Origin of the sequence: Pseudomonas donghuensis, from assembly GCF_000696345.2 — a bacterium.
GTDB lineage: Bacteria > Pseudomonadota > Gammaproteobacteria > Pseudomonadales > Pseudomonadaceae > Aquipseudomonas > Aquipseudomonas donghuensis.
The window spans coordinates 1,297,408-1,525,317 of record NZ_CP071706.1 but is presented as its reverse complement, the minus strand read 5'-3'; the positions used below and the strand labels follow the sequence as shown (position 1 = coordinate 1,525,317).

At 62.6% G+C, this 227,910-nt stretch carries 211 protein-coding genes, 2 tRNA genes and 1 pseudogene (2 of these 214 cut by a window edge); 66 read left to right on the top strand and 148 right to left on the bottom strand.

Annotation, left to right across the window (positions count from 1 at the left end; translation table 11 throughout):
* The 17 genes from queC to BV82_RS06910 all read right to left on the bottom strand — a co-directional run.
* A protein-coding gene (gene queC / locus BV82_RS06990) for a 7-cyano-7-deazaguanine synthase QueC (RefSeq protein ID WP_010223185.1) crosses the window boundary here: on the bottom strand, positions 1-659 show its 5' portion. 16 nt of this gene lie to the left of the window's left edge; the window shows 659 of its 675 coding nt (coding positions 1-659); its start codon is at positions 657-659; its stop codon lies beyond the left edge, outside the window.
* Positions 660-672: 13 nt separating this feature from the next.
* The gene (gene queE / locus BV82_RS06985; protein ID WP_036994142.1) at positions 673-1,320 is read right to left on the bottom strand and encodes a 7-carboxy-7-deazaguanine synthase QueE; all 648 of its coding nucleotides are present in this window, start codon (positions 1,318-1,320) and stop codon (positions 673-675) included.
* A gap of 158 nt (positions 1,321-1,478) precedes the next feature.
* Complete coding sequence (gene ybgF / locus BV82_RS06980) at positions 1,479-2,309, bottom strand: tol-pal system protein YbgF (protein WP_026001326.1); 831 nt, start codon at positions 2,307-2,309, stop codon at positions 1,479-1,481.
* Between the two features lie 6 nt (positions 2,310-2,315).
* Entirely contained in the window at positions 2,316-2,813 is a 498-nt protein-coding gene (gene pal / locus BV82_RS06975) for a peptidoglycan-associated lipoprotein Pal (protein WP_010223188.1), read from the bottom strand.
* A gap of 52 nt (positions 2,814-2,865) precedes the next feature.
* A complete protein-coding gene (gene tolB / locus BV82_RS06970) occupies positions 2,866-4,167 on the bottom strand; it encodes a Tol-Pal system beta propeller repeat protein TolB (protein WP_010223189.1) in 1,302 nt (433 codons plus the stop codon).
* Positions 4,164-5,240 (bottom strand): cell envelope integrity protein TolA, encoded by a 1,077-nt coding sequence (gene tolA / locus BV82_RS06965; RefSeq protein WP_010223190.1) that lies wholly within the window; start codon positions 5,238-5,240, stop codon positions 4,164-4,166. Before tolA ends, tolB begins: the two co-directional genes overlap by 4 nt.
* On the bottom strand, positions 5,240-5,692 hold the full coding sequence (gene tolR, locus BV82_RS06960; protein WP_010223191.1) for a protein TolR: 453 nt from the start codon (positions 5,690-5,692) through the stop codon (positions 5,240-5,242). The genes tolA and tolR overlap by 1 nt, the downstream gene beginning before the upstream one ends.
* A 14-nt stretch (positions 5,693-5,706) precedes the next feature.
* Positions 5,707-6,402: a protein TolQ gene (gene tolQ / locus BV82_RS06955; protein WP_010223192.1), complete on the bottom strand. Its 696-nt coding sequence runs from the start codon at positions 6,400-6,402 to the stop codon at positions 5,707-5,709.
* A 2-nt stretch (positions 6,403-6,404) separates the two neighbouring features.
* The gene (gene ybgC / locus BV82_RS06950; protein ID WP_010223193.1) at positions 6,405-6,860 is read right to left on the bottom strand and encodes a tol-pal system-associated acyl-CoA thioesterase; all 456 of its coding nucleotides are present in this window, start codon (positions 6,858-6,860) and stop codon (positions 6,405-6,407) included.
* Positions 6,861-6,985: 125 nt separating this feature from the next.
* Entirely contained in the window at positions 6,986-8,041 is a 1,056-nt protein-coding gene (gene ruvB / locus BV82_RS06945; RefSeq protein ID WP_010223194.1) for a Holliday junction branch migration DNA helicase RuvB, read from the bottom strand.
* A complete protein-coding gene (gene ruvA, locus BV82_RS06940) occupies positions 8,042-8,650 on the bottom strand; it encodes a Holliday junction branch migration protein RuvA (RefSeq protein ID WP_010223195.1) in 609 nt (202 codons plus the stop codon).
* Positions 8,651-8,758: 108 nt separating this feature from the next.
* Positions 8,759-9,283, bottom strand: a complete 525-nt coding sequence (gene ruvC / locus BV82_RS06935; RefSeq protein WP_010223196.1) for a crossover junction endodeoxyribonuclease RuvC — start codon at positions 9,281-9,283, stop codon at positions 8,759-8,761.
* Positions 9,284-9,400: 117 nt separating this feature from the next.
* Positions 9,401-10,147: a YebC/PmpR family DNA-binding transcriptional regulator gene (locus BV82_RS06930; protein WP_010223197.1), complete on the bottom strand. Its 747-nt coding sequence runs from the start codon at positions 10,145-10,147 to the stop codon at positions 9,401-9,403.
* A gap of 121 nt (positions 10,148-10,268) precedes the next feature.
* Positions 10,269-12,044 carry an aspartate--tRNA ligase gene (gene aspS / locus BV82_RS06925; protein ID WP_010223198.1) on the bottom strand — a complete coding sequence of 592 codons (1,776 nt, stop codon included), beginning with the start codon at positions 12,042-12,044 and terminating at the stop codon, positions 10,269-10,271.
* Between the two features lie 93 nt (positions 12,045-12,137).
* Positions 12,138-12,359 carry an FmdB family zinc ribbon protein gene (locus BV82_RS06920; RefSeq protein WP_036994138.1) on the bottom strand — a complete coding sequence of 74 codons (222 nt, stop codon included), beginning with the start codon at positions 12,357-12,359 and terminating at the stop codon, positions 12,138-12,140.
* Between the two features lie 93 nt (positions 12,360-12,452).
* Positions 12,453-12,779 (bottom strand): ribbon-helix-helix domain-containing protein, encoded by a 327-nt coding sequence (locus tag BV82_RS06915; protein ID WP_026001328.1) that lies wholly within the window; start codon positions 12,777-12,779, stop codon positions 12,453-12,455.
* Positions 12,780-13,021: 242 nt separating this feature from the next.
* Positions 13,022-13,495: a Dps family protein gene (locus tag BV82_RS06910; protein ID WP_010223201.1), complete on the bottom strand. Its 474-nt coding sequence runs from the start codon at positions 13,493-13,495 to the stop codon at positions 13,022-13,024.
* A 298-nt stretch (positions 13,496-13,793) separates the two neighbouring features.
* Here BV82_RS06910 and BV82_RS26495 point away from each other — a divergent pair, with 298 nt between their 5' ends.
* A complete protein-coding gene (locus tag BV82_RS26495; RefSeq protein WP_036994135.1) occupies positions 13,794-14,381 on the top strand; it encodes a cold-shock protein in 588 nt (195 codons plus the stop codon).
* A gap of 63 nt (positions 14,382-14,444) precedes the next feature.
* On the opposite strand, the gene BV82_RS06900 is transcribed toward BV82_RS26495, so the two are convergent.
* Entirely contained in the window at positions 14,445-14,651 is a 207-nt protein-coding gene (locus BV82_RS06900; protein WP_010224728.1) for a SlyX family protein, read from the bottom strand.
* 3 nt (positions 14,652-14,654) lie between these two features.
* Positions 14,655-15,080 (bottom strand): HIT family protein, encoded by a 426-nt coding sequence (locus tag BV82_RS06895; protein WP_010224730.1) that lies wholly within the window; start codon positions 15,078-15,080, stop codon positions 14,655-14,657.
* An 807-nt stretch (positions 15,081-15,887) separates the two neighbouring features.
* Here BV82_RS06895 and BV82_RS06890 point away from each other — a divergent pair.
* The 3 genes from BV82_RS06890 (at position 15,888) to BV82_RS06880 (ending at position 20,050) form a co-directional block, all read left to right on the top strand.
* Positions 15,888-17,192: an OprD family porin gene (locus tag BV82_RS06890; protein WP_036994133.1), complete on the top strand. Its 1,305-nt coding sequence runs from the start codon at positions 15,888-15,890 to the stop codon at positions 17,190-17,192.
* A 170-nt stretch (positions 17,193-17,362) separates the two neighbouring features.
* Positions 17,363-19,078: a proline--tRNA ligase gene (locus BV82_RS06885; protein WP_010224734.1), complete on the top strand. Its 1,716-nt coding sequence runs from the start codon at positions 17,363-17,365 to the stop codon at positions 19,076-19,078.
* Positions 19,079-19,096: 18 nt separating this feature from the next.
* Complete coding sequence (locus tag BV82_RS06880; protein ID WP_036994131.1) at positions 19,097-20,050, top strand: lipoprotein; 954 nt, start codon at positions 19,097-19,099, stop codon at positions 20,048-20,050.
* 45 nt (positions 20,051-20,095) lie between these two features.
* Here BV82_RS06880 and dinB read toward each other — a convergent pair whose 3' ends face one another.
* A complete protein-coding gene (gene dinB / locus BV82_RS06875; protein WP_036994128.1) occupies positions 20,096-21,160 on the bottom strand; it encodes a DNA polymerase IV in 1,065 nt (354 codons plus the stop codon).
* Between the two features lie 218 nt (positions 21,161-21,378).
* Here dinB and BV82_RS06870 point away from each other — a divergent pair.
* The 4 genes from BV82_RS06870 (at position 21,379) to BV82_RS06855 (ending at position 25,824) form a co-directional block, all read left to right on the top strand.
* Positions 21,379-21,455, top strand: a tRNA-Met gene (locus BV82_RS06870).
* Between the two features lie 131 nt (positions 21,456-21,586).
* Positions 21,587-21,663, top strand: a tRNA-Met gene (locus tag BV82_RS06865).
* A gap of 223 nt (positions 21,664-21,886) precedes the next feature.
* Positions 21,887-24,529, top strand: a complete 2,643-nt coding sequence (gene mprF / locus BV82_RS06860) for a bifunctional lysylphosphatidylglycerol flippase/synthetase MprF (RefSeq protein ID WP_036994126.1) — start codon at positions 21,887-21,889, stop codon at positions 24,527-24,529.
* Entirely contained in the window at positions 24,529-25,824 is a 1,296-nt protein-coding gene (locus BV82_RS06855; RefSeq protein WP_036994123.1) for a virulence factor family protein, read from the top strand. Before mprF ends, BV82_RS06855 begins: the two co-directional genes overlap by 1 nt.
* Positions 25,825-25,929: 105 nt before the next feature.
* On the opposite strand, the gene BV82_RS06850 is transcribed toward BV82_RS06855, so the two are convergent.
* A complete protein-coding gene (locus tag BV82_RS06850) occupies positions 25,930-27,828 on the bottom strand; it encodes a potassium transporter Kup (protein WP_010224748.1) in 1,899 nt (632 codons plus the stop codon).
* A 201-nt stretch (positions 27,829-28,029) separates the two neighbouring features.
* Between BV82_RS06850 and rimO the strand changes: the two genes are divergently transcribed.
* From rimO to tsaA, 5 genes are all read left to right on the top strand, one after another.
* Positions 28,030-29,367 (top strand): 30S ribosomal protein S12 methylthiotransferase RimO, encoded by a 1,338-nt coding sequence (gene rimO / locus BV82_RS06845; RefSeq protein WP_010224750.1) that lies wholly within the window; start codon positions 28,030-28,032, stop codon positions 29,365-29,367.
* 89 nt (positions 29,368-29,456) lie between these two features.
* The gene (locus tag BV82_RS06840; RefSeq protein WP_036994119.1) at positions 29,457-29,927 is read left to right on the top strand and encodes a GNAT family N-acetyltransferase; all 471 of its coding nucleotides are present in this window, start codon (positions 29,457-29,459) and stop codon (positions 29,925-29,927) included.
* Between the two features lie 130 nt (positions 29,928-30,057).
* Positions 30,058-30,768: an rRNA pseudouridine synthase gene (locus BV82_RS06835; protein ID WP_010224753.1), complete on the top strand. Its 711-nt coding sequence runs from the start codon at positions 30,058-30,060 to the stop codon at positions 30,766-30,768.
* A gap of 49 nt (positions 30,769-30,817) precedes the next feature.
* Positions 30,818-31,279 (top strand): YehS family protein, encoded by a 462-nt coding sequence (locus tag BV82_RS06830; RefSeq protein ID WP_036994115.1) that lies wholly within the window; start codon positions 30,818-30,820, stop codon positions 31,277-31,279.
* A gap of 7 nt (positions 31,280-31,286) precedes the next feature.
* Positions 31,287-31,982 (top strand): tRNA (N6-threonylcarbamoyladenosine(37)-N6)-methyltransferase TrmO, encoded by a 696-nt coding sequence (gene tsaA, locus BV82_RS06825; protein WP_036994112.1) that lies wholly within the window; start codon positions 31,287-31,289, stop codon positions 31,980-31,982.
* 202 nt (positions 31,983-32,184) lie between these two features.
* On the opposite strand, the gene fpr is transcribed toward tsaA, so the two are convergent.
* Positions 32,185-32,964, bottom strand: a complete 780-nt coding sequence (gene fpr / locus BV82_RS06820; protein ID WP_003222277.1) for a ferredoxin-NADP reductase — start codon at positions 32,962-32,964, stop codon at positions 32,185-32,187.
* A 119-nt stretch (positions 32,965-33,083) separates the two neighbouring features.
* On the opposite strand from fpr, the gene BV82_RS06815 reads away from it, so the two are divergent.
* Positions 33,084-34,010, top strand: a complete 927-nt coding sequence (locus BV82_RS06815; RefSeq protein WP_010224761.1) for a LysR family transcriptional regulator — start codon at positions 33,084-33,086, stop codon at positions 34,008-34,010.
* Here BV82_RS06815 and BV82_RS06810 read toward each other — a convergent pair.
* The 3 genes from BV82_RS06810 to BV82_RS06800 all read right to left on the bottom strand — a co-directional run bounded on the left by BV82_RS06810 (position 34,007) and on the right by BV82_RS06800 (position 36,069).
* Positions 34,007-34,372, bottom strand: a complete 366-nt coding sequence (locus tag BV82_RS06810) for a diacylglycerol kinase (protein WP_010224763.1) — start codon at positions 34,370-34,372, stop codon at positions 34,007-34,009. The genes BV82_RS06815 and BV82_RS06810 overlap by 4 nt on opposite strands.
* A gap of 75 nt (positions 34,373-34,447) precedes the next feature.
* Positions 34,448-35,098 carry a response regulator transcription factor ErdR gene (erdR, locus tag BV82_RS06805; RefSeq protein ID WP_036994104.1) on the bottom strand — a complete coding sequence of 217 codons (651 nt, stop codon included), beginning with the start codon at positions 35,096-35,098 and terminating at the stop codon, positions 34,448-34,450.
* 260 nt (positions 35,099-35,358) lie between these two features.
* A complete protein-coding gene (locus BV82_RS06800) occupies positions 35,359-36,069 on the bottom strand; it encodes a tRNA-uridine aminocarboxypropyltransferase (protein ID WP_010224765.1) in 711 nt (236 codons plus the stop codon).
* A 235-nt stretch (positions 36,070-36,304) separates the two neighbouring features.
* Between BV82_RS06800 and BV82_RS06795 the strand changes: the two genes are divergently transcribed.
* Positions 36,305-36,721 carry a quorum-sensing-regulated virulence factor family protein gene (locus BV82_RS06795; protein WP_010224766.1) on the top strand — a complete coding sequence of 139 codons (417 nt, stop codon included), beginning with the start codon at positions 36,305-36,307 and terminating at the stop codon, positions 36,719-36,721.
* A 5-nt stretch (positions 36,722-36,726) separates the two neighbouring features.
* Here BV82_RS06795 and BV82_RS06790 read toward each other — a convergent pair whose 3' ends face one another.
* Positions 36,727-36,927 carry a hypothetical protein gene (locus tag BV82_RS06790; protein WP_010224767.1) on the bottom strand — a complete coding sequence of 67 codons (201 nt, stop codon included), beginning with the start codon at positions 36,925-36,927 and terminating at the stop codon, positions 36,727-36,729.
* 395 nt (positions 36,928-37,322) lie between these two features.
* On the opposite strand from BV82_RS06790, the gene BV82_RS06785 reads away from it, so the two are divergent.
* Entirely contained in the window at positions 37,323-38,441 is a 1,119-nt protein-coding gene (locus tag BV82_RS06785; RefSeq protein WP_036994103.1) for an LOG family protein, read from the top strand.
* Positions 38,442-38,443: 2 nt separating this feature from the next.
* Here BV82_RS06785 and recX read toward each other — a convergent pair whose 3' ends face one another.
* The 21 genes from recX to BV82_RS06680 all read right to left on the bottom strand — a co-directional run bounded on the left by recX (position 38,444) and on the right by BV82_RS06680 (position 55,940).
* Entirely contained in the window at positions 38,444-38,911 is a 468-nt protein-coding gene (gene recX, locus BV82_RS06780; RefSeq protein ID WP_010224769.1) for a recombination regulator RecX, read from the bottom strand.
* A gap of 8 nt (positions 38,912-38,919) precedes the next feature.
* Positions 38,920-39,987: a recombinase RecA gene (recA, locus tag BV82_RS06775; protein ID WP_010224770.1), complete on the bottom strand. Its 1,068-nt coding sequence runs from the start codon at positions 39,985-39,987 to the stop codon at positions 38,920-38,922.
* Between the two features lie 102 nt (positions 39,988-40,089).
* Complete coding sequence (locus BV82_RS06770; protein WP_010224772.1) at positions 40,090-40,572, bottom strand: CinA family protein; 483 nt, start codon at positions 40,570-40,572, stop codon at positions 40,090-40,092.
* Positions 40,573-40,631: 59 nt separating this feature from the next.
* Positions 40,632-41,132, bottom strand: a complete 501-nt coding sequence (locus BV82_RS06765) for a lysis system spanin subunit (RefSeq protein ID WP_036994100.1) — start codon at positions 41,130-41,132, stop codon at positions 40,632-40,634.
* Entirely contained in the window at positions 41,129-41,680 is a 552-nt protein-coding gene (locus BV82_RS06760; RefSeq protein WP_036994099.1) for a glycoside hydrolase family 19 protein, read from the bottom strand. Before BV82_RS06760 ends, BV82_RS06765 begins: the two co-directional genes overlap by 4 nt.
* A 29-nt stretch (positions 41,681-41,709) precedes the next feature.
* On the bottom strand, positions 41,710-42,741 hold the full coding sequence (locus BV82_RS06755; protein ID WP_036994097.1) for a phage late control D family protein: 1,032 nt from the start codon (positions 42,739-42,741) through the stop codon (positions 41,710-41,712).
* 68 nt (positions 42,742-42,809) lie between these two features.
* A complete protein-coding gene (locus tag BV82_RS06750) occupies positions 42,810-43,016 on the bottom strand; it encodes a tail protein X (protein ID WP_026001407.1) in 207 nt (68 codons plus the stop codon).
* Positions 42,991-43,836 (bottom strand): phage tail protein, encoded by an 846-nt coding sequence (locus BV82_RS06745; protein ID WP_036994095.1) that lies wholly within the window; start codon positions 43,834-43,836, stop codon positions 42,991-42,993. Before BV82_RS06745 ends, BV82_RS06750 begins: the two co-directional genes overlap by 26 nt.
* 9 nt (positions 43,837-43,845) lie before the next feature.
* Positions 43,846-45,894 (bottom strand): phage tail tape measure protein, encoded by a 2,049-nt coding sequence (locus BV82_RS06740; protein WP_036994093.1) that lies wholly within the window; start codon positions 45,892-45,894, stop codon positions 43,846-43,848.
* A gap of 141 nt (positions 45,895-46,035) precedes the next feature.
* A complete protein-coding gene (locus BV82_RS06735; protein ID WP_010224786.1) occupies positions 46,036-46,338 on the bottom strand; it encodes a phage tail assembly protein in 303 nt (100 codons plus the stop codon).
* Between the two features lie 9 nt (positions 46,339-46,347).
* A complete protein-coding gene (locus tag BV82_RS06730; RefSeq protein WP_036994092.1) occupies positions 46,348-46,857 on the bottom strand; it encodes a phage major tail tube protein in 510 nt (169 codons plus the stop codon).
* Positions 46,858-46,869: 12 nt separating this feature from the next.
* Entirely contained in the window at positions 46,870-48,036 is a 1,167-nt protein-coding gene (locus tag BV82_RS06725; protein ID WP_036994090.1) for a phage tail sheath subtilisin-like domain-containing protein, read from the bottom strand.
* Positions 48,037-48,126: 90 nt separating this feature from the next.
* Positions 48,127-48,558 carry a tail fiber assembly protein gene (locus BV82_RS06720; protein WP_081839617.1) on the bottom strand — a complete coding sequence of 144 codons (432 nt, stop codon included), beginning with the start codon at positions 48,556-48,558 and terminating at the stop codon, positions 48,127-48,129.
* 2 nt (positions 48,559-48,560) lie between these two features.
* Positions 48,561-51,428, bottom strand: coding sequence for a phage tail-collar fiber domain-containing protein (locus tag BV82_RS26835; RefSeq protein ID WP_051636701.1), 2,868 nt, complete (start codon positions 51,426-51,428; stop codon positions 48,561-48,563).
* Positions 51,425-52,030, bottom strand: a complete 606-nt coding sequence (locus BV82_RS06710; protein WP_036994089.1) for a phage tail protein I — start codon at positions 52,028-52,030, stop codon at positions 51,425-51,427. Before BV82_RS06710 ends, BV82_RS26835 begins: the two co-directional genes overlap by 4 nt.
* Position 52,031: 1 nt before the next feature.
* Positions 52,032-52,913: a baseplate J/gp47 family protein gene (locus BV82_RS06705; protein ID WP_036994088.1), complete on the bottom strand. Its 882-nt coding sequence runs from the start codon at positions 52,911-52,913 to the stop codon at positions 52,032-52,034.
* Positions 52,910-53,236 (bottom strand): GPW/gp25 family protein, encoded by a 327-nt coding sequence (locus BV82_RS06700; RefSeq protein WP_010224798.1) that lies wholly within the window; start codon positions 53,234-53,236, stop codon positions 52,910-52,912. The genes BV82_RS06705 and BV82_RS06700 overlap by 4 nt, the downstream gene beginning before the upstream one ends.
* A 46-nt stretch (positions 53,237-53,282) precedes the next feature.
* On the bottom strand, positions 53,283-53,843 hold the full coding sequence (locus BV82_RS06695; protein WP_036994087.1) for a phage baseplate assembly protein V: 561 nt from the start codon (positions 53,841-53,843) through the stop codon (positions 53,283-53,285).
* Complete coding sequence (locus tag BV82_RS06690; RefSeq protein ID WP_010224800.1) at positions 53,840-54,358, bottom strand: hypothetical protein; 519 nt, start codon at positions 54,356-54,358, stop codon at positions 53,840-53,842. The genes BV82_RS06695 and BV82_RS06690 overlap by 4 nt, the downstream gene beginning before the upstream one ends.
* Positions 54,355-54,717 (bottom strand): phage holin family protein, encoded by a 363-nt coding sequence (locus tag BV82_RS06685; RefSeq protein WP_010224801.1) that lies wholly within the window; start codon positions 54,715-54,717, stop codon positions 54,355-54,357. The genes BV82_RS06690 and BV82_RS06685 overlap by 4 nt, the downstream gene beginning before the upstream one ends.
* Positions 54,718-55,196: 479 nt before the next feature.
* Positions 55,197-55,940 (bottom strand): LexA family transcriptional regulator, encoded by a 744-nt coding sequence (locus BV82_RS06680; RefSeq protein WP_026001408.1) that lies wholly within the window; start codon positions 55,938-55,940, stop codon positions 55,197-55,199.
* A gap of 160 nt (positions 55,941-56,100) precedes the next feature.
* Here BV82_RS06680 and mutS point away from each other — a divergent pair, with 160 nt between their 5' ends.
* On the top strand, positions 56,101-58,668 hold the full coding sequence (gene mutS / locus BV82_RS06675) for a DNA mismatch repair protein MutS (protein WP_036994085.1): 2,568 nt from the start codon (positions 56,101-56,103) through the stop codon (positions 58,666-58,668).
* Positions 58,669-58,808: 140 nt separating this feature from the next.
* Positions 58,809-59,132 carry a ferredoxin FdxA gene (fdxA, locus tag BV82_RS06670; RefSeq protein WP_010224804.1) on the top strand — a complete coding sequence of 108 codons (324 nt, stop codon included), beginning with the start codon at positions 58,809-58,811 and terminating at the stop codon, positions 59,130-59,132.
* Positions 59,133-59,667: 535 nt separating this feature from the next.
* Here fdxA and rpoS read toward each other — a convergent pair.
* The 8 genes from rpoS to BV82_RS06630 all read right to left on the bottom strand — a co-directional run bounded on the left by rpoS (position 59,668) and on the right by BV82_RS06630 (position 66,850).
* Positions 59,668-60,675: an RNA polymerase sigma factor RpoS gene (gene rpoS, locus BV82_RS06665; RefSeq protein WP_010224806.1), complete on the bottom strand. Its 1,008-nt coding sequence runs from the start codon at positions 60,673-60,675 to the stop codon at positions 59,668-59,670.
* A 106-nt stretch (positions 60,676-60,781) separates the two neighbouring features.
* Positions 60,782-61,681, bottom strand: coding sequence for a peptidoglycan DD-metalloendopeptidase family protein (locus tag BV82_RS06660; RefSeq protein ID WP_036994084.1), 900 nt, complete (start codon positions 61,679-61,681; stop codon positions 60,782-60,784).
* 179 nt (positions 61,682-61,860) lie between these two features.
* On the bottom strand, positions 61,861-62,538 hold the full coding sequence (locus BV82_RS06655; RefSeq protein ID WP_010224809.1) for a protein-L-isoaspartate(D-aspartate) O-methyltransferase: 678 nt from the start codon (positions 62,536-62,538) through the stop codon (positions 61,861-61,863).
* Positions 62,538-63,287, bottom strand: a complete 750-nt coding sequence (gene surE / locus BV82_RS06650) for a 5'/3'-nucleotidase SurE (RefSeq protein ID WP_010224810.1) — start codon at positions 63,285-63,287, stop codon at positions 62,538-62,540. The genes BV82_RS06655 and surE overlap by 1 nt, the downstream gene beginning before the upstream one ends.
* A complete protein-coding gene (gene truD / locus BV82_RS06645; RefSeq protein ID WP_010224811.1) occupies positions 63,275-64,333 on the bottom strand; it encodes a tRNA pseudouridine(13) synthase TruD in 1,059 nt (352 codons plus the stop codon). Before truD ends, surE begins: the two co-directional genes overlap by 13 nt.
* On the bottom strand, positions 64,330-64,803 hold the full coding sequence (gene ispF, locus BV82_RS06640; RefSeq protein WP_010224812.1) for a 2-C-methyl-D-erythritol 2,4-cyclodiphosphate synthase: 474 nt from the start codon (positions 64,801-64,803) through the stop codon (positions 64,330-64,332). The genes truD and ispF overlap by 4 nt, the downstream gene beginning before the upstream one ends.
* 71 nt (positions 64,804-64,874) lie before the next feature.
* Positions 64,875-65,729, bottom strand: coding sequence for an S-formylglutathione hydrolase (gene fghA / locus BV82_RS06635; RefSeq protein ID WP_010224813.1), 855 nt, complete (start codon positions 65,727-65,729; stop codon positions 64,875-64,877).
* 8 nt (positions 65,730-65,737) lie between these two features.
* The gene (locus tag BV82_RS06630) at positions 65,738-66,850 is read right to left on the bottom strand and encodes an S-(hydroxymethyl)glutathione dehydrogenase/class III alcohol dehydrogenase (RefSeq protein WP_036994083.1); all 1,113 of its coding nucleotides are present in this window, start codon (positions 66,848-66,850) and stop codon (positions 65,738-65,740) included.
* 106 nt (positions 66,851-66,956) lie between these two features.
* Between BV82_RS06630 and BV82_RS06625 the strand changes: the two genes are divergently transcribed.
* Positions 66,957-67,853 carry a LysR substrate-binding domain-containing protein gene (locus BV82_RS06625; protein ID WP_036994082.1) on the top strand — a complete coding sequence of 299 codons (897 nt, stop codon included), beginning with the start codon at positions 66,957-66,959 and terminating at the stop codon, positions 67,851-67,853.
* A 60-nt stretch (positions 67,854-67,913) separates the two neighbouring features.
* Here BV82_RS06625 and ispD read toward each other — a convergent pair whose 3' ends face one another.
* The 23 genes from ispD to rpsB all read right to left on the bottom strand — a co-directional run bounded on the left by ispD (position 67,914) and on the right by rpsB (position 93,904).
* Positions 67,914-68,621, bottom strand: a complete 708-nt coding sequence (ispD, locus tag BV82_RS06620) for a 2-C-methyl-D-erythritol 4-phosphate cytidylyltransferase (protein ID WP_010224818.1) — start codon at positions 68,619-68,621, stop codon at positions 67,914-67,916.
* Complete coding sequence (ftsB, locus tag BV82_RS06615; protein ID WP_010224820.1) at positions 68,618-68,896, bottom strand: cell division protein FtsB; 279 nt, start codon at positions 68,894-68,896, stop codon at positions 68,618-68,620. Before ftsB ends, ispD begins: the two co-directional genes overlap by 4 nt.
* A 161-nt stretch (positions 68,897-69,057) precedes the next feature.
* Positions 69,058-70,347 carry a phosphopyruvate hydratase gene (gene eno / locus BV82_RS06610; protein ID WP_010224822.1) on the bottom strand — a complete coding sequence of 430 codons (1,290 nt, stop codon included), beginning with the start codon at positions 70,345-70,347 and terminating at the stop codon, positions 69,058-69,060.
* Positions 70,348-70,500: 153 nt separating this feature from the next.
* Positions 70,501-71,346, bottom strand: coding sequence for a 3-deoxy-8-phosphooctulonate synthase (kdsA, locus tag BV82_RS06605; RefSeq protein ID WP_010224824.1), 846 nt, complete (start codon positions 71,344-71,346; stop codon positions 70,501-70,503).
* Positions 71,347-71,349: 3 nt separating this feature from the next.
* Entirely contained in the window at positions 71,350-72,978 is a 1,629-nt protein-coding gene (locus BV82_RS06600; protein WP_010224826.1) for a CTP synthase, read from the bottom strand.
* Positions 72,979-73,249: 271 nt separating this feature from the next.
* Entirely contained in the window at positions 73,250-74,545 is a 1,296-nt protein-coding gene (gene tilS, locus BV82_RS06595; protein WP_036994081.1) for a tRNA lysidine(34) synthetase TilS, read from the bottom strand.
* A gap of 117 nt (positions 74,546-74,662) precedes the next feature.
* On the bottom strand, positions 74,663-75,610 hold the full coding sequence (locus BV82_RS06590) for an acetyl-CoA carboxylase carboxyltransferase subunit alpha (RefSeq protein ID WP_036994080.1): 948 nt from the start codon (positions 75,608-75,610) through the stop codon (positions 74,663-74,665).
* 98 nt (positions 75,611-75,708) lie between these two features.
* Positions 75,709-79,230, bottom strand: a complete 3,522-nt coding sequence (dnaE, locus tag BV82_RS06585; protein ID WP_010224829.1) for a DNA polymerase III subunit alpha — start codon at positions 79,228-79,230, stop codon at positions 75,709-75,711.
* Positions 79,231-79,338: 108 nt separating this feature from the next.
* Positions 79,339-79,968, bottom strand: coding sequence for a ribonuclease HII (gene rnhB, locus BV82_RS06580; RefSeq protein ID WP_010224830.1), 630 nt, complete (start codon positions 79,966-79,968; stop codon positions 79,339-79,341).
* The gene (gene lpxB / locus BV82_RS06575; RefSeq protein ID WP_036994079.1) at positions 79,969-81,096 is read right to left on the bottom strand and encodes a lipid-A-disaccharide synthase; all 1,128 of its coding nucleotides are present in this window, start codon (positions 81,094-81,096) and stop codon (positions 79,969-79,971) included.
* A gap of 1 nt (position 81,097) precedes the next feature.
* The gene (gene lpxA, locus BV82_RS06570) at positions 81,098-81,874 is read right to left on the bottom strand and encodes an acyl-ACP--UDP-N-acetylglucosamine O-acyltransferase (protein ID WP_010224832.1); all 777 of its coding nucleotides are present in this window, start codon (positions 81,872-81,874) and stop codon (positions 81,098-81,100) included.
* A complete protein-coding gene (fabZ, locus tag BV82_RS06565; protein ID WP_010224833.1) occupies positions 81,871-82,311 on the bottom strand; it encodes a 3-hydroxyacyl-ACP dehydratase FabZ in 441 nt (146 codons plus the stop codon). The genes lpxA and fabZ overlap by 4 nt, the downstream gene beginning before the upstream one ends.
* A gap of 110 nt (positions 82,312-82,421) precedes the next feature.
* Positions 82,422-83,477: a UDP-3-O-(3-hydroxymyristoyl)glucosamine N-acyltransferase gene (gene lpxD / locus BV82_RS06560; RefSeq protein WP_010224835.1), complete on the bottom strand. Its 1,056-nt coding sequence runs from the start codon at positions 83,475-83,477 to the stop codon at positions 82,422-82,424.
* 2 nt (positions 83,478-83,479) lie between these two features.
* Positions 83,480-83,983, bottom strand: a complete 504-nt coding sequence (locus tag BV82_RS06555; RefSeq protein WP_010224837.1) for an OmpH/Skp family outer membrane protein — start codon at positions 83,981-83,983, stop codon at positions 83,480-83,482.
* A 44-nt stretch (positions 83,984-84,027) separates the two neighbouring features.
* Positions 84,028-86,376 (bottom strand): outer membrane protein assembly factor BamA, encoded by a 2,349-nt coding sequence (bamA, locus tag BV82_RS06550; RefSeq protein WP_010224839.1) that lies wholly within the window; start codon positions 86,374-86,376, stop codon positions 84,028-84,030.
* Positions 86,377-86,450: 74 nt separating this feature from the next.
* The gene (rseP, locus tag BV82_RS06545) at positions 86,451-87,803 is read right to left on the bottom strand and encodes an RIP metalloprotease RseP (RefSeq protein WP_036994078.1); all 1,353 of its coding nucleotides are present in this window, start codon (positions 87,801-87,803) and stop codon (positions 86,451-86,453) included.
* A 57-nt stretch (positions 87,804-87,860) separates the two neighbouring features.
* Entirely contained in the window at positions 87,861-89,051 is a 1,191-nt protein-coding gene (gene ispC / locus BV82_RS06540) for a 1-deoxy-D-xylulose-5-phosphate reductoisomerase (RefSeq protein WP_010224843.1), read from the bottom strand.
* Entirely contained in the window at positions 89,048-89,863 is an 816-nt protein-coding gene (locus BV82_RS06535; RefSeq protein ID WP_036994077.1) for a phosphatidate cytidylyltransferase, read from the bottom strand. The genes ispC and BV82_RS06535 overlap by 4 nt, the downstream gene beginning before the upstream one ends.
* The gene (gene uppS, locus BV82_RS06530; protein ID WP_010224846.1) at positions 89,863-90,618 is read right to left on the bottom strand and encodes a polyprenyl diphosphate synthase; all 756 of its coding nucleotides are present in this window, start codon (positions 90,616-90,618) and stop codon (positions 89,863-89,865) included. The genes BV82_RS06535 and uppS overlap by 1 nt, the downstream gene beginning before the upstream one ends.
* A gap of 18 nt (positions 90,619-90,636) precedes the next feature.
* The gene (frr, locus tag BV82_RS06525) at positions 90,637-91,194 is read right to left on the bottom strand and encodes a ribosome recycling factor (protein WP_036994076.1); all 558 of its coding nucleotides are present in this window, start codon (positions 91,192-91,194) and stop codon (positions 90,637-90,639) included.
* Positions 91,191-91,934 carry a UMP kinase gene (pyrH, locus tag BV82_RS06520; RefSeq protein WP_010224848.1) on the bottom strand — a complete coding sequence of 248 codons (744 nt, stop codon included), beginning with the start codon at positions 91,932-91,934 and terminating at the stop codon, positions 91,191-91,193. Before pyrH ends, frr begins: the two co-directional genes overlap by 4 nt.
* 182 nt (positions 91,935-92,116) lie before the next feature.
* Positions 92,117-92,980 (bottom strand): translation elongation factor Ts, encoded by an 864-nt coding sequence (gene tsf, locus BV82_RS06515; RefSeq protein WP_010224849.1) that lies wholly within the window; start codon positions 92,978-92,980, stop codon positions 92,117-92,119.
* A 189-nt stretch (positions 92,981-93,169) separates the two neighbouring features.
* On the bottom strand, positions 93,170-93,904 hold the full coding sequence (gene rpsB, locus BV82_RS06510; RefSeq protein ID WP_010224850.1) for a 30S ribosomal protein S2: 735 nt from the start codon (positions 93,902-93,904) through the stop codon (positions 93,170-93,172).
* Between the two features lie 344 nt (positions 93,905-94,248).
* On the opposite strand from rpsB, the gene map reads away from it, so the two are divergent.
* The 4 genes from map to BV82_RS06490 all read left to right on the top strand — a co-directional run bounded on the left by map (position 94,249) and on the right by BV82_RS06490 (position 99,849).
* Positions 94,249-95,031, top strand: a complete 783-nt coding sequence (gene map / locus BV82_RS06505) for a type I methionyl aminopeptidase (protein WP_010224851.1) — start codon at positions 94,249-94,251, stop codon at positions 95,029-95,031.
* Positions 95,032-95,052: 21 nt separating this feature from the next.
* Positions 95,053-97,752 (top strand): [protein-PII] uridylyltransferase, encoded by a 2,700-nt coding sequence (locus BV82_RS06500; RefSeq protein ID WP_036994075.1) that lies wholly within the window; start codon positions 95,053-95,055, stop codon positions 97,750-97,752.
* A gap of 23 nt (positions 97,753-97,775) precedes the next feature.
* Positions 97,776-98,969, top strand: a complete 1,194-nt coding sequence (gene dapC / locus BV82_RS06495; RefSeq protein ID WP_036994074.1) for a succinyldiaminopimelate transaminase — start codon at positions 97,776-97,778, stop codon at positions 98,967-98,969.
* Positions 98,970-99,096: 127 nt separating this feature from the next.
* On the top strand, positions 99,097-99,849 hold the full coding sequence (locus BV82_RS06490) for a M12 family metallopeptidase (RefSeq protein WP_036994073.1): 753 nt from the start codon (positions 99,097-99,099) through the stop codon (positions 99,847-99,849).
* Here BV82_RS06490 and BV82_RS06485 read toward each other — a convergent pair.
* A complete protein-coding gene (locus BV82_RS06485) occupies positions 99,842-101,488 on the bottom strand; it encodes a Na+/H+ antiporter (protein ID WP_036994071.1) in 1,647 nt (548 codons plus the stop codon). The two genes, BV82_RS06490 and BV82_RS06485, sit on opposite strands and share 8 nt — an antisense overlap.
* A gap of 231 nt (positions 101,489-101,719) precedes the next feature.
* On the opposite strand from BV82_RS06485, the gene BV82_RS06480 reads away from it, so the two are divergent.
* From BV82_RS06480 to BV82_RS06465, 4 genes are read left to right on the top strand one after another with little or no spacing between them, the layout of a single operon-like run.
* Positions 101,720-102,082, top strand: a complete 363-nt coding sequence (locus BV82_RS06480; protein ID WP_010224858.1) for an ArsC family reductase — start codon at positions 101,720-101,722, stop codon at positions 102,080-102,082.
* 41 nt (positions 102,083-102,123) lie between these two features.
* Positions 102,124-103,158: a 2,3,4,5-tetrahydropyridine-2,6-dicarboxylate N-succinyltransferase gene (dapD, locus tag BV82_RS06475; RefSeq protein ID WP_010224860.1), complete on the top strand. Its 1,035-nt coding sequence runs from the start codon at positions 102,124-102,126 to the stop codon at positions 103,156-103,158.
* A 54-nt stretch (positions 103,159-103,212) separates the two neighbouring features.
* Positions 103,213-104,418 carry an aminotransferase class V-fold PLP-dependent enzyme gene (locus BV82_RS06470; RefSeq protein WP_010224862.1) on the top strand — a complete coding sequence of 402 codons (1,206 nt, stop codon included), beginning with the start codon at positions 103,213-103,215 and terminating at the stop codon, positions 104,416-104,418.
* The gene (locus tag BV82_RS06465) at positions 104,415-104,825 is read left to right on the top strand and encodes a SufE family protein (protein ID WP_010224864.1); all 411 of its coding nucleotides are present in this window, start codon (positions 104,415-104,417) and stop codon (positions 104,823-104,825) included. Before BV82_RS06470 ends, BV82_RS06465 begins: the two co-directional genes overlap by 4 nt.
* On the opposite strand, the gene tcdA is transcribed toward BV82_RS06465, so the two are convergent.
* The gene (gene tcdA, locus BV82_RS06460; RefSeq protein ID WP_010224865.1) at positions 104,804-105,628 is read right to left on the bottom strand and encodes a tRNA cyclic N6-threonylcarbamoyladenosine(37) synthase TcdA; all 825 of its coding nucleotides are present in this window, start codon (positions 105,626-105,628) and stop codon (positions 104,804-104,806) included. The genes BV82_RS06465 and tcdA overlap by 22 nt on opposite strands.
* A gap of 289 nt (positions 105,629-105,917) precedes the next feature.
* Here tcdA and BV82_RS06455 point away from each other — a divergent pair, with 289 nt between their 5' ends.
* The 4 genes from BV82_RS06455 to BV82_RS06440 all read left to right on the top strand — a co-directional run bounded on the left by BV82_RS06455 (position 105,918) and on the right by BV82_RS06440 (position 111,019).
* The gene (locus BV82_RS06455) at positions 105,918-108,509 is read left to right on the top strand and encodes a glycosyltransferase (RefSeq protein WP_036994069.1); all 2,592 of its coding nucleotides are present in this window, start codon (positions 105,918-105,920) and stop codon (positions 108,507-108,509) included.
* A 151-nt stretch (positions 108,510-108,660) separates the two neighbouring features.
* Positions 108,661-109,812: a succinyl-diaminopimelate desuccinylase gene (dapE, locus tag BV82_RS06450; protein ID WP_010224867.1), complete on the top strand. Its 1,152-nt coding sequence runs from the start codon at positions 108,661-108,663 to the stop codon at positions 109,810-109,812.
* A complete protein-coding gene (locus BV82_RS06445; RefSeq protein WP_036994067.1) occupies positions 109,812-110,624 on the top strand; it encodes a putative RNA methyltransferase in 813 nt (270 codons plus the stop codon). Before dapE ends, BV82_RS06445 begins: the two co-directional genes overlap by 1 nt.
* 17 nt (positions 110,625-110,641) lie before the next feature.
* A complete protein-coding gene (locus tag BV82_RS06440) occupies positions 110,642-111,019 on the top strand; it encodes a hypothetical protein (RefSeq protein ID WP_010224869.1) in 378 nt (125 codons plus the stop codon).
* Between the two features lie 88 nt (positions 111,020-111,107).
* Here BV82_RS06440 and BV82_RS06435 read toward each other — a convergent pair whose 3' ends face one another.
* Positions 111,108-111,317 (bottom strand): cold-shock protein, encoded by a 210-nt coding sequence (locus BV82_RS06435; RefSeq protein WP_009395290.1) that lies wholly within the window; start codon positions 111,315-111,317, stop codon positions 111,108-111,110.
* A gap of 222 nt (positions 111,318-111,539) precedes the next feature.
* Here BV82_RS06435 and plsB point away from each other — a divergent pair, with 222 nt between their 5' ends.
* The 3 genes from plsB (at position 111,540) to BV82_RS06420 (ending at position 115,232) form a co-directional block, all read left to right on the top strand.
* Complete coding sequence (gene plsB / locus BV82_RS06430) at positions 111,540-114,026, top strand: glycerol-3-phosphate 1-O-acyltransferase PlsB (protein WP_036994066.1); 2,487 nt, start codon at positions 111,540-111,542, stop codon at positions 114,024-114,026.
* 84 nt (positions 114,027-114,110) lie between these two features.
* Positions 114,111-114,509 carry a YbaY family lipoprotein gene (locus tag BV82_RS06425; RefSeq protein ID WP_010224875.1) on the top strand — a complete coding sequence of 133 codons (399 nt, stop codon included), beginning with the start codon at positions 114,111-114,113 and terminating at the stop codon, positions 114,507-114,509.
* Positions 114,510-114,542: 33 nt separating this feature from the next.
* A complete protein-coding gene (locus tag BV82_RS06420) occupies positions 114,543-115,232 on the top strand; it encodes a DUF4197 domain-containing protein (RefSeq protein WP_010224876.1) in 690 nt (229 codons plus the stop codon).
* Between the two features lie 78 nt (positions 115,233-115,310).
* Here BV82_RS06420 and BV82_RS06415 read toward each other — a convergent pair whose 3' ends face one another.
* Both BV82_RS06415 and BV82_RS06410 read right to left on the bottom strand, forming a co-directional pair.
* Positions 115,311-118,376, bottom strand: a complete 3,066-nt coding sequence (locus BV82_RS06415) for an efflux RND transporter permease subunit (RefSeq protein ID WP_036994065.1) — start codon at positions 118,374-118,376, stop codon at positions 115,311-115,313.
* Positions 118,377-118,382: 6 nt separating this feature from the next.
* Positions 118,383-119,483: an efflux RND transporter periplasmic adaptor subunit gene (locus BV82_RS06410; protein ID WP_010224878.1), complete on the bottom strand. Its 1,101-nt coding sequence runs from the start codon at positions 119,481-119,483 to the stop codon at positions 118,383-118,385.
* 195 nt (positions 119,484-119,678) lie between these two features.
* On the opposite strand from BV82_RS06410, the gene BV82_RS06405 reads away from it, so the two are divergent.
* Positions 119,679-120,311, top strand: coding sequence for a TetR/AcrR family transcriptional regulator (locus BV82_RS06405; protein ID WP_036994064.1), 633 nt, complete (start codon positions 119,679-119,681; stop codon positions 120,309-120,311).
* On the opposite strand, the gene BV82_RS06400 is transcribed toward BV82_RS06405, so the two are convergent.
* Positions 120,308-121,090: a class I SAM-dependent methyltransferase gene (locus BV82_RS06400; protein ID WP_010224880.1), complete on the bottom strand. Its 783-nt coding sequence runs from the start codon at positions 121,088-121,090 to the stop codon at positions 120,308-120,310. The genes BV82_RS06405 and BV82_RS06400 overlap by 4 nt on opposite strands.
* A 95-nt stretch (positions 121,091-121,185) precedes the next feature.
* On the opposite strand from BV82_RS06400, the gene BV82_RS06395 reads away from it, so the two are divergent.
* Positions 121,186-121,806 carry a hypothetical protein gene (locus BV82_RS06395; protein ID WP_036994063.1) on the top strand — a complete coding sequence of 207 codons (621 nt, stop codon included), beginning with the start codon at positions 121,186-121,188 and terminating at the stop codon, positions 121,804-121,806.
* A 3-nt stretch (positions 121,807-121,809) separates the two neighbouring features.
* Here BV82_RS06395 and BV82_RS06390 read toward each other — a convergent pair whose 3' ends face one another.
* The 7 genes from BV82_RS06390 to ppc all read right to left on the bottom strand — a co-directional run bounded on the left by BV82_RS06390 (position 121,810) and on the right by ppc (position 128,968).
* On the bottom strand, positions 121,810-122,505 hold the full coding sequence (locus BV82_RS06390) for an extensin-like domain-containing protein (protein ID WP_010224883.1): 696 nt from the start codon (positions 122,503-122,505) through the stop codon (positions 121,810-121,812).
* Between the two features lie 6 nt (positions 122,506-122,511).
* The gene (locus BV82_RS06385; protein ID WP_036994062.1) at positions 122,512-123,342 is read right to left on the bottom strand and encodes an isocitrate lyase/PEP mutase family protein; all 831 of its coding nucleotides are present in this window, start codon (positions 123,340-123,342) and stop codon (positions 122,512-122,514) included.
* Between the two features lie 32 nt (positions 123,343-123,374).
* Entirely contained in the window at positions 123,375-124,244 is an 870-nt protein-coding gene (locus BV82_RS06380) for a DUF72 domain-containing protein (protein WP_036994061.1), read from the bottom strand.
* 3 nt (positions 124,245-124,247) lie between these two features.
* The gene (locus tag BV82_RS06375; RefSeq protein WP_010224887.1) at positions 124,248-124,544 is read right to left on the bottom strand and encodes a hypothetical protein; all 297 of its coding nucleotides are present in this window, start codon (positions 124,542-124,544) and stop codon (positions 124,248-124,250) included.
* A 129-nt stretch (positions 124,545-124,673) separates the two neighbouring features.
* Positions 124,674-125,348 carry a tRNA (adenosine(37)-N6)-threonylcarbamoyltransferase complex dimerization subunit type 1 TsaB gene (gene tsaB / locus BV82_RS06370; protein WP_036994060.1) on the bottom strand — a complete coding sequence of 225 codons (675 nt, stop codon included), beginning with the start codon at positions 125,346-125,348 and terminating at the stop codon, positions 124,674-124,676.
* Positions 125,349-125,435: 87 nt separating this feature from the next.
* Complete coding sequence (gene adk, locus BV82_RS06365) at positions 125,436-126,083, bottom strand: adenylate kinase (protein WP_036994059.1); 648 nt, start codon at positions 126,081-126,083, stop codon at positions 125,436-125,438.
* Between the two features lie 257 nt (positions 126,084-126,340).
* On the bottom strand, positions 126,341-128,968 hold the full coding sequence (gene ppc, locus BV82_RS06360; RefSeq protein ID WP_036994058.1) for a phosphoenolpyruvate carboxylase: 2,628 nt from the start codon (positions 128,966-128,968) through the stop codon (positions 126,341-126,343).
* A 155-nt stretch (positions 128,969-129,123) separates the two neighbouring features.
* Here ppc and BV82_RS06355 point away from each other — a divergent pair, with 155 nt between their 5' ends.
* The 3 genes from BV82_RS06355 (at position 129,124) to lptF (ending at position 130,993) form a co-directional block, all read left to right on the top strand.
* Entirely contained in the window at positions 129,124-129,468 is a 345-nt protein-coding gene (locus BV82_RS06355) for a hypothetical protein (protein ID WP_010224891.1), read from the top strand.
* Between the two features lie 272 nt (positions 129,469-129,740).
* Positions 129,741-130,154 carry a DUF4398 domain-containing protein gene (locus tag BV82_RS06350; protein ID WP_010224892.1) on the top strand — a complete coding sequence of 138 codons (414 nt, stop codon included), beginning with the start codon at positions 129,741-129,743 and terminating at the stop codon, positions 130,152-130,154.
* A gap of 50 nt (positions 130,155-130,204) precedes the next feature.
* Entirely contained in the window at positions 130,205-130,993 is a 789-nt protein-coding gene (gene lptF, locus BV82_RS06345; protein ID WP_036994057.1) for a lipotoxin F family OmpA-related lipoprotein LptF, read from the top strand.
* Positions 130,994-131,169: 176 nt separating this feature from the next.
* On the opposite strand, the gene BV82_RS06340 is transcribed toward lptF, so the two are convergent.
* The 15 genes from BV82_RS06340 to BV82_RS06270 all read right to left on the bottom strand — a co-directional run bounded on the left by BV82_RS06340 (position 131,170) and on the right by BV82_RS06270 (position 147,198).
* A complete protein-coding gene (locus BV82_RS06340; RefSeq protein WP_036994056.1) occupies positions 131,170-131,496 on the bottom strand; it encodes a PA3694 family proteiin in 327 nt (108 codons plus the stop codon).
* Entirely contained in the window at positions 131,493-132,416 is a 924-nt protein-coding gene (locus BV82_RS06335) for an alpha/beta hydrolase (protein WP_026001410.1), read from the bottom strand. The genes BV82_RS06340 and BV82_RS06335 overlap by 4 nt, the downstream gene beginning before the upstream one ends.
* Positions 132,388-133,665 (bottom strand): flavohemoglobin expression-modulating QEGLA motif protein, encoded by a 1,278-nt coding sequence (locus BV82_RS06330; protein WP_010224900.1) that lies wholly within the window; start codon positions 133,663-133,665, stop codon positions 132,388-132,390. The genes BV82_RS06335 and BV82_RS06330 overlap by 29 nt, the downstream gene beginning before the upstream one ends.
* A gap of 24 nt (positions 133,666-133,689) precedes the next feature.
* The gene (locus BV82_RS06325; RefSeq protein ID WP_036994055.1) at positions 133,690-134,235 is read right to left on the bottom strand and encodes a hypothetical protein; all 546 of its coding nucleotides are present in this window, start codon (positions 134,233-134,235) and stop codon (positions 133,690-133,692) included.
* Positions 134,236-134,263: 28 nt separating this feature from the next.
* Entirely contained in the window at positions 134,264-134,968 is a 705-nt protein-coding gene (locus tag BV82_RS06320; protein ID WP_010224904.1) for a TetR/AcrR family transcriptional regulator, read from the bottom strand.
* Positions 134,969-135,068: 100 nt separating this feature from the next.
* Positions 135,069-136,571: a lysine--tRNA ligase gene (gene lysS, locus BV82_RS06315; RefSeq protein ID WP_010224906.1), complete on the bottom strand. Its 1,503-nt coding sequence runs from the start codon at positions 136,569-136,571 to the stop codon at positions 135,069-135,071.
* Positions 136,572-136,669: 98 nt separating this feature from the next.
* Positions 136,670-137,765 (bottom strand): peptide chain release factor 2 gene (gene prfB / locus BV82_RS06310; protein WP_100782011.1). Its coding sequence is split into 2 segments (ribosomal slippage): positions 136,670-137,692 and positions 137,694-137,765, totalling 1,095 coding nucleotides; the frame shifts between segments, so codons are not numbered across the junction.
* Positions 137,766-137,918: 153 nt separating this feature from the next.
* Positions 137,919-138,923, bottom strand: coding sequence for a response regulator (locus tag BV82_RS06305; protein WP_010224910.1), 1,005 nt, complete (start codon positions 138,921-138,923; stop codon positions 137,919-137,921).
* Positions 138,924-138,974: 51 nt separating this feature from the next.
* Positions 138,975-139,988, bottom strand: coding sequence for a chemotaxis response regulator protein-glutamate methylesterase (gene cheB, locus BV82_RS06300; protein WP_010224911.1), 1,014 nt, complete (start codon positions 139,986-139,988; stop codon positions 138,975-138,977).
* Complete coding sequence (locus tag BV82_RS06295) at positions 139,985-142,264, bottom strand: hybrid sensor histidine kinase/response regulator (RefSeq protein WP_036994051.1); 2,280 nt, start codon at positions 142,262-142,264, stop codon at positions 139,985-139,987. The genes cheB and BV82_RS06295 overlap by 4 nt, the downstream gene beginning before the upstream one ends.
* A complete protein-coding gene (locus tag BV82_RS06290; RefSeq protein WP_010224913.1) occupies positions 142,261-142,926 on the bottom strand; it encodes a chemotaxis protein CheW in 666 nt (221 codons plus the stop codon). The genes BV82_RS06295 and BV82_RS06290 overlap by 4 nt, the downstream gene beginning before the upstream one ends.
* On the bottom strand, positions 142,923-144,191 hold the full coding sequence (locus BV82_RS06285; RefSeq protein ID WP_010224914.1) for a CheR family methyltransferase: 1,269 nt from the start codon (positions 144,189-144,191) through the stop codon (positions 142,923-142,925). The genes BV82_RS06290 and BV82_RS06285 overlap by 4 nt, the downstream gene beginning before the upstream one ends.
* Positions 144,188-144,718 (bottom strand): chemotaxis protein CheW, encoded by a 531-nt coding sequence (locus BV82_RS06280; RefSeq protein ID WP_036994049.1) that lies wholly within the window; start codon positions 144,716-144,718, stop codon positions 144,188-144,190. The genes BV82_RS06285 and BV82_RS06280 overlap by 4 nt, the downstream gene beginning before the upstream one ends.
* Before the next feature lie 7 nt (positions 144,719-144,725).
* On the bottom strand, positions 144,726-146,348 hold the full coding sequence (locus BV82_RS06275) for a methyl-accepting chemotaxis protein (protein WP_010224916.1): 1,623 nt from the start codon (positions 146,346-146,348) through the stop codon (positions 144,726-144,728).
* A gap of 130 nt (positions 146,349-146,478) precedes the next feature.
* On the bottom strand, positions 146,479-147,198 hold the full coding sequence (locus BV82_RS06270; RefSeq protein WP_010224917.1) for a tellurite resistance TerB family protein: 720 nt from the start codon (positions 147,196-147,198) through the stop codon (positions 146,479-146,481).
* 187 nt (positions 147,199-147,385) lie between these two features.
* Between BV82_RS06270 and ydcS the strand changes: the two genes are divergently transcribed.
* The 6 genes from ydcS (at position 147,386) to BV82_RS06240 (ending at position 154,746) form a co-directional block, all read left to right on the top strand.
* Positions 147,386-148,537, top strand: a complete 1,152-nt coding sequence (gene ydcS / locus BV82_RS06265; protein WP_036994046.1) for a putative ABC transporter substrate-binding protein YdcS — start codon at positions 147,386-147,388, stop codon at positions 148,535-148,537.
* 113 nt (positions 148,538-148,650) lie between these two features.
* Positions 148,651-149,691, top strand: coding sequence for an ABC transporter ATP-binding protein (locus tag BV82_RS06260; protein WP_010220211.1), 1,041 nt, complete (start codon positions 148,651-148,653; stop codon positions 149,689-149,691).
* 1 nt (position 149,692) lies between these two features.
* Positions 149,693-150,631: an ABC transporter permease gene (locus BV82_RS06255; protein ID WP_010220212.1), complete on the top strand. Its 939-nt coding sequence runs from the start codon at positions 149,693-149,695 to the stop codon at positions 150,629-150,631.
* A complete protein-coding gene (locus tag BV82_RS06250; RefSeq protein ID WP_010220213.1) occupies positions 150,621-151,427 on the top strand; it encodes an ABC transporter permease in 807 nt (268 codons plus the stop codon). Before BV82_RS06255 ends, BV82_RS06250 begins: the two co-directional genes overlap by 11 nt.
* A gap of 18 nt (positions 151,428-151,445) precedes the next feature.
* A complete protein-coding gene (locus tag BV82_RS06245) occupies positions 151,446-152,870 on the top strand; it encodes a gamma-aminobutyraldehyde dehydrogenase (protein WP_036994044.1) in 1,425 nt (474 codons plus the stop codon).
* Positions 152,871-152,883: 13 nt separating this feature from the next.
* A complete protein-coding gene (locus tag BV82_RS06240; RefSeq protein WP_036994042.1) occupies positions 152,884-154,746 on the top strand; it encodes an NAD(P)-binding protein in 1,863 nt (620 codons plus the stop codon).
* A 191-nt stretch (positions 154,747-154,937) separates the two neighbouring features.
* Here BV82_RS06240 and BV82_RS06235 read toward each other — a convergent pair whose 3' ends face one another.
* The 3 genes from BV82_RS06235 to BV82_RS06225 all read right to left on the bottom strand — a co-directional run bounded on the left by BV82_RS06235 (position 154,938) and on the right by BV82_RS06225 (position 158,471).
* Positions 154,938-156,044, bottom strand: a complete 1,107-nt coding sequence (locus BV82_RS06235) for an NADH:flavin oxidoreductase/NADH oxidase (protein WP_010220220.1) — start codon at positions 156,042-156,044, stop codon at positions 154,938-154,940.
* Positions 156,045-156,161: 117 nt separating this feature from the next.
* On the bottom strand, positions 156,162-157,871 hold the full coding sequence (gene recJ / locus BV82_RS06230; RefSeq protein ID WP_010220221.1) for a single-stranded-DNA-specific exonuclease RecJ: 1,710 nt from the start codon (positions 157,869-157,871) through the stop codon (positions 156,162-156,164).
* A gap of 57 nt (positions 157,872-157,928) precedes the next feature.
* Positions 157,929-158,471, bottom strand: a complete 543-nt coding sequence (locus BV82_RS06225) for a YaeQ family protein (RefSeq protein ID WP_010220222.1) — start codon at positions 158,469-158,471, stop codon at positions 157,929-157,931.
* A gap of 130 nt (positions 158,472-158,601) precedes the next feature.
* Between BV82_RS06225 and BV82_RS06220 the strand changes: the two genes are divergently transcribed.
* Positions 158,602-159,801: a CaiB/BaiF CoA transferase family protein gene (locus BV82_RS06220; RefSeq protein WP_036994040.1), complete on the top strand. Its 1,200-nt coding sequence runs from the start codon at positions 158,602-158,604 to the stop codon at positions 159,799-159,801.
* A 44-nt stretch (positions 159,802-159,845) separates the two neighbouring features.
* The gene (locus tag BV82_RS06215; RefSeq protein WP_010220224.1) at positions 159,846-160,733 is read left to right on the top strand and encodes a TIGR02285 family protein; all 888 of its coding nucleotides are present in this window, start codon (positions 159,846-159,848) and stop codon (positions 160,731-160,733) included.
* A 169-nt stretch (positions 160,734-160,902) separates the two neighbouring features.
* Here the strand turns inward: BV82_RS06215 and BV82_RS06210 are convergent, their stop codons facing one another.
* Positions 160,903-161,199, bottom strand: a complete 297-nt coding sequence (locus BV82_RS06210; RefSeq protein ID WP_081839616.1) for a DUF3509 domain-containing protein — start codon at positions 161,197-161,199, stop codon at positions 160,903-160,905.
* Between the two features lie 138 nt (positions 161,200-161,337).
* Here BV82_RS06210 and BV82_RS06205 point away from each other — a divergent pair, with 138 nt between their 5' ends.
* The gene (locus BV82_RS06205) at positions 161,338-162,000 is read left to right on the top strand and encodes a response regulator (protein ID WP_010220228.1); all 663 of its coding nucleotides are present in this window, start codon (positions 161,338-161,340) and stop codon (positions 161,998-162,000) included.
* Positions 162,001-162,007: 7 nt separating this feature from the next.
* Here the strand turns inward: BV82_RS06205 and BV82_RS06200 are convergent, their stop codons facing one another.
* The 9 genes from BV82_RS06200 to xerD all read right to left on the bottom strand — a co-directional run bounded on the left by BV82_RS06200 (position 162,008) and on the right by xerD (position 177,104).
* Entirely contained in the window at positions 162,008-163,228 is a 1,221-nt protein-coding gene (locus BV82_RS06200; RefSeq protein WP_026001138.1) for an EAL domain-containing response regulator, read from the bottom strand.
* 84 nt (positions 163,229-163,312) lie between these two features.
* Positions 163,313-166,909: a transporter substrate-binding domain-containing protein gene (locus tag BV82_RS06195; protein WP_420831701.1), complete on the bottom strand. Its 3,597-nt coding sequence runs from the start codon at positions 166,907-166,909 to the stop codon at positions 163,313-163,315.
* Between the two features lie 89 nt (positions 166,910-166,998).
* Positions 166,999-168,408: a threonine synthase gene (gene thrC, locus BV82_RS06190; RefSeq protein ID WP_036994035.1), complete on the bottom strand. Its 1,410-nt coding sequence runs from the start codon at positions 168,406-168,408 to the stop codon at positions 166,999-167,001.
* A gap of 105 nt (positions 168,409-168,513) precedes the next feature.
* Positions 168,514-169,818 (bottom strand): homoserine dehydrogenase, encoded by a 1,305-nt coding sequence (locus tag BV82_RS06185; RefSeq protein WP_036994034.1) that lies wholly within the window; start codon positions 169,816-169,818, stop codon positions 168,514-168,516.
* 79 nt (positions 169,819-169,897) lie between these two features.
* Positions 169,898-170,626 carry a bifunctional protein-disulfide isomerase/oxidoreductase DsbC gene (dsbC, locus tag BV82_RS06180; RefSeq protein ID WP_036994032.1) on the bottom strand — a complete coding sequence of 243 codons (729 nt, stop codon included), beginning with the start codon at positions 170,624-170,626 and terminating at the stop codon, positions 169,898-169,900.
* 265 nt (positions 170,627-170,891) lie between these two features.
* Entirely contained in the window at positions 170,892-171,194 is a 303-nt protein-coding gene (locus tag BV82_RS06175; RefSeq protein ID WP_145997584.1) for a hypothetical protein, read from the bottom strand.
* 79 nt (positions 171,195-171,273) lie between these two features.
* A complete protein-coding gene (locus BV82_RS06170; protein WP_051636699.1) occupies positions 171,274-171,732 on the bottom strand; it encodes a hypothetical protein in 459 nt (152 codons plus the stop codon).
* Positions 171,729-176,102, bottom strand: coding sequence for an RHS repeat-associated core domain-containing protein (locus BV82_RS06165; RefSeq protein WP_244993532.1), 4,374 nt, complete (start codon positions 176,100-176,102; stop codon positions 171,729-171,731). The genes BV82_RS06170 and BV82_RS06165 overlap by 4 nt, the downstream gene beginning before the upstream one ends.
* 105 nt (positions 176,103-176,207) lie before the next feature.
* Positions 176,208-177,104, bottom strand: coding sequence for a site-specific tyrosine recombinase XerD (xerD, locus tag BV82_RS06160; RefSeq protein ID WP_010220239.1), 897 nt, complete (start codon positions 177,102-177,104; stop codon positions 176,208-176,210).
* 76 nt (positions 177,105-177,180) lie between these two features.
* Between xerD and BV82_RS06155 the strand changes: the two genes are divergently transcribed.
* Positions 177,181-178,983: a cation:proton antiporter gene (locus tag BV82_RS06155; RefSeq protein WP_036994031.1), complete on the top strand. Its 1,803-nt coding sequence runs from the start codon at positions 177,181-177,183 to the stop codon at positions 178,981-178,983.
* A gap of 136 nt (positions 178,984-179,119) precedes the next feature.
* On the opposite strand, the gene BV82_RS06150 is transcribed toward BV82_RS06155, so the two are convergent.
* The 6 genes from BV82_RS06150 to ffh form a co-directional block, all read right to left on the bottom strand.
* Positions 179,120-179,527 (bottom strand): acyl-CoA thioesterase, encoded by a 408-nt coding sequence (locus BV82_RS06150; RefSeq protein WP_010220243.1) that lies wholly within the window; start codon positions 179,525-179,527, stop codon positions 179,120-179,122.
* Positions 179,528-179,621: 94 nt separating this feature from the next.
* The gene (gene rplS / locus BV82_RS06145) at positions 179,622-179,972 is read right to left on the bottom strand and encodes a 50S ribosomal protein L19 (RefSeq protein ID WP_010220244.1); all 351 of its coding nucleotides are present in this window, start codon (positions 179,970-179,972) and stop codon (positions 179,622-179,624) included.
* A 42-nt stretch (positions 179,973-180,014) separates the two neighbouring features.
* Positions 180,015-180,767: a tRNA (guanosine(37)-N1)-methyltransferase TrmD gene (trmD, locus tag BV82_RS06140; RefSeq protein WP_010220245.1), complete on the bottom strand. Its 753-nt coding sequence runs from the start codon at positions 180,765-180,767 to the stop codon at positions 180,015-180,017.
* A 3-nt stretch (positions 180,768-180,770) separates the two neighbouring features.
* Positions 180,771-181,307, bottom strand: coding sequence for a ribosome maturation factor RimM (gene rimM, locus BV82_RS06135; RefSeq protein ID WP_036994028.1), 537 nt, complete (start codon positions 181,305-181,307; stop codon positions 180,771-180,773).
* A 5-nt stretch (positions 181,308-181,312) separates the two neighbouring features.
* Positions 181,313-181,564 (bottom strand): 30S ribosomal protein S16, encoded by a 252-nt coding sequence (gene rpsP, locus BV82_RS06130; RefSeq protein WP_010220247.1) that lies wholly within the window; start codon positions 181,562-181,564, stop codon positions 181,313-181,315.
* A gap of 238 nt (positions 181,565-181,802) precedes the next feature.
* Complete coding sequence (gene ffh / locus BV82_RS06125) at positions 181,803-183,179, bottom strand: signal recognition particle protein (protein ID WP_010220248.1); 1,377 nt, start codon at positions 183,177-183,179, stop codon at positions 181,803-181,805.
* 196 nt (positions 183,180-183,375) lie between these two features.
* On the opposite strand from ffh, the gene BV82_RS06120 reads away from it, so the two are divergent.
* The 3 genes from BV82_RS06120 (at position 183,376) to BV82_RS06110 (ending at position 186,982) form a co-directional block, all read left to right on the top strand.
* Positions 183,376-184,188, top strand: a complete 813-nt coding sequence (locus tag BV82_RS06120; protein WP_010220249.1) for a cytochrome C assembly family protein — start codon at positions 183,376-183,378, stop codon at positions 184,186-184,188.
* A gap of 13 nt (positions 184,189-184,201) precedes the next feature.
* Positions 184,202-185,413 (top strand): transporter associated domain-containing protein, encoded by a 1,212-nt coding sequence (locus tag BV82_RS06115; protein WP_036994025.1) that lies wholly within the window; start codon positions 184,202-184,204, stop codon positions 185,411-185,413.
* A gap of 264 nt (positions 185,414-185,677) precedes the next feature.
* A complete protein-coding gene (locus BV82_RS06110; protein ID WP_010220252.1) occupies positions 185,678-186,982 on the top strand; it encodes an MFS transporter in 1,305 nt (434 codons plus the stop codon).
* 91 nt (positions 186,983-187,073) lie between these two features.
* On the opposite strand, the gene purT is transcribed toward BV82_RS06110, so the two are convergent.
* The 5 genes from purT to BV82_RS06085 form a co-directional block, all read right to left on the bottom strand.
* Entirely contained in the window at positions 187,074-188,255 is a 1,182-nt protein-coding gene (gene purT / locus BV82_RS06105; RefSeq protein ID WP_010220253.1) for a formate-dependent phosphoribosylglycinamide formyltransferase, read from the bottom strand.
* Positions 188,256-188,352: 97 nt separating this feature from the next.
* Complete coding sequence (locus BV82_RS06100; RefSeq protein ID WP_036994024.1) at positions 188,353-188,820, bottom strand: preQ0 transporter; 468 nt, start codon at positions 188,818-188,820, stop codon at positions 188,353-188,355.
* 63 nt (positions 188,821-188,883) lie between these two features.
* The gene (locus BV82_RS06095) at positions 188,884-189,087 is read right to left on the bottom strand and encodes a DUF1289 domain-containing protein (RefSeq protein ID WP_010220255.1); all 204 of its coding nucleotides are present in this window, start codon (positions 189,085-189,087) and stop codon (positions 188,884-188,886) included.
* Positions 189,087-189,611, bottom strand: coding sequence for a gamma carbonic anhydrase family protein (locus BV82_RS06090; protein WP_010220256.1), 525 nt, complete (start codon positions 189,609-189,611; stop codon positions 189,087-189,089). The genes BV82_RS06095 and BV82_RS06090 overlap by 1 nt, the downstream gene beginning before the upstream one ends.
* A 43-nt stretch (positions 189,612-189,654) precedes the next feature.
* Positions 189,655-190,254 (bottom strand): CoA pyrophosphatase, encoded by a 600-nt coding sequence (locus tag BV82_RS06085; RefSeq protein WP_010220257.1) that lies wholly within the window; start codon positions 190,252-190,254, stop codon positions 189,655-189,657.
* A gap of 134 nt (positions 190,255-190,388) precedes the next feature.
* On the opposite strand from BV82_RS06085, the gene BV82_RS06080 reads away from it, so the two are divergent.
* A complete protein-coding gene (locus BV82_RS06080) occupies positions 190,389-190,943 on the top strand; it encodes an NUDIX hydrolase (protein ID WP_036994022.1) in 555 nt (184 codons plus the stop codon).
* Between the two features lie 21 nt (positions 190,944-190,964).
* A complete protein-coding gene (locus BV82_RS06075; protein WP_010220259.1) occupies positions 190,965-191,522 on the top strand; it encodes a L,D-transpeptidase family protein in 558 nt (185 codons plus the stop codon).
* 6 nt (positions 191,523-191,528) lie between these two features.
* Here the strand turns inward: BV82_RS06075 and gspN are convergent, their stop codons facing one another.
* From gspN to BV82_RS06015, 12 genes and pseudogenes are all read right to left on the bottom strand, one after another.
* Positions 191,529-192,176: a type II secretion system protein N gene (gene gspN, locus BV82_RS06070; RefSeq protein ID WP_051636698.1), complete on the bottom strand. Its 648-nt coding sequence runs from the start codon at positions 192,174-192,176 to the stop codon at positions 191,529-191,531.
* The gene (gene gspM, locus BV82_RS06065; protein WP_010220261.1) at positions 192,173-192,559 is read right to left on the bottom strand and encodes a type II secretion system protein GspM; all 387 of its coding nucleotides are present in this window, start codon (positions 192,557-192,559) and stop codon (positions 192,173-192,175) included. Before gspM ends, gspN begins: the two co-directional genes overlap by 4 nt.
* Positions 192,556-193,665, bottom strand: coding sequence for a GspL/Epsl periplasmic domain-containing protein (locus BV82_RS06060; protein WP_036994021.1), 1,110 nt, complete (start codon positions 193,663-193,665; stop codon positions 192,556-192,558). The genes gspM and BV82_RS06060 overlap by 4 nt, the downstream gene beginning before the upstream one ends.
* Positions 193,665-194,252: a prepilin-type N-terminal cleavage/methylation domain-containing protein gene (locus tag BV82_RS06055; RefSeq protein ID WP_036994020.1), complete on the bottom strand. Its 588-nt coding sequence runs from the start codon at positions 194,250-194,252 to the stop codon at positions 193,665-193,667. Before BV82_RS06055 ends, BV82_RS06060 begins: the two co-directional genes overlap by 1 nt.
* Positions 194,249-194,617 (bottom strand): type II secretion system protein GspI, encoded by a 369-nt coding sequence (locus tag BV82_RS06050; protein ID WP_036994019.1) that lies wholly within the window; start codon positions 194,615-194,617, stop codon positions 194,249-194,251. The genes BV82_RS06055 and BV82_RS06050 overlap by 4 nt, the downstream gene beginning before the upstream one ends.
* Positions 194,614-195,048, bottom strand: a complete 435-nt coding sequence (locus tag BV82_RS06045; RefSeq protein WP_036994018.1) for a prepilin-type N-terminal cleavage/methylation domain-containing protein — start codon at positions 195,046-195,048, stop codon at positions 194,614-194,616. The genes BV82_RS06050 and BV82_RS06045 overlap by 4 nt, the downstream gene beginning before the upstream one ends.
* 2 nt (positions 195,049-195,050) lie before the next feature.
* Positions 195,051-195,485, bottom strand: a complete 435-nt coding sequence (gene gspG / locus BV82_RS06040) for a type II secretion system major pseudopilin GspG (RefSeq protein ID WP_010220266.1) — start codon at positions 195,483-195,485, stop codon at positions 195,051-195,053.
* A 14-nt stretch (positions 195,486-195,499) separates the two neighbouring features.
* Complete coding sequence (gene gspF / locus BV82_RS06035; RefSeq protein WP_036994016.1) at positions 195,500-196,702, bottom strand: type II secretion system inner membrane protein GspF; 1,203 nt, start codon at positions 196,700-196,702, stop codon at positions 195,500-195,502.
* A gap of 3 nt (positions 196,703-196,705) precedes the next feature.
* On the bottom strand, positions 196,706-198,154 hold the full coding sequence (locus BV82_RS06030; protein ID WP_081839621.1) for a GspE/PulE family protein: 1,449 nt from the start codon (positions 198,152-198,154) through the stop codon (positions 196,706-196,708).
* A 5-nt stretch (positions 198,155-198,159) separates the two neighbouring features.
* A complete protein-coding gene (gene gspD / locus BV82_RS06025) occupies positions 198,160-200,112 on the bottom strand; it encodes a type II secretion system secretin GspD (RefSeq protein WP_036994279.1) in 1,953 nt (650 codons plus the stop codon).
* 3 nt (positions 200,113-200,115) lie between these two features.
* Positions 200,116-200,541 carry a pilus assembly protein PilZ gene (locus tag BV82_RS06020; RefSeq protein ID WP_010220271.1) on the bottom strand — a complete coding sequence of 142 codons (426 nt, stop codon included), beginning with the start codon at positions 200,539-200,541 and terminating at the stop codon, positions 200,116-200,118.
* Positions 200,538-202,169 (bottom strand): annotated as a pseudogene (locus tag BV82_RS06015) (bifunctional UDP-sugar hydrolase/5'-nucleotidase). Before BV82_RS06015 ends, BV82_RS06020 begins: the two are co-directional and overlap by 4 nt.
* A 236-nt stretch (positions 202,170-202,405) precedes the next feature.
* Between BV82_RS06015 and BV82_RS06010 the strand changes: the two are divergent.
* On the top strand, positions 202,406-204,454 hold the full coding sequence (locus BV82_RS06010) for a PhoX family protein (RefSeq protein WP_036994012.1): 2,049 nt from the start codon (positions 202,406-202,408) through the stop codon (positions 204,452-204,454).
* A 39-nt stretch (positions 204,455-204,493) separates the two neighbouring features.
* Here the strand turns inward: BV82_RS06010 and gspK are convergent, their stop codons facing one another.
* Positions 204,494-205,459 (bottom strand): type II secretion system minor pseudopilin GspK, encoded by a 966-nt coding sequence (gene gspK, locus BV82_RS06005; protein ID WP_010220275.1) that lies wholly within the window; start codon positions 205,457-205,459, stop codon positions 204,494-204,496.
* Between the two features lie 143 nt (positions 205,460-205,602).
* Here gspK and tatA point away from each other — a divergent pair, with 143 nt between their 5' ends.
* The 9 genes from tatA (at position 205,603) to BV82_RS05960 (ending at position 216,239) form a co-directional block, all read left to right on the top strand.
* Positions 205,603-205,827, top strand: a complete 225-nt coding sequence (tatA, locus tag BV82_RS06000) for a twin-arginine translocase TatA/TatE family subunit (protein WP_010220276.1) — start codon at positions 205,603-205,605, stop codon at positions 205,825-205,827.
* The gene (tatB, locus tag BV82_RS05995) at positions 205,827-206,105 is read left to right on the top strand and encodes a Sec-independent protein translocase protein TatB (protein WP_036994011.1); all 279 of its coding nucleotides are present in this window, start codon (positions 205,827-205,829) and stop codon (positions 206,103-206,105) included. The genes tatA and tatB overlap by 1 nt, the downstream gene beginning before the upstream one ends.
* Entirely contained in the window at positions 206,105-206,860 is a 756-nt protein-coding gene (tatC, locus tag BV82_RS05990; protein ID WP_036994009.1) for a twin-arginine translocase subunit TatC, read from the top strand. Before tatB ends, tatC begins: the two co-directional genes overlap by 1 nt.
* Positions 206,861-206,930: 70 nt before the next feature.
* The gene (locus BV82_RS05985) at positions 206,931-207,662 is read left to right on the top strand and encodes a GntR family transcriptional regulator (RefSeq protein ID WP_010220279.1); all 732 of its coding nucleotides are present in this window, start codon (positions 206,931-206,933) and stop codon (positions 207,660-207,662) included.
* Positions 207,663-207,672: 10 nt separating this feature from the next.
* Complete coding sequence (gene nagA, locus BV82_RS05980; protein ID WP_036994008.1) at positions 207,673-208,770, top strand: N-acetylglucosamine-6-phosphate deacetylase; 1,098 nt, start codon at positions 207,673-207,675, stop codon at positions 208,768-208,770.
* A complete protein-coding gene (locus BV82_RS05975; protein ID WP_103143272.1) occupies positions 208,760-209,782 on the top strand; it encodes an SIS domain-containing protein in 1,023 nt (340 codons plus the stop codon). The genes nagA and BV82_RS05975 overlap by 11 nt, the downstream gene beginning before the upstream one ends.
* 19 nt (positions 209,783-209,801) lie before the next feature.
* Positions 209,802-212,342: a phosphoenolpyruvate--protein phosphotransferase gene (gene ptsP, locus BV82_RS05970; protein ID WP_036994004.1), complete on the top strand. Its 2,541-nt coding sequence runs from the start codon at positions 209,802-209,804 to the stop codon at positions 212,340-212,342.
* Positions 212,343-212,354: 12 nt separating this feature from the next.
* Positions 212,355-214,022 (top strand): N-acetylglucosamine-specific PTS transporter subunit IIBC, encoded by a 1,668-nt coding sequence (nagE, locus tag BV82_RS05965; RefSeq protein ID WP_036994003.1) that lies wholly within the window; start codon positions 212,355-212,357, stop codon positions 214,020-214,022.
* 192 nt (positions 214,023-214,214) lie between these two features.
* Positions 214,215-216,239: an HET-C-related protein gene (locus BV82_RS05960; RefSeq protein WP_036994002.1), complete on the top strand. Its 2,025-nt coding sequence runs from the start codon at positions 214,215-214,217 to the stop codon at positions 216,237-216,239.
* A gap of 76 nt (positions 216,240-216,315) precedes the next feature.
* On the opposite strand, the gene BV82_RS05955 is transcribed toward BV82_RS05960, so the two are convergent.
* The gene (locus BV82_RS05955; RefSeq protein WP_010220285.1) at positions 216,316-216,627 is read right to left on the bottom strand and encodes a YqfO family protein; all 312 of its coding nucleotides are present in this window, start codon (positions 216,625-216,627) and stop codon (positions 216,316-216,318) included.
* 2 nt (positions 216,628-216,629) lie between these two features.
* The gene (gene purL, locus BV82_RS05950; RefSeq protein WP_036994001.1) at positions 216,630-220,529 is read right to left on the bottom strand and encodes a phosphoribosylformylglycinamidine synthase; all 3,900 of its coding nucleotides are present in this window, start codon (positions 220,527-220,529) and stop codon (positions 216,630-216,632) included.
* 246 nt (positions 220,530-220,775) lie between these two features.
* Here purL and mltF point away from each other — a divergent pair, with 246 nt between their 5' ends.
* Positions 220,776-222,236, top strand: a complete 1,461-nt coding sequence (gene mltF / locus BV82_RS05945) for a membrane-bound lytic murein transglycosylase MltF (protein ID WP_010220558.1) — start codon at positions 220,776-220,778, stop codon at positions 222,234-222,236.
* A gap of 86 nt (positions 222,237-222,322) precedes the next feature.
* On the opposite strand, the gene tadA is transcribed toward mltF, so the two are convergent.
* The 3 genes from tadA to BV82_RS05930 form a co-directional block, all read right to left on the bottom strand.
* Positions 222,323-222,805: a tRNA adenosine(34) deaminase TadA gene (gene tadA / locus BV82_RS05940; RefSeq protein ID WP_036994000.1), complete on the bottom strand. Its 483-nt coding sequence runs from the start codon at positions 222,803-222,805 to the stop codon at positions 222,323-222,325.
* Positions 222,805-224,181, bottom strand: a complete 1,377-nt coding sequence (locus BV82_RS05935; protein ID WP_010220146.1) for a multicopper oxidase family protein — start codon at positions 224,179-224,181, stop codon at positions 222,805-222,807. The genes tadA and BV82_RS05935 overlap by 1 nt, the downstream gene beginning before the upstream one ends.
* A 132-nt stretch (positions 224,182-224,313) precedes the next feature.
* Positions 224,314-226,935, bottom strand: coding sequence for a membrane-targeted effector domain-containing toxin (locus BV82_RS05930; protein ID WP_036993999.1), 2,622 nt, complete (start codon positions 226,933-226,935; stop codon positions 224,314-224,316).
* A 210-nt stretch (positions 226,936-227,145) separates the two neighbouring features.
* On the opposite strand from BV82_RS05930, the gene BV82_RS05925 reads away from it, so the two are divergent.
* A protein-coding gene (locus BV82_RS05925) for a membrane-targeted effector domain-containing toxin (protein WP_036993997.1) crosses the window boundary here: on the top strand, positions 227,146-227,910 show its 5' end (the start). 2,166 nt of this gene lie beyond the right edge of the window; the window shows 765 of its 2,931 coding nt (coding positions 1-765); it begins with the start codon at positions 227,146-227,148; its stop codon lies off the right edge, out of view.

The following is a 227,910-nucleotide window of genomic DNA, read 5'->3' as shown; positions in this document are numbered from 1 at the left end:
GGGTCCTCTACACCGGCGGCTTTGAAGCCCTCGGCGCGCAGGCGGCAGCTGTCGCATTTACCGCAGGCACGGCCTTCACCATCGGCCTGATAGCAAGAAACGGTCAGGCTGTAATCGACCCCACGGGCCATGCCGGCCTGGACGATCTGCGCCTTGCTGAGGTTCTGCAGCGGTGCCTGGATGCGAAAGCCTCGCCCTTCGACACCGGCTTTGGTGGCAAGATTTGCCATGCGCTCGAAAGCCTCGACGAACTCAGGACGGCAATCCGGGTAGCCGGAATAATCCACGGCGTTGACGCCGATGAAGATATCGCGGGCCTCAAGCACCTCTGCCCAGCCCAGGGCCAGGGACAGGAACACCGTATTGCGCGCAGGCACGTAGGTGACCGGGATGCCCTCGCTCGGCGCCTCGGGTACATCGATGCTGCTATCGGTCAGGGCCGAACCGCCAATACCGTCCAGGTTCAGGCCAATGACCTTGTGCTCGACCACGCCCAGGTCACGGGCAACCCGCGCGGCGGCGTTCAGCTCAGCGCGATGGCGCTGGCCGTAATCGAAGCTCATGGTGTAGCAGCTATAGCCTTCGGCCTTGGCCATGGCAACCACGGTGGCCGAGTCCAGGCCGCCGGAAAGCAGAATTACCGCACGTTTCTCAGTCATTGCATCACTCCTGTCAGCGTCCCGGTTCGTCGTTCCACAGCAGCTTGTGCAGCTGCATCTGAAAGCGAACCGGCAAATTATCGGCCACGATCCAGTCGGCCAGGTCGGTGGCGTTCACCTGATGGTGGCTTGGCGAGAACAGCACTTCGCCGGCGCGTTTTTCCAGGCCGTACTGAATGAGTTTGGACACCGCCCAGTCATAGTCTTCACGGGAACAGATAACGAACTTGACCTGATCGTTGGGGGTCAGCAGTTCGATGTTCTCGTAACGGTTGCGGTGCACTTCCTGCGAGCCTGGGGTCTTGAGGTCGACGACGCGGCTGACCCGGGTGTCGACCTTGGAAATATCCAGGGCGCCACTGGTCTCCAGCGAAACGTCGTAACCGGCGTCACACAACTGCTTGAGCAAAGGAATGGCATTGGGCTGGGCCAGCGGCTCACCACCGGTGACGCACACGTAGCGCGGCTTGTAACCGGCGACCTGGTCGAGGATCGAATCGAGGGTGCGGATGCTGCCGCCGCTGAAGGCGTATTCGCTGTCGCAATACTGGCAACGCAACGGGCAGCCGGTGAGGCGGACGAATACCGTGGGCAGCCCAGCGGTACGCGTTTCACCCTGCAAAGAGTAAAAAACTTCGGTGATACGTAATGTGTCTTGCATAGTCGCCACGGGCGTAACAGCTAAACAGGCTGTCCGCCTCCGTCAGGCACCGCTGAGAACCCGTCATCGCGTAGTTCGCAGCAGCGTGTTTCATAAAAGGGCAATGATTCTAACGAAAAAACCCGCGACTAGCGCGGGTTTCTTCTAAAACGGCTGGTTCAGAGCTTTTGCAGGTCACGCTGGGCCAGTTGTGCAGCCGAGGTCCCCGGGTACTGGGTAACCACCTGCTGGAGAATGCCCTTGACCCGGTCGGTGTGACCCAGGCGGCGTTCTACATCGGCCAGCTTGTACAGCGAGTCCGGCACCTTGTTGTGCTTGGGATACAGCTGGCTGACCTTGGCGAAGGCTTGCCCTGCAGCTTGCAGGTCGCCCTTGGCCAGGTTTACTTCACCGAGCCAGTACTGGGCGTTGCCGGCGTACTGACTGTTCGGGTACTTGCGCAGGAAGGCGTTGAACGCCTGGCTGGCCTTGTCGAAATCCTTGGCTTTGATCAGGTCGAAAGCAGCGTCGTAGTAGAGCTTCTCTTTCGCCGGATCACCAGGTTCGCTGCTGGCGGCAGGCTGTTGGCCGGCGGTAGCACCGGCGGCGGCGCCTGCAGCAGCACCGGCAGCGGCTTCGCCACCGGTTGGGGAATTGGTCGGAGTCGCGGCAGGTGCTACACCGCTTCCGATACGCCGATCCAGGTCCTGGTAACGCTCCAGGCTCTCCTGTTTCATGCGTGATACATCATTTTGCAGCTCTTCAATGATGCCTTGTTGACGCGCAATCTGCTCCTGCATTTGCTGCAGTTGCATGAACAGCTGGCCCTGTGCCGAGGCAGGGGCCGTAACCCCTCCCCCGGCATAGGCGCCGTTCGTACCATAACCCGCAGGTGGATAGCTGCTTGCGCCGCTATAGCCTGCGTTGTCATCAACAACAGGAACCTCAGCCCAGGCCATGAGAGGCAGGGTGAGAGCCAGGACGGTTACAGCACGACGGCACGTTCGCATATCGAATTACTTACGCAGTTCGACGCGACGGTTCTGAGCCCAGGACTGCTCGTCGTTGCCGGTAGCAACTGGACGCTCTTCGCCGTAGGAAACCAGTTCCAGCTGGGCAGGAGAAACGCCTTGCAGAACCAGGTAGCGTTGAACGGCTTTCGCACGACGCTCGCCCAGAGCCATGTTGTATTCGCGAGTACCACGCTCGTCGGTGTTACCTTCCAGCACGACGCGAGCGCCGTTGCCTTTCAGGTCCTTGGCATGAACGTCCAGAGCGCGCATGGCTTCTGGCTTCAGGTCCGAGCTGTCGTATTCGAAGTAGAAGGTGGTGATTGCGCGCAGAGCAGCTTCTTCGCTCAGGCTGCCGTCAACAGCGCCAGTGTTGGCACCGTAGCCAGCGTTAGGATCGACTTGGCCTTGGCCAGCGTCATCACCGCCCTTGGAGGAGCAACCTACAGCTACGGCCATGGCCAGAGCCAGCGCAGCAAACTTACCAAACTTCAGCATTTCCATCGTGAAACTCCTAATGAACCCCAGTGTGTTAAGTAAAACGTAAAGCGCCGCGTCAGTTCAGGTAAGGGGACCAGGACGGTTCTCTGACTTCGCCTTGAGCGGTAGGAAGCGGGAGCCTCACGCGTCCATTGAGAGAGACGAGCATCAAGACTCCCCGGCCCTGCTGGCGGGTGGCGTAGATTAGCATGGTGCCGTTGGGCGCAACAGTGGGTGACTCATCAAGACTGGTCTCGGAGAGAATCTTTACACTACCGCGTTGCAAATCTTGTGCAGCCACTTTGAAGTTGGTGAAACCTTGTTGGCGATGAATCATCACCAGGGTCTTTTCATCCGCCGACAGTTTAGGGTTGGCGTTGTAGTTACCCACAAAAGTTACCCGCTCTGCACCACCGCCGGAAACATTGGTTTTGTAGATTTGTGGTTTACCACCACGGTCGGAGGTGAAGTAGATAGTCGAGCCATCTTTACCCCAGAACGGTTCGGTATTGATACCAGGACCTGCAGTCACGCGCGACAGCTGGCGCGAGCCCATGTTCATCACGTAGATGTCCGGGTTACCGTCCTTGGACAGCACGAACGCCAGGCGCGAACCATCCGGCGACCAGGCTGGCGCACCGTTGAGGCCTTCGAAGTTGGTGATCTGCTCACGGCGGCCGGTATCGATGTGCTGAACGAAGATGCGCGGACGCTTCTGCTCGAACGACACGTAGGCAATACGCTTGCCGTCTGGTGCAAAGCGCGGCGACAGGATCGGCTCACGCGATTGCAGCAGGGTTACCGCCCGCGCACCGTCGTAGTCCGAACGCTGCAGGGTGTAACGGGTGTTGTTGGTCGAGAAGCGCTCGGCGGTCACGTAGAGCATGCGGGTGGAGAACGCACCCTTGATGCCGGTGAGTTTTTCGAACGACTGGTCGGCGATGTAGTGCGACATGTCGCGCAGTTGATCGACGCCGCCCGAGACGCTGCCGGTCAGCACTTGCTGCTCGGTGGCGACGTTGAACAGGGTGTACTGCACCTGCAGGCGACCGCCCGCTGGCACAATGCTGCCGACCATCACGTACTGGGCGCCCAGGGCTTTCCAGTCGCGGAAGATCACTTCGCTGGCCTGGCTCGGCTGGCTGATCATGTTCTGCCGAGGGATCGGCGAGTAATAACCGGAGTTGCGCAGGTCATTACCAATGATGTCAGCCATGTCTTCAGGCAGCACGCTGCCGCCCTGCAGACCGAACGGCACGACGGCGATCGGCGTGGCGCGATCGCTACCGCTGGTGACCAGAATGTTCTTTTCATCTGCTACGGCCAACCCTGCTGCGCAGCAGAGAACGACCAGCAGTCCTCGAAGAAGGTTAATCACAAGGCTAGATCCTCAGGTGTGAATGTCATCTTGAATGAACGATAGGGATTGAATTCGCTCGGTTTCAAGCCCTGCATTTCGGTTAAACGACCAATGTTCTTGACCGCTGCCACAGCCGAGCTGTCAAACGGACCGTCACCACTGGAGCGGGCTACGCTCACCGAGGTAATGGTGCCATCCGGCAACATGCCGATCTGCAGGACCACCGTCATGTTCTTGCGCGCAGAAGGTGGACGTGCCCAACCCTCGGCCGCACGTGCACGAATCAGATCGTCGAAGTCGCCGGCTACCTGATCACCCTGCTCGTCAGCCAGGGCTTGCTGCCGTTCGGTGGTGTCGGACAGAAGCTCGGCCAGGGCCTGGGCTTTCTTGTCTTCCGCCGCCTTGCGGGCTGCATCCTGTGCCTTCTTCTTGGCCGCATCGGCTGCAGCTTTCTTCTTGGCGTCTTCAGCGGCCTTTTTCTTCGCTTCCTCGGCCACTGCTTTCTTCTTGGCATCCTCGGCCGCCTTCTTCTTGGCGTCCTCGGCTGCTTTTTTCTTGGCTTCTTCAGCCGCCTGCTTCTTGGCCTCTTCGTCAGCCTTTTTCTTGGCTTCCTCTTCGGCCTTCTTCTTGGCGATGTCGGCCTGTTGCTTCTCGGCGGCCTTTTTCGCCTCTTCGGCCTTCTTGGCTTCGGCGGTTTTCTTCGCTTCTTCAGCCTTCTCGGCTTGTTCGGCTTTTTTCGCTTCGGCTTCGGCTCGCGCCTCTTCGGCCTTTTGAGCCGCTTCTTCTTTCTTTTGTTCCGCAGCCTTCACTGCCTGCTGCTCGACCTTCTTCTGCTCCATCTGCTCTTCTTCGGTTTGACGCGAAGCAGTCTTCTTGGCTTCACCGGCAATCTTCTGATTGGTCTGGGTGGTGGCCTGACTCTTGGATTTGAGCTGGTACAGGGTTGCCTGGACAATAGGCTTGGCCGGCGGCAGTTCCGGGGTCATGGCAAAACTGACGAACAGCATGCCGAACACCAGAACGTGCAGCGCAATGGCCCAGACGCTGGGCCAGAAATAGCTTTCCGAGGCGGATGGCTCTCGCTGTTGCATCAGGGCGCCTCGGTAATCAGGCCAACGTTACCGACACCTGCCTTCTGCAACCCGCCCATGGCACCCATGACCGCGCCGTAGTCGACGGACTTGTCGCCACGGATGAAGACCTGGGTCTGCTTGCCCTGGTCACGGCCGGCGCCGATGATCTTGGTCACGGCGTCGGTCATTTGCGGCAAGGTCATGGCCTTGTCCATCTGCTTGTCGGTGTCGACTTCGCTGCCAAGGTTCCAGTAGTAGGTCTTGTCAGCCTTGATCGAAATGGTCAGGACCTGGGTGTTGTTGTCCTGCGGCAAGGCTTCGCTGGAAACCTTGGGCAGGTCGACCTTCACGCCCTGGTTGAGCATCGGTGCGGTCACCATGAAAATCACCAGCAGTACCAGCATCACGTCGATGTATGGCACCACGTTCATTTCGGCGACCGGCTTGCGTTTGTGGCGAACTCGGGCCATGGGCTTTTACCTGATCACTCTTCGCTGGTGTGCACTTTACGGTGCAGGATGGCCTGGAACTCGTCGGCGAACGTGTAGTAGCGGCCGATCAAGACTTCACTGCGGGCAGCGAAACGGTTGTAGGCAATAACCGCAGGGATCGCGGCGAACAGGCCGATCGCGGTGGCGATCAGGGCTTCGGCGATACCCGGGGCCACGGTGGCCAGGGTCGCTTGCTGCGCCGAGGCCAGGCCGCGGAACGAGTTCATGATGCCCCAGACAGTACCGAACAGGCCGATGTACGGGCTGGTCGAACCGACAGTGGCGAGGAACGGCAGGCTCTGCTCGAGCTTCTCTTCTTCACGGGAGATGGCGACGCGCATGGCCCGGCCAACGCCTTCCATGACCGCATCGGGGTCGACGCCCGGCTGCTGACGCAGACGCGAGAATTCCTTGAAGCCGGCGCGGAACACCTGTTCTACGCCCGAATCCGGGTCCGGGTTGCTGCCAGCCTGACGGTACAGCTTGGACAGGTCGATACCCGACCAGAAGCGCTCTTCAAAGCTGTCCAGCGCACGACGACCGGCGCGCAGCATGGTGCTGCGCTGAAAAATCATGATCCATGACGTTACCGATGCGGCCACCAGAATCAGCATGACCAGCTGTACCACGATGCTGGCATTGCTGACCAGGCTCCACATGGAGGTATGGTCGACGACGTTAGCTTCCACGCTTAATCTCCTGCATTTGAATGAGTACCCGGATCGCCCGCCTCGGCAAAGGCCGCGCGCAGCGCTTGGGGGATGGCCCGGGGTTTGAAAGTATCGGCGCGCACACAGGCCACCAGGAACTGCCCCTCACAGAGCAGCGTTGCATCTTTTTCGCGCCATACCTGCTGCACGAAGCGCAGGCTGGCGCGGTTCAATTCAAGCACGTGCGCGGTAACCCGCAATTCGTCGTCCAATCGCGCTGGCGCGTGATAGCGCGCCTCGCTGGAGTGGACCACGAACAGCAGGTTGTCCTGCGCCAGTGCCGACTGGGCAAAGCCCAGGTCACGCAACCGCTCGGTGCGGGCACGTTCCATGAATTTCAGGTAATTGACGTAATACACCACGCCGCCGGCATCGGTATCTTCGTAATAGACACGACAACGATGTGCGAACGGCTCTAGCTCATTTTGCGCGCGCATACTCTAGTGCTAACTCCTCAGCTTGCCAATCCGCCCCGGCAACTGTTTTTCATCGATTATGTCGTATTGCCAGCGCGACTGAGGCATGCCCGCGGTTAGGACCACAGAAACGCTGGATAAATCTGTCATTCATCGGTCTGGGCAGAAAAACCCTCGCCACTGATCGATTCGCCCAGGCGGTTGGGGATGTTCAGGCCGAAATGCAGGTAGGCGTGACGGGTAACCACCCGCCCCCGTGGCGTGCGCATGATGTAGCCCTGCTGGATCAGGTAGGGTTCGAGCACATCCTCGATGGTGTGGCGCTCTTCACTGATGGCCGCAGCCAGGCTGTCGACCCCGACCGGGCCGCCATCGAACTTCTCGATCATGGTCAGCAGCAGGCGCCGGTCCTGGTGGTCGAAGCCGCGCTCGTCGACATCCAGCAGGTTCAGCGCCATGTCGGCGACCGGCTTGGTGATATGGCCCTTGCCGCGCACCTCGGCGTAGTCGCGCACCCGCCGCAGCAGGCGATTGGCGATCCGCGGCGTGCCACGGGCCCGGCGGGCGATCTCGAAGGCGCCTTCGTCTTCGATCGGCAAGCCGAGAATGCCACCGGAACGGCTGACGATGGTCGCCAGGTCCTCGGTGTTGTAGAACTCAAGGCGCTGGACGATGCCGAAACGGTCGCGTAGCGGGTTGGTCAGCATGCCGGCCCGAGTGGTGGCGCCGACCAGGGTAAAGGGTGGCAGGTCGAGCTTGATCGAGCGCGCCGCCGGCCCCTCACCGATCATGATATCGAGCTGGAAGTCTTCCATGGCCGGGTACAGCACTTCTTCGACGATGGGCGACAGGCGATGGATTTCGTCGATGAACAGCACATCGTGAGGCTCGAGGTTGGTCAGCAAAGCGGCCAGGTCCCCCGGACGCTCGAGGATCGGCCCTGAGGTGCTCTTGATCGACACGCCCATTTCCTGGGCGATGATGTTGGCCAGGGTGGTCTTGCCCAGCCCCGGCGGACCGAAGATCAGGGTGTGGTCGAGGGACTCGTTGCGCCCACGGGCAGCCTCGATGAACAAGGCCATCTGCTCACGCACCACCGGCTGGCCGATGTATTCGGCCAGGCGCAAGGGGCGGATCGCCCGGTCCTGGACCTCTTCACGGTCACGTCCGGTGGCGGCTATCAGGCGGTCAGCTTCAATCACTTAGATCATTCCCTTCAGACTGCGACGAATCAGCTCTTCGCTGCTCAGACCCTTGGCATCCACCGCGGCCACGGCCTTGCTGGCTTCCTGAGGCTTGTAGCCCAGGGAAATCAGCGCGCTGACGGCATCCGCTTCGGCGCTGGAGACGCTGGCAATCGGTAGCGGACCATTGGGCACAAGGGCAAACATGGCCGGAGAGGTTTCCCAGGCCTTGAAACGATCCTTGAGCTCGACCAGCAGGCGCTCAGCCGTCTTTTTACCAACCCCCGGGACCTTGACCAGGGCCGAAGCATCCTGGGCCTGGACACAGCGTACCAGTTCGTCGACCTCCAGGCCCGACATCAATGCCAGGGCCAGTTTGGGACCCACGCCATTGAGACGGATCAGCTCGCGAAACAGCTCGCGCTCGCGCTTTTCATGAAAGCCATACAACAGATGAGCGTCCTCGCGCACCACCAGGTGGGTGTGCAAGGTCACCACTTCACCGACCTTGGGCAGACGGTACAGGGTGGTCATCGGCACTTCGAGCTCGTAGCCCAGGCCGTTGACATCGACAATCAGGTGCGGCGGCTGCTTTTCAGCCAGGGTTCCGCGCAAACGTCCAATCACGTTCCGATCCTTCCTCTTGGGCACCGGCAAACGACCGGTCAACCCTAACAGCAAATGCAATGGCCGATGGCATTGCCCGGGCAAAATGTGTTTCAGCAGATGATGCTATCAGAGCCGCAAACGCCCACTGCGACTGCGCGCCGCCCCCAGGCCATGGGGCACCAGGCTTGAGCGGGTATGGGCGTGGCACAAGGCGATGGCCAGGGCGTCGGAGGCGTCGATCTGCGGTTTCTGCGTCAGTTTAAGCAGATGCATGACCATCATCTGCACCTGCTCCTTGTTGGCGCCCCCCGTGCCGGCAACCGCCTGCTTGACCTGGGTGGCGCTGTACTCGGCAATCTCCAGGCCTTCTTCGATGGCGGCGACGATGGCCGCGCCGCGGGCCTGGCCGAGCTTGAGCGCCGAATCGGCGTTGCGTGCCATGAACACCCGCTCGATGCCCATGGTCACCGGGCCGTGCTGGCGAATGATCTCGCGCACGCCACGAAACACGATCTGCAGTCGCTCCGGCAGCTCGCCCGCGCCGGTACGGATACAGCCGGACGCCACATACTCGCAGCCGCGCCCAGTATGGCGCACCACGCCATAGCCGGTGATGCGCGAGCCAGGGTCGATGCCAAGAATCAGAGTCATAACGCCTGCATACTCAATGACGCGTGATCGCGCCGTACTAAAAACAGAAGCCGGACCGGCTCGCAGGTGCAATGCATCTGCAGGCGGATCCGGCCTCGGACAAACCAGAAGCGAAGCTTAGCCGAGCTGCTCCATGACTTCGTCAGGAATTTCGGCATTGGAGTAGACGTTCTGCACGTCGTCCAGGTCTTCAAGCATGTCGATCAGCTTGAGTACCTTCTGCGCGCCGTCCAGGTCGAGTTCGGCACTGGTGGTCGGCTGCATGACGATTTCGGCGTCGGCAGCCTTGAAACCGGCCTCTTCCAGGGCATTACGCACGGCATAGAAGCTGTTGAACGAGGTGAAGACATCGAACGAGCCGTCGTCGTTGCTGACCACGTCGTCGGCATCGGCCTCCATCGCCGCTTCCATCAGCGCATCTTCGTCGACGCCAGCGGCAAAACTGATCTGCCCCTTGCGCTCGAACAGGTAGGCCACCGAGCCATCAGTACCGAGGTTACCACCGCATTTGCTGAAGGCATGACGCACCGCAGCTGCGGTACGGTTGCGGTTGTCGGTCATGGCCTCGACCATGATCGCCACGCCACCGGGGCCGTAACCTTCGTAGCTGAGTTCTTCGACGTTGTCGGCTTCGGCCGTGCCAGCACCACGGGCAACCGCCCGGTCGATGATGTCGCGGCTCATGTTCGCTCCCAGCGCCTTGTCCAGGGCCAGGCGCAAGCGCGGGTTGGAGGCCGGGTCGCCACCGCCCTGCTTGGCGGCAACGGTCAGCTCACGAATCCACTTGGTGAAGATCTTGCCTCGCTTGGCATCCTGGCGCTCTTTGCGGTGCTTGATGTTTGCCCACTTGGAATGACCAGCCATAACGCACTCCGAATCCTTTGTAACAATGCCACGCCCCGGCCGCGCTCATGCCCGACCGAGACCTTGAAATTCATGCGCCTTAACGCAAAGGCGCATCCATGTGGATGCGCCCGGGGTCCGCTTACTCAGCCTTGGGCTGTTCGCGCAGACGGATATGCAACTCACGCAGGGCCTTGGCATCGACCAGGCCCGGGGCCTGGGTCATGACGCACGCGGCGCTCTGGGTTTTCGGGAAGGCAATCACTTCGCGAATCGACTGGGCGCCGGTCATCAGCATCACCAGACGGTCCAGGCCGAAGGCCAGGCCGCCGTGCGGCGGTGCGCCGAACTTCAGGGCGTCGAGCAGGAAGCCGAATTTCTCTTCCTGTTCAGCCGCTTCGATACCCAGCAGACGGAAGACCGCCTGTTGCATCTCTTTGCGGTGAATACGGATCGAACCGCCACCCAGCTCGGTACCGTTGAGGACCATGTCGTAGGCACGCGACAGCGCGGTGGCCGGATTGGCCTCCAGCTCTTCGGGGCTGCATTTTGGCGCGGTGAACGGGTGATGCAGGGCGGTGAAGCTGCCGTCGTCGTTCTCTTCGAACATCGGGAAGTCAACCACCCACATCGGAGCCCACTCGCAGGTGTGCAGGTTGAAATCGTTACCGACCTTGATGCGCAGGGCGCCCAGCGCCTCGCTGACGATCTTGGCCTTGTCGGCGCCGAAGAACACGATGTCACCATCGACCGCTCCCACGCGATCAAGGATCACGTTGAGGTTGGCCTCAGGGATGTTCTTGACGATCGGCGACTGCAGGCCGTCGACGCCCTTGGCGCGCTCGTTGACCTTGATGTACGCCAGGCCCTTGGCACCGTAGATGCCCACGAACTTGGTGTACTCGTCGATGCGGCTGCGCGGCATGCTCGCGCCACCCGGCACGCGCAGGGCGGCAACGCGGCTCTTCGGATCGTTGGCCGGGCCGCTGAAGACCTTGAATTCGACTTCCTTGAGCTGGTCGGCAACGTCGACCAGTTCCAGCGGGATACGCAGGTCCGGCTTGTCGGAGCCGTAGCGACGCATGGCTTCTTCAAAGGTCATGTGCGGGAATTCGCCGAATTCCAGGTCCAGGACTTCCTTGAACAGCTTGCGGATCATGCTTTCGGTCAGGCCCATGATCTCGGACTCATCGAGGAAGCTGGTCTCGATGTCGATCTGGGTGAATTCCGGCTGACGGTCGGCGCGCAGGTCTTCGTCACGGAAGCACTTGGCGATCTGGTAGTAGCGGTCGAAGCCGGCCACCATCAGCAGTTGCTTGAACAGCTGCGGCGATTGCGGCAAGGCGAAGAAGCTGCCGGCGTGGGTACGGCTTGGCACCAGGTAGTCACGCGCGCCCTCGGGGGTGGCACGGGTGAGGATCGGCGTTTCGACGTCGAGGAAGCCGTTTTCATCGAGGAAGCGGCGGATGCTGGTAGTGATCCGCGAGCGCAGGCGCAGCTTCTCGGCCATTTCCGGGCGACGCAGGTCGATGAAGCGATAGCGCAGGCGGGTTTCTTCGCCAACGTCGGAGTATTCGTTGAGCGGGAACGGCGGCGTTTCTGCTTCGTTCAGTACGGTCAGCTCGTAACCCAGCACTTCGATGGCGCCAGACGCCATGTTGGCGTTGACCGCACCCGCCGGACGCGGACGCACCTTGCCGGTGATCTGCACCACGTATTCGCTGCGCACGCGATCGGCGGCGGCGAAGCTTGCTGCGCGATCCGGGTCGAAGACGACCTGGGCCATGCCTTCGCGATCACGGATATCGAGGAAAATCACCCCGCCGTGGTCGCGGCGACGATGGACCCATCCGCAAAGGGTAATTTCCTGACCTTCCAGGCTCTCGTTCAGTTGGCCGCAATAATGGCTGCGCATCATGATGGTGGTTTCGCTTCTCGTCATTCGTATGTTCAGTGGAGGCCCTGCAGCCCCAAAGGGCTAATAGTGCAAGACCCTGCCGGGGCAATCAACTCAGTCGGCCTTGTCGCCGCCTGCCAGGTTCTTTTTCGCACCGGTCTTGAAGTCGGTTTCGTACCAGCCCGTACCGCCCAGGCGGAACCCCGGGGCCGAGATCAGCTTCTTCAACGCAGGCTGCTCACACGCCGGACAATCGGTCAGCGGTGCGGCACTGAGCTTCTGGAGGGCTTCCATCTGGCGGTTGCAGGAAGCACATTGATAGTCGTACATGGGCATAGGCGTGTCTCGTTAACCACAGCGCAGGCTGGTTCAGGCAGTAAAGCGCGGGATTATATATGGTTAAGGAGTGCTGTGCAGCCCGGCAACCGACTAGCGTGTCACCTTCGCCCCCAACAGGTAGACCACGCAGACCACGCGGATCAGCCCGCTGAAATTTTTAACCCCGCCATGACGCAAGTGAACCTCACGGTCTACATACGACAGCACCGCGTTGACCGTGCACTGGTTGGCCTCGGCGATGCGCTCGAGAATGGTCCAGTAGATCTCCTCAAGGCGCAGGCAGGTGGCAAAGCCGTTCAGGCGCACCGAACGCGATAACGGCTGGGCCAGGCCCATATTGAAATCTGCCTCGAACGGATCGACGCCTTCCTTGTGCGCACCACCTGTGCGCCCTGTATGGTTCATCCATGCCGACATAGTCGTACCACGCCACTGTTTTAACCGGGAAACAAACCCGCGTGCGCTGTGCACGCCGGAACATGCCCTTAATAAAGCGCCGTGCCGTCGGTCGGTGCCAGCAGACTCACTCACTCTGCCTGTAGGAAGACTCGGTAATAAACCCGGTACTTGAAACACCGGAAACCACTTCCACACGAACTAAAACGCCCGAACTCAACAACAAGTTCGGGCGTTTGCAGTGGGCTCGAGAAACGCGAAGATCACTTTCCTTCGAGCAGAGAGCGCAGCATCCAGGCGGTCTTTTCATGCACCTGCATGCGCTGGGTGAGCAGGTCGGCGGTCGGCTCGTCGCTGACCTTGTCGAGCACCGGGAAGATGCTGCGCGCCGTGCGGGTGACCGCCTCCTGGCCCTCTACCAGTTGCTTGATCATTTCGTCGGCGGCCGGCACGCCCTCCTCCTCCTTGATAGAGGAAAGCCGCGCATAGATCGAATAAGCGCCGGGCGCCGGGAAGCCGAGGGCGCGAATACGCTCGGCAATTGAATCGACGGCCAGGGCCAGTTCGTTGTACTGCTCTTCAAACATCAGGTGCAAGGTACGGAACGCCGGGCCGGTGACATTCCAGTGGAAGTTGTGGGTCTTCAAATAAAGTACATAAGTATCCGACAACAGGCGCGACAAACCCTCGACGATGGACTTGCGATCTTCTTCGCTGATACCGATATCGATTGCCATGCAGTTCCCCTTTGCTTAGTGCTTGCTGATCAAGCGGGTACAAACCACTGTACCAAGAGTTTTCAGCCCCTGCAGCCTCGTGCCTGCGACACAGGGCTGCAGGCCGCGCGACACACGGTGGGCCACTGATTTGAGAAGCCCGGGGCTTTGCTGTTAAATAGGCAGCGTGCCGCCCGCGCCGATTGTCATTGCGCGGGCGCATAGGCTGACCTTTTTCACGTTTTTGCGCTTTTTGACCCGTGCGCGCCGTGAAGTCAGCTCTTCCTGTGATCCGCCTTATCAATGTGAGCCAACCAACATGTTCAAGATCGTCCACCTGTTGACGGGCGTTGCAGCTTTGCTGCTGTCCTTCATACCCAGCCTCAGAACCGAAGCCATTCCCTTCCTGCAGCAACCGGAGGCCGTTTATCTGGCACTCTTCGGCCTGCTCAACCTGGTCATTGCTCCCGTGCTTCCCCAGCATTACCGGGGCGTACGGCAACATCTGCAGCGTGCTGCCAGCGCCTTGCTGGTGCTTGCCGTGATCCTGCAGACCGTGACCCTGCTGGCCCGTCCAGAGCTCGGCAACCTGCCAGCGCTGGCCTGCGCCCTGCTGGCCAGCGTCCTGCATCTGATTGCCGGCTTCGCCAAAAACACGGCCTCACGCAGCCAGAACACCCAGTACGACATGTCCAATCGTGATACCGGTACCGTGAAGTGGTTCAACACGTCCAAGGGTTTCGGCTTTATCTCCCGCGACTCGGGCGATGACATCTTCGTTCACTTTCGCGCCATTCGCGGCGAGGGCCATCGTGTCCTGGTCGAAGGTCAACGTGTCGAGTTCTCGGTCATGAACCGTGACAAGGGCCTGCAGGCCGAAGATGTGATTGCCGCGCCACGACGCTGATCGCCAGCCACAAAAAAACCGCGACGGCATCACTGCCCATCGCGGTTTTTTTACACCCCAGAATCAGTAATGGGGCGGCGGTGCTTCTTCTTCACTGGCCTGGTACTGGCCGACCATTTCTTCGTAGCGCTTGAGCAGCGCCGCCATTTGCAACTGCAGGCGCTCAACGACCCGCTGCTGCTCGACCAGCACATCGTTCAAGGCCAGCAAGGTATCGTCCTGAAAGGCCAGCCGACTTTCCAACTCGGTCACCCGCGCTTCAAGGGTCATGATTCAAGCCTCCATGAACTGAAAATCGTCAACCAAGACCTCGGCCAGGCGCAAACGAACATCGGCCAACTGTTGTGGCGAATATTCAATCGCAGGCTTATTGCCCCAAACAGGCGCCGGCCAGGCCGGATCAGTGCGACGACGAACAATGACGTGCATATGTAGCTGGCTAACTACATTGCCGAGGGTCGCCACATTCATCTTGTCGGCGGCAAAGGTATCCTTGAGCACCTGCGCCAAGGCTGTAGTTTCTTTCCAGAGTTGCTGCTGATCTTTGTCATCAAGTTGAAACAATTCACTGATATCCGCACGGCGCGGCACCAGGATAAACCAGGGATAGTTGGCATCCTTGCTCAGCAGCAGGCGACATAGTGGAAAGTCACCCAGGCACAAGGTGTCTTGTTGAAGACGTTGATCCAGAACAAACACAGCGAAATCTCCTACAACAGCACAATACCTCGCCCACGCAAGCACCGCGAGCCACAGCCAGCAGGATACTCCTGATCGGCTGCCGCGGCATTGCCTGCTGCCGTATAAATGAAGAGACGCACTGTTTTGGCCCCCTACCGGCTGAAAAAAGGCCTGCAGACGAACGGGTGTTACGGTGCCCGATCGATAAAACGCTACTTTTCGCACCAAAATGAAGCCACCCATCCCCTCCTCGCCCACCGAACATCCACAAACTACTCAGCTTTAGCCTTCAGCGGTAACGCTTTGACTTTACGGGCAACTTTTTCAGTTATTCCATGGTAAGCGCCGACGGCTAACCAAAGGTTCTTTGACCCCCGGTTTCTCGGCACCTGGCCGCCCTGCACTGCAGAAAAGTGAAAATTTCGTGAACCCTGTTCGATTTTGTGCACGCTTGTTGCATTGTCATCCACCACAGTCGGCACGCCATCTGCATTGAAGCGGTGAGCGGCGACAAATTAACAACAGCTGCATGGGGTAACCAGGGAGTTTCAGAAGGTGCGGGCTAGCGTTTTTTACCTATCCTTAAACCGCCTGAAACAGCGCTGGAGTTGTACGGCCCGCAAAAAACGGGGCGTGATTTGCGACAAGGACATAACGGTTAGCGACATGACCGTAAAGTTACCGAAAGGTTCTTTGCCCCCATATCGCCAACGATGGTCAGCGTGATATACATTTCCGCCGACACAAAAAGAAAGAGCCGCGCTGTATAAAAAAATCAAACAGCGACGGCAGTACTCTTCCTAAAAACCAAAGGAGCAAATCACGATGCGCGTGATGAAGTGGAGCATAATCGCCCTGGCTGTTGCAGCCGGCACCTCGCAATTGGCAGTGGCCTCTTCTCAGGATGAGTCCAAGGGTTTTGTTGAAGACAGCAAGCTCAATGTCAAAACCCGCATGCTGTATTTTAGCCGTGACTTCCGTAACGTGCCTAATGATGAACAAAGCCGCGTTGAAGAAACCGGCCTGGGCTTCCTCGGCACCTTCCAGTCGGGCTTTACCCAAGGCACCGTAGGTGTCGGTGTCGACGCCATCGGCATGCTCGGCCTGAAACTGGACAGTGGCAAGGGTCGCGCCGGCACCGGCCAGTTCCCGCTGGGCGAGGATGGCCGTTCGCAAGACTCGTTCTCCGAAGGTGGCGCGGCGGTCAAGTTCCGCATCTCCGACACCGTGCTGAAATACGGCACCCAGTTCACCGCCCTGCCAGTTCTGGCGACCGACGACAGCCGTCTGCTGCCGGAAACCGTCGAAGGCTTCCTGGTTACCAGCAAGGAAATCAAAGGCCTTGAGCTGAACGCCGGTCACTTCACAGCACTGAATGCTCAATCGCAGTCCTACCACGACAGCATCGGTGGCAAGAACCGCACTACCTGGGTCAAGAACCCAGGCCTGACCCAGGCCGACGTATTCGGCGGCACCTATGCCTTCACCGACACCCTGAGCACCAGCCTCTACTATTCCAAGGTCGAAGACTACTGGCGCAAATACTACGCCAACGTCAACTGGGCACTGCCGATCAGCGACAAGCAAGGCCTGGTGTTCGACTTCAACATTTATGACACCAAGAGCGACGGCGCGGCCAACGTTACCGCATTCGATGGTGACAAACTTGATAACCGTGCGTTCAGCCTGTCGGGCGCCTACAACATTGGCGCGCACACCTTCACCCTGGCCTACCAGAAAGTTACCGGTGACGGCGACTATGCCTACGGCATCGACGGCGGCGGTACCATTTTCCTGGCCAACTCCATCGCCCGTTCCGACTTCAACGCCGAAGACGAGAAATCCTACCAGGCACGTTACGACCTGAACTTCGCCGAATACGGCGTTCCAGGCCTGACCTTCATGACCCGTTATGTCAAAGGTACCGGCGCCAACGTCACAGGCACCGACAACGGCAAGGAATGGGAACGCGATATCGAGGCCAAGTACGTCCTGCAGGAAGGTCCGGCCAAAGACCTGAGCTTCCGCATTCGTCAAGCCACCTACCGTTCCGGCGACGGCGTTTACTACGGTTCGCCATCGATCGACGAACTGCGCCTGATCGTCGAGTACCCGCTGAGCATCCTGTAAGCCTTAGGCTTTCAGTATCCCCAGTACGAAAAAGCCCGGCACTGCCGGGCTTTTTCTTGTCTCGATTCGGGCTGACAATGCCTTCGCGCTCCGGCATCCTGTACGTCACCGAATCGCCCCCGTACAATGCGGGGTCATTTAAAGTCTTAAGCAACCGACAACGGCCTACCATGCGCACCAGTCAATATTTGCTCGCTACCCAGAAAGAAACTCCTTCCGACGCGGTCGTCATCAGCCATCAGCTGATGCTGCGTGCCGGCATGATCCGCAAGCTCGCATCCGGCCTTTATACCTGGCTGCCGATGGGCCTGCGGGTAATGCGCAAGGTCGAAGCCGTGGTCCGCGAGGAAATGAACGCCGCTGGCGCCCTTGAAGTGCTGATGCCGGCCATCCAGCCTGCCGAGCTGTGGCAAGAGTCCGGCCGCTGGGAACAGTACGGCCCCGAGCTGCTGCGCCTCAAGGACCGTCACGGTCGCGAGTTCTGCGTGGGCCCGACCCACGAAGAGGTCATCACCGACCTGGCCCGCAACGAACTCAACAGCTACAAACAGCTACCACTGAACATGTACCAGATCCAGACCAAGTTCCGTGACGAGATCCGTCCGCGCTTCGGCCTGATGCGGGGTCGCGAGTTCATCATGAAGGACGCCTACTCCTTCCATGCCGATCCGGCTTCCCTGCAGGAAACCTACGATCGCATGCACCAGGCGTACAGCAACATCTTTACCCGCCTGGGCCTGGACTTCCGCCCAGTGCAGGCTGACACCGGCTCGATCGGTGGCAGCTACTCCCACGAGTTCCACGTGCTGGCCGAGTCAGGTGAAGACGATGTGATCTTCAGCGACAGCTCCGACTACGCCGCCAACATCGAGAAGGCCGAGGCCATCCCACGGGAAACCGAGCGCCCTGCGCCGACCGAAGCGCTGCGCCTGGTCGACACTCCGGACGCCAAAACCATCACCCAACTGGTCGAAAACTATGCACTGGCGATCGAAAAGACCGTCAAGACCCTGATCGTCCACGCCGCCGAAGAAGGCAAGCTGATTGCCCTGATCGTCCGTGGCGACCACGAACTCAACGAAATCAAGGCCGCCAACCTGCCAGAGGTTGCCAGCCCGTTGGTCATGGCCAGCGATGAAGAACTGCGCAACGCCATTGGCGCCGGCGCCGGTTCCCTCGGCCCGCTGAACCTGCCGCTGCCATGCATCATCGACCGCTCGGTCGCCCTGATGAGCGACTTCGGCATTGGCGCCAACATCGACGACAAGCACTACTTCGGCGTCAACTGGGAGCGTGATCTGCCGGTTCCGCAAGTGGCCGACCTGCGCAACGTCGTCGAAGGCGACCCAAGCCCGGATGGCCAGGGCACCCTGGTGATCAAGCGCGGCATCGAAGTCGGGCACATCTTCCAGCTCGGCACCAAGTACAGCGAAGCACTCAAGTGCCAGGTGCTGGGCGAGAACGGCAAGCCAGTGACCCTGAGCATGGGTTGCTACGGTATCGGCGTATCGCGCGTGGTTGCCGCAGCCATCGAGCAGAACTACGACGAGAACGGCATCATCTGGAGCGATACCCTGGCACCGTTCCAGATCGCCCTGGTACCGCTGCGCTACGAAACCGAACAGGTTCGCGAAGCCACCGACAAGCTGTATGCCGAACTGACTGCCGCCGGTTTTGAAGTGCTGCTGGATGACCGCGACAAGAAAACCAGCCCGGGGATCAAGTTTGCAGACATGGAACTGATCGGCATTCCACACCGCATCGTGGTCAGCGACCGCGGCCTGGCTGACGGCAACCTGGAATACAAGCACCGTACCGAGCGTGACGCACAGCCGCTGCCAGTGGCCGAGGTGCTGTCGTTCCTGCAAGCCCGCATTCGTCGCTAAGCCAACGCAAGAGTAATCATGTTCAAGCGAAGTACCATCAACCTGGGGGGCGCCGCACTGTGCGGCGCCCTGCTCCTCAGCGGTTGCGCCAACCAGATGTCCCAGCGCAGCGAACATGAGGAGCGCATCGAGCGCAAGCTGCTCGAACACAGCCTGCAGATCGATGTCGGAGACCCCAAGGTACTCGAACTGCCGCAGCGGCGTGTGCGCATCCATGAGCAGAAGAACTTCGAAGTCACCGAGTTCGAAGTGACTCGTCGCTACGATCGCTACACGCCTTACCAGCCCTGGCGCGAAGTCTACGAGATTCCGCTGGGCGCGGTGGCGGTGGTTGCCGGTGTCGGCGCCAACGTGGTCAACGTCTTTGCCCTGGGCAACCTGCCCGACAGCGTTACCCGTGACTGGTTGAGCTATGGCTTCGACGGCCTCAACCCGTTCATGAACGCCCAGTCCAACGGTCGTGCGCAGCAGAACCTGGCAGGCATCACCGAGGTGCAGAAGGACAAGCGTCAGGAGTACGCCAGCGTGCCGTGGAGCGAGCGGCCGGTAACGGTCATGGCTGGCAAGGTGAATCACGAGCTGACCACCGACCGTAATGGCGTACTGCAGCTGAACCTGCTCGACAGCCCGTTCAGCGAGCAGAACCTGACCCATATCGGCACCCTGCACCTGCAGGTGGCGGATGAAGACACCAATGTGCGTGGCGATGCCAGCCTGCTGATCAGCAGCAACTTGCGCGGCAAACTGGTGGAAGCCCACGAACTGATTTTCGATGACCTGGAAGACGATGAAGTCAGCCAGTGGGTGCATCGGGTCAAGCGTCTGTCGGAGCTGGGCCTGGAAGAAGAAGCCAGTGAACTGGAGCAAAGCCTGATCGAGCTGACCCGCAATGATCCGGAACTGCAACAGGAATTCCTCAAGTCGCTGACCAAGGACGCTGGCCGCCTGGTTGCCGACCCCGGCGTACACTGACCTGCGCGTTACCCGGATAGCGCCAGCCTGCTGGCGCTGCCCTCCTCAGTCCTGAGTGAACAGTTCCAGCTGTTCATGGGCGCCGCGCAAATCCTGCAAGCGCACGCCGATCCCCAACAGCCTCACCGGCTTGCCACCACGGGCAAAGGCCTGGCTGAGCAATTGCTGATAGCTGCCAAGGTCACGCCCCGCCCCTGACTGTTCAAGCGTGGTCTGGCTGAAATCATGGAACTTCACTTTAACGAACGGCTTGCCCGGGCGATAACTGTCGTCGATACGGGCCATACGCCCGGCAAGGGTTTCCATCAGCTCCGGGAGTTTCTCCAGGCAGCTGGCCAGGTCCGGCAGATCGGCATCGTAGGTGTTTTCCACGCTGACCGACTGACGACGACTGTCGTTCTGTACCGGTCGGTCATCGATCCCTCGCGCCAACCCCCACAGCCGCTCACCAAAACTGCCGAATTCACGGGCCAGGGCCAGACGGCTCCAGTCACGCAGCTCCAGGCAATTGCTGATGCCCAGGCGGCCCATCTTGTCAGCGGTGACCTTGCCTACCCCGTGCAGCTTGCTGACCGGCAAGGCGGCAACAAAGTCCTCGACCTCATTGGGGGTGACCACAAACAGCCCATTGGGTTTGCGCCAGTCGCTGGCGATCTTGGCCAGGAACTTGTTCGGCGCGACGCCGGCTGACACGGTGATATGCAACTGCTGGGCAACCCGACGGCGAATATCCCCCGCAATACGGGTGGCGCTGCCGGCGAACCAGGAACTGTCCGACACATCCAAGTAAGCCTCATCCAGTGACAAGGGCTCGATCAGATCGGTGTACTCGCGAAAGATACTGTGAATTTCTCGCGAGGCTTCCTTATACGCATCCATGCGCGGCTTGACGATCAACAGGTCCGGGCACAGCTTGAGGGCATGCCGCGAGGACATCGCCGAACGCACCCCGAACGCCCGCGCCTCATAGTTGCAGGTAGCGATCACCCCACGCCGCTCCGCCGCACCGCCCACCGCCAACGGCCGCCCGACCAGACGCGGGTCGTCGCGCATTTCGATGGCGGCGTAGAAGCAATCGCAGTCGATATGGATGATCTTGCGTTGAGACATAGGTAGCGTAAGAACAGGTTTAAAGTGATGTAAGCAGTATCTCACCCGATAGCGGCCCACGCATCACAACTAATTTATTCTCCGCCAGATACCCTGCAAGGCCCGCCCCAGCTAGCCTGCAGCCCTTTTCAGGCGCGCTAAGCGATTGAAGGAAAAAGGATTTCTGTAAATGAGCTATTGACAGCCACGGGCAAAACTGTAGAATCTCATTCCACAGGCGCGGGATGGAGCAGCCTGGTAGCTCGTCGGGCTCATAACCCGAAGGTCGTCGGTTCAAATCCGGCTCCCGCAACCAGATTCAGGAAAGGCCACTCTCACGAGTGGCCTTTTTCTTTGCCCGGAATAAAGCTCCAGGCAATTTTTTATTGTAAATCAACAATTAAGCGTTGACAGCCAAGCCCAACGCTGTAGAATCCGCCCCACAGACGCGGGATGGAGCAGTCTGGTAGCTCGTCGGGCTCATAACCCGAAGGTCGTCGGTTCAAATCCGGCTCCCGCAACCAAACAACAGAAAAGGCCACTTTGAAAAAAGTGGCCTTTTTTGCGTCTGTACCTCAAGCAATTCCCCTTACCGCGCCCTCCCCCTGCCGCTCAGGCAATATGAAACTTCTTTAACTATCCTCAAGGTGCTCAGCGGCCCGATCATACCGGCCATTACGTCTCCATAGGGATTGGTACTTTGACCGGATACACCCTGCTTGTCGCGCGCAAGCCACGAGGTGGTTGATGCGCACCCAGCCACCCGAAACACACGCTCCTGTTACTGCCGCACTGCCCAATGCCGAGCATCGCCTGCGCTGGCTCGAACGCCTGAGCAAGTACCGCCAGCCCATCGGCCTGGGCGTGACCTTGCTGCTGTTCGCTGTCGCACTGATCGCCTGCCGTCATCTGCTCAGCGAGCTGGACATTTATGCCCTGCACGATTCGCTGCTCAGCGTGCCGCCAACAGCATTGGCCGGCGCGTTGCTGGCCACGGTTGCCGGCTTCGTCATACTGCTCGGTTATGAGTGGTCGGCCAGCCGCTACGCCGGCGTTCAGTTACCGACGCGCACCCTGGTCATGGGCGGTTTCAGTGCCTTTGCCATCGGCAACGCCATCGGCCTGTCGCTGCTGTCCGGTGGCTCGGTGCGCTATCGCCTGTACGCCCGCCACGGTATCGGGGCCGCAGAAGTGGCACGGATGACCTTGTTTGCCAGCCTGTCCCTTGGCTGCGCCTTGCCGCCCCTGGCGGCATTGGCAACCTTGAGCAACCTGCCTGCCACCGCTTCAGCCTTGCACCTGTCGCCTGCGCTGCTGGCAGCGATCGCCCTGGCAGTACTTGGCCTGAGCGCGGCGCTGGTCTATGGCCTGTACCGTCGGCGACTGCCCGAACAACCATTGGCTGACAACCTGCTGGTGCAAGCAGGCCGGCGCACCTTGCGCCTGCCCGGCGCGCGCCTGAGCCTGCTGCAACTGCTGATTACCGCCCTGGACGTTGCCGCTGCCGCCACGGTGCTTTACCTGCTGTTGCCGCAGGCGCCGCCGTTTGGCGCCTTCCTGCTGGTGTATCTGCTGGCGCTGGCAGCCGGGGTACTCAGCCATGTGCCCGGCGGCGTCGGGGTCTTCGAGGCGATCCTGCTGGCGGCCTTTGCCGACCAGCTGGGGGCCGCGCCGCTGGCCGCCGCCCTGCTGCTGTATCGCCTGATCTACGTGGTATTGCCACTGCTGCTGGCCTGCGTCCTGCTGCTTGCCAGCGAAGCCAGGCGCCTGCTGTTTGCCCAGCAGGCGATCAGGGCGGCATCCGGGCTGGCAGCCCCGGTGCTGGCGGTGCTGGTGTTTCTCTCCGGCGTGGTGCTGCTGTTTTCAGGCGCCACGCCGGAAATTGATGAGCGCCTGGAACACCTGGGGTTCCTGGTGCCGCACCGATTGATCGACGCCTCGCACTTCGGCGCCAGCCTGATTGGCGTACTGTGCCTGCTGCTGGCCCAGGGCCTGCGGCGGCGCCTGTCGGCCGCCTGGATACTGACCACCATCCTCTTGCTGGTCGGCGCCCTGCTCTCGCTGCTCAAGGGCTTCGACTGGGAAGAGGCCAGCATCCTGACCTTTACCGCCTGCCTGCTGGCCGTCTTCCGGCGCTCCTTCTACCGCCCCAGCCGCTTGCTGGAACTGCCGTTCTCACCGGTTTATCTTGTCGCCAGTGCCTGCGTACTGGGCGCGTCGGTATGGCTACTGCTGTTTGCCTATCAGGATGTGCCGTACAGCCATCAACTCTGGTGGCAGTTCACCCTCGATGCCGATGCCCCACGCGGCTTGCGCTCGGCACTGGGCAGCGCGGTGCTGCTGGTGATCGTCGCCCTGACCTGGTTGCTGCGCACTGCACGGCCAGTCATCCACCTGCCCACGAGCGAAGAACTGCAACGCGCCAACGCTATCCTGCAAGCCTCCGATCAACCCGACGGCGGCCTGGCACTGACCGGCGACAAGGCCTTGCTGTTCCACCCCAATGACGATGCCTTCCTCATGTATGCCCGCCGTGGTCGCAGCCTGGTGGCGCTGTATGACCCGATCGGCCCGGCACATGAGCGCGCCGAGATGATCTGGCAGTTCCGCGACCTGTGCGACGTGCATCACGCCCGCCCGGTGTTCTACCAGGTGCGCGCGGAGAACCTGCCCTTCTATATGGACATCGGCCTGACCGCAATCAAACTGGGCGAAGAGGCCCGAGTCGACCTCAAGCGCTTTGACCTCGACGCCAAAGGCAAGGAAATGAAAGACCTGCGCTACACCTGGAACCGCGGCGGCCGCGACGGTCTCAGCCTCGAAGTGCACGAGCCGGGGCAAGCCCCGCTGGAAGAACTCAAGGCCATCTCCGATGCCTGGCTCAGCGGCAAGAACGTGCGCGAGAAAGGCTTCTCCCTTGGCCGCTTCAGCCCTGAGTACCTGCAACACTTTCGCATTGCCCTGATCCGCTTCGAAGGGCGCCCGGTAGCGTTTGCCAACCTGCTGGAAACCCGCAGCCTGGAACTGGCCAGCCTCGACCTGATGCGCGCCCATCCCGAAGCGCCGAAGCTGACCATGGAATACATGATGATCGGCTTGATCCAGCACTATAAGCAGCACGGCTATGGGCGCTTCAGCCTGGGTATGGTGCCACTTTCCGGGCTGCAACCACGGCGCGGCGCGCCACTGACCCAGCGCCTGGGCTCGATGGTGTTCCAGCGCGGCGAGCAACTCTACAACTTCCAGGGGCTGCGCCGCTTCAAGGACAAGTTCCAGCCGGACTGGGAACCTCGCTACATGGCCGTGCCGGCCGGACTCGATCCGCTGGTGGCACTGGCCGACACCGCCGCCCTGATCGCGGGCGGCCTGACTGGATTGGTGAAACGCTGATGATTCGACGTTACTGGCTGTATCTACTGGTACCCCTGCTGTTGGCCTTGCTGGCTGCCGCTTTGGGCTTCTGGCTATGGACCCGCCCGGCTCCCGAGGCGAGCCTGGAACACCTGAGCCTGAGCGATGGCAGCAGCCTGATCCGGGTCAACCCGGGCACCCGTACCAAGGCGCGAGTGGCCATCGCCGTGCCCCAGGACCAGGCCCTGAGCGAGAAGCAACTGCTCGACCTGAGCCAAAGCGGTGAAGCGCAGATGGTCCAGGTGATCCTTCCACCTGCCGATTGCAGCAAGCAGCAGCAAGCCCTGCAGCAAGCACTGCAACAACTCCAGGGTACCCCGACCCTGGTGGCCGGGATCGGTCCTGGAGCGGCCCAGGCCTGGAACTGGCTCGCCAGTCAGACCGATGACAAGGCCCAGGCAATCTCGGTGGACTTCACGCTCGAACAACCCGGCTGCGCCACGCCGCTGCCCAAGTCTGCCGCCCACGGCCACTGGAGCGTGGCCTGGAACGACAACCCGGATGACGCCAGCGCGGCGTTCGTCCGCGACCAGCCGAACGCCGAGACCAGCATCAGCGACTATGACATCCATCTGCCACAGGTGCTCAAGGCCCAACTGACCCAGGCGCTGGTGGGGGAGGATGGCAACGCCATGAGCATCCCGGTGGTCGAGGTGCCTGCCGGGCAGACCACCGATACCGTGACCCTGTTTCTTTCTGGCGATGGCGGCTGGCGTGACCTAGACCGCGACGTGGCCGGTGAGATGGCCAAGCTCGGCTACCCGGTGGTCGGCATCGACACCCTGCGCTACTACTGGCAACACAAGACCCCGGAGCAGAGCGCCATCGACCTCTCCGAGCTGATGCAGCACTACCGGCAGAAGTGGGGCACCAAACGCTTCGTGCTGACCGGCTACTCCTTCGGTGCCGACGTGTTGCCGGCGATCTACAACCGCTTGCCAGCCGAAGACCAGAAGCGCATCGATGCGGTGATCCTGCTGGCCTTTGCCCGCAGCGGCAGCTTCGAAATCGAAGTCGAGGGCTGGCTGGGCAATGCCGGCAAGGAAGCACCGACCGGACCGGAGATGGCCAAATTGCCGGCCGCCAAGGTGGTCTGCGTGTATGGCGAGGAAGAGGCGGACGAGAGCGGCTGTACCGACCATACTGCGGTCGGCGAGCGCCTGAAGCTGCCTGGCGGGCATCACTTCGACGAAAACTACCCGGCGCTGGCCAAGCGCCTGATCGGTGACATCGAAAACCGCCAGGGCAAGACCAGCATCGCCGAGCAGGATTGAAGCGCGCCTTTGCGCGCAGCTGCAAGCTACAAGCCTCAAGCTGCAAGCTAGAGCCGTGCGCGATTTGCTCTAGCTTGCAGCTTGACGCTTGAGGCTTGCCGCTCCCTAGATCTCTACCTGCGTCCCCAGTTCGATCACCCGGTTCAACGGCAAATTGAAGAACCTCAAGTTGCCGTTGGCATTCTTCAGCAAAAAGGCAAACAACAGCCCCCGCCAACGCGCCATGCCCACCAGCCGCGACGCAATCACCGTCTCGCGGCTGAGGAAATAGGTGGTACGCATCGGGCTGAAATCCAGCCCTTCCAGATGACAGAGCTTCAACGCCGCTGGCACATCCGGCTCATCCATAAAGCCAAAGTGCAACAGCACCCGATAGAAACCCTCGCCATACGCCTCGACTTCAAAGCGCTGCTGCGCCGGCACCCGCGGGGTGTCCTCGCTGACCACGGTCAACAGCACCACCTGCGAGTGCAGCACCTGGTTGTGCAGCATGTTATGCAACAACGCGTGAGGCACGGCATCCGCACGTGCGGTGAGAAACACCGCCGTGCCTTCGACCCGATGCGGCGGCTGCACGCGAATGCTGCTGATAAACAACGGCAACGGCAGGCTGCCCTCGTCCAGGCGTTCTACCAGAATCTGCTTGCCGCGCTTCCAGGTGGTCATCAAGACAAACAGGACAATCCCCGCCAGCACCGGAAAAGCCCCGCCCTGAACGATTTTCGGCACGTTGGCGGCAAAGAACAGGCCATCGACAAAGAGAAAACCCAGCAAAATCGGCACCGCCAGCAGCGGCGGCCATTTCCACAGCAGCAACATCACCGTCGACACCAGCAGGGTGGTCATCAACATGGTGCCAGTCACCGCCACGCCATAGGCCGAGGCCAGCGCCCCGGAAGACTCGAAGCCCAGCACCAGCAGAATCACCCCGACCATCAGCGACCAGTTCACCGCACCTATATAGATCTGCCCCTGTTCGTCACTGGAGGTGTGCTGGATCTGCATGCGCGGCACATAGCCAAGCTGAATGGCCTGGCGGGTCAGGGAGAAGGCCCCGGAAATCACCGCCTGGGAGGCAATCACTGTGGCCAGGGTGGACAAACCGACCAACGGTATCAGCGCCCAGTTCGGCGCCAGCAGATAGAATGGGTTGCGCGCTGCCTCCGGGTTTTGCAGCAACAGCGCGCCCTGGCCGAAATAGTTGAGCACCAGCGCCGGCAGCACCAGGGCAAACCAGGCGCGGGCAATGGGTTTGCGGCCAAAGTGGCCCATGTCGGCATACAGGGCTTCAGCGCCGGTCAGGGCCAGCACCACGGCGCCAAGAATCGCCACGCCCATGCCCGGGTGGACAATAAAGAAGCGCACCGCCCATACCGGGTTGAAAGCCTTGAGCACCTCCGGGCTCTGGGCGATGCCATGCACGCCCAGGGCGCCGAGCACCACGAACCAGGTGACCATCACCGGACCAAAGAGGATGCCAATGCGCGCCGTGCCATGCTTCTGGATCAGGAACAGCGCCACCAGCACGATCAACGCCACCGGTATCACCCAGTGGTCGATGCCGTCGAAGGCCAGCTCCAGGCCCTCTACCGCCGACAATACCGAAATCGCCGGGGTGATCATGCTGTCGCCGTAGAACAGCGCCGCGCCGATCAGGCCGCAGCCGACCATCAGCGCCTTGAGCTTCGGGTACGGCGTCGAAGCGCGCCGGGCCAAGGCGGTCAAAGCCATGATGCCGCCCTCGCCCTGGTTGTCGGCGCGCAGGATGAACACCACGTACTTGATCGTCACCACCCAGATCAGCGACCAGAAAATCAGGCCGAGGATGCCCAGCACCCCATCATGATTGACCGGTACGCCATAACCGCCTGAAAACACCTCCTTGAGGGTATATAAGGGGCTAGTGCCAATATCGCCGTAAACCACTCCGACCGCCGCCACCAGCAGGCTCAACGGCTTTGCCACCGAATGCCCGGAATCGGCCTGACTACTTGCCTGAACCATCCATCACTCCCGCCACCAGGCCCCTTGCACCAGACACAGGCACACTGCCGCGAAGCATAGCTGAGCGTTCGTCGTATTTCTGCTGGTCAAGTGACTTTGCGCTCGCTAGAATTGCGCACTTTTTGATCAGAGGCGCCCAAAGCGCCCATCAGGTTTGCCCGCCTGCCCGGCCCCGCAAGCCCTTCAACACCGAGGTTAGTCATGTCCACCACCCCTACGCCCACCACGCCCAAGGTCGGCTTCGTTTCCCTGGGTTGCCCCAAGGCCCTGGTCGATTCCGAGCGCATCCTGACCCAGCTGCGCATGGAAGGTTATGAAGTCGTGCCCACCTACGAGGACGCCGACGTGGTGGTGGTCAACACCTGCGGCTTCATCGACAGCGCCAAGGCCGAGTCCCTGGAAGTGATTGGCGAAGCCATCAAGGAAAACGGCAAGGTCATCGTCACCGGCTGCATGGGTGTCGAGGAAGGCAGCATCCGCGATGTGCACCCGAGCGTGTTGTCGGTGACCGGTCCCCAGCAGTACGAGCAGGTGGTCAATGCCGTGCACGAAGTCGTGCCGCCGCGCCAGGACCATAACCCGCTGATCGACCTGGTACCGCCTCAGGGCGTCAAGTTGACCCCGCGCCACTATGCCTACCTGAAGATTTCCGAAGGCTGCAACCACAGCTGCAGCTTCTGCATCATCCCGTCGATGCGCGGCAAGCTGGTCAGCCGTCCGGTCGGTGAAGTGCTGAGCGAGGCCGAGCGCCTGGTCAAGGCCGGGGTCAAGGAGATCCTGGTGATCTCCCAGGACACCAGCGCCTACGGCGTCGACGTCAAGTACAAGACCGACTTCTGGAACGGTCGCCCGGTCAAGACGCGCATGCTCGAGCTGTGCGAAGCCCTCAGCAGCCTGGGTGCCTGGGTGCGCCTGCACTATGTGTACCCGTACCCGAACGTCGATGACGTGATCCCGCTGATGGCAGCCGGCAAGATCCTGCCGTACCTGGATATCCCGTTCCAGCACGCAAGCCCGAAAGTGCTCAAGTCGATGAAGCGCCCGGCCTTCGAAGACCGTACCTTGGCGCGCATCAAGAACTGGCGCGAGCAGTGCCCTGAGCTGGTGATCCGTTCGACCTTCATCGTCGGCTTCCCGGGTGAAACCGAAGAAGACTTCCAGTACCTGCTCGACTGGCTGACCGAAGCCCAGCTCGACCGCGTCGGCTGCTTCCAGTATTCGCCGGTCGAAGGCGCCCCGGCCAACGACCTGGGCCTGGACGAAGTGCCGGACGACATCAAGCAGGAGCGCTGGGACCGTTTCATGGCCCACCAGCAGGCCATCAGCACCGCACGCCTGCAACTGCGCATCGGCAAGGAAATCGACGTGCTGATCGATGAAGTCGAAGAAGAAGGCTCGGTTGGCCGCAGCTTCTTCGATGCCCCGGAAATCGACGGCAACGTGTTCATCGACGGCAACCACGGCTTCAAGCCGGGCGACACGGTTCGTTGCCGGGTAACCGACGCCGACGAGTACGACATGTGGGCCGAACCGATCTGATTCGGCGCCGGTAAAAAAGCCCCGCCAGCAATGGCGGGGCTTTTTTTTGCAACTATCGTTTCCTCAATTGCCCCGAGGAGAGCACCGCCATGCGCAGGCAGATGACCGTGCAGACGCCCAGCCTCAGCGACTACCCGGAGCTGGCGCGGGTGTGGGAAGCCTCCGTGCGTGCCACCCATGACTTTCTTCCCGACAGTTACATCTGCCTGCTGCGCGAGCTGCTGCTGACCCAGTACCTGGACGCGGTGATGCTGATTTGCTGCAAAGACGCCAGGCAGCGTATCCGCGGCTTTGCCGGGGTCGCCTGCGGGCGGGTGGAGATGCTCTTCATCGACCCCGAGGCACGCGGCCAGGGCCTGGGCTCACGGCTGCTGCGGGTGGCCATTGACGAGCTGCACGCCGAGCAACTGGACGTCAATGAGCAGAACGCCCAGGCCCTTGGCTTCTACCTGCACCAGGGCTTTGAGGTGGTCGGCCGCTCGGAAACGGACGGCATGGGCCAGCCCTACCCCCTACTTCATATGAGGCTAATTCGTACGCAGTCTGCCCGCTCCGGCTGAAGGCTTGTGTAATCTTCCTCTGAAATGCCGCGAAACAGCAGATTAATGGTCGGATCGACGAATGTTCCCGGCCCCAAGCCAGCCGGGGCAGTTACAATAGGCACCTTTCCCTGTGCCTACGGCTGTCGTCATGTCTGAACCCATTCGCCTTTCCAAACGCCTCATCGAACTGGTCGGTTGCTCCCGGCGGGAGGCCGAGCTGTACATCGAGGGCGGCTGGGTCACGGTGAACGGCACCGTGATCGACGAGCCGCAGTTCAAGGTCACCGAGCACAAGGTCGAACTGCGCCAGGGTGCCAAAGCCGAAGCCCTGGAGCCGGTCACCCTGCTGCTCAACCAGCCCGCCGAACTGGACGTCGACAGCGCCTGTGCCAGCATCAGCGCCGACACCCTCTCGCAAGAGCACAGCTACAGCCGTCGCCCGCTCAAGGGCCACTTCGCCCGCCTGAGCTGCGCCGCGCCATTGCAAGAAGGCGCCAGCGGCCTGCAGGTGTTCACCCAGGACTGGCGCGTGACCCGCAAGCTCAATGCCGACCTGGCCAAGCTCGAGCAGGAATACATCGTCGAAGTCAGCGGCGAGATGATTGCCCACGGCCTCGAACGGCTGAACCGTGGCTTCAACTGGAAGGGCAATGAACTGCCAAAGATCAAGGCCAGTTGGCAGAACGAAACGCGCTTGCGCATGGTCCTGAAGAACCCGCCCGCCGGGCTCATCAACCTGCTCTGCAGCAGCGTCGGGGTCACCCCGGTGAGCATGCGCCGGATCCGCCTGGGCGGCGTCGCCATGAGCAAGCTGCCACTAGGCCAGTGGCGCTACCTGGCAACCAGCGAAAGATTCTAAGCAACACGGCGCCGTCACCCGGGCGGCGCCCCTGAACAGGATTGTCCCAATGATTCACAACGATGTACTGCGCAGCCTGCGCTACCTGCTGGACGTCAACGACGCCAAGCTCACCGATATCATCAAGCTGACCGGCTTCGAGGTGTCCACTGCCGATATCGCCGCCTACCTCAAGAAGGAAGACGAAGAAGGTTTCGTGCGCTGCCCGGACGAGGTCATCGCCTATTTCCTCGACGGCCTGGTGATTTTCAAGCGTGGCAAGGACGACTGCCGCCCGCCGCTGCCGATCGAACTGCCGGTGACCAACAACATCGTCATGAAGAAGCTGCGCGTGGCCTTCGAGCTCAAGGAAGACGACCTGCACGCTATTCTCAAGGCCGCCGACTTCCCGGTGTCCAAGCCGGAACTCAGCGCGCTGTTCCGCAAGGTCGGGCACAACAATTACCGCCCTTGCGGCGACCAGCTGCTGCGCAACTTCCTCAAGGGCTTGACCCTGCGGGTTCGTGGCTGAAGCGGCGATGAACTACAGCGTCGCACCGATCGGCTACGTCCGCTCCTGCTTCAAGGAAAAATTCGCCATTCCGCGCCAGCCACAGCTGGCGCCGGCTGCCCGCGGGGTGCTGGAGCTGCTGCCACCCTACGACAACGGCGAGGCGGTGGCCGGCCTGGAGCAGGTCAGCCATGTCTGGCTGCTGTTCCTGTTCCACCAGGCCCTGGAAGACAAGCCACGGCTGAAGGTGCGCCCGCCACGGCTGGGCGGCAACAAGTCCATGGGCGTGTTCGCTACCCGTGCGACGCATAGGCCCAATGGCATAGGCCAGTCCGTGGTAAAGCTGGAGAAAGTCGAGGCAGGGCGCCTTTGGCTGTCTGGCATCGACTTGCTCGATGGCACGCCGGTGCTCGACATCAAGCCCTATGTCCCCTACGCCGACGCCGTGGCCGGGGCAGTCAACCAGATGGCCGACGCGCCGCCTGAGGCGATAGCGGTATACTGGAGTGATGCTGCCCTGCCCCAGGCCCGCGAGCACGCCTTGCGCCTTGCCGAGCCGCTGGTGGAGCTGATTGAGCAGTGCCTGGCCCAGGACCCGCGCCCCGCCTACCAGGTACCACCACCCGAGCGCGTGTACGGGGTGAAGTTCTGGGATGTGCAGGTGCGTTGGCACTACCCGCAGCCGGATCAGATCCGGGTGCTGGAAGTGGTGATGGACCTGTAGGTAGCGTCCTGCGCTTCATTGGGCCTGGCTGGCGAGCCAGTGGGAGCGGGCTTGACCCGCGATGAGGCCAGTACAGCCAGCACATCAGGTATCGCCTGGATTGCGGGGCAAGGCCCGCGCCCACAAGTCCGCGGCATGCAGACCCGCTACTTCAGGCACAAAAAAAGCAGGCCGAAGCCTGCTTTTTTGTTTTCAGCGCCGCTTACTTCTCGACGAATGCACGCTCGATCAGGTAATCGCCTGGCTCGCGCATACGTGCCGAAATCTTCAGGCCGAAGCTATCGAGCACTTCGCTGGTCTCGTCGAGCATGCTCGGGCTACCGCAGATCATCGCGCGGTCGTCCTGCGGGTTGATCGGTGGCAGGCCGATGTCGCTGAACAGCTTGCCGCTGCGCATCAGGTCGGTCAGACGGCCCTGGTTCTCGAACGGCTCGCGGGTCACGGTCGGGTAGTAGATCAGCTTGTCACGCAGGGCCTCACCGAAGAACTCGTTCTGCGGCAGGTGCTCGGTGATGAATTCGCGGTAGGCGACTTCGTTGACGTAGCGCACGCCGTGGACCAGGATGACTTTTTCGAAGCGCTCGTAGGTTTCCGGGTCCTGGATGACGCTCATGAACGGCGCCAGGCCAGTGCCGGTGCTCAGCAGGTACAGGTGCTTGCCCGGGTTCAGGTCGTCGAGCACCAGGGTGCCGGTAGGCTTCTTGCTGATGATGATTTCATCGCCTTCCTTCAGGTGCTGCAGCTGGGAGGTCAGCGGGCCATCCGGCACCTTGATGCTGAAGAACTCCAGATGCTCTTCCCAGTTAGGGCTGGCGATCGAGTAGGCGCGCATGAGCGGGCGGCCGTTTGGCTGTTGCAGGCCGATCATCACGAACTGACCGTTCTCGAAGCGCAGGCCCGGATCACGGGTGCACTTGAAGCTGAACAGGGTGTCGTTCCAGTGGTGAACACTGAGGACACGTTCGTGGTTCATGTTGCTCATGTACGGGCTCCTGAAGAAAAACGCGGCGCTAAGCGAGAGCGCGATTGCGCAATAGTTTAGTGCCAGCGACAATATCTGTTAAATGAATTATCAAGATATGTCTTATCGGTTATATAGATATGCGATTTACCCTTCGTCAGCTCCAGGTGTTCGTTGCCGTGGCCCAGTACCAAAGCGTCTCGCGGGCCGCCGGGATACTGGCGTTATCGCAATCGGCCGCCAGTACATCGATCACTGAACTTGAGCGCCAGTCCAGCTGCCAGCTGTTCGACCGCGCCGGCAAACGCCTGAGCCTCAACGCCCTGGGGCATCAACTGCTGCCCCAAGCGGTAGCCCTGCTCGACCAGGCCAAGGAAATCGAGGACCTGCTCAATGGCAAGTCCGGTTTCGGCTCGCTGGCAGTGGGTGCAACGCTCACTATCGGCAATTACCTGGCCACCCTGTTGATCGGCAGCTTCATGCAGATCCACCCGGAAAGCCAGGTCAAGCTGCATGTACAGAACACTGCGCATATCGTGCAACAGGTTGCTCACTACGAAATTGATCTGGGTCTAATCGAAGGCGACTGCAACCACCCCGACCTGGAGGTCCAGCCCTGGGTCGAAGATGAGCTGGTGGTGTTCTGCGCGCCTCAGCACCCCTTGGCCAAACGCGGCCAGGCGAGCATGGAGGAGCTCACCCACGAGGCCTGGATCCTGCGTGAACAGGGCTCGGGCACCCGCCTGACCTTTGACCAGGCCATGCGTCACCACCGCTCCAACCTCAACATTCGCCTGGAACTGGAGCACACCGAGGCGATCAAGCGCGCGGTCGAGTCGGGCCTGGGCATCGGCTGCATCTCGCGCCTGGCCCTGCGCGATGCCTTTCGTCGCGGCAGCCTGGTGCCGGTGGAAACCCCGGAACTGGACCTGGCCCGACAGTTCTTCTTCATTTGGCACAAGCAGAAGTACCAGACCTCCGCCATGCGCGAGTTTCTCGAACTGTGCAGAAGCTTTACTGCCGGTGTCAGCCGCAGCGACGAGATCGTGCTGCCGACCATCGCTTAAAGCAGGATCACCGCCCAGACCAGGCCGACCATGCTCAGGGCGACGAGCTGGGCGGCACTGCCCATGTCCTTGGCGTTCTTCGACAAGGGGTGGCGATCGAGGGAAATACGGTCGATCGCTGCCTCTACCGCTGAATTGAGCAATTCGACAATCAGCCCCAGCAAGCATACGGCGATCAGGATCGCCCGCTCGGCGCGGCTGACATCCAGCCAGAACGCCATCGGGATCAACAAGACGTTGAGCAGCACCAGCTGGCGGAACGCTGCCTCGCCGGTGAACGCGGCGCGCAGGCCATCGAACGAATAGCCGGCGGCATTGAAAATACGTTTAAGGCCGGTCTGGCCCTTGAAAGGCGACGACATAGAAGGTCACTTCATCCACTGAAAACGCTGCAGCCTAGTGTAGGCGGGGTTAAAAAAGCGTGAAGGCCAAAGGCCTTAACCGGCTGAAACCGATTCCAGTTGTTGCAGCAGCAAGGCGGCCTGGGTCCGGGTACGTACGCCGAGCTTACGGAAGATCGCCGTGACGTGGGCCTTGATGGTGGCTTCCGAGACGCTCAGCTCGTAGGCAATCTGCTTGTTCAACAAACCATCACAGACCATGGTCAGCACCCGGAACTGTTGCGGCGTCAGGCTCGCAAGGCCTTCACTGGCGGCCTTGGCCTCAGCAGACACATCGACTTTCTCGAAAGCCTGCGGCGGCCACCAGACTTCACCGTCGAGGACCTTCTGCACTGCGTCCTGAATCACTTCCAGGGGGCTGGACTTGGGAATGAAGCCACTGGCGCCGAATTCACGGGACTTCACCACGACCGCGGCTTCTTCCTGAGCCGAAACCATCACCACCGGAATCTGCGGATACTGACCGCGCAGCAGGACCAGTCCGGAGAACCCGTAGGCTCCAGGCATGTTCAGATCCAGCAGCACCAGGTCCCAGTCGGCCTTTTCAGTCAGGCGGGTTTCCAGTTCGGCGATGCTTGCCACTTCAACCAGACGTACATCCGGGCCCAGGCCCAGGGTAACGGCCTGGCGCAGCGCGCTGCGAAACAGCGGGTGGTCATCGGCAATCAGGATTTCGTATGTGGCCATCGATCTAATGATCCTGTTCTGTGCAGGCGCAGGAAGGAAGAATAGGCGCCTGGCGGGCAACTCGGGGCTACGGCGACGCCGTATGCCCAACAGGCACATCGAGGCCAGGAAAAACAGCGTTTCAAGCCTTCGTCGTGCCCGAATCGGCGCCAAGGATGCCGAGCCCGGACCGGGTGGTCAAGTTCAATACCCGCCGCGCTCGCCGACCCTGGCCACCAATCTGCCCATTATGCAACAAAGTCCCGCGCCTGCCCCTTGTACTATAGGAAGGTATGCAAACGCTGGTGCACGGTATCCTGCTCATCCAGCGGCAATTGATGCTTGGCACTCAGGTAATGGGTGGTAAACACATCCAGGTAGGCGTCCAGCGCTTGCGCTGCGCGCTGATCGCCAGCCAGTTCCAGGCACATGGCCGCCACTTCGGCGGTGCAGAAGTGATCGTCACGCTTGGAGCGGCGCAGGCGATAGCGCGATATCTGCTCAGGTTGCAGGCTCAGCACCGGGAAGCGGTTGAGGTACGGGCTCTTGCGAAACATCTTGCGTGCTTCGGTCCAGGTGGCATCCAGCAGAATGAACAGCGGACGCTTGCCCGGCGTACGTACCACCTCGTTGACCACCCGCCCAGGCTCGACGAACTCGCCGGGGAAGACGATGTAAGGCTGCCAGTACGGCTGATCGAGCAAGGCCAGCAGTGACTCGTCGACGGCCGTTCGCTGCCAGCCGAATGCCGAGGTGTCGGCAATCAGGTCGGCGATCAGCCAACCGGTATTGGTCGGCTTGAGTGGCTCGGTGTCATGCATCAACAGGCAAATGCCCGAGTCGGCCGGTACTTGCGGGCGCCAGGCGCACAGGCAATAGCTGAAAATGACCCGGCACTGCGGGCAGCGTGGCGCCCGAGAACCGCGGGCAACGAAGGGTTTGACACTGCGTGCCAAGCGTTCGGCGCGCAGGCGCGATACGGCATGGCTCATGACTGGGCGCAACGTAAGCAAGAAAGGGATGGCACTGCACGGACTCGGCAAGACGGGAAACCCACGCAGTTTATCAGAGCCTGCTTACGGGTTGAGGGGAATTGCCGTGCAGCTATAGCGGCGACTCCCTATAATCTTCAACCTGTCGCTACCCGCTGGCATTGCCGTTGCGCCGTGACGGAACACCGTGCGCCGTTGTTGGTCCAATTGCCAGTTACCGAACCAGGAGAGATACATGCTGCGTTTCATCGTCCCGTCCCTGAGCCTGTTGCTCGCCCTGCCCCTGGCGGCCAATGCCGCGTCCAAGCAGGAATACGAGCTGAGCCAGATGCTGCAAAAAGTTGCCACGCAGAGCAGCGTGGGCACGCCGCGGGCGATCAACGAAGACATCCTCGACCAAGGCTACACCGTTGAAGGCAAACAACTGATCAACCACCTCAGCGTACGCGCCAGCCACGCCCAGCAAATGCAGGCCAACCCGGACAAGGTTCGCGACCAGTTAGGCGCCAGCGTGTGCAAGAACAGCGGTTTTCGCCAGTTGCTGGCCAAAGGCGCGGTGTTGACCTATCGCTTCACCGAGTACAAGAGCAACCGCATGGTGGGTGAACAAGCGTTCAATGCCGCCAGTTGTGGCCTGACCGTCAAGAAGTAACCGCCTTAGGCAACCCGCTCCCTGTCGCGCCGTTGTTTTTCATCGGCGCGCAGTTCGGCCACCAGGGCCTGGATGTACCGCGAGTGCCGCTCCCCTCCCCCCAACCGCCGCAGGCACTCCTGTTCAAGGCTCAGGTTATTGGCCTGGGCTGCACGCTCCAGCAACTGGTATAGCTGCTCGTCGAGCTCTAGATCAAGCCGTTGCATATTGCAGCCTCCCTGCACCGCGACTGTCGCTCTGAACTTCAGTTAACCACCCTCGCGCAATGATTGGATCCCAGCTGACGAGCGGTCTGTGCTTAAGCGCGGCCTGACGGCGTGTCTCGCTCGTATCATTCGGCATAAACGCGTGCCAGGGTCTAGATTGATAGCAACCACCCTTCATTTTTCGGGCAAGCAAAGGGGGTTGCCCAGCGACGCTTTGCGCACATGAAGAACAATAAGTTGTATGGACCCATTACCACTGCACTGAGACCTTGCAGGTCTACTGCACTGCTCGGGGGTCACACTCGAGCCACGGCAGCCAGCGACACATGCAGTGTCGCGGCCGGGCAGCCCATTGAAGCCCGGTCAGAGGTTTTGCTGCAGAAGGAGACGCTTGAATGCCTTACCAACCGAACGAACTGCTTTCGAACCACTTCAAGGACAACGGAATCGACCTGAGCAAGATTGAAGAACAACTGGACCTGGTTGCGCCCAACAGCCCTAACCTGCCGCTGTACCGCGATATGATGCTGACGGTCCTGCGCATGGCCCACGACGACCGCAACCGCTGGAACGCCAAGATTACCCTGCAGGCCCTGCGCGAGCTTGATCACGCCTTTCGCACCCTGGAACAGTACAAGGGTCGACGCAAGGTCACGGTGTTTGGCTCGGCCCGCACCCCAATCGAACACCCGATGTATGCCCTGGCCCGCGAACTGGGCGCAACCCTGGCGCGCTCCGACCTGATGGTTATCACCGGCGCCGGTGGCGGCATCATGGCCGCCGCCCATGAAGGCGCAGGCGTGGAGCACAGCCTGGGCTTCAATATCACCCTGCCGTTCGAGCAACATGCCAATCCCACCGTGGATGGCACCGACAAGTTGCTGCCGTTCCACTTTTTCTTCATTCGCAAGCTGTTCTTCGTCAAGGAAGCCGATGCCCTGGTGCTGTGCCCGGGTGGGTTCGGCACGCTGGATGAAGCGCTGGAAGTACTCACCCTGATCCAGACCGGCAAAAGTCCGCTGGTGCCAGTGGTGCTGCTGGACTCACCAGGCGGCACCTTCTGGCAGGATGCCTTGAATTTCATCACCCGCCAGTTGGAAGAGAATCGCTACATCCTGCCCAGTGATATGAAGCTGCTACGCCTGGTGTACAGCGCCGACGAGGCCGTGGAGGAAATCAACCAGTTCTACAGCAACTATCACTCCAGCCGTTGGCTGAAGAACCAGTTCGTGATCCGCATGCAGCATCCGCTCAGCGAAGCAGCGCTGTTTGATTTGCAGGAAGGTTTTGCGGACTTGCGCCTGAGTGGCCACTTCCATCAGCACGCTTATGGCGGCGAACACCATGACGAAGCGCGCTTCAGCCACCTGACGCGTCTGGCGTTTGCCTTCAACGGTCGCGACCAGGGCCGCCTGCGTGAATTGGTGGATTACATCAACCTGTCGGAAAACTGGGCCAAGCCTGAACCCATGCACACCACCCAGCGCGCACGTGAAGCGCTGAAAGTTACCTAGGGTCAGTCATCCAGCCCTCGGCCGCTTAACAAGCGGCCGACAGCTTCCATGGAAAAACCACGGTAAACCAGAAAACGGGTTTGCTGTGCGCGGCTGCGCGGATCGGTCGGCAACTGGCCAGCGAACTTGCGTTGCCAGACGTCCAGCAACCGCGCCGACCAGTCCACACCACATTCACGCAGGGCCTGATCGATATCGCCACGGTGCAGCCCGCGCTGGCCCAGCTCTTCACGAATACGCGCCGGACCATAGCCCGAACGTGAACGGTAGCTGATGAAGCTTTCCAGATAACGGGCTTCGCTGAGCAGGCCCTCTTCCGTCAGACGGTCGAGCTCCTGGTCAATCAGTTCGGGGGGAGCACCGCGCTGACGCAACTTGCGCGTCAGCTCGACTCGACCGTGCTCGCGACGTGCGAGCAGGTCCATGGCTGTCCGCCTTACGGCGACGGGAGTATCGAGTACGGCGGACATGGGTGCGATCAATAATCAGCGTTAGCGTCAGCCAGGTCTTCCGGCTCAGCCTCGGCTACTGCCGCTTTACCGGCGGCTTCGACAGCACCGGCGTTGAGCAGCTTGTCGCGGATCTGCTTCTCAAGGGTGGCAGCGATCTCCGGGTTCTCCTGGAGGAACTTGGCCGAGTTGGCCTTGCCCTGACCGATCTTGCTGCCCTGGTAGCTGTACCAGGCACCGGATTTTTCCAGGAAGCCGTGCAGCACGCCGAGGTCGATGATCTCGCCGTTGAGGTAGATGCCCTTGCCGTAAAGGATCTGGAATTCAGCCTGACGGAATGGTGGCGCAACCTTGTTCTTGACGATCTTGACCCGGGTTTCGCTGCCGACCACTTCGTCGCCTTCCTTCACCGCGCCGGTACGGCGGATGTCGAGACGGACCGAAGCATAGAACTTCAGCGCGTTACCACCGGTGGTGGTTTCCGGGCTGCCGAACATCACGCCGATCTTCATGCGGATCTGGTTGATGAAGATTACCAGGCAGTTGGCGTTCTTGATGTTACCAGTGATTTTACGCAGCGCCTGGGACATCAGACGCGCCTGCAGGCCCACGTGCATGTCGCCCATTTCGCCTTCGATTTCGGCCTTGGGTACCAGGGCCGCCACGGAGTCGACGATGATCACGTCAACGGCGTTGGAACGCACCAGCATGTCGGTGATTTCCAGAGCCTGTTCGCCGGTATCCGGCTGCGAGACCAGCAGGTCGTCGACGTTGACGCCCAGCTTGCCGGCGTATTCCGGGTCCAGGGCGTGCTCGGCGTCAACGAAGGCACAGGTAGCGCCCATCTTCTGCGCCTGGGCGATCACCGACAGGGTCAGGGTGGTTTTACCGGACGACTCAGGGCCGTAGATTTCGACGATACGGCCTTTAGGCAGACCGCCAATGCCCAGGGCAATGTCCAGGCCCAGGGAGCCGGTGGAAATGGCCGGAATCGCCTGGCGCTCGTGGTCGCCCATGCGCATGACCGCGCCTTTACCGAATTGACGCTCGATTTGCCCCAGGGCCGCAGCCAAGGCGCGCTTCTTGTTGTCGTCCATTGAAGTCCTCACGTAATCGATAGGGCCTGACGGCCAGAACACCTGTATAAGTAGCCAGTATTATTCCACAGGGTTTTCTTCCCGCCTACCCCCGATGTGCATTTACTCTGCACCAAGCTGTAACAAGCCCTCTAGCGCGGCGATTACCGTTTGTCGGCGTACCGCATCACGGTCGCCGTCGAAGTGCCGGCGCTCGCTGCTGACATGGCTGCCGTCGGCCCAGGCCAGCCATACGGTACCCACCGGTTTTGCCGGCGAGCCGCCATCGGGCCCGGCCACGCCGCTGACCGCCACGGCAAAGCGCGCGCCGCTGGCCGCTTGGGCGCCGCGGACCATGGCCTCGACCACTTCCTGGCTGACCGCCCCGACCTGGCCGAACAACGCCTCGGGCACCGCCAGTTGGCGAGTCTTCTGGCTGTTGGAGTAGGTCACGTAACCGGCTTCGAACCACGCCGAACTGCCCGAAGTGCGGGTGATGGCCTCGGCGATGCCGCCCCCGGTGCAGGATTCGGCAGTGCTCACTTGGGCATTGAAGCGGCGCAAATGTTCCCCCAGGCGGGCGGAAAGCGCAGTGATCGGGTCCATGGCAGGCTCCTTGAAAGTCTGCCGCCTACCCTACACCAGCCGCGATCAGCTACACAGCCTCATTGCGCCAGCGCCCGCACATAGGCCTGGCAAGCGCGCAAGGCGATCAGTCCGCGGTCACCGTCGTCGGTGATGGCGACAATTCGTCGAGCATGCGCCGGGTCAAGTCGGGCGCGTACGGGGTCATGATCCAGGCTGCCGGTGCCGGCGGCGGCAGGCACGCCGGCGCAACCGGCGGCGTCGCGCTCGACCAGGACCGACAGCCGCAAGTCAGCAGTAGCCAGGCGATCACGCAGGCGTGCCTGAGTCTGTTGGCCATCGAGTAGCTCCTGATAATGTTGTTGCTCACTGAGCTCCAGCCGTTGCGCCAGCCCCTGGCGTTGCAGGCGTTCGGCGACCAGTTGCGCGGCAGCGGACTCGGCCTGGGCTTGCCACTCCCGACCATGCTGTTCGGCTTGCTCCGCCATTTGCCGGCCCATGCGCCAGCCCTGGACCTGCCAGGTCAGCGCACAGGCCAGCAGCGTCAGCAGCAGGCATGCCCCCGACTGCAAGCGGCTCAACACAGCACCTCACGGGCCCTCGCCCAGAGTTTCAGGCGATCCTCCAGGCCATTGAGCCCGCCGTTGATATGCCGGGTGATGCGGTTGAACTCGCTGCGGTCAGCCAGTTGATTGAGGCCGCGCGAGTGCCAGAACCAGGCAGCAGACTCGGCTGCCCATTGCGGTTGCTCCAGCAATTGCGGCTGCTTGAGCAAGCGCTCGTCGCCAAACAGGGCCATGCTGCAGGCCCGGTAGTTGTTGCGCCCGGTGACCTGGATCAGGCCCCGGCCGCAGTACAGTTGACCGTCGCCATCCGCCTCGGCGGTATTGCCCAGGCGCAGGGCCAGGGTGCCAGTGTCGTAGCGCGCCAGGTAGCGGTCATTGCCCAGCTCCTTGACGTAGCGTAACTGGCCGGACTCATGGCCGACCTGGGCGAGGAAGGCCGCTTGACGCCGCGGGGTATCGATTTCCCAACGGGCCATGGCGGCATTTAACGCAGAAACAAAAACGCCCGCTTGCTGGCGGGCGTTGGGGAACATCAACTGCAGCGTTTTTTCAGTTAGCGCCATTGATACCTCATACGTATTGCTTAATCCATTCAACGAGAGACACCGCCTTTGCGCGGCCTGGCGCCCTTGGCCCGAGCCTTGCCCTGCTTGCCACCATTGCATTCGACCGTGGTCGTCCAGCCGGACGCCGTGAACACTTGCTCCACCGACTCCACCAGGTACTCACCATCGAGCCCGATCTTGAAGCCCTTCAACTCCACGCTCCGTTCGGTGAACAGATCTGTACGCCCGGGCATATCCAGTCGGACACTGGCGGTACTGCGGTTGAGCGCCGCCAGCTTGGCTTTGGCCACCTGCTCGGCGCAGGCCTTGTCGGGGTAAAGGTGGCGATCGGTGTGAACCGGCGCCAGCCCCTGCGGTGTCTCGGCGCTCGCCAGGTCGACCACCATGAGCTGGCCACTACGCTTGTCCTGATGACGAGTCTGGACCGCCTTGTAGGTCCCCTTGTCGGCCAGGCGAAACTGCCAACGCGTGACATCCGCCCGACGCACGCCGACAACGCCAAGCGCCTTGCCACTAGCGCTCTTACCACCCTGACGCGGTAGCACCAGCAGGATGCCGTCGCCGACCTTGGCCGTGCAGTCGTACTGTTTGGCCAAACGCGTGATGAAGTTGAAGTCCGATTCGTTGAACTGATCGACCCGCAACACCCTGGTCAACACCGGACACGCCGGTTGCCAGCCGTTACGCGCGGCGATATCACGCACGATCTGCTGCAACGGGATGTTCTCCCAGCTGCCGCTGCGCGTGGTCTTGCCGGTACCGCGCATATCGCTGGCCTTGCCACGAATGACCACGCTGTCGGGCGGCCCGGTCAACTCGACTTCATCCACGGTGTAGCACCCCAGACGGGTCAACGTCTGGCTGGCGTACCCCAGGTGAATCTCGATCAGCGCGCCACGCGCGGGCAAGGTCACCGCACCGTCGCGATCATCGATACGCAGCTCGAAATCATCCGACTCCATGCCAGGCTTGTCCGAGGTGCGCAGTAGCAACAAGCGATCATTGATCACGGTGGTAATGTCGTTGCCATCGGCGACAACACGAAAAACAGGTTGCATGGCTCATGCTCCAGAAAAGCAGCCCCCGCACGGGGCGGGGGCTGCTGGTTGCACGGCAGGCCGGGGTGTCAGTCCCATAGCTGTACCGTGACATCGGTAGCGGCGATCAGGTCTGGCAATTGAACCAGCACCCCGGCGCGAAAAGGCTGGGGTTCGCCGGCCAGCCCCTGATTGGCATTGAGCACCGCCTCGACGCTGCCATTGAGATGCCCGTAGTAGTGTTGGCAAAGGGTATCGAGCACGTCTCCTTCAGAGGTTCTGCAGGTCGTCGCCATAGCTCACAAACTCCAATGTAAAGCCCTGCTTTCTGGGGATGCCCCCCGCCAACAGGTTGCTCTGATCTTCATCGATGCTGAGCAGGCACCAGTTACCCAGGACCTCGCCGTAACCGGTGATCAGACTTAAGGGGCGCAACAACCGTCCGATGCTGCGCAACGTCTGTAACTGACCCAGGCCGCCCTTGAAGGTGGGAAATATCACGCCCCGAATATTGATTTTTTCCTCGCCCAGGCTCACCGCCTGCTGGGCGGCACTGCGCGTGAGACGCTCCTGGCCGACCCAGCGAAAGCTGGTCTGGCGCCGCAATTCTTCGAAGGCTGCCGTGTCGAGGTTGAAGTAGTAACCCGGCGACTCACCATCCAGCGGTTGCAGGATCAACAGGTGCGGGAAAGGTTTGACCGCCTCCGCGGCTGGGGTGACGGTAGGGGCGAAACTGCCGGTGGGTAGAATATTGCCCAGCGATGGGCTGATCTTGCCGGCAATTCGGTTGATCGTCGCTGCTGCCTTGGCCGCCTGCTCGCCGAATGCCTGAACCCGCTCCTGAACCTGCACCACTACTGCCAATCCCTGATCGTATTTGGCCGAGACGCGGTTGACGGCCGCTTGTGCGCTATGGATGGCGCGCATCGTACGTTGCAGCTTTGCCCCGATAACCGGCCCGACAAAAGGGATGGCCTCAAGCTCGGCAACAGCGCCGCTGATGTCGCTGACAGCGCCGTTCATCGGTGCCAGCATGTCATCGGCGCTACGCCGCCCCGCCTGCCCTGCCGCCACCACGAAGCGCAGCGCCGACTGTAGCTGCTGCATGTAGGTCATGGACTCTCCTTAAACGTAAACATGGGGAACGTCGGACAACTGCCGAGAGTTCGCCATGCGCATCAGTTCCTCGAATTCACGGCGGACCATGGCCTGCAGGTTCTGGGCGAGCAGCATCGGGTCGGTGACGCTGCCCTGGACCGTGATTGGCATGCTGGGGGTAAAGGTGAATTGCTGGGTAACCGATTGCGGCTGGCCAAGCCCTTCGCCCACCGGCTTTATCGGCGCTGGCAGGGTGTCGTTTGCAGGCGTTGCACTCACCAGTGAACGCGCCACCTCACCCGGTTGTGCAGCCACCGGTCTAGTGGGTTGCGCCTGGGTGTCGGCAGGCTTTTCTCCCTCAGCGCAAGACACCATGCGCTTGCCCAGCCAGCCACCGATTGCATCACCCGCCATCCCACCGAGCATGGCGCCAATGGATGTTCCGATTACCGGGACGAACGAGCCCACCACGCCACCAATGACCGACCCCACCAGACCGCCAGCAGCCGCACCGTAACCCTCGGCTTTTTCTTCCGGGGTGTCGGCAGTCATGAACGTTGCGACAGTATTGATACCCGCCGTGAGCAAGGCCGGGCCACGAACGCCCTTGATCGCCGCACCAATCTTGCCGGCAGCACCCACCGGGCTGGCGGGAGGCGCTGGCGGCGGTGTGGACGGACGTGGCGCAGGCGCCGGGCGCGTCGGAGCCCGCCGAGTCGATGCGCGAGGCTGGCGTTGCGGAGCCCTGCGTTGCGACGTCCGGCCTTGCGGCGCCTTTCGCCCGTTGCGGGTCGGCTTGCGGCGCTGACCCGGCGTCCTCACGCAGCAGCCAATGTCACTGGCATTGACGACAAACACATTGAGCGGGTTATTGAGCACATTTACGTTCGACAGGTCAGTGCCCTGCCCTGGACCGCCCGCAGCCCCCTCCGGCGTCGGCTTGCGTTTGAGCCTGTTCAAAAGGCCCTTGGCAGCTTCACCACCTTTGAGTGCCAGCAAGGTCGTACCGAGCACCGTGGCACCCGCTACCAACCACTTGAGCGCATCCGGAGCGGCCGTGAATTCTTTGGCCTTGGCAGCCACGCCCAAGGCCAAGCCATCCGCCAACGGCCGCAGGGAATCACCCAAGCTGCGTAGCGCCTCATCGACCGCGTTGGACGCTTCGCTCAAACGCTGATCAGAAGTTCCACGGCGTGCAAGCAAATCCCTGTCGAGCACGCCCTTGGCACCCGAGGCTTCGGTACTGCCTAGTGCCTTGTCCAACGTTTGGTTCTGCGCTGCGGACAGACTGTCGGCAGCGCCTTCGCCCGTTCCCTTGCGCTGAAACACTATGTGCTCCAGCGCTTTCTCCAGCTCATCCGGCCCGCTCACCTGAGGTTTTTTCTGAACCTCGCCGACCAGGCGTGCCGCCTCCTTGGCTGACACATCCTGGCCAACCGCGAATCTGGCCGCCACGGGGGCGTAAGCAAGGGCTTTATTCAAGCCCATCCCCGTGTCGAACAACTGCTTGATCAGCTCAGCTGCCTGATTACGCTCCATCCCTGTTGCGTCGGTGATCGTCGTCACCTTGGCGATGATTGCCTGCTCTTGCGCCGAAGGTTCCGCACCATCGGCCACCCCTGCGCTAATGGCAAGATCGCGGGTGATCTTCTGATACTCAGCGCTGATCTGGGTGGGTAGCAGCAACACCCGCGAACGTTTCAATACCTCGCCAACGAGCGGAATGTCCTCAATGACCTTCAGGTTGTCCCGTTTGGGTGCTGTATCCGTTGCCGGCGGCCCGGCCTTGCCCACAGCCACCACGATCTGCTGCTGACGAAACCTGCCCAGCGCAACGACCTGCCGCTCAAGCAGGTTGAGCGTTGCCTGCAGGTAAGGGCGCAACTCGCCCAGCCAGTCCAGGCTGCCTTGCGGTGCAGGCGTTGCGCCGTTGCGCAAGCTGAAGACTTCAGCGTAATTGCTCTCCAGAACGTTGGTATTTTCCTTGATACGGTCTTCGATCGACTTGAACGCAATACCTACCGTAAATGCGACGGCGGCACCGAGTTCCAGTTTCAATGCCGAATTGCTCGTCATCTGATTCCCCCTATAGCCACGCCACAGGCTTAATCCGTGAGCCACCAGAGCATGTCGCTGAACGACATGCTCATGATTTCGGCGGCGGAAAAGTTCAGCTCCCTGGCCAATCGCTTTGCCGCCGCCTTCTGCCCATTGGGGTCAAACCTCGTCGTCTTGCACCAGGCGAAAATACCCGGCCTGCAAGCGGCCATAGTCTTTCAGGGCAAGCCCTTCGAGGTCCTTGACTCCCACTTCGGCCAGCGAGGCGAAGAGGTTCAGTTCCCGTTGCTCATCGTCACTGTTCGAGGCCGATTGCGCGGCACGAATGTCGCGTACGGTCGGTGCACGCAGCGACAGGCTGTCGACTTGCACGCCATTAGCCTCGGACGGTTTACTGAGCGTCACGACAACGCGTTCGGTGCTCACGGCCAGCCAACTCGGGGTCTTGTTTGCTTGATTCATGACAGCTCCTTACAGGCCCAGGGCCGAACGTTGGGCGGCGAGCTGATCGACGCCATTGATGACCCGCTTCATACCGATCGGATCGATTTCGTAGACCAGGCGGCCATCGACTTCGAGCTTGTAATAGGTCACGGCCACGTTGTGCTTGATCTCGGCCTTGTCGCCCGGCTTCCAGTCGCCCATGTCGACTTCTTTCAGCGCCCCGCGCAAGGTGACGATGACCGGGGTGATCTGGCCTTTGAGGCCTTTGAAGGCACCGCGGAAGGTACCGTTGAACGCCGAGCCGTCAGCCAGGCCGAAGAACTTCAGCGACTCACGACGAACGCCAGTGGTGACAAAACCGGCTTCCTGCTTTTCCATGCCCATGTCGATCTCGACCGGCATGTCCATGCCGCCGGCACGGTGCTCCTCCACCTTCAGGGTGAGCTTCGGCAGGGTCAGGCTGGGGACGTCACCTTGAAAGCTGACGCCATCGACGAACAGGTTCAGGTTCGCCAGGGTTTCGGGAATCATTGCCATGGTTATTGCTCCTTAAGCGGCTTGGTCGAGGACTTCGGTCAACCACTGGTTGGTGACCTCGACACGGAAATTCGGGTTCTCGGCTGGCGGCACGTCGGTGAAACGGATGTTCCAGTACACCTTGCCTTGCTCCAGCTGGCTGGCGGTGTTCAGCTCGGGGTCGGCGAACACTTCGAAATTGATGATCGCGCCCTGGGCTTTCAGATCACGCATGAACGCCTGCAGGCCTTCGGTCACATCCTTGACGTAGGTCGCGGTAATCGAGCGGTCGACCGCCCACTTATGGCCGTAGAGGATCGCGTCCATGACGATGTCCATGGTCCGCACGCGGGTAACGAAGGCCCACTTCGGGTCGCTGCTCAGGGTGCGGTTGCCCCACAGGCGGAAGCCGTCATCGCGGATCACGGTGGTGATGTTGGCGTTGTTCAGCAGGTTGGCCCGGCAGGTCGCGTCGCCATCCAGGTACTCGATCGAGCGGCTGGTACCGGTGATGCCGACGAACGCCTTGTTCGACGGCGAGGCCCAGAAGCCGTACTCGCTGTCGGTCCAGGCGAACAGGCCGGCAACCCAGGCCGAAGCCGGTGCATCTAGGGTTGCGTTCTTGCCGGTGTCCCAGTACTGCACGCCCGGGTCGACCAGGTAGGCGCGCTTGGCGCCGAAGTTCTCGGCATAAGCGATCGCCGCTTCGTCGGTGCTGTTCGGGCCATCGATAATGGCCAGGCCGCGCAGCTTGTCGGCCAGGGCCACCAGGGCGGTACCAACCGCCAGGGTGGAGCTGTGCTTGGGCGTTACCAGCAGGCGTGGCTGGGCGTTGAAGCGGCTTTTGCCGTCCAGCAGCGCCTGCAGGCCGGTACGTTTGCCATCGGCCAGCACGCCGCCGATGATTGCCGAGGTCTGCGCCGCCTCCTCTTCGAGCTTGGCCACGCCGCAGGCGACGATAACCGCCTTGGCGCGGCTGTAGATGGCCTGGCAGGCCCGGGTGATCGGCGCATCGGCGCCGAACGCGGCGATGGCTTCACGTTCGCTGGTGATCAGCACCAGGTCATTGGCCTTGGCGCTTGCACCCGGGCCTTCAGTGAAGGTATCGACCAGGCCGATGATCGAGGAAGAAGGCAGCGCGATGGTGCGTGCGCCGGTGTCGACGTTGGTTACGGTAACGCCGTGGAAGAATCCACTCATGGGTAAGTCTCCAGAAATGCGAAGGCCCCGCGGTGCGGGGCCTTCAAAGGGATTGTTGCGGGTATGAAAAAGCCCCGGCGGTGCGGGGCTTTATTGGGTTTGCGTAGCGATCCACGGCGGCGCTACGGGTTTATACTCATTCGCCGGGAAAACCTCAGCTTGCGGCCAATCACGCAGTTGCTGCATATAGCCCAACAGCTCGGTAAATTGCGTCACGGTTAAAGTAGGCTTACGCTGCAAATCCAGTTCGTCACGATGCCGGTTGCGTAACCATTCGACCCTCGATAACTCCGAATTTCGCCAAGCGCGTTGCTCAACGGCCGCCAGCCCTTCAAGCGCCCGATACTCAACGGTGCCATTAACGTAGTAACACTGCTGCCCCCGCTGAAGAGTAAGGCTTTGCTCAAATGACTTACTGCTGACAGGTACAGCACCCTCTGGTACTTCTTGATTCACAACCGTATCAAGACGGCCAATCAAGCGTCCATCCTCAGCAATAACGAACCAGTATCGATCAGACATTGTTAGTTCCCCCACGCCCAATAATATCCATATCCCGCTCCGCCCAGCGAACCGCCAACGGACCACAAGAAAGCATTTCGGTTAACCACTTGCACCACATGCCCAAAGCTACCGGCATGTCCACCTGTGGTGGCCGCCTCGATAGTGATGTTCATACCGAAAACGTTGTTGGGAAACGGGATGGTGAAATTGCGATAGTCCGAGACACCTTGGGACTCGTAAACGTAACCCCATTGAAAAATGAAGCCCCCAAGCCAGTAGGGAAGTGCAACATAGCCGTTCTGCGTCAAGCTATAAGCTACGCCGAAACGCAGTTTCTTCGGCGTCACAATCAGGGTGTCATCCGTCCCTGCATTCACTTCGGCTTGTGTACCGATGCGCGCAAGGCCGGCCAGCGCTTCCGTGGCCTGTTTCACTGTTCGGGCAACGAACCGAGCCACGCCTGCGACGCTCATCCACTTGAGCGAGGTGGTACCTGCATCGATTTCCGGCTCTGTGGCCTGCATGCCAAAATCTACAACCTCATGCCCGAGCCCAACATCGCCTACCGGCGCTCCGGCAGGCCACCTGCGCACCATGGCACGACCGCCTGCCGCTACGAGGGCAACAGAACTCTTGGTTGGATCATGTCTGACCCATGATGCTCCGTCGTAGTAGGCATTCTGTGCGACCGTCGACTCAGACAGTGACGTCAGAAATGCATAAGGCCCACCGTGAACATCAAGACTTCCCGCCGCCAACGGATTGTGGTTCGGGATAGCGTCGGTAATGCCGTAACCAGCCAGAGTTGAGGAGCGATTGGCTTTAGTGGCCAGTTGATTAAGCATAGTGGTGGCAAAGCTTGGATCATTGTTGAGTGCCGCTGCTAACTCATCAAGCTTATCCAAGGCACCAGGAGCTGACCCCACAAGCTCAGCAATAGCTGAAGTTATTCGCTGCTGGGTTTCAGTTTTGGTGTAAACGTCGGTGATGCCATGCTCTGATACTTTCGAGGGCAACTGCCGCAGATAGCTGAACAGAATATTTGAAGTATCAAGAATTGGAGAATTGGAAGCCCAAACAATCGGATTGGCGCCAGCGGGTGCACGACGAACAGTGACCGCTCCATTGGATGCCACTACGCAAATCGCTGGGGTACTTTCACTATGCCGAATCCAGTCTTTCCCGTTCCAGTAGCAGTTTTGGCAAACTGCCGACTCATACGGTGATGTCAGAAATGCATATGGCCCACCGTGAACATCCAGACTTCCGCCCGGCAGTGGGTTGATAATCGGGATAGCGTCGGTGATCCCGTATCCAGTAAGGGTCGTTGCTCGGTCGGCTTTAGTGGCCAGCTGGTTAAGCATGGTCGTAGCAAAGTTCGGGTCGTTGCCCAAAGCTGCGGCTAGTTCATTGATGGTGTCCAGCGTAGCCGGCGCCGAGTCAACCAATGCAGCTACCAATAGCCGGCAAAAATCCAACGTTGCGATTTGATTACCCGTTGCCTCGGCTGCCGCTGTGGGCGCCTTGGGTATCCCCGTAAAGATTGGCGAATCTACCGGCGCCCGAGTGCTGTCCGTCGGGTGGCGGTGATCCTCCCGCGACTTCTTCGCCGACATACCAGCAACCGCTGCACCATCCATCAACGGTACTACGCTGCCTCGCTCTGCTAACAGTTCCTGCTGTACAAAACCAGTGCTCGCCAATCGTCCATCATTCGATCCAATGGGCAAGGTCGGTAGATTCCTCATCCTGTACACCGTGCCGGTGCCCTGAGCAAACCACTCGGTTGGATGAATGCGGACCAGTTCCAGCTCTGTACATGGGTGCATCGTTAGCGACGGGAGTGAGTTGCTGCCGCCAACCCAAACTTTCTCCCCTTCAGATGGAAATATCTCAACCGGCACTGAGCCCATATTCTGCAGGTTCAGCTTTGCGCCTGGATACAGTTCGGACGCGCGCGGCAAGGTCAAAACCTGATCGGCTGAGTTGCCATAGAAATAGAACATCTTTCCCGCATCAGCAGCGCCGATTTGCCCACTGGTATTTCGAGCGGTAACGCCACTGTATCCAGCGGCAAGATTTTGGAACTGCAAAGCAGTGGAGCCCAGCACAATGGGGCCGTCGGTGACGAGTGTCCATCGAGTGTCCGCAAGCTGAGCCCCTTGCTCCACCATCACCGTAAGACCCGGCGTCACTTCGGCATTGCCGTCTGCATCCTGCGCTCGTACCCATGCCCCTGCACCAGCAATGTAGATACCGTTATCCCTGGCTTGCACCTGGTCCTTGATTAGCACCCGGTCCCCTGCCCGGATTGCAATACCATCCAATACCGGCAACCCACCCAGATCGATTGGACCTGTAGTTGCTACCCGCACACTGTTTTTACTATCCAGCTTGCCGATTTCCTCGGACAGCCGCAGCTCTACAAACTCTCGTGTTGCCAACACTACCGCAGGGTCAACCTTCAAGGTCACGTTAGCCGCACTGGTGACGATGAAATTCATGCGCACGACTTGCGTCTTGCCGGTACCCTGGTTGAGCAGCGGTTTGAAGCTCGGTGCACAGTTGGCCACCGCCACGAGGTCACCATCAGCGTCGTAAAGCCCTATTTCCCGAATCCACCAGCCGCCAACGTCGGGAGGGATGACCTGTTCGGCGATGATGATGTTTGTATTGGCAGGGTCAACCTTGACCTGATTGAGCGGCGCGCGGCGGCGCTCGTTGATCAGTCGGGTCTGGGTTCGGGATGGCGTTGGATCGGTGCCGTTGGCGTCACCAACACCCATTTGCGCAAAAGTCCAAGGCACCCCCAGGGCATCGGCGTTGGCCTGTTTGGCCTCTCCTACTGCTGTGAGAATGGCAAAGAACTGGCTGTTTTGATCAGTCATAAATAAACGTCCAGAGTTTCAATGTGGTGTGTGCGGCCGACCGGGCCGAAGCCGCCCTTGACTTCAATGTCACGAGACGCCGGAGGAAACACGTCAATTTCATCGCCTTCGGACAAGCTCATCGCCAAGCGAAGATGTCCGGTGCTCGCGAGGGTGATCGCCAACCCTGTCAGATGGCGGCTGACCGGCTTGGCGTCATCGATCAGCCGGGTCAGCTCCAGGTACATCTCTTCGGAGATTCCGTTCTCCAGTACCCCGACCTGAAGCGCAAAGGTGCCCGGCACACCTTGCGGTACCGTCTGCCACCACTCCTTCACGTCGATCAGGTAGCCCAGCGGCTCCACCACCCGGCGAAGCGCACCGATGGTCCCTTTGTGCGCATGCACATAGAACGCCGAGCGGATTACCGAGCGCTTGATTGCCTCAGGCCAGGTTTCGTCCCAGCGGTCTACCGACCAGGCCCAGGCCAACTGATGTAACAGGTGCGCCGGGCAGGTGTCGGGGTTGTACAGCGCACGCAGGGGGACTTCGGTGGTTTCAACGCCGGCGGCCTCGATGGCATGTTCGAGATCGGTACTGTTGAGCGGGAGCAGGCTGTCCATGTCAGCTCCCCCGGGTCACGGTGATCCCGTCGCACCAGGCCGCTTGCGCCTGGGTCGGGCGGATGTCGGTCCAGTTGCTTAGGTCGACCCGGCTGACGCCGTTGATATGCAACTGGGCATCCACGCCCGAGCGGGCCACTTCAGCACCCAGACGTCGGCGCGGATTGATCCAGGCTTGCAACCGGCGTTTGCACTCGGCAAGCGTCGCTTCGATTTCCGGACCGCTACCGCTCATGTGCACCACCGCATCAATGCGATAGCGCAGGATTTGCGCACCTTGCACCGTCAAGCGGTCGCCAACCGGGCGCACGTCATCGTCATTGAGCTTGAGCCGCACGGTTTCCAGCAGCTCTGCTGCGGCACTGCCATCGCCTTCGAGCGCCAGTACCGTCACCACGACCTGAGCCGGCGACGGGCTTTCGGCCGTGGCATCAGCCACCTGGCCGGACGCATTGCGGGCATGCAGGATGTAACTGTTGCGCGGGCCCGCGGTGGTCAGCCCTTCATAGACCAGTTGCACCCGCTCACGCAGAGCATCGTCTGCTTCGAGCACCTGCGGCGTTGGCGGCACCGTGTTTGTGTCCCTGGCCTGCACCACCAGCCGCTGCAGTTGCACATTGGCCGCCAGTTGATCCAGGTCGGAACCCTGCGCATAGGCCAGCAACAGCGCCTTGGCGGCGTCGTTGACCCGTGCGCGGTTGAGCAGCTTGCGGTAGGCACCGACTTCCAGCAGTTTGTTCACCGGGTCGCTTTCGACTGCGGCGTCCCAGTTGTCGCCCATATGCAACCGGAAGGTCGCCAGGTCGGTCTGGAAGAGCGCCTCGAAATCGAGGTCTTCCAGCACCTGCGGCGCGGGCAGCGCCGAAAGATCCACACTACTCATGCCGTTACCTCCAAGGTCTGGTTGGCTCCCAGGTACCGTCCGCTCAGCTGCAAAGTGATCTGCCCGCCAACCACACCAGTCACCCTGACCCGCTCAAGCTTCAGACGCGGCTCCCAGCGCCCCAGTGCGCGCGCCACCTCCGCCTGCACCGCGCTTTTCCAGCCTTCATTGACCGGCAAATCGACGAAGCGGCGCAGCTTGCTGCCGTACTCCGGGCGCATGCGCCGGCTGCCGAGCGGTGTGCTGAGGATGTCCTCGATGGATTGGCGCAAATGTGCAATGCCGGATAACGGCTGGCCGCTCCGGCGATCCATGCCGATCATTGATGTTCTCCAGGCGTAAAAAAGCCCGCAGTGGGCGGGCTGGTTTTCAGTGTTTGTGATTGGCGGTGTTGCCGCCGGTGTCGATGATCTTGCCGCCGCCGAGGATGTCACCGGTTACCCGTAGGGGCCCGCTGATCTGCACCTCACCGGTCAGGCTGATGCTCGCGGCATTCGCAGTGATGGCCTGGTCGGTCACCACTGCCGAACTGCTGCCAACCTTGATGCTGACGGTACCGCTGGGCAACTCGATGCTGTAACTGCGGGCCTGCCAGTCGTAGACCAGCGAGCCACCATCGTCGAAGCGCCAGACCTCGACATGCTCGCGGTTGTCCGGCTGATCGCCGGCATTGCCGTACAGGCCCGGCACAAAAGTACCTTGCGCCGGCTCGCCACTCGGGCTGATCAGCACCCCCTGTTCGTTGAGGCTGGGCGCACGCCAGTGGCGGGCCTTGCCGGCGGCCTGGCTGTGCCAGCGCAACCAGGCGCTGGTCCAACCGGCGCCGTCGGACACCCGCACTCGGGCGGCGGCAAGGTCAACGGCCACCACTCGACAGGGAATCACCAGACCGGCGAGCATACGGTCGTGCATGGCGCTGGCGTAGCTCATGGCATGTCCTCCGGCGATTGGTAATCCGCCTCAAAGCCCGGGCCGGTGTCGGGGCTGAAGGCAAAGGCCAGCGGGCCTGGTTCATTGGGCCATGGCCACTGCTCAGCCCCCAGGTACAGGACCTGCTCCCACTGCACCAGCCAACTAATCGGTGAAGGCGAGCCTGCTGGGGGTTGAACCACCGAAGCCAGGACATTTTTCGCGGCTTCGACAAAGTTCATTTGCCAGTACTGCTGGCGCAACAAAACCGTCAGTTGCGTTGCCAAAGTCGCCACCTGCAATGGCGCCTGCGCAACACTGGCATCGACCAGGATGCGCGCTTCGAAGGTTGCCAGGAGGCAACAGCGGCCATCGCCCGGATCAGCTCCGGGCTTGAGATTGGTCATGGCGTGGTACAGCGCCGGCAGCGCTGGGTTCTGATCCGCTGCGGTATAGGCGGCAACGGTTTCAAGCTGAGGCATGGCGGCCGTGATGGTCGCGGTGATGGCCTCGTGTAACGTCTGTAACTCGCTCACTGTCGGTCCTCCCGCTCACAATCGCCCGCCTGCCCCACTGCCGGTTGCTCCAGGCCCAAGCGCTTGGCCGCCCATCGCTCATACAGGCCTATGGCGACATCAGCACCGGCCATCGCCGTCAGGCAGCCAAAAGCACTGGCCGTCCAGATTGACAACCCGCTGGCATACAGCAGCATCACGGTCGAAACACCACAGACCATGCAGGCTCCCGAGCGCAATACCAACCGCCGAAACAATGCCCAGCCATGCGCACCGGCCTTGTCGGCACGCCACATCTCACCGGACACTCCGCCCAGCAACGCCAGGACGACCACCAACCAGATCGGCATTTCCAGCAACGTCTGTTGTTCGTTTGTCACTGTCCTGTCTCCTTTTTGTTATCCCACATAGCCCCGAGGACCCGCAGGGTTGTTCTGATGTTCAAGCGCCGATCACTCGGCATTCCAAAAAGCCCGGCCTCCCCAGGCTTTTCAGTAATGCGTTGTCGAACCGCCCGCCACGACTGGTGCGCTGGGCGACTCCGCTTCAAATTGTTCCTCCGGCCGCGGCCACCTGCCCGCCGGATAACTGCTTCTGGTGCTTTACGCTGCACACCTGGGCCAGTTGCCAACCCTCTGAACAGTTCAGGCCTGTTCATCGCTGCCTTTGTCACTACCGGTGTCGACCGGCTTGAGACAAATATTATGCATTGATGCATATGCAGTCAATGCATTTGTGGAAATATTTATGCATAGGAAAATGCACCTACGCATGTAAGCCTTGATCTGCCTGGGTTGGTGAGGTTTTCTGAAGGCGAAAAAAAACCCGCCGAAGCGGGTTTTCAGAAGGCACGGACTACTCAGCGCGCGTACATGCCCCACCAGAACACATGGCCGAGGATGCTGATCTGTTCTTCCTGCATCTGCTGGAAGCTGTAGTCTTCATCCGGGTGTTCGTCGCGGTTGAAGCTGCGCAGGCGAATGCCGGTAGGCAGGCGATAGAGCTGCTTAACCCGCAGCTGGCCATTGTGGTTGATGGCGTACAGGTCACCGTCGACGATGTCGCCAATGCCGCTCTTGCCGGCGTTGACGCCGACCGTGGCACCGTCACGCAGTACCGGCAACATGCTATTGCCGCGTACCGTCACGCACTTGGCCTGGTCGAACTGCACGCCATTGTGGCGCAGGCTGCGCTTGCCAAAACGCAGGCTGGCCTTCTCGCTTTCTTCGATGACGAATCTTCCTGATCCTGCTGCCAACTCGACCTCGCGAAGAAACGGAATGGACACCTCGTCGTCCTCGACGGGGGTGTCGTCATCCCACAGGCTGATGTCGCGCAACTCGGCGTGGCTGCGCGCGGGCGCGGCTTCGCGGCTTTCACCGAGCTCGACGCGACCGCGTAGCTGATCAGTGCTGACGCCGAAATATTCAGCAATCTTCGACACATGCTTATCGGACGGATCGACGATCTTCTCGCTGAGAATGCGCGACAGGGTGGATTGCGGCACGCCGGTACGCCGGTGCAGCTCCGTGGGGGAGAGACCGTGGCGATCGAGCAGTGCTCTGAGGACGGATGCTACGTTGCGTTTTTGCATAAAATGCATAATGCCGGGGACTTAAATAGAATGCAAACACCGTTATGCATGGATATGCACGGACAAATGGTCGCGCCCGCCCGTTTGCCCTCGGCAGCCCAGGCAAAATCCCTGTACCATTGCCCGCTTGCCTTTGGTCTACAACGACACTGCGAGCCAAGTTTTTGCAATGAGCGATCTTTCCGCACACACCCCGATGATGCAGCAGTACTGGAAGCTGAAAAACCAGCACCCGGACCAGCTGATGTTCTACCGCATGGGCGATTTCTACGAGATCTTCTACGAAGACGCGAAGAAGGCCGCCAAACTCCTGGACATCACCCTGACCGCCCGCGGCCAGTCGGCGGGCCAGTCGATCCCCATGTGCGGTATCCCCTTCCATGCGGCCGAGGGCTACCTGGCCAAGCTGGTGAAGCTGGGCGAGTCGGTGGTGATCTGCGAGCAGATCGGCGACCCGGCCACCAGCAAGGGCCCGGTGGAGCGCCAGGTGGTGCGGATCATCACCCCCGGCACAGTCAGTGACGAAGCCCTGCTCGACGAGCGTCGCGACAACCTGATCGCCGCCGTGCTGGGTGACGAGCGCCTGTTCGGCCTGGCCGTGCTGGACATTACCAGCGGCAACTTCAGCGTGCTCGAGATCAAGGGCTGGGAAAACCTGCTGGCTGAGCTCGAACGCATCAACCCGGTCGAGTTGCTGATCCCCGATGATTGGCCCCAGGGCCTGCCAGCGGAAAAACGTCGCGGCGCGCGCCGTCGTGCGCCCTGGGATTTCGATCGCGATTCGGCACGCAAAAGCCTTTGCCAACAGTTCGCCACCCAGGACCTCAAGGGTTTTGGCTGCGAGAAACTGACCCTGGCCATCGGCGCCGCCGGCTGCCTGCTCGGCTACGCCAAGGAAACCCAGCGCACCGCCCTGCCGCACCTGCGCAGCCTCAAGCATGAACGCCTGGACGATACCGTGGTGCTCGACGGCGCCAGCCGGCGCAACCTCGAGCTGGATGTGAACCTGGCCGGTGGCCGCGACAACACCCTGCAGTCGGTGATCGACCGCTGCCAGACCGCCATGGGCAGCCGTTTGCTGACCCGCTGGCTGAACCGCCCGTTGCGCGACCTGAAAGTGCTGCAGGCGCGTCAGGGCTCGATTCGTTGCCTGCTCGACGGCTATCGCTTCGAGAAGCTGCAACCGCAGCTCAAGGAAATCGGCGACATCGAGCGTATCCTCGCCCGCATAGGCCTGCGCAATGCCCGTCCACGGGACCTGGCGCGCCTGCGCGATGCCCTCGGCGCCCTGCCCGAGCTGCAGAGCGCCATGGCCGAGCTTGAGGCGCCCCACCTGGCGCGCCTGGCAGCCATCGCCGGCACCTACCCGGAGCTGGCCGACCTGCTGGCAAAAGCCATCATCGACAACCCGCCGGCGGTCATCCGCGACGGCGGCGTGCTCAAGACCGGCTACGACAGCGAGCTGGACGAACTGCTGGCCATGAGCGAGAACGCCGGGCAGTTCCTGATCGACCTGGAAGCGCGTGAAAAAGCCCGCACGGGCCTGGCCAACCTCAAGGTCGGCTACAACCGCGTGCACGGCTATTTCATCGAGCTGCCGAGCAAACAGGCCGAGCAGGCGCCAGCCGACTATATCCGCCGCCAGACCCTCAAGGGCGCGGAGCGCTTCATCACTCCAGAGCTGAAAACCTTCGAAGACAAGGCATTGTCGGCCAAAAGTCGCGCGCTTGCCCGCGAGAAGATGCTCTACGACGCGCTGCTGGAAAACCTGATCGGCCACCTGGCCCCCTTGCAGGACACCGCTGCAGCCCTGGCCGAGCTCGACGTACTGAGCAACCTTGCCGAGCGCGCGCTGAACCTGGACCTGAACTGCCCAAGCTTCGTCGACGAGCCGTGCATGCGCATCAGCCAAGGTCGTCACCCGGTGGTCGAGCAAGTGCTGACCACGCCGTTCGTGGCCAACGACCTGGCGCTGGATGACAACACCCGGATGCTGGTGATCACCGGCCCGAACATGGGCGGTAAATCCACCTACATGCGCCAGACCGCGCTGATCGTGCTGATGGCGCATATCGGCAGCTTCGTCCCGGCCGCGGCCTGCGAGCTGTCGCTGGTCGACCGCATCTTCACCCGCATCGGCTCCAGCGACGACTTGGCCGGTGGCCGTTCGACCTTCATGGTCGAGATGAGCGAAACCGCCAACATCCTGCACAACGCCACCGAGCGCAGCCTGGTGCTGATGGACGAAGTCGGCCGCGGCACCAGTACCTTCGATGGCCTGTCGCTGGCCTGGGCCGCCGCCGAGCGCCTGGCGCAGCTGCGTGCCTATACCCTGTTCGCCACCCACTACTTCGAGCTGACGGTACTGCCGGAGAGCGAACCGCTGGTGGCCAACGTGCACCTGAATGCCACCGAGCACAACGATCGCATCGTGTTCCTGCACCACGTGCTGCCAGGCCCTGCCAGCCAGAGCTACGGCCTGGCCGTGGCGCAGCTTGCCGGTGTACCGTCGCCGGTGATCCAGCGTGCTCGCGAACATCTCGGCCGGCTGGAAACCGCCAGCCTGCCCCACGAAACACCCGCCTTGCAGCAAGGTGCGCCAGCCGTTCCGCACCAGAGCGACCTGTTTGCCAGCCTCCCGCATCCGGCCATCGAGAAGCTCGGAAAGCTGGACCTGGACAACATGACGCCGCGTCATGCTATCGAAATGCTCTATACACTGAAGACTCTGTTATAACGCGCGCCCGCACAAGCTGATAGAATCCCGCGCGGTTTGGTGGCGCTGCAGGTTACTAGCCTGGCCTGCAGCCGAACAACCAAACCGAGCGGCCCTGTCTGGAAGGGCACCGCTGCCGTCGCCTGAGGAGAGAATTAGAAATGACCTTCGTCGTCACCGACAACTGCATCAAGTGCAAGTACACCGACTGCGTAGAAGTCTGTCCGGTGGACTGCTTCTACGAAGGCCCGAACTTCCTGGTCATTCACCCGGACGAGTGCATCGACTGTGCACTGTGCGAGCCTGAATGCCCCGCCGTCGCCATTTTCTCGGAAGACGAAGTGCCTGCGGGCATGGAAAACTTCATCGAGCTCAATGCTGAACTGGCGGAAATCTGGCCGAACATCACTGAAAAGAAAGATTCGTTGCCAGATGCCGCAGAGTGGGATGGCAAGCCAGGCAAGATCGCCGATCTGGAGCGCTAAGCGCAAGGATCAACAAAAAAGGCCCTTCAAGGGCCTTTTTTCATGTTTGTTGCGGGCAAAAAAAAGGGGCGGTTTAACCCGCCCACATTTTTTCCGTAGTCCCTTTGTTCCCTTTCATCATCCTGATGAATCGCATCCTGCGATGTCCTTGGCCCTCATCCTTGAAAGCCTGTGTCAGTCCGTAGACACAGGACAAATACTAACGCGTCCAAGATTTACGACAACCGCATAAAGCTCTCAAAAAGCTGCGGTAACCATACTGTCACAAACAAAATAGTCGTTATATATCAATAGCTTAAACAAAAGCGCACACTGAAAACGACAACGATTTACTACAGCGTACAGCTATGGCTTACATCACGGGTAAGCGATGACTTACACGAACTAGAACAGTACCAACATCGCCGTCGGACCTCGTCCAAACCCTGATGTTTCAAGAACGTCATCGGGAAACCATTCTCAGGTATTCCGCTTGAGCCAGATGCAAAAACGCCCCGAAAGGTCGGGGCGTTCTTCACTGCGATATCGCGGCTTTTTACTGGAAAAGCGACTCGCTGGACAACCCATTCTTCTCGAGGATCTCACGCAGGCGCTTGAGCCCTTCTACCTGAATCTGCCGTACGCGCTCCCGCGTCAGACCAATCTCCAGGCCAACATCCTCCAGCGTGCTGCTTTCGTGACCGCGCAGGCCGAAGCGGCGAATGACCACCTCACGCTGCTTGTCGGTCAGCTCGCTCAGCCACTGGTCGATGCTCTGGGACAGATCGTCATCCTGAAGCAGTTCGCACGGATCGGTTGGACGGTCGTCGGTGAGGGTATCGAGCAGGGTCTTGTCCGAATCAGGCCCCAGGGATACGTCCACCGACGAGACCCGTTCGTTGAGCCCAAGCATGCGCTTGACCTCACCGACCGGTTTTTCCAGCAGGCTGGCAATTTCTTCCGGGGACGGTTCGTGATCGAGCTTCTGGGTCAGTTCGCGGGCGGCGCGCAGGTAGACGTTGAGCTCCTTGACCACATGAATGGGCAAGCGAATGGTACGGGTCTGGTTCATGATCGCCCGTTCAATGGTCTGCCGGATCCACCAGGTGGCGTAGGTAGAAAAGCGGAAACCACGTTCCGGATCGAACTTCTCGACCGCACGGATCAGGCCGAGGTTGCCCTCCTCGATCAGGTCGAGCAGCGAAAGCCCCCGGTTGACATAACGCCGGGCGATTTTTACCACCAGGCGCAGGTTGCTTTCGATCATGCGCTTGCGCCCGGCCGGGTCGCCACGTTGCGACAGGCGCGCAAAGTGCACTTCTTCTTCCGGCGAGAGCAGTGGTGAAAAACCGATTTCGTTGAGGTAAAGCTGGGTCGCATCAAGTGCCCGAGTGTAGTCGATGTACTTGTGCTGTTTGAGCGTAGAGCTCTGTTTAGCCTTGGTCCGAACCGTAGGTACAGCAGGTTCGTCTGACATCACATCCGTTTCCAAAACAATGCCGGTCTCCATCAGGAGAACCTCATCGTCGATGTCAAACTCCGGCACTTCTTTACTGAGAGCCATTGTTATAGTCCTTTGCTGAGTTCGAACTCAGACTCAAGCGACGCCTTAATCCTTGGCAGCGCTGGAGCCCGTCCCCTCTACGCGAGGAACAGGCTGGGCCTAGCAATCAACGACGTGGCAGGAATTGCAGTGGATCGACAGGTTTGCCCTGGCGGCGAATTTCAAAATGAAGCTTCACCCGGTCTGTACCCGTGGACCCCATTTCGGCAATTGTCTGCCCTACCTTGACCTGCTGTCCCTCCCGAACCAAAAGCCTGCGGTTGTGGCCGTAGGCACTGACGTAGGTATCGTTGTGCTTGATGATTACCAACTCGCCGTAGCCCCGCAAGCCACTCCCGGCGTAGACAACCGAACCATCAGATGCAGCAAAAACAGGCTGTCCCAAATCACCGGCGATATCAACGCCTTTATTCAAACTACCGTTTGAAGCAAATTTCCCAATCAATACACCGTTGGCCGGCCAGGCCCAACCGGCCGTCGAGCGCCCTGCAGGAGGGACTTGCGCAGGCGCAGTGGTAGCCACCACCGGAGCAACGGACGGGGTGGTTGGCGTGGTTGCAGGCGTTGTGGTGGCAGGGGCCGCTATCGGCTTGCCAGTGCTATCGAGCGGTCGCTTGATGATAGTGGTCTTGATTGAGGACGACGGCGTGCTGGCAACCACCGTGCTGCCCGCTACCGGCGCCGGGCCACTGGAGCGGCCGTCGAAACGGATCGCCTGTCCCGGGCGAATGGTGTAGGGCGGGGTGATGCCATTGCGTGCAGCCAGGGCCTTGTAGTCCCAACCATAGCGAAAGGCAATGGAGAACAGGGTGTCGCCGGGACGCACCACGTACTGGCCGGTGGTGACCACAGGGCGCTTAGGGGCAGCGTTGTTGCGATCGACCACCCGGACACTGTTGGAAGACGTGCTGGAGCACCCCGTCACCAGCGTACCCACGGCCAGTGCAATCAGCAGAAGCTTGAAGCGTGATGGATCCCTGCGCTGCCGAATGATTGTGTGACCCACCCGCCGCTCCCTCTAATGGTGACCGATGAAAAAAATGCAATATTGTTGCAATTATACCCGAGCGCACCGCCATGCGGACGTCAGGCAATTGCCAAAGGTGATCTGCAACAGACTATGGTAGCCCGCCAGATAGACAGGGCAATGCCGCCGAAATTCGCCCAGGCGAAAAAAAAGCCCGGTCAGGCCAGTGGCCCGGTGAGCAACGGCACAAAACGCACGGCTCCCAGTACCCGCCGCGAGAAGCCGTGCTCTTCGCGCACGATCAGCATCAAGTGCTGGGTTTCGCCGGCCGGCCCCACTGGAATGACCATGCGCCCGCCCGGGGCGAGCTGGTCGAGCAAGGCCTGTGGCACTTCTGGCGCCACGGCAGTAACGATGATGCCATTGTACGGTGCCAGCGCCGGCCAGCCTTCGCAGCCATCGCCCCAACGAAACACCACGTTGCGCAGGTTCAGCTCGATCAGGCGCTCCTTGGCGCGATCCTGCAACACCTTGATGCGCTCAACGGAAAACACCCGCTCGACCAGTTGCGCCAGTATCGCGGTCTGGTATCCCGAGCCGGTACCGATCTCCAGCACCTTGTCGAGCGGGCCGGCTTCGAGCAGCAGCTCGCTCATGTGCGCAACCATGAACGGCTGCGAAATGGTCTGGTTGTTGCCGATCGGCAGGGCCGTGTCTTCGTAGGCGCGGTGGGCCAGGGCCTCATCGACAAACAAGTGCCGCGGCGTACGGCGCAGCACGTCGATCACCTTGGGGTTGGATACCCCCTCCTCGATCAGGCGCTTGATCAGCCGTTCACGGGTTCGCTCAGAGGTAAAACCGATACCATGGCGCATCAGATCATCCTGTTCGCGCATCAGAGTAGCCCCTCCAGCCAGCCATCGAGGCGCTCGAAGGCATCGTTGAAGGTCCGGTCAAGCTGCAGCGGCGTGATCGAGACATAGCCCTGCATCACCGCATGAAAATCCGTACCCGGGCCACCGTCTTCGGCATCACCGGCCACGGCGATCCAGTAACCTTCCTTGCCCCGCGGGTTGACCACCTTGGTCGGCGCCGCCGCGCGAGCGCGATGGCCCAGGCGGGTCAACTGGATACCACGGATGTGCTCCAGCGGCAGGTTGGGGATGTTGACGTTGAGCACCGTACGCGGCGGCAGTTCGAGACTGGCGTGGGCCTCAACCAGTTTACGCGCGAAATAGGCGGCTGTCGGCAGGTTGTCGGGCAAGCGCGAGAGCAACGAGAAGGCAAACGAGGTACCACCCAGAAAGCGCCCTTCCAGCGCCGCAGCCACCGTGCCGGAATACAGCACATCATCGCCCAGGTTGGCGCCCAGGTTGATACCTGAAACCACCATGTCCGGGGTGTGCTCCAGCAGGCCATTGAGCCCCAGGTGGACGCAATCGGTCGGCGTGCCGTTGAGGCTGATAAAACCATTGGCCAGGGTTTGCGGGCACAACGGCCGGTCGAGCGTCAGCGAACTGCTGGCGCCGCTTTTGTCCTGGTCCGGGGCGATCACCACACATTCGGCATAATCCGCCAGCGCAGCATGCAGCGCGGCGAGACCGGGTGCGGTAACCCCGTCGTCGTTCGAAATCAGAATACGCATGGGCTGTCCGTCTGCCCTGCCGGCACCAGATCAACAAGCTCGCGCACCACCACGGTGGCGAAGCATCCGGCCGGAAGGACGAATTCCAGTTGCAGGATATCAGGCTCAGGATAATGCCACGTCAGCCCGCTAATGGGCAGTCGCAGAATGCGTCGTTCGTGACTCATGCCCGCCCGAGCCAGCCATTGGCACAAGGCAGCGTGCTGTTCACCGATGCGTTGCTCGAGCGCGCCGGCCGCTCCCGTGGCGCCCGACTGCCCTTCGCCCCATAGCGGGCCAGTGGGGTGCAGATCGAGAATGGCCAGGCGCGGATCGGAACATTCGGCCTCGCCTGCCGGAAAAAAGCTGCGGCTGTCGGTAAACGCCAGCAGATCACCGACCTGCGCCTGCTGCCAGCTGCCGTCGGCGACGCGCTGGGCCAGCACCTGGTTGAACAGGTAGCTGCGGGCGCTGGAGAGCAGCCGCGAGCGGACGTTGCGCTGCTCCGGCAACGCCTGGCGACTGGCCCAGTCGCGGGCATCGTGAACATTGCCGCCGCCGTGACCGAAACGCTGGGTGCCGAAATAGTTCGGCACGCCCTGGCTGCGGATCTGCTCAAGCCGCGCATCCAGCGCCGCGCGCTCGGCCTTAAGGCCCGTCAGGCGCAAGGTAAAACCATTGGCCGAATGCGCGCCCCGCTGCAGTTTGCGCGAGTGACGGGTTTGCTTGAGGATGCTCAGGGTTTCGTTTTCAGCGGCGCTCAGGTCCGGGTCGGCCTTGCCCGGCAAATGCAGGCTGAACCATTGGCGGGTCAGGGCCTGACGGTCCTTGAGGCCGGCATAGCTGATGCTGCGTACCGGCACACCCGCGGCGCGGGCCAGACGGCGGGCAGCCTCTTCGGTGTTGAGGTCGCGTTTTTCGACCCACAGCCACAAGTGCTCACCGGCCCCGCTCAGGGGAATGTCGAGCACTTCATCGACCTGGAAGTCTTCGGCGGTGGCCTTGAGAATCGCGCTGCCCAGCGCTTCGCCCGCGGCACGCGGGCCCAGCAGTTCGAGTTCGGTCATGCCGGCAGCAACAGCGCAACGGCGTGAACGGCAATGCCTTCCTCACGCCCGGTGAAGCCGAGCTTTTCGGTGGTGGTGGCCTTGACGTTGACCTGGTCCAGCTCGACCTGCAGGTCCTGGGCGATCAACTGGCGCATGGTGTCGATATGCGGGGCCATCTTCGGCGCCTGGGCAACGATGGTGGCGTCGATATTGCCGACCTTCCAGCCCTTGGCCTGGACGATCTTGACGATATGGCGCAACAACACGCGGCTGTCTACACCCTTGAACTGCGGATCGGTGTCGGGGAAGTGCCTGCCGATATCGCCCAGCGCCGCAGCGCCCAGCAGGGCATCGCTCAGGGCATGCAGCAGGACGTCGCCATCGGAATGGGCCAGCAGCCCGAACTTGTGCGCAATGCGCACCCCACCCAAGGTGATGAAATCGCCTTCCGCGAAACGGTGCACATCGTAGCCGTGGCCAATACGCATAAAAAAACGCCCTGATTGAGTCAGGGCGTGATTCTACCTGCTTTGCCGGTGCTTGGGCTTGATTTGTAGGATCAGTTACCCGCACCGATCAGCGCTGCGGCATGATGACGCAAGTGGTCATCGATGAAGCTGGCGATGAAGTAGTAGCTGTGGTCATACCCCGGCTGCAGCCGCAACGTCAGCGGATGGCCCGCTGCCTTGGCCGCCTGCTCGAGCACCTGCGGCTTGAGCTGGTTGTCGAGAAAATCATCGCGATCGCCCTGGTCGACCAGCAACGGCAAGCGCTCGCTGCCCTGGGCAAGCAACACGCTGGCATCCCACTCGCGCCAGCGGGAGCGGTCTTCACCCAGGTAGCGGCTAAAAGCCTTCTGCCCCCAGGGGCAATCCATCGGGTTGCTGATCGGCGCGAATGCCGACACTGAACGATAGCGGCCGGGGTTACGCAAGGCACACACCAGCGCACCATGGCCGCCCATGGAGTGACCACTGATACCGCGCTGCGCGGACGCGGGGAAATGCGCCTCGACCAAAGCCGGCAACTCCTCAACCACATAGTCGTGCATGCGGTAGTGCTGCGCCCACGGCTGTTCGGTAGCGTTGAGGTAGAAACCGGCACCCAGGCCAAAGTCCCAGGCACCCTCCGGATCGCCCGGAACCTGCGGGCCACGCGGGCTGGTGTCGGGGGCGACGATGATCAGCCCCAGTTCGGCCGCCAGCTTGTGGGCGCCGGCCTTTTGCATGAAGTTCTCATCGGTGCAGGTCAGGCCGCTCAGCCAGTACAGCACCGGCAGCTTGCCGCCCTGCTCGGCCTGCGGCGGCAGGTAGACGGCAAACACCATGTCGCAGCCGAGCACCTGGGAGCGATGACGGTAGCGTTTATGCCAGCCACCAAAGCTCTTCTGACAGGAGATGTTTTCCAGGCTCATGGCAGACCTCAGAAGTGGATGACGCTGCGAATGCTCTTGCCTTCATGCATCAGGTCGAATGCCTTGTTGATGTCTTCCAGGCCCATGGTGTGGGTGATGAACGTATCCAGCGGGATTTCGCCTTTTTCCGCCATTTCCACGTAGCTTGGCAGCTCGCTGCGGCCACGTACGCCACCGAAGGCAGAACCGCGCCAGACCCGGCCGGTAACCAGCTGGAACGGACGAGTGGAGATTTCCTGGCCAGCACCGGCAACGCCGATGATCACCGATTCACCCCAGCCTTTGTGACAGCATTCCAGCGCCGCGCGCATCAGTTGCACGTTACCCACGCACTCGAAGGAGAAGTCCACACCGCCGTCGGTGAGGTCGACAATCACCTCCTGGATCGGACGGTCGTAGTCTTTCGGGTTGACGCAGTCGGTAGCGCCGAGCTGTTTGGCGATCTCGAATTTGCCCGGGTTGATGTCCACGGCAATGATTCGCGCGGCCTTGGCCTTGACCGCACCGATGATCGCCGACAGGCCGATGCCGCCCAGGCCGAAGATGGCCACGGTGTCACCCGGCTTGACCTTGGCGGTGTTGAGCACTGCACCGATACCGGTGGTCACGCCGCAACCGAGCAGGCAGACCTTCTCCAGCGGTGCCTCCTTCTGGATCTTGGCCACGGAGATTTCCGGCAGCACGGTGTACTCGGAAAAGGTCGAGGTGCCCATGTAGTGGAACAGTTGCCGGCCCTTGTAGGAGAAACGCGTAGTGCCGTCGGGCATCAGGCCCTTGCCCTGAGTGGCGCGGATGGCCTGGCACAGGTTGGTCTTGCCGGAGCGGCAGAATTTGCACTGGCCGCACTCGGGGGTGTACAGCGGGATCACATGATCGCCAACGGCAACCGAGGTCACGCCCTCACCGATGGCCTCGACGATGGCACCGCCTTCATGGCCGAGGATCGACGGGAAGATGCCTTCCGGGTCGGCACCCGACAGGGTGTAGGCATCGGTATGGCAGACGCCGCTGGCAACCACACGCAGCAGCACTTCGCCGGCCTTGGGCATGGCCACGTCGACTTCGACGATCTCCAGCGGTTTCTTGGCCTCGAAGGCAACGGCGGCACGGGACTTGATCATCAATCTTCTCCAGCAAAGGGTCAGTTCAAGCTGGCAGTGTAATTCATCGATATTTGATGAATAATCCAGACAAAGACAAAACATTATTGCCACACAGGGATAATCAATGAGCAACCGCTGGGAAGGCATCGACGAGTTCGTCGCCGTCGCCGAGTCCGGGCAGTTCACTGCGGCCGCCGAGCGCCTGGGGGTATCGTCGTCCCACGTCAGCCGGCAGATCGCCCGCCTTGAAGAACGCCTGCAAACCCGCCTGCTCTATCGCAGCACCCGGCGGGTAACCCTGAGCGAGGCCGGGCAGACGTTCCTGCAACACTGCCAACGCCTGCAAGATGGCCGCGAGGAAGCCCTGCGCGCCATGGGCGACCTGACCAGCGAACCGAAGGGCCTGCTGCGCATGACTTGCGCCGTGGCCTACGGCGAGCGTTTTATCGTGCCCCTGGTAACCCGTTTCATGGCGCAGTACCCACAACTGCGGGTGGATATCGAACTGAGCAACCGCACCCTGGACCTGGTGCATGAAGGTATGGACCTGGCCATTCGCCTGGGCCGCTTGCAAGACTCGCGGCTGGTGGCAACGCGCCTGGCGCCGCGGCGCATGTACCTGTGTGCATCGCCCGCCTACCTGGAACGCTACGGCCGGCCGCACAGCCTCTCGGAGCTGGCGCGGCACAACTGCCTGATTGGCAGCTCCGACAGCTGGGCTTTGCAACTGGATGGGCGGGAAATCGGCCAGCGGGTTCAGGGTAACTGGCGCTGCAACAGTGGCCAGGCGGTGCTGGATGCAGCGTTGCAGGGGATGGGTTTGTGTCAGCTGCCAGACTATTACGTACTCGAACACCTCAAAAGTGGCGCGCTGGTGTCGCTGCTAGAAGCTCATCAACCGCCCAATACAGCAGTGTGGGCGCTGTACCCGCAGCAGCGGCACCTGTCGCCGAAGGTGCGCAAGCTGGTGGACTATCTGCGCGAGGGGTTGGCGGGGTTGCCTGAGTATCGAGGTGCCTGAAAAGCTTCGCGGGGCAAGCCCGCTCCTACAGTAGGAGCGGGCTTGCCCCGCGAAGAGTGCTCAACCGCGCTTGGCCCAGCGCTGGCGCAGCCACTCCAGGTCTTCCGGGCGGGTGACCTTGATGTTGTCGCTGCGCCCTTCGATCAGGCGCGGCGCCTGCCCGGCCCATTCAATCGCCGAAGACTCATCGGTGATCGCCACGTCAGCCACCAGGCTGTCGGCCAGGGCCCTGTGCAAGGCACCGAGGCGGAACATCTGCGGCGTATAGGCCTGCCATACGGTACTGCGATCGATCGTGGTGCTGACCCGACCATTGGCATCCGCGCGCTTGAGCGTATCGCGCGCCGGCACCGCCAGCAGCCCACCGACCGGATCATTGGCAAGCTCGGCCAGCAGACGGTCGAGGTCACTGCGTGCCAGGTTCGGCCGCGCGGCGTCATGCACCAGCACCCAGTCGCTGTCCGCCGCGCCCTGGGCGTGCAGCAGCAGCAAGGCATTGAGCACCGAGTCGGCACGCTCCCGACCGCCTTCGGCGCGCTGGATACGTGGATCGCTGGCGCAGCGCAAACCGGGCCAGTAAGGATCGTCAGCGGCAACGCTGACCACCACCCCTTTGACACAGGGATGGTCAAGAAAACAGTCGAGGCTATGCTCGAGAATGGTCTGCCCGCCCAGTTGCAGGTACTGCTTGGGACGGTCGGCAGCCATGCGGGCGCCAACACCCGCGGCGGGAATCACGGCCCAGAAGGCCGGCAAGGTCTGGTTCATTGGGCAAGCTGGTAGAGGGTTTCACCCTCCTTGACCATACCCAGTTCGTGGCGAGCCCGTTCTTCGACGGTTTCCATACCTTTCTTCAACTCCAGCACTTCGGCGTCAAGCACGCGGTTACGCTCCAGCAGACGCTCGTTTTCGGCGTGCTGGTCAGCGATTTGTTGCTTGAGTTCGGCGACCTGGGCCAGGCTGCCATTGCCCACCCACAGACGATACTGCAGGCCACCGAGCAGCAGGAGCAAGACGAGGAACAACCAATAAGGACTGCGCATCAGGGTATCCAGTGGAAAAGACCGCCATATCTGCAGGTCGCTGATGGCACGAAGCCTGGCCGAAGCCAGGCTTTGTGTTCAGACACCTGCAGCAAAGGCTTCTGAACGATCAGTATGACCGTTCGGCGCCGCTTTGCTGCGGTCTTTTTACCATCTCTTGCTTAGCCGCGAAACTCGGCACGGCCACGGTACACAGCCTTGCTGCCCAGTTGCTCTTCGATACGCAGCAGCTGGTTGTACTTGGAGACGCGGTCGGAACGGCACAGCGAACCGGTCTTGATCTGGCCGGCAGCGGTACCCACGGCCAGGTCGGCAATGGTCGAGTCTTCGGTTTCGCCCGAACGGTGCGAGATCACCGCAGTGTAACCGGCAGCCTTGGCCATCTGGATGGCTTCCAGGGTTTCGGTCAGCGAACCGATCTGGTTGAACTTGATCAGGATCGAGTTGGCGATCTTCTTGTCGATGCCTTCTTTCAAGATCTTGGTGTTGGTCACGAACAGGTCGTCACCGACCAGTTGCACCTTGTCACCGATCTTGTCGGTGAGGATCTTCCAGCCAGCCCAGTCGGACTCGTCCAGGCCGTCTTCGATCGAGATGATCGGGAAACGCTCGGTCAGGCCTTTGAGGTAGTCGGCAAAACCGGCAGCGTCGAACGACTTGCCTTCGCCGGACAGGTTGTACTTGCCGTCTTCGAAGAATTCGCTGGCCGCGCAGTCCAGGGCCAGGGTCACGTCGGTGCCCAGCTTGTAACCGGCGTTGGCGACGGCTTCGGCGATGGCCGACAGCGCGTCTTCGTTGGATGCCAGGTTAGGCGCGAAACCACCTTCGTCACCGACAGCGGTGTTCAGGCCACGGGCCTTCAGCACAGCCTTGAGGTGATGGAAAATCTCGGTGCCCATGCGCAGCGCGTCGGAGAAGGTCTTGGCACCCACCGGCTGAACCATGAACTCCTGGATGTCGACGTTGTTGTCGGCGTGCTCGCCGCCGTTGATGATGTTCATCATCGGAACCGGCATCGAGTACTGGCCTGGGGTGCCATTGAGGTTGGCGATGTGCGCGTACAGCGGCAGGTCCTGGTCCTGGGCAGCAGCCTTGGCGGCAGCCAGGGACACAGCGAGAATGGCGTTGGCGCCCAGCTTGGCCTTGTTCTCGGTACCGTCCAGCTCGATCATGGCGCGGTCGAGGGCTTTCTGGTCAACCGGGTCCTTGCCCAGCAGCAGGTCGCGGATCGGGCCGTTGATGTTGGCAACTGCCTTGAGTACGCCCTTGCCCATGTAACGGCTCTTGTCGCCATCACGCAGCTCCAGCGCTTCGCGCGAGCCAGTGGAAGCACCGGACGGCGCGCAGGCGCTGCCGATGATGCCGTTGTCGAGCAGCACGTCCGCTTCTACGGTAGGGTTACCACGCGAATCGAGAACTTCACGACCTTTGATGTCGACGATTTTTGCCATTGTTGTAAGCACTCCAGAATTGACGAAAACAACGCAGCTGAGAAAAATCTTGCCGCTCGCCGGGCAATGTAAAACAGGCAGGCCCGGCGAAAGCAGACCCCTGACCCGAGGGTCAGAGGTTGAACGGGGGGTACTTTACCGGAGAATCGAGGATTACGCGGTTTCTACCGTCGGAAAACTCTTCACCAGGTCATCCAGTTGCTTGAGCTGGGCCAGGAAAGGCTCCAGTTTGTCCAGGCGCAGAGCGCATGGTCCGTCACACTTGGCGTTGTCCGGATCCGGATGCGCCTCGAGGAACAGGCCGGCCAGGCCCTGGCTCAGGCCCGCCTTGGCCAGATCGGTGACCTGGGCGCGGCGACCACCGGCGGAATCGGCGCGACCACCCGGCATCTGCAGGGAATGGGTCACGTCGAAGAACACCGGGTACTGGAACTGCTTCATGATGCCGAAGCCGAGCATGTCCACTACCAGGTTGTTGTAACCAAAGCTCGAACCACGCTCGCAGAGGATCAACTGATCGTTACCGGCCTCTTCGCACTTGGTCAGGATGTGTTTCATCTCCTGGGGTGCGAGGAACTGGGCTTTCTTGATGTTGATCACCGCGCCGGTCTTGGCCATGGCCACCACCAGGTCGGTCTGGCGCGAGAGAAACGCCGGCAACTGGATGATGTCGCAGACCTTGGCCACCGCGGCAGCCTGCTCTGGCTCGTGCACGTCGGTGATGACCGGCACGTTGAAGGTCTTCTTGATCTCTTCGAAGATCTTCATCCCCTCTTCCAGGCCCGGGCCACGGTAGGAGTTGATCGACGAACGGTTGGCCTTGTCGAAGCTGGCCTTGAACACGTAAGGGATACCGAGTTTCTCGGTAACCCGCACGTACTCTTCGCAGACCTTCATGGCCAGGTCACGGGATTCCAGCACGTTCATGCCGCCGAACAGGACGAACGGCTTGTCGTTGGCGATCTCGATGTTACCGACGCGAATGATCTTCTGGGTCATGTATCAGGCCTTGTTCTTTTGAGCCAGTGCCGCCTTGACGAAGCCGCTGAACAGCGGATGGCCGTCACGCGGAGTCGAGGTGAACTCTGGGTGGAACTGGCAAGCGACGAACCATGGATGATCCTGGGACTCGACCACTTCGACCAGCGCGCCGTCGCCGGAACGACCGGAGACTTTCAGGCCGGCTTCGACCAGTTGCGGCAGCAGGTTGTTGTTCACTTCGTAACGGTGACGGTGACGCTCGACGATCACGTCCTTGGCGTAGCAATCGTGGACCTTGGAGCCGCTTTCCAGCTGGCACTCCTGGGCGCCCAGGCGCATGGTGCCGCCCAGGTCAGAGGCTTCGGTACGGGTTTCGACCGCACCGGTGGCGTCTTCCCACTCGGTGATCAGGCCAACGACCGGGTGACCGCTGTTGCGATCGAACTCGGTGGAGTTGGCGTCTTTCCAGCCCATGACGTTACGAGCGAATTCGATGACCGCCACCTGCATGCCCAGACAGATACCCAGGTACGGAACCTTGTTCTCGCGAGCGTACTGCACGGCAGTGATCTTGCCTTCGACGCCACGCAGGCCGAAACCGCCTGGAACCAGGATCGCATCGGCGCCTTCGAGCAGGCTGGTGCCCTGGTTCTCGATGTCTTCGGAGTCGATGTAGCGCAGGTTGACCTTGGTGCGGTTCTGGATGCCGGCATGGCTCATCGCTTCGATCAGCGACTTGTAGGCGTCCAGCAGCTCCATGTACTTGCCGACCATGGCGATGGTGACTTCGTGCTCGGGGTTGAGCTTGGCGTCGACGACCTTTTCCCACTCGGACAGGTCGGCACCGTTGCATTGCAGGCCGAAACGCTCGACGACGAAGTCATCCAGGCCCTGGGCGTGCAATACGGCCGGGATCTTGTAGATGGTGTCGACGTCTTCCAGGGAGATCACCGCACGCTCTTCGACGTTGGTGAACAGGGCGATCTTGCGGCGCGAGGAGACATCCACCGGATGGTCGGAGCGGCAGATCAGTACGTCAGGCTGCAGGCCGATGGAGCGCAGCTCCTTGACCGAGTGCTGGGTCGGCTTGGTCTTGGTCTCGCCAGCGGTGGCGATGTACGGAACCAGGGTCAGGTGCATCAGCATGGCGCGCTTGGAGCCCACTTCGACGCGCAGCTGGCGGATAGCCTCGAGGAACGGTTGCGACTCGATGTCGCCCACGGTACCGCCGATTTCCACCAGGGCCACGTCGGCATCGCCGGCACCCTTGATGATGCGGCGCTTGATCTCGTCGGTGATGTGCGGAATGACCTGGATGGTCGCGCCCAGGTAATCACCACGGCGCTCCTTGCGCAGCACGTGCTCGTAGATACGGCCAGTGGTGAAGTTGTTGTTCTGGGTCATGGTCGTGCGGATGAACCGCTCGTAGTGGCCCAGGTCCAGGTCGGTCTCGGCGCCGTCGTGGGTGACGAACACTTCACCGTGCTGGAACGGGCTCATGGTGCCCGGGTCGACGTTGATGTACGGGTCCAGCTTGAGCATGGTGACCTTGAGCCCCCGCGCCTCCAGGATGGCCGCCAATGAAGCCGAGGCAATGCCTTTCCCCAATGAAGAAACAACACCGCCCGTGACGAATATGTAGCGCGTCATGAAAAACCCTAGAAGTCTGCGTTAAAGCGGTCAGTGCCGCCGGGGAAAGCGAAGGAAGGCCGAAGCCCCCGATCACCTGCGTCAATCACAGTGCATCTTAAAAAACTGCCGCGTCTGGTCACACCGGGGGTTGGATACCCGGTTAGGAGCTCGCTAAACATTTTTAGAATCGCCCAGCAAAAAACTGCTTGGTAATCGGCAACTGCTGTGATTTCGGGGAAGCCACAGAAGCTGTATCAAGAAGGGAGCGTAGTCTACCCGAATGTGCCTTTCATCTCAAACCTTGCTCGCTCGTCGGCGCATGCCAATGCAATTGCCAGTCGCCCTGGCTCAGCCCCGGCAGGTTGGCCACCGCCAGCAATTGCTCGGCGCAATACAGCAACGGCAGGCGCGAACGGGCGAATGACGGCAGCTGCGACTCGTTGAGCAGGCGCTTCAGGTCACGCTGGCCACGGCCGCTGACTGCCAGGGTTTCGCCGCCCTGGCGGTAGGCAATGTGCAAGGGGCCCTGCGGCAACGTGCCGCTGAGGCTGACGCTGCCGTTATGGTTCAACGCCAGCGGCTGGGCCGGATCAGGCCAGATCGGCTGGCCAGCCGGCGGCTTCAGCCAATCACCGGCCAGCCACCAGATTCGTCCATTGGCGCGCTGCAGTTCACCGTCGGTCAGGCGCCACAGTGGCCGTCCGTCGGATGCCGCGTCGCGCAGGGTCTCCCAGCCGGCCCAGTGGCGGCTATCGGGCAAGCGTGTGCGCGGCGCCAGCCAGTACTGCAGGGCGTTGCGCTGGCGAGCCGGGGATAGCTGGCGCAGCACCTCGAGGTCCAGCGAGTCGAGGCCAAGCCAGGCGAACGGTGCCGGGGTCGCCGCCTGGGCCAGGTCCGCCTGCGCCAGCTCATCGAGCAGGCCCTGGGCTTCGCTCAGGTGCTCGGCGCTGCGCGCCAGGTTTTGCGCCGCCTGCGGCCAACGTTGCAGCAGCGCCGGGAACACCTGGTGACGCAGGTAGTTACGGGAGAACCGGGTGTCGCTGTTGGACGGGTCCTCAATCCAGGCCAGGTGCTGCTCCTGGGCATAGCACCGCAGCTGATGGCGCGAAACGCCAAGCAACGGCCGCACCAGCATGCCCTGCCCGAGCGGACGCCACTCGGGCATCGCGCTCAGGCCGCGCAGGCCGGCACCGCGCAACAGGCGAAACAGCAGGGTTTCGGCCTGGTCCTCGCGGTGCTGGCCGGTCAACAGGACTTCATCACGGCGCAACGAATCGGCGAGTGCGGCATAGCGCGCGTCACGGGCGCCCTGCTCGATGCTGGCACCGGGGGCGACCTTGACCCGAATGATCTGCAGATCGACGCCCAGATCGTCACACAGGCGCTGACAATGCTCCGGCCAGGCATCAGCCGCAGCTTGCAGGCCGTGATGGATGTGGATGGCGCGCAGTGGCGGCAAGCGTTGTTGGCGGGACAGGGTTGCCAGCAGATGCAGGAGGACGCTGGAGTCCAGGCCGCCGGAGAGGGCGATGCACCAGGAGGGGGCGGTTAGCCAGGGGGACAGCCTTGGGTAGAGATCGAGCATCGGATGGACCTCTTTTACGAGTGCTGCGCACTCGTTCGCTGGCAAGGCCAGCTCCCACAGGTCCGGTAGTGAACCCAATGCCTGTGGGAGCCGGCCTTGCCGGCGATGGACCTCAGATCAGAGCCCGTAGCTCATCAGACGGTCATAACGGCGCTTGAGCAGCGCGTCGTTGTCGAACTTCTTGAGCATGTCCAACTGCTCGATCAACTCGCCGCGAACGGTGGCGGACATCTTCGCCGGATCACGGTGCGCACCGCCCAGAGGCTCGGCGATGACCTTGTCGACGATGCCCAGGCCTTTCAGGCGTTCGGCGGTGATACCCATGGCTTCGGCTGCGTCCGAGGCCTTTTCGGCAGTCTTCCACAGGATCGAGGCGCAACCTTCCGGCGAAATCACCGAGTAGGTCGAGTACTGCAGCATGTTCAACTGGTCGCACACGCCAATGGCCAGCGCACCACCGGAACCACCCTCACCGATAACGGTGGCGATGATCGGGGTTTTCAGGCGCGCCATGACTCGCAGGTTCCAGGCAATGGCTTCGCTCTGGTTGCGCTCTTCGGCGTCGATGCCAGGGTAGGCGCCCGGGGTGTCGATGAAGGTCAGGATCGGCATCTTGAAGCGTTCGGCCATTTCCATCAGGCGGCACGCCTTGCGATAGCCTTCAGGGCGCGGCATGCCGAAGTTGCGGCGTACCTTTTCGCGTACTTCGCGGCCTTTCTGGTGACCGATGACCATCACCGGCTTGTCGTCCAGGCGCGCGATACCGCCGACAATGGCAGCGTCATCGGCGAAATGACGGTCGCCGTGCAGCTCGTCGAACTCGGTGAAGATGTGCTCGATGTAGTCCAGGGTGTACGGACGGCGCGGGTGACGGGCCAGGCGGGCGATCTGCCAGCTGGTCAGGTTGCCGAAAATGCTCTCGGTCAGGGTGCTGCTCTTGTCTTGCAGACGGGCGATCTCATCGCCGATGTTCAGCGAGTTGTCATTGCCGACCAGGCGCAGCTCTTCGATCTTGGCTTGCAGGTCAGCAATCGGCTGTTCGAAATCCAGAAAATTCGGGTTCATAGGCATCCGTCTTGGGTCTACGGCCAGGCGGCCGGCCGGTTGATCCGTTTGGCGCCCTACCTTAAGGGATCAGGCGCATTCAGGTCGAGATTAAAAATTCATCGATATTGCAAAAAGACGTTCTCACGTCCGAACTGGTCACGCAGGGCCTGAATCAGGCCATCGGCCGGGTCGATACGCCAGCTTTCGCCGAACTGCAGCATGGCCTTGGCATCGCTGCCGGTATATTCCATGGTGATCGGGCAGGCGCCGCGATGGCGCTTGAACAACTCGCCCAGCCAGCTCAGCCGGTCCCCCTTGAGGGCATCGGCATGCACCTTCAGGCGCAGGCTTTCGGCAAGGTTGGTGCGGGCATCTTCCATGCTCATCACCCGCTTGACCCGCAGGCGCAGGCCACCGGAGAAATCGTCGTTGCTGACCTCGCCTTCAACCACCACCATAGCATCGGTCTGCAACAGCGCCTGGGCAGCCATGAAGGCATCGGCGAACAGCGACGCCTCGATGCGCCCGGAGCGGTCGTCGAGGGTGACAAAGCCCATCTTGTCGCCCTTCTTGTTCTTCATCACCCGCAGGGCAATGATCATCCCGGCAACGGTCTGGGTGTCGCGCGCAGGCTTCAGGTCAATGATGCGCTGGCGGGCAAAGCGGCGGATCTCGCCTTCATACTCATCGATCGGGTGACCGGTCAGGTACAGGCCCAGGGTGTCTTTTTCACCGCGCAGGCGCTCCTTGAGGGTCAGCTCGCGAGCCTTGCGGTGGTTGGCATAAACGTCGGCATCCGCTTCGACGAACAACCCGCCGAACAGGTCGGCATGGCCGCTATCGGCCGTGCGCGCGGTCTGCTCGGCAGACTTGATGGCCTCTTCCATCGCCGCCAGCAGTACCGCCCGGTTGCGGTCGATATTGGCCTGGTAGGCCTTGAGCTCGTCATGGAAGTACGGGCCCAGGCGATCCAGCGCACCGCTACGGATCAGTGCGTCGAGGGTGCGTTTGTTGATGCGCTTGAGGTCGACCCGCTCGCAGAAGTCGAACAGGTCCTTGAACGGGCCAGCAGCGCGGGCTTCGACGATGGCCTCGACCGGCCCCTCACCCACGCCCTTGATCGCCCCCAGGCCGTAGACGATGCGGCCATCGTCATTGACCGTGAACTTGAAGTCGGAGGTGTTCACGTCCGGCGCATCGAGGCGCAGCTTCATGCTGCGCACTTCCTCGATCAGGGTCACGACCTTGTCGGTGTTGTGCATATCCGCCGACAGCACCGCAGCCATGAACGGCGCCGGGTGGTGGGTCTTGAGCCAGGCGGTCTGGTAGGAAACCAGGCCATAGGCGGCGGAGTGGGATTTGTTGAAGCCGTAACCGGCGAACTTCTCCACCAGGTCGAAAATGTTACCGGCGAGGTCCGGATCGATGTTGTTCGTGGCACAACCTTCGATGAAACCGCCGCGCTGCTTGGCCATTTCCTCGGGCTTTTTCTTACCCATGGCTCGACGCAGCATGTCCGCACCTCCGAGGGTGTAACCGGCCATGACCTGGGCAATCTGCATCACCTGTTCCTGGTACAGGATGATGCCGTAGGTCGGCGCCAGAACGGGCTTGAGGCCTTCGTACTGATAATCCGAATGCGGGTAGGCAAGTTCCGCACGACCGTGCTTGCGGTTGATGAAGTCATCCACCATGCCCGATTGCAACGGGCCGGGACGGAACAGCGCCACCAGTGCGATCAGGTCTTCCAGGCAGTCGGGCTTGAGCTTCTTGATCAGCTCCTTCATGCCCCGCGATTCAAGCTGGAACACCGCCGTGGTTTCGGCTTTTTGCAGCAGGTCGTAGGTTTTCTTGTCATCCAGCGGGATGAAGTCGATGTTCAGGTCATCCAGGCCTTTCTTGGCCTGCTCGCGGTTGATGGTTTCCATCGCCCACTTGATGATCGTCAGGGTTCGCAGACCGAGGAAGTCGAACTTCACCAGGCCCGCAGCCTCAACGTCATCCTTGTCGAACTGGGTGACCAGGCCGCCGCCCTCTTCATCACAGGCAATCGGCGAAAAGTCTGTAAGCTTGGTCGGAGCGATAACCACACCACCGGCGTGCTTACCGGTACCGCGGCAGACGCCCTCGAGCTTGAGGGCCATGTCCCAGATTTCCTTGGCGTCTTCGTCGCTCTTGAGGAAATCGCGCAGAATCTCTTCCTGCTCGTAGGCCTTTTCCAGGGTCATGCCGACTTCGAAGGGGATCATCTTCGACAGACGGTCAGCCAGGCCGTAGGACTTGCCCTGCACCCGCGCCACGTCCCGCACCACCGCCTTGGCGGCCATGGTGCCGAAGGTGATGATCTGGCTCACGGCATTGCGCCCGTAGGCGTCGGCCACGTATTCGATGACCCGGTCACGACCATCCATGCAGAAGTCGACGTCGAAGTCGGGCATCGATACCCGTTCCGGGTTGAGGAAACGTTCGAACAGCAGGTCATAGGCCAGCGGGTCGAGGTCGGTAATCTTCAACACGTAGGCGACCAGCGAGCCGGCACCCGAGCCCCGGCCCGGGCCAACCGGCACGCCGTTGTTCTTGGCCCACTTGATGAAGTCCATAACGATCAGGAAGTAACCGGGGAAGCCCATCTGGATGATGATATCCAGCTCGAACTTCAAGCGGTCGAGGTAGACCTGGCGCTTCTCTTCGTAATTCGGTGTGGTGTCTTTGGGCCACAGCACCGCCAGGCGCTCTTCCAGGCCTTCGTGGGAAACATGGCGCAGGTAGTCGTCGATACCCATGCCGTTGGGCGTCGGAAAGTCGGGCAGGAAGTGCTTGCCCAGCTGTACCTGGATATTGCAGCGCTTGGCGATCTCGACGGTGTTGGCAATCGCCTCGGGCAGGTCGCTGAACAGCTCGGCCATTTCCTCAGGGCTTTTCAGGTACTGCTGATCGCTGTAGTTGCGCGAGCGGCGCGGATCGTCCAGGGCACGGCCTTCGCCGATGCACACACGGGTTTCGTGGGCATCGTAGTCGGACTGCTTGATGAAGCGCACATCGTTGGTCGCCACCAGCGGCGCGTCCAGCTTGTCGGCCAGGGCCACGGCGGCGTGCAGGTATTCTTCGTCACCGGCGCGGTTGGTGCGCTGCACCTCGACGTAAAAGCGCTCCGGGAACATCTGCAGCCAGTCGCGCAGCAACGCTTCGGCTTCATCCGGGTTGCCATTGAGCAACGCCATGCCGATGTCGCCTTCCTTTGCCGCAGACAGGGCAATCAGCCCCTCGCTGGCCTCGGCGATCCACGGCCGCTCGATGATCACCAGGCCATTGCGCTGGCCGTCGACCCAGCCGCGGGAGATCAACTCGGTAAGGTTGCGGTAGCCCTTGGCGTCCATCGCCAGCAGGCAGATGCGCGACAGCGGCGCATCCGGGTCGCTGTTGGCCAGCCACAGGTCGGCGCCGCAGATCGGCTTGATGCCGGCGCCCATGGCGTTCTTGTAGAACTTGACCAGCGAGCACATGTTGCTCTGGTCGGTGACCGCGACCGCCGGCATGTTCATCGCCACCAATGCCTTGGCCAGCGGCTTGATCCGCACCAGGCCATCGACCAGCGAGTATTCGGTGTGCAGGCGAAGATGAACGAAAGAAGCCGACATGATGATCCTATAGCAGCACAAAACAACAAGGCCCGGATTGTACCGGGCCTTGATCAAAACAACAGCCAGTGCGGGACGATCCTGACTACTGACGCCCGCCGCACCTGGTCAGACCTCGGCAAACCCGCCATTGATGGCGTCGCGGGCTTCGAAGGCGGCGCGCACCGGTGCGAACGAGCGCCGGTGAATCGGCGTCGGCCCCAGGCGCGCCAGGGCTTCGAGGTGCACCGGCGTCGGGTAGCCCTTGTGCCCACCGATGCCATAACCGGGGTAGATCAGCTCGAACGCCGCCATCTCGCGATCACGGGTGACCTTGGCCAGGATCGATGCAGCGGCAATGGCTGGCACCTGGCTATCGCCCTTGACCACCGGCGCCGCCGGTACCGACAACTGCGGGCAGCGGTTACCGTCGATCAGCGCCAGTTTCGGCGTGATGCTCAAGCCTTCGACAGCACGCTGCATGGCCAGCATGGTGGCGTGAAGGATGTTGAGCTGGTCGATTTCCTCGACCTCGGCACGGGCGATGCAAAAGCTCAGGGCTTTTTCACAGATTTCGTCAAAAAGCTTTTCACGCTTGGCTTCGGTGAGCTTCTTCGAGTCGTTGAGCCCCAGAATCGGCCGCTTTGGATCGAGAATAACCGCAGCGGTCACCACCGCGCCGCACAGCGGGCCACGGCCCACTTCGTCGACGCCGGCGACCAGCTCCTCGACCAGGTTGAAGTCCAATCCCATTTGCATCTATCGGTTTTCCAGCAGGGCCAACACCGCGTCAGCTGCCTGGTTCGAGGCATCGCGGCGCAAGGTACGGTGAATCTGGTCAAAACCTTCGGTCTGCTGCACACCGCCATGCACCAGCGGCGCCAGGGTCTGGGCCAGGGCATCGGCAGTGGCCGCTTCCTGCAGCAACTCGGGCACCAGCATGCGCTGGGCCAGCAGGTTGGGCAGTGACACGTACGGGCTTTTTACCAGGCGTTTGAGAATCCAGTAGGTCAGCGGTGCCAATCGATACGCCACGACCATTGGCCGCTTGAACAGCAAGGCCTCAAGGGTCGCGGTACCCGAGGCGATCAGTACTGCATCGCAAGCGGCCAGGGCCTGGTGCGAACGACCGTCAAGCAGGGTCACCGGCAAGTCGCGGCCTTGAAGCATCTGCTCAAGCTGGGCCCGACGCTCGGCATTGGCGCACGGCGAGACGAAACGCACCCCGGGCACCAACTCGCGCAGACGCTGGGCGGTATCGAGAAACAGCGCGCCCAGGCGGCCGACTTCGCCGCCCCGACTGCCGGGCATCAAGGCAACCAACGGCCCTTCACCCAGCCCGAGCTGTTCGCGCGCAGCGTCACGGTCGGCGTCCAGTGGAATGCTGTCAGCCAGCGGATGGCCGACAAAGCGTACCGGCACGCCTTTCTCTTCATAGAACCTGGCTTCGAACGGAAACAGCGTGAGCATCAGGTCGCAGCCTTCGCGGATCTTCAGCACGCGCTTCTGCCGCCAGGCCCAGACCGACGGGCTGACGTAATGCACGGTCTTGATCCCGGCCTTGCGCAGGTTCAGTTCGATATTGAGGGTGAAGTCCGGGGCATCGATGCCGATGAACACATCCGGGCGTTCGGCGATCAGGGTCTGGATCAGCTCCTTGCGGCGCTTGAGCAACTCGCGCAGGCGCCCTAGCACCTCGACCAGACCCATCACCGCCAGGCGCTCCATGGGGAAGTACGAGGTCAGGCCTTCGGCCTGCATCAACGGCCCGCCGACGCCAATGAAGCGTACCTGCGGGTGGCGTGCCTTGAGCGCACGCATCAACCCGGCGCCGAGAATATCGCCGCTGGCCTCACCCGCCACCAGCGCTACACAAAACTCGGCCATATCAGCGGGTGATGCCGCGGGTGGAGTTCTGGATCGACTGGAGGAACACGTCGACTTCCGGGTACTGGGTCGCAGGCTCCGCCAGTTCGGCAATGGCCTGCTCGATGGTCAGGCCCTGGCGGTAGACCACCTTGTAGGCCCGGCGCAGCGCGTGAATGGCGTCCTCGCTGAAACCCCGACGGCGCATGCCCTCGAAGTTCATGCTGCGCGCCTCGGCCGGATTACCGAATACAGTGACGTAAGCCGGAACATCCTTGCCGATGGCGGTCCCCATGCCGGAGAAGCTGTGGGCACCGATGCGACAGAACTGATGCACCAGGGTGAAACCGGAAAGGATCGCCCAGTCGTCAACATGTACATGGCCCGCCAGTGCGGTGTTGTTGACCAGGATGCAATGGTTGCCGATGACACTGTCATGGCCGATGTGGGCATAGGCCATGATCAGATTATGATCACCCAGGGTGGTTTCCGAGCGGTCCTGCACGGTGCCGCGGTGGATGGTCACGCCCTCGCGGATCACATTGTGATCGCCGATCACCAGGCGCGTGGCTTCACCCTTGTACTTGAGGTCTGGGGTGTCTTCGCCTACCGAGGAAAACTGGTAGATGCGGTTGTGCCGACCGATGCGGGTCGGCCCCTTGAGAATCACATGCGGACCGATAACGGTCCCCTCGCCGATCTCGACCCCGGCACCGACGATCGACCAAGGGCCTACCTCGACACCGTCGGCGAGCTTGGCCGACGGATCGATGATTGCCCGAGGGTCAATCAAACTCATAGTTTGCGTTCCGCGCAGATGATCTCGGCCGAGCATACTGGCTTGCCGTCGACCGACGCCTGGCACTCGAACTTCCAGATCTGGCGCTTGCAGCTGATGAACTTGGCTTCGAGGATCAGTTGGTCACCCGGCAGCACTGGCTGGCGGAAGCGCAGCTTGTCGGAGCCGACGAAGTAGTACAGGGTACCGTCCGCAGGTTTGACGTCGAGCATCTTGAAGCCGAGGATGCCGGCCGCCTGGGCCATCGCCTCGATGATCAGCACGCCCGGCATGATCGGATGTGCGGGGAAGTGACCATTGAAGAAAGGTTCGTTGATGCTGACATTCTTGTAGGCACGAATGCGCTGGGCCTCGACGTCCAGTTCCACCACCCGGTCCACCAACAGGAACGGGTAACGGTGAGGCAGGTATTCGCGAATCTCGTTGATGTCCATCATTTCGGGGGGAAGCCTGTAGTAAAGATAGGGAGCGCCGGTTTTCACACGGCGCTCCTTTAGCAAATCAAAGAGTCAGTCTAGGGCTGTTCACTCTTGATCAGGAAATGGTATCAGCCTTCTGATGAAGCTTTATCGCCAGAGGTCACGGCGGCGAGACGCTTTTCCAGTTGTTGAAGGCGTTTTGACATCTCGTCCAGCTGGCGAATCCGTGCGGCGCTTTTACGCCACTCGGCCAGCGGCTGCATTGCCGTACCGGAAGAATAGGCGCCTGGCTCGGTGATCGAGCGTGTCACCATGGTCATCCCGGAGACGAAAACGTTGTCGCAGACATCGATGTGTCCAACCATGCCGACACCGCCGGCAATGGTGCAATGCTTGCCAATCTTGGTGCTGCCGGAAATCCCGACACATGCCGCCATCGCCGTATGATCGCCGATCTGCACGTTATGGGCGATCTGGATCTGGTTGTCGAGCTTGACCCCGTCACCGATGCGAGTGTCAGCCAGGGCACCACGGTCAACCGCAGTATTGACGCCGATCTCGACATCATCACCGATGCTCACGCCGCCAATCTGGGCAATCTTCTGCCAGACACCCTTGTCGTTGGCAAAGCCGAAGCCTTCGCCACCGATCACCGCGCCAGACTGAATAACCACACGTTTACCGATACGTACGTCGTGGTACAGGGTCACCCGCGGGGCCAGCCAGCCGCCCTCGCCGATCACGCAACGCGCGCCGATAAAGCACTGGGCACCGATGGTCACGCCCGGGCCGACCTGCGCACCGCTTTCGATCACCGCGCAGGCACCAACGCTGGCACTGGCATCAACCTGGGCATCGGCGGCAACCACGGCGCTGGGATGAATTCCCGCTACAGCCCTGGGCTTCGGATCGAACAGGTGGGAGAGGCGTGCGTAAGCGAGGTACGGGTCGGGAACGATCAGCGCGTTACCGGCAAAGCCTTCGGCGTCGGCCGGCTTGAGCAGGATCGCTGCCGCGTGGGTTTCACCCAGGTACTTGCGGTACTGCGGGTTGGCCAGGAAGCTCAACTGCCCCGGCCCGGCTTCCTGAAGGGTCGCCAGGCCAGTGATTTCCAGCTCCTCGGGGCCACTCAGGGTGGCTCCGAGGAACTCGGCCAACTGACCGAGTTTCATGGTCACGGTCATGATCAACGGGACTGATTCATGCGCTCGATGACCTGGCGGGTGATGTCGTACTGAGGTTTGACATCAATGACCGCGCCACGCTCAAGCACCAGGTCGAAACCGCCTTTCTTGATCACTTCTTCAACCGCGCCGTCCAGTTTCGGCTTCAGTTGCTTGAGCATTTCGCGGTCGGCCACGGCCTTGGACTCGTTCAGTTCCTTGGACTGGAACTGGAAGTCACGGGCTTTCTGCTTGTATTCAAGCTCCAGGCGCTCGCGCTCAGGCTGGGCCATCTTGTCACCACCGGCACGGATGCGGTCGGCAATGCCCTTGGCGCTGCTTTCCAGGTTCTTCAGCTTGGTCAGCTGTGGGCCGAACTTCTTCTCGGCGTCGACGGCGTACTTCTTCGCCGCGTCCGACTCGAGCAGGGCCATTTGGTAGTTCAGGACGGCAATTTTCATTTCGGCGAAAGCCGGGGTTGCGACCAGGGCCGCAGCCAGTACTGCCAGTTGAGTCAACTTACGCACGATGCACTCCTACAGAATCCGTTGTCGTTAGCAAGGGGCAGACCTTAGAAGGTCTGACCCAGAGAGAATTGGAACACCTGGGTATCGGCTTCGTCCGGTTTCTTCACCGGCATTGCCAGGCTGAAGCTCAACGGGCCGAGAGCGGTAATCCAGGTCACGCCCAGGCCGACGGAGCTGGCCAGGCCCGACAGGCCGACCTTTTCGCAATCGGGCTTGGAACCGCAGTTGGTGTCGAAAACGTTACCCACATCCCAGAAGACCGAGGTGCGCAGCGAGCGTTGGTCCTTGACGAACGGCAGCGGGAACAGCAGCTCTACACCACCCTGGACGAGGACATTACCACCGAACGGCAGTGGATCCTGATCCGGGTCGGCGATGGTACCCGGGTTCTTGCCGGTACTCGGGGTGCTGCGTGGCCCTAGGCTGCTGTCCTTGAAGCCACGTACCGAGTTGAAACCACCGGCGTAGTAGTTCTCGTAGAACGGCAGGCCCGAGGTACCGCCGAAACCATCACCATAGCCCAGCTCGGTGTGCAGGCGCAGGGTGTAGTCGTTGGTGATCGGCTTGAACATCTGGCCACGGTAGTCCAGCTTGAAGAACGACAGGTCGCTACCCGGAGTGGTCGCTTCCAGTACCAGGCTTTGCGAGTGACCACGGGTGGCCAGTACGCCCTTGTTCAGGGTCGACTCGGACCAGCCGGCCGAGGCCTTGAAGTTCAGGTACTTGTCGCCTTCCTCGTTGACGAATTTGAAGATCTCGTCAACGGTGTACTTGCCGGTCTTGATCTCGTCCTGCTGTACGGTCAGGCCGAAGGTCAGGCGCGAGGTCTCGCTGATCGGGTAACCGACGCTGACACCGGCACCGAGGCTGTCAACCGCATAGCTGGCCACGTCGACGTCGAGGTCATCGTAGTCGGTGGTGCGGTAGAAGGCGTTGTAGCCCAGGCTGACGCCGTCGGCAGTCCAGTAGGGGTCAACGAAGCCGAAGTTGTAGCGGCTCTGGTATTCGCTGCGGGTCAGGCCGATGGAAACCTTGTTACCAGTACCGAGGAAGTTGGTCTGGCTGATCGAACCACCGAGGATCAGACCGGCGCTCTGGGCGAAACCGACACTGGCGGTAATCGAACCGGAAGCTTGCTCTTCAACGCTGTAGTTGACGTCGACCTGGTCGTCGGTACCTGGGACAGCCGGGGTCTCGACGTTGACTTCCTTGAAGAAGCCCAGGCGCTCCAGACGGGTCTTGGACTGGTCAATCAGGTAGGTCGAAGCCCAGCCACCTTCCATCTGGCGCATTTCGCGACGCAGCACTTCGTCTTCGGACTTGGTATTGCCACGGAAGTTGATGCGGTTGACATAGGCGCGCTTGCCCGGATCGACCACGAAGGTGATGTCGACCGTGTGATCGTCATCATGAGGTTGTGGCACGCCGTTGACGTTGGCGAAGGTGTAGCCTTCGTTACCCAGACGACGGGTGATCAGCTCGGACGTGGTGGTCATCACCTTGCGCGAGAACACCTGGCCTGGCTGCACCAGCAGCAGCGACTTGACCTGGTCTTCCGGCACCTTGAGGTCACCGGAGAGCTTGACGTCACGAACGGTGTACTTCTCGCCCTCGTTGACGTTGACGGTGATGTAGACGTGCTTCTTGTCCGGGGTGATCGACACCTGGGTGGAAGCGATGTCCATGTTGATGTAGCCACGGTCCAGGTAGTAGGAACGCAGGCGCTCCAAGTCACCGGAGAGTTTCTCCCGGGCGTACTTGTCGTCGTTCTTGAAGAACGACAGCCAGTTGCTGGTCTTGAGCTCGAACAGGCCGATCAGGTCTTCGTCAGGGAAGACGGTGTTGCCGACCACGTTGATGTGCTGGATTGCAGCAACGGTGCCTTCATTGATCTTGATCTTCAGGCCCACGCGGTTGCGCGGCTGCGGCACCACTTCGGTGTCGACCTCGGCCGAGTAGCGGCCCTGGGCAACGTACTGGCGTTGCAGTTCGTTACGCACGCCCTCAAGGGTGGCTCGCTGGAAGATCTCGCCTTCGGACAGACCGGACTGCTTCAGCCCCTTCATCAGGTCTTCAGTGCTGATCGCCTTGTTGCCTTCGATCTCGATGCTGGACACCGAAGGACGCTCGACCACGGTAATGATCAGGACGTTGCCGTCCCGGCTCAGTTGGATGTCCTGGAAGAAACCGGTCTTGAACAGGGACCGGGTGGATTCCACCAGGCGCCGGTCATCGGCCTCATCGCCGACGTTCAATGGCAAGGCACCAAAAACGCTGCCCGCGGAGACCCGCTGCAGACCATTGACACGAATATCGGAGATGGTGAAGGACTCGGCGTGAACTTCAGCGATCATCAGTACGGCGAGAACCGCAGTTAGCAGCAGACGTTTCATGAAGTCCTTTCTTATTCCAACTGGCAATAAACGACCCGCCGCGGGACGCGGCAGGTTCGCAATTGAGCGAAGCTTTACAGTCGACCCAAATCGTTGATCAGGGCAAGCAACATCACCCCGACTACCAAACTGATACCGATCTGGATCCCCCAACCTTGCACCCGATCCGATAACGGACGACCACGCGCCCACTCGATCAGGTAGAACAGCAAATGCCCCCCATCCAGTACAGGAATGGGCAGCAAATTAAGAACCCCCAGGCTAATGCTCAGGTAGGCGAGGAAATTCAGGAAATCCCCAACACCGGACTGGGCCGAAGCGCCCGCCACTTTAGCAATGGTTATCGGTCCGCTCAAGTTTTTTACCGAGAGCTCGCCGAACAGCATTTTCTTCAACGATTCGAGGGTCAGGACGCTCATGTTCCAGGTGCGTGAAAGTCCCTCCCCTACAGCCTCGAGCGGCCCGTAGCTGACCTCGCGAAGCATGGCATCCGGCCACTTCACCCCTTTGACCCCGGCGCCCAGATATCCCGCGGCCGTTTTGCCCTCGCCACGGCTGGCCAGGGTTACCGGCAACTCCAGCGGCGCACCGTCGCGCTCGATGCGCAGGACGATCTTGCTGCCAGCCCGGCCACGTACGGTATCGACCACTTGCTGCCAGTTGTTCAGCGCCTGGCCATCGAGCGCCAGCAAACGGTCACCGGTTTTCAACCCGGCAGCCTTTGCCGGCCCCTTCGGGTCGAGTTCAGCCAGCACCGGCGGCAATACCGGGCGCCACGGGCGCAAGCCCAGCGAGCGAATCGGGTCCGGATCGTCGGCGCCCTTGAGCCAGTTATTGAGGGTCAGCACGTGCGGGCTGTCGACCGACGCGCCCTCCTCGCGCACACTGATGTGCAACTGGCCGCTTTCACCCAGACGGCGGATCAGTTGCAGGTTGACTGCCGCCCAGCCACTGGTTGGCTTGCCATCAATGGAAACAATTTCCTGGCCAGCCGTGAGCCCGGCCACTTCGGCGATACTCCCCGCTTCGACCGCACCGATGACCGGACGCTCCTGCTGGGTGCCGACCATGGCCAGGATCCAGAAGAAGAAAAACGCCAGGAGAAAGTTGGCCACCGGGCCCGCCGCGACAATCGCGATGCGCTGACGCACAGACTTGCGGTTGAAGGATTGTTCGAGCTGCTCGGGGGGCACCGCACCTTCGCGCTCGTCGAGCATTTTCACGTAGCCGCCCAGCGGAATCGCCGCTACCACGAACTCAGTGCCATGCCGGTCATGCCAGCGCAGCAACGGCATGCCAAAACCAACGGAAAATCGCAAAACCTTGACGCCGCAACGCCGGGCCACCCAGAAGTGACCGAATTCGTGAAAGGTGACCAGCACACCCAATGCCACCAGGGTGCCGATAATCATGTAGAGCGCACTCATGTCTTTCTCCGAATGACGTTCAGCGGCACCGGGCCTGACGCACTGCTGCGCCAGACCTCAGCGGCCGTGATGAGCCAACCATTGTCCGGCCAGCTGCCGCGCACGCTGGTCGGCGGCAAACACCGCATCGAGCGACTCGACTGCAACCACCGGCTCTTGATCGAGCACTTGTTCGATCATACTCGCGATCTCGGGGAAGCGGATGCGCCGCTGGAGAAATGCTTCCACCGCCACTTCGTTGGCCGCATTAAGTACCGCCGGCGCGCTATTACCCGCCTCGGCCGCCTCGCGGGCCAGGCGCAGGCAAGGGAAGCGCTGTTCGTCCGGCGCCTTGAAGTCCAGGCGGGCAACCGCGAACAGGTCCAGTGGCGCCACCCCCGAATCGATACGCTCCGGCCAGGCCAGGGCATTGGCGATCGGCGTGCGCATGTCCGGATTGCCCAACTGGGCCAATACCGAACCGTCGACATAATCGACCAGCGAGTGGATCACACTTTGCGGGTGCACCACCACCTCGACCTGGCTGGGCCGTGCATCGAACAGCCAGCACGCCTCGATAAGCTCCAGGCCCTTGTTCATCATGCTTGCCGAATCGACCGAGATCTTGCGGCCCATGGACCAGTTCGGGTGGGCGCAAGCCTGTTCAGGGCTGACATCCATGAGCTCGGCCATCGGCGTTTCGCGAAACGGCCCGCCAGAGGCGGTCAACAGGATACGGCGCACGCCAACCTGGGCCAGGCCGCGGGAGTAATCACCCGGCAGGCACTGGAAGATCGCATTGTGCTCGCTGTCGATCGGCAGCAGCACGGCGCCACTGCGCCGCACCGCCTGCATGAACAAGGCGCCGGACATCACCAGCGCCTCCTTGTTTGCCAGCAGCACCTTCTTGCCTGCTTCGACTGCTGCCAGGGTCGGACGCAGGCCGGCAGCGCCGACGATCGCAGCCATCACGGCATCGACCTCGGCAGCTGACGCGACCTGGCACAAGCCCTCTTCACCGACCAGCACCTGGGTGGCCAAACCCGCTACTGCCAGGCCTTCACGCAGCTGCTGTGCAGCCTCGGCCGAAGGCACCACGGCAAACGCCGGGGCATGGCGCACGCACAGGGCCAATAGCTCTTGCAGGCGCGAGTAGCCGCTCAGGGCGAACACCTGGTAACGATCCGGATGACGAGCGATCACATCCAGGGTACTGAGGCCGATCGAGCCGGTCGCGCCCAGCACGGTAATACGCTGTACGCCGCTCACATTACGCCCCAATTGGCTGCCCAGAGCAGCACGGCAAACACCGGAATGGCTGCGGTGAGGCTGTCGATACGGTCCAGCACGCCGCCATGACCCGGCAACAGGTTGCTGCTGTCCTTGATCCCCGAGCGGCGCTTGAACATGCTTTCGGTCAGATCGCCAACTACCGAGACGAAAACCACGGCTGCAGCGCCGAACAGGCCGAGCACCAGCTCACCCGCGCTCCAGTCACGAGAGATAGCCACTACTGCGGTAATCACCAGGCTCAGGGCCAGGCCACCGTAGACGCCTTCCCAGCTCTTGCCCGGGCTCACCTGCGGGGCCAGCTTGCGCTTGCCGAAGGCGCGGCCGGAGAAGTACGCACCGATGTCCGCCCCCCAGACCAGCACCATGACCGCCATGATCAGCCAGTTGCCCAGCGGCCACTGCTTGAGCAGCACCAGGCCTTGCCAGGCCGGCAACAGGATCAGCAGACCGATCAGCAGGCGGCAGGCAGCACTGGCCCACAGCTCGCTGCTGCGCGGGTACGTCAGCACCAGCCAGGTTGCCAGCGCCCACCACAACACCGAAGCCCCCAGCACCCAGGGCGCCAGGTCCGGCATCAGGTAGAGCAGCATCAGCAGGCCGGCGACCACGGCAGCGTAAGCCACACGCAGGGCTTGGCCGACCAGGCCGGCCAGACGCGCCCATTCCCAGGCCCCCAGGGTCACCACTACGCCGACGAACAGGGCGAAGTCGCCGCCGTTCAACAGGAAGAAGCCACACAGGGCGATCGGCAGCAGGATCAGCGCCGTAATGATGCGTTGTTTAAGCATTAAGCACGGGCTCCAGCTTCGACCTGCTCGCTGGTTTTCCCGAAGCGGCGCTGGCGCGAAGCGAAATCGGCCAGCGCGGTACGCATGGCCTCGTGTTTGAAGTCCGGCCAGAACAGGTCGGAAAAGTACAACTCGGCGTAGGCCAGCTGCCACAGCAAGAAATTGCTGATGCGGTGCTCGCCACCGGTACGGATGCACAGGTCGGGCAGCGGCAGGTCGCCTGTGGCCAGGCAGGTCTGCAGCAGCTCGGGGGTGATGTCGTCCGGACGCAGGTGGCCGGCCTGGACTTCCCGCGCCAGGCGCTGGGCGGCCTGGGCGATATCCCACTGACCACCGTAGTTGGCGGCGATCTGCAGGATGAAACGATTGGCGCCGGCGGTCGCCGCTTCGGCCTCACGCATGGCAGCCTGCAGCTCAGGATGAAAGCGCGAGCGGTCACCGATGATACGCAGGCTGATGTTGTTGTCGTTGAGGCGTTTGGCTTCCCGGCGCAGGGCCGAGAAGAACAGCTCCATCAATGCCCCGACCTCTTCGGCCGGGCGCTGCCAGTTTTCACTGGAAAAGGCGAACAGGGTCAGCACCTCGACCTTGGCCTCGGCGCACACCTCGATGACCGCGCGCACTGCGTCCACGCCGGCCTTGTGCCCGGCAACACCGGGCAACAGGCGCTTCTTCGCCCAGCGATTATTCCCATCCATGATGATCGCGACATGGCGCGGCACCGATGGGGACACACCTTGCTTGGTCTTTTCCATTGAAAAAAGTCCCGACCCTTAAACGGCCATCAGGTCCTTTTCTTTTGCCTTCACAGCGACTTCGATGTCAGCTACGGCCTTGTCGGTCAGCTTCTGCACATCGTCAGCTGCACGACGCTCTTCGTCTTCGCTGATTTCTTTCTCTTTGACCAGATCTTTGAGCTGGCTCAGCGCATCACGACGAATGTTACGCACGGCAATACGGGCATCTTCAGCCGCATCGCGCGCCTGCTTGGTGAAGCCCTTGCGGGTTTCTTCAGTCAGGGCCGGCATCGAGATCAGCAGCAGTTCACCCAGGTTGGTCGGGTTGAAGCCCAGGCCCGAGTTGAGAATGGCTTTTTCCACCGCGGCCAGCATGTTGCGCTCAAACGCCACGACCTGAAGGGTACGGGCATCTTTAACAGTCACGTTGGCGACCTGGTTGATCGGAGTGTCAGCGCCGTAGTAAGGCACCTGGACACCGGCCAGGATCTGCGGGTTGGCCGCACCGGTACGAATCCGGCTGAACGCGTGCTGCAGCGATTCCAGGGACTTGACCATGCGTTCCTGGGCGTCTTTCTTGATTTCGTTGATCATTTTTGAACTTCCTCGATCAGAGTTCCTTCAGCGCCGCCATGCACGATGTTCAGCAGGGCGCCGGGCTTGTTCATATTGAAGACGCGCAGCGGCATCTTGTGATCGCGGCACAGGCAGATTGCCGTCAGATCCATCACGCCCAGCTTGCGATCCAGTACTTCATCGTAGGTCAGATGATCGAACTTCTCGGCATGCGGGTCTTTGAATGGGTCTGCAGTGTATACACCATCGACCTTGGTTGCCTTCAATACCACGTCGGCATCGATTTCGATGGCGCGCAGGCAAGCCGCGGAGTCGGTGGTGAAGAACGGGTTGCCGGTACCGGCAGCGAAGATTACGACTTCTTTGGAGTTCAGGTGGCGCATGGCTTTGCGACGATCATAGTGATCGGTAACGCCAACCATGGAGATGGCCGACATGACGATCGCGGTAATGTTGGCGCGCTCAAGCGCGTCGCGCATGGCCAGGCCATTCATTACGGTCGCCAGCATGCCCATGTGGTCGCCAGTGACGCGGTCCATGCCGGCTGCACTGAGCGCCGCGCCACGGAACAGGTTGCCCCCGCCGATTACCAAACCGACCTGAACACCAATGCCGACCAGTTGGCCGACTTCCAATGCCATGCGATCCAGGACCTTGGGGTCGATCCCGAACTCTTCCGAGCCCATCAGGGCCTCGCCGCTAAGCTTGAGTAGAATGCGTTTATAGCGAGCTTGATAACCACTGCCCTGCTGAGCCATTGCGAATCTCTCCTGCGGCGTTTGTAAAAAAATCTGGCGGGCTGTTTTCAGCCTGCGCGTAACTCTAGCGTGGCGCAGCTACTGCGCCAACGAAAGGCGGCTTTGTAAGCCGCTCCCGCTTTGACAAAGAGGCTGCGCGCGTGAGCGGGCAGCCTCTTCGGGGCGACAGAGGTGAATCTGTCTTATTGCTTGGCAGCAGCCAGCTGAGCAGCAACTTCTTCAGCGAAGTTGTCGACTGGCTTCTCGATGCCTTCGCCTACTTTGAAGTAGGTGAAGGAAACGATTTCAGCACCGGCTTTCTTGGCCAGCTCACCGACCTTGATTTCCGGGTTCATGACGAACGCTTGCTCGACCAGGCTGGCTTCGGCCAGGAACTTCGAGATACGGCCTTTGACCATGTTCTCGACGATGTTCTCAGGCTTGCCCTTGATCTTCTCTTCGTTCAGGGTCAGGAAGACGTTCTTCTCGCGCTCGATTGCTTCAGCCGAAACTTCCGACGGCAGCAGGAACTCTGGGTTGCTTGCCGCCACGTGCATGGCGATTTCTTTGGCCAGCTGGACGTCGCCGCCCTTCAGGACAACAGCAACACCGATCTTGTTGCCGTGCAGGTAGGTGCCGACAACGTCACCTTCAACGCGCACCAGGCGACGGATGTTGACGTTCTCACCAACCTTGGCAACCAGCGCTTCACGAGCCGATTCGCGGGAAGCGATCAGCGGAGCGGCGTCGGTCAGTTTCTCGGCGAAAGCTTGGTCAACGCTTTCAGCGACGAAGGTTTTGAAGTCGTCTTGCAGAGCCAGGAAGTCGGTCTGCGAGTTGACTTCCAGCAGGACGGCGGATTTGTCGTCGGCCTTGATGGCGATTGCGCCTTCAGCGGCAACGTTGCCAGCCTTTTTAGCGGCCTTGATGGCGCCCGAAGCGCGCATGTCGTCAATGGCTTTCTCGATGTCGCCGCCGGCCTTTTCCAGGGCCTTTTTGCAATCCATCATGCCTTCGCCGGTACGCTCACGCAGTTCTTTGACCAGCGCTGCAGTAATTGCTGCCATTTCAAATTCCTCTTGGATAGGTTTTCAACCATTCCACCCGATACTTGACGGGCGTTCAATTCTGTAAATCCACTCACCAGCACTCATGCAGTAACAAGGTTGCAACGGCGATGCTGACAAGAGGATTTCAAGGTGGCAAAAAGGGGGCAAAGCCCCCTTTTCGCGTGCCGAGTAGACGCCAGGCGTCAATTACTCAGCAGCTGGTGCTGCTTCTTCGGCGTACACTTCGGTACCGCCAGCAACGTTGTTGCGGCCACGGATCACGGCGTCAGCCATCGAACCCATGTACAGCTGGATAGCGCGGATGGCGTCATCGTTACCTGGGATGATGTAGTCAACGCCTTCTGGGCTGGAGTTGGTATCGACAACGCCGATGACCGGGATGCCCAGCTTGTTGGCTTCGGTGATAGCGATGCGCTCGTGGTCAACGTCGATCACGAACAGGGCATCAGGCAGGCCGCCCATGTCCTTGATACCACCCAGGCTGCGATCCAGTTTTTCCAGATCACGCGAGCGCATCAGGGCTTCTTTCTTGGTCAGCTTGGCGAAAGTGCCGTCTTCGGCCTGGGTTTCCAGGTCGCGCAGACGCTTGATCGAAGCGCGGATGGTCTTGTAGTTGGTCAGCATGCCGCCCAACCAGCGGTGATCGACGTACGGCGAACCGCAACGTGCTGCTTCTTCAGCAACGATCTTGCCAGCGGAACGCTTGGTGCCGACGAACAGAATCTTGTTTTTGCCCTGGGCCAGACGCTCTACGAAGGTCAGTGCCTCGTTGAACATTGGCAGGGTTTTTTCAAGGTTGATGATGTGAATCTTGTTGCGCGCACCGAAAATGTACTTGCCCATTTTCGGGTTCCAGTAACGGGTTTGGTGACCGAAGTGCACACCGGCCTTCAGCATATCGCGCATGTTGACTTGGGACATGATAGTTCCTTGATAAGTCGGGTTGGGCCTCCACGTATCCCAATGACCAACCCGCGATCCGTGGATCGAAGGCACCCAGGTCATCGTGTCGACACGTGTGTGGGTTTAGTGCTTCCGGAGCTATCCCCGGAAAGCGGCGCATTTTATACCACACAAGCCCGCCAAGCGAAACCAGAATTACCATTGAACGTCACAGGCTTTTGCACACATCGCCCATTAGCGCCAGAATGGCCCTTATATAAAGGCTGTATCAGCGCCATGGCCGCCTGAATCGGGCCTGGCTCTGTTAGAATCCGGCCTTTCCCCAGATTATTTGCGCCTTGCTGCGCCGTAGAGAGCCTGTAATGACCGTTACCATCAAAACCGCCGAAGACATCGAAAAGATGCGCATCGCCGGCCGCCTGGCCGCCGAAGTCCTGGAGATGATCGAAGAGCACGTCAAGCCCGGTGTCACCACCGAGGAGCTCGACCGCCTGTGCCACGACTACATCGTCAACGTCCAGCAAGCGATTCCGGCGCCGCTCAACTACAAGGGCTTCCCCAAGTCGATCTGCACCTCGGTCAACCACGTGGTCTGCCATGGCATCCCGGGCGACAAGCCGCTCAAGGACGGTGACACCCTGAACATCGACGTCACCGTGATCAAGGATGGCTACCACGGCGACACCAGCCGCATGTTCCACGTCGGCACCGTACCGGTATGGGCCGAGCGCCTGTCCCAGATCACCCAGGAGTGCATGTACAAGGCCATCGAACTGGTCAAGCCAGGCTGCCGCCTGGGCGACATCGGCGAAGTGATCCAGAAGCACGCGGAAAAGAACGGTTTCTCGGTGGTGCGCGAGTTCTGCGGCCACGGCATCGGCAAGGTGTTCCACGAAGAGCCGCAGATCCTGCACTACGGCCGCGCCGGCACCGGCATGGAGCTCAAGGAAGGCATGACCTTTACCATCGAGCCGATGATCAACCAGGGCAAAGCCGACACCAAGGTGCTGGGCGACGGCTGGACCGCCATCACCAAGGACCGCAAGCTCTCGGCCCAGTGGGAACACACCCTGGTGGTGACCGCGACCGGTTACGAAATCTTCACCCTGCGTAAAGACGACACCATTCCCCGCACGTCGGCCTGATTGTCACAGGAAAGCCTCTCGATGCCCCAGGTGGATCCCGAGCTGTTCGATCGCGGTCAGTTCCAGGCGGAACTGGCCCTCAAGGCAAGCCCTATCGCTGCCTTCAAGAAAGCCATCCGCCAGGCCGGCGAGGTGCTCGACAACCGCTTTCGCAGCGGCCGCGAGATCCGCCGGCTGATCGAGGACCGCGCCTGGTTCGTCGACAACATCCTGCAACAGGCCTGGAACCAGTTCACCTGGAGCGAAGACGCCGATATCGCCCTGATCGCCACCGGTGGCTACGGGCGCGGCGAACTGCACCCCTACTCCGACATCGATCTGCTGATCCTGCTCGACAGTGCCGACCACGAGGTTTTTCGCGACTCGATCGAACGCTTTCTGACCCTGCTCTGGGACATCGGCCTGGAAGTCGGCCAGAGCGTGCGCTCGGTCGATGAATGCGCAGAACAGGCCCGCGCCGACCTGACGGTAGTCACCAACCTGATGGAAAGCCGCACTATTGCCGGCCCCGAGCACCTGCGCCAGCGCATGCTCGAGGTCACCAGCACCGCGCACATGTGGCCGAGCAAGGAATTCTTCCTGGCCAAGCGTGCCGAGCAAAAAGCCCGGCACCACAAGTACAACGACACCGAGTACAACCTGGAGCCCAACGTCAAGGGCTCGCCAGGCGGCCTGCGTGATATCCAGACGGTACTGTGGATCGCCCGGCGCCAGTACGGCACCCTCAACCTGCACGCTCTGGCCGGCGAAGGCTTCTTGCTGGAAAGCGAGAACAACCTGCTGGCCTCGTCCCAGGAATTTCTCTGGAAAGTGCGCTACGCCCTGCACATGCTGGCCGGGCGTGCCGAGGACCGCTTGCTGTTCGACCACCAGCGCAGCATCGCCGCCCTGCTCGGGTTTGGCGACGAAAACCCCAAGCGCGCCATCGAGCAGTTCATGCAGCAGTACTACCGGGTGGTGATGAGCATCGCCGAGCTCAGCGACCTGATCATCCAGCACTTCGAAGAAGTCATCCTCGACGACGACAGCGCCAGTGCCCAGCCGCTGAACGCACGTTTCCAACTGCATGACGGCTATATCGAGGCAGTACGCACCAACGTCTTCAAGCGCACGCCGTTCGCCATGCTGGAAATCTTCGTGCTGATGGCCCAGCACCCGGAAATCAAGGGCGTGCGCGCCGACACCATTCGTCTGCTGCGCGAACACCGGCACCTGATCGACGACGATTTTCGTAATGATATCCGCAACACCAGCCTGTTCATCGAGCTGTTCAAGTGCGAGATCGGTATCCACCGCAATCTGCGGCGGATGAACCGCTACGGCATTCTCGGCCGTTATTTGCCGGAGTTCGGCCTGATCGTCGGGCAGATGCAGCACGACCTGTTTCACATCTATACCGTCGATGCGCACACCCTTAACCTGATCAAGCACCTGCGCAAACTGCAGTACACCCCGGTTTCGGAAAAATTCCCGCTGGCCAGCAAGCTCATGGGCCGCCTGCCCAAGCCAGAGCTGATTTATCTCGCCGGGCTTTATCACGACATCGGCAAGGGTCGTCAGGGTGATCACTCCGAGTTGGGCGCGGTGGACGCCCAGGCCTTCTGTGCGCGTCATCAGCTACCGAGCTGGGACAGCCGGCTGATTGTCTGGCTGGTGCAGCATCACCTGGTGATGTCGACCACCGCCCAGCGCAAGGACCTGTCCGACCCGCAGGTAATCTACGACTTCGCCCAACTGGTGGGCGATGAAACCCGCCTGGATTACCTTTATGTACTAACGGTGGCCGACATCAACGCCACCAACCCGAGCCTGTGGAACTCTTGGCGCGCCAGCTTGCTGCGCCAGCTCTACACCGAGACCAAGCGTGCCCTGCGCCGCGGCCTGGAAAACCCGTTGGACCGCGAAGAGCAGATCCGCCAGACCCAGAGCGCAGCACTGGACATCCTCATTCGCGAGGGCACCGACCCGGACGACGTCGAGCAACTGTGGTCGCAATTGGGTGACGATTACTTCCTGCGCCATACCGCCGCCGACGTGGCCTGGCACAGCGATGCCATCCTCCAGCAGCCGGCCGACGGCGGGCCGCTGGTGCTGATCAAGGAAACCACCCAGCGCGAATTCGAAGGCGGCACCCAGATCTTCATCTATGCCCCCGACCAGCACGACTTCTTCGCCGTGACGGTGGCGGCCATGGACCAGCTCAACCTGAACATCCATGACGCGCGGATCATCACCTCGAGCAGCCAGTTCACCCTCGACACCTATATCGTGCTCGATAACGATGGCGACTCGATCGGCGACAATCCCGTGCGGGTCAAGCAAATTCGCGACGGCCTGACCGACGCCTTGCGCAACCCCGACGACTACCCGACCATCATCCAGCGCCGGGTACCGCGCCAGCTCAAGCACTTCACCTTTGCCCCGCAGGTGACCATCCATAACGATGCCCAGCGCCCGGTGACCATCCTCGAACTCAGCGCCCCCGACCGCCCCGGCCTGCTGGCGCGGATCGGCAAGATCTTCCTGGAGTTCGACCTGTCGCTGCAAAATGCCAAGATTGCCACCCTCGGCGAACGGGTCGAAGACGTGTTCTTCATCACCGACGCCGACAACCAGCCCCTGTCCGACCCGCAGTTGTGCAGCCGCCTGCAGGATGCGATCGTCGAGCAACTGCGCGTCGACCAGGCGACCGGGGTGCCTTTGACCCGCCTGACCATTTGACCGTTTGACGAGACCTTGCGCCGATGAACAACGCTTTGAACCAGCTTCAGCCCTACCCGTTCGAGAAACTCCGTGCGCTGCTCGGCAGCGTGACGCCTGCGGCGGACAAACGCGCCATTGCCCTGTCGATCGGTGAACCGAAGCATGAGTCGCCGGCGTTCGTCGCCCAGGCCCTGGCCGACAACCTGCAGCAGATGGCCGTGTACCCGACCACCGCCGGCCTGCCGGCGCTGCGTCAAGCCATCACTCGCTGGTGCGAACGCCGTTTCAGCGTCCCGGCCGGCTGGCTGGATGCCGACAAACACGTACTGCCGGTCAATGGCACCCGTGAAGCGCTGTTTGCCTTCACCCAGGCGGTGGTCAATCGCGCCGAGAACGGCCTGGTCATCAGCCCCAACCCGTTCTACCAGATCTACGAGGGCGCAGCGCTGCTGGCCGGCGCTACCCCGCACTACCTGCCCTGCCTGGACAGCAACGGCTTCAACCCGGACTTCGACGCCGTGTCGGCCGAGACCTGGCAGCGCTGCCAGATCCTTTTCCTCTGCTCCCCAGGCAACCCGACCGGCGCCCTGGTGCCAATGCAGACCCTGAAAAAACTGATCGCCCTGGCCGACCAATACGATTTCGTGATCGCCGCCGACGAGTGCTACAGCGAACTGTACTTCGACGAACAAAGCCCACCGCCCGGCCTGCTCAGCGCCTGCGTCGAGCTTGGGCGCAGCGACTTCAAGCGTTGCGTGGTGTTCCACAGCCTGTCCAAGCGTTCCAACCTGCCGGGCCTGCGCTCGGGCTTCGTGGCCGGCGACGCCGAGATCATCAAGCCGTTCCTGCTCTACCGCACCTACCACGGCTGCGCCATGCCGGTGCAAACCCAGCTGGCGAGCATTGCCGCCTGGAACGACGAAGAACACGTGCTGGCCAACCGCGACCTGTACCGCGAGAAGTTCGATGCAGTACTGAAGATCCTCGCCCCGGTACTGGATGTGCAGCGCCCGGACGGTGGTTTCTACCTGTGGGCCAAGGTGCCAGGCGATGACGCCGAGTTCACCCGCGACCTGTTCGAAGCCCAGCACGTGACCGTAGTGCCGGGTTCGTACCTGTCGCGCGAGGTAGATGGCGTCAATCCGGGCGCCGGTCGGGTGCGCATGGCGCTGGTAGCGCCATTGGCCGAGTGCGTCGAGGCAGCCGGGCGGATTCGAGATTTCCTCACCCGCTGATGGATCGGCGGCATCGGAACAGCCGGTGCCGCCTGCCATAAAAAAGCTGCAACTAAAGCTTTATCTACCACTAGATCCGGCGCCTGACTGGAGACACTTCACGCTCACGAACGAGAAGGACTCCCTCATGAGCGATCTGATCTTTTGCCGTTACCGCCACGACGTCGATCCGCAGCTTTCCTACGAAGCAGCCATCGCGGAAAACCCTGCCAATGCTCCCAGTCATTCAGGGTCGCGCAAAAAACGCGCAATTTATGGTTCCACCCGTCTCTGGCAGCCAGGGCGCACCCTGAAATTTTCGTTTCTGGGTTCGCCCAGCATTGAACTGAAGTTGAAAATTCTCAATACAGGGAGCCAATGGGTGTCGCAGTCTGGCGCCAACCTTGGCATAGCCCTGTACCACGACAACTACCTGCAGGCCGATATCAGGATCAAAGTCGACCCCAAGGCCCTGCACAATGAGTCCGCCCTTGGAACTGACGCACTGCTGATCAAAACAAACGAAACAATGACCCTGAATGTCCTGCCGGACAGCGAAAATTTCGAGCCGATCGTCCTGCATGAGTTCGGCCATGTCTTTGGCGCGACCCACGAACATCAAAACCCGTTAGCTGACATTCCCTGGAATGAAGACGAGCTCATGAACGTCATGACCAAGCAGCGGGGATGGAGCGAGGCCGATGTACGCAGCCAGTTTCTTGAGAAGCAAACTGAAGCAAATACCTTCTTCACAACCTACGACCGCGAGTCGATCATGCATTATCAAATTGCGCAGTGGATGACCCTGGGTGACTGGGAAGTGGGGGCAAACAAGAAGTTGAGCGAATATGATCTGGCATTCATGCGCCGAGCCTACCCCCTAGCCAACACACCTACCTGACCTGCCCCAGGTTCGCCTCACTCATATCCAGCTCCCCCAGCACCTGACGCACCACGTCATCACCAATCAGGTGCTGGCGGTGCAGGTTGTACAGCTCCAGGCGCTGGGCCCGCAGCGCGCGCAGGCGCAAGCGCCGCTCAAGGTGGTCCATCTGTGCGGCCAGGGCCTGGGCTTCGGCGCTGTCGTTGAAGGTATCGAGCTGATGCCGGTACTCGGCCATCAACCGCGCCTTGAGCTCGGCCGCCAGCGCCGCCTGGGAGGCATCCAGCGGCGTACCGGCCTCGCTCAGGTCTTCTGCCTCAAGGGCGTGAATCGCCGCTTCAGCGGTGCGCCGCCAGGCGTCCTGGGCCTCTTGGCGCAGGGCGTCGTCGGGGCTCTTGGTAACACCGCGCAATAGCAGTGGCAAAGCGATACAGGCAGCGACCAGCGACAGCAGAATGACCCCGGCCGCGATGAAAATCAGCAAGTCTCGCTCGGGGAAGTCCTTGCCGGCGCTGATCAGCAGCGGCACCGACATGACACCGGCCAGGGTCACCGCCCCGCGCACCCCACCAACCGTCAACAACCAGCAGGAACGGGCGTTGGGCACCAGCACCAGGTCTTCCTTGCCGCGCCAGCGGCGGATCACCCCGATCAGGCGCCAGATGCTCTGCACCCAGATAAAACGCAAGGCCAGCAGCACGGCGAAGATCGCCACCACATCCAGGCAGCGCCACAGCAAGGTCGGCCACAGCGAGGCTTCGTGGCTGGTCACCGCCTTGATGATGTCGGGCAACTGCAAGCCCAACAGCAGAAAGATCAGACCGTTGAAGGCGAACTCCAACAACGACCAGACGCTGCGGTTGAGCAGGCGCGTGCTGGTCTGGCGCGGCAACAGGTCGAGCCAGCTCTGCATCATCCCCGCCGCCACCGCCGAGAGAATGCCGGAGGCGCCCAGGCGCTCGGCCAGCACATAAGCGGCAAACGGCAGCAGCAACATGAACACCACGTGAGTGGCCGGGTCGTCCCAGCCGCGGGCGATCATCCAGGCGCGCAAGCGCCCGACCAGCCAGCTCAGGGCCACACCAATGGCCAGGCCGCCGACAGCGACCAGAACAAAGGTCAGGCTGGCCTCAGCGAGGGAGAACACCCCGGTGATCGCCGCCGCCAGGGCGAACTTGAAGGTCACCAGGCCCGAGGCATCGTTCATCAGCGCCTCGCCCTGGAGCATGTGCATCAAGGGCGTCGGCAGGCGGTCCTGGGTGATGGCCGAGACCGCTACGGCGTCGGTCGGCGACAGCACCGCGGCCAGGGCAAAGGCCACCGGCAACGGAATGCCGGGCAGGATCCAGTGAATGAAATAGCCGGCACCGACCACAGTAAACAGCACCAGGCCGACCGCCAGGGTCAGAATCGGGCCGCGCAACCGCCAGAGGTCACGCTTGGGCATCCGCCAGCCATCGGAAAACAGCAACGGCGGCAGGAACAAAAACAGAAACAATTCCGGGTCCAGGGCCACGTGCAGGCCCAGGGTAGGCCATGCCAGCAAGGCGCCGGCGGCAATCTGCACCAGCGGCAAGGGCAGCGGGATCATCCGCCCGACCAGTTTGGAAACACTCACCAGCATCAGCAGGATGAGAACGGTGTAGGCTGATTGCATTCGGCGAGTCCTGTTCAATTCAAACGCATTCAACGACTTATGCTGGCCTGGGCACGGCATTGCCATTGAAACGACATATTAGCCGCTTAGGCTGCCGGCGCACCGCTGCACAAAAGTCGCAGAACCGCCCAGAACCTGTAACACAATGCTACAAAGAGCCATGGCAACGGCAACCCAAAGCCGCCGACCATGGCATAATCCTTCACCATTTTTTCCCAGGAGGGGCAAGACATGACCAAACGCGACACGCCATTGCACCTTTATGGAATCAAGGCCTGTGACACCATGAAGAAAGCCCGTACCTGGCTTGAAGACCAAGGCCTGGGCTACGATTTCCACGACTACAAGACCCAGGGCATCGACCGTGCAAGCCTTGAGCGCTGGTGCGATGAACATGGCTGGCAAACAGTACTCAACCGTGCTGGCACCACCTTCCGCAAACTCGAAGACGCCCAGAAGGCCGATCTCGACCAGGCCAAGGCCATCGAATTGATGCTGGCCCAACCGTCGATGATCAAGCGCCCTGTGCTCGACCTCGGTAAGCGGACCCTGGTCGGCTTCAAGCCTGATCTGTACGCGGCCGCCCTTCAGTAAACCGGCGCCGAGCTTTCATTCAATTCGCAAGAGGTAACTGCATGTCCACTACCCTGTTCAGCCTGGCCTTCGGTGTCGGCACCCAGAACCGTCAAGGCGCCTGGCTGGAAGTCTTCTACGCACAACCGTTGATCAACCCGGCTGCCGAACTGGTTGCGGCCATCGCCCCGGTCCTGGGCTATGAAGGCGGCAACCAGGCGATCGCCTTCAGCACCAGCCAGGCCGCGCAGCTTGCCGAAGCCCTCAAGAGCGTCGACACCGCCCAGGCCGCACTGCTGACCCGCCTGGCCGAAAGCAACAAGCCACTGGTCGCCACCCTGCTGGCCGAAGACGCCGCACTGACGTCCACCCCGGAAGCCTACCTGAAGCTGCACCTGCTCTCGCACCGCCTGGTCAAGCCGCACGGCCTGAACCTGGCCGGCATCTTCCCGCTGCTGCCGAACGTGGCCTGGACCAGCCAGGGCGCCATCGACCTGGCGGAACTTGCCGAGCAGCAACTGGAAGCGCGCCTGAAGGGCGAGCTGCTGGAAGTGTTCTCGGTGGACAAGTTCCCGAAAATGACCGACTACGTGGTCCCTGCCGGCGTTCGCATCGCCGACAGCGCCCGTGTGCGCCTGGGTGCCTACATCGGCGAAGGCACCACCATCATGCACGAGGGCTTCGTCAACTTTAACGCCGGCACCGAAGGCCCGGGCATGATCGAAGGCCGCGTCTCCGCGGGCGTCTTCGTCGGCAAGGGTTCAGACCTGGGCGGCGGCTGCTCGACCATGGGCACCCTGTCCGGCGGCGGCAACATCGTCATCAAGGTTGGCGAAGGCTGCCTGATCGGCGCCAACGCCGGTATCGGCATCCCGCTGGGCGACCGCAACACCGTCGAAGCCGGCCTGTATATCACTGCCGGCACCAAGGTAAACCTGCTGGACGAGAACAACCAGCTGGTCAAGGTGGTCAAGGCCCGCGACCTGGCCGGCCAGACCGACCTGCTGTTCCGCCGCAACTCGCTCAACGGCGCCGTGGAGTGCAAGACCCACAAGTCGGCCATCGAGCTGAACGAAGCGCTGCACGCCCACAACTAAGTGGTACCATCGGGTCTGGCCTAACGCCAGGCCCGATTTTCAGGTCCGATCATCATGTTCCAGCCCTCCCCCTGGCGCGCTGACTTTCCAGCCATCGACGCCCTGCAACGCCAGCACCAGACCTACCTGGACAGCGCCGCTACCACGCAAAAACCGCAAATCCTGCTCGATGCCTTGAGCCACTATTACGGTCATGGTGCTGCCAACGTGCACCGTGCCCAACACCTGCCCGGCGCCCTGGCTACCCAAGCCTTCGAACGCAGCCGGGAAAAGGTCGCCGGCTGGCTGAATATCGCCGACAGCCAGCAGATCGTCTTCACCCATGGCGCCACCTCGGCCTTGAACCTGCTCGCCTACGGGCTTGAGCCACTGTTCGAAGCCGGCGACGAAATCGTCATCAGCGCCCTGGAACACCATGCCAACCTGCTGCCCTGGCAACAGCTGGCGCAGCGCCGCGGGCTGAAGCTGGTGGTCCTGCCACTGGACAGCCGCGGCCTGATCGATCTGAACATCGCCCTGCAACTGATCGGCCCACGCACACGGGTGCTGGCGGTCAGCCAGCTGTCCAACGTGCTCGGCGCCTGGCAGCCACTGGAGCCCCTGCTGGCCCATGCCCAGGCCCAGGGCGCGCTGACTGTGGTCGATGGCGCCCAAGGCGTGGTCCACGGCCGTCACGACGTACGCCAGTTGGGTTGCGACTTTTATGTATTCTCCAGCCACAAGCTCTACGGCCCTGACGGCGTCGGCGTGCTCTACGGCCGCGGCGAAGCATTGGCGCGCCTGCGTCATTGGCAGTTCGGCGGCGAGATGGTGCAAATCGCCGACTACCACAGCGCCAGCTTTCGCCCGGCACCCCTGGGTTTCGAAGCCGGTACCCCGCCGATTGCCAGTGTGATCGGCCTCGGTGCCAGCCTCGATTACCTCGCAGGTCTCGATGCCAATGCGGTCGCCGAGCATGAAGCCGGCCTGCACCGGCATCTGCTGCGCGGCCTCAACGACCGTGAAGGCATCCGCCTGCTCGGCCAACCGCAACTGGCCCTGGCCAGCTTCGTGGTCGAGGGGGTGCACAATGCCGATCTCGCCCATATGCTCACCGAGCAAGGCATCGCCGTGCGCGCCGGCCATCACTGCGCCATGCCGTTGCTGAAAAGCCTCGGCCTGGATGGCGCGATCCGCGTGTCCCTGGGCCTGTACAACGACTCCGACGACCTGCAGCGCTTCTTCGAAGCCCTGGACCAAGCCCTGGAGTTGCTGAGATGAGCCTGCCCCTGGCTGCGCAGCAAGCGCTGGATGTTTTCGAACAGGCGACCGGCTGGGAACAGCGCGCACGCTTGCTGATGAAATGGGGCGAGCGTCTGGCGCCCTTGAGCGCAGAGGAACAGTCCGAAACCAACCGTGTACACGGCTGCGAAAGCCAGGTCTGGCTGGTGGCCGAGCAGCAGGACGGCCAGTGGCGCTTCAAGGGGGCCAGTGATGCACGGATCATCCGCGGCTTGCTGGCACTGTTGCTGGTGCGGGTCGAAGGGTTGTCCAGCGCTGAGCTGACGCAACTGGACCTGCCCGCCTGGTTCAATCAGCTGGGCCTGGGCCGCCAGCTCTCGCCTTCACGCAGCAACGGCCTGAACGCCGTCCTGCAACGCATGGCTCAGCTTGCCGCTGGTGCCTGAGCCTTGCTGCGCTCGGACGGGCGGCGGGCGCCAGCCACAAGCTTTTCCACCGCCTTGCTGGCGGCGACCATGCCGAAGGTCGCGGTGACCATCATCACCGCGCCGAAGCCGCCGGAGCAGTCCAGCTTCACCCCCTCGCCAACAAAACTCTTCTGCAAGCAGACGCTGCCGTCACCTTTGGGATAGCGCAGCTGTTCAGTGGAGAACACACAGGGCACGCTGTAGTTGCGGGTCACCGTGCGAGAAAAACCGTAATCGCGGCGCAACGTCGAACGCACCCGCGAGGCCAGCGGGTCATTGAAGGTCTTGTTCAGGTCGGCAACGCGGATCTGGGTTGGGTCGATTTGCCCGCCGGCACCACCGGTGCTGATGATGGTGACCTTGTGGCGCTTGCACCAGCCAATCAGCGCGGCCTTGGCCATGACGCTGTCGATGCAGTCGATCACGCAATCGATGTGCTCGCCGATGTACTCGGGCAGGGTTTCCTTGGTGACGAAATCCACCACTGCATGCACTTTGCAGGCCGGGTTGATGGCCCGCAGGCGCTCAGCCATGACCTCGGCCTTGGCGCGGCCGATATTGCCCTCCTGGGCATGCAACTGGCGGTTGGTATTGCTGACGCAGACATCATCGAGGTCGAACAGGGAGATTTCGCCGACGCCACTACGGGCCATGGCTTCGGCCGCCCAGGAGCCGACCCCGCCGATACCGACGATGGCCACATGGGCCTCGCGCAGGCGCTGCAGGCCGTTGTCACCGTATAACCGGGCGACACCGGCAAAGCGTGGATCTTCTGTACTCATGGCCCAACCCCGAAAAAACCGGCGCGCATTATAGGCCTCTTGCGGCGCGAAGGCACCCTGCAGTACCTGCCGCCCGAGCCATGCATTGGTAAAGGTAGTTGTAATCCTGCTTTAATGTCCTATGCAATCCAAAGACTTGGACGACAAAAGTACGGGCTAAGAACTTCAGCGCCTGAAGCTAATCCAATCTTCTGCCACCGACCTGTTCCCACACTGCCTGGGCAGGAAGTACGCAGGATTCGCGCCCTCTGGCGCCCGCCCGTTCCACCTTTCGGAACCCGAACTATCTATGTCATCGCGTAAATTTGGTATCAACCTGGTGATAGTCATGGCAATCGCCGCGCTATTCACCGGGTTCTGGGCGCTGATCAACCGCCCGGTTTCCGCCCCCAACTGGCCGGAGCAGATTTCCGGCTTTTCCTATTCGCCGTTCCGCCAGGGCGAGAGCCCGCAAAAGGGCCAATACCCGAGCGAGGACGAGCTGCGCCAGGACCTTGAGCAGCTCAGCAAGCTGACCGACAGTATCCGGATCTATACCGTGGAAGGCACCCAGGCGGAAATCCCGCGCCTGGCCGAAGAGTTCGGCCTACGCGTGACCCTGGGGGTGTGGATCAGCCCGGACCTTGAGCGCAACGAGCGGGAAATCGAGAAAGCCATCGAACTGGCCAACAGCTCGCGCAGTGTCGTGCGGGTCATGGTCGGCAACGAAGCGCTGTTCCGCAAGGAGATCACCCCGCAGGCGCTGATCCAGTACATGGACCGGGTACGCGCCGCGGTAAAAGTACCGGTGACCACCAGTGAGCAATGGCACATCTGGAAGGAACATCCGGAGCTGGCCAAGCATGCCGACCTGGTCGCCGCGCACATCCTGCCGTATTGGGAGTTCATCCCGATGAAGGATGCCGGCCAGTTCGTTCTGGACCGTGCCCGCGACCTCAAGCAACAATTCCCACGCAAACCCTTGCTGTTGTCTGAAGTCGGCTGGCCGAGCAACGGCCGCATGCGTGGCGGCGCCGAGGCCACCCAGGCCGACCAGGCCATCTACCTGCGCACCTTGGTCAACAAGCTCAACCGCCAGGGCTACAACTACTTCGTCATCGAAGCCTACGACCAGCCATGGAAAGCCAGTGACGAAGGCTCGGTGGGCGCCTACTGGGGCGTGTTCAACGCCGCCCGCCAGCAGAAGTTCAACTTCGAAGGCCCAGTAGTGGCCATTCCGCAATGGCGCGTACTGGCGGTCGGTTCGGTGGTACTGGCGATGCTCTCGCTGACCCTGCTGCTGATCGACGGCTCGGCCCTGCGCCAGCGCGGCCGCACCTTCCTGACCTTCATCGCCTTCCTCTGCGGCTCGGTGCTGGTATGGATCGGTTACGACTATAGCCAGCAATACAGCACCTGGTTCAGCCTGACCGTGGGCTTTTTGCTCGCCCTTGGCGCCCTTGGCGTGTTTATCGTGCTGCTGACCGAGGCCCATGAACTGGCCGAAGCTGTATGGATTCACAAGCGCCGCCGGGAGTTTTTGCCGGTACAGGCCGACGCCGCCTACCGGCCGAAAGTCTCGGTGCATGTGCCGTGCTACAACGAGCCGCCAGAGATGGTCAAACAGACCCTCAACGCCCTGGCGGCGCTGGATTATCCGGACTACGAAGTCCTGATCATCGACAACAACACCAAGGACCCGGCGGTCTGGGAGCCGATCAAGGCCCACTGCGAGATGCTCGGCGAGCGCTTCAAGTTCTTCCATGTCGCGCCCCTGGCCGGCTTCAAGGGCGGTGCGCTGAACTACCTGATCCCGCATACCGCCAAGGACGCCGAAGTGATCGCGGTGATCGACTCGGACTACTGCGTCGACCGCAACTGGCTCAAGCACATGGTGCCGCACTTCGCCGACCCGAAAATCGCCGTGGTGCAATCCCCCCAGGACTACCGCGACCAGAACGAGAGCACCTTCAAGAAGCTGTGCTACAGCGAGTACAAGGGCTTCTTCCATATCGGCATGGTCACCCGCAACGACCGTGATGCGATCATCCAGCACGGCACCATGACCATGACCCGGCGCTCGGTGCTCGAAGAGCTGGGCTGGGCCGACTGGTGCATCTGCGAAGACGCCGAGCTCGGCCTGCGCGTGTTCGAAAAGGGCTACTCAGCGGCGTATTCCCACGAGAGCTATGGCAAGGGCCTGATGCCCGACACCTTCATCGACTTCAAGAAGCAGCGCTTCCGCTGGGCCTACGGCGCCATCCAGATCATCAAGCGCCATGCCGCAAGCCTGCTGCGCGGCAAGGACTCGGAGCTGACCCGTGGCCAGCGCTACCACTTCCTGGCCGGCTGGCTGCCGTGGATCGCCGATGGCATGAACATCTTCTTCACTGTCGGCGCCCTGCTGTGGTCGGCGGCGATGATCATCGTGCCGCAACGGGTCGACCCGCCGCTGCTGATCTTCGCTATTCCGCCACTGGCGCTGTTCGTGTTCAAGGTCGGCAAGATCGTGTTCCTCTACCGCCGCGCGGTGGGCGTGAACCTCAAGGACGCTTTCGCCGCGGCCCTGGCGGGCCTTGCGCTTTCGCACACGATTGCCAAGGCGGTGCTGTACGGTTTCTTCACCAGCAGCATTCCGTTCTTCCGTACGCCGAAGAACGCCGACAGCCATGGCTTGCTGGTGGCGCTTTCCGAGGCGCGTGAGGAGCTGTTCATCATGTTGCTGTTGTGGGGCGCGGCGGCCGGGATCTACCTGGTCCAGGGCCTGCCGAGCAACGACATGCGCTTCTGGGTGACGATGCTGCTGGTGCAGTCGCTGCCGTACCTGGCGGCGCTGATCATGGCCATGCTGTCGTCGCTGCCTAAGCCTGTGGATGCAGCGCAGCCGGCCCAGGCCTCCTGATCCTGAGATAACCTGTAGGAGCGGGCTTGCCCCGCGATGCGATGCCGGCCGAAAGTCCGCAATCGCGGGACAAGCCCGCTCCTACAGGGCTCTGAATTGCTATAAGATAACCCCCCTCGAATTCGTGCCCTGCCTTGCCCCGGAGTTCCTCATGACGGCCCCAGCCGACCTCTCGCCTACCCTTGAACTGGCCTGCGACCTGATTCGCCGTCCGTCGGTAACCCCGCTGGACTTCGACTGCCAGAAACAGATGATGCAGCGCCTGGGCGATGCCGGTTTCATGCTCGAACCGATGCGGATCGAAGACGTCGACAACTTCTGGGCCACCCATGGCACCCAGGAAGGTCCCGTGCTGTGCTTCGCCGGCCACACCGACGTAGTCCCGACCGGCCCGGTGCAGGCCTGGCAGAACGATCCGTTCGACGCCCTGATCGATGCCGACGGCATGCTCTGCGGGCGTGGCGCTGCCGACATGAAAGGCAGCCTGGCGGCCATGGTGGTGGCCACCGAGCGCTTCGTCGCCGACTACCCCAACCATCGCGGCAAGGTCGCCTTCCTGATCACCAGCGATGAAGAAGGCCCGGCCCACCACGGCACCAAGGCCGTGGTCGAGCGCCTGGCGGCACGCAACGAGCGCCTGGACTGGTGCATCGTCGGCGAGCCGTCGAGCACCAGCCTGGTCGGTGACGTGGTCAAGAACGGCCGCCGCGGCTCGCTCGGCGCCAAGCTCACCGTGCGCGGCGTCCAGGGCCATGTGGCCTACCCGCACCTGGCGAAGAACCCGATCCACCTGGCAGCTCCCGCCCTGGCGGAACTGGCAGCCGAACACTGGGACGAAGGCAATGCGTTCTTCCCGCCGACCAGCTTCCAGATCTCCAACCTCAACTCCGGTACCGGTGCCACCAACGTCGTGCCGGGCGAGCTGACTGCGCTGTTCAACTTCCGTTTCTCTACCGAGTCGACGGTCGAGGGCCTGCAACAGCGGGTTGCCGCCATCCTCGACAAACACCAGCTGGACTGGCACGTGGACTGGGCACTGTCGGGCCTGCCGTTCCTCACCGAGCCGGGCGATTTGCTCGACGCGGTATCGGCCAGCATCAAGGCGGTTACCGGCCGTGAGACCAAGGCATCGACCAGCGGCGGCACTTCCGACGGGCGCTTCATCGCCACCCTCGGCACCCAGGTGGTCGAGTTGGGCCCGGTCAACGCCACGATTCACCAGGTCAACGAGCGGATCCTGGCCAGTGACCTCGATGTGCTGACCGAAATCTACTACCAGACCCTGACCCGGTTGCTTGCCTGATGCTCACCTGCCCGATCTGTAGCGCCGCGCTGAGCACGCTCGACAATGGCGTGGCCTGCCCGGCCGGCCATCGTTTCGACCGTGCTCGCCAGGGCTACCTGAACCTGCTGCCAGTGCAGCACAAGAACAGCCGTGACCCGGGCGACAACCAGGCGATGGTCGAGGCCCGCCGCGACTTTCTCAACGCTGGCTATTACGCCCCGGTAGCCCGGCGCCTGGCCGAGCTTGCCGCTGAACGCGCACCCGAGCGCTGGCTGGATATCGGTTGTGGCGAGGGTTACTACACCGCACAGATCGCCCAAGCGCTGCCCGAGACCGATGGTTACGCCCTGGATATCTCCCGCGAGGCGGTCAAGCGGGCCTGTAAGCGCAACCCGGCGGTGACCTGGCTGGTGGCGAGCATGGCCCGGGTGCCGCTGGCCGATGCCAGCTGTCAGCTCCTGGCCAGTGTCTTCAGCCCGCTGGACTGGCAAGAGGCCCTGCGCCTGCTGAGCCCCGGCGGCGGCCTGATGCGCGTCGGCCCGACCAACGAGCACCTGATCGAGTTGCGCCACAAGCTCTACGATGAAGTGCGCGACTACGCCGACGACAAACACCTGGCACTGGTGCCAGCGGGCATGCAGCACGCCCATAGCGAAACCCTGAAATTCCACCTCAGCCTTGCCGATAGCAAGGCCCGCGCCGACCTGCTGGCCATGACCCCGCATGGTTGGCGCGCCAGCGCCGATAAACGCGCGCGCGTCATCGACCAGGCCGAGCCTTTCGAGGTCACGGTATCGATGCGTTACGATTACTTTGTGCGCCAAGACTGAGCGCACCCGGAGCCCCTATGCGCCAACCCGATATCGAGATTTACCTGAAAGACGCCGACGTCGACCACAAGCAGATCGCCGCCTGGCTCACCGAGGCACTCGGCCCGTGCAGCGATTGGCAACAGAAAGGCCAGACCTACAAGTGCAAGGCCGGTAACATTCCAGTTACCTGGTTACCGAAAGCTGTGGGCAAATGGAACAGTCTTTACCTGGAAAGCGACCAGACGCCGTGGGCAGACGACATTGAATGCGCTCGCGCCGCCTTTGCCGCGCTGAACGTCGAAGTGCGTTGCGCACCGGGCAGCTGGGTCGAGGAAGAAGGTGAAGAGGACGCCGATCGCTGGATCCGCATCAGTGCCGACGGCGAAGAAGAAATCACCTGGCGCACCAGCTGAAACAACTTTTTCGAAAAGGCCCGCCCCGGTCGTCCGGCGGCGGGCCTTTTCGCTTCTGGGCCCAGGCTCGAGGCTTGTGGCCCGGCGCTTACAGCCCGACTACGTCTTCTGCCTGCAGGCCTTTCTGGCCCTGAGTCAGACTGTATTCGACCTGCTGCCCCTCGAGCAGGGTGCGATGCCCCTCACCCCGGATGGCACGGTAGTGAACGAACACGTCCGCGCCACCTTCACGCTGAATGAAGCCGTAACCTTTGGCGTCATTGAACCACTTTACACTTCCAGTCTCACGAGACGACATCTGAACTACTCCGGATTTTTATTTTGGAATCGCCTTGCATGCAGAGAGGTCACCACCCCCTGCCGACGCAGCTTGCCGAAATCTCTTGCAAGCGGCGGACCGAGTATATGACACACTTAAATTAATTTTCATGACCGGGGCGCTTTTTGCTGAACTTGCGCAGATACGGCACACTAGCCCACTGAGCAATTACTCGAAAATCTCATCCAGAGCACACACCGTATGACCCGTTCTCCCCTGCGCCGCCTGATCTTCGGCGCCCTGCGTCGCCTGTTGTACCTGTGGGTTCGCTCCGAGACCATCAACCAGTCATCCTTCACCTTGAACCTGGATCGCAGCCGGCCAGTGTTTTACGCCCTGCAATCGCCATCGCTGACCGACCTTGCGGTACTCGATCGCGAGTGCACCAAAGCCGGGCTGCCTCGCCCGGTACTGCCCGTAGCCGTCGGGACCCTGCAAGAACCTGCCGCGTTCTTTTACCTGACCCCGGAGCCAGACTGGCTTGGCCGTCACGACAAGCGCGGCGCCCCGCCCACCCTGGCACGGCTGGTCAACGCCATCAGCCAGCATGCCGAGGAAGACGCGCAGATCATCCCCGTCAGCGTGTTCTGGGGCCAGTCGCCGGCCAGCGAATCCAGCCCCTGGAAGCTGCTGTTCGCTGACAGCTGGGCGGTTACCGGGCGCCTGCGGCGCTTGCTCACCGTGCTGATCCTTGGGCGCAAGACCCGCGTGCAGTTCTCGGCGCCGATCCATTTGCGCGAGCTGGTGCAGCACAACAAGGGCCACGAGCGCACCATGCGCATGGCCCAGCGCCTGCTGCGCGTACATTTTCGCAACCTCAAGACCGCCGTCATCGGCCCGGACATCTCCCACCGCCGTAACCTGGTCAAAGGCCTGATCCACGACCCGCTGGTGCGCCAGGCCATCGCCGATGAGGCCGAGCGCGAGAAGATCCCGCTGGCCAAAGCCGAAGCCCAGGCCCTGCGCTACGGCAATGAGATCGCCTCGGACTACACCTATACCGCCATCCGCTTCCTGGAAGTGGTGCTGAGCTGGTTCTGGAACAAGATCTACGACGGCATCAAGGTCAACCACATCGAGCAGGTGCAAGGCATCGCCCCCGGCCATGAAGTCATCTACGTACCTTGCCACCGCAGCCATATCGACTACTTGCTGCTCTCCTACCTGCTGTTTCGCAACGGCCTGACCCCGCCGCATATCGCCGCCGGGATCAACCTCAACATGCCGGTGATCGGCGGCCTGCTGCGCCGCGGCGGGGCGTTCTTCATGCGCCGCACCTTCAAGGGCAACCCGCTGTACACCGCAGTGTTCAACGAATACCTGCACACGCTGTTCACCAAGGGTTTTCCGGTCGAGTACTTCGTCGAAGGTGGGCGCTCGCGCACCGGACGCATGCTGCAACCGAAAACCGGCATGCTCGCCATTACCCTGCGCAGCTACCTGCGCTCTTCGCGCACGCCAATCGTCTTTGTCCCGGTGTACATCGGCTATGAACGCGTGCTCGAAGGCCGCACCTACCTGGGCGAGTTGCGCGGTGCGAGCAAGAAGAAAGAATCGATCTTCGACATCTTCAAGGTCATCGGCGCACTCAAGCAGCGCTTCGGCCAGGTCGCGGTCAACTTCGGCGAGCCGATCCGCCTCGGCGCCTTCCTCGATCAGCAGCAACCTGGCTGGCGCGAACAGGAACACGGCCCGCAGTTCCGCCCGGCCTGGCTCAACGAGACCACCTCGCGCCTGGGCGAGAAAGTCGCCCAGCACCTGAACGAGGCGGCGGCGATCAACCCGGTCAACCTGGTGGCCCTGGCGCTGCTCTCCACCAGCCGCCTGGCCCTGGATGAACGTGCTCTGGCGCGGGTGCTGGACCTGTACCTGGCGCTGCTGCGCACGGTGCCCTATTCGCCGCACACCACCTTGCCCGAAGGTGATGGCCTGGCCCTGATCAGCCACGTCAAGGGCATGGACCTGCTGGCCGAACAGAGCGATGCGCTGGGCAAGATCCTCTACCTGGACGAGCAAAATGCTGTCCTGATGACCTACTACCGCAACAACGTGCTGCACATCGTCGCTCTGCCGGCCTTGCTGGCGAGCTTCTTCCAGAGCAGCTCGCGCATAAGCCGCGAGCTGATTCTGCAGTACACCCGGGCGCTGTACCCGTACCTGCAATCGGAGCTGTTCATTCGCTGGGAGCTCGATGAGCTGGACGCGGTCATCGACCAGTGGCTGGAGGCTTTCGTCGAGCAAGGCCTGCTGCGCTTCGAAAACGGCGTGTACCTGCGCCCGGCACCGAGTTCGCGGCAGTTCGTGCTGCTGACCCTGCTGGCCCGTGCCATCACCCAGACCCTGCAGCGCTTCTACATGGCCACCGCCCTGCTGCTCAACAGCGGCCAGCACACCCTGAGCGCCGAAGAGCTGGAAGACCTGTGCGTGATCATGGCCCAGCGCCTGTCGATTTTGCATGGCCTGAACGCCCCGGAGTTCTTCGACAAGACCCTGTTCCGCCACTTTATCCAGACCCAGATCGAGCAAGGCGTATTGCACCCGGATACCAACGGCAAGCTTGGCTATCACGCGAAGCTCAGCGAGTTGGCCGAAGGCGCAGCCAAGCGGGTGCTGTCGGCAGAGGTGCGCCTGTCGATCCGCCAGGTGGCCCTGCATCGCAGCGAAGAAACCACCGAGACTGCGGCATAGGCCATACTGGCCTGTGCCTTTGGAGCTATACCCATTGACCCGGTTGGCGACCGCCCCAGCGGCGCCACCGAAAAGGAGCTACTGATGAAAAAACTGTCCCTGATCCTTCTGGGCAGCCTGCTAGCCGCGTGCAGCAGCACCCCTGAAGCGTCCAAGGCCAGCCTGGATGGCGAAGTGTTCTACCTGCAGCGCATCGCCCTGCCGCCCGCCGCCACCCTGAGCGTCGCCCTGCAGGACGTGTCGCTGATGGACGCCCCCGCCGTCACCCTGGCCAGCCAGAGCGGCCCGGTCAAAGGCAATGTGCCGCTGCCCTTCCACCTGAGCTACGACCCGGCGCAGGTCAAGCCCGGTCACCGCTATGCAGTCAGTGCGCGGATCGAACTAGATGGCAAGCTGCTGTTCATCAATACCGAGCATCACGGCGTACAGCTCGATGGCAACGACCCGCAGCCGGTGCGCATCAAGGTCGATGCCGTTCGTTGATTGATTGTTTTTCCTTCGCATAAGGATGCTGCCATGTTTCGCCCAGCTCTAACCTTCACCGGCCTGTGCGCCGGCCTGCTGCTGTCGGCCAGCGCCCTGGCGCTGTCGCTCGGCGACCTCTCGCAAAAAGATGCCTCCACTGGCCTGAAGGACGCCCTGACCCAGGGCGCCCAGGTCGCGGTCAAACAACTGGGCACCCCCGGTGGTTTCAGCAATAACCCGGATGTGCGCATCGAGCTGCCGGGCAACCTTGGCAAGGTGGCCAAGAAGATGAAGACGTTCGGCATGGGCGCCCAGGTCGAGCAACTGGAATCCAGCATGAACAAAGCCGCCGAAGCGGCCGTGCCGCAAGCCCAGGCGCTGCTGGTCGATGCGGTGAAAAAAATGACCGTGGATGATGCCAAGGGCATCCTCAGCGGCGGCAATGACTCGGCCACCCAGTACCTGAGCAAGACCAGCCGCGAACAGATCCGCGCCAAGTTCCTGCCGATCGTCAAGAAGGCCACCGACCAGGTCGGCCTGGCCCAGCAGTACAACAACTTTGCCGGGCAAGCGGCGACCCTGGGCGTGCTGGATGCCAAGAATGCCAACGTCGAAGGTTACGTCACCGAACAGGCGCTCAACGGCCTGTTCGAGATGATTGGCAAGCAGGAACAAACCATCCGCCAGAACCCGGCTGCTGCGGCTACCAGCATCGCCAAGAAGGTGTTTGGCGCGCTTTGAGCCTCTCGCTCCAAAGGGCTGCTTGCGCAGCCCATCGCCGGCAAGGCCGGCTCCCACAATAGATCTGTGTCACCGCCCTCAGGCTTTCTTGACCCTGAACCACGCCGCATACAAGGCCGGCAGGAACAACAGCGTCAACGCCGTCGCCACGATCAGGCCGCCCATGATCGCCACCGCCATCGGCCCGAAGAACACGCTGCGTGACAGCGGGATCATCGCCAGCACCGCCGCCAGAGCGGTCAGCACGATCGGCCGGAAGCGCCTTACCGTCGCCTCGATAATTGCCTGCCAGCGGTCAAGCCCAGCGGCGATGTCCTGCTCGATCTGGTCGACCAGGATCACCGAGTTGCGCATGATCATGCCCGACAGGGCAATGGTCCCGAGCATGGCGACAAAGCCGAACGGCTGGCGGAACACCAACAGGAACAGGGTCACGCCAATCAGCCCCAGGGGCGCGGTGAGAAACACCATCACCGTGCGCGAGAAGCTGCGCAATTGCAGCATCAGCAGGGTCAGCACCACGACGATGAACAACGGCACCCCGGCGTTCACCGACTTCTGCCCGCGGGTAGAGTCTTCCACCGTGCCGCCTACCTCCAGCAGGTAGCCATCGGGCAGTTCGGCACGCACCGGGTCCAGGGTCGGCAGGATCTGCTGGACCAGGGTCACCGGTTGTTCTTTGCCGTAGATGTCGGCGCGCACGGTGACATTGGGCAGACGGTTGCGGTGCCAGATGACGCCCTCCTCAAAGCCGTATTCCAGGGTCGCCACCTGAGACAGCGCCACACTACGGCCATTGTCGGTCGGCACCGCCAGGCTTGGCAGGTTGGCAAGCTCGCTGCGCTCCTGCTGGGTACCGCGCAGGAGGATCTCGATCAGCTCGTTGTCCTCACGGAACTGGCTGACCGCAGAGCCGGTCAGCGAGCTTTGCAGAAACTTCGCCAGGTTCGCCGTGCTCACTCCCAGGGCGCGGGCGCGGTCCTGGTCGATGTTCAGGTAAACCACCTTGCTCGGCTCTTCCCAGTCGAGGTGGACGTTGACCACATGGGGGTTCTCACGAACCTTGGCCGCCACTTTGCGGGCCAGGGCGCGGACTTGCTCGATATGCTCGCCGGTGACCCGGAACTGCACCGGGTAGCCCACGGGCGGGCCGTTTTCCAGGCGCGTGACCCGCGAGCGCAGGTCGGGGAATTGTTCATCGAGGGTGGCGATCAGCCAACTGCGCAGTTGTTCACGCTCCTCGATGGTTTTCGCCAGCACCACGAACTGGGCGAAGCTTGGCGCCGGCAGTTGCTGGTCCAATGGCAGGTAGAAGCGTGGCGAACCCGTGCCCACATAGGCTACATAGTTGTCGATGCCGGCGCGTTCCTTGAGCAGTGCTTCCAGACGTTTGACCTGCTCGGCGGTGTTACTCAGCGAGGCGCCTTCGGCAAGCTTCAGGTCGACCATCAACTCCAGGCGCCCGGAGGCCGGGAAGAACTGCTGGGGCACGAAGCGGAACAACAAAATGCTGCCGATAAACAGGGCGATGGTTGCCAGAATCACCGTCTTGCGCCGCTCCACGCACCAGCCGACCAGGCGCCGCACGCGCTGGTAGAACGGTGTGCCATATGGATCTGGTCCACCTTCGGCAGTGCCATGCTTGGCCGCGTGCAGCTTGGCCAGGTCCGGCAGCAGGCGCTCGCCCAGATAGGGCACGAACACCACCGCGGCAATCCACGAGGCGAGCAAGGCGATGGTTACCACCTGGAAGATCGAGCGGGTGTATTCACCGGTGCCGGACTGCGCGGTGGCAATCGGCAAGAAGCCTGCGGCGGTGATCAAGGTGCCGGTCAGCATCGGGAAGGCGGTGCTGGTCCAGGCATAACTGGCGGCCTTGAGCCGGTCGAAGCCCTGCTCCATCTTGATCGCCATCATTTCCACGGCAATGATCGCGTCATCCACCAGCAAGCCCAGGGCCAGCACCAGCGCGCCAAGGGAAATCTTGTGCAGGCCGATGCCGAAGTAGTACATGGCGGCAAAGGTCATCGCCAGCACCAGCGGGATCGCCAGCGCCACCACCAAGCCGGTGCGCATGCCTAAGGAGAAGAAGCTCACCAGCAAAACGATGGCCAGCGCCTCGACCAGCACCTGGACGAACTCGCCCACACCGGTCTTCACCGCCGCCGGCTGATCGGACACCTTGCGCAGCTCCATGCCGGCCGGCAGGTTGTGGGCGATGCGGGCGAACTCGGCTTCCAGGGCCTTGCCCAGCACCAGGATATCGCCACCGGCCTTCATCGACACCGCCAGGCCAATGGCGTCTTCGCCCATGAAGCGCATGCGCGGTGCCGGTGGGTCGTTAAAACCTCGGCGCACATCGGCGACATCGCCGATACGGAAGGTCCGGTCGCCGACCCGGATCGGGAACTGCTGGATCTGCTCAACCGTGGTGAAACGCCCGCTGACCCGCAGTTGCAGGCGCTCGCTCGGCGTCTCGAAGAAGCCTGCGGTGCTCACCGCGTTCTGCTCTTCCAGCGCCTGTTGCACCGCCGCCAGGGGCAGGCCAAGGGTGGCCAGCTTGAGGTTGGACAGCTCGATCCAGATCTTCTCGTCCTGCAGGCCCAGCAGCTCGACCTTGCCGACGTCCTTGACCCGCTGCAGCTGGATCTGCACGCGGTCGGCGTAGTCCTTGAGCACGGCGTAGTCGAAGCCATCGCCGGTCAGCGCATAGATATTGCCGAAGGTGGTGCCGAATTCGTCGTTGAAGAACGGCCCCTGGATACCCTGGGGCAAGGTGTGGCGGATATCGGCGACCTTCTTGCGGATCTGGTACCAGAGCTCGGGGATGTCGGCCGAATGCATCGAGTCGCGGGCCATGAAGGTGACCTGCGATTCACCAGGCCGCGAGAACGAGACGATCCTCTCGTACTCGCCGGTTTCCATCAGCTTCTTTTCGATGCGTTCGGTCACCTGGCGCGAGACTTCCTCGGCACTGGCGCCGGGCCAGAGGGTGCGAATGACCATGGCCTTGAAGGTAAAGGGCGGGTCTTCGCTCTGCCCCAGTTTGGTGTAGGACAGTGCGCCGACCACGGCCAGCAAAATCATCAGGAACAGCACGATCTGCCGATTGCGCAGGGCCCAGGCGGAAAGGTTGAAACCCATCGGGACTTACTCCTTGACCGCCAGATTCACCACACGATTGGACCGATCCACCGGACGCACCTGTTGCCCCTCCTGGAGCACATGCACGCCGGCCGCTACCACCCAGTCCGAGGCATTCAGGCCTTCGAGCACTGGCACGCTGCTTTCACCGTAAGCACCGACCCGCACCGGCACGCGCTTGAGGGTGTTGTTGGCATCGACACGCCAGACGTAGGTCTGGCCGTTCTCTGCGGTCAGGGCCGAGAGCGGTACCGCCAGGGGAATCTGCTCGGTGTGCTGGATGAACACCCGGGCGCTCTGGCCAAGCTCGGCCGGCACCTTGCCGGCGGTAAAGGCGATGCGCGCCGCAAAGGTTCGCGAGCGTGGATCGGCCGAAGGTGACAGCTCACGAATACGGCCATTGAAGCGTTGATCCGGTTGCGACCAGAGCTCCACCGACACCGGCTGACCTACCTTGAAACGGCCGAAGTGCTGTTCCGGCAGGCCGATCAGCACTTCACGCTCGCCATCGGTGGCCAGGGTGAACACCGTCTGGCCAGCGGACACCACCTGCCCCACTTCGACCTGGCGCTTGGCAATCACCCCATCCTGAGAGGCCCGCAGCACGGCGTATTCCGCCTGGTTGCCGGCCACATCAAACTCGGCGCGCACCTGTTTGAGCCGGGCCAGACCCGCGCGGTAAAGGTTTTCAGCATTGTCATATTGCGAACGGCTGACCATCTGCCGGTCGAGCAGGGTCTTGTAGCGGTCGCGTTCGGCCTTGACCAGGCTCAGGTTGGCTTCGGCGGCGGCCAGTTGTGCACGGCTGGCTTCCAGTTGCAGGCGCACATCCTGAGGGTCGAGCTCGGCCAGCGCCTGCTCGGCCTTGACCCGCTGCCCTTCCTCGACCAGGCGCTTGCTGACCTTGCCACCGATACGGAATGCCAGCTCCGGCTCGAAGCGCGCACGCACCTCGCCGGGGTAACTGTCGGCAGCGGCGCTGGCCGGCTGCGGCTGCACCACCATGGCCGGACGAAGGGAAGTCTGCGGTGCGCTTTCCTGCCCACAGGCAGCAAGCAGCAACACAAGACCGACGGGCAAAGCGAGGGGCAAGGCATGGCGCAACATGATGAATGACCTTTCGCGAATGGCGCTTTGAATATTTATACTGATGGGTATATTAAATCAGGGAGCCGGACCGGGGAAGCAGGCGTGCGAGAGAATTCCGACATTTATGCCGGGCGCAGCACGTCGATATTTGCCCGCCGAAATACCGGTCGCGATGTACCATGTGCACTTACTGGAATATGTAACTTTTCACTCATGCCCAAAGTCACTGCTGCTACCGGCCCCGGCCGGCCCAAGGACCTGGCAAAACGCCAGGCCATTCTCGAGGCAGCCAAGGCGCTGTTTCTAACCCTTGGCTATGCCAACACCAGCATGGATGCGGTCGCGACAGCGGCAGGTGTGTCAAAACTCACGGTCTACAGCCACTTCACCGACAAGGAGACGCTGTTCTCTTCGGCGGTGGTCGCCACCTGCACGGCGCAATTGCCCGAATTGATCTTCGAGCTGCCTGAAGGTGTGCCGCTGGAGCAGGTGCTGCTGAAGATCGGTCGCGGTTTTCAGGCGCTGATCAGCAGCGACCTGTCGGTCAAGCTGCACCGGCTGATCATGGCCCTGGGCAATCAGGACCCGAAGCTCAGCCAGATCTTCTTCGAGGCCGGCCCGATGCGGGTCCTGCATGAGATGGAGGCGCTGCTGCGCCAGGCGGATGCGCGCGGGTTGCTGCGCATCGAGCTGCCGGCCAACGCCGCCGAGCACTTCTTCTGCCTGCTCAAGGGCGCGGCCAACTTCCGCCTGTTGCTCGGCTATGCCCCGGCGCTGGATGCCGAGGCCGCCGAGGCCCATGTCCAGGAAGTGGTGGCGCTGTTCATGCGCGCCTACCGCCCCTAAGGCTTGAGGGCTTTTTTCGGGTAGATGTCGTAGCGGCTGGATTTGCCTTCCAGGCAGTGGCTGGGCTTGGGCCCGTCGATGATCGGCGCCTTGCGCGGGCGCTTGACCACCACCCGGTGGCTGGCCAGGGCCAGGGCGGCGGCGAGCAGCGCCGGGGCGTCGAGGTCGTCACCGACCAGCGGGCGGAACACGCGCATTTCCTTTTTCACCAGGGCGCTCTTGTCGCGGTGCGGGAACATCGGGTCGAGGTAGATCACCTGCGGCGGTTCGCCCTGCCAGTTGTGCATGTGCTCGATGGCATTGCCGGTGAGCAGGTGCATGCGCGCGACGATCGGGCCCACCTCGGCATCATTGCGGGCGCGGGCCAGGCCATCTTCGAGCAAGGCCGCCACCAGTGGCTGGCGTTCGATCAGGGTCATCTGGCAGCCAAGGCTGGCCAGCACGAAAGCGTCCTTGCCCAGCCCCGCCGTTGCATCGAGCACCTGTGGGCGTACGCCTTGAGCAATACCCACGGCCTTGGCGATCATCTGCCCGCTACCGCCGCCGAACACCCGCCGGTGGGCCGCCGCGCCTTCAACGAAATCCACCCGCACCGGCCCCGGCGCCTGCGGGCCGAGCTGCTGGATCTGCAGGCCACTGGCACCGACCTGCACGGCAAAGCCTGCGCTATCGTCGCTCAGCGGCAACTCCAGGCGCTGTGCCCACTCGACAGCCTGGGCCTGAAAATCGGCCGTCAATGCCTCGACCCGGATGCCGCCGTCCGCCAGTTGCTCCACCATCAAATCCTGTACTCAAAAAAATTAAATGATCGTCGGCCACGGCCGATATACGAAGTATTCGCTATTTTGCCAGACCAGAACCCTCTGCGACTGCCATGACCGACATTCTTCAGCTCAACTCAGGTTATATCTCGCCCGTCGGCGACTATGGCCGGCACAATACCCAGGCACTGGGCGGCGTCAGCCACCTGTGGCAGGACTTTTTTGCCCGCGCCCTGGCTGAGCAGCAAGGTCAGGAAGACGCAGCCAAGGCCATGGCCGCCGAGCAATTCGACAAGGTCACCGGCGAACCGCTGGGCGGCAGCCAGGTGCTGGCGCAGATTCACAGCCAGCGCCTGTGCGATGTGCATGACACCGAACTGGCCCCGCCCGAGCCGCTGTTCCTGCCGATTGCCGAACTCGAACCTGAACTGCTGGAAAAACTCGCGCCGCCGTTCAGCGCCGCCGAACTGATCGAGCAGCAGCGTCAGTTGGACATCAGCAACACCTGGGTACGCCCGATCGTCATGAGCCAGGGTCAGCCATTGCCTGAGCCAGGCCCGGCACCACAGGCCAAGCCGCTGTATCTGCCGATCGCCGAATTCGAGATGGACCTGCTGGACAAGGCACCCGAACCTTTCGACGAAGCCACCATGGCCGTGCAGCAATCGCAGCTGGACTTCGACAATCGCTGGGCCCGCCCGGTGGTGCTGAACAACGTTCGCATCGCCGCCTGAGCCTCAGCGGCAGATCTGCCAGAAGCCCATGTCCAGATGAAAGTGATTACGGTGCGCGCCGTTGTAGTCGGGCCCCAGCACCGTATTGAAGCTGTCGCAGGCACTGGCGTGCACATCCCTTAAGAACTTCGCTTTGACGCCCTCCCCCGGCCAGTCCTTGAGCAACTGAATACGCTGCCCGTCGGCCAGGCGAAAGCCGGCGATGTCCAGGGCATTGGCCGTGGCGTGCTGGCTGAGGCGGCCATTCTTGCGGTTGTACATGTTGCGACAGGCGAAGCTGCCCAGGTGATCGACCTGCACCACCGGTTGGGCAAAAGCACGCTGCGCCGCCGGTTGCAGGGCATGGCGTTCGAACAGCGCATAAGCCACCGCCATCGGGCAACTGGCGAGAAAGCTGCTGCTCAGGCGCACCGAGGAGCCTTCGACCCGCACCACGTTTTCCAGCGGGCACGGCGCGTTGGCCGGGCTGTCGGACTGCCTGCGATAGCGCAGGTTCGAGGTTGCCAGGGCCTGCTCGCACAGCTGCGGATCATCCTGCAGACGGCCCAGCTTATACGGTGTCAGCAGGTTCGGCGGCTGGCGCACATCCAGCGCCGCCCAGGGGTTCCAGGCATCTGGCAAACGCCAGCCCATGCGCCAGGCAACGACGCTTACGGCAATCGACATCAGGCACAGCACAGCGAGCAGTCCTTTGCGCATGGTCGATCAACGCCTGAATAACTGGTTGAGCTGGTCGAACGACAACGCCTGGTCGGCGTAGTCGAAACGGCCTTGATCGTGAATCCGTTGCGCGGCGTAGAAAAACGCCCCGTAGGCCGCCCGCGCCAACGACGAGCCAACACTGATGCGCTTGACACCAAGGGCCTGGACATCGGCAAAACTCAGCTGCACACCGCTCAGGCCCATCAGTACGTTGACCGGCTTGGGCGCTACCGCCTGCACCACACGGCGGATCTCTTGCGCGGTGCGCAGGCCCGGGGCATAGAGCACATCGGCGCCGGCTTCGGCGAAGGCCTGCAGGCGGGCGATGGTGTCATCCAGGTCCATGCGCCCGTGCAGCAGGTTTTCCGCGCGGGCACAGAGCATGAACGGGAAGTCCAGGCTACGGGCGGCGGCCACCGCCGCTTCGACCCGCTCCACGGCGTGATGAAAGCTGTAGATCGGGTCTTCGGCGTTGCCGCTGGCATCCTCGATGGAACCGCCGACCAGGCCGACGGCGGCGCCCTGCAGGATCGCCTCGGCGCACCCCTTGGGATCGTCGCTGAAGCCATTCTCCAGGTCCGCGGCCACCGGCAACGCCGTGGCGTCGACAATGCAACGGGCGTTATCGAGGGTTTCATCCAGGCTCATGGCCCCTTCGGCATCCGGACGCCCCAGGGAGAACGCCAGCCCGGCACTGGTGGTGGCCAGCGCCTCGAAGCCGAGGCTGGCCAGCAACTTGGCGGAACCGGCATCCCAGGGGTTGGGAATGACGAAGGCGCCATCGCGTTCATGCAGGGCTTTGAAGGCTTCGGCACGCAGGGTTTGCACATCCATGATCATGACTCCCGGGCAGGCGGCAGGGCAGGTCAGAGCAAGCCGAGCTGTTCGGCTTCTGGTGTCCTGTCCAGTTCAGGCAAGGCTGCAAGCCCCGGCAGACGTTCCATCAGGCCCTGATGGAAACGCTGGGCCAGGGCGGCGGCCAGGCGGTTGTCGGCAGTATGCAAGAAAACGTAGGGGCTGCGCCCCTCCTCGATCCAGGCCGCGACTTTGTCCAGCCACGGCTGCAGGAACGGCTCGTTGGCAGCAAGCTCGGGGTGGCCGATGAACCGTATCTGCGGGTGCTGGGTGAAGGCGGTCGGGCGTGGCGGCACGCGCGGCTTTTTCGACTGGGCGTGAAGCACCTCGGGGCTGCGCGACGTGCAGCTGAACAGCGCCCGGGGATCAAGACAGATGCGCTCGACGCCGCGATCGAGCAGCAAGCGGTTGAGCATGCGCTCTTCATCGCCCTTGCTGAAGAACGCTGCATTGCGTACCTCCACGGCGATGGGCACAGCGGCCTCGTCGAGGAAATTCACCAGCTCACCGAGGCGCGCCGGACCGAAGGTTGCCGGCAACTGCAGCCAGTAAGGGGCTACGCGTGCGCCCAAGGGCTTGAGCAAGTCGATGAAGGATTGCGCAGCCGCCAATTGACCGTACAGGTCACCACTATGACTGATATCGCCGGGGAACTTGGCGGTAAAACGAAAGTGCGCGGGCATTACCTGCGCCCAGCGCTCGATCGTCGCCGGTGCCGGGCGGGCATAAAAGGTGGTGTTGCCTTCTACGGCATTGAAGACCTGGCTGTAGAGGCCGAGAAACTCGCCGCTTTTGGCGTCAGCCGGGTACAGGTACTCGCGCCAGGCGTTTTCACTCCAGGACGGACAACCGACAAAATAGGGAAGCGTGGACAGACTCATCCATCAAATGTACAGGTCCAGCCCCAGTACTTCCATCTCCCAGTCAACGAAACCGGCAGTGGTCAGGTAGCTGGCCAGGGCATGGGCGGTGCGTTTGTTGCGGGCCCGCGGGAAGATCATGTCCTGGGGCCGTGCCGGCAGGCCGCCAGGGCGCGCCTGGCCGTGGCTGGCGCTGGCTTGCGGCTGCACTTCGAACTCGCCCGGCAGATCCTCGTCGTCCACATCATCGCTGCGCACCGGCGCTTTGCGCGGGGCACGCTTGATGGGGTAGGACTGCGAGGAAAAACCGTCGATACGCATGGCGATTACTCAAGAGCAATGATGGCAATTTAGCAGCATCGTTGATCCTTCGCTAATGCCCGATTGATAACTGGACCACAGTTCGGGCAAAAGGTTTTACTTGGCCTGGGAATAGTCGACGAGTTGCACTCAGCGCGCTTTCGGCGTGGCCACTTTGTCGCGCAGGTACACAGGCTGCGCAAGGTCTGCGGCAATGGCCTCGCCACGCTGCCAGGCGAACGTCGCCAGGCTCAGCAGGTCCTGGGCATGGGGCAGCAGGCTGGCATCCTGAGCGTTGACCTTGACCGCCAGGCGGTCGGCATAGCCCCAGCCGGTGCCGGCACCGAACCAGTCGCCGCTGGCGCCAAGCGGCAGCGCAACCTGCTCCGGTGGCAGCACTGCCTCGGTGCCCTGCAGGCGCATTTCGCCGTCGACATTCTGATAGCAGCCCCAGTAGACCTCGTCCATGCGCGCATCGATTGCCGCCGCCACTTGCTGTACGCCCTGCTCGCGCAGGGCACGCTGGGCCAGCACGGCCAGGTTGGACACCGGCAATACCGGCCGTTGCAGGGCAAAGGCCAGGCCCTGGACCACGCCAATGGCAATGCGCACGCCGGTGAAGGCACCCGGGCCACGGCCAAAGGCGATGGCATCGAGCTGTTGCAGGGTGACGCCGGCATCGGCCAGCAGTTGCTGGATCATCGGCAGCAGCTTCTGCGCGTGCAGGCGCGGGATCACCTCATAATGGCTGGAAACCTTGCCGTCATGCAGCAAGGCAACGGAGCAGGCTTCAGTGGCGGTATCGAGGGCCAGCAAGGTGGTCATCGGGGGTTCCAGGGGCAAGAAAAAAGAGCGGCATTATAAACAACAACGGCCCGCAAGCGGGCCGTTGTCTGCACTACCGAGCGTCGATCAGCTCAGTGCGGCCAGGACCTTGGCGGTGATCGCATCCACCGAGCCGACGCCTTCGATATGGCTGTACTTCGGCTTGCCTTCCGCGGCCGCCAGCTTCTGGTAGAAGTCAACCAGAGGCTTGGTCTGGGTGTGGTAGACCGACAGGCGATGACGTACGGTTTCTTCCTTGTCGTCATCACGCTGGATCAGCTCTTCGCCAGTGGTGTCATCCTTGCCTTCCACCTTCGGTGGGTTGTACTGGATATGGTAGGTACGACCCGAAGCCAGGTGCACGCGGCGACCGGCCATACGACCCACGATCTCTTCGTCGTCTACGGCGATTTCCACAACATTGTCGATGGTCACGCCCGCTTCCTTCATGGCTTCAGCCTGAGGAATGGTGCGCGGGAAGCCGTCGAACAGGAAGCCGTTCGCGCAGTCAGCCTGGGCAATGCGCTCTTTGACCAGGCTGATGATCAGTTCGTCGGAGACCAGCTGACCGGCGTCCATGACCTTCTTCAGTTCCAGGCCCAGCGGGGTGCCGGCCTTGACTGCGGCGCGCAGCATGTCGCCAGTGGAAATCTGTGGAATACCGAACTTCTCGGTGATGAACTTTGCCTGAGTACCTTTACCGGCCCCGGGAGCTCCCAGCAGAATTACGCGCATCTCGTGCTCCTCATTTTTTTGTAAGCAAATCAGTGGGTTTGCCACGCAGGGCCAATCCCGGAATTTGGGTGATGATCGTAATTTCGATCAAAAGGCTGCTCAAGATACACAGCGCCCGCAAGCCACACAAGCGGTCGAAAGTCGGAAAAACCCGTGCACAGTGGCCGTCTTGAGCACAGGTTGCGCTGGGCGCAACCTGTTGCTTTACAAGCATTCTGCCCGCCCTGTGCAACGGATCGGCGGGCCGGGTTTTGCACTCACCCGGTATTGCGCAAACCCGCCGCGATACCGGCCACGGTAACCAGCAAGGCCTGTTCCAACGGGCTATCCAGAGCGGCTTCGCGCCCGCGCGAACGCGCCAGCAGTTCGGCTTGCAATAGATGCAGCGGGTCCAGATAGGTGTTGCGCAAGCGGATGAATTCCAGGGTCTCGGGGCTGTGTGCCAGTAGCACCGGCTGCCCGGTCAGCCCCAGTACCACCTGGCACGCCTGCGACAATAGGTCGCGCAAATGTGCACCCAAAGGTCGCAGTTCTGGTTGCACTAGACGTTCGTCGTAGGAGCGGGCGATATCGGCATCGGCCTTGGCCAGGACCATTTCCAGCATGTCGATGCGTGTGCGGAAAAACGGCCACTGCTCGCGCATCTCGGCCAGCAACGGCCCCTGGCCACGGGCCAGGGCATTGTTCAGTGCCGCTTCCCAGCCAAGCCAGGCCGGCAGCATCAGGCGCGTCTGGGTCCAGCCGAAAATCCACGGGATCGCCCGCAGGCTTTCAATCCCGCCGGCGCGACGTTTGGCCGGGCGGCTGCCCAGCGGCAGGCGGCCCAACTCCTGCTCCGGGGTGGATTGACGGAAGTACTCGACGAATTCGGGGTTGTCACGCACCACGCCACGGTAAGCCTTGACGCCGTCGGCGGCCAACTGGTCCATCAGCGCGCGCCAGGCCGGTTGTGGCGGCGGCGGTGGCAGCAAGGTCGCCTCCAGCACCGCGGCCAGGTAGAGGTTGAGGTTCTGCTCGGCGATGTCCGGCAGGCCGAACTTGAAGCGGATCATCTCGCCCTGCTCGGTGGTACGGAAACGCCCCGCCACCGACCCCGGCGGCTGCGACAGGATCGCCGCGTGGGCCGGGCCGCCGCCACGCCCGACGGTACCGCCGCGACCGTGGAACAACAGCAACTCGACCTGTTGCTCGCGGCAGATGCGCACCAGGCTTTCCTGGGCGCGGTACTGAGCCCAGGCCGCCGCCGTGGTACCGGCATCCTTGGCCGAGTCGGAATAGCCGATCATCACTTCCTGCGGGCCATGCAAGCCGGCGCGGTAGCCCGGCAGGCCGAGCAGGCGCTCCATCACCGGCCCGGCGTTGTCCAGGTCGGCGAGGGTTTCGAACAGCGGCACCACGCGCATGGGCCGCAGTACGCCGGCTTCCTTGAGCAGCAGTTGCACCGCCAGCACATCAGAGGCGGCACCGGCCATGGAGATGACATAGGAGCCCAGCGAGGCCGCTGGCGCTGCGGCAATCTCGCGGCAGGTGGCAAGCACTTCGGCGGTGTCGGCCTGGGGCTTGAAGTAGCTTGGCAACAGTGGCCGACGGCTGTTGAGTTCCTGCTGCAGGAAGGCGACGCGTGCGTCTTCATCCCACTCGGCATAGCGACCAAGACCCAGATATTCGGTGATTTCGCTGAGCGCCGAGGTGTGCCGGGCGGCGTCCTGGCGCACATCCAGGCGTACCAGGAACAGGCCGAAGGTCACCGCCCGGCGCAGGCAGTCAAGCAGCGGGCCATCGGCAATCACGCCCATGCCACAGGCGTGCAGCGACTCGAAGCACAACTGCAAGGGCTCGAACAGTTCGCGGTTGTCCTGCAGCACTTCGGGGGCAGGAGCCTGCGCGGCGGTCAACGAGGCGTGGGCCCAGGCACGGGTGATCCGCAAGCGCTCACGCAACTGCTTGAGCACGGCCCGATAGGGCTCGGCGGAGTCACCCACTTTGGCCCTGAGCGCCTCGCTGGCCTGCTGCATCGACAGCTCGGCAGCCAGGGCATCGATATCACGCAAGAACAGGTCAGCGGCCATCCAGCGCGCCAGCAACAACACTTCGCGGGTAACCGGCGCGGTGACATTGGGGTTGCCATCGCGGTCGCCGCCCATCCACGAAGCAAAGCGAATCGGCGCCGCCTCCAGTGACAGGCGCAGGCCGGTGGCCTGGTGCAGGGCCGTGTCGACCTTGCGCAAATGATGCGGGATCGCCTGCCACAGCGAATGCTCGATCACCGCAAAGCCCCATTTGGCTTCGTCCACCGGGGTTGGCCGGGTGCGGCGGATTTCTTCGGTGTGCCAGGCTTCGGCGATCAGGCGTTGCAGGCGTTCGCGGATCTGCTCGCGCTCGGCGGGGATCAGGTCGCGGTGATCCTGGGCGGCCAGCTGCGCGGCAATCGCGTCGTACTTCTGGATCAGGGTGCGCCGGGCCACTTCAGTCGGGTGAGCGGTCAGCACCAGTTCAATGCTCAGTTTGCCCAGTTGCCGGGCCAGGGCATCGTCGCTGTGGCCGGCAGCCTTGAGCCGCGCCAGCAACTCGGGCAGCACACGGGCTTCGAAAGGTTCGGGCTGGCCGGCGTCGCGGCGGCGGATCAGCTGATACTGCTCGGCGATGTTGGCCAGGTTGAGAAACTGGTTGAAAGCCCGGGCCACCGGCAGCAGTTCGTCTTCGGCCAGGTCGTTGAGGGTCGAGCTCAGTTGCTCGGCACTGCCGCTGCGGTCGGCCTTGGCACTGCGGCGAATGTCCTCGATGGTCTGCAAAAACGCTTCGCCGTGCTGCTCGCGCACGGTGTCGCCCAACAACTCACCCAACAAATGAACATCTTCACGCAAGCGCACATCGATATCAGTCATCAGCCCTGTCTCCGGCATTCGGGAAAACCGCTCTGGGCCCAGAGTGCCCCAGTAGTGGTCGAGCTTCAAGGCAGAGCCACGGCTGAACTACGCTCAACTTAGGGCTCAACTTCGGACTCAGCTCAGCGCTCAACTCAGGCCCACAGGAGAACATCATGAAAATCCGTGATCTTGCCCAGCATTGGGAACAGAACGCCAAAGGCCCGTTGAGCCCCACTGGCCATGTCCTGCACCTGGACATGGAAGCAGCGGCGCGCCTGGCGGCCCTGGCCGAAATGTACCCCAAGCGCCAGCCCGAAGAGCTGCTCGGCGAGCTGCTGGGGGCAGCGCTTGAGGAGCTGGAAGCGAGCTTCCCCTATGTCCAGGGCTCGCAGGTGATTGCCACCGATGAAGAAGGCGATCCGCTCTACGAAGACATCGGGCCGACCCCGCGTTTTCTTGCGCTGTCTCGCCGTTACCTACAGGAAATGAGCAGCGCCAAAGGCGACATCAGCGCTTGATTCACCCCGTCTGCAGCTGCGTTCCGAGCGCCTGCGCAGGCGCTCGCGTACCGCGGACACAGCTGAAAGTTCAACGAAAAAACCACTGACCGATCAGTCAGAAAAAACCGTAACCACGCGGCACATTTTTCTGAACTATTGAAAAAACGCTTCGGTCACAGCCAATAGCCATTACGGCAAAACCCTCTCAGAACCGGGTAAAAGCACTCCCGACGCTGATGGGGCACGCCGATGGACTGTTATGGAATTCGTTGTTCATCAGGAGTGATCCAATGGAGTTGACCACCATGCAGACCCGTACCGCAAACACCTCATCCACTCACCTGCGCGGGCTCAAACTGGCCGCGCTGGCACTGGGCAGCAGCCTGGTCCTGGCCGGCTGTGCCGGCAATCCACCCAGCGAGCAGTACGCTGTGACGCAATCGGCGGTCAATTCCGCTGTCAGCGCCGGCGCTACCGAGTTTGCCGCCGTTGAAATGAAGGCCGCGCAGGACAAGCTCAAACAGGCGGAAATCGCCATGCACGACAAGCAGTACGACGACGCCAAGCGCCTGGCCGAACAGGCCGAGTGGGACGCCCGCGTCGCCGAGCGCAAGGCCCAGGCCGCCAAGGCCGAGAAAGCCGTACAGGATGCCCGCCAGGGCGTTCAGGACCTGCGTGAGGAAGGCATGCGCAGCGTCGAGTGACGCCCGCCCGCCGACCCGTGCATTCGTAATCGATCAAAGGATGAACCATTATGCGTAATCACGTGATGATCCCAGCCCTTCTGGCCCTGAGCGTTGGCCTGGCCGCCTGCGCGACGCAGCCGAACGCCAACCTGGAGTCGGCCCGGAGCAACTTCTCCGCCCTGCAGAGCAACCCGCAGGCCGCCAAGGTCGCGGCCCTTGAAACCAAGGACGCCCAGGACTGGCTGAACAAGGCCGACCAGGCCTACATGGACAAGGAAGACCAGAACAAGGTCGACCAGCTCGCCTACCTGACCAACCAGCGAGTTGAAGTGGCCAAGCAGACCATTGCCCTGCGTACCGCCGAAGGCAACCTGAAGAACGCTGCCGCCCAGCGTGCCCAGGCCCGTCTTGATGCCCGCGATGCGCAGATCAAGAAGCTGCAGGATAGCCTCAATGCCAAACAGACCGACCGCGGCACCCTGGTGACCTTCGGTGACGTGCTGTTCGACTTCGACAAGGCCAACCTCAAGAGCAGCGCCTATCCGAACATCACCAAACTGGCGCAGTTCCTTCAGGAGAACCCTGACCGCAAGGTGATCGTCGAGGGCTACACCGACAGCAAAGGCAGCGCCAACTACAACCAGTCGCTGTCCGAGCGTCGCGCCGCCGCCGTGCGCATGGCGCTGGTACGTGCCGGGGTGGATCCGGCGCGGATCGTCGCCCAGGGGTACGGCAAGGAGTATCCGGTTGCCGAGAACACCAGAAACTCGGGCCGTGCCCAGAACCGGCGGGTGGAAGTGACCATTTCCAATGACAACCAGCCAGTGGCACCGCGCTCGGTGAGCCAGCTGAACTGATGTTCGCTGCGCAGTAACAAAAATCCCGCCGAGTCTGGCGGGATTCTTGTTTGTGTTGCGGGCCTCATCGCGGGTCAAGTCGAGGCGTCGCACCGCCGCTCCCGCAGAGGGCCTGCATTTACCCCTTCTGTGGGAGCCGGCCTTGCCGGCGATTGGGCTGCAAAGCAGCCCGGGGCTTACTGGACTTCTTGCGGGGTCTCCTGCCCCAGGCAGCGCACGGCCTGCTTCTTGTTGTTCACAAGAACGCCGGTCAGGCCCTTCTGCGCGGTGTCGAACAACACCAGCACACCATCAACGCATTGCGCCACCTGGTTGGCCGGCTGCAGGGAGATCTTGTAGTCCTCGCCCGGAATGGTCTTGAGCATGGTGAAATCGGACAACAGCAAGGCATCCTCAGGCTTGGCGAAATGCAGGTAACCGTAGTACCACAGGGCCGCGACGGTACCGATGATGCTGCAGACACCGGTAATGATCAGCGGGACGGCGTTGCGTTCTTCACTCATTGCGACTTCTCGTCAGGGTAATTGGGGACTTCGGCCAGGCGCCGCAGCCCGTTGAAATGGCTCGGGTCGTCCAGAAAGCGCAACATGACCTGGCGCCAGGTCTTGTCGGCAAAGGTCTGCACATGCCCGCCACGGGTCAGCTGCAACACCCTCGGTGGTGGCGCAGCCTGGTACAACTGGATGCCGTTGGCCAGCGGCACGATGGGGTCGTCGATGCTGTGGAAAAACAACTTGGGCGGCGCCTTGATCCGAGCAATCGAATGGATCGCACTGTCGCCATCGGGCACCAGCCACGACAACGGCACCTGTAGCGGCCAAGTCATCCAGGAGTTGCTCAGGGCAAACCGCCCGACCTGGCGATAGCTGGCCGGCACGCCATCGAAGACCATGGCCTTGAAGCGCTCGGCCTGCCGGGGATGCTCGGCCAGGTAGTGAATGGCCATTGAACCGCCCAGGCTTTGACCGAGCAGGACCTGTGGTTTGCCCTGCACCTCGGGCGCCTGGTCCAGCCAGTCCAGCGCTGCGGCGATGTCCTGGTAGACCTCGGGCAACTGCGGTTTGCCCTCGGACAGGCCGTAACCGCGGTAGTCGAGCAACAGCACCTGATAACCCTGCTCCGGCAACCACCAGCTGCCACCCAGGTGCCAGGCCAGGTTGCCGCCATTGCCATGCAGGTGCAGCACCGTGCCCTTGACCTCGACACCGGCCTTGGCCGGCAGCCACCAGCCGTGCAGGCGGGTGCCGTCGGCCGCGGTCAGGGTAACGTCGCGGTACTCGAGCCTGGCTTTTTCCGGGGTGAACGGCTGGCCAGGCTCGGGAAAGAACAACAGTGAACTGCAGCCGCCCAGACTCAGCAGCACCAGCAGCAGGCCCAGGGGCCTGCGCCATGCATCAGAGAATGTTCGAATAATCGGCTTCAATCCGGTCCAGGCTCAGGTGGTTGAGGAAGTTGGAGAAACACATCCAGGCCGACAGCGCGTTGAGATCGCGAAACTGCTCCGGCAGGTACTTGGGCGGTTCCACCAGGCCTTCATCGACCAGTTGGCGCAAGGTGCGCATGTCTTCAAGGGTGGTCTTGCCGCAGAACAACAAGGGGATCTGTTCGAGCTTGCCCTTGCGCACGGCCAACTGAATATAGTTGTAAACCATGATAAAGCCCTTGAGGTAGGACAAGTCCTTGGTAAACGGCAGGCCGTTGGGCACTGACCCGCGGAATACCCGGCTGGCGTTGCCGTAGCTTTCGGCCATCTCGAAGCCCTGGGCGCGGAAAAACTCATAGACCTGCATGAAATCCGCGCCCTCCTCGACCATATGGATGGCCCGGGTACGGTTGGTCAGCTTGCGCAGGCGGCTGGGGTAGGAGGCAAAGGCGATCACCTCCATGAGGATCGCCAGGCCCTCCTGGGTCACGGTCGATGAGGGCGGGCCCTTGGCCAGGAAGGTGCAAATCGGCTGGTTGAGGCCGTTCAGGGTAGTGCCGACGTGCACCAGGCCTTCATGCACCTCCAGCGCCCGTACGTCGCGGCTGTTGAACATGGCGTCGGCGCGGATCTTGATGTAGTCGGCACCGGCGGCGGCGTCGGCGACGATACCGTCGGACTCGAACACGCGGATGGTGTCTTCAGCCTCATTGAACACTTTGTTCAGGCGGCCCTGGAGCATCTCCACGGCCTGCTTGGCGGTGAGGTTCTTCGGCTCGTCCTTGAGGTCGCCGCGGCCGTCGATGTTGTTCAGGTAATCCGAGAGCATCAGGCCCAGGTCGGCCAGGGTCGGGTCACCGGCATGGAAGGCGTCGGAGGCGGCGCCATACAGCTCTTGGGAGATCAGGCCGAAATCCTCGGTGCCACGCGCTTCGAGCATGCGCACCACCATGCGGTATTCCTTGCACATGCGCCGCATGATCTGCCCGACCGGGTTGAACTGGCCGAGCTGGCGAGTGATGTCGCGCTCGATGTTCTGGAACTCGAGCTTGACCGCCGCCGAATCGAACGACAAGGGCCGGCCCTGGTAATAGGCGCGGTCTACCGCTGGCGGCTCCTTGCCTTTGGACATGAGGAAACCCTGGCGAATGCTGTCGTCCCACTTCACCGCATCGAGCACGCGAATGGGCGTTTGCGCCAGGACAATGCGATCAGACAGGGCGCGTATCGTCTGCTGGTACTCGTCCACCCTACACTCCTTGAGTTGCAACTATCACTTGCCGGCCCGCGTGAAGCGCGCCACTTCGATGAACAGGTCGGAGTTGGCCGGGTCGTCCAGATAGGCCAGGACACGCTCGGCCGGGCTGTCGATCAGGATGCCTTCGCCGTTGTCTTCCGGCACCTCGATGGTGCGACCACTGAGTTCTTTCTTGCGTACGGCCTGGTTGACCTGCTCGACATCGAGGTTGTAGACCACCAGTTCCTTGTTATCGAGCACTTCGAAACCGCCGATCAGGAAATTGCCGCCCAGGCGTTTGGGCACGCCGGCCGAGAGGTACCAGCGATTGCCGTGCTGGGACACAGTGAAGGCGTACTCGTCGCGCTTCTTGTCCTTGCCGATGGCCACCGCCTTGTAGGCGTTGCCACCGCTGCGGCTGATCTGCAGGGTCAATGGTTCACCCCAGGCGTCCTTGCTCGTCCATGTGCCCAACAGGGCCTTGGGCGCGGGCTTATTGGCCGGGATCGGCTCGTTGAAGGTGACCAGACAACCGCCAAGCAGCAAGAACGACAATGCCAACAGCAGGGTTCTGGCTTTCATCAACCTCTCCTTGAATTAGGTTCGCGCCTTACACCGACGCCAATACCAGATGCAGGTACCGGGTAAGAATAGCGAGCATCGGCGCTTCAGCCTGGGCGTGTTCGCCGTCGAGCAGGCCCTGATATTCCATCTGCTCGATAATCGCCGTCAACACCAGGGCATCCTGTTGCGGCTGATGCGAGCCTACCACTTGCAGCATCTGCACGGCGCCGCGCAGGAGGATCTGCTCGTGCGACTTGACCAGTTCGGCCAGCCGCGGGCACAACAGCGCCTCCTGGCGGAAGGCCTGCTCGGCCATGAGAAAGTCACGGCGGTTGTGCAACTGGCGCTGCACGTAGTCGGTGGTCATCTTCGCCACTTCGTCGGCCAGGCGCGCCCGCGACTGCGGGCTGCCATCGCCCTGGGACAACAACTGGCGCAGCACCACCTCGGTGTTTTCCCAGAGTTTGGCCAGGTAGGCCGCGCTGCGTTCGACATACTGGGCGAAGGTGTCGGTGAGCAGGTCTTCGATGTCCTTGAAGTAATAGGTGGTCGCCGACAGCGGCACCCCGGCCTCGGCGGCCACCGCACGGTGACGTACGCCACGCACGCCATCACGCACGACGATGCGCATGGCCGCATCAAGGATTTGCTGGCGGCGAAGTTCGCTACCTTCGCGGCTGGCCTTGCGGCCCTGGTACTGCACGCTTTCGGCCACCGCTGTAGCCACGCCGGCGGCGCCTTGTTGAGTCATTGCAGGAGTCACTGCTGGTCTACCCCAAACGTTGGATCCGATCGAAGAATTTATTGCAGGCATGAAAAAGCCGCCCCGGAAGGCGGCTTGTTCAGTTCGCTCAGGCCTGAGGGCGCATGTGCGGGAACAGGATGACGTCGCGAATCGATGGCGAGTTGGTCAGCAGCATCACCAGACGGTCGATGCCGATGCCTTCACCGGCGGTTGGCGGCATGCCGTATTCCAGGGCACGGACGAAGTCGGCATCGTAGTGCATGGCTTCGTCGTCACCGGCGTCCTTCTCGGCCACCTGGGCCATGAAGCGCTCGGCCTGGTCTTCGGCATCGTTGAGCTCGGAGTAGGCGTTGGCGATTTCGCGGCCACCGATGAACAGCTCGAAGCGGTCGGTGACGTTCGGGTTCTCGTCGTTGCGGCGGGCCAGCGGCGAGACTTCGAACGGGTACTGGGTAATGAAGTGCGGCTGCTCCAGCTTGTGCTCGACCAGCTCTTCGAAAATCATCACCTGCAGCTTGCCCAGGCCTTCGAAGCCGAGGACCTTGGCACCGGCGTTCTTGGCGATTGCGCGGGCCTTGTCGATGTCCTGCAGGTCGGCCGCGCTGATCTCAGGGTTGTACTTGAGGATCGAATCGAACACCGACAGGCGCACGAACGGCTCGCCGAAGTGGAACACCTTGTCGCCGTACGGCACGTCGGTAGTCCCCAGGACCAGCTGGGCCAGCTCGCGGAACAGCTCCTCGGTCAGGTCCATGTTGTCTTCGTAGTCGGCGTGGGCCTGGTAGAACTCGAGCATGGTGAACTCGGGGTTGTGCCGGGTCGATACGCCTTCGTTACGGAAGTTGCGGTTGATTTCGAAGACTTTCTCGAAACCGCCCACCACCAGACGCTTGAGGTACAGCTCCGGGGCGATACGCAGGAACATCTGCATGTCCAGCGCGTTGTGGTGGGTTTCGAACGGCTTGGCGGCGGCACCACCGGGGATGGTTTGCAGCATCGGCGTCTCGACTTCGAGGAAGTCGCGGGCCATCAGGAAATTGCGGATGTGCGCAATGACCTGCGAGCGGACGCGGAAGGTGTGACGGGTCTCTTCGTTGACCATCAGGTCGACGTAGCGCTGGCGGTAGCGCTGTTCGGTGTCGGTCAGGCCGTGGTGCTTGTCCGGCAGCGGGCGCAGCGACTTGGTCAGCAGGCGCACGCTGGTCATTTCGACGTACAGGTCGCCCTTGCCGGAACGCGCCAGGGTACCTTCGGCGGCAATGATGTCGCCCAGGTCCCAGGTTTTGACTGCGGCCAGGGTTTCTTCCGACAGAGTCTTGCGGTTGACATAGACCTGGATACGACCGGTCATGTCCTGGATCACCATGAACGAGCCACGGTTGAGCATGATGCGCCCGGCAACCTTGACCGGAATCGCTGCAGCTTCCAGCTCTTCCTTGGTCTTGTCGACATACTGTTTCTGCAGGTCGTTGCAGTAGCTGTCACGGCGGAAGTCGTTGGGGAAGGCATTACCCTTGGCGCGCTCGGCAGCAAGTTTTTCCTTGCGCAGCGCGATCAGGTTGTTTTCTTCCTGTTGCAGGTCTTGCGGGTCGAGTTGTAAGTCGCTCATGTCGTCACATTTTCCATCACGGGTTCATTGTCCCTCGCCTTGGGCAAGGGATCGCGGGGCAAGCCCGCCCCGACAGGGGGCGGGCCGGGGCCGCGCGGTTACAGCCCTTGCTTGAGGCTGGCTTCCAGGTATTCGTCGATATCGCCATCGAGCACCTTGTCGCAGTCGCTGCGCTCGATGTTGGTGCGCAGGTCCTTGATCCGCGAGGCGTCGAGCACGTACGAACGGATCTGGTGACCCCAGCCGATGTCCGACTTGCTGTCTTCCAGGGCCTGGGAAGCGGCGTTGCGCTTCTGCATTTCCTGCTCGTACAACTTGGCCCGCAGCATTTTCATGGCGGTGTCCTTGTTGGCGTGCTGGGAACGTTCGTTCTGGCAGCTGACCACGGTGTTGGTCGGTACGTGGGTGATACGCACGGCCGAGTCGGTGGTGTTTACGTGCTGACCACCAGCGCCCGAGGAGCGGTAGGTGTCGATGCGCAGGTCTGCCGGGTTGATCTCGATCTCGACCTTGTCGTCGATCTCTGGCGACACGAACACCGCCGAGAACGAGGTGTGGCGACGGGCGCCGGAGTCGAACGGGCTCTTGCGCACCAGGCGGTGCACACCGATCTCGGTACGCAGCCAGCCAAAGGCGTACTCGCCCTTGATGTGCACGGTGGCGCCCTTGATGCCGGCGACTTCACCCTCGGACAGCTCCATGATGGTGGCGTCGAAGCCACGCTTGGCGGCCCAGCGCAGGTACATGCGCAACAGGATGTTGGCCCAGTCCTGGGCTTCGGTACCGCCGGAACCGGCCTGGATGTCCAGGTAGGCGTTGTTCATGTCCATCTCGCCGCTGAACATGCGTCGGAATTCGAGCTTGGCCAGGGATTCTTCCAGGCCCTGGAGCACTTCGACGACGTCGTTGACGGCGGCTTCGTCGTTCTCTTCGACGGCCATGTCGAGCAGCTCGCGGGAGTCGACCAGGCCACCGGACAGTTCATCCAGGGTCTCGACGATCTGCGCCAGCATGGCGCGTTCGCGGCCCAGTTCCTGGGCGTACTCGGGCTTGTTCCAGACGTTCGGGTCTTCGAGCTCGCGGTTAACTTCGATCAGGCGGTCATGCTTGTGATCGTAGTCAAAGATACCCCCGAATGGACTCGGAGCGCTCGGTCAGGTCCTTGATGGTGTTCAGGATCGGTTGGATTTCCATGGGCGGGCAGCTCTCGTGCGTATTCTGTAGAAAAGCCGGAGAGTATAGCTGAGTTACAGCTTCAAGCGGCAAGCTACAAGCGACAAGAGGCCGGAGAAATGCCGGGCGCCGCGGTTTTTTTTGCCGCTTGAAGCTTGCCGCTTGTGGCTGCTGTCAATCCACCCCAACCTGGTTGCGCCCATTGTTCTTGGCCAGGTACAGGCCCTTGTCCGCCGCCGAGATCAACTGCCGGCAATGGCTGCCGATGCCTGGGGTCAGGGTCGCCAGGCCGATGCTCACGGTCAGGACCGAATCGGGGTTGGGCATGGTATGGGCGATGTTCATGGCCTCTACGGTCTGGCGCAGTTTCTCCGCGACCAGGCGTGCCCCGCCCGGCGAGGTGTTGGGCAGCACCAGGGCGAATTCCTCGCCGCCGTAACGGGCCGGAAGGTCGCTGGGGCGCGCGCAGGAGGCGCGAATGGCTTCAGCCACCTTGCGCAGTGCTTCATCCCCGGCCAGGTGGCCGAAGGTGTCGTTGAACAACTTGAAGTAATCGACATCGACCATCAGCAACGACAGCTGCGCCTGTTCACGCATGGCCCGGCGCCACTCCAGCTCCAGGTACTCGTCGAAATGGCGGCGGTTGGAAAGCCCCGTGAGGCCATCGGAGTTCATCAGCCGTTGCAGCACCAGGTTGGTGTCAAGCAACTGCTGCTGGCTGACGCGCAGGGCCCGGTAGGCCTCGTCGCGTTGCAGCAGGGTCAGGTAGGAGCGCGAGTGGTAGCGGATGCGCGCCACCAGTTCGATGTTGTCCGGCAGCTTCACCAGGTAGTCGTTGGCCCCGGCGGCAAAGGCCGCGCTCTTGACCAGCGGGTCTTCCTTGGTCGACAGGACGATGATCGGGATGTCCTGGGTGGCCGGGTTGTTGCGGTATTCGCGCACCAGGGTCAGGCCGTCCAGGCCGGGCATGATCAGGTCCTGGAGGATCACCGTGGGCTTGATCCGCACCGCCTGGGCCACCGCTTGGTGCGGGTCGGCGCAGAAGTGGAAGTCGATGTTCTCTTCGTGAGCCAGGCCACGCCGCACCGCTTCGCCGATCATTGCCTGATCGTCGACCAAGAGGACCATCGCCGAATTTTCATTCATGGTCGGAAAACCGTCGAGCGGTAAATCATTCATGCGCTGTCACCTGGTCACTGCCGGCCAGCCGGCATGGCTCAATACATATCGTCATTTTGGAAAAACTTCCATCAATCGCGAGGCGATTCGCTCCAGCGGGCGAATCTCCACGGCGGCGTCTATCGCGGCGGCTGCCTTGGGCATGCCGTACACCGCGCTGCTGTGCTGATCCTGGGCAATTGTCAAAAAGCCCTGTTGGCGCATCAGCTTCAAGCCCTGGGCGCCATCGCGGCCCATGCCGGTGAGCAACACGCCGACCGCGTCGCCGCGCCAGTAGCGGGCCACGCTTTCGAAAAATACATCGATGGAGGGCCGGTAGATCTCGTTCACCGGCTCCGCGGTATAGGCCAGGTTGCCGTTCTTGAGCAGGCGGATGTGGTGGTTGGTCCCGGCCAGCAACACCTGCCCCGGCTGTGGCGGCTCGCCTTCGCTGGCCAGGCGCACCGCCAGGCCCGACGCACTGCTGAGCCACTCGGCCATGCCGGCGGCGAACACCTGATCAACGTGCTGAACCAGCACGATCGCTGCGGGAAAGCTCTTGGGCAAGGCTTTGAGCAGCACTTCCAGGGCGGCCGGGCCACCGGCCGAGGAGCCGATGGCAACCAGGCCCTGGCGCTGGGCAGCCTCACGGACCGGCGCGGCCATGGCCCGGGTCGGGCTGCTGCGCTGCTGGCCGATCAGCCAGCCGATGTTGAGGATCTTGCGCAGCAGCGGCGCGGCGGCCTCGCGCGGGTCGCCAGCCCCCAGGGCCGGGGTGTCGACCACGTCGAGAGCGCCATGGCCCATGGCCTCGAACACCCGGTGGACATTCTGCTGGCGGTCGACGGTAACGATAACGATGGCGCAAGGGGTTTCAGCCATGATCCGCCGGGTTGCCTCGACACCGTCCATGACCGGCATGATCAGGTCCATGAGGATCAGGTCCGGCAGTTGCTCGGCACACAGCTTGACCGCCTCGGCGCCATTGCTGGCGACCCAGATCACCTCATGGGCCGGTTCGAAGGCCAACGCCCGGCGCAAGGCCTCCACGGCCATGGGCATGTCGTTGACGATGGCGATTTTCATCCCTGCGCTCCCCCGATCAACTCGACGACGGCGTCGAGCAAGGCATCATCGTGAAAACTGGCCTTTGCCAAATAGTAGTCGGCCCCGGCGTCCAGTCCACGGCGACGATCTTCTTCGCGGTCCTTGTACGAAACCACCATCACCGGCAGCGATTGCAGGCGGCTGTCACGGCGCAGCAAGGTGACCAGTTCGATACCGTCCATGCGCGGCATGTCGATGTCGGTGATCAGCAGGTCGAAGTCCTCGCTGCGCAAGGCGTTCCAACCGTCCATGCCGTCTACTGCAACGGCCACTTCATAGCCTTTGTTGCTGAGCAACTTGCGCTGCAATTCGCGCACGGTCAGCGAATCGTCGACCACCAGCACGCGCTTGCGCGCCGCCTCGCGCACGCTGCGCTGGCCGCGTTCGATACGTTCCAGGCGACCGGTGCTGAGGAGCTTTTCCACCGAGCGCAGCAAGTCTTCGACGTCGATGATCAGTACCACCGCGCCATCGTCGAGCAAGGCCCCGGCGGAAATGTCCTGGACCTTGCCCAGGCGCGCATCCAGCGGCATCACCACCAGCACTCGCTCGCCGATCAGGCGTTCGACCGCCACGCCATAGAGCATCTCGCGCTCGCGAATCACCACCACTTTGATGCTCTGCCCTTCGCCCTGGCTCGGCGGGCGATTGAGCAGCTGGCTGGCCGAAACCAGGCCGATATGCCGGCCCTCATGCCAGAAATGCTGACGGCCTTCGATCTGCACGATGGCCTCGGCCGGTAGCTCCAGCGTGCGTTCGATGTGCGCCAGCGGGAAGGCATAGGCCTCGGCGCCGACCTCCACCACCAGGCTGCGCACCACCGACAGGGTCAGCGGTACTTCAAGGTGAAAGCAACTGCCCTGGCCGCTGGCCTGGGTCAGCTCGATCGAGCCGCGCAGCTGGCGAACCATGTGCTGCACGGCATCCAGGCCGACACCGCGCCCGGAGACTTCAGTCACCCGGTCACGCAGGCTGAAACCTGGCAGGAACAGGAAGGTCAGCAGCTCGGCCTCGCTCATCTGCGCCACGGTCTCGGCAGGCGACAACTGGCGTTCAACGATGCTCTGGCGCAAATGCGCCAGATCGACGCCGCCACCATCGTCGCTGATCTCCAGCACCAGCAGCCCGGCCTGGTGCGAAGCGCGCAGGCGGATCAGCCCTTCCAGCGGCTTGCCGGCCACCAGGCGCCGTTCGGGCGACTCGATGCCGTGATCGACGGCATTGCGCAGCAGATGGGTCAAGGGCGCTTCGAGTTTTTCCAGTACGTCGCGGTCGACCTGGGTCTTCTCGCCTTCGATTTCCAGGCGCACCTGCTTGCCCAGCGAGCGGCCAAGGTCACGGACCATGCGGCTTTGCCCGGTCAGCACATCGGCAAACGGGCGCATGCGACAGGCCAGCGCGGTGTCATACAGCAGTTGCGCGCGTTGGCTGGCTTGCCAGCCGAACTCGTCGAGGTCCGAGGCCTGCTGCAACAGAATCTGCTGGGTTTCCCCGAGCAAACGTTGAGCCTGGGCCAGGGCATCCTGGACTTCCGGGCTCTGGCCGCTGCTTTCCAGTTGCTGCTTGAGGCCGTCCAGGGCGCGGATGCTTTGCCCGTGCATGCGCTTGAGGCGCTGCAGGGTGGCCAGATAGGGTTTCAAACGCTGGGTTTCGACCAGCGATTTGCTCGACAGGTCGAGCAGACTGTTCAGGCGCTCGGCAGTGACGCGCAAGACCCGCTCGCCGCCCTCACTCGTGCGCTTGCCGCTGCGCACAGGCGCTGCTTCGACCTCCGGCTCGGGTTCCAGCATGGCCGGCTCGACCAGCAGGGGTTCGGGTTCGGGCAAGGCAACGGCTGGCGGCGCCATAGCCGGCGGCGGTGCCGCGCCCGGGTCGAGCAACGCGGCCATCTGCACCAGAAAGGCTTGCACCGCCGCATCGATGCTGACGTCACCGGGGGTGGCGATACGCATCAACAGGTCAGTACCTTGCAGCAAGGCATCGATATGTTCCGGGCGCAGCAGCACGCGGCCTTCCTGGGCGCCGACCAGGCAGTCTTCCATCACATGGGCGACGCTCACCCCGGCGTCGACGCCAACAATCCGCGCCGCCCCCTTGAGCGAGTGGGCCGCGCGCATGCAGGCTTCAAGCTGATCGGCCTGGGTCGGGTTGCGCTCCAGCGCCAGCAACCCGACGCTGAGCACCTGGGTCTGGGCTTCGGCCTCCAGGCTGAACAGCTCGAGCAACGAGGCATCGCGCATTTGCTCTGGGGTCATGACAGGCTCCGGTTCACGGCAGACAGCACTTGTTCTTCATCCAGCACGCGGACACTGCGCCCGCGCCATTGCAGCACCGCTGCGGTAAAACGTGTTTCACCCTGCTCCACAGCCAGGCGGTCGGGGTCCAGGCCATGGATACCATCCACTTCATCGACCTGGACCACCACCGAACCACCCGCAGCGGCAATGATCAGCATGCGCGGCATGACCCGCGCCGAGGTCGCCGCCGCGGCCTGGGGTTCAAGGCCGAGCAGATCGCTCAGCGACAGGCACGGCACCAACGCACCACGTACATTGGCCACCCCATGCAGCACCCGCGAGCGCTGGTGCGGCAGGGAATGCACCTGCTGCAACGGTGCGACTTCGACCAGGCAACGGGTGGCCAGCGCCAGCCACTCCTCGCCCAGGCGAAACAGCAACAACGAGCGGCCACTGCTGGCTTGCTCGAGGGCCGCGCTTTGCTCGTGGGCTTGCTGGGACAGCGAGTAACGGTCCAGCAGGCGCGTGGCTGCGGCCGCATACACCTCGCAGTTTCGGCAATGGATATGCGCCTCGAGCAGCGGGCAGCGCTTGTCGCCATGGACCCCGATACGGTTCCAGCAGTCGTCGATGCTGGCGGCGTCACTGGCGACCAGTTGCACGTCGTTGTCACCCATCATTGTTCAGACTCCCGGTCGGCGCGCCGTGCGGCCCGTTCCTGCAGGCGCCGGGCGCCTGCGACATCACCTTGAGAAGCCAGCAACGCGGCCAGGTGCACCAGTGCCTCCGGATGCTGGGGGTCGAGGTACAACGCCTTGCGGTAATGGCTCAACGCATCGCTGCTGTCGCCGGCGGTGTCACTGAGCAAGCCCAGCCAGTAGAACACCTGGGCATTGGGCGGGTACTGCTGCAAATAACGTGCGCAGGCAGCCTGGGCCTGGGCGCTGCTACCGGCATTGGCCAGTTGCGCAATCTGCGCCAGCAATTCGCTCGCCGACTCTTGTGCGGCGGGCCTGGCAGGCGGTGGGGCAAAAGGCTTGATCCTGCGCACCAGGGCAGGCGCCGGGCGCGGCACGCTGGCCACCGTCAGCGGCACCGTCAAGGGCACTGGAATGGCCAACGGTTTGCTCGGCGGCGCAGGCTCCATCTCGGTTTGGCGCACATAGGCAAAAGACTGGGCGATACCCACCGGGCGCATGCCCATGCGCGCCAGCAGGCTGCCCTCGGCCGGGCCGATAAACAGCACGCCCTGTTCGTGAATCAGGTTTTTGAGCACCTTGAACACCCGTTGCTGGGTGGGTACGTCGAAGTAGATCAACAAGTTGCGGCAAAAGACGAAATCGTAGCTGCCTTCGCGGGAATTCAATGCCGGATCGAGCACGTTGCCCACCTGCAAGTTGACCTGCTGGCGAACCCGATCATCGAGGCTATGGCCCTCGGCGCTCTCGCTGAAATGCCGCTCACGAAAGTCCAGGTGCACACCGCGAAACGAGTTGCGCCCATAAAGCGCCTGTTCGGCCCGGCCAATGGAGTTGGGGCTGATGTCCATCGCATCGACGCGAAAGCTGTGGGCGGCAAAGCCGCCGTCGAGCAAGGCCATAGCAATCGAATACGGCTCTTCTCCGGTGGAGCACGGCAGGCTGAGGATGCGCAGCGGGCGCAGGCCGCCAAGCTCGGCCAGGCGTTTGCGCGCCAGGGTCACCAGGGCATTGAAGGACTCCGGGTAGCGGAAGAACCAGGTTTCCGGGACGATCACCGCCTCGATCAGTGCCTGCTGCTCCTGATTCGACTGCTGCAGGCGCAACCAGTAGTCATCCAGGTCCCGGGCCTCCAGGATCGCACATCGCTGGCGCAAGGCGCGCTCGACCATCGGTGCGCCGACCGAGGCAACGTCCAGGCCGATGCGATCCTGCAAAAAGCGAAAAAAGCGCTGCTCGCCACTCATGCTTGCCCCTCGCCACCTGCCGTAACGTCGGGCGGGTACAGCAGCTCGCGTACTTCGATGCCGAGCAGGTCCTGCACACCGATACGCTGCAGCAAACCATGGGCATCCTCACGCACCGGGCCCAGGTACGGTGCCTGCCGATTGTCCAGGCCATAAGGCTGGAACTCGGCAGGGTCGCAACGCAGGGTATCGGTGGCCTGTTCAAGGATCAGCCCCAGTAACAACGCCGGGCGCAACGGGTCGGCGCGGTAGTGCACCAGCACCAGGCGCGTGCTGGTGCGCACCGGCGCCGGCAAGCCAAAACTCAAGGCGCCGACATCGATCACCGGCACCAGCGCGCCGCGATGGGCCAGCACCCCGGCAACCCATGGCGGGGTTTGCGCGATGGGCTTGAGCGGCAGGCGCGGCAGCACCTCGGCAACTTCATGGGCGTCCAGGGCAAAGCGCTGCTCGCCGATACGGAATACCAGGTACAGGGTGCCGTGGGAGGCCGCGTCCTGGTTGCGGCGGGGCTGAAGGTCGTTCATCGGCAGGTCAGACTTTGAACCGCGACACGCCGCCACGCAGGCCGGTGGCCACCTGGCTCAGTTCGTCGATGGCAAAGCTGGCCTGGCGCAGCGACTCGACGGTCTGGCTGCTGGCATCGCCCAACTGCGCCAGGGCATGGTTGATCTGCTCGGCGCCGGTGGCCTGGGCCTGCATGCCTTCGTTGACCATCAGCACCCGCGGCGCCAGGGCCTGGACCTGATGAATGATCTGGGTCAGTTGCTCGCCGACCTGCTGCACTTCGAACATGCCACGGCGCACTTCCTCGGAGAACTTGTCCATGCCCATGACCCCGGCCGATACCGCCGACTGGATCTCGCGAACCATCTGCTCGATGTCATAGGTGGCCACGGCAGTCTGGTCAGCCAGGCGCCGCACCTCGGTGGCGACCACGGCAAAGCCGCGCCCGTACTCACCGGCTTTTTCCGCCTCGATGGCGGCATTGAGCGACAGCAGGTTGGTCTGGTCGGCGACCTTGACGATGGTTACCACCACCTGATTGATGTTGCCGGCCTTCTCGTTGAGGATCGCCAGCTTGTTGTTGACCAGGTCCGCCGCGCCCATCACCTGGTGCATGGTCTCTTCCATGCGCGCCAGGCCCTGCTGGCCGGAACCGGCGAGGATCGAAGCCTGGTCGGCAGCCGAGGTAACTTCGGTCATGGTCCGCACCAGATCGCGGGAAGTCGCCGCGATTTCCCGGGAAGTTGCGCCAATTTCAGTGGTGGTGGCAGCGGTCTCGGTGGCGGTCGCCTGCTGCTGCTTGGAGGTGGCGGCGATTTCGGTCACCGAGGTGGTGACCTGCACCGACGAGCGCTGCGCCTGGGACACCAGGTTGGTCAGCTCGCCCATCATCTCGTTGAAGCCGGTTTCGACGGCGCCGTACTCGTCCTTGCGGTCCAGGTTCAGGCGCACGCTGAGGTCGCCGCCGCTGAGCTTGTCCAGGGCATGGACAATCCGCTGCATTGGCGCGGTGATGGCGCGCATCAGCACCAGCCCGCAGGTGGTCGCGGCAAAAATGGCCAACAGCAGCGAGATGACCATGCTGAACTTCGCCGTGGACACGGCGCTGACGATCGACTCGGTCGCATTTTCGGCGGCATGACGATTGCGCTCGATCACCCCGTTCAAGTGCTTGCGTCCGTTGATCCAGGCAGGCGTGAGGACCTCGGCGAGCAGGCGCTGGGCTTCGGGGTAATCCTTCTTGCGGTAGGCATCCAGCACGATGTCCACCGCTTTGAGGTAATCCGTCTCAAGCTGGGTGAATTGGTCGAGGGTGGCCAGATCGTCCTTGTCGCGGATGGTCGACCGGTAGCTGGCCATGTGCTGCTTGAGGCGCTCTTCAAAACCCTTGTACAGCTCCATGTCGGCCGAGCTGATCTCGCGATGATCGCTCAAGCCGACCAATTGCTGGGTCAACACGTAGCTGTCGACCCAGGCGCTGCGGATCATGGAGCTGAAGTAGACCCCGGGAATGCTGTCGGTTCGCACCGCTTCCTCGCCGGCCTCAATTGCCACCAGTCGCGAATAGGCGGCGACCACCATCAGCGACATGATGGCGATAATCACGGCGAAACTCGCCAGGATCCGTTGGCGCAAGGTCCAGTTTTTCACAGTCAGCCCTCAAATGTTCTACGCGAGCAGGAAAAATGGGCAGAGTATAGCCCAGCGGCTGCGCGCATTTGCGGCTGACTTAACCGCTGGACCAGGCCAAACGGGCTAGATACTGGCCTTTAGCCCGATTTCATTGACTGGCGGCAAGTTTTACCTGGCTTTCCAGCTCGCTCTTGAGCGCAGGATCAAGCTTGAGCTGGCGCGCCAGTTCGTCCAGGTAGGCGCGTTCCATGAAATGTTCCTCGTCCACCAGCATGACACTGGCGATGTACATCTCGGCGGCCATTTCCGGGGTGCTGGCAGCGCGGGCAACGTCAGCCGGGTCCAGGGGTTTGTTCAGCTCGGCGTGCAGCCAGTGCTGCAGCGCCTGGTCGCTGGACAGCTTGACGAACTCGCCCTCGATCAGCGCCCGTTCGCGCTCATCGACGTGGCCGTCGGACTTGGCCGCGGCCACCAGGGCCTTGAGGATCGCCTGGCTGTGCTGCTCGACCTGGGCCGGCGGCAGGCGGTCGAGGGTCTGCGGCTCGCCCTGCACGGCGGCCCCCTGCTTGGCCTGCCAGTTGCCGTAGGCCTTGTAGGCGATCACCCCTAGGGCCGCCAGGCCACCATAGGTCAGGGCCTTGCCGCCGTATTTGCGAGCCTTTTTGCTGCCCAGCAGCAAGCCCATCGCCCCGGCTGCCAGGGCACCACCTCCGGCACCGGAAAGCAGGCTGCCCAGGCCACCGCCGCCCTTGCCGCCGAGCAGGTCGCCAATACCGCCGGCTTTGTCGGCGGAACCTTTGCCGGCCTGGTTCTGCAGCAGGTCCTGGCCGGATTTGAGCAGTTGATCGAGCAAGCCTCGGGTGTTCATCGGGCATCTCCAAGGGAGGAAAGAAACCCCAAGAGTACTGCCGCTGGCTGAAGCGAAGCTGAATGCATTTGCTTCCAGATGTTGCCCAAGACCGGGCTACGCTGGACCCAGGCAACAGCAACTACGCTTAAAGCAGCTATACCTGCACTTTCACTGCCCCGAGATAATTTCAACAAGAGGGAACACCATGTTCGTGCACAAGACCGCCACGCTCTGCGCCCTGAGCACCGCCCTGCTGGCCAGCGCCGGCCTGCAGGCCGCCGATCCCTTGAAAGCCGTGGGCGCCAGCGAAGGCCAGCTGGATATCGTCGCCTGGCCGGGTTACATCGAGCGCGGCGAAAGCGACAAGGCCTACGACTGGGTGACCGGCTTCGAGAAGGACACCGGGTGCAAGGTCAGCGTCAAGACCGCCGCCACCTCCGACGAAATGGTCAGCCTGATGACCAAGGGCGGCTATGACCTGGTCACCGCCTCCGGCGACGCCTCGCTGCGGCTGATCGCCGGCAAGCGCGTACAGCCGATCAACACCGCGCTGATCCCCAACTGGAAAAACCTCGATCCACGGCTCAAGGATGGCGCCTGGTACGTGGTCGATAAAAAGGTCTACGGTACGCCCTACCAGTGGGGCCCGAACGTGCTGCTGTACAACACCAACGTGTTCAAACAGGCGCCTTCCAGTTGGGGCGTGGTGTTCGAGCCGCAGAACCTGCCGGACGGCAAGCCGAACAAGGGCCGGGTCCAGGCCTACGACGGGCCGATCTACATCGCCGATGCGGCGCTGTACCTCAAATCGGTCAAGCCTGAGCTCGGCATCCAGAACCCCTATGAACTGAACGAAACCCAGTACAAGGCGGTGCTCGACCTGCTGCGCCAGCAACAGCCGCTGATCCACCGCTACTGGCATGACGCCACGGTGCAGATGAGCGACGTCAAGAACGAAGGCGTAGTCGCCTCCAGCTCCTGGGGCTACATGGTCAATGGCCTGCAGGCCGACAAGCAACCGGTGGCCTCGACCATTCCCAAGGAAGGCGCCACTGGCTGGGCCGACACCACCATGCTGCATAGCGAGGCCAAACACCCCAACTGTGCCTACAAGTGGATGGACTGGTCGCTGCAGCCCAAGGTCCAGGGTGATGTAGCGGCCTGGTTCGGCTCGTTGCCAGCGGTGCCGGCGGCCTGTACCGGCAGCGAGCTGCTGGGCGCCGAAGGCTGCAAGACCAATGGCTTTGACCAGTTCGACAAGATCGCCTTCTGGAAAACCCCGCAGGCTGAAGGCGGCAAGTTCGTGCCGTATAGCCGCTGGACCCAGGACTACATTGCGATCATGGGTGGGAGGTAAGGCCCTATCGCCGGCAAGGCCGGCTCCCACCATGGACCGATGTACACCAGCCTGTGGGAGCTGGCCTTGCCAGCGATGGGTTTCGCCCCCACTGACCTGTGGAGCACCTGAGCATGACCCTTGCAGTCCAGTTCACCAATGTCTCGCGCGCCTTCGGCGAGGTCAGGGCCGTTGACCAGGTGTCGATCGACATTCACGACGGCGAGTTCTTCTCGATGCTCGGCCCCTCGGGTTCGGGCAAGACCACCTGCCTGCGCCTGATCGCCGGTTTCGAGCAACCCAGTACCGGTTCGATCCGCATCCATGGCGCAGAGGCTGCGGGCTTGCCGCCCTACCAGCGCGACGTCAACACGGTGTTCCAGGATTACGCGCTGTTCCCGCACATGAACGTGCGCGACAACGTCGCCTATGGCCTGAAGGTCAAGGGCGTGGCCAAGGCCGAGCGCCACACCCGCGCCGAAGAAGCCCTGGCCATGGTCGCCCTGGGCGGTTACGGCCTGCGCAAGCCGGTGCAGCTTTCCGGCGGCCAGCGCCAGCGCGTGGCCCTGGCCCGGGCACTGGTCAACCGCCCGCGGGTGCTGCTGCTCGACGAGCCCTTGGGCGCGCTGGACCTGAAGTTGCGCGAGCAAATGCAGGGCGAGCTGAAAAAGCTGCAACGCCAACTGGGCATTACCTTCATCTTCGTCACCCATGACCAGACCGAGGCGCTGTCGATGTCGGACCGGGTCGCGGTGTTCAACCGCGGCCGCATCGAGCAGGTCGACACCCCGCGCAACCTGTACATGAAGCCGGCGACCACCTTCGTTGCCGAGTTCGTCGGCACCTCCAATGTGCTGCGCGGCACACTGGCGCAGCAGCTCAATGGCAGCGAGCTGCCCTTCTCGATCCGCCCGGAACACATCCGCCTTGGCGACCAACCGGCCGCCAGCAACGAAATCCAGGTCAGCGGCCTGCTCCACGATATCCAGTATCAGGGCAGCGCCACCCGCTACGAGCTGCAACTGGACAACGGCCAACTGCTCTGCATCAGCCAGGCCAACAACCAATGGCAGGAACACGCCGCGCCCTGGCAGCCCGGCCAACGCCTGCAGGCACGCTGGGCCCGCGAGGCGATGACCGCGCTGCTGGAAACCGTGCCCGGCGAGGGCCGCTGAGATGAGCCAGGCCCCGGCAACAGCCGCGCCGACAGCCATGCGGCGCTTCTCCAACCTGCTCTACCGGCGGCCCAACCTGTACCTGGCGCTGCTGCTAGTGCCGCCACTGACCTGGTTCGGCGCGATATACCTTGGCTCGCTGCTGAGCCTGCTGTGGCAGGGCTTCTACACCTTCGACGACTTCACCATGGCGGTCAGCCCGGAGCTGACCCTGGCCAACTTCAGCGCGCTGTTCAACCCGTCGAACTTCGACATCATCCTGCGCACCCTGGGCATGGCCATCGCCGTATCGATCGCCAGCGCCACCCTGGCCTTCCCCATCGCCTACTACATGGCCCGATACACCAGCGGCAAGACCAAGGCGTTCTTCTACATCGCGGTAATGATGCCGATGTGGGCCAGCTATATCGTCAAGGCCTACGCCTGGACCTTGCTGCTGGCCAAAGGCGGCGTGGCCCAGTGGTTCGTCCAGCAACTGAACCTGGGGCCAGTGCTGCTGTTCATCCTCGGCATTCCCGGGGTTGGCGGCAGCACCCTGTCGACCTCGCACCTGGGGCGCTTTCTGGTGTTCGTCTACATCTGGCTGCCGTTCATGATCCTGCCGATCCAGGCCTCGCTGGAGCGATTGCCGCCCTCGCTGCTGCACGCCTCGGCGGACTTGGGCGCCAGGCCGCGGCAGACCTTCATGCAGGTGATCCTGCCGCTGTCGGTGCCGGGCATTGCCGCCGGCTCGATCTTTACCTTCTCGCTGACCCTGGGCGACTTCATCGTCCCGCAACTGGTCGGCCCGCCCGGCTACTTCATCGGCAGCATGGTCTACGCCCAGCAGGGCGCCATCGGCAACATGCCCATGGCCGCCGCCTTTACCCTGGTGCCGATCGTGCTGATCGCCATCTACCTGTCCATCGTCAAACGCCTGGGGGCCTTCGATGCACTCTGAGCGCGCCTCGATCGGCCTGCGCCTGGCGGCCTGGGGCGGGCTGGTGTTCCTGCACTTCCCGATCCTGATCATCTTCCTCTATGCCTTCAACACCGAAGACGCCGCCTTCAGCTTTCCACCCCAGGGCTTTACCCTCAAATGGTTCAGCGTGGCGTTTTCGCGCCCGGACGTGCTGGAGTCGATCAAGCTGTCGCTGCAGGTCGCCTGCCTGGCCACGCTGATCGCCCTGGTGCTCGGCACCCTGGCCTCGACGGCGCTGTACCGGCGCAGTTTTTTCGGCAAGGAAAGCATCTCGCTGATGCTGATCCTGCCCATCGCCCTGCCTGGGATCATCACCGGGATCGCCCTGCTCTCGGCGTTCAAGACCCTCGGTATCGAGCCCGGGATTTTCACCATCGTCGTCGGCCACGCCACCTTCTGCGTAGTGATCGTCTACAACAACGTCATCGCCCGCCTGCGACGTACTTCACAGAGCCTGATCGAGGCGTCGATGGACCTCGGTGCCGACGGCTGGCAGACCTTTCGCTACATCATCCTGCCCAACCTCGGCTCGGCATTACTGGCCGGCGGCATGCTGGCGTTTGCCTTGTCGTTCGATGAAATCATCGTCACCACCTTCACCGCCGGCCACGAACGCACCCTGCCGATCTGGCTGCTCAACCAGTTGAGCCGGCCGCGCGATGTGCCGGTGACCAACGTGGTGGCCATGCTGGTGATGCTGGTGACCATGCTGCCGATCCTCGGCGCCTATTACCTGACCCGCGGCGGCGAAAGCGTCGCCGGTAACGGCAAATAACTCCTGGAGGACTAGACCATGCAAACCCGACTGTTGATCAACGGCCAACTGGTTGAAGGCGAAGGCGCAAGCTGTGCGGTACTCAACCCGGCGCTGGGCAGCGTGCTGGTGGAAGTCAACGAAGCCAGCGAGGCCCAGATCGATACCGCCGTGCGCGCTGCCGACCACGCCTTCCAGAGCTGGTCGCAGACCACACCCAAGGAGCGTTCGCTGCTGCTGCTCAAACTCGCCCAGACCATCGAGGCCCACGGTGAAGAGCTGGCCCGGCTGGAATCGGACAACTGCGGCAAGCCGTACGCCGCCGCACTCCACGACGAGATCCCGGCCATCGCCGATGTGTTTCGCTTTTTTGCCGGCGCCACCCGCTGCCTCGGCAGCTCGGCCGCGGGTGAATACCTGCCGGGGCACACCTCGATGACCCGCCGCGACCCGCTGGGCGTGGTCGCCTCGATTGCGCCATGGAACTACCCGCTGATGATGGTGGCCTGGAAGATCGCCCCGGCCCTGGCCGCCGGCAACACCGTGGTGCTCAAACCGTCGGAGCAGACGCCACTGACGGCGTTGCGCCTGGCCCAACTGGCCAGCGACATATTCCCGGCCGGCGTACTGAATATCCTCTTCGGCCGTGGCCCAAGTGTCGGCATGCCGCTGGTGAACCACCCGAAAGTGCGCATGGTGTCGTTGACCGGTTCAATCCCCACCGGGGCCAACATCATCGCCAGCACCGCCGACAGCGTGAAACGCATGCACATGGAGCTGGGTGGCAAGGCACCGGTGATCATTTTCGATGATGCCGATATCGACGCCGCGGTCGACGGCATCCGCACCTTCGGTTTCTACAACGCCGGCCAGGACTGTACCGCCGCCTGCCGGATCTATGCCCAGAGCGGCATCTACGAGCCATTCGTTGAAAAACTCGGCAAGGCCGTGGCCAGTATCAAGCATGGCCTGCAGAACGACCCGAACACCGAACTCGGCCCACTGATCAGCGCCCAGCACCGCGACCGGGTGGCGGCCATGGTCGAACGGGCGATTGCCCAGCCACATATCCGCCTGGTGACCGGTGGCAAGGCAGTGGCCGGTGACGGCTTCTTCTTTGAACCGACGGTGCTGGCCGATGCCCAGCAGGATGACGAGATCGTGCGTCGCGAAGTGTTCGGGCCTGTGGTCTCGGTGACCCGTTTCGACGACGAAGCTCAGGCCCTGGCCTGGGCCAACGATTCCGACTACGGCCTGGCGTCGTCGCTGTGGACCGCTGACGTCGGCCGCGCCCACCGCATCTCGGCGCGCCTGCAGTACGGCTGTACCTGGGTCAACACGCACTTTATGCTGGTCAGCGAAATGCCCCACGGCGGTCAGAAACTGTCCGGCTATGGAAAGGATATGTCCATGTACGGGCTGGAGGACTACACCTGCATCCGGCATGTGATGTTCAAACATTAAGGTAAGGACACCCATGGAAATCACCCGACGCGACTTCATCAACGGAGTCGCCATCGGCGTTGCAGCGGGCTTGACCCCGTTGCAACTGCTTCAGGCTGCCCCCAGCGGGCGCTACTACCCACCGGCGTTGACCGGCTTGCGCGGCAGCCATGTCGGCGCCTTCGAAGTCGCCCACCAGATGGGCTGGGAAAAACAGACCTTCGCCACCGACGCCTTGCCGATCAGCGAGGCGTACGACTTGGTGGTGGTCGGCGGCGGCATCAGCGGCCTGTCGGCAGCCTTCTTCTACCGCGAGAAGCACCCCGCAGCGAAGATCCTGATTCTCGAGAACCACGATGACTTCGGCGGCCACGCCAAGCGCAACGAGTTCAGCGCCGGCGGGCGGATGATCCTCGGTTATGGTGGCAGCGAAGCCTTCCAGTCGCCCAACCACCTGTACAGCAAAGAGGTCAACGGCCTGCTGGCAAAACTCGGGGTGGACATCAAGCGTTTCGAGAGCGCCTTTGACCGCAGCTTCTACCCGGACCTGGGCCTGTCGCGCGCGGTGTTCTTCGACCGCGAGACCTTCGGCGAAGACAAGCTGGTCAGCGGCGACCCAACGCCAATGGTCGCCGATGACATTGCCCCCGCGCAGCTAAACGCCCGCTCGATCGGCGATTTCATCAACGATTTCCCCCTGCCCGAAAGCGACCGCAAGGCCCTGATCGACCTGCACGAAGCGCCCCGGGATTACCTGGCCGGCAAATCGCTGGAGGACAAGAACGCCTACCTTGAGCGCACCAGCTACCGCGATTTCCTCCTCAAGGACGTCGGCCTGTCGGCCAAGGCAGTCAAGTACTTCCAGGGCCGCACCAACGACTTCATGGCCCTGAGCATTGATGCAGTGGCCGCCGCCGACGCCTACAACACCGGCTTCCCGGGCTTTGGCGCAATGAACCTGGAACCCATCAGCGAAGAAGCCAAGGCGGAGATGGAAGAGCCGTACATTTACCACTTCCCCGACGGCAACGCCTCGCTGGCGCGCCTGCTGGTGCGCAGCCTGGTGCCGACGGTGGCGCCGGGCAAGGACATGGAAGACATCGTCCTGGCCAACTTCGACTACAGCCAGCTCGACCGCGCCGGGCAACCGGTACGCCTGCGCCTGAACAGCACGGCGGTCAGCGTGCGCAACGTCGACGGCGGCGTAAATATCGGCTTCAGCCGTGGCGGGCAGCTGGCCCAGGTGCGTGGCAAGCACTGCATCCTGGCCTGCTACAACATGATGATCCCCTACCTGCTGCGCGACCTGTCGGCCGACCAGGCCCATGCCCTGAGCCAGAACGTCAAATTCCCGCTGGTGTACACCAAGGTCATCGTGCGCAACTGGCAGGCCTTCAAGAAGCTTGGCGTGCACGAGATCTACGCCGCGACCCAGCCCTACAGCCGGATCAAGCTCGACTACCCGGTAAGCCTGGGTGGCTACGAGCACCCGCGCGACCCGGCGCAGCCTATCGGCTTGCACATGGTCTACGTGCCGACCAGCCCCGACAGCGGCATGAACAGCCGCGACCAGGCCCGCGCCGGGCGTGGGCGCCTGTACGGTACCTCATTCGAGGTGCTGGAGAGCCAGTTGCGCGAACAGTTGCAACGCATGCTGGGCCCGGGCGGCTTTGACCACAACCAGGACATCCTGGCGATCACCGTCAACCGCTGGCCCCACGGCTACGCCTGCTTTACCAACACCCTCTACGACGATCCCGAGCAGACCGAGCAATGGCAGGAACTGGCGCGCAAGCCCGTGGGCAAGGTCAGCATCGCCAATTCGGATGCGGCCTGGAGTGCTTATGCCCATGCAGCGATTGATGAGGCCTGGCGGGCGGTGGGGGAGCTGGTTTAAGTAAATCGAATCATCGCACTGCCGCTCCCACAGTTCATACACCCGCCCTGAGAACGGTGCCTAACCTGTGGGAGCGGGCCTTGTCCCGCGATCGAGCGCAAAGCGCTCGTAATCCAGTCTGCGCCTGATGTGCCGGCTGCACTGGCGTCATCGCGGGACAAGCCCGCTCCTACAACCCGCGATGGGTTGCTTCAATCGCGCAAATCAGACTCGTGAATCGGCTGCTCGCGACTGGTCGCGCGTTGATACTGCGCCGGCCACACCGCTTTGTTGCCCCCCAGGTCGTCGTCGGCGTGCAGCGGCCAGTACGGGTCGCGCAGCAGCTCGCGGGCGAGGAAGATGATATCGGCCTGCGCCGTTCGCAAGATGGTTTCAGCCTGCATCGGGTCGGTAATCAAGCCCACCGTCCCGGTGGCAATCCCCGATTCTTCCCGGACTTTTGCCGCAAACTGTGTCTGATAGCCAGGCCCGGTGGGAATCTCGGCCTTCGCCGAGGTACCGCCGGAGGACACATCGATCAGGTCCACGCCCAACTGTCTCAAGCGCTTGGCCAGCTCGACAGTCTCATCGGGATTCCAGCCATCCTCGACCCAATCGGTGGCCGACAGGCGCACGAACACCGGCAGTTCAGCCGGCCAGACGTCACGCACCGCTTCGCTTACTTGCAGGGTCAGGCGAATGCGGTTTTCGAAACAGCTGCCGTACTGGTCACGGCGCTGGTTGCTCAATGGCGAGAGAAACTGGTGCAACAGGTAACCGTGGGCGGCATGCACTTCAACGACTTTGAAACCCGCCACCAGGGCCCGCCGGGCAGCATCGACAAACGCCTGGATGATCTCGCCGATCTGCGCTTCGGTCAGTTCGGTCGGTGCCGTGTGCTCCGGGTCGAAGGCAATCTTCGAGGGCCCCACCGGTACCCAGCCGCCATCGCTCACCTTGACGCTGCCATGCTTGCCCAGCCAGGGCCGATGGGTGCTGGCCTTGCGCCCGGCATGGGCCAACTGGATGCCTGGCACTGCGCCCTGGGCGGTGATGAAGCGGGTGATGCGTTGCAGCGGCGGGATCTGCGCATCGTCCCATAAGCCCAGGTCCTGCGCGGTAATGCGCCCGTCGGCAGTCACGGCGGTGGCTTCAGTGAAAATCAGGCCGGCGCCGCCCACCGCGCGGCTGCCCAGGTGCACCAGGTGCCAGTCGTTGGCCAGGCCGTCGACACTGGAATACTGGCACATGGGTGACACGGCAATACGGTTGGGCAGGATCAAGTGGCGCAAGGTGTACGGCTCAAGCAGCAGGCTCATGGGGCACCTCTCAAATCAAGTGGTAAGGCTCCAGATAGTTGACAGGCCGACTACTGAATCTTCCCCGCAGGTTCTTCGACCGATCATTCGAAGCCTAGACCACTTTGCCCCGTGAGTTCAGCGCGGCTCGATATGGGCGATCATCAGTTGCACGCTTTCCTGGCCGCGGAACTCGTTGACGTCGAGCTTGTAGGCCAGTTCGACCCAGCGCACGGTCGGATTGGGCCAGACTTCGCGGTCAATGCCAAAGGCGATGCCATCGAGCTTGAGCGAGCCGCATTCGCTCTTGAGCACCACCTTCAGGTGCCGCTCACCCACCACCCGCTGCTCGACCAACTGGAACACGCCATGGAACAGCGGCTCGGGGAAGTGCTGCCCCCAGGGCCCGGCATGGCGCAGGGCGCGGGCCAGTTCCAGGTGAAACTCCTCGACCGCCAGGGTGCCGTCGGACAGCAGGCGCCCGGTCAGGTCCTCTTCACGCAGTTGACGCCGGGTTTCTTCGTCGAACGCCTGGGCAAAGGCCGGGAAGTTCTCGGCCGGCAGCGACAGGCCGGCAGCCATGGCGTGGCCACCAAACTTGCTGATCAGTTGCGGGTGACGGGCGGCCACGGCATCCAGCGCATCACGAATATGAAAGCCCGGCACCGAACGCGCCGAGCCCTTGAGCATGCCCTCGCCAGCATCGGCAAAGGCAATGGTCGGGCGGTGATAACGCTCTTTGAGGCGCGAAGCGAGGATGCCGATCACGCCCTGGTGCCAATCCGGCTCGAACAGGCACAGGCCGAACGGCATCGATTCCAGCGGCAAGTCCTTGAGCTGGGCCAGGGCTTCGCGCTGCATGCCCTGCTCGATGGACTTGCGGTCCTGGTTCAGTTCGTCGAGCTGGCCGGCCATTTCCCGTGCCAGGTTGGCATCGTCACTGAGCAGGCACTCGATGCCCAGGCTCATGTCGTCCAGGCGACCGGCGGCATTGAGCCGTGGGCCGAGGATAAAACCAAGGTCGGTGGAGGTGATGCGCGCGTGATCGCGCCGGGCTACTTCGAGGATTGCCTTGAGCCCCGGCCGTGCCCGCCCGGCGCGGATCCGCTCGAGGCCCTGATGGACCAGGATGCGATTGTTGGCATCCAGCGGCACCACGTCGGCCACGCTGCCCAGGGCCACCAGATCGAGCAACTCGCCGATGTTCGGTTGCGCTGCATTGTCGTAGTGGCCCAGGCTGCGCAACCGCGCGCGCAAGGCCATCAGTACATAAAAGATCACCCCGACCCCGGCCAGCGCCTTGCTGGGAAACTCGCAGCCCGGCTGGTTGGGGTTGACGATGGCATCGGCCGCCGGCAGTTCATGGCCTGGCAGGTGGTGATCGGTCACCAGCACTTTCAAGCCCGCCGCCTTGGCGGCTGCCACGCCTTCGACGCTGGAGATGCCATTGTCGACGGTGATCAGCAGTTGCGGCTGGCGCTGCAGGGCCACCTCGACGATCTCCGGGGTCAGGCCGTAGCCGTACTCGAAGCGGTTGGGCACCAGGTAGTCGACATGGGCGGCACCGAGCAGGCGCAAGCCGAGCACGCCGACGGTGCTGGCCGTGGCGCCGTCAGCGTCGAAGTCGCCGACGATGAGGATGCGCTGACGTTCGGCCAGTGCGGTCACCAGCAGGTCGACCGCCGCCTCGATGCCCTTGAGTTGCTGGTAAGGCAGCAAGCGCGCCAGGCTTTTATCCAGCTCGGCTGCCGATTGCACGCCGCGGGCGGCATACAGGCGGGTCAGCAACGGCGGCAGGTCGCCAAGGAACGGCAGCGTGGACGGCAACGGGCGGGGATCGATACGCATGGGGCGATTGAGGCTTCTCGTGAATCAGGAAAATGTGATGGCGGTGCAATCGCGGCTTCAGCCGCGCTCGCCCATCAGCCATTGAAGCTGGACTTCATGCTGGCCGCGATCGTCGGTAACGAACACCGTGCCTTCGCTGATCATCACATCCCACTTGATCGCGCGCGGCATATCCTTGGCCAGGGTTTCCAGGACTTCCTGGGGCACGGCGGCGATGTTCAGGTTTTTCAGGTTCTTGACCGCCGGCACCACCTTGGTTTCCCACACGCGCAGGCTGCCATAGGCCAGCAGGCTGGTGCGTTCGGTACGGCGCGAACACCAGGTCAGGCGATCGGCATCCGGTTGGCCAACTTCGATCCAGTGCAGGATGCGGTCGTCCAGGCTCTTTTCCCACACAGCAGCTTCGTCTACATCCGACAGACCGCGGCCAAAAGCCAGTTGTTCGTTGTACCACAGGGCGTAGGCCAGCAAACGCACGGCCATGCGCTCTTCGGTTTCCGAGGGGTGACGGGCGATGGTCTGCTTGACGCTTTCGTACACGCCGCGGTCAAGGTCGGTGAGGTTCAGTTCAAACTTGTAGGTGGTGGACGGCTGGGCCATGGACGGGCTTCTTGCGGCAAGGAAAGTCGCCCAGTCTAACCGATCCGCATGTTCGTTGCGCCGCGGCAGTATCTGAGCGGCCCCAGCTATGATAAAAACGGGGGCCCTGACCCGCTGCCACGGACGCCTCATGCCTACGCCCAGCAAACCTCTCGCCGGCCTCAAAGTCATCGAACTCGGTACCCTGATCGCCGGCCCGTTCGCCTCGCGCATCTGCGCAGAATTCGGCGCCGACGTGATCAAGGTCGAGTCGCCCGATGGCGGTGACCCGCTGCGCAAGTGGCGCAAGCTGTACGAAGGCACGTCGCTGTGGTGGTTCGTGCAGGCCCGCAACAAGCAGTCGCTGACCCTCAATCTCAAGCATGCCGAAGGGCTGGAGATTCTCAAGAAGCTACTGGCCGAAGCCGACATCCTGATCGAGAACTTCCGCCCCGGGGTGCTGGAAAAGCTCGGCCTGGGCTGGGACGTGCTGCACGCCCTCAACCCGAAACTGGTGATGGTGCGCCTGTCCGGCTTCGGCCAGACCGGGCCGATGAAGGACCAACCGGGTTTCGGCGCGGTTGGCGAGTCGATGGGCGGGCTGCGCTATATCACCGGCTTCGAGGACCGCCCGCCGGTACGTACCGGGATCTCCATCGGCGACTCGATTGCTGCGTTGTGGGGTGTCATCGGCGCATTGATGGCCCTGCGTCATCGCGAGGTCAACGGCGGCCAGGGCCAGGTGGTGGATGTGGCCCTGTACGAGGCGATCTTCGCCATGATGGAGAGCATGGTGCCTGAGTTCGACGTGTTCGGTTTTATTCGCGAGCGTACCGGCAACATCATGCCCGGCATCACCCCCTCCTCGATTCACACCAGTGCCGACGGCAAGCATGTGCAGATCGGCGCCAATGGCGATGCGATCTTCAAGCGCTTCATGCAGGCCATCGGCCGCAACGACCTGGCCGACGATCCGGCCCTGGCCAGCAACGACGGCCGCGACGTGCGCCGCGATGAACTGTACGGGGTGATCGACCGCTGGGCCCGGACCCTGCCGCTGGACGACCTGATGCAGGTGCTCAATGACGCGCAAGTGCCAGCCAGCCGCATCTACAGCGCCGAGGACATGTTCAGCGACCCGCAGTTTCTCGCCCGCGAGATGTTCCTCCAGGCCAAACTGCCGGACGGCAAGCCGTTCAAAATGCCGGGGATCGTCCCCAAGCTCTCGGATACTCCGGGCTCCAGTGAGTGGGTCGGCCCGCAGCTGGGAGCACACACCGATCAATTGCTTGGCGGGCTGGGTTACGACGCCGCCGCTATTGCCCGGCTACGCAGCCAAGGGGCGGTCTGAACAAGGCCTTGCCTGAATCCCGTGGCAATGGTGGAGAGCCGAACATGACCTTTCACTGGCAAACCAGCCTGCGTCGTGGCTGGCCGTTGTTGCTCGGTTTGCTGCTGAGCCTGGGCATGCCGACTTCGGCCTGGGCCAAGGAGCGCTTGTTCTGGCTATTGCGTGACCTGCCGCCGCTGACCATTTTCGAAGGCACCGGCAAAGGCCAGGGGGCGATCGACCAGTTGCTGGCGCTGCTGATCGACCAGATGCCCGAATACGATCACAGCATTGTCCGGGTCAACCGCGCCCGGGGCATCCAGATGCTTCAGGAGCCCACCTTCACCTGCGACCCCACCTTGCTGTGGACGCCCGAGCGAGCGCGTTACGTGCACTTCTCGATTCCCAGCCTGGGCGTGCTGAGCAGTGGCCTGGTGGTTCGGCGCAAAGACCAGCACCTGCTCGAACCCTATCTGCAGGGCAATCAGGTCGACCTGCCGGCGTTGCTGGGCAACACTGCACTCAAGCTCGGTGTGGTAGCCCAGCGCAGCTATAGCACTGCGGTTGATGAACTGCTCAAGACTCTGCCTGACACTACCCTCAGCCGCCACTACGGTAACGATGCAGTCACCAGCCTGTTGCAGATGCAGCAGCATGACCGCCTGCAACTGGTGCTTGGCTACTGGCCAGAGGTGCGCTACTTGCTGCAACAACAAGGCTGGCCGACCGATGACTACACCTTCTTCCCGATCCAGGGCGTCGAGCAATACCAGTTGTTACGGGTAGGCTGCTCCGACACGCCGCTAGGCCGCGAAGCCATCAGCCATATCAACAAACTGCTGCTGCCGTTGCGCAACGATACCTTGCCCGACCTCTACGCCCAGTGGCTGGCCCCGCAAATGCGCGAGCAGTACGTGCATGACAGCCTGCGTCTGTTTGGCGAGCACGACTGACCCGGGCCGAGACAAATCCCGGGCAAAAAGAAACCCCGAACGGTGGGGAGGCCGCCCGGGGCTAAACAGAAGCCCATCGGGGCTTCGCACGACAGCATCACGACATCGGAGCAAAATCCCGATCAGCTGTCCTTGTAAGATCTGATTGCGCTCATCGGCAAAGGTTCCGTCACACCCCGGCGCTGATCGGCCGCCCTTGCTGCAAGTGGCGCTGGGCCGCTATCACGCAGGGCTGCAAACGCCCCTCGACGATGAGCAAGTCGCACTGCAAACCATCGACCAGGTCGACCAGCAGGCGCTGGTCCTGCAACTGGCTGGGTTTTACCGTACGCTGCAGCACGGTGCGGTTCGCTTCATCGCTCAGGCACAGGTCAAAATCACAACCGGTGCTCAGGCGCACCAACCTGACCCGGTAAGGTGCCAATGCTTCGCCGAGCAACAATCTGATACATTCCATCTCATTCATTGTTCACCTACCTGTCGAGAAGGGGTCTTTCACTGACCCTGCGGCAGCCGGAAAAGTTCTCACTGTGCGATTTCCTCGACCCAGCATGCCCGGCAAAAATGACAGATTGAAATCCAGCCGATTGATCGGAGCCTGCCTGTGACGGATCCTGCCTCTGGCGAACTGCGCATCATCCTTGCCGATGACCACCCGATCTTTCGCATTGGCCTGCGCGCCGTGCTCGAACAGATTCCATCGGTACGCGTGGTCGCAGAGGCCGGTAGCCCGCTGGAGCTGATGCAGCTGGTGCAGTCGCAGGATTGCGATGTGCTGGTGACCGATTTCATGATGCCCGTCGAGCAACAGAACGATGGTCTGAAACTGCTCGAGCAGCTACGGCGGCACTCTGCGCAGTTACCCATCCTGGTGGTCACGATGCTCAACAACGCCGGATTGTTCCGGGCAATGCTGGCCCAGGGCGTCAATGGCCTGCTGAGCAAAGCCAGCCTGGCTGACGAGTTGCCCCAGGCCATCGCACGCTTGCAACGCGGCAAGATCTACCTGGCCGACTCGGTGCAGCAGTTACTGCTGCAGGAGGGCGCGGTGCGCGAAGACCTGGCCCGTGCCCAGACGGCCTTGTCGCCGCGGGAACTGGAAGTTTCCCGCCTGCTTGCCGCCGGCCACACGGTCGGCCAGATCGCCGCCCTGCTCAACCGCAGCAAGCAGACGGTGAGCAGCCAGAAGGTCAGTGCCATGCGCAAGCTGGGCCTGGCCAATGACGCTGCGCTGTACCTCTATATGCAGGAACATGGCCTGGGCTGAAAGTGGCTCACGCCCTGCGCCGCTGCTTGGCTTCGCCCGGCTCACGCTCCAGCATCCATTGGCAGAGTTCTACCCCTGCCATCGGCCGGGCAATGAAGTAACCCTGCATGACTGGGCTGCCCAGGGCCTTGATCGCCATCAGGTCGTCAACCGTCTCGACCCCTTCGACCACCACCTTGAGGTCCATGCGCCGGGCCATGATCAGGGCACCAGCGACCACCGCCGCCTTGCGACCATCGTCGGCCATGCCACGGACGAACTCGCTGGGCAGCTTCAGTTCGCTGAACGGCAGTTCGAGCAGGCGCTGGAGGTTGGATACGCCCATGCCGAAGTCATCGATCGACAGTTGGCAGCCCTGAATGCGCAGGTGCAGCAAGCCTTCGAGCTGGTTGCTGTCGAGCTGGCAGCCATGGGTTTCAATGACCTCCAGGGTCAGGGCGCTGGCCGGCACGTCATGACGTTTGAGGGCAGCGACGACCCGCTCGGCAAAATCGTCGTGAACCAGCATCTGCGGGGCAATGTTGACCGCCACCGGCAGTGGCTGGCCACTGTGCAGCCTGACCTTGGCGCTGAAAGCCAAGGCCTGGTCGAGCACATGCCAGCTCAGCGTCTCCAGCAAACCGGCGCCCTCGACCAGCGGGAAGAACTGCCCCGGGCCGAGCAAGCCAAGGCTCGGATGCTGCCAGCGCACCAACGCCTCGACCCCGGCCAGGGTGCCGTCGAAAGCGACCTTGGGCTGGTAATGGACCACCCATTGCGCTTTGCTCTGCGCCACTTCGGCCGGCGACATGGCCAACAGTTCGGCATGGGCCGGTGCGGCGACCGCCTGGGGGGGAGCACCAGGCTCATCCAGGTAGCGGCGCAGCAACTTGTGCAGAGAAACGCTGCAGGCTGGTTTCTGCAAGCTGCCGAGAACCCGCAAGCCCAGTTGCCGAGCCAGGTCGGCAACACTATCAAGCACCCCGCGTTCGGCACTGCTGAGGATAATCAGCGCTGCAGCAAGCCCGCTGTCGGCCAGGTGGCGGATCAGCTCCAGGCCGTCCTGACCGTCCATGTGCAGGTCGCAGATGGCGATGTCGACACGTCCGCGTCGCGACAAGGTCTGCCGGGCACCCTCGACCGACTCCGCCGTCAGCACATCGAAGACGCCATTGGCGTTGAGCATCTGATGCAAGGCCATCAGTTGAAAAGGATGATCCTCAAGGATCAGAACCTTAAGTGAGCGCATGAAAATTTCCCCGCAGTAGCCGATCTGAACGACAGCACTGTGCAACTCTAGGAAAATCGACCTGAAACGCCCATAGGACATGTCCTAAAGTTCAGGCAATAATTTCCACAGCTCCTGTTCAATATCCTGACTCAACTGGCCGATCACCACCTGCAACGCTGACCACGCCGAGTGCGCCGCCTGCGTAGAACAAGCCTGGCTGGCGCTTTCAAGTTGCCGACAGGCCTGTGCCAGGGGCAGCGCATCGATCAGGCAGGCCACGCCCTTGAGACGGTGCAATGACACCCCGATTCGCTCCCAGCCCTGCGCCTCAACGGCCGCTGCCAGCAGGATCGATTCTTCGGCCAGATTTTTCCGTAATTCTTCCAGCATGCGTTGCAGCACTGCAGGTTTGGCCTGGGTCATCTTCTGCAGGGTCTGCATCTTGAAGCTGTGGCGGGGAGCCAGCTTCTCGATAACAGCCACCAGCTGGGCAAGCGCAACCGGCTTGACCAGGCATTCGTCCATACCGGCCTCAAGGCAGCGAGCACGTTCTTCCTTCATGGCGTTAGCGGTGCAGCCGACGATGGCGATGGCTGGCCGCTGGCTGCTGCGCTCCAACCGGCGAATGCCACGGGCCAGTGCATAGCCGTTCATCACCGGCATGTTGCAGTCGCTGAGCACCAGGTCGAACGCCCCGTTCTGCCAGGCCTGCAGCGCGCTCTGGCCGTTCTCCACGGCCAGCACTTCATGGCCGAGAAACTCAAGTTGCTGGCTGAGTACCAAGCGACTGGCAGACAGGTCGTCGACCACCAGGATCCGCCGCGCTGGCCCACCGGACAGGCCGGCGGCATCCTCCGTCGGCGCAGGCTCGGCGGCCAGGGCTTCCAGGGTCAGCTCAACACAGACCTCGGTGCCCTTGCCCAGCACACTGTGCAAGGTAATGCTGCCGCCCATCAACTCGACCAGTTGCCGGCAAATACTCAAGCCCAGGCCCGAGCCGCCATAGTCGGCGCCAGCATCGGCCTGTGAGAACGGCTGGAACAGTTCGCTCTGCTGTTGCGCACTGATGCCGATGCCGGTATCGCACACACACAGCCTGAGGCCAACGCCGTGCAAGCTGTCGTGCCCGCTGCGGCCGACCTGCAACTCCACCAGCCCCAGGTGGGTGAACTTCAGGGCGTTACCCAGCAAGTTGGTCAATACCTGGCGCAAGCGTAGCGGGTCGAACCAGTACACCCCATCCACATCGCTTGCCAGTTGCAGGCGCAAATCCAGGCCCTGGGCCTGGGCCTGGGCGTGAAACTGCTCAACGATTGCGCTGAGAAACGGCTTGAGCGCCCGTGCCTGGGGCTCCAGTTGCAGGCTACCGGCCTCGATGCGAGCGAGATCCAGGCTGTCGCCGATCAGGGCAATCAGCTCACGGGCCGACTGATGGGCCGTTTCCAATCCTTGGGAAGGTTGCGCGCCGCGGGCAAGGGTGGTTTCCCGTTCAAGTTCGAGCAAGCCGATGATGACCGCCATGGGGGTGCGAATTTCGTGACTCATGGTGGCCAGAAACGCACTTTTGGCCTGGTTGGCCTGTTCGGCCTGCTGCCGGGCATGCACCAACGCTTCTTCCAGTTGCTTGCGCTCAGTGATGTCGATCCAGCCACCGAGCAAGCCCTGCAGCTGTCCATCGGCACGGTAGAACGGCACGGTCCACTGGTAGGCATCGGTACGCTGGCCCTGGAACTCAATATGCCGATCGACGAATACCGGCTTGGGATCCTTGAGTAGCTCCAGGTAATCGCCATGCAGCTGCTCGGCCAGTTCGACGGGAATGACCTCGATATCGGTCAGACGCTGGCCCTTGACGTCTTCCAGACGCAACGAGAACACCTGTTCATAGCTCTTGTTGCAGGTGATCAGCCGCCCTTCCAGGTCGCGTACATAGATGGGGTTGGGGATGCCGTCGAGCAATGCGCGCTTGAAGGCCAATTGGTCGTTGAGGGCTTCTTCAGCCTTTTGCCGCTGGCTGATCTGCGCACGCAGGCGGCTGCTCCAGACCAGCGACACCAACCCGAACAACACAGCAGCAGCCACGGTCCAGTAGATCCATGGCGCAATCCGCTGCCAGGCGGGTGCGGGCGGTGCCAGCGCACCCAGCCACTTCATGCGCACGGCGCGCAACTCGGCGACCGGGAACGCTTCCAACGCCTTGTTCAGGATGCTCTCCAGCTCCGGCGCAGTGCGCCGAACCGAGAAGCGGTCCGGCGCCCACTTGCCCTCCACCCCGCGCCCGACCTTGAGCACCGGGTCATTGCCGACCACGCTGTAGGCACCGATTTCACTATCGATGGTCGCCAACGCTTCGCCGCTGCGCACCTTTTCCCGAGCTTGCTCCAGTGAGTCCACCAACATCAGGCGAATACCGGGGTGATCCTGGCGAATGGTGTTTTCCAGCGCGTGCTGCGCTGGCAGTGCCAGGGTCTGCCCGGCCAGTTCATCCAGCGACGCCAGGCCCAGTTGCGGCTTGCGCACGATGAACACCCAGCTCTGGCCACCAATGGAATGGGTGAAGTCGAGAAACTCGCGACGTTCCGGGGTCTCGCTCAGGGTCGTGCTCATGTCAGCCTGCCCGCTCTTGAGCAGTTCCAGGCTCTGGGCAATCGACGAGGATGGCGCGTAGACAAACCGCAGCCCGGTCATCTGCGCGATGGTCGCCAGCACATCACTGTTAAGGCCAACCCAGGCCCCCTGGCGCGTGCGGAACAGGTAAGGCGGGTACTGGCTGCCGACTACGCTCACGCTCGGGTGGTTGGCGATCCATTGGCGCTCGGCCACGCTCAGTTCAACCCGGTTATGTGCCACGTCCGAGCCTAGCCCGGAGGTCCAGCGGCCGAGAATTTCGCGGCGCACCGACTCATCAATGCTGGCCAGCGCGTCGTTGAACATTGCCTGCAGCAGCCGGTCCTCGTTGCGCACGGCAAAGGCAAAGCCGATCGGCGGCAAGGCACTGGGGCCGACCACCTGCAACCCCAGGTACGGACGCAGGGCATTGAAAGCGCGGATGATGATTTCGTTGCCGATAAACGCATCCACTTCGCCCTGATTGAGCGCTTCCAGTGCGCTACTCAGGTTGGGCGCCAGCAGCACCTGACTATCGGGATAAACCCGGTGCATAACCTGGGTGTCGGCGTAACCGTCGAGCAGGACCACCTTCATGCCCGCCAGTGAGGCCGGCGGAATCGGCGCACCGCCGCGCACCACGACCATTGAGCGGTCCGGAATGTAATCGTCGGAGAACGCCAGGCCCGGCACGCTACGCTCGAAGCCATTGGCGCTGGTCAGTACATCGATATCGCCCTGGCGCAGGGCCTCGATGGCCTGCTCGCGCTTGGCAAAGGCCAGCACCTGGGTTTTCACCCCGAGGCGTTCAGCGACCAGGCTCAGGTAGTCGGCGCTGATACCCTGGTAGCGATTGCGGTCGATGGTGATATCCACCGGCTCGTAATCGGCAAACGAGATGCCCACCCGCAACACCCGTGCCGGGCCCAGCCACTGTTGTTGGGCGGAGGTCAGCGGCATTGGACCAAGCTCGGTAAACGGCGGCACCAGGGTAAAGGGCAGGCTCTGGGCGGCCTGGGCCCATTGTCCGGTACATAGCCCCAGCAGGCAAACCCATAGCAGCCCTGCTGCGCGACGACGTCCTGTGCTCATTGATACCCCTGATCCGTTGCTGCAAACCAATGCCAGTGTAGAAACAAAAAAGCCCGTCAGAGACGGGCTTTCATGTGCCGATCAGTCGATCAGAGCGGCTTTCCGCGATTACCGTGCTGGCTGACGAAGGCCTGAACGGCTTTCAGGTCGTTGGCCAGGACCGTGCACTTCTCGTCACGGGCAAACAGGTCGCTCAGGTGTGCAGGCAATTCCAGGGCCTTGCCGACACCGGCCTTCTCCACCGCTTCCGGGAACTTGACCGGGTGCGCGGTACCCAGCACCACCATCGGCGTGTCCAGGCTGCGACGGCATTCGCGGGCGGCCTTGACGCCGATTGCGGTGTGCGGGTCGAGCACCTCGCCCGTCTGGGCGAAGACTTCGGCGATGGTTTCGCAGGTTTGCGCATCATCGACCGCCAGCGAATCGAACAGCTTGCGTGCTTCGGTCCAGCGGTCCTGTTCGACGCTGAAACCGCCGCCCTGCTTGAAGTTGTCCATCAGGCCGGCGATGGCCGCGCCGTTGCGACCGTGCAGGTCGAACAGCAGGCGCTCGAAGTTCGACGAGACCATGATGTCCATCGACGGCGACAGGGTCGCGTGCAGGGTTTCCTTGACGTACTGGTTGCCGCTCATGAAGCGGTGCAGGATGTCGTTGCGGTTGGTGGCGACGATCAGTTGGCTGATCGGCAGGCCCATGTTGCGCGCCAGGTAGCCGGCAAAGATGTCGCCGAAGTTGCCGGTCGGTACCGAGAACGCCACCGAACGAGCCGGGCCGCCCAGCTGCAGGGCTGCGTGGAAGTAGTAGACGATCTGGGCCATGATCCGCGCCCAGTTGATCGAGTTCACCGCGACCAGGCGGGTGCCCTTGAGGAAGCCCTGGTCAGCGAAGCTGGCCTTGACCATTTCCTGGCAGTCGTCGAAGTTGCCTTCGATGGCGATGTTGTGGATGTTCTCACCGAAGAGGGTGGTCATCTGCCGGCGCTGAACTTCCGACACGCGCTGGTGCGGATGGAGGATGAAAATGTCGACGTTGTCGCAACGGCGGCAGCCTTCGATAGCGGCAGAGCCGGTGTCGCCACTGGTGGCGCCGATGATCACCACGCGCTCGCCACGCTTGGCCAGCACGTGGTCGAGCAGGCGGCCGAGCAGTTGCAGGGCGAAGTCCTTGAACGCCAGGGTCGGGCCGTGGAACAGCTCCAGTACCCATTCGTTGCTGCTCAGCTGACGCAGCGGCGCGACCGCGGCGTGAGCGAACTCGCCGTAGGTTTCTTCGAGAATCTTCTTGAAATCGGCATCGGCGATGCTACCGGTGACGAACGGGCGCATCACCCGGAAAGCCAGCTCGTGGTATGGCAGGCCGGCCCAGGAAGCGATTTCTTCCTGGGTGAAGCGTGGCAGGTTTTCCGGCACGTACAGGCCGCCGTCGCTGGCGAGACCGGCCAGCAGCACGTCTTCAAAATTCAGGGCCGGTGCCTGGCCGCGGGTACTGATGTAGCGCATTTTTGCAAACCTTCGGTTTGAGCTTCAAGCTTCAAGCTTCAAGCTGCAAGTCACCGCAGTCCCGCTGTGATCTTGCAGCTTGTAGCTTGCCGCTTGCCGCTGTTGTCAATTGAGTTGTTCGACGCGGATACGCACGACGTTGCCGACCACATCCTGCAAGGCTTCCAGGGCGGTGATGGCATCGTTCATGCGCTGTTCGACCACTCGATGAGTGAGCAGGATCATGGGCACCAGGCCGTCCTGTTCCTCGACTTCCTTCTGCATGATCGATTCGATGTTGATGCCGCGCTCGGAGAGGATGCTCGCCACCTGGGCCAGCACGCCCGGATGATCCTTGGCCTGGATGCGCAGGTAGTAGGCGCTTTCGCAAGCTTCGATCGGCAGGATCGGGTGGGCCGACAGCGAGTCCGGCTGGAAGGCCAGGTGCGGTACGCGGTTCTCCGGGTCGGAGGTCATGGCGCGAACCACGTCGACCAGGTCAGCCACCACCGACGAAGCGGTCGGTTCCATGCCGGCGCCGGCGCCGTAGAACAAGGTGGAACCGGCAGCGTCACCGTTGACCATCACCGCGTTCATCACGCCATTGACGTTGGCGATCAGGCGATCGGCCGGGATCAGCGTCGGGTGCACGCGCAGTTCGATGCCGTTGGCAGTGCTGCGGGCCACGCCCAGGTGCTTGATGCGGTAGCCCAGCGCTTCGGCGTAGTTCACGTCAGCGGTGGTCAGCTGGGTGATGCCTTCGGTGTAGGCCTTGTCGAACTGCAGCGGGATACCAAAGGCGATGGACGCCAGGATGGTCAGCTTGTGCGCGGCATCGATGCCTTCGACGTCGAAGGTCGGATCGGCTTCGGCGTAACCCAGGGCCTGGGCTTCGGCCAGCACGTCGGGGAACGCACGGCCTTTTTCACGCATTTCGGTGAGGATGAAGTTGCCGGTGCCGTTGATGATCCCGGCCACCCAGTTGATACGGTTGGCCGAGAGACCTTCGCGGATCGCCTTGATCACCGGGATACCGCCGGCTACGGCCGCTTCGAAAGCGACGATGACGCCCTTCTCGCGGGCCTTGGCGAAAATCTCGTTGCCGTGCACGGCAATCAGCGCCTTGTTGGCGGTGACCACGTGCTTGCCGTTGTCGATGGCCTTGAGCACCAGTTCGCGGGCGATGGTGTAGCCGCCGATCAGCTCGATGACAATGTCGATTTCCGGGTTCGTTGCGACCTCGAACACATCAGCGGTAATGGGGGTACCGGTAATCTGGCAATTCGGGTTTGGCGAACGCATGGCAATCTGTGCCACTTCAATACCACGCCCGGCACGGCGGGCGATCTCCTCGGCGTTACGCTGAAGTACATTGAAGGTACCGCCACCGACGGTCCCCAACCCACAGATGCCTACTTTGACCGGTTTCACTGTGAACTCCCCATGAAACGACCGGCTGGCAGCCGATCGTGAAACTGCCGCCACCCCAAGGTGACGGCTTCAGATTGAATTACTTGGCCAGGGCCAGCTTGGCCACTTGCGGTGCCGGCTGGTAGCCCGGAATCACCTGGCCGTTTTCCAGGACGATGGCCGGCGTACCGTTGACGCCGATCGACTGGCCCAGGGCGAACTGCTTGCCGACCGGGTTGGCGCACTTGGCGGCCTTGATTTCCTTGCCGTCGATCATCTTGTCCAGCGCCGCCTTGCGGTCGCTCGAGCACCAGACCGCCTGCAACTGCTCGTCACCCGGCGAACCCAGGCCCTGACGCGGGAAGGCGACGTAGCGCACTTCGATACCGCGACGGTTGAGCTCAGGCACTTCGGCGTGCAGCTTGTGGCAGTACGGGCAGGTGGTGTCGGTAAACACGGTGATATGCGACTTGGTTTCGCCCTTGGCAGGATAAACCACCATCTCGGCCGCTGGAATGGCATTGATGGTCTTGGCGATGGCCTGTCGTTCGGTCTTCTCGGTCAGGTTGACCGGCTTACCGTCCTGGATCTGGAACAGGTAGCCCTGCATGACGAACTGGCCGTCGCCGCTGGCGTACAGCACGCGGCCGCCTTCGAGCTTGACTTCATACAGACCGTTGAGCGGGCTGGTGGCAACGCTGTCGACCGGCACGCCCAGTTCCAGGGACTGCAGGGTCTTGCGGATCGCCTGCTCGGCGTTGTCGGTGGCAGCGGCAAAAGTACTGACCAGCGCCAGGGCGGCGGCGGCGAAAATCTGGGTCACGCGCATGGGAACTCCTGAAGGCGGACAGGGGGCCGGATGCAGCACGCCCGTCCTGAAAAACGGGGTGTCATTGCGGCCCTCGGTGCAAACCGCTCAAGCCTACCACAGAAGCGGCGGCGGTCGGAGGCGTGCTCGATCGGGAGAACAAGGCTGCGTGTGTCAGGGGTCGGCGTTTACCGACGAATTTTGTCGAGATGGCCCAAGGCATAGTTGCACGCGCCTTGGGGGCCGGGGTGTCGTTTCTTTAGTTGGGTAAGAAAAGACAACAATGTCAAATCACCTCAAGTGTCGCAATTAACTTTGATCCCTCATGCACAGCCAATGAATACCCTTTCTTCAGGAGATAAAATGGCGCGTCTTTCGTGAGAAACCAAGCTTTACCAAAACCGACTCTGTTGCCGCAAAACTCGGCATTACCCTCTACTTGCAACACCAGGCTCCAGTTCGCCTCTACCCCTGACGCCCCTTTAAGCAACTCGGTCATAACATAGCAGAGTGTTTCGTGAGGGAGGACGCGTTTTCCGCCGAACTGATCCCCAACCCAATGAATTTTGACTTCGACGCTCTTTTCCATTCTATCGGTCTCAACAAGCTCTCCTGCGAGCCCCTTATGGGTTAACACCACTAGTGCGGCAGGCTCCATTGATCGACATTTACCGACGAATCTTGTTCAGGTGTCCCAATGCGTAGTCGCACGTACCTTTGGCGCCAGGCTCTATCGCCTGCAACCGGGTGAAAAATTTGCGTGCGTGCTCGCTCATGACCCTGACAAACTCATCTTTATCGACTGCAACAGAAACCTCACTGTGGCAGGTGACGCTCACCTGCAGTCGACCGTTGCTGGGGGTCAGCTTGACTTCGATGGGCTGGTCAGGAAAAAAACAGCTAAACGATTTGCCTTCACTGACCTGTAGCAATCCTTCTGACAAATAGCTCCACAGGTCATCGACGTAATCAAACATGCTTTTGTCAATAAGCGGTGTGCCATCAATCGTAAGAACCAGCGCCCCTTCGATAGACGCCTGACCATTGAATCCTCCTTGATATTCGAAGAAGTCGGAAAACCGTTCACCCGTCTTCACATAGGTTTCAATAATAATTCTATTCTTCATTTTGGATACAATTGCCCTACTCTGCCGTTATTAAGCCCTACCACGTACTCTACGCCCCCAGAAGTACCACTGATCTGATACTTACCAACAGCACCCTTACCGACCAACACACCTCTATTCTGCCTCATGACATCGCGAACAACATTCGAAACATCTTTGATCGATAATTTCGGAGACAGGAAACTTTGACGCGCCTTGACTGAGCCATCCCAGTATTTAGGATGATGACGCTCAAGAATATGCTTCATGCCACTCTTGTCAAGTTTGAATGTATTACCGCCGAAACGGAAACGCCTACCGCTGAATGCCTTAAGATCATTAATGACTTTTGACGGATTCGCGGACTTCCTCGGAGTGCCGCAACTGGTCAAACCGAGCGGGTCAAGCCAGGTAAAAGGATTAAGCGCGTAATAGTATAGATTCAGCCCGCCCTCAAGCCCTACCGGATCCGGCTGCGTGAACCGCCCGATATCCGGGTCATAAAACCGGAACGTGTTGTAGTGCAGGCCCGTCTCACGGTCCAGGTACTGGCCCTGGAACCTGAGGTTCTGTTCCTCGATGAAATGCGCCTCACGCACTTCCTGCAGGGTATTGCCCCAGACCTGATACCGCGCCTGCCAGACTGCTTCGCCACTGTCATCCGTCAGCTGTTCGGGCAGGCCATTGAGATCGTTATGGTAGTAGCGCACCTGTTGGTGCAGCCCCGTGCCGTCAACCCGCGCCAATGGCTCGTGACTGCCTTCAACATACAGGTACAGGCTGGTCTGGCTGTATCGATGCTCCTTCAGCAAGCGCAGGCCATCCCAGGCAAAGCGGGTCTGGTCGAGCAGATTGCCCTGATCGTCGTGCTCGCTCTTTTCGATACGCCGCCCCAGCGGGTCGTAGCGCATGTTCAGTACCCGTTCGCGCCCACCGTGCTGGCTGCGCACCTGGATCAGGCGGTGCTCGGCGTCGTAGCTGAAGTGCTGGATGCCACGCCGGCTGCTGCGTTTCTCGATCAGGCGGCCGAAGCCGTCGTAGCGATAGCGTTTGTCCTGGTAGGTGAGCACGCGGTTATGGCGCACCAGGCCGATGCCGGCTTGCGGCCCATCGAGCAGGTTGGCGGCGGCGTCGTAGGCGAAGGCTTCACTTTGGCCCTGGCCGGCGTCCTGGCTGGCCATGATCCGCCCGCTGGCATCGTAGTGCAGCAATTGCTGGTACTGGCTGCCGGGCTGCTGGTTGTAGCGGCTGATCAGGTTGTCTGCCGGATCGAAATCGAAGCGTTGCTGTACCTGAGCCGGTAGTTGTGGCGGTTGGTGGCTTGGGCGGCGCAGGCGCGAGCGCAAACGGCCGCAGCGGTCGTACTCGCTGCGGGTGCTGATACGGCCCTGGCTGCGCAGCACTTCGCGGTGCAGGCGGTCGCGCTCGAAGTCGCTGATCACCTTGCCGTCGAGGTTGAGCTGGTGCAGATGACCGCTGCCGTAGTACAGGCGGTTGAGCCAGCGACCATCGGGCAGCTGGGTCTGGATCAGGTTGCCGAGTTCGTCGTAGTGATGCTGCAGCACTCCGCTGGCGCTGTGTTCCTCCAGCAGTTGGCCAAGGGCGTCGTAAGCGAACGCCAGCTGTTCGGTGTTGCCCGCATTGTCGGTGAAGCTGATGGCCGTCAGTTGATCGAGAGGATCGTAGCTGTACAGGGTTTCGCCATCGTCGGTGTGCTTTTTGATCAAGCGCCCGACGGCGTCCCGGTGCAATTGATGGATGATCGCTTCAGCACCGCCTCGCGGGGTGGGGAGGTACTCAACGCAACTGAGGTTATCCAGCCGGTCGTAGTGATAGCGGCTTGCGCTACCGTCCAGGTCCTGCTGTTCAGCCAGGCGATCAGCCAGGTCCCAGCTGAACCTGTAGCTCTCGCCATTTTCGTTGCTTAGCGCCTGTAGGCGGCCGTAGGCGTCATAACTGAACTGCACCCGCCGACCATGCGGGTCGATGCGCTGATGCACCTGACCACGCCGGTTATAGCGGTACTGGGTAGTGTGCCCGGCGGGGTCGGTATAGCTGCTGAGCTGGCCGTTGCGATCATGCTGATAGTGCTGGTTGCGCCCGTCCGGCAGTTGCGAACCGAGCAGGCGGCCCTTCGAGTCGTGTTGATACTCGGTGCGTTCGCCGAGGGCATCGGTGACAGCCTGCAGATGCCCGCGCCGGTCATAGCTGAAGCGGGTCGGATACTCTGAGCAATCGACCTGCTCAATCAGCAGGCCCAATTCGTTCCAGCGCAGGTGCTTGTGCTTGCCCGCCGCATCGATGATCTCCACCACCTGGCCGCGTTCGTCATGGCGGTAGCGAGTGGTGTGGCCCAGCGGGTCGGTTTCGCTGCTGCAGTTGCCGCGTTGATCGTAGCGATAGCTCCAGCGCTTGCCGGCCTTGTCGGTCTGTACCCGGGGCAGCGACCAGTGTTCCAGCCATTGGGTCGCCTCGCTGCGACCCAGTGGGTCGATGCTTTCGCAGAGGTTGCCGGATTCATCGTACAGATACTGCCATTGCCCGCCCTGCGGGTCGGTAGCGGCCAGCAGCTGGCGTTCGTCGTTCCACTCGAAATGCCAGGTGTGGCCGAGGGCGTCGGTGTACTGGGTGATCTGGTACTGCGGGTTCCAGTGGCGGCTGCTGACCCGCTGCAGGCCGTCGGTGACCCGGGTGATGCCGGCTTCAAGGTCGTAGTCGAAGCGGTATTCGTCGCCGTCGTCGGTCCAGTGCCGGGCCACGCGCCAGTCGTCTGCAGCACGAGTCCATTCGTAGAAGCAGCGCAGGCCGCTGGGCAACTGGTGCTCGACCATGCGCCGGCCCTGGTCATAGGCGAAGCGCCGTTGCAGCTGGCCGCTGGCGTCGCGCACTTCCGCCAGGTCGCCGTTGCTGTCATAGGCATAGCTAACCAGCAGCTCGTTCGACTCGTCGCTGTACCATCGCTCGATATGGCTGACCCGGGCTGGCCATTGGCTGCTGTAAACCAACTGCACCCGGACCACATCGAAGGTATCGCGCAGCCTGAGCAAGCGGCCGTTGGTGTCGTAGTCTAGGTAGATGCGGTTGTCGTTGCGGTCACCCAGTTGCGCCAGGCGCAGGCGCTGCGGGTCGCCCGGGGTTGGCTGGAACAGGCGATAGAGGCCGTCGACGCTTTCGATCAGCAACTCGCCATTGTGCGCGCGCCGCACGCTCAGGCCTTCGCCGGCACTGAATACCGCATCACCCCGGGGAATGTTGCCCATGTCGACGACCCGCGCCTGTTCGTCGGTGAACAGCAGGCGCTCGCCGCCTTCAGGATGCGCTTCGATGGCGACGAAGACTTCGTAATCGACGCTCCAGCCAGCACCGAACAGGCCGTCGCGGCGCTCATCCCGGTTGTTGTAGTAGCGTTGCCAGTCCAACGGGATCAGCCCCGGCAGGCCGAAATCGAGTTCTTCCTCGCCGCTGAGAATCTTCGCCCCGGTGGGTACATGCACCGGGTTGGGTGAGCCGGCAATAGCGCTGGTGATCGCGCCGGTCACCTGGCTGGTGACGGCGCTGGCAATGCCGCCAATCGCCATGCAGCCGAACTTGCTGTAGAACTTGCCGCCGCGCCCGCGCAGCATCATCAAGGCGGTAATCGCCAGGCCGATGCCCGGGGTCTTGCCGCTGCGAATCTCGCGGACCACGATCGAGCCGCCGCCGATGCGCACGTTATCGGAGATCAGCCCGGCGTCGACGATCACCGCCTCGCAGGTGCTGCGATCGCCGCTGCGGCAGGCCGGATGGCCGTTGATGGTGACCTTGCTCGAACCTTCGGCCAGGTACTGCGGCGGCATCGGCGGGTGCTTGCTGCAGAGGATCTTGTCGTCGTCGGCAGGCTCGGTGTTCGGCGCCGGGCTGGCGACGGTGGGCCGCCACATCTGCGAGAAAAAACCCTTGGCCATGTCGAGGAAGCTTTCTTCCTCCTCCTCGGCCGGCGGCTGAGCGGCATCACTGCCGGCGGGCGCCGCGGCGGCAACGATGACACCGGCGGCGCGGGCGGCCGGCTTGCCATTGGTGTGGGTGTTCTTCGAGCCGGTGAGGATGTTGGCCTGCACCGAGGGCGGGAACAAAAAGTTGCCGATGCCCTCGCATAAACTGCTCAAGCCTTTGTCGGCCCCGGTCTTGCTCATGGCCACGCCGACCACGATGCCCACCACCGCGCCGAGCACGAAGCAACCCAAGCCACCGGTGGCCACGGTCAGGCCCAGTGCCGCAGTCACCGCGGCGGTGGCCAGGACGCCGATGGCGACGTTGGCGGCCACCTCCAGCACGCCGCTGACGATGTCGGCCATCATCGAGGTGTGCATCAGGGCGTCGCCCTGGCGTGCGGCCCACAAGGCGTCAGACATTACTGACCTGCAACGGCACGGCTACAGGGCACTTGAACCTGGTCATGCTTGATTTCCATATCGAGCGTTTGAGGTGTCGGAATCTGCTGGATGATCGCCCGAGCGTCAACCCCGGGGGTGATGCAAAGCGTGTAGTTCCTGCAGCCGCGCCCTGGCCACATGGGTGTAGATCTGGGTGGTCGACAGGTCGCTATGGCCCAGCAGCATTTGCACCACCCGCAGGTCGGCGCCGTGGTTGAGCAAGTGCGTGGCAAAGGCATGGCGCAGGGTGTGCGGCGACAGGCTCTTGTCGATACCGGCCACCAGCGCCTGGTGCTTGATGCGGTGCCAGAAGGTCTGGCGGGTCATTTGCTCACCGCGCTGGCTGGGAAACAACACATCGCTGGGGCGCCCACCGAGCAGCTCGTTACGCCCGTCACGCAGGTAGCGCTCGATCCACACCACCGCCTCTTCACCCATGGGTACCAGGCGCTCCTTGCTGCCCTTGCCCATCACCCGCAGCACGCCCTGACGCAGGTTGACCTGGTCCAGGGTCAGGCTGACCAGTTCGGTGACGCGCAAGCCACAGGCGTACAGCACTTCGAGCATGGCGCGGTCGCGCTGGCCGATCGGCTCGCTCAGGTCCGGCGCCTGCAACAACGCCTCGACGTCGGCTTCCGACAGGGATTTGGGCAACGGCCGACCCAGTTGCGGCATTTCCACCTGCAGGGTCGGGTCGAGGCCGATCAGCTTTTCCCGCAGCAAGTAGCGATAAAATCCTCGCACACCGGAGAGAAAGCGTGCCGTCGAACGCGGCTTGTAGCCCTGTTCCAGGCGCCAGGCCAGGTGATCGAGGATCAGTTCGCGCCCGGCATTGGGCAACTCGACGCCCTGCTCCTTGAGCCAGCCGTTGAACAGCGCCAGGTCGCTGCGGTAGGCATCGCGGGTGTTGTCGGCCAGGCCCTTTTCCAGCCATAGGGCGTCAAGAAACTGATCGATAAGCGGATGTTCAATAGCGGGCATGACAACTCTGCGGCAGGCGACGAAAACGAAGAATTGCCGCTAGTCTTCCATAACACTGCCGGCATAGGGAGCCCGAATGAACGAACAACAGATATTGCTGGCATTTGGCGGGATAGGTCTGGCGGCGCTGTGCTGCCAATGGCTGGCCTGGCGCCTGAAGCTGCCGGCAATCCTTTTCCTGCTGCTCAGCGGCATTCTCGCCGGCCCCGTGCTCGGCTGGCTCGCCCCACAGGAACTGTTCGGCCCGCTGTTGATGCCACTGGTATCACTGGCAGTGGCGCTGATCCTGTTCGAAGGCAGCCTGACCCTGCACCTGTCGCAGTGGCAAGACATCGGCAGCGTAGTGCAGCGCATGGTCACCCTCGGCGCGCTATCGACCTGGCTGGTGATCACCCTCGCGACCCACTGGCTGCTGGATTTCGACTGGCTGCTGGCGACCCTGTTCGGCACCCTGACCCTGGTCACCGGGCCGACGGTGATCGTCCCGATGCTGCGGGTGGTGCGACCGAAAGCGGCCATCGCCAACATCCTGCGCTGGGAAGGCATCGTCATCGACCCGATCGGCGCACTGCTGGCGGTAGTGGTCTACAGCTTCATCATTGCCAGCGCCGCCGGTGATGGCCTGAGCCATAGCCTGGTTACCTTTGCCGGGGTGATTGTCTGCGGTAGCGCTTTCGGTGTGGCCGGCGGCTGGCTGCTGGGCCAGGTAATGCGTCACCAGTGGTTGCCCGAGTATTTGCACAATCTGGCTTCGTTGGCGGCGGTGCTGGGGATCTTCATTGCCGCCAACCAGGTGATGCATGAGTCCGGGCTGTTGGCGGTCACCCTCATGGGCATGTGGCTGGCCAATATGAAAGGGGTGGATGTCCGGCAGATCCTGCACTTCAAGGAGAACCTCAGCGTGCTGCTGATCTCCGGGCTGTTCATCCTCCTGGCCGCACGCCTGGACCTCGATGCCTTGATTGGCTTGGGCCCGGCGGTACTGGCCTTGTTACTGATCATCCAGTTCATTGCCCGCCCCTTGAACGTCGCGCTGTCGACTGCGGGCTCGCACCTGAACTGGCGTGAACGCGCCCTGCTCGCCTGGATCGCCCCGCGCGGCATTGTAGCGGCGGCGGTATCGGCGATTTTTGCCATTCGCCTGGATCAAGCCGGGCATGAAGGCGCCCTGCTGCTGGTGCCGCTGACCTTCGCGGTGATCATCGGCACCGTGGTGCTGCAGAGCGCCACCTCGCGACCATTGGCGCGCCTGCTCAAGGTCGCCGAACCCGCGCCCAGCGGCTTTCTGATCGTCGGCGCCAACCCGCCGGCCCGCGCCGTGGCCAAGGCCCTGCAGCAACTCGATTGCCGAGTGTTGCTGGCTGACTCCAGCTGGGAGAACATCCGCGCCGCACGCATGGAGGGCTTGCCGACTTACTTTGGCCACCCGGCTTCGCAACATGCCGATGCCCACCTGGACCTGGTCGGGCTGGGCCATCTGCTGGGGCTGTCACCTGCAGGCGAGCTCAATACCCTGGCCTGCACCCGCTTTCGCCATGACTTTGGCGCACAGCGGCTGTTCGTCCTGGCCAGCGGCCTGGAGGCCAAGCGCAGCGACAAGCACCGGGCCAGTGATGAACATCGCGGGCAGACGCTGGGGAACCAGCCGCTGACCTACGGGCAGTTGGCCGGCTTACTGAACAAAGGTGCCGAGCTGTATAGCACCAACCTGACCGAGGCCTTTGGCTGGACCGATTATCAGGCGCTGCATGGCGAGCGGGCGAACCTGCTGTTTGCCCGCGATGGCAGTGGCTGGGTGCATGTGTTCGGGCCGGACACTGCGCTGAAACCTGGGCCTGGGTGGACGTTGGTGGCGTTGATTCAACCAGATCAAGGCTAACCTCAAGGGCCTCATCGCTGGCAAGGCCAGCTCCCACAGGGGCCGGTGCAAGCCGATCCATTGTGGGAACAACTGTCTGTCATCTGGTTAACGGTGGGAGCCGGCCCTGCCGGCGATGAGGCCTGACCTGCTGACGTCAGAACCCGGGCAACACCGGCACCGGGCGCTTGTCTTCATCAATGGCGACAAAGCTGAACAGGCCGTGAATGGCCTTCTCGCGGCTGTCACAGCTCATGCTTTCGACAAACACCTCGACCTCGACCTTGAGGCTGGTGTTACCCACAGTCGCTACCCGCCCGACCAGTTCGACGATGGAACCTGCGGCAATCGGGTGCTTGAAGTCGATGCGGTCGGTCGACACGGTCACCAGCGGCAAGCGGCAGAAACGCGTGGCGGCGATGAACGACACTTCGTCCATCCAGGCCAGCGCGGTGCCGCCGAACAGGGTGTTGTGGTGGTTGGTGGTGGACGGGAATACCGCCTTGGTCACGCGGGTCACCGACAGTTCGGTGCGGCGTTCGATTTCCTGCTCTCTGGGGCTCATGGCTTCACATAGGACGACAAAATTCAGACAACAAAAAAGCAGCCCGAAGGCTGCTTTTTTCGCATGGTGGCCGCAGCCACCGGTCAAGCTGTCCTCAGGACAGTTTTTCCTTGATGCGAGCGGCTTTACCGGACAGGTCGCGCAGGTAGTACAGCTTGGCTTTACGCACGTCACCACGACGTTTCACGGCCAGGCTGTCGATTTGCGGGCTGTAGGTCTGGAAAGTACGCTCAACGCCAACACCGTTGGAGATCTTGCGAACAGTGAAAGCACTGTTCAGACCACGGTTACGCTTGGCGATTACAACGCCTTCGAAAGCCTGCAGACGCGAACGATCGCCTTCCTTCACTTTCACCTGAACGACGATGGTGTCGCCCGGGGCAAAGGTCGGGATCTCTTTGGACATCTGCTCAGCTTCGATCTGCTGAATGATTTTGTTGGTCATGCTGTGCTCCTAAGGTAAATCGTCGGATCTACCATCGATACGTTAACTATCGTCCCGCTCTCGGAGGTACTCCTCGAGCAGCTTCTTCTCTTCTCCAGAAAGTGAGCGACTTTCCAGAAGATCGGCGCGTCGTTCATAGGTCCGCCCAAGGGACTGCTGTAAACGCCATCGCCGGATGTGTGCATGGTTGCCACTAAGCAACACGTCGGGAACACGCTGATCCGCATACACCTCAGGTCGGGTGTAATGCGGGCAATCCAGCAGACCATCGGTGAAGGAGTCTTCCTCCGCCGAGTCCGCATGCCCTAAAGCTCCAGGCAGCAGTCGTGTAACCGCATCGATCAGGACCATCGCCGGCAGCTCGCCGCCAGACAGGACATAGTCTCCAATCGACCACTCTTCATCGACATGAGCTTCAATAAAGCGCTCGTCGATGCCTTCATATCGACCGGCTATCAGAATCAACGATTCATGCTTCGCCAGGTCTTTGACCGCCGACTGGGTCAGCTTGCGGCCTTGTGGGCTCAGGTAAATCACCTTCGCCGCCTCTCCGGTTGCCTGCCTGGCACTCACCAGGGCGTCTTCCAGAGGCTTGATCTTCATCACCATGCCCGGACCACCGCCAAACGGCCGATCATCCACCGTATGGTGACGATCTGTGGTGTAGTCCCGCGGGTTCCAGCAGGTCAGTTGCAACAACCCCTGTTTCACCGCGCGGCTGGTAATGCCGTACTCACTGATGGCCGAGAACATCTCGGGGAACAGCGTGATGACGTCTACGCGCAGGCTGGCCATTGCTTAGAAGTCCGCATCCCATTCGACCCTCATTTCGCCTGCATCCAGGTCGATCTTCAACACGCATTGCTCGGTATAGGGCAACAGGCGTTCTCGATCATCCAGGCTGCCCGCGCAGGGCTTGACCACCATTACATCGTTCGCGCCGGTCTCCAACAGGTGATCAATCTTGCCGAACAGCTGTTCGTCCTGATTGATGACTTTCAGACCCACCAACTGGTACCAGTAGTACTCGTCAGCAGACAGGTTGGGCAAAAGGCTACGCGAGATACAAATCTCATAACCGCTCAGAAGACGGGCTTCATCACGATCATCGAGGCCTTTGAGCTTGGCGACCAGGTCCTTTTGAGTGGAACGGCCACTGACCAGCTCGACCTGTTTTACCTTCCCTTCGTGCCGAAGCGTCCAGTGACGGTAATCCAACAGGTTTTCAATCGGATCGGTAAAGGAAAAGACCTTCACCTCGCCGCGAACGCCGTGAACCGAAAAAATCTTGCCGACGACGATCAGGTCATCTGCATTTTCTGGCGTCGCGTTCATACTGTTCAGGCAGCAGCCTTGGCAGCTTCCTTCAGCAGCTGAGCAACGCGCTCAGACGGCTGTGCGCCAACGCTCAGCCAGTGAGCAACGCGGTCTTCTTTAACGGACAGGCGAACTTCCTGGCCACGAGCGATAGGGTTGAAGAAACCAACCTGCTCGATGTGCGAACCGGTAACCGGGTTACGCGAGTCGGTCACGGTCAGGGTGTAGAATGGGCGCTTTTTAGAGCCACCACGGGCAAGACGGATGGTTAGCATTGAACATCGTTCCTGTAGTCGGTGCTGCAAATCATAATGCACAGCGGGCACACGGGTGCCCGAAAGGCCGCATATTCTCAAGGAATACACGGACTTTTGCAAATGCCTTTTTACGCCGGGTAAAAAGGCCAGCCTGCCGATCTGCGGTTTGTGCAGCCTTTATATAAAGGCTGCGGCGTTCCCGCCGAGGCGGGGTTCCGATCGTCGGCCCGTTTCCAGGCCGCCGATCCGAATGGGGTTACAGCTTGGGCATGCCGCCGCCGGGCATCATGCCACCCAGGCCGCGCATCATCTTGGCCATGCCGCCTTTGGCAGAAAACTTCTTCATCATCTTCTGCATCTGCTTGTGCTGCTTGATCAGACGGCCGATGTCCTGCACCTGGGTGCCGGAACCGAGGGCGATACGGCGTTTGCGCGAACCGCTGATCAGGTCAGGGTCGCGGCGCTCGGCCGGGGTCATCGAGTTGATGATCGCTTCCATCTGCTTGAACTGCTTCTCGGCGGCGCCCTGGGCGCTGCCCATCTGGGCCAGGTTGACGCCGCCGATACTCGGCAGCTTGTCCATCAGGCCGCCCAGGCCACCCATGTTCTTCATTTGTTGCAGCTGGTCACGGAAGTCTTCGAGGTCGAAGCCCTTGCCCTTCTTCAGCTTCTTGGCCAGCTTGTCGGCCTTTTCCTTGTCGAGGGTCTGCTCGGCCTGCTCGATCAGGCTGAGCACGTCGCCCATACCGAGGATGCGCGAGGCGATGCGGTCCGGGTGGAACGGTTCGAGCGCATCGCTCTTCTCGCCCATACCGATGAACTTGATCGGCTTACCGGTAATCGCACGCACCGACAGCGCGGCACCGCCACGGGCATCACCGTCGACCTTGGTGAGGATCACACCGGTCAGCGGCAGCGCATCGCCAAACGCCTTGGCGGTGTTGGCGGCGTCCTGGCCGGTCATGGCGTCGACCACGAACAGTGTCTCGATCGGCTTGACCGCGGCGTGCAGGTCCTTGATCTCGGTCATCATTTCGGCGTCGATGTGCAGACGACCGGCGGTGTCGACGATGACCACGTCGATGAACTTGAGCTTGGCCTCGCGGATCGCCGCTTCAGCGATGGCCACTGGCTTCTGGCTGATATCGGACGGGAAGAAGGTCACGCCGATGTCGCCCGCCAGGGTTTCCAGCTGCTTGATCGCCGCCGGACGGTAGACGTCGGCCGACACCACCATCACGGTCTTCTTCTTGCGCTCTTTAAGGAAGCGCGCCAGCTTACCGGCGGTGGTGGTCTTGCCCGCGCCCTGCAGACCAGCCATCAGCACCACCGCAGGCGGCGCGGCGTTGAGCGCCAGGTCTTCGTTGGCGGCGCCCATCAGGCCTTCGAGCTCGGCCTGGACGATCTTCACGAACGCCTGGCCCGGGGTCAGGCTGCGTGACACTTCGGTGCCGACCGCACGCTCCTTGACCTTGTTGACGAAATCCTTGACCACCGGCAGGGCGACGTCAGCCTCGAGCAACGCCATGCGCACTTCGCGCAGGGTGTCTTTGATGTTGTCTTCGGTCAGCTTGGCCTTGCCGGTGACATGGCGCAGCGTCTGTGACAGACGGTCGGTCAGGTTTTCAAACATGGTGATCCTTTCGGGCTCTGTAGAACCGAGGTTTATCAGCTGCCTCTGGCGTATTCGGCCGGCCTTGGGCAGGGGCAGGCCGGCGATTATAACGAAGACTTGGCCCAGCGCACACCATGCCGTCGGCTGGCAGTCTTCCTAGGCGGGCGCGATCTATGCCAAACTCAGTCCCTTTCGGGCTTGCCTAACAGGACTTATGCTCCCCTTGTCACCCAGCTTGCTACCCAATCTCATCGCCGCCTGCCTGTATGCCGCCGCGACCTTCTATCAAGGCTCACGCCTGGCCCAGGGCACCAAGGCCGACAAACGCCTGCTCGGCCTGCTTGGCGCGCTGGCGGTCATTGCCCAGGGCACCGCGCTGTTCTGGCAGTTGCTCACGCCCCTGGGCCTGAGCCTGGACTTCTTCAGCGCCGCCAGCCTGATTGCCACGGCGGTGATCGCCCTGACCTTGCTGGCCTGCCTGCGCATCCCGGTGGAGAACCTGCTGCTGTTGCTGTTCCCGCTAGGCACCGCCACGGCCCTGATCGCCCAGTTTGCGCCGTCCGGCACGGTACCGCTGATCAACGAAGAGCCGGGCATCCTCGCCCATATCCTGCTGTCGATCCTGGCCTACGGCATGTTCACCATCGCCGTGGTCCAGTCCTTGCTGCTGCTGTTGCAGGATCACCAGCTCAAGCACAAGCACCCGTCCGGGCTGATCAAGAACTTCCCGCCGCTGCAGACCATGGAAAGCCTGCTGTTCGGCTTCCTCTGGGCTGGCTGGGGCCTGCTGTCGCTGTCGCTGATTTCCGGCTGGCTGTTCCTTGACAACCTGTTCGCCCAGCACCTGGTGCACAAGACCCTGCTGGCTTGCCTGGCCTGGATCGTCTTCAGCGTGCTGCTGTGGGGCCGTACGCGCCTGGGCTGGCGCGGGCACAAGGCGATTCGCTGGACTCTGGCCGGTTTCTGCCTGCTGATGCTGGCCTATTTCGGCAGCAAGCTGGTACGCGAATTCATCCTGCATATCTGACGGGCACAGGTAAATGGACGCTCTGCCGTTAGGACCGCTACTCGGCGTATTGGCACTGGCACTGCTCTGGTCGGCGCTGTTCACTGCGGTGGACACCGCCCAGCAGCTGAACGGCGCACGGCGCAACGCCCAGAGCGGCGAACACCCGGAACTTGCCGTCCCCCCCCAGGCCCTGGTGCTGTGCTCGACCCTGGGCAAACTGCTGGTGCTGGCCCTGGCCTGCCTGATGGGCCAGCGCTACAGCGGCGAACATGGCTTCTGGCTGGCCGGCCTGGGCGCCGCAGCCGTGCTGCTGATCGTCGCCGAATACCTGCCGCGGCAACTGGCCCGGCGCAACCCCCAGGCCTTTATCGGCCTGGGCAACAGCCTGCTCAAGGCGCCGCTCAAGCTGCTGCAACCCCTGGCCTGGCTGCTCGATGGCTGCGCGCGCCTACTGCTGCGCCCGTTTCGCGTACAAAGCCATGCCGTGGCGGTGCACGACAACGACGCTGCCGACCGCTATGACACCGATGCGCCTGACACCGAACAGCGCCTGAACCTGCCCGAAAGCCTGCTGGCGCTGGACAAGATCACCGTCAACGACATCCTGGTGCCGCGCAACGATGTTGACGGCATCAACCTCGATGAGCCGATCGAGGCGATCATCGAGCAGTTGATCATCAGCCGCCACACCCGCCTGCCGGTCTACCACAGCGACATCAACCAGGTTGAAGCGATCCTCAACACCAAGCAGATCAGCCACCTGCTGCCCAATGCCGAGCTGACCCGCGAAACGCTGCAAGCGGCCTGCTACGAACCCTACTTCGTGCCGGAAAGCACCCCGCTGCAGCTGCAATTGCTGAATTTCCACAAGCAGCAGCGGCGCCTGGGGGTGGTGGTCGACGAGTACGGTGAAGTGCTCGGTATCGTTACCCTGGAAGACATCCTCGAAGAAATCGTCGGCGAATTCGAAGACGAGCACAGCCTCGACAACCCGCACATCCACCCCCAGGCCGACGGACGCTTCGTCATCGAAGGCAACGTGTCGATCCGCGAGCTCAATCGCACCCTGGGCTGGCACTTGCCCAGCGACGGTCCAAAAACCCTCAACGGCCTGGTCACCGAAGCCCTGGAAAGCATCCCGGAAAGCGCGGTATGCCTGAAAATCGGCCGTTATCGCCTGGAGATCCTCGAAACCGAGGACAATTGTGCCAGTCGCATACTGGTCTGGACGCTCAAGCGCTAGCTATACTGAGGCTCGCTTACCCAGCCCCAGCCGTCTCGCCCGCTACCCGCACCGGCGTCACACGGCCCGTCAGCCTGGCTGCACATTGCGCGCAATAGCGGTACTGGTTCACACCCCGAACCTTGCCCGCGCCCGCCCCTATCCCAAAAAGGCGTATGTTCAGCCACGCGACCATAACAATTCGCTTCGGCGCGCGCCTTTGCCTGCCTGTTCAAACAGGTTGGGGCCATGCCCATGGAGCATTCGACTGTCAGGGATAATCGTATGACAACCAGCAGCACCTACTCCGAAACCGCCCAGGCCAGCCCCGGCAATTCGCCGGCGCGGGTCGCCACCGCCAGCTTCATCGGCACTGCCATCGAGTTCTACGACTTCTACGTGTACGCCACCGCAGCCGCGCTGGTAATCGGTCCGGTGTTCTTTCCGCAGACCTCCGGCACCGCGCAGATGCTCTCGGCATTCCTGACCTTCGGTATCGCCTTCCTCGCCCGGCCCCTGGGCTCGGCGCTGTTCGGCCACTTCGGCGACCGCATCGGGCGTAAGTCGACCCTGGTGGCCTCGCTGCTGCTGATGGGTGTCTGCACCACCCTGATCGGCGTACTGCCCGGCTACGACAGCATTGGTGCCTGGGCGCCGATCCTGCTCTGTGTATTGCGCTTCGGCCAAGGCCTGGGCCTGGGCGGCGAATGGGGCGGCGCGGCCCTGCTGGCCACCGAGAACGCGCCCAAAGGCAAGCGCGCCTGGTTCGGCATGTTCCCGCAACTGGGCCCGTCCATCGGTTTTCTGGCGGCCAACGGCCTGTTCCTGACCCTGGCCATGGTCCTGAGCGACGAGCAGTTTCGCAGCTGGGGCTGGCGCGTCCCGTTCCTGCTCAGTGCCGTCCTGGTCATCGTCGGCCTGTATGTGCGCCTGAAGCTGGAAGAAACCCCGATCTTCGCCAAGGCCGTGGCCCGTCACGAGCGGGTGAAAATGCCGGTGGTCGAGTTGTTCGCCCAATACTGGGCCCCGACCCTGCTGGGCGCTGCGGCCATGGTGGTGTGCTATGCGCTGTTCTACATCTCGACGGTGTTCTCGCTCAGCTATGGCGTCTCGACCCTGGGTTACAGCCGCGAGACCTTCCTCGGCCTGCTGTGCTTCGCGGTACTGTTCATGGCCCTGGCCACGCCACTGTCGGCCTGGCTCAGCGACCGCTACGGGCGCAAGCCGGTGCTGATTGTCGGCGGCGTGCTGGCGATTGCCTCGGGCTTTACCATGGAGCCGCTGCTGACCTCGGGATCGACCACCGGCGTGGCGCTGTTCCTGGCTATCGAGCTGTTCTTGATGGGCGTGACTTTCGCGCCGATGGGGGCGCTGCTGCCTGAGCTGTTTCCGACCCACGTGCGTTACACCGGGGCGTCGGCAGCCTATAACCTGGGCGGGATTGTCGGGGCCTCGGCGGCGCCGTTCTTTGCCCAGAAGCTGGTGGCCATGGGCGGCCTGAGCTGGGTCGGCGGGTATGTGTCGGCGGCGGCTGTATTGAGCCTGATTGCGGTGCTGTGCCTGAAAGAGACGCGGCACTCGGAGCTTTGACAAGCGGGGCTGCTGCGCAGCCCATCGCTGGCAAGGCCAGCTCCCACAGGGTTCGCGCAATGCAGATCCATGGTGGGAGCCGGCCTTGGGTTTAGAACTCTACCGTGACCGCCTGCGAAGCACGGGTCGCCTTGGCCCGGGCGGCTTCGATCGACTCGTCACGGGCCAGGCACACGCCCATGCGCCGCTGGCCGTTGACCTCAGGCTTGCCGAACAGGCGAATGGCGGTATCCGGCTCGCTCAGGGCGGCGCCCAGGTTGGCGAACGCGGTCTGCTGCGACTGGCCTTCCACCAGAATCACCGCCGAAGCCGACGGGCCGAACTGGCGGATCAGCGGGATCGGCAAGCCCAGGATTGCTCGCGCATGCAGGGCGAACTGCGACAGGTCCTGGGAAATCAGGGTCACCAGACCGGTGTCGTGCGGGCGCGGCGAGACTTCGCTGAACCACACCTGATCGCCTTTGACGAACAGCTCGACCCCGAACAGGCCACGGCCACCCAGCGCCTCGGTCACCGCCTTGGCCACCCGCTCGGACTCGGCCAGGGCCACCGGGCTCATGGCTTGCGGCTGCCAGGATTCTTGGTAATCGCCCTTTTCCTGGCGATGACCGACCGGCGCGCAGAAGGTGGTGCCGCCGACATGACGAACGGTCAGCAGGGTGATTTCGTAGTCGAAATCGATAAAGCCTTCGATGATCACCCGGCCCTTGCCGGCACGCCCGCCTTCCTGGGCGTAGTCCCAGGCCTTGCGCACATCGTCAGCGCTGCGCAGCAGGCTCTGGCCCTTGCCCGACGAGCTCATTACCGGCTTGACCACGCACGGGAAACCCAGGTCTTCGACGGCCTTGGAGTACTCCTCGAAGGTATCGGCAAAATGATACGGCGAGGTCGGCAGGTCCAGCTCTTCGGCGGCCAGGCGACGGATGCCTTCGCGGTTCATGGTCAATTGCGCGGCACGTGCGGTCGGCACCACGGTGAAGCCTTCGTTTTCCAGTTCGACCAGGGTCGCGGTGGCGATGGCTTCGATTTCCGGGACGATGTAGTGCGGCTTCTCGGCTTCGATCACGGCCCGCAGGGCGGCGCCGTCGAGCATGTTGATCACATGGCTGCGATGAGCCACCTGCATGGCCGGGGCATTGGCGTAACGGTCCACGGCAATCACTTCAACACCCAGGCGTTGCAGCTCGATCACCACTTCCTTGCCCAGCTCGCCGCAGCCACAAAGCAGTACGCGGGTCGCGGTCGGCGACAATGGGGTTCCGATACGGGTCATTTCAGGTCCTCAGAGGGAAGAACATCCTGGGCCGCCCCGTACTCGGTGCAACCCGGTGAAAAGGAGCGCCATTTTACATGAACCGTGGCCGTCGGCCTCAGCCGGTGACCACCCGCTTGCGCGCGCGCCAGGCCATGGCCAGCCAAACCACGGTAACCCCGGCGAATTTCGACGCCAGGGCGGTGCCGACCACAGCCGGGGTCAGGGCGCCGATCATGCCGAAGAAGATAAAGGTGTCGATCGGGATACTCAGCGCCGAGCTCAACCACAGGCGATCATGCAACGGCCGCTTGGTCAGGGTGAACACCAGCCAGTCGATGCATTCGGACACGGCAAAGGCTGTGGCACTGGCCAGGGCGATGGCCGGCTCCGAGGTGATATAGGACAGCACCAGGGCCGCCAGCATGGCAATCAGCGCGCCGTGGCCGAAGCGGGTCTGGACCATGTCACGGAGGATGAACACCAGCCCGCCCCAGGCGGACCAGATGACGTCCAGGTGCGGGGCACTGGAGAAGGCGTAGTTGATCAGCACTACGCTGCTGATATAGGCAATCAGAAAGAACATGGGATCGACCGCTGGGCAAGCGCTACAGGGTACTGCAGCGACTGCCGGCGGCCAAGGGGCGGATCACGCGCCGACGCTGAAGACCAGCCCGGCGGCGACTGCCCGCTCATGGCACAGCGTGAGCACCTGGCGGCGCTCGCTGTTGTCCATCCGCCCCCAGCGAGTGATTTCAGCGGCGCTGCGCTGGCAGCCGGTGCAGATATCAGCGTCGTCCAGCGCGCAGATCTGCACGCAAGGCGAGGCAACCGGACGTTCAGGGCTGCTCATCAATCCTCCTGGGGTGCCAGGTCGCTGGCATAGCGCTCGGCATTGTGCACATAGTGCGCGGCGCTGGCTTCGAGCATTTTCTTCTGCGCGTCGCTCAGTTCGCGCACCACCTTGCCCGGCGAGCCCATGACCAGCGAGCCGTCGGGAATCTCCTTGCCCTCGGGGATCAGCGCATTGGCGCCGATGATGCAGTACTTGCCGATGCGTGCACCGTTGAGGATCACCGCGTTGATGCCGATCAGGCTGTAATCATCGACCGTGCAGCCGTGGAGCATGGCGTTGTGACCGACGGTCACGCCCTTGCCCAAGGTCAGCGGCGAGCCCATGTCGGTGTGCATCACCGTGCCATCCTGGACGTTGCTGTTCTCGCCGATATCGATCAGCTCGTTGTCGCCGCGCAACACCGCGCCGAACCAGACGTTGGCGCCCGCCTGCAGGCGGACCTTGCCGATCAGCGTGGCGGTCGGCGCAACCCAGCTGCGCGGATGGGTTTCGACCCGCAGGTCGCCCAGACGGTATTTCATGCGTGGTTCCTCACGGTGCGGCGTGGCTGGCGGGTGCACCCGCTCAAATGGGGGTGAAACGTTCAGGTGGCTGATGCAGGCTGATGTTGGCATCGTAAAGCAAGTTGACCAGCTCGACGATCATGATTGCCGACAGGCCCCAGATCTTGTACTCGCCGTAGCGGTAGCTGGGCACGTACCAGCTACGGCCCTGGTAATCGATTCGGTGGGTATGGTCGCGCGGGTCCTGGCGGAAGAACTCCAGCGGTACGGTAAACACCGCGGCGATCTCGGCATCGTTGGCCTGGTACTCGACAAAATCCGGGATCAGGCCAACGAAAGGCGTGACCTTCAGGCCGTGCAGGGAGATCAGCGGGCTCAGCGGACCGATGATTTCCACCAGGCCTGGCGGCAGGCCGATCTCTTCTTCGGCTTCACGCAGGGCGGTGAAGATCAGGTCGGGGTCTTCCGGGTCACGGCGACCGCCCGGGAAGGCAACCTCGCCACCGTGGGTCGACAGCCCCTTGGCGCGCAGGGTCAACACCAGTTCCGGCTCTTCGCTGCGGGTGATGGGCAATAACACAGCGGCCTCGGGAAAACGTCGGTCCGTCTCCAGGGTACTCGGCGTATGACTGCTCACGCGGCGAAGTAGCTCGTCCAGCATTGCTCTCTCTCGATTCCAAAGCCTGTCCTGCATGATGCACCAAAGCCGCGAACCGCCCAAGCCCCGACGACGATCCGGCTTGCGGCGGCGGTGACAGTGGCGCCAAGATAGGCGCACCTAACAGGAATAAAAGCATGAAATTCTGCAGCGCGTGCGGCAATCCGGTGATTCAGTGTATTCCCGAGGGCGATACCCGCCTGCGTTTTGTCTGCGATCACTGCAAGGCCATTCATTACCAGAACCCCAATATCGTCGCCGGGGTGCTGCCGATCTGGGGCAGCCAGGTGCTGTTGTGCCGCCGCGCCATCGAACCGCGCCGTGGTTACTGGACCTTGCCGGCCGGTTTCATGGAGAACGGTGAAACCATGGACCAGGCCGCCCGCCGGGAAACCATCGAAGAAGCCTGCGCCCGGGTCGGGACCATGAGCCTGTATCAGCTGTTCGACCTGCCGCACATCAACCAGGTGCACGTGTTCTTTCGCGCCGAACTCGCCGACCTGGACTTCGCCGTCGGCGTCGAGAGCCTGGAAGTGCGGCTTTTCGACGAAAGTGAAATCCCCTGGGACGAGCTGGCTTTCCGCACCGTCAGTCGTACCCTAGAATGCTATTATCGTGACCGCATCGAGCAACGCTTCCCGATTGGCAACGAATGCCTTTCGCCCATGCTCGTCTTGTCACCCAACACCTAGCATTTTCAGGGATATCGTTTCATGCGCTGGTTGCTTGCCCTTTTCTGCCTCAGTGTGGCTTCGATGTCCCAGGCGGGTTTCACCGAAACCATCATTACCCGGCCGGTCGACAAGACCGCGCCTTCGCCACTGCAACCGCAACAGCCGAAGCCTGCGATGATCGACAAGATCCTGGTGATCAAGTCCGAACGCCGCCTGCAGCTCATCAGTGACGGCGCGCCGCTGAAGACCTACCGCATCTCCCTGGGCAAGCAGCCCAAGGGCGCCAAGGTGCAGGAAGGCGACAAGCGCACCCCCGAAGGTTTCTACTGGATCGATTGGCGCAAGCAGAGCGATCGCTACAACCTGGCCATGCATGTGTCCTACCCGAACATCAGCGACGCCGCCCGCGCCCGTCGTGAAGGCGTCCCGCCAGGCGGCATGATCATGATCCACGGCACGCCCCTGAGCGAGGAGTACCCGGAAGAGGTGTTCCACACCCTGGACTGGACCGAAGGCTGCATCGCCATGACCAACCGCGACATGCGCGAGGTGTGGAACATGGTGCCGGACGGCACCATGATCGAAATCCGGCCCTGAGCTCCGTCACCATTTGAGCCTGCGGCTCAGCCTCGAATCATCGGGCTTGAGCCACTGGGCGCTGAGCAGCACCGGGGCCAAGGTTGCGCCGGGTTCGACAGCGCCTTGCAAACGCCCGCGGCGCTGGCGCAGGTCGGCGTCCAGTTCGAACTGATGCTGCCCCTGCAACTGCAACTGCGCCAACAGGTGCATGCCGACCGAGCAATCAACCCGCACCCGGGTGGCGCCCAACGGCACTGACCATGGCGCAACCAGTGCCAGGTTGTGGCCAGCGATCTCACCCTGGCTGCCCTGGCACTGCCGACCGCTACCCTGCACTTCGATCCGGCCTGTCCACTCGCCCGTCAGGCGATAGGACAAAGGCATTGCCAACGTGCGCTGCAACGGCTCGACAGCGGCGGTCCAGTTCCACGGCCAGCCAGCCACCTTGAGCTGCCAGTCCTGCCCCTGAAACCCGAGGTTGACCTGCGCCTGCAAACGCCAGGGCTGCCAGTGCCAGGCAAGCGGCCCCACCTGCCCCAGTCGCTGAGCCTGGCCTTGCCAGAGGCTGCCGGAGACACCCTGGGCGGCCATGGGCGCGAGCAACCAGTTCGCCGGTAACCCGGCCAACACGCTCACCAAGAACACCAGGCTGAACCAGCCGATGCGCTTCATTGTTGCAACTCCAGCTCGAAGGTCATGGCGGACTCAGCCTGCTCCAGTGACCAGCGCAGCGGGCGCAGGCCTTCGCCCTGCACGGCCAGTAACCAGCGCTGCAAACCTTGCTCATCGGCTGCGCGGCCCTTGATCTGCCAGCTGTGATTTTCCGCCAGTACCTGGTTGAGGACGATGCTGTTTGCCTGGGCTGATTGTTGCAGTTGCTCGACACTGAAGCGCGCGTCGACCGGCACGCTGGCCGCCGACCGCGCCAGCGCCTGCCACTGCTGCGCGGCCTGCCAGCGGGCCATGCCTTCGCGCATCACCAGGGTCAGCAGTAACAACGCGACCGTTGCCCAGGCGGCCGGCAGTAACCAGCGGCGCTGTATCCACTCACTCATGACACCGCTCCCAGGTCGAAGACCAGTTGCAATTGATCTTCGCCACCGACGACTTCAACCAGCACACCGACCTGCTTGGCGATGGCCTCCCAGGTCGCGGCCGCAGGCGGCTGATCGCCACGAAGGCGCAGCGTCCAGCGTTGCCCGTCGAAGCCGGTGGCGGTTATGTGCCAGGCAGGCTGCGCTTGCAGCCATTGCTGCAACGCCGCCTGCAGCTGCTCGATCTGGCGCAGGCGCAGTTGGCGATCTTCCTCGGCCTGACGCAGGCGCTTGAGGACCTGGGCGGCCTGCCGCGGTGAAGTGAGCGGCCCGGTCACGGCGACCACCTGCGCCTTGTAGACCTCGCTCTGGCGCCATTGCTGGGTCAGCCACAAGCCACTCCAGAGCAGGCCCAGTAGCGCGCACGCGCCAATCAGTCGCCATTGCCCGGGGGCCATTGGAAGCCGCAGCCGCAGCTCACGTGCCGGGCGCAGGTCAAACAGGCTGGGCAAACGCTCCAGCGCGACCAGTCGGGGTGGCCAGGCACCCTCGAACTGTTCGCGTTGCAGGCCCGGCCAAGGTGCCGGCAGGTTCGGCCCGAGCAAGGTCGGCCAAGCCAGCCAGTGCTGTCGGGACTGTTCGGTTACGCCCTTGAGCAACAACAGATCAGGGCTGCGCTGCCAGCACAGGGCCGTGCCTGCCGGCGTATCCGCCATCAACTGAAACTCGGCCCAGCAACGCTCCACGACTAGCCCCCAGTCCGTACACTGGGCCAACCACTGGCCGAGCAGCGCCTGATCGACGCTGACCAGCTCCAGCTGATTGCCCTGGCGCGACACACAGCCACAACGGATGGACTCGGCGGGCTGCAGCAAACGCTCTTCAAGCAGCAGCGGCCACTCGTCACGCTTGAGCCCCGGTGGCGCCGCAAGCTGGCAATGGCTGCACTGGTTGCCCGGCAGGACCAGCGCCACGCAAGCGCCGTCAGGGCTGGGTGGCGGTCCCTCGCCGGCTTCGCGCCTGCCGTCTGCCAGGCGCAGCCAGCTCCAGGGCGCGTGCCCAAGGCCAGGCCGTAGCAGCAGCCAGTTGCTCGCGCGTGGAGATTGCCAGCGCTCAAGCCATTTCATCAGGGCGCCTCCGGCAGGGCGAAGGTACAGACATAAGGTGCTCCATCACGCTTGAACTCAAGCCGTATGCCGCGATCCGGGGCGGATCGCTCGGCAGAAGGAAAGGCCAGCCAGCGGCCCGAGTGAAAAAAGGAGAAGCTCGGCGCCGCAACCTGATCGAGCTGATCGCGCTCATGCCACTGCGGTTTCCCCACCGCATACAGGTCGGCGGAGGTTTCCAGCAGCAGGCGTTGGCCGCGTGGGTCGTAACTGAGGCGCTGGCGCTGCACGCGTGAACCGCCTTCAGCTTGCGGCCAGGCACTGCGGGCCACCCAGTGCAGTTGCAAGGCGGCGGGTTGCCAGTCCAGCCAATTGATTGCCAGAGGCAGGCGCTGCTCGTAGAGCTGACGCAACACCGTCGAGTCGAAGCGCCGCTCCAGGGCCAGGCAAAAATTCAGTACCGGCGAGGCCTGGGCAGGTTGTTGCAGGCGTTCGCGCACACCCACCCAGGCATTGACCAGCGCTGCCAGCAAGACCCCCAGCACAGCAGTCAGGGCCAGGGCCACCAGCAGTTCGAGCAAGGTCAGGCCCTGCTGACGGCGCTTCATGGGCGCACCAGGAAGATGCGGTACTGGCCAAGGGGGTCGCGCCCGTCACGGTCGGTAAACAGGCGCAACTCGCCACGGCGCAGGTTGCGCACGCCCGTGGACGTCAGTTGCAGCTGCCAATGACAGAGGCCATCGCCCTGCTGCAATTGCCCGCCAACACTGTTGTCCATCGGCCAGTACTGCTCGACGGCAAAACGCGCCTGCAGCTCCCGGGCACAGAACACGCCCAGGCGGTGTTGCTGCACGCTCTGCTGCACCGCCAGGCGCTGGCGCAGCACCTGGCTGGTCATGATGGCCAAGGCTGCGGCAATCCCTAAGGCCACGGTCACCTCCAGCAGGGTGAAACCTCGCTGTGCGCGCCTCACCGCGGTGCCCTGTGCAACTGGCCGGCGCCGTTCCACTGCCAACGCTGGGCCCCCTCCGGCCAATGCCAGTTCAAGGCAGCACTGCGGGCAACACCGGAGGGGGTGAACACCAGGCGTGGCTCGCGGCTGGCTGGCCAGTCGGCTTGCAAAACTGGCGGCCAGTCGCCCAAGGCAACGGGCTCGGTCTGCCAACGCTCATCGATCAGGCGGACAAATTCGGGACGGCTGCCATTCCAGCGCAGGCCACGAATCTCCCCGCCATGCAGCGCCAGCTCCGCCTGCTGGCGACTGGCACTGGCCAGGCGCTCAAGGGCCTGGTGCACCGGCGCCTTGCCGCTGTCGAGCCAGGCAATGCTCAAGGTGCTCATCAGCCCGGCAATCAGCAGCACCACAAGCATTTCCAGCAGGGTAAAACCACGCTCGGCGCGCATGCCTAGAGTTCCCAGTTACCCAGGTCGGCATCGATGCCTTCGCCGCCCTCGACACCATCGGCGCCCAGCGAGTAAATGTCGATGCGCCCGTGCTGGCCGGGGGCACGGTACTGATACGCCGTGCCCCACGGGTCTTGCGGCAGGCGGCGGATGTAACCGTCGGCGCGCCAGGCGCGTGGCAGCGGCTCTAGCGTCGGTTTGCTGACCAACGCCGACAGGCCTTGCTCGGCCGACGGGAAACGCAGGTTGTCGAGGCGGTACATGTCCAGCGCCTGCTCCAGGGTCGACAGGTCGGCCATGACCTTCTGCTTCATGGCCTTGTCCTGGCTGCCGAGCACGCTGGGGGCGACCACGGCGATCAACAGGCCGATGATGAAGATCACCACCATGATTTCCATCAGGGTGAAACCGCGCTGACGCGCGCGTGGGCTGTGCATGGTCTTGCTCCTTTTCAAAGTGTCAGGCCCTGGTTGAGCTGCATGATCGGCAACAGCACGGCGAGGACGATGAACAACACCACCGCGCCCATGACCAGAATCATCAGCGGTTCGAACAGCGCCATGGCGCTGTCCACCTGGCGGGCGAAGCCGCGCTCCTGGTTGTCGGCGACCCGTTCGAGCATGTCCGGTAGCGTGCCGCTGGCCTCGCCACTGGCGACCATGTTCAGCAGCAACGGCGGGAAGTGGCCGCTGGCATCCAGCGCCCGGTGCAGGCTGACCCCGCCCTGCACATCAGTGCTGACCCGTTGCAGGGCCAGGTGAATGCGCCGGTTGTTGACCGTGGCCGTGGCCACTTGCAGGGCTTCGAGCAACGGTACGCCGCTGCCGGCCAGAATCGTCAGGCTGCGCGACAGGCGCGCGCTCTCCAGCACCGCCAGCAGGTTGCCGATCCGTGGCAGGCGCAGCAGCAGGTCGTCGCGGCGCAAACGCCAGTGCGGGCGGCGCAACAGCCAGGCGCCGAGCAGGGCCGCCAGCGCCCCGCCGATCAGCAACCACGGGCCGAGCAGCACCAGCAGGTCGCTGATGCCGATCAGCAGCGAGGTGATCCACGGCAGGCTCTGCCCCGAGTGGGCAAACTGTTCAGTGAGCTTGGGCACCACGAAAGTCATCAGGCCAACCACCACCGCCAGCGACACGCCCATCAGCACACAGGGGTAGATCAGTGCCGTACGTGCCTTGTGCTGCTGGCGCTGGACCTGCTCCAGGTGTTCGGCCAGCCGTTCCAGCACCTGGGCCAGGCGCCCGGAGCGCTCGCCAGCTTCGACCAGCGCGCAATACAAACCGGAAAACAAGCCCCCCTGGCGCGCCAGGCTGCGGGCCAGGCTAAGGCCTTCGGCGAGCGAACCGCGCACCGCCACCAGCAAATTGCGCAAGGCCGGCTCCACCAGTTGCCGCTCCAGGGTCGCCAGGGCATCCACCAGGGGAATGCCGGCGCCGGTCAGGGTCGCCAGTTGCCGGGTCAGTTCACACAACTGGGCGCGGTTGACGCGCTGGCGTCGCGGCTGGGCGTTGCCGGTTTCGTGGCGTTGCAACTGCCGGGTGAACAACCCCTGCTCACGCAATAACTGGCGGGCATGGCGCTCGCTGTCGGCCTGGATACTGGCCTTGTGCGCCCGCCCGCTGAGGTCCACTGCCTGGTAGCGAAAGGTCGGCATGGCTCAGCCCTGCACCGCGCGCAGCACTTCGGCGAGGCTGGTGTCGCCGCGGCGCAGGCACTCGCTGGCCATGCCGGCCAGGCTCTGCCGACGCCCGGCCAGGTGTTCGTGCATGGCCACTTCGCTGGCGCCGTCGTAGAGCAAGGCGATCAAGCCGGCGTCCAGTTCGATGAATTCATAAAGGCCGAGCCGACCACGATAGCCCGAGCCCTGGCACTGCTCGCAACCCACGGCATGAAATGTCTCACTCAACTCGGCCAGCTCCGGCCACAGCTGCCGCTCGGCCGCCTGTAAGGGCTGCGCTCGGGCACACGGGCACAGACGCCGGACCAGACGCTGGGCCATGACCCCGCGCAGGCACGAGGCAATCAGGAACGGCTCGATGCCCATGTCGCGCAGACGCGTCACCGCGCCGACGGCGCTGTTGGTGTGCAGGGTCGAAAGTACCAGGTGGCCGGTAAGGCTGGCCTGCACGGCGATCTGCGCGGTCTCGCGGTCGCGGATCTCGCCGAGCATGATCACGTCCGGGTCCTGGCGCAGGATCGCCCGCAGGCCGGTGGCAAAGGTCAGCCCGGCGCGCGGGTTGATTGCGGTCTGGCCGATACCGGCAATGGCGTATTCGACCGGGTCCTCGACGGTGAGGATATTGCGGCTGCCGTCGTTGAGGCTGTTGAGGCTGGCGTAGAGGGTGGTGGTTTTACCCGAGCCGGTCGGCCCGGTGCTCAGGACGATGCCATTGGGCCGCGCCAGGCAAGCGCGCAAGCCCTGCTCCACGGCCTGCGGCATACCGAGGTTGGCCAGCGCCAGCAAGCTGGCCTGCTTGTCGAGCACACGCATCACCACCCGCTCGCCATGGATGCCCGGCAGGGTCGACACCCGCACGTCCACTTCACGCCCAGCCGAGCGCAGGGTGATACGGCCATCCTGGGGCTGGCGCTTCTCGGCGATGTCCAGCCGGGCCATGACCTTGATCCGCGACACCAGCATCGCCGACAGCGCTCGCGGTGGGCGCAGCACTTCGCGCAAATGACCGTCGACGCGCAGGCGCACCACCAGGCTCTGCTCGAAGGTCTCGATATGAATGTCCGATGCCTGCAAGCGCAGGGCCTGGGCAAACAGGCCATTGATCAGGCGGATTACCGGCGCTTCGTCATCGCTTTCGAGCAGGTCTTCAATGCGCGGCATTTCGCTCATCAGGCCGTCGAGGTCGACCTGCTCGCCGATGCCTTCGATCAGCGCTGCGGTGGCGCCTTCGCCGGCCTGGTACAGCTGCCCCAGCTGGCTGTCGAAACTGGCGCTGTCCAGGTGGCAGACCTGATCCGGTTGGCCCTGTACGCGCAGCAGTTCCTGCAATTGATCGCTATCGGCATCACTGCGCAGCCACAAGCTCCAGCCAGTCGCCGAAGGCGCCACGGCAAGGCCGGCCTGGCGGGCCAGGCGATAGGGCAACAGTTCCATCACCAGACACCCTCATCCAGGCGCTGGCGGCTGGCCGGGAAGGCCTGCAACAGCTTGCCGTCGTCACTGATGGCCGGCAGCTTGAGGGCGGTGTCCTGTTGCAGGTTGCGGTACTTCTCGGTGCTCAGGCTGGCCAGGCTCGGGCCGTCACGCAGGATCCGCGGGCGAATGAACACCATCAGGTTCTGTTTCACGCCCTGGTGCCCGGAGGAGCTGAACAGCCGCCCCAGCCAGGGAATATCGCCGAGCAACGGCACCTTCTGTTTGCTCGACGTGACCTCGTCACTGATCAGGCCGCCGAGGATCACCAGGCCGTTGTCCTCGACCATGACCTTGGTCTTGATCTCGCGCTTGTTGGTAATCACGTCGCTGGCCGAGGCATTGTCGGCAATCGAGGAGACCTCCTGGACAATATCCAGGCGCACGGTGTTGTCGATGTTGATCTGTGGCTTGATGCGCAGCTTGACCCCGACCTCCTTGCGCTCAATGGTTTGGTAGGGGTTGGTGTTGTCCTGGGTCACGGAGCCGGTGACGAAGGGCACCTCCTGGCCAACCAGGATCGAAGCCTCGGCGTTGTCCAGGGTCAGCAAGGTGGGGGTCGACAGCAGGTTGAAACCGCTTTTGCTTTTCAGCGCGTTGACCAGCACGGCGAAGTTGAAGCCGCCGCCGAAGTTGCCAAAGCCTGCGGTCAGGCCGTTGGTCCCGGACAGCAGCTTGCCCAGTGCGGCATTGTCCTTGGCTGCGGCGGCGCCCGCGATGGCGGCGATACTCGCGCCGCCGGTGCCGAAATTGACCGTGCCGGCGCCGAAGTGCTCATCGGCGAACAGCCACTGCACGCCCAGCTCTTCGGCGCGTGAATCCGAGACTTCGGCAATGATCGCCTCGACCACCACCTGCGCCCGGCGCACATCCAGTTGCTCGACGATGTTGCGATAGGCCGCCAGCTCACTGTCGGGGCCGACCATGACCACGGCGTTGGTGCCTTCTTCGTACTCCAGGCGGATACCCGAGCTGCTCACTGGCGGCAGCGCCTTGTCATCCTTGCCACCTTCGCCCGTTCCGGCTGGCAGGCTGTCCTGGCTGAGGCTACGCAGCACCTTGACCACTTCGCTGGCGTTGGCGTGACGCAGGTAGATCACCTGGGTGTTGGAACTGCGCAGGTTATCGCCGGGGCGATCCAGTTGCGCGAGCAAGGCCCGCACCCGCTCACGGCTGTCGGCACTGCCGCGCACCAGCAAGGCATTGCTGCGCGGATCGGCCACCACCTGGGCGCTGTCGGCGCCCTGCTCGCGGGCCAGCAACTGGCTGATCAACTTGCTGGTGTCGTTGGCGCTGGCATGTTGCAGCGGCATCACCTGCATCGGTTCGTCACTGACCTGGTCGAGCTGCAGCAACAGGCTGTCGATGCGCTCCAGGTTGCTGCGCCAGTCGGTGATCACCAACAGGTTGGCCGCCGGATACGGAGTGATCACCCCAACCCGTGGATCGATCAGCGGCTTGAGAATCCCCAGCAGTTGCTCGCTGGCGGCATTGCGCACATTGAACACCCGGGTGGCGACACCGTCGCTGCCTTGCGCCGATTTGCCCGCGCGCTCCACCGGTACCGGCTCAAGCCGTGCAGCCTGGTCGGGGACGATCTTGACGCTGCCGTTGGGCAGGTCGACGGCGGCAAAACCCTGGGCCCGCAGCTGGGCCAGGAAGATGTCGTAGATCGCTTCGCTGTCGTGACGATCGACGGTGCGCACAGTGACCTTGCCCTTGACCCGCGGATCGACGATGAAGGTGGTGCCGGTGATCTGCGAAACACTGTCGATGAACTCGCTCAGTTCGGTGTCGACGAAATTGACTTCGTACAACGGCGTCTCGTTGTCATCCAGCGCCACCGGCTCTTCGGCCCATGCCAGGTTGAGGCCCAGGCTCAGCACGCTGGCCAGGCAGAGTCTTGCGATCATCATTCATCCTTGGCGCTTGAAGCCGGTCACGGCGGGCCGTGGCGGCCAGGGCAGGCGTTCGCGCCGCCCCTGGTTGTCGAAAATCAGGCCCTGGTCGTCGATGCTCTCAAGGACGATGCCCGGGGCCAGGCGCTGGCCACGGCGCACGGTGCGCGTGGCCTGGCCGTAACGCAGCACCACTACGGTGGCGCTCAGCGGCACGGCCCTGAGGCCGCCCAGGTACTGCAGCGGTAAACGGGTCAGCGGCACGCCGCCGCTGTCGGCCTCGGCCTGCCAGTGGCCGAGCATCAGGCCCGGCAATGGCGTAGCGTCCTGTACCTGGGCCACTGCCGGCACAGGTGCCCGGCTGAGCTGCAGCACGCACTGGGCGGCGAGCCAGGCGGCCAGGGTCAGCAGTGCGCCGCTGAACAGGCGCGAGACGCTGATCACGCGTTCAACTCACGCGGATGCCAGCCGGGATGGCCCTGGACATAGCGCAGCTGCGGCAATTGCAATGCCGACAGTTGCCAGTCGGCTGGCTGTTTCGACAGCCAGGCTTCGACCCGTTGCCACAGTGGCTCGCCGCTGCTGGAGGCGTACTGCAGGCCGAAGGTGCGGCACTGTCCTTGCACTTCGCTGAAACCGGACACGCGCTTGCCGCTCGGGCTGTAGCTGAGCTGCCAGGGCTGGCCCAGCCAGCGCGGCAGGTCCTGGCTGTTGTCGAGTAACAGCGGGTCGCCAAACAGTTGCTCGGCGGCGTTTTCCAATACCTGTTCGACTTGCCGGGCGGGCGCTTCGACCACCGGCGCCGGGTAGCTGCCGGTCAGGCTGATCAGGTGTTCGCGAGTGATGGCCTGGCCGGCGGCCAGGGGGCTGTCGTAACGCAGGCCTGGCAACAGCACCGGGTAGTCGCTGTCGGCCGACAGCGCTTGATGCAGCACGCGGTCCCAACTGCCGCCACGCGTATCGCGGCGCCACAGTGCCTGCGGTGCCCGGGCCAGGGGTTGATCGAGCCAGGCGGCGTGACCGGCGCGTTGCTGCGCCAACAGCCCACGCAACTGCGCCGCACGGGCCTGGGCGGTGGGCGTCAGGCTGCTGTCGAAAGCTGGGTGAAAGTGAGCGCTGAACTGCCATTGCCCGCCAGCGCGTTGGCAGCGGACTTGAAAGGCGCCGCTGGCCCGGCTGCCGGCAAACAGCACTGGCACCCGCTTGCCACTGGCTTGCAGCACGCTGACCGGTTCGGGCCAGAAGTCCTGGCCACGGGCGCAGAGCAACAGGTCGGCGTCGCTCAAACGCTCGGCCAGCCACAAGCCCGGGCCGGTGCCGACATCGGCCAGGGCGATCACCAGTTCGGCTTGGCCGCGGGCCTGCTCGAAGGCCGGCAACAGCGATTGGTACCACTGTTTGAGCGAGGCTTTCTGGTCCTGGGCATAGGGGTCGGTGATGCCGACCACTGCAACCCGTACCCCGCCACGGCGAATGACCGTCAACGGCGTAACACCCAGCGCAGCGGACTGCTCCGGGGCAAGACCTGCGCCCAGCACAGCCTACCCATATTGCCGATAAAGCCCGCTGCAACGCTGCGGCCAGAGCACCCGCTCATCGCTGCTGACGCGCACGTCGCTGGCCAGCAATTGGCTGCCTTCAACACCACTGCCACCCTGGGTCAGGTAGGCCAGGCCACTGCCGTTCCAGCCCTGGCCGTTCTCCAGGGTCAGGCAGTTCCCGGCCCCGGCGGTTTGGCGCAGTTGCTCCAGCACAGCCGCCAGCACCGCATAGCCACCGGTGCGCACGCCATCGGCCAGGTTGGCATCGAGCAGCGGGTTGAGTTCGGCTCGCGCCTGGCGGGCGCTGGCGCCGGTCATCCAGGGTGCCTGGCCCAGGTGGGTCACCGGCCCCAGGCGCGTGGCCGGGACCACCGGTTTGCCCGCCTGGCGGGCGTCGAGGGTGTCGGCGAAATACAGCACATCCAGCCAAGCATCGTTGCCGGTCGACGTCCCGCCCAGACCCGCACAGGCCGTGAGCAGCGGCGCCGCAGCGCCAACGCCAATCCAGTTCAACACTTCCCGTCTGTGCATGTTCAGCCTGTCCCGTCGCCTTCGCGCTTGTTGGTTGTCGGGCCGGGATATTGGGGCGCCTGGATTACAGTTTGATGGCAGTTAATCGACAGCCCAGGCAAAACCTCAGGCAAATCAGGTGGTAACGATTTATTTCTTCAACGCCTTTTAACAAAACTGCCAATCAATCATCACACTTGCTCACTAAAGTCCCGGTTTCTTTCACGCCGCATCATTGAACAAAAGGAACTGAACTGATGAGTCGAGACACCGGCGACAACCTGAACCGCAACCCAAGTGGCAACCTGCCCATGGACAGCGTTCTGGAGTCTTACCTGAGCCGCCGCAGCGTGGTACGCGGTGGCCTGGGCGCCGCGATCGCGATGATTGCCGGGACTGGCCTGACGGGCTGCTTTGACAGCAGTGATTCGGATGACGACGATCCGGTGGTCGAGCCGCCAACCCCGCCGAAACTGAAACTGGGCTTTACCTCCATCCCCGGCTCGCGCACTGACGCCTGCGTGGTCGCCGCCGGTTACACCGCCTATGTCCTGGCGCCCTGGGGCACACCGCTGAACACCAGCGCCAACCCGTGGAAAGCCGACGGCAGCAACACCGCCGCCGACCAGGCCAACTCGGTGGGCATGCACCATGACGGCATGCATTTCTTCCCCATCAACGGCAGCTCCGAAGACGGTCTGCTGGCGATCAACCACGAGTACATCGACGCCGACGCCCTGCACCCCAACGGCCCGACCAGCGACGGCAGCGGCAAGCGTCCGGTCGAGGAAGTACGCAAGGAGATCAACGCCCACGGCGCCGGGGTGATCCGCCTGAAGAAAGTCAGCGGCCGCTGGCAGGTGGTCGACAATGACCCACTGAACCGCCGCTTCACTACCGCCACGGTGATGAACATCGCCGGCCCCCTGCGCGGCAGCGACCACGTCAAGACGCGCTTCTCGAAGAGCGGCACCCAGGCCCGCGGCACCAACAACAACTGCGGCAACGGCTACACCCCGTGGGGCACCTACCTGACCTGCGAAGAGAACTGGCCGGGGATTTTCGTCAACACCAGCACCCCCCTGCCGGCCGACCAGAAGCGCATCGGCGTAAGCACCAAGGCCGGTAACTACAAGTGGGAAAGCGTGGCGGGCGATCCGACCGAAGTGGATGGCGAATTCAGCCGCTTCAACGTCACCCCGAGCGGCGCCAGCGCCACCGACGACTTCCGTAACGAGGCCAGCACCTACGGCTACATTGTCGAGATCGACCCGTACAACGCCAGCACCCTGGCGGTGAAACGCACGGCGCTCGGCCGTTTCCGCCATGAAGGCTGCTGCCCGGGCCTGCCGGTAGTGGGCAAGCCGCTGGTCTGGTACATGGGCGACGACTCGAACAACGAATATTTGTACAAGTTCGTCTCCACCGCGCTGTGGGAAGCGGCCGATGCCACCCCGGCCGACCGCCTGGCCACCGGCAACAAGTACATGGACCAGGGCAAGCTGTATGTCGCCCGCTTCAATGCCGACGGCTCAGGGGTGTGGTTGCTGCTCGACGTCAACACCCCGACCAGCAGCGGCAAGACCCTGGGTTCGATCTACGGCGACCTGCCGGGCATTATCCTCAACACCCGCGGCGCTGCCGACGCGCTGGGCGCAACGCCGATGGACCGCCCGGAATGGACCACGGTCAACCCGCTCAATGGCGACGTCTACCTGACCCTGACCAACAACAGCGCGCGCACCGCCGCCAAGGTCGATGCCGCCAACCCGCGCGGGCCGAACCGCCATGGTCATATCATCCGCTGGCACGACAGCGACAATCACCTGAGTTTCACCTGGGACATCTTCGTGTTTGGTGCCAACGCCGCCGGTACCGCCGACATCAACCGCTCGGGCCTGACCGAACTCAACCAGTTCGCCAGCCCCGACGGCATGAGTTTCGATAGCCGCGGCATCCTCTGGTTCCAGACCGACAACGGCGAAAAAACCCTGACCGACTACACCAACGACCAGATGCTGGCGGTGATCCCTACCGACCTGGTGAATGCCGCTGGCAAGCAGGTCCCGGTCAACGCCCAGAACCAGGTCGACCTGCGTCGCTTCTTCGTCGGCCCCAACGGCTGCGAAGTCACCGGCATTGCCTTCACGCCGGACAACAAGTCGATCTTCGTCAACATCCAGCACCCGGACAACTGGCCGTCCACCGATGTTGCCACCACCGTTACCCCGGCCGGCACCAAGGTGCGCCCACGGGCATCGACCGTGGTGATCCAGCGTGCCGATGGCGGTGAGATCGGCGTGTAACTCCAGAGCGGGTAACCTAAGCGCAGCGCAGCGCAGCCCTTACCAAGGCTGCGCTGTACGGCTGATCACCTGCACCTGCTGGGCCGGCACCAGCGCGTGCCATTGCACGATCCCTCGTGCCCGCAGCTGAAACTCGCTGCGCATCTTCTGCCCGTCCTGTTCGAACTCCAGTTGCAAGGCAAAGTCACCGCTGTTAAGCAACAAGCCTTCGCTCAACCGCGCGAATGTTGCGTCGTCCATCGCCCCCAGTGCCTGGCGCAACGCCCCTGCATCGTGATAACCGCCAGCAGGCCGGCCAGTGATAATCCGGGTCAGCAGCGAACGCGACACCTCGCCTTCGTACAGCGCTTCAAGCAATGGCAACTGCTCCAGACTCAAGGCATTGGCGTTAAGGCGCCAGCCGCTGGTCTGAGGCAAGACGCACAACTGCGGATAGCGTTGCTGCCGGCTGGCATCGGGCTCAAGCAAAAGGTTCAGTTCACTCATGTCGACCATCATCTGGTTGGCCGCCAGGCGCGCAGGTGACTGGCGCAGGTACTGGTCGCTCTCGGCGCCGCTGAGTCGGGCTTGGCCGTCGCTGTCGATCCAGTCGGCCAGGGCATCGGTCAAGCGTTGCGCGGCCATGTCATCGCCAAGCAGGTAGCGCAATTGCCGCGCGGCACGTTCGCTCTCTTCGCCAATCAGCGCGTTGACGTTGAAGCAGCTGTGCAGGTCGCGGATGCGCAAGGCCGCCGAACCGCCGGCAAAGGCATAAGACAACGGCTGCCCGCGCAGCGCTTGCCAGAACAGCGGGCTGGCGCGCCAGGCCGGGTCTTTCAGCGCCTGCTCGGCAAAGGCCAGGCCGGCGGTTTCCATGGCCCTGGCCTGCACCCGTTGCTGCACCAGGCGCACGCTGTCGATCTGCTGACGGCCGTCCTGCACCAGCCAGGTCAGGCCGCCTGCGAGCATCGCCAGCACCACCAGCACCATCAACAGCGCCGCCCCTTGTTGCCGCTTCGCACTCATGAACTGCACATCCCGAACCAATGAGCCGTCAGTCAACACAACGGATGTTGCAGGCACATGGCAAATACATCTGCACGTCACTTTTGCGTCACAAAGCGCAGGCAGGATAAGGCCTTCTTTTTCATGAGCTTGGAGCGTTTTTCATGGGTGGTATCGGGATCTGGCAGTTGCTCATCGTTTTGGTGATCGTCTTCATGCTGTTCGGCACCAAGCGCCTCAAGGGCCTGGGTGCGGACGTCGGTGATGCGATCCAGGGTTTTCGCAAATCCATGGGCAACGGCCCGGCCACGGACGAAGCCGTAAGCCCGGTCAAACCCCAGGCGCCGCTGCAGGCAGACAGCGTGCAGCACACGGAACGCCAGCGCTGATGTTCGAAGTCGGTTTTACCGAGCTGCTGCTGGTGGGCATCGTCGCTTTACTGGTGCTCGGCCCCGAGCGCCTGCCGACGGCGGCGCGCACCCTGGGCCGCGGCCTGGGCCAGGCCAAGCGCACCATGGCCGCGATCAAGGCCCAGGTCGACCGCGAACTGGACACCCAGGCCTTGAGCCAGGAACTCGATGCCGTGGCGTTGCAGCGCCTTGAGCAGGACCTGCGCCGCGGCGTCAGCCTGCAGCCGGACCACAGCCCAACCAGCGGAAACCCCTGATGAACACAGCAAGCCAAGACCCGGGCATGCCGCTCACCGCTCACCTGCGCGAACTGCGCAGGCGCCTGGTGCGCTGCCTGCTGGCCATCGCCGTGGTATTCCTCGGCCTGTTCCCGTTTGCCCAGACCCTGTATACCCAGGTCTCGGAACCGCTGCGCCATTACCTGCCCGAAGGCGCGAGCATGATCGCCACCAGCGTCACCTCGCCGTTTCTCGCGCCGTTCAAACTGACTCTGATGGCGGCGCTGTTCGTGGCCATGCCGGTGCTGTTGCACCAGGCCTGGAGCTTCATTGCCCCGGCGATGTACCGCCAGGAACGGCGCATCGCCCTGCCGTTGCTGGTGTCGAGCATCGTGCTGTTCTACTCGGGCATGGCCTTCGCCTTCTTCGTGGTCTTCCCGATGATGTTCGGCTTCTTTGCCAGCGTCACCCCGGATGGCGTGGCGATGATGACCGACATCGGCCTGTACCTGGACTTCATCCTCGCCCTGTTCCTGGCCTTCGGCCTGGCGTTCGAAATCCCGGTGGCGACCTTCATCATCGTCTGGGCCGGGGTCACCGACGTCGGTACCCTGCGCAAAAGCCGCCCCTATGTGATCGTCGGTTGTTTCGTGGTTGGCATGCTGCTGACCCCGCCGGATGTGTTCTCGCAAACCCTATTGGCGGTGCCGATGTGGATATTGTTTGAAGTCGGATTACTGGCCTGTGCTGCGGTCGAGCGCAAGGGCAACCAGGAAATCGCCTGCAACAACTGACAAGTGGTATTGACGTGGTATTCAAGTGGTATTAAATTTTTAATACCACTCGCCACCTGAAGCCACCGCCATGCCTCCGTTGACCGCCCTGCGCCCCGACGACACCCTGGCCACCCCGCTTTACCTTCAGTTGGCGCGCAATCTGGAACAGGCCATCCACGCCGGGCAGTGGAAAGCCGAACAGGCCCTGCCTTCGGAAAGAAGCCTCAGCGAAGCCCTGGACATCTCCCGGGTTACCGCGCGCAAGGCCCTGGAAGTGCTGCTCGAACAAGGCTTGATCCGCCGCATCCAGGGCTCTGGTACGTTCATCACCCCGCGCCTGGAACAACCGCTCTCACGCCTGTCGAGCTTCAGCGAAATGCTCCGCCTGAAGGGCTTTACCCCAAGCTCGCAGTGGCTGGAGCGCAGCGTCGACGCGCCGTCGGCCGATGAGCTGGTGCGCCTGGGCCTGTCGCCCAACGAACAGGTGGTACACCTCAAGCGCCTGCGCAAGGCCGATGACATCGTCATGGCCGTCGAATACAGCACCCTGCCCGCGCACTTGCTGGGCAACCCGGAAGCTATCGGCGATTCGCTGTACCAGTACCTCGACCAGATCGGCAAGCCGGTGGTGCGCGCCCTGCAACACATTCGCGCGATCAATGCCAGCGCCGAGCTGGCGGCGCGGGTCGGCATCGAGCCCGGCACCGCCATGCTGCTGATGACCCGGGTCGGCTACCTCGACGACAACACCCCCATCGAACTGACCGACACCTACTGCCGGGACGACTACTACGACTTTGTCGCCGAGCTGCGACGCTAGCGGAGCCCCCATGAGCGAACACAACATACTCACCCCGACGGGCTGGGTACGCGGACGCCTGTTGCTGCGTGACGGCCGCGTCGCCGCCATCGACGGCCAGCCGTGCGACCCGCAGAGCAACGATCTGCCCTACCTGCTGCCGGGTTTCATCGACTTGCACGTGCACGGCGGCGGTGGCAGCGACATCATGGAAGGCGCCGCGGCGTTCGCCACCATCGCCCGTACCCACGTGCGCTTCGGCACCACGTCGTTGCTGGCCACCACCATGACCGCGCCGAAGGAAGAGCTGACCCAGGTGCTCGCGGCCCTCGGTGAGTACGTTCGCCAGCCGCGCAGCGACGGCGCCCGGGTCCTCGGCGTGCATCTGGAAGGCCCGTACATCAACCCCGGCAAACTCGGCGCGCAGCCGAACTTCGCTCACCTGGGGCTGCTCGAAGAGGTCGACGCCTATATGGCCCTGGCTCCGATCAAGGTCATCACCATCGCCCCGGAAGTCGCCGGCCACCTGCCGTTGATCCGCACCTTGAGCGAACGCGGCGTGCGCCTGCAGATCGGCCACACCCTGGGCAGCTACGAAGAAGGCGTGGCGGCCCTGGAAGCCGGCGCCACCAGTTTTACCCACCTGTATAACGCCATGAGCCCGCTGCACCACCGCGAACCAGGCATCGTCGGCGCAGCCCTGGCTCACGCACGCTTTGCCGAGCTGATTCCCGACCTGCTGCATGTGCACCCCGGCGCCATCCGTGTGGCCCTGCGCTCGATCCCCTGCCTGTACTGCGTAACCGACTCCACCGCCGCCGCGGGCATGCCCGATGGCGAGTACAAGCTTGGCAGCCACACCGTGACCAAATGCCTGGGCGGCGTGCGCTTGCCCGACGGCACCCTGGCCGGCAGCACCCTGACCATGGACCAGGCCCTGCGCAACCTGGTGAAGATCGGCCTGCCCCTGGCCGAAGCCTCCCAGCGCCTGTCGCAGTTTCCCGCCGACTACCTCGGCCTGCAAGCGCGCGGGCGCCTGCAGCCCGGTAGCTGGGCCGACGCCGTGACCCTGGATCGCAACCTCAACCTGATCGGCGTAATGGTCGAAGGAGAACACCTTGAGCTCTAAGATGCTTGCCGAAGCCCTGGCCTCTGCCACCGTTGTGCAGACCCAGTTGCAGCGCTGCGACGCGCGTATTGCCAGCGTCGCCGAACAGCTGCGTAGCCTCGCGCCGCAGGTAGCCCTGACGGTCGCCCGTGGCAGCTCGGACCACGCCGCCAGTTACTTTGCCTACCTGACCATGCAGCAGCTTGGCCTGCCGGTGGCCTCGCTGCCGATGTCGGTGGTGACCCTGCAGAACTCGCCCCTGCAGGTGCGCGGCCAAGTGGCCCTGGGCTTCTCCCAGTCGGGCCAGAGCCCGGACCTGGTCAACAGCCTGCGCACCCTGCGCGAGCGCGGCGCCACCACCCTGGCGCTGGTTAACGCCGAGGACTCACCACTAGAGCATGCCTGCCAGTACCACCTGCCGCTGTGTGCCGGCCCCGAGTTGAGCGTTGCCGCGACCAAGAGCTTTATCGCCACCCTCAGCGCCAGCGCCCGTCTGATCGCCCACTGGCAGCAAGACCCGGCGCTGCTCGAAGCCGGCCTCGCCCTGCCCGGGCAACTGCGTGAAGCGGCAGAACAGGACTGGAGCCTGGCCATCGAGCAACTGCGCGATTGCCAGCGGCTGATGGTCATCGGCCGGGGCGCCGGGTTTGCCGTCGCCCAGGAAGCAGCACTCAAGTTCAAGGAAACCTCGGCAATCCAGGCCGAAGCCTTCAGCAGCGCCGAAGTGCGTCACGGCCCGATGGCACTGATCGATGCCCATTACCCGTTGCTGGTATTGGCGCCTCGTGGCGTGGAGCAGGCGGGCCTGTTGCAACTGGCCGAAGACATGCGCCAGCGCGGCGCCACGGTGCTGCTGGCGGCGCCGGCGGACGTCCCCCGGCGCAACCTGACCTTGAGCAGCGCCGCCCACCCGGGCCTTGATCCGTTGCTGGCGATCCAGAGCTTCTATGTCATGGCTGCAGGCCTGGCCGAGGCACGTGGCATGGACCCGGATCAGCCCCGTCACTTGAGCAAAGTGACCCGAACTCACTGAGGCACCGAGGACCTTGCGTATGCCCAACAACAAGAACATCACCCTCCATGCCCCCCTCGAAGGCCCGCTGTTGCCACTGGACCAGGTGCCCGACCCGGTGTTCGCTGGCGGCACCCTGGGCAACGGCATCGCCATCGACCCGCTCAACGACTGCTTGCAGGCCCCCTGCGCCGGCACCGTCATCCACCTGGCGAAAACCCTGCACGCGCTGACCCTACGTGCCGACAACGGCGCCGAGATCCTTATGCACATCGGCCTTGATACCGTGCAGTTGCAGGGCCGCGGCTTCGAAGCGCTGGTGGCCAATGGCGAGCGCGTCGAACGGGCTCAGCCGCTGATTCGTTTTGACCTGGACCTGGTCGCACAACACTGCACCAGCCTGATCACCGTCATAATCCTGAGCAATAGCAGCGAATACCGATTGCTGCCGCGCACGACCCGTTCGGTGGCCCTGGGTGCGCCATTGCTGGATGTCATTCCCAACGCTGGCGTCGGCGCAGTCAAAGCTGCCAGCGCAGGTGAGACAGTGCGCGGTAGCACCAAGGTAGCCCATCACGGCGGCCTGCATGCGCGCCCTGCAGCATTACTGCGCCAGACCGCCCAAGGTTTCGCCAGCCACGCCGAACTGCACTTCAACGGCCAGGTCGCCGCGCTCAACAGCCTGGTGGCGATCATGGGACTGGGGGTGGGTGAGCAGGATGAAGTCGAAATCGTCTGCAGCGGTGCCGACAGTACGCCAGCCTTGCACGCCTTGTTGGCGGCAGTCGCCACAGCGACCGTCGGTGAACAGCATGCCGGCCCTGCCGTCAGCGTCCAGGCCAAACCCGTCGCCAACCTGGAGCCCGGCATTCTCAATGGTGTATGCGCATCACCTGGCCTGGCCAGCGGTCCGTTGGCGCGCCTGGATGCCATTCGCCTGCCGCACGACTCCGGCGGCCATCAACCCGGCCCGCAGCATCAAGCCCTGAACGCCGCGCTAGCCAGCGTCAAGGCCGCCATTGAAGCTGACCTGCAGCACCTGCAACAGGGCGATGCCGCGGCCATCTTCGAAGCGCACCTGGCACTGCTCGACGATCCGTCGCTGATCGACGCCGCGCGCCAGTGCATCGACCAGGGCAGCGCCGCCAGCCACGCCTGGAGCCAGGCCATCGACACCCAGTGCGCAATCCTCAAGGCACTCGACAAGCCGCTGCTGGCCGAGCGCGCCAACGACCTGCAGGATTTGCAGCAACGGGTATTGCGCGCCCTGCTCGGCGAAACCCGCGAGCTCGAGTTGCCACCCTCGGCGATTGTCGTCGCCCATGAACTGACGCCCTCGGACCTGCTGCTGCTCGACAAGCACGCGGTAGCCGGGCTGTGCATGGTCGCCGGGGGCGCCACTTCGCACGTTGCCATCCTCGCCCGCGCCCGTGGCCTGCCGTGCCTGGTTGCCCTGGGCCCGGAGCTGCTGAACCTGCAAGCCGGCCAGGTTCTGGTGGTGGACGGCGAGCAGGCCCGACTGGAAACCGCACCGGATGCCGAACGCCTGGCCGAAGTCGCGCAGCTTCGCCAGCACCAGCAGCAACGCCGCCAACAGCAACAAGCCGCCGCCCAGGGCAGCGCCCAGACCCGTGACGGGCGCCTGATCGAAGTCGCCGCCAATGTCGCCTCGGCGGCCGAAGCTGCCCAGGCCCTGAGCCTGGGCGCTGACGGCGTCGGCCTGTTACGCACCGAGTTCCTCTTCGTCGACCGTCACACCGCCCCGGATGAACAAGAGCAGCGCGGCGCCTATCAGGCCGTGCTGGATGCCATGGGCGATCGTCCGGTAATCATCCGTACCATCGATGTCGGCGGCGACAAGCAACTGGACTACTTGCCCCTGCCCCACGAAACCAACCCAGTGCTCGGTCTGCGCGGCATTCGCCTGGGCCAAGTGCGCCCCGAACTGCTCGACCTGCAATTGCGTGCCCTGCTGCAGGTCAGCCCGCAGCGCCGCTGCCGGATCATGCTGCCGATGGTCAGCGAGGTCGATGAGCTGCTGGAAATCCGCCAGCGCCTGGACCACCTGACCAGCGAACTGGGCATCAACCAGCGCGCCGAACTTGGGGTGATGATCGAAGTTCCGGCCGCCGCCCTGCTCGCCGAGCGCCTGGCCGAACACGCCGATTTTTTCTCGATCGGCACCAACGACCTGTCCCAATACACCCTGGCCATGGACCGTGACCACGCGGGCCTGGCCGCCCGCGTCGACGCCCTGCACCCGGCGCTGCTGCGCCTGATTGACCTGACCTGCCAGGGCGCCGCCCGCCATGGCCGCTGGGTCGGGGTGTGCGGCGCCCTGGCCTCCGAGCCGCTGGCCACCGCAGTGCTGGTTGGCCTCGGGGTCAGCGAGCTGTCGGTCAGCGCCCCGCAGGTCGGCGAGATCAAGGAGCGCGTGCGCCAGCTCGACAGCAGCGAATGCCGCACCTTCAGCCAGCAGCTGCTGGGCCTGTCCAGCGCCCGCGCCGTGCGCCAGGCCTGCCGCGATTTCGCCGCACGCCCGCTACACCACCGCCACTCCCCACTTAGCACAGAACAATAACCGGAGAGCACCATGTACCAGCACTTCATCCAGGGCCTGCAACGGCTCGGCCGCGCCCTCATGTTGCCCATCGCCATCCTGCCGATTGCCGGCCTGCTGCTGCGCCTGGGCGATACCGACCTGTTGAACATCGCCCTGATCCACGATGCCGGCAACGCGATCTTCGCCAACCTGGCGCTGATTTTCGCCATCGGCATCGCCGTCGGCTTTGCCCGCGACAACAACGGTACGGCGGGCCTGGCCGGAGCCATCGGTTACCTGGTACTGGTCTCGACTCTCAAGGTCATCGACCCGCACATCGACATGGGCATGCTCGCCGGGATTATCGTAGGACTGCTGGGTGGTGCGCTGTACAACCGTTTCAAGGACATCAAACTGCCCGAGTACCTGGCCTTCTTCGGTGGCCGGCGTTTCGTGCCGATTGCCACCGGCTTGTCGGCGGTGGGCCTGGGCCTGCTGTTCGGTTTGATCTGGCCGCATGTGCAGGATGGCATCAATAGCCTGGGCAAGCTGATGCTCGACAGCGGCAGCATCGGCGCGTTCTTCTTCGGCGTGCTCAACCGCCTGCTGATCGTCACTGGCCTGCACCATATCCTCAACAACCTGGTGTGGTTCGTGTTCGGCAGCTTCCAGGGCGCCAACGGCTTGGTTGTAACCGGTGACCTGACCCGCTACTTCGCCGGCGATCCGCAAGCCGGGCAGTTCATGGCCGGGATGTTCCCGATGATGATCTTCGGCCTGCCTGCCGCTTGCCTGGCCATGTACCGTCATGCCCTGCCGGGGCGGCGCAAACTGATTGGCGGCATCCTCCTGTCGATGGCCCTGACCTCGGCCCTGACCGGCGTTACCGAGCCGATCGAATTCGCCTTCATGTTCCTCGCGCCCTTGCTGTTCCTGATCCATGCCGTGCTCACCGGGCTGTCCATGGCCCTGTGCGACCTGCTCAATATCCGTCTGGGCTTTACCTTCTCCGGTGGCGCCATCGACATGGCCCTGGGCTGGGGCCGCTCGACCAACGGCTGGATGGTGCTCCCGGTAGGGCTTTTGTATGCGCTGGTGTACTACTTCGTTTTCGACTTCTGTATCCGCCACTTCAACCTGAAAACCCCGGGCCGCGAAGACCAGCCCAGCGAAGAAGCTCCAGTCCAGGACGCTAGCGCACCACGCGGCACGCGCTACATCGATGCCCTCGGCGGTGCCGGCAACCTGCTGTCGGTGGACGCCTGCACCACGCGCCTGCGCCTGCTGCTCAAGGACCGTGGCCTGGCCCAGGACGGCGTGCTGAAAACCCTCGGCGCCATGGCCGTGGTGCGTCCGGGTTCAGGTGGCAGCCTGCAGGTAGTGGTCGGGCCGCTGGCCGACACCATTGCCGACGAGATCCGCAACCAGTTGCCCCATGCCCTGGCGAATGTCGTCGAGCAACCGCAGGTGAAAGCCGAGGCGAGCGAAAGCATGGCTGCTGAAGACTGGCTGAGTGCATTGGGTGGCAAGGACAACTTGTTGAAAGTGGATTGCGTGGCTCTGACCCGGGTGCGGGTCGAGCTCAAGGATGCGCGCAAGGTGGTGCGCGAGCGCCTGCTGGCGTTGGGGTGCCAGGGGGTCAGTCCGCTGGCGGACGGGACCTGGCATTTGCTGCTGGGCAAGCGTGCTGCTGCCTTGAGCCAGGCGTTGCAGGGCTGAAAAGCATCGCGGGGCAAGACGGTGCTAACCGGTGACGGCCCGCTGCGGCTGGGTATTCCCCGAGACCGGGATGGCAGGCCGTTATCGGCCCACCCACACAAAATCTGACAGCCCCAGCGGGAGGCGTTGCCCGCTCCAACAGGAGCGTGAGCGCTAGCATGCTGGGGGCTCCATCCTCGATGAGCCCCCGCCATGACCTCTTCACCCGCGACCCTGACAACCACCTTCGCGCTGGATCGACTGACCGAAATTGCCGAGTCGCTTTCACCGCAAGCCTTGCGCTCGATGCTCGCCCCGGTATTCGGAGACGACCTGCCAGAGACCTGCTACCAAAGATTGCACGACGCACTGCGCGACGGCGCGCTGGCCAGCCCTGACCACCAGATCGGCCCACAGGCGTTAGGCAAAGCCAGCTACGACAATGCCACCCGCATCATCCACCTGCACCCCGAGGTGATCGAGAACGCGCTGCGACAACCGCAGGCCGCCTGCGAGCTGGCCACCATCCTGCTGCACGAGTTCGGCCACCACCTGGACAACGTCCTGCGCCAGGACTTCGCACCTCGCCTGGCCGATGGCCGTGCCAGCGTCGCCGAAGACGCCCAGGGCGAAGAGGGTGCCCGCTTTGCCTACCTGTTCTGCAACGTCGCGCCCCTCGAGCCGGGCAAGCTGACAGTCGCCAGGCTGTGCGCGGGTGTTCGAGATACCCACTTGCAGGTGGACCACCCTGCGCTACGACGCTTCATCCGCCTGAGCCAGGGCGAGGATGCCCAACGCGCCGATAGCCACAACGCCCGCCACGAAGGCTTTTCTGCGGGGGGCGGTGACAAGCGGCATCCCGAGCGGTCCTGGGGCCACGGGTCGATCGAGGAGGATCTCAAGTACGCAGGCTTCAACGAACAGCAACGCAAGGCGATCTACTTTGGCAACTGGTTGCGCGACTATTCGCAGTTGCTCGACCCCAAGCTGGTCCGCGCACCCGACGCGCCGAAAGACTTCCCCGCCAAGTTTTCAAGGGAGGTCCTGACACAGCTCGTCGACCTGCTGGCGCTGAAGACCTTCCCCAGCCTGCAAGGCACACCGCAGGAGCGCAGCCACTATGTGGTCACCCCGCAGATGCTTGGGGTGTATCGGCCGAGCGAACACATCGACAACCCCTACAACCCTAGCGCATCGACCTTCGACCCACGCACCATCGACCCGGATTTCGAAGCGCCGGTCGCCCACGACGACCCGCTGCTTCAGGTCGACCCGAAAACCTCCATGAAGCGCCACATCTTCACCTCGGTCGACTACATGTGCGAGCGCCTGCGCGATGCCATGGCAACGGGCCCCACCCCCAAAGGCCTGCGCGAGTTTGGCGCGGCCCTGCACGTGCTGGAGGATTACTTCGCTCACTCCAACTACGCCGAACTCAGCCTGCGCAAACAGGGGCACAAGGCGGTGTTGCCATGGACCGGGAAAACCGATTGCAGGCACGCTTGGCCCGTCGTCACGGGCATGTTCGCCGGCACCGACGTGATCGCCAGCCTGGCCGAGCCGATGGCGAAGGTGTTGTTCAAGACTTCCGGCAGTTTCGAGAGCATCACACCCGGGCAGCGCGCGGACTCGGAGCTCGCCCTGCTGATCCTGCTACGCGACCATCCCGACCCGAAGTGGCAGGCGTATCTGCAGACGTCTCTGGAAGTGCGCGACGCCCTGGCGGACATTCCCGGGTTCAATGGGCTGAGGCGGGTCTCCTGGATCAGCAGCTCGCCCATTCGCCATACGCAGGACCTGATGAAGATGGGCTACCAGGCCGTCCTCAACCTGATCGGCAACACCGTCGACGACCTGCAAACCCTGCGTAAAGACAACCCCAATACATCCGGTTCGACCAACCCGACCCATTCCCAGCTCGCCAAGGACCATGACGTCCACCCCTTGCATACCCTGGCCAGTCTGATGGCGCGCGTTGCGGTACGGAACGTGGGCCTTGCCATGTACAAGCACTGGGAAGGCGGGCGGCTCCTCGACCCGGTAAAGGTCGCACGCAGTTACTTCACCCACCCCAACGACAGCGACTGGCAGGACGAACTGGTCAGCGTATGGGCAAGCGAGCACAGCGCAGAGATAAAGCGGGCCGGCAAAGCCTCCGTGTTCGACACGCCGCACGGGCATGAGCACCCGGACATCGACACCAGCGTCTGGGAGCGCATCCGTGGGTTGTTCAGATAAGCGCCTGTAAAAACGACAAGCCCCGGCAGGAGGCTGCCGGGGCTTGTCGTTTTGTAGCAGCGAGGCGTCAAGGCCCTCAGAAGTCAGCCAGCGGCCAGACCTCGTACGCCGGGGTCTCGTAGGGGTGGCTCTGCTTCAATGCAGTGACGACCTGCCCAACCAGCCCATCGGCCACTACCAGTTCGACCTTCCACTCCTCCACCACCTCGACCTGGCCGGCCTGCCCGAGAAACGGCTGGCTGCCGTCCAGCGGGCGGAACTGGCCCTGGCCCAGCACCTGCCAGGCGCAGCAGTCATAGTCGCCGATGCGCCCGCCGCCGGCGGCGAACACTGCGGCCTTGACCACCTCCACATGGCTTGGCGGGACGAAGAAGGCGAGCTTGTACACCCTTAGTTCACCCACGCCCGAGCGTTGCGGAACATGCGCATCCACGCCGCGTCTTCGTTCCAGTCATCCGGACGCCAGGAGTTCTGCACGGCACGGAAGACCCGCTCAGGGTGCGGCATCATGATGGTGACGCGACCGTCGCGGCTGGTCAGGCCGGTGATCCCGCGCGGCGAGCCGTTCGGGTTGGCCGGGTAGCTCTCGGTGACCTTGCCGTGGTTGTCGACGAAGCGCAGGGCCACGCAACCGGACAGGTCAGCTTCGAGCAGGGCTTCTTCGCTGGCGAACTCGGCATGGCCTTCACCGTGGGCGATGGCGATCGGCATGCGCGAACCGGCCATGCCCTGCAGGAAGATCGAGTTCGACTTCTGCACCTCGACCATGGCCACACGGGCCTCGAACTGCTCGGAACGGTTACGCACGAAGTGCGGCCAGAACTCGCTGCCCGGAATCAGTTCGTGCAGGTTGGACATCATCTGGCAACCGTTGCACACACCCAGGGTGAAGCTGTCGGTACGCTCGAAGAAGCCCTGGAACGCATCACGGGCACGGGCGTTGAACAGCGCCGACTTGGCCCAGCCCTCACCGGCGCCGAGCACGTCACCGTAGGAGAAGCCGCCACAGGCCACCAGGCCCTTGAAGTCGTTGAGGTCAACGCGACCGGCAAGGATATCGCTCATGTGCACGTCGATGGCGTTGAAGCCGGCACGGTCGAAGGCTGCCGCCATTTCGACCTGGCCGTTGACGCCCTGCTCGCGCAGCACTGCCACCTGCGGGCGCACGCCCTTCTTGATGTAGGGCGCGGCGATGTCCTGGTTGACGTCGAAGCCGAGCTTGACGCTCAGGCCAGGATTGTCTTCTTCCAGCAGCACGTCGAACTCTTGGTCGGCGCAGTCGGCGTTGTCGCGCAGACGCTGGATCTGGTAGCTGGTCTCGGCCCACTGGCGTTGCAGCAGGCGACGGTCGCCCTTGAACAGCTCTTCACCGGCCAGCTTGATCAGCACTTCGCCGTTGTTGATCGGCTGGCCGATCACCGCGACGCAGTCTTCGCCAAGGCCAGCAGCGCTGAACTGGGCCAGCACGTCCGGGGTGGCGTCCTGACGCACCTGGATCACCGCACCCAGCTCTTCGTTGAAGAGGATGGCGGCGATTTTCTCGCGCTTGCTGGTCAGGGTGTCCAGTTCCAGGTCCAGGCCGCAGTGGCCGGCGAAGGCCATTTCCAGCGCGGTGGTCAGCAGGCCGCCGTCGGAACGGTCGTGGTAGGCCAGCAGGTGACCGTCGGCGTTCAGGCCCTGGATCACGGCGAAGAAGGCCTTGAGGTCTTCGGCATCGTCGACGTCTGGCGCTACGGCGGCCAGCTTGCCGTGGGTCTGGGCCAGGATCGAGGCGCCCATGCGGTTCTTGCCGCGGCCCAGGTCGATCAGGATCAGGTCGGTCTCGCCCTTGTCCATGCGCAGTTGCGGGGTCAGGGTCTTGCGCACGTCGAGGACCGGGGCGAAGCCGCTGACGATCAGCGACATCGGCGAGGTGACGCTCTTCTCCGCGCCCTCTTCGCTCCACTTGGTCTTCATCGACATCGAGTCCTTGCCCACCGGAATGGTCAAGCCCAGCTCCGGGCACAGTTCCATGCCGACAGCCTTGACGGTGTCGTACAGACGGGCATCTTCACCCGGGTGGCCGGCAGCGGACATCCAGTTGGCCGACAGTTTGATGTCGGACAGCTTGCCGATGTGCGCGGCGGCCAGGTTGGTCAGGGTCTCGCCGATGGCCATGCGCCCGGACGCCGGGGCGTCGAGCAGGGCCAGCGGGGTGCGCTCGCCCATGGCCATGGCTTCGCCGGTGTAGACGTCGAAGCTGGTGGCGGTGACGGCGCAGTCGGCCACCGGTACCTGCCACGGGCCAACCATCTGGTCACGGGCAACCAGGCCGGTAATGGTGCGGTCGCCGATGGTGATCAGGAAGCTCTTGCTGGCAACGGCCGGGTGACGCAGGACGCGCTCGACCGAGTCGTTCAGTTCCAGGGTGCTTGGGTCGAAGTCATCGCCCAGCTCCGCTTCGCGGGTCACCGAACGGTGCATGCGCGGCGGCTTGCCCAGCAGCACGTCGAGCGGCATGTCCACCGGGGTGTTGCCGAAGTGGCTGTCGGTCACGGTCAGGTGCGGCTCGGCAGTGGCCTCGCCAACGACCGCGAACGGGCAGCGCTCGCGCTCGCAGATGGCCTGGAAGCGCTCGAAGTCGCCGGCGCTGACCGCCAGCACGTAACGTTCCTGGGATTCGTTGCTCCAGATCTCGTGCGGGGCCATGCCCGGCTCGTCGTTGGGCACGTTGCGCAGCTCGAAGCGGCCACCGCGGCCACCGTCGTTGACCAGTTCCGGGAAGGCGTTGGAGATACCGCCGGCGCCGACGTCATGGATGAAGGCGATCGGGTTGTTGTCACCCAGTTGCCAGCAACGGTCGATAACCTCCTGGCAACGGCGCTCCATTTCCGGGTTCTCGCGCTGCACCGAGGCGAAATCGAGGTCGGCGGAGCTGGCGCCGGTATCCACCGACGAAGCCGCGCCGCCACCCAGACCGATGAGCATGGCCGGGCCACCGAGCACGATCAGCTTGGCGCCGACGGTGATCTCGCCCTTTTGCACGTGGTCTTCGCGGATGTTGCCCAGGCCACCGGCCAACATGATCGGCTTGTGGTAACCGCGTACTTCTTCACCGTGCGGGGTGTTGATCGACTGCTCGAAAGTACGGAAGTAGCCAGTCAGGGCCGGACGACCGAATTCGTTGTTGAACGCGGCGCCGCCCAGCGGGCCTTCGACCATGATGTCGAGGGCGGTGACAATGCGGTCCGGCTTGCCGTAGGCCTGCTCCCATGGCTGTTCGAAGCCCGGGATGCGCAGGTTGGAGACGGTGAAACCGGTCAGGCCAGCCTTGGGCTTGGCACCGCGGCCGGTAGCGCCCTCGTCACGGATTTCGCCACCGGAACCTGTGGAAGCACCGGAGAACGGCGAGATGGCGGTCGGGTGGTTGTGAGTCTCGACCTTCATCAGGATGTGCACCGGCTCCTGCACCGCGCCGTACTGGCGGGTTTCAGGGTTCGGGAAGAAGCGCCCGGCCACGGAACCGACGATCACCGAAGCGTTGTCCTTGTAAGCCGACAGCACGCCTTCGTTGTGCATCTGGTAGGTGTTCTTGATCATGCCGAACAGGCTTTTTTCCTGGCTCTGGCCGTCGATGTCCCAACTGGCGTTGAAGATCTTGTGGCGGCAGTGTTCGGAGTTGGCCTGGGCGAACATCATCAGTTCGATGTCGTGCGGGTTGCGCTTGAGGCCCTGGAAGCTGGTGACCAGGTAATCGATCTCGTCTTCGGCCAGGGCCAGGCCCAGCTCGACGTTGGCTTTTTCCAGGGCGGCGCGGCCACCGCCGAGGATGTCGACGGCGGTCAGCGGCTTGGGCTGGGCGTGGCTGAACAGGCTGGCGGCCTCTTCAAGCTTGGCCAGCACCAGCTGGGTCATGCGGTCGTGGAGGATGTCGGCAACGACGGCGGCGTCGGCGTCGCTCAGCTCACCGCTGACGTAGTAGGCAATGCCCCGCTCCAGGCGCTGGATGTTTTCCAGGCCGCAGTTGTGGGCGATGTCGCTGGCCTTGCTCGACCAGGGCGAGATGGTGCCGAAACGCGGAACCACCAGGAACAAGCGCCCGCTTGGCTCCTGGACCGGTACGCTCGGGCCGTACTTGAGCAGGCGCGCGAGCACTTGCTGTTGGTCGGCACTCAGATCGCCGTCAACCTCGGCGAAATGCGTGAATTCAGCATACAAACCACTAACAGCGGGGACTTTCTGGCTCAGTTGCTCGATTAACTTACCGTGGCGAAAGGCAGAAAGGGCAGGAGCGCCGCGCAGGATCAACATCGTCGGGACAGCCTCAGGAAGGGGGTGTGCTTAGAGGCCGTGCATTCTAGCCTAATTCCAGCGCTTCCGGCACCCGAAACACAGCATTGCGACACCTGGACATGTCGGCCCGGCAAAGCGGACTCAGGGGTCAAAAAAAACCGCCTGTTTCGACCTGCATTTTGCCTTTAACGCAAAGATCGCTAGCAGACAAGCAAACCGTTGTCGAGATATGGCGCAACCGGTCCTTTGCGTATACTGCAACCTATGTTCGCCCAAACCGCTTTGCGCCAGCGGTGCGCCAGATGGCTCATCGCAACCGGACTCTTCCTGATGCTCGGTGCCTGTGTTGAAAAACCCAGCACCCTCGAGCGCGTCAAGGAGGATGGCGTGCTGCGCGTGATTACCCGCAACAGCCCGGCCACCTACTTCCAGGACCGCAACGGCGAAACCGGCTTCGAGTACGAGCTGGTCAAGCGTTTCGCCGACGATCTGGGCGTGGAGCTGAAGATCGAGACCGCCGACAACCTCGACGACCTCTTCAACCAGCTCGGCCAGCCTTCCGGCCCGGTGCTCGCGGCAGCGGGCCTGGTCAGCAGCGAGCAGCGCAAATCGCAGGTGCGCTTTTCCCACCCGTACCTGGAAGTCACCCCGCAAATCATCTACCGCAACGGCCGCCCACGGCCCACTGACGCCAAGGACCTGGTCGGCAAGAAGATCATGGTGCTCAAGGGCAGTACCCATGCCGAGCAGATGGCCGAGCTGAAAAAGCAGTATCCGGCGCTCGAATACGAAGAATCTGACGCCGTTGAAGTGGTCGACCTGCTGCGCATGGTCGACGAAGGGCAGATCGACCTGACCCTGGTCGACTCCAACGAACTGGCGATGAACCAGGTGTATTTCCCCAAGGTACGGGTGGCCTTCGACCTTGGTGACGCCCGCGACCAACGCTGGGCCGTGGCCGCAGGCGAAGACAACAGCTTGCTCAACGAGATCAACGAATTTCTCGACAAGGTGCAGAAGAATGGCACCTTGCAGCGTCTGAAAGATCGCTATTACGGGCACGTCGATGTACTGGGCTACGTAGGCGCTTATACCTTTGCCCAGCACCTGCAGCAGCGCCTGCCGCGCTACGAGAAGGCCTTCCAGGCCTCGGCCAAGAAGGAGCAGGTCGACTGGCGCCTGTTGGCTGCGATCGGCTACCAGGAATCCATGTGGCAGGCCGAGGTCACCTCCAAGACCGGTGTGCGCGGCCTGATGATGCTGACCCAGCGCACCGCCCAGGCCATGGGCGTGTCCAACCGCCTGGACCCGGTGCAGAGCATCCGCGGCGGCGCCAAATACTTCATGTATGTCAAATCCGAGCTGGATGACAGCATCAAGGAGCCGGACCGCACCTGGTTTGCCTTGGCCGCCTACAACGTCGGCAGCGGTCACCTGGACGACGCGCGCAAGCTGGCCAAGCGCGAGGGCCTGAACCCTGACAAGTGGCTGGACGTAAAGAAGATGCTGCCGCGCCTGTCGCAGAAGCAGTGGTACAGCAAGACCCGCTACGGTTATGCCCGCGGCGGCGAGCCAGTGCACTTCGTCGCCAACATCCGCCGCTACTACGACATCCTCACCTGGGTGACCCAGCCGCAGCTTGAAGGCAGCCAGGTGGCCGAGAGCAACCTGCATGTGCCGGGCGTGAACAAGACCAAGCCAACCGAGCAGACCCCGCCACTCTGAACTGTTTCGCGGGGCAAGCCCGCTCCTACAGGCTCCTGTGGGAGCGGCGGTGCGGCGACCCGACTTGCCCCGCGATCAAGGCCACCTCAGGCCTTCGCCCGCCGCGCCTTGAAGAACTCGGACAGAATCGCCCCGCACTCCTGCGCCAGCACGCCCCCCTCGAACATCACCCGGTGATTGAGAAACCCCTGGGTAAAGAACTGCCCCTGGCTTTGCACCACGCCCGCCTTGGGCTCCAGCGCGCCATACACCACCCGGCTGATCCGCGAATGGACAATCAGCCCGGCGCACATGCTGCACGGCTCCAGGGTCACATAGAGCGTACTACCCGGCAGGCGGTAGTTGCTCGCTGCCTGGGCGGCGGCACGAATGGCGACCATCTCGGCGTGGGCGCTGGGATCGCTGCCGCTGATCGGGCAGTTGAAGCCACGGCCAATCACCTGACCGTGCTGAACCACTACCGCGCCCACCGGCACTTCGCCCATGGCCGCGCCTTGCGCTGCCAACTCCAGCGCCAGGCGCATGAATTGCTGATCGCGGCTGCGATCGATGATCTGCGGCTGGCGCATCACGCCACCTCGATCGCGGCCATCAGGCCGGTTTCCATATGGTCGATCACGTGGCAGTGGAACATCCAGGTACCCGGGTTATCGGCCACCAGCGCCACCCGTGCGCGCTCGTTCTTGCCCAGCAGGTAGGTGTCGGTGTAGTACGGTTCGATCTTGCGCTTGTTCGAGCCGATCACCTTGAAACTCATGCCGTGCAGGTGAATCGGGTGTTGGTACTGGGTCATGTTCTTCAGCTCGAAGATGTAGCTCTTGCCCTTTTGCAGCGTGGCGATCGGCCGATCGGCACAGGTCTTGTCGGTGATGTCCCAGGCCTTGCCGTTGATCTGCCACAAGCTTGGCGGCTTGCCGTTCTCGGTGTTCACCGAGACCGAGCCGACCCACTCGAAATTGAAGTTGAGCTTCTCGGCATTGGCCAGGTCCGGCTCGGCAATCGGATTGGCCGGCAGCGCCGGCGGCCAGTCGCCCGGCCCTTCGCTGCTGGCCACCGAGCGCAGGGTCCCCAGGCGCACCGGACCATCGCGCAACGACAGCTCTTCACCGGCCGGCGGCATCTTGATCGCCAGGCAGATACGCATGCCCGGGCCCAGCCAGTAGTCCTTGCCCAGCGGGCGCGGGGTGATGGGATTGCCGTCCAGCGCGTAGACCTTCGCCTCGAAGTTGCCCTTGAGGTTGATGCGATAGGTCAGGGTGTTGTCGAGGTTCAGCAAGCGCACCCGCACGATTTGTCCGGCAGGCATGTCGACCACGGCGTTGGCCTGGCCATTGATGGTGATCAGCCGGCCCGCAGTGCCGCCACGGGCGGCCTCGCGCGGGATGCTGAAGGGCAGGTACGCGCCCTGCTCGTCCACGTGCCAGTTCTTCAGGCTCAGGGTGCGTTCATGCTTGAAGCCGGTAGGCTCGCGCTCCTCGACAATCAGCGGGCCGACCAGGCCGCGGCCGAGTTCCTCGGAGCTGTTCACATGCGGGTGGTACCAGTAGCTGCCGGCATCCGGCACGCGGAACTTGTAGTCGAAGTACTCGCCCGGCAACACCGGCAGCTGCGAGACGTATGGCACACCGTCCATCTCCAGCGGCAGGCGGATGCCATGCCAGTGGATGGTGGTGGCCACCGGCAGGTGATTGATGAAACGTACCCGCAACCATTCGCCCTGGCGCACCCGCAGTTCGGTACCCGGCGCCGACGGACCGAAGGCCCAGGCCTCGGTCTTGAACCCGCAGACCAGCTCGACATCCAGCGGTGCGGCGATCAGCTCGTAGTCATGCCCGGCATTCGGATCGGTGCGCCCCAGCCAGTAACGGGACGCACCACCCGCGCCCAGGCCAATCGCCACCAGGCCGCTCAGGCCACCGAGAATTTGTCGCCGGGTAAAGGACATGCAGCAGGTACCTCGTAATGCCAGGAACAACATGCCGGCACCCGGCGAAAAAAGCGCCAAGGTACCGGCGATGAAGGGCGAATACGATACACCTGCAATTGAGAAATATTAAGTGAAGAGTTGCCGCAGGGCCTACTCACCTGGCCTTATCACGCCTGGCGGGGCAGTAATGGCGTCACGAAACGCAACGGGCTGATCCTGCGTCTGCAATGCCAGGCGCAAGTCACCCTGTACGATACCGTCGGGGTTGCCCATGCTCGGCAAGTAGTATTCACCCGCATCCAGGGTAATGCCGGTCGCCTGCCCCGGCCCGGCATCGACCAGGCGCAAGCCTGGCACCCCTTGCAGTTCCGCCAGCCCTGGTACGCGCTTGTACAGGTTGCTGTGGGTGTTGCCGACCAGCGCCACCCATTTGCCTGCGCCAGGCTCCGCTTGCCTGGCGGTAATAACCCGGTTGGCATAGTAGTTCATGACTTTCTGGCGCAGCGGATTGAACGGTTGCTCAACCTCAAGGCCCTCCAACTGATAGCTCGCCACACAATCCACAGCCTGTACCCTGATACGGTTGGCCCGGGCTTTTCTTACCAGTTCAAGGAAGGTGTAGCGGCCAGTGGGATCGGTACGATGCCCGACATCCAGCCGCTCCAGATAGCGCCGCAATTGCGCACTCATGCGCCCGCTGCGATGGAACAGGTCCAGGTCTGCCTGGTGCAGATCGGTCATCAGGTGCTCGAGATAAAGCGTGCGTACGCCTTTGGCATACATCGGCGTGAGGTTTTCCAGCAGCCAACGCTTGCTGGCGATCGAGGCGTGTGATTCGCCAATGACCACGCCGGCGTGCTCGTCGAACAATTCGATGAATGCCCGCTGCGGGCTGATCGAGGCCGCTGGCGGGTGAATCCTGAACCTGGGCAGGGTTATCCGGGTGAAGAAAGTCTCGGCATCGGTGCGCAATTGCTGCCGAATCTGCTCCAGGCTATCGCGCACTTCCATCAGCGGCGACTCCGGGTCGTAGTAATCACCGCCGATTGCCCGCCGGTTCCTCGCACTGAGCAGTTCCAGCACCGCAGGCCGGGCCGGTTCGGGGACTTCATAGCGGCCTGGAACGGCCTCGAAGGGCGAATAATCCACCATCGCGACCGCCGGCTCGGGCGTCAGCCCTCCCAGGCACTGGCCGCCCCCGCGCAAACAGGCGGACTCAAGCACGATCCACTGCCCCTGCTCGTCCAGGCGCACGGGTATTACACCATTGAAGGCAAACGGATTGTCTTCAGGAACAATCAACCAGGTACGCAAGGCCTGGTCATAGCGAACCCGGTAGGGCACCCCCTTGAGCTCGATGTACTGGGCGCCATCAGCCAGGCTACTGACACCTTGCAAGGGGCCGCTCGTGGCCGCTGGCACATCGATGATCACATTGCCTTCAAGCGGGCCCAGCTCTTGCGCCGCCCCCCGCCCCAGTGGCAGCAGAAACGGCAGGTTGAGCAGCAGATCGACACCGGCAAGGATGGCCCCAAGCAAGCCCGCCCGACGCTCTTCGGGGTTGTCGCCATCGACCGCCTGCTCGATGTTCAACGCAAGGCTGGCAGTACCTACAGCGACCGCCAGCAGTGCCAACGGCCAACCGGCAGGCGCCACGGCACCGAGCAGGCGCGAAGCCACGCCCAGGTAGCCCACCCACAACTGCGCACGCAGTTCGGCATTGGTGCGCAGGGCCGCATCGGTTTCAAGTTCCATGTGCTGCCGGGCGTTGTCGCGCATCCAGGTGAAGACCTCGCCGTTGATCGGCGCACGCTGCACCTGAGCGGCAAATGCCTCTACCGAGCCTTGCGCCCAGGAGGCGAGTTGATCACGCAACCCCTGCACCTGCTGCGGAGCGCTGGAGAAATAAGCCAACAATTGCTCGCGGCTGGCGGCCACCTGCAGCCAGCCAAACAGCCATTCGAACAGTTCCCGCTGGCTACTGAAAGCCTGGAACGACGGCACCGCACCGGGCATGTAGAGCACATGCTGTGGCTGTGCCCCCGGCCCCTGCAACCACACCAGCGCCGACGACACCTGCCCGGCCAGGCTCAAGGTCGCAAGCTGAATGCCGGCAGCAGGTTGCTGCACTTGTTCAAAATGCTGCAGATGCACAGCAACGCTGCTGTCGAAGCCGACAGCGTCGAACACCAGTTGCAACTGCTGCTCGTTCAGATGCCCACCGAGGCCTGCCTGCAACGCTTGCGCCAGGTAATTGAGCTTGCTGAGCGCGCGCACGTCAGCACCGTGCTCGACCCAGAACGCCGTACGCTGGCGCTGAAACCCGGCACCAAAGTCCATCGCCCACAAGGCGTTAAGGACTTTTTGCGGATCCAGACGCACTTCATTGCTTTCATCGAAACGCCGCGCCTCTGGCCCCTCGGTGTAGAAACCGCCGTACAACTGCAGAAGGTCGGCGTTGTCCTGGTCACTGACGCGAAAGCGGCGCATGACTAACTCGGTCAAGGTCCAAGACTGATAAGGCGTTCCATAGTGCTCCCAACCGGTGTAGCTGCGGTCGTTGCTGGCGGCGTGGGAAAAACGATTCCAGTAAATCTTGTCCGGATCCCCGTGCTGGTTGGTTTGTGTGACCAGCAGTTGCATCGCCGCCAAGCGAGCGCTGGCATGCAGGTCCGGGAAGGCATTGACCACCGTTTCGGCAAGCTGGCGCAGCGATGCACGCGCCGCCTCAAGGTGCAGGTTGGATTGATCAACAGACTGCAAATGTTCCATGACATGAGTTCCTTTGCATAAGAAGCCCTCAGCCTGGGTTATACGTCGATGTCATCAGTCCTAAATAAGTATCCCTGACAGCCATCAGCTAGACAGCGAAACGGCTCAGTGCAACGCCAGAAAAATCTATTTCGTTGTATCAACAAATACCTATGACAGCAGGTACGACGCAGACCTTCTCAATGGGCATTCGTCTACAAGGAGATGCACATGCCCTATCAATTAAATGTCCATTCCAATTCGCTGGCCTCCAGCCAAGCTCAGAAGCAAGCGCTCAACACGATCGCCACCACGCTGGTGACTAAATGCCCGGACATGTGGGAAATGGCCCGCGAGGTTGCCCGAAATCTGTTGCTCAAATTCACCGGAAAGACGCCGGAACCAGACACAATCTACTGGCACCGCTTCGCTGGCGCGGTGAGCAGCATCCGAAGTTTCACCGGCTGGGAACATTACGGCCCACCGCTTGAGTCGATGACCTTGCCGCAGTTGGTCATGCGCCGTTTCAACAGCCACGACCAGGACAACAGCGATCTGCTGCAACAGAACGGTGGCTTTTATCGGGCCGGGCCACACAGCCCGGTTTTCAACGAAACCAATGAAATACGTATGCTGGGCCAGGATGTGCTCAATGAATTCTGGCAGATCGACTTCAGTACGCTGTTCAACCACAAGCTCGATGCCTTCTGGCAAGCCCATGCCGATGATTTTCGCCTGATGGCCAAGGTCAACTTTCTCGCCAAAGCGTATGAGGATTATCAAAGCGGCACTCTGTACCCGCAGCACTGCCAGGCGATCTTCAAGGCAGTGGCAGGCGACTTGCGCGCCCCGATAACCCGCAAGCAACTGGCGGTTGAAGTGCAGGCGGCGCAAGGCTGGAGCGTTCGAACATTCGACATTGGCGGCTACCTGGCCAGCGATATCGTGCGTATTGTCTCCCCTGAAGGCCATCAGTTTGTCTATATGCCCGGGGAA

Excerpts from the sequence above, each read along its gene's own strand:
- BV82_RS06885 (WP_010224734.1), top strand. The coding sequence starts at position 17,363 with ATGCGCACCAGTCAATATTTGCTCGCTACCCAGAAAGAAACTCCTTCC.
- BV82_RS06695 (WP_036994087.1), bottom strand. The coding sequence starts at position 53,843 with ATGAGCTACGCCAGCGCCATGCACGACCGTATGCTCGCCGGTCTGGTG.
- xerD (WP_010220239.1), bottom strand. The coding sequence starts at position 177,104 with ATGCCCGCTATTGAACATCCGCTTATCGATCAGTTTCTTGACGCCCTA.
- BV82_RS06480 (WP_010224858.1), top strand. The coding sequence starts at position 101,720 with ATGACCAAACGCGACACGCCATTGCACCTTTATGGAATCAAGGCCTGT.
- BV82_RS06700 (WP_010224798.1), bottom strand. The coding sequence starts at position 53,236 with ATGATCGGCATGGATCGCCGGAGCGGCCAGCCGTTATCCGGCATTGCA.
- BV82_RS06325 (WP_036994055.1), bottom strand. The coding sequence starts at position 134,235 with ATGAAAGCCAGAACCCTGCTGTTGGCATTGTCGTTCTTGCTGCTTGGC.
- bamA (WP_010224839.1), bottom strand. The coding sequence starts at position 86,376 with ATGAAACGTCTGCTGCTAACTGCGGTTCTCGCCGTACTGATGATCGCT.
- BV82_RS06795 (WP_010224766.1), top strand. The coding sequence starts at position 36,305 with ATGCTGCGTTTCATCGTCCCGTCCCTGAGCCTGTTGCTCGCCCTGCCC.
- BV82_RS06760 (WP_036994099.1), bottom strand. The coding sequence starts at position 41,680 with ATGGCGCTAACTGAAAAAACGCTGCAGTTGATGTTCCCCAACGCCCGC.
- mltF (WP_010220558.1), top strand. The coding sequence starts at position 220,776 with ATGTTCGCCCAAACCGCTTTGCGCCAGCGGTGCGCCAGATGGCTCATC.
- BV82_RS06445 (WP_036994067.1), top strand. The coding sequence starts at position 109,812 with ATGCTCACCTGCCCGATCTGTAGCGCCGCGCTGAGCACGCTCGACAAT.
- fpr (WP_003222277.1), bottom strand. The coding sequence starts at position 32,964 with ATGAGCAACATGAACCACGAACGTGTCCTCAGTGTTCACCACTGGAAC.
- tolR (WP_010223191.1), bottom strand. The coding sequence starts at position 5,692 with ATGGCCCGAGTTCGCCACAAACGCAAGCCGGTCGCCGAAATGAACGTG.
- BV82_RS06240 (WP_036994042.1), top strand. The coding sequence starts at position 152,884 with ATGGAAATCACCCGACGCGACTTCATCAACGGAGTCGCCATCGGCGTT.
- BV82_RS06085 (WP_010220257.1), bottom strand. The coding sequence starts at position 190,254 with ATGCTGGACGAGCTACTTCGCCGCGTGAGCAGTCATACGCCGAGTACC.
- rseP (WP_036994078.1), bottom strand. The coding sequence starts at position 87,803 with ATGAGTGCGCTCTACATGATTATCGGCACCCTGGTGGCATTGGGTGTG.
- BV82_RS06900 (WP_010224728.1), bottom strand. The coding sequence starts at position 14,651 with ATGACCCTTGAAGCGCGGGTGACCGAGTTGGAAAGTCGGCTGGCCTTT.
- plsB (WP_036994066.1), top strand. The coding sequence starts at position 111,540 with ATGACCCGTTCTCCCCTGCGCCGCCTGATCTTCGGCGCCCTGCGTCGC.
- BV82_RS06340 (WP_036994056.1), bottom strand. The coding sequence starts at position 131,496 with ATGAGTGAAGAACGCAACGCCGTCCCGCTGATCATTACCGGTGTCTGC.
- dapE (WP_010224867.1), top strand. The coding sequence starts at position 108,661 with ATGACGGCCCCAGCCGACCTCTCGCCTACCCTTGAACTGGCCTGCGAC.
- thrC (WP_036994035.1), bottom strand. The coding sequence starts at position 168,408 with ATGCGCTACATCAGTACCCGCGGCCAGGCACCGGCCCTGAATTTTGAA.
- dnaE (WP_010224829.1), bottom strand. The coding sequence starts at position 79,230 with ATGTCGGCTTCTTTCGTTCATCTTCGCCTGCACACCGAATACTCGCTG.
- BV82_RS06745 (WP_036994095.1), bottom strand. The coding sequence starts at position 43,836 with ATGACCTACATGCAGCAGCTACAGTCGGCGCTGCGCTTCGTGGTGGCG.
- BV82_RS06730 (WP_036994092.1), bottom strand. The coding sequence starts at position 46,857 with ATGGCAATGATTCCCGAAACCCTGGCGAACCTGAACCTGTTCGTCGAT.
- BV82_RS06410 (WP_010224878.1), bottom strand. The coding sequence starts at position 119,483 with ATGTTGCGCCATGCCTTGCCCCTCGCTTTGCCCGTCGGTCTTGTGTTG.
- ffh (WP_010220248.1), bottom strand. The coding sequence starts at position 183,179 with ATGTTTGAAAACCTGACCGACCGTCTGTCACAGACGCTGCGCCATGTC.
- rpsB (WP_010224850.1), bottom strand. The coding sequence starts at position 93,904 with ATGTCCCAAGTCAACATGCGCGATATGCTGAAGGCCGGTGTGCACTTC.
- mutS (WP_036994085.1), top strand. The coding sequence starts at position 56,101 with ATGAGCGATCTTTCCGCACACACCCCGATGATGCAGCAGTACTGGAAG.
- lptF (WP_036994057.1), top strand. The coding sequence starts at position 130,205 with ATGCGTAATCACGTGATGATCCCAGCCCTTCTGGCCCTGAGCGTTGGC.
- BV82_RS06245 (WP_036994044.1), top strand. The coding sequence starts at position 151,446 with ATGCAAACCCGACTGTTGATCAACGGCCAACTGGTTGAAGGCGAAGGC.
- tsf (WP_010224849.1), bottom strand. The coding sequence starts at position 92,980 with ATGGCAGCAATTACTGCAGCGCTGGTCAAAGAACTGCGTGAGCGTACC.
- rnhB (WP_010224830.1), bottom strand. The coding sequence starts at position 79,968 with ATGCAAATGGGATTGGACTTCAACCTGGTCGAGGAGCTGGTCGCCGGC.
- tatB (WP_036994011.1), top strand. The coding sequence starts at position 205,827 with ATGTTCGAAGTCGGTTTTACCGAGCTGCTGCTGGTGGGCATCGTCGCT.
- BV82_RS06110 (WP_010220252.1), top strand. The coding sequence starts at position 185,678 with ATGACAACCAGCAGCACCTACTCCGAAACCGCCCAGGCCAGCCCCGGC.
- BV82_RS06800 (WP_010224765.1), bottom strand. The coding sequence starts at position 36,069 with ATGAGCCATGCCGTATCGCGCCTGCGCGCCGAACGCTTGGCACGCAGT.
- BV82_RS06435 (WP_009395290.1), bottom strand. The coding sequence starts at position 111,317 with ATGTCGTCTCGTGAGACTGGAAGTGTAAAGTGGTTCAATGACGCCAAA.
- BV82_RS06220 (WP_036994040.1), top strand. The coding sequence starts at position 158,602 with ATGCCTACGCCCAGCAAACCTCTCGCCGGCCTCAAAGTCATCGAACTC.
- BV82_RS06850 (WP_010224748.1), bottom strand. The coding sequence starts at position 27,828 with ATGGTTCAGGCAAGTAGTCAGGCCGATTCCGGGCATTCGGTGGCAAAG.
- BV82_RS06290 (WP_010224913.1), bottom strand. The coding sequence starts at position 142,926 with ATGATGGGTGACAACGACGTGCAACTGGTCGCCAGTGACGCCGCCAGC.
- ppc (WP_036994058.1), bottom strand. The coding sequence starts at position 128,968 with ATGACTGATATCGATGTGCGCTTGCGTGAAGATGTTCATTTGTTGGGT.
- BV82_RS06215 (WP_010220224.1), top strand. The coding sequence starts at position 159,846 with ATGACCTTTCACTGGCAAACCAGCCTGCGTCGTGGCTGGCCGTTGTTG.
- eno (WP_010224822.1), bottom strand. The coding sequence starts at position 70,347 with ATGGCAAAAATCGTCGACATCAAAGGTCGTGAAGTTCTCGATTCGCGT.
- tsaB (WP_036994060.1), bottom strand. The coding sequence starts at position 125,348 with ATGACCACCTTGCTGGCCCTCGATACCGCCACTGAAGCCTGCTCCGTT.
- BV82_RS06270 (WP_010224917.1), bottom strand. The coding sequence starts at position 147,198 with ATGAACACCCGAGGCTTGCTCGATCAACTGCTCAAATCCGGCCAGGAC.
- pal (WP_010223188.1), bottom strand. The coding sequence starts at position 2,813 with ATGGAAATGCTGAAGTTTGGTAAGTTTGCTGCGCTGGCTCTGGCCATG.
- BV82_RS06320 (WP_010224904.1), bottom strand. The coding sequence starts at position 134,968 with ATGACTCAACAAGGCGCCGCCGGCGTGGCTACAGCGGTGGCCGAAAGC.
- rpsP (WP_010220247.1), bottom strand. The coding sequence starts at position 181,564 with ATGCTAACCATCCGTCTTGCCCGTGGTGGCTCTAAAAAGCGCCCATTC.
- gspD (WP_036994279.1), bottom strand. The coding sequence starts at position 200,112 with ATGATCGCAAGACTCTGCCTGGCCAGCGTGCTGAGCCTGGGCCTCAAC.
- fabZ (WP_010224833.1), bottom strand. The coding sequence starts at position 82,311 with ATGATGGACATCAACGAGATTCGCGAATACCTGCCTCACCGTTACCCG.
- queE (WP_036994142.1), bottom strand. The coding sequence starts at position 1,320 with ATGCAAGACACATTACGTATCACCGAAGTTTTTTACTCTTTGCAGGGT.
- BV82_RS06305 (WP_010224910.1), bottom strand. The coding sequence starts at position 138,923 with ATGAATGATTTACCGCTCGACGGTTTTCCGACCATGAATGAAAATTCG.
- rplS (WP_010220244.1), bottom strand. The coding sequence starts at position 179,972 with ATGACCAACAAAATCATTCAGCAGATCGAAGCTGAGCAGATGTCCAAA.
- purT (WP_010220253.1), bottom strand. The coding sequence starts at position 188,255 with ATGACCCGTATCGGAACCCCATTGTCGCCGACCGCGACCCGCGTACTG.
- lpxB (WP_036994079.1), bottom strand. The coding sequence starts at position 81,096 with ATGGCCGAGTTTTGTGTAGCGCTGGTGGCGGGTGAGGCCAGCGGCGAT.
- purL (WP_036994001.1), bottom strand. The coding sequence starts at position 220,529 with ATGTTGATCCTGCGCGGCGCTCCTGCCCTTTCTGCCTTTCGCCACGGT.
- lysS (WP_010224906.1), bottom strand. The coding sequence starts at position 136,571 with ATGAGCGACTTACAACTCGACCCGCAAGACCTGCAACAGGAAGAAAAC.
- BV82_RS06155 (WP_036994031.1), top strand. The coding sequence starts at position 177,181 with ATGAACGAACAACAGATATTGCTGGCATTTGGCGGGATAGGTCTGGCG.
- rpoS (WP_010224806.1), bottom strand. The coding sequence starts at position 60,675 with ATGGCTCTCAGTAAAGAAGTGCCGGAGTTTGACATCGACGATGAGGTT.
- tilS (WP_036994081.1), bottom strand. The coding sequence starts at position 74,545 with ATGCTCGATCTCTACCCAAGGCTGTCCCCCTGGCTAACCGCCCCCTCC.
- BV82_RS06755 (WP_036994097.1), bottom strand. The coding sequence starts at position 42,741 with ATGCAACCTGTTTTTCGTGTTGTCGCCGATGGCAACGACATTACCACC.
- tatA (WP_010220276.1), top strand. The coding sequence starts at position 205,603 with ATGGGTGGTATCGGGATCTGGCAGTTGCTCATCGTTTTGGTGATCGTC.
- BV82_RS06625 (WP_036994082.1), top strand. The coding sequence starts at position 66,957 with ATGAGCAACCGCTGGGAAGGCATCGACGAGTTCGTCGCCGTCGCCGAG.
- BV82_RS06060 (WP_036994021.1), bottom strand. The coding sequence starts at position 193,665 with ATGAAATGGCTTGAGCGCTGGCAATCTCCACGCGCGAGCAACTGGCTG.
- ftsB (WP_010224820.1), bottom strand. The coding sequence starts at position 68,896 with ATGCGCAGTCCTTATTGGTTGTTCCTCGTCTTGCTCCTGCTGCTCGGT.
- BV82_RS05935 (WP_010220146.1), bottom strand. The coding sequence starts at position 224,181 with ATGTCCTTTACCCGGCGACAAATTCTCGGTGGCCTGAGCGGCCTGGTG.
- BV82_RS06815 (WP_010224761.1), top strand. The coding sequence starts at position 33,084 with ATGCGATTTACCCTTCGTCAGCTCCAGGTGTTCGTTGCCGTGGCCCAG.
- BV82_RS06840 (WP_036994119.1), top strand. The coding sequence starts at position 29,457 with ATGCGCAGGCAGATGACCGTGCAGACGCCCAGCCTCAGCGACTACCCG.
- rimM (WP_036994028.1), bottom strand. The coding sequence starts at position 181,307 with ATGAACGCGACGCCAGAAAATGCAGATGACCTGATCGTCGTCGGCAAG.
- BV82_RS06915 (WP_026001328.1), bottom strand. The coding sequence starts at position 12,779 with ATGTCGGCATGGATGAACCATACAGGGCGCACAGGTGGTGCGCACAAG.
- BV82_RS06100 (WP_036994024.1), bottom strand. The coding sequence starts at position 188,820 with ATGTTCTTTCTGATTGCCTATATCAGCAGCGTAGTGCTGATCAACTAC.
- BV82_RS06830 (WP_036994115.1), top strand. The coding sequence starts at position 30,818 with ATGATTCACAACGATGTACTGCGCAGCCTGCGCTACCTGCTGGACGTC.
- BV82_RS06750 (WP_026001407.1), bottom strand. The coding sequence starts at position 43,016 with ATGGCGACGACCTGCAGAACCTCTGAAGGAGACGTGCTCGATACCCTT.
- nagA (WP_036994008.1), top strand. The coding sequence starts at position 207,673 with ATGAGCGAACACAACATACTCACCCCGACGGGCTGGGTACGCGGACGC.
- BV82_RS06115 (WP_036994025.1), top strand. The coding sequence starts at position 184,202 with ATGGACGCTCTGCCGTTAGGACCGCTACTCGGCGTATTGGCACTGGCA.
- BV82_RS06485 (WP_036994071.1), bottom strand. The coding sequence starts at position 101,488 with ATGCAATCAGCCTACACCGTTCTCATCCTGCTGATGCTGGTGAGTGTT.
- BV82_RS26835 (WP_051636701.1), bottom strand. The coding sequence starts at position 51,428 with ATGACTGATCAAAACAGCCAGTTCTTTGCCATTCTCACAGCAGTAGGA.
- BV82_RS06380 (WP_036994061.1), bottom strand. The coding sequence starts at position 124,244 with ATGAGTCTGTCCACGCTTCCCTATTTTGTCGGTTGTCCGTCCTGGAGT.
- BV82_RS06225 (WP_010220222.1), bottom strand. The coding sequence starts at position 158,471 with ATGGCCCAGCCGTCCACCACCTACAAGTTTGAACTGAACCTCACCGAC.
- BV82_RS06175 (WP_145997584.1), bottom strand. The coding sequence starts at position 171,194 with ATGGAAAAGAGCGTCGAAGTCAAAATTCATTGGGTTGGGGATCAGTTC.
- BV82_RS06355 (WP_010224891.1), top strand. The coding sequence starts at position 129,124 with ATGAAAATCCGTGATCTTGCCCAGCATTGGGAACAGAACGCCAAAGGC.
- BV82_RS06250 (WP_010220213.1), top strand. The coding sequence starts at position 150,621 with ATGCACTCTGAGCGCGCCTCGATCGGCCTGCGCCTGGCGGCCTGGGGC.
- BV82_RS06285 (WP_010224914.1), bottom strand. The coding sequence starts at position 144,191 with ATGAGTGGCGAGCAGCGCTTTTTTCGCTTTTTGCAGGATCGCATCGGC.
- BV82_RS06210 (WP_081839616.1), bottom strand. The coding sequence starts at position 161,199 with ATGAATGAGATGGAATGTATCAGATTGTTGCTCGGCGAAGCATTGGCA.
- adk (WP_036994059.1), bottom strand. The coding sequence starts at position 126,083 with ATGCGCGTAATTCTGCTGGGAGCTCCCGGGGCCGGTAAAGGTACTCAG.
- BV82_RS06810 (WP_010224763.1), bottom strand. The coding sequence starts at position 34,372 with ATGTCGTCGCCTTTCAAGGGCCAGACCGGCCTTAAACGTATTTTCAAT.
- BV82_RS06600 (WP_010224826.1), bottom strand. The coding sequence starts at position 72,978 with ATGACGCGCTACATATTCGTCACGGGCGGTGTTGTTTCTTCATTGGGG.
- BV82_RS06590 (WP_036994080.1), bottom strand. The coding sequence starts at position 75,610 with ATGAACCCGAATTTTCTGGATTTCGAACAGCCGATTGCTGACCTGCAA.
- BV82_RS06735 (WP_010224786.1), bottom strand. The coding sequence starts at position 46,338 with ATGAATCAAGCAAACAAGACCCCGAGTTGGCTGGCCGTGAGCACCGAA.
- BV82_RS06095 (WP_010220255.1), bottom strand. The coding sequence starts at position 189,087 with ATGAGCAGCCCTGAACGTCCGGTTGCCTCGCCTTGCGTGCAGATCTGC.
- kdsA (WP_010224824.1), bottom strand. The coding sequence starts at position 71,346 with ATGACCCAGAAGATCATTCGCGTCGGTAACATCGAGATCGCCAACGAC.
- BV82_RS06390 (WP_010224883.1), bottom strand. The coding sequence starts at position 122,505 with ATGCGCAAAGGACTGCTCGCTGTGCTGTGCCTGATGTCGATTGCCGTA.
- gspK (WP_010220275.1), bottom strand. The coding sequence starts at position 205,459 with ATGAGTGCGAAGCGGCAACAAGGGGCGGCGCTGTTGATGGTGCTGGTG.
- BV82_RS06090 (WP_010220256.1), bottom strand. The coding sequence starts at position 189,611 with ATGAAATACCGTCTGGGCGACCTGCGGGTCGAAACCCATCCGCGCAGC.
- tcdA (WP_010224865.1), bottom strand. The coding sequence starts at position 105,628 with ATGAGTACAGAAGATCCACGCTTTGCCGGTGTCGCCCGGTTATACGGT.
- gspF (WP_036994016.1), bottom strand. The coding sequence starts at position 196,702 with ATGCCGACCTTTCGCTACCAGGCAGTGGACCTCAGCGGGCGGGCGCAC.
- BV82_RS06165 (WP_244993532.1), bottom strand. The coding sequence starts at position 176,102 with ATGTCTGACGCCTTGTGGGCCGCACGCCAGGGCGACGCCCTGATGCAC.
- BV82_RS06930 (WP_010223197.1), bottom strand. The coding sequence starts at position 10,147 with ATGGCTGGTCATTCCAAGTGGGCAAACATCAAGCACCGCAAAGAGCGC.
- BV82_RS06055 (WP_036994020.1), bottom strand. The coding sequence starts at position 194,252 with ATGAAGCGCCGTCAGCAGGGCCTGACCTTGCTCGAACTGCTGGTGGCC.
- BV82_RS06790 (WP_010224767.1), bottom strand. The coding sequence starts at position 36,927 with ATGCAACGGCTTGATCTAGAGCTCGACGAGCAGCTATACCAGTTGCTG.
- surE (WP_010224810.1), bottom strand. The coding sequence starts at position 63,287 with ATGCGTATTCTGATTTCGAACGACGACGGGGTTACCGCACCCGGTCTC.
- BV82_RS06440 (WP_010224869.1), top strand. The coding sequence starts at position 110,642 with ATGCGCCAACCCGATATCGAGATTTACCTGAAAGACGCCGACGTCGAC.
- BV82_RS06770 (WP_010224772.1), bottom strand. The coding sequence starts at position 40,572 with ATGGACCCGATCACTGCGCTTTCCGCCCGCCTGGGGGAACATTTGCGC.
- frr (WP_036994076.1), bottom strand. The coding sequence starts at position 91,194 with ATGATCAACGAAATCAAGAAAGACGCCCAGGAACGCATGGTCAAGTCC.
- BV82_RS26495 (WP_036994135.1), top strand. The coding sequence starts at position 13,794 with ATGTTCAAGATCGTCCACCTGTTGACGGGCGTTGCAGCTTTGCTGCTG.
- BV82_RS06195 (WP_420831701.1), bottom strand. The coding sequence starts at position 166,909 with ATGAGCACAGGACGTCGTCGCGCAGCAGGGCTGCTATGGGTTTGCCTG.
- BV82_RS06705 (WP_036994088.1), bottom strand. The coding sequence starts at position 52,913 with ATGAGTAGTGTGGATCTTTCGGCGCTGCCCGCGCCGCAGGTGCTGGAA.
- BV82_RS06725 (WP_036994090.1), bottom strand. The coding sequence starts at position 48,036 with ATGAGTGGATTCTTCCACGGCGTTACCGTAACCAACGTCGACACCGGC.
- BV82_RS06630 (WP_036994083.1), bottom strand. The coding sequence starts at position 66,850 with ATGATCAAGTCCCGTGCCGCCGTTGCCTTCGAGGCCAAGAAACCGCTG.
- ispF (WP_010224812.1), bottom strand. The coding sequence starts at position 64,803 with ATGCGTATTGGCCACGGCTACGATGTGCACCGTTTCGCGGAAGGCGAT.
- aspS (WP_010223198.1), bottom strand. The coding sequence starts at position 12,044 with ATGATGCGCAGCCATTATTGCGGCCAACTGAACGAGAGCCTGGAAGGT.
- ispD (WP_010224818.1), bottom strand. The coding sequence starts at position 68,621 with ATGAACCAGACCTTGCCGGCCTTCTGGGCCGTGATTCCCGCCGCGGGT.
- BV82_RS06890 (WP_036994133.1), top strand. The coding sequence starts at position 15,888 with ATGCGCGTGATGAAGTGGAGCATAATCGCCCTGGCTGTTGCAGCCGGC.
- lpxD (WP_010224835.1), bottom strand. The coding sequence starts at position 83,477 with ATGACCGTGACCATGAAACTCGGTCAGTTGGCCGAGTTCCTCGGAGCC.
- dsbC (WP_036994032.1), bottom strand. The coding sequence starts at position 170,626 with ATGCGCGTGACCCAGATTTTCGCCGCCGCCGCCCTGGCGCTGGTCAGT.
- BV82_RS05930 (WP_036993999.1), bottom strand. The coding sequence starts at position 226,935 with ATGGAACATTTGCAGTCTGTTGATCAATCCAACCTGCACCTTGAGGCG.
- gspN (WP_051636698.1), bottom strand. The coding sequence starts at position 192,176 with ATGAAGCGCATCGGCTGGTTCAGCCTGGTGTTCTTGGTGAGCGTGTTG.
- BV82_RS06255 (WP_010220212.1), top strand. The coding sequence starts at position 149,693 with ATGAGCCAGGCCCCGGCAACAGCCGCGCCGACAGCCATGCGGCGCTTC.
- recJ (WP_010220221.1), bottom strand. The coding sequence starts at position 157,871 with ATGCGTATCGATCCCCGCCCGTTGCCGTCCACGCTGCCGTTCCTTGGC.
- BV82_RS06235 (WP_010220220.1), bottom strand. The coding sequence starts at position 156,044 with ATGAGCCTGCTGCTTGAGCCGTACACCTTGCGCCACTTGATCCTGCCC.
- tatC (WP_036994009.1), top strand. The coding sequence starts at position 206,105 with ATGAACACAGCAAGCCAAGACCCGGGCATGCCGCTCACCGCTCACCTG.
- tolA (WP_010223190.1), bottom strand. The coding sequence starts at position 5,240 with ATGCAACAGCGAGAGCCATCCGCCTCGGAAAGCTATTTCTGGCCCAGC.
- nagE (WP_036994003.1), top strand. The coding sequence starts at position 212,355 with ATGTACCAGCACTTCATCCAGGGCCTGCAACGGCTCGGCCGCGCCCTC.
- BV82_RS06880 (WP_036994131.1), top strand. The coding sequence starts at position 19,097 with ATGTTCAAGCGAAGTACCATCAACCTGGGGGGCGCCGCACTGTGCGGC.
- ybgF (WP_026001326.1), bottom strand. The coding sequence starts at position 2,309 with ATGCGAACGTGCCGTCGTGCTGTAACCGTCCTGGCTCTCACCCTGCCT.
- BV82_RS06375 (WP_010224887.1), bottom strand. The coding sequence starts at position 124,544 with ATGCGTATCGACGGTTTTTCCTCGCAGTCCTACCCCATCAAGCGTGCC.
- fdxA (WP_010224804.1), top strand. The coding sequence starts at position 58,809 with ATGACCTTCGTCGTCACCGACAACTGCATCAAGTGCAAGTACACCGAC.
- BV82_RS06655 (WP_010224809.1), bottom strand. The coding sequence starts at position 62,538 with ATGCGCGAACAGGATGATCTGATGCGCCATGGTATCGGTTTTACCTCT.
- BV82_RS06350 (WP_010224892.1), top strand. The coding sequence starts at position 129,741 with ATGGAGTTGACCACCATGCAGACCCGTACCGCAAACACCTCATCCACT.
- BV82_RS06045 (WP_036994018.1), bottom strand. The coding sequence starts at position 195,048 with ATGCGCGCCGAGCGTGGTTTTACCCTGCTGGAAATGCTTGTGGTGCTG.
- BV82_RS06470 (WP_010224862.1), top strand. The coding sequence starts at position 103,213 with ATGTTCCAGCCCTCCCCCTGGCGCGCTGACTTTCCAGCCATCGACGCC.
- BV82_RS06455 (WP_036994069.1), top strand. The coding sequence starts at position 105,918 with ATGTCATCGCGTAAATTTGGTATCAACCTGGTGATAGTCATGGCAATC.
- BV82_RS05985 (WP_010220279.1), top strand. The coding sequence starts at position 206,931 with ATGCCTCCGTTGACCGCCCTGCGCCCCGACGACACCCTGGCCACCCCG.
- BV82_RS06490 (WP_036994073.1), top strand. The coding sequence starts at position 99,097 with ATGAGCGATCTGATCTTTTGCCGTTACCGCCACGACGTCGATCCGCAG.
- cheB (WP_010224911.1), bottom strand. The coding sequence starts at position 139,988 with ATGAAAATCGCCATCGTCAACGACATGCCCATGGCCGTGGAGGCCTTG.
- BV82_RS06170 (WP_051636699.1), bottom strand. The coding sequence starts at position 171,732 with ATGAAGAATAGAATTATTATTGAAACCTATGTGAAGACGGGTGAACGG.
- ydcS (WP_036994046.1), top strand. The coding sequence starts at position 147,386 with ATGTTCGTGCACAAGACCGCCACGCTCTGCGCCCTGAGCACCGCCCTG.
- BV82_RS06150 (WP_010220243.1), bottom strand. The coding sequence starts at position 179,527 with ATGAGCCCCAGAGAGCAGGAAATCGAACGCCGCACCGAACTGTCGGTG.
- BV82_RS06420 (WP_010224876.1), top strand. The coding sequence starts at position 114,543 with ATGTTTCGCCCAGCTCTAACCTTCACCGGCCTGTGCGCCGGCCTGCTG.
- pyrH (WP_010224848.1), bottom strand. The coding sequence starts at position 91,934 with ATGGCTCAGCAGGGCAGTGGTTATCAAGCTCGCTATAAACGCATTCTA.
- BV82_RS06415 (WP_036994065.1), bottom strand. The coding sequence starts at position 118,376 with ATGGGTTTCAACCTTTCCGCCTGGGCCCTGCGCAATCGGCAGATCGTG.
- trmD (WP_010220245.1), bottom strand. The coding sequence starts at position 180,767 with ATGGCCAGCCTGCGCGTAGACGTCATCACGCTGTTCCCCGAGATGTTC.
- BV82_RS06680 (WP_026001408.1), bottom strand. The coding sequence starts at position 55,940 with ATGCATTTTATGCAAAAACGCAACGTAGCATCCGTCCTCAGAGCACTG.
- BV82_RS06855 (WP_036994123.1), top strand. The coding sequence starts at position 24,529 with ATGATTCGACGTTACTGGCTGTATCTACTGGTACCCCTGCTGTTGGCC.
- BV82_RS06260 (WP_010220211.1), top strand. The coding sequence starts at position 148,651 with ATGACCCTTGCAGTCCAGTTCACCAATGTCTCGCGCGCCTTCGGCGAG.
- tsaA (WP_036994112.1), top strand. The coding sequence starts at position 31,287 with ATGAACTACAGCGTCGCACCGATCGGCTACGTCCGCTCCTGCTTCAAG.
- BV82_RS06080 (WP_036994022.1), top strand. The coding sequence starts at position 190,389 with ATGAAATTCTGCAGCGCGTGCGGCAATCCGGTGATTCAGTGTATTCCC.
- BV82_RS06120 (WP_010220249.1), top strand. The coding sequence starts at position 183,376 with ATGCTCCCCTTGTCACCCAGCTTGCTACCCAATCTCATCGCCGCCTGC.
- map (WP_010224851.1), top strand. The coding sequence starts at position 94,249 with ATGACCGTTACCATCAAAACCGCCGAAGACATCGAAAAGATGCGCATC.
- BV82_RS06280 (WP_036994049.1), bottom strand. The coding sequence starts at position 144,718 with ATGAACGACCTTCAGCCCCGCCGCAACCAGGACGCGGCCTCCCACGGC.
- BV82_RS06835 (WP_010224753.1), top strand. The coding sequence starts at position 30,058 with ATGTCTGAACCCATTCGCCTTTCCAAACGCCTCATCGAACTGGTCGGT.
- BV82_RS06740 (WP_036994093.1), bottom strand. The coding sequence starts at position 45,894 with ATGACGAGCAATTCGGCATTGAAACTGGAACTCGGTGCCGCCGTCGCA.
- BV82_RS06075 (WP_010220259.1), top strand. The coding sequence starts at position 190,965 with ATGCGCTGGTTGCTTGCCCTTTTCTGCCTCAGTGTGGCTTCGATGTCC.
- recX (WP_010224769.1), bottom strand. The coding sequence starts at position 38,911 with ATGTCCGCCGTACTCGATACTCCCGTCGCCGTAAGGCGGACAGCCATG.
- BV82_RS06710 (WP_036994089.1), bottom strand. The coding sequence starts at position 52,030 with ATGGACAGCCTGCTCCCGCTCAACAGTACCGATCTCGAACATGCCATC.
- tadA (WP_036994000.1), bottom strand. The coding sequence starts at position 222,805 with ATGCGCCAGCCGCAGATCATCGATCGCAGCCGCGATCAGCAATTCATG.
- BV82_RS06400 (WP_010224880.1), bottom strand. The coding sequence starts at position 121,090 with ATGGTGGAGCAACTGGCGGACGGCGGCATCCGGGTCGAGGCATTGACG.
- BV82_RS06720 (WP_081839617.1), bottom strand. The coding sequence starts at position 48,558 with ATGTCTGATCGATACTGGTTCGTTATTGCTGAGGATGGACGCTTGATT.
- BV82_RS06200 (WP_026001138.1), bottom strand. The coding sequence starts at position 163,228 with ATGCGCTCACTTAAGGTTCTGATCCTTGAGGATCATCCTTTTCAACTG.
- rimO (WP_010224750.1), top strand. The coding sequence starts at position 28,030 with ATGTCCACCACCCCTACGCCCACCACGCCCAAGGTCGGCTTCGTTTCC.
- BV82_RS06385 (WP_036994062.1), bottom strand. The coding sequence starts at position 123,342 with ATGGATGTGCAAACCCTGCGTGCCGAAGCCTTCAAAGCCCTGCATGAA.
- BV82_RS06010 (WP_036994012.1), top strand. The coding sequence starts at position 202,406 with ATGAGTCGAGACACCGGCGACAACCTGAACCGCAACCCAAGTGGCAAC.
- erdR (WP_036994104.1), bottom strand. The coding sequence starts at position 35,098 with ATGGCCACATACGAAATCCTGATTGCCGATGACCACCCGCTGTTTCGC.
- truD (WP_010224811.1), bottom strand. The coding sequence starts at position 64,333 with ATGACCGAACTCGAACTGCTGGGCCCGCGTGCCGCGGGCGAAGCGCTG.
- fghA (WP_010224813.1), bottom strand. The coding sequence starts at position 65,729 with ATGAGCCTGGAAAACATCTCCTGTCAGAAGAGCTTTGGTGGCTGGCAT.
- dinB (WP_036994128.1), bottom strand. The coding sequence starts at position 21,160 with ATGTCTCAACGCAAGATCATCCATATCGACTGCGATTGCTTCTACGCC.
- BV82_RS06425 (WP_010224875.1), top strand. The coding sequence starts at position 114,111 with ATGAAAAAACTGTCCCTGATCCTTCTGGGCAGCCTGCTAGCCGCGTGC.
- BV82_RS06405 (WP_036994064.1), top strand. The coding sequence starts at position 119,679 with ATGCCCAAAGTCACTGCTGCTACCGGCCCCGGCCGGCCCAAGGACCTG.
- BV82_RS06920 (WP_036994138.1), bottom strand. The coding sequence starts at position 12,359 with ATGCCCATGTACGACTATCAATGTGCTTCCTGCAACCGCCAGATGGAA.
- mprF (WP_036994126.1), top strand. The coding sequence starts at position 21,887 with ATGCGCACCCAGCCACCCGAAACACACGCTCCTGTTACTGCCGCACTG.
- recA (WP_010224770.1), bottom strand. The coding sequence starts at position 39,987 with ATGGACGACAACAAGAAGCGCGCCTTGGCTGCGGCCCTGGGGCAAATC.
- dapD (WP_010224860.1), top strand. The coding sequence starts at position 102,124 with ATGTCCACTACCCTGTTCAGCCTGGCCTTCGGTGTCGGCACCCAGAAC.
- ruvC (WP_010223196.1), bottom strand. The coding sequence starts at position 9,283 with ATGACTCTGATTCTTGGCATCGACCCTGGCTCGCGCATCACCGGCTAT.
- BV82_RS06395 (WP_036994063.1), top strand. The coding sequence starts at position 121,186 with ATGACCGACATTCTTCAGCTCAACTCAGGTTATATCTCGCCCGTCGGC.
- BV82_RS06785 (WP_036994103.1), top strand. The coding sequence starts at position 37,323 with ATGCCTTACCAACCGAACGAACTGCTTTCGAACCACTTCAAGGACAAC.
- lpxA (WP_010224832.1), bottom strand. The coding sequence starts at position 81,874 with ATGAGTTTGATTGACCCTCGGGCAATCATCGATCCGTCGGCCAAGCTC.
- BV82_RS06295 (WP_036994051.1), bottom strand. The coding sequence starts at position 142,264 with ATGACCCCAGAGCAAATGCGCGATGCCTCGTTGCTCGAGCTGTTCAGC.
- BV82_RS05960 (WP_036994002.1), top strand. The coding sequence starts at position 214,215 with ATGACCTCTTCACCCGCGACCCTGACAACCACCTTCGCGCTGGATCGA.
- BV82_RS06465 (WP_010224864.1), top strand. The coding sequence starts at position 104,415 with ATGAGCCTGCCCCTGGCTGCGCAGCAAGCGCTGGATGTTTTCGAACAG.
- ybgC (WP_010223193.1), bottom strand. The coding sequence starts at position 6,860 with ATGCGCGCGCAAAATGAGCTAGAGCCGTTCGCACATCGTTGTCGTGTC.
- BV82_RS06910 (WP_010223201.1), bottom strand. The coding sequence starts at position 13,495 with ATGGCAATCGATATCGGTATCAGCGAAGAAGATCGCAAGTCCATCGTC.
- BV82_RS06500 (WP_036994075.1), top strand. The coding sequence starts at position 95,053 with ATGCCCCAGGTGGATCCCGAGCTGTTCGATCGCGGTCAGTTCCAGGCG.
- uppS (WP_010224846.1), bottom strand. The coding sequence starts at position 90,618 with ATGGAAAAGACCAAGCAAGGTGTGTCCCCATCGGTGCCGCGCCATGTC.
- ptsP (WP_036994004.1), top strand. The coding sequence starts at position 209,802 with ATGCCCAACAACAAGAACATCACCCTCCATGCCCCCCTCGAAGGCCCG.
- gspM (WP_010220261.1), bottom strand. The coding sequence starts at position 192,559 with ATGAGTGAGTGGATACAGCGCCGCTGGTTACTGCCGGCCGCCTGGGCA.
- gspG (WP_010220266.1), bottom strand. The coding sequence starts at position 195,485 with ATGCACAGCCCACGCGCGCGTCAGCGCGGTTTCACCCTGATGGAAATC.
- dapC (WP_036994074.1), top strand. The coding sequence starts at position 97,776 with ATGAACAACGCTTTGAACCAGCTTCAGCCCTACCCGTTCGAGAAACTC.
- BV82_RS06535 (WP_036994077.1), bottom strand. The coding sequence starts at position 89,863 with ATGCTTAAACAACGCATCATTACGGCGCTGATCCTGCTGCCGATCGCC.